This window comes from Paenibacillus sp. 01T443, assembly GCF_056398325.1.
Genome location: NZ_JBFTPE010000001.1, coordinates 57672 through 288357 on the forward strand (window position 1 = coordinate 57672; position 230686 = coordinate 288357).

At 46.7% G+C, this 230686-nt stretch carries 206 protein-coding genes and 3 pseudogenes (2 of these 209 only partly in view); 38 read left to right on the top strand and 171 right to left on the bottom strand.

Going from position 1 to position 230686, the window contains the following annotated elements; all coding sequences use genetic code 11:
• A protein-coding gene (locus AC1DLI_RS00290; protein WP_308994964.1) for a trimeric intracellular cation channel family protein crosses the window boundary here: on the bottom strand, positions 1-117 show its beginning. 525 nt of this gene lie to the left of the window's left edge; the window shows 117 of its 642 coding nt (coding positions 1-117); the start codon lies at positions 115-117; its stop codon lies beyond the left edge, outside the window.
• 225 nt (positions 118-342) lie between these two features.
• Between AC1DLI_RS00290 and AC1DLI_RS00295 the strand changes: the two genes are divergently transcribed.
• A complete protein-coding gene (locus AC1DLI_RS00295; RefSeq protein ID WP_477598795.1) occupies positions 343-981 on the top strand; it encodes a thiamine diphosphokinase in 639 nt (212 codons plus the stop codon).
• A gap of 116 nt (positions 982-1097) precedes the next feature.
• On the opposite strand, the gene AC1DLI_RS00300 is transcribed toward AC1DLI_RS00295, so the two are convergent.
• The 21 genes from AC1DLI_RS00300 to AC1DLI_RS00400 all read right to left on the bottom strand — a co-directional run bounded on the left by AC1DLI_RS00300 (position 1098) and on the right by AC1DLI_RS00400 (position 28192).
• The gene (locus AC1DLI_RS00300; protein WP_477598796.1) at positions 1098-3071 is read right to left on the bottom strand and encodes an endonuclease MutS2; all 1974 of its coding nucleotides are present in this window, start codon (positions 3069-3071) and stop codon (positions 1098-1100) included.
• A gap of 437 nt (positions 3072-3508) precedes the next feature.
• Positions 3509-4285, bottom strand: a complete 777-nt coding sequence (locus AC1DLI_RS00305; RefSeq protein WP_477598797.1) for an MBL fold metallo-hydrolase — start codon at positions 4283-4285, stop codon at positions 3509-3511.
• Complete coding sequence (locus tag AC1DLI_RS00310) at positions 4282-4953, bottom strand: GNAT family N-acetyltransferase (protein WP_477599333.1); 672 nt, start codon at positions 4951-4953, stop codon at positions 4282-4284. Before AC1DLI_RS00310 ends, AC1DLI_RS00305 begins: the two co-directional genes overlap by 4 nt.
• A gap of 18 nt (positions 4954-4971) precedes the next feature.
• The gene (locus AC1DLI_RS00315) at positions 4972-5631 is read right to left on the bottom strand and encodes a GNAT family N-acetyltransferase (protein ID WP_477598798.1); all 660 of its coding nucleotides are present in this window, start codon (positions 5629-5631) and stop codon (positions 4972-4974) included.
• Positions 5632-5674: 43 nt separating this feature from the next.
• Entirely contained in the window at positions 5675-6535 is an 861-nt protein-coding gene (locus AC1DLI_RS00320; RefSeq protein ID WP_477598799.1) for a carbon-nitrogen hydrolase family protein, read from the bottom strand.
• Between the two features lie 25 nt (positions 6536-6560).
• Positions 6561-7919 (bottom strand): HAMP domain-containing sensor histidine kinase, encoded by a 1359-nt coding sequence (locus AC1DLI_RS00325; protein WP_477598800.1) that lies wholly within the window; start codon positions 7917-7919, stop codon positions 6561-6563.
• Entirely contained in the window at positions 7916-8614 is a 699-nt protein-coding gene (locus tag AC1DLI_RS00330; RefSeq protein WP_308994912.1) for a response regulator transcription factor, read from the bottom strand. The genes AC1DLI_RS00325 and AC1DLI_RS00330 overlap by 4 nt, the downstream gene beginning before the upstream one ends.
• A 197-nt stretch (positions 8615-8811) precedes the next feature.
• Positions 8812-10368, bottom strand: a complete 1557-nt coding sequence (locus tag AC1DLI_RS00335; protein ID WP_477598801.1) for an ABC-F family ATP-binding cassette domain-containing protein — start codon at positions 10366-10368, stop codon at positions 8812-8814.
• Positions 10369-10462: 94 nt separating this feature from the next.
• Positions 10463-12079 carry a serine/threonine-protein kinase gene (locus AC1DLI_RS00340; protein WP_477598802.1) on the bottom strand — a complete coding sequence of 539 codons (1617 nt, stop codon included), beginning with the start codon at positions 12077-12079 and terminating at the stop codon, positions 10463-10465.
• Between the two features lie 141 nt (positions 12080-12220).
• A complete protein-coding gene (locus tag AC1DLI_RS00345; RefSeq protein WP_477599335.1) occupies positions 12221-13252 on the bottom strand; it encodes a glycoside hydrolase family 88/105 protein in 1032 nt (343 codons plus the stop codon).
• A 34-nt stretch (positions 13253-13286) separates the two neighbouring features.
• A complete protein-coding gene (locus AC1DLI_RS00350) occupies positions 13287-14123 on the bottom strand; it encodes a carbohydrate ABC transporter permease (protein ID WP_477598803.1) in 837 nt (278 codons plus the stop codon).
• A gap of 2 nt (positions 14124-14125) precedes the next feature.
• Positions 14126-15025, bottom strand: coding sequence for a carbohydrate ABC transporter permease (locus AC1DLI_RS00355; RefSeq protein WP_477598804.1), 900 nt, complete (start codon positions 15023-15025; stop codon positions 14126-14128).
• A 102-nt stretch (positions 15026-15127) separates the two neighbouring features.
• On the bottom strand, positions 15128-16465 hold the full coding sequence (locus tag AC1DLI_RS00360) for an ABC transporter substrate-binding protein (RefSeq protein WP_477598805.1): 1338 nt from the start codon (positions 16463-16465) through the stop codon (positions 15128-15130).
• A gap of 116 nt (positions 16466-16581) precedes the next feature.
• Positions 16582-18138, bottom strand: coding sequence for a response regulator transcription factor (locus AC1DLI_RS00365; RefSeq protein ID WP_477598806.1), 1557 nt, complete (start codon positions 18136-18138; stop codon positions 16582-16584).
• Positions 18131-19885 carry a sensor histidine kinase gene (locus AC1DLI_RS00370; RefSeq protein ID WP_477598807.1) on the bottom strand — a complete coding sequence of 585 codons (1755 nt, stop codon included), beginning with the start codon at positions 19883-19885 and terminating at the stop codon, positions 18131-18133. The genes AC1DLI_RS00365 and AC1DLI_RS00370 overlap by 8 nt, the downstream gene beginning before the upstream one ends.
• 165 nt (positions 19886-20050) lie before the next feature.
• Positions 20051-21067, bottom strand: a complete 1017-nt coding sequence (locus AC1DLI_RS00375) for an SAM-dependent methyltransferase (RefSeq protein WP_477598808.1) — start codon at positions 21065-21067, stop codon at positions 20051-20053.
• Positions 21068-22427: 1360 nt separating this feature from the next.
• Positions 22428-22760 carry a cyclic-phosphate processing receiver domain-containing protein gene (locus AC1DLI_RS00380; RefSeq protein ID WP_477598809.1) on the bottom strand — a complete coding sequence of 111 codons (333 nt, stop codon included), beginning with the start codon at positions 22758-22760 and terminating at the stop codon, positions 22428-22430.
• Between the two features lie 43 nt (positions 22761-22803).
• Entirely contained in the window at positions 22804-23619 is an 816-nt protein-coding gene (locus tag AC1DLI_RS00385; protein WP_477598810.1) for an Fpg/Nei family DNA glycosylase, read from the bottom strand.
• Positions 23620-23659: 40 nt separating this feature from the next.
• Positions 23660-24472: a TIGR01457 family HAD-type hydrolase gene (locus tag AC1DLI_RS00390; protein WP_477598811.1), complete on the bottom strand. Its 813-nt coding sequence runs from the start codon at positions 24470-24472 to the stop codon at positions 23660-23662.
• Positions 24473-24608: 136 nt separating this feature from the next.
• Positions 24609-25910: a ribonuclease H-like domain-containing protein gene (locus AC1DLI_RS00395; RefSeq protein WP_477598812.1), complete on the bottom strand. Its 1302-nt coding sequence runs from the start codon at positions 25908-25910 to the stop codon at positions 24609-24611.
• The gene (locus AC1DLI_RS00400; RefSeq protein WP_477598813.1) at positions 25907-28192 is read right to left on the bottom strand and encodes a DEAD/DEAH box helicase; all 2286 of its coding nucleotides are present in this window, start codon (positions 28190-28192) and stop codon (positions 25907-25909) included. The genes AC1DLI_RS00395 and AC1DLI_RS00400 overlap by 4 nt, the downstream gene beginning before the upstream one ends.
• A 204-nt stretch (positions 28193-28396) precedes the next feature.
• On the opposite strand from AC1DLI_RS00400, the gene AC1DLI_RS00405 reads away from it, so the two are divergent.
• Positions 28397-28684, top strand: coding sequence for an autorepressor SdpR family transcription factor (locus tag AC1DLI_RS00405; RefSeq protein WP_477598814.1), 288 nt, complete (start codon positions 28397-28399; stop codon positions 28682-28684).
• Complete coding sequence (locus AC1DLI_RS00410; protein ID WP_477598815.1) at positions 28681-29292, top strand: SdpI family protein; 612 nt, start codon at positions 28681-28683, stop codon at positions 29290-29292. The genes AC1DLI_RS00405 and AC1DLI_RS00410 overlap by 4 nt, the downstream gene beginning before the upstream one ends.
• 36 nt (positions 29293-29328) lie before the next feature.
• On the opposite strand, the gene rnz is transcribed toward AC1DLI_RS00410, so the two are convergent.
• Both rnz and metH read right to left on the bottom strand, forming a co-directional pair.
• Positions 29329-30267: a ribonuclease Z gene (gene rnz / locus AC1DLI_RS00415; protein ID WP_477598816.1), complete on the bottom strand. Its 939-nt coding sequence runs from the start codon at positions 30265-30267 to the stop codon at positions 29329-29331.
• A gap of 111 nt (positions 30268-30378) precedes the next feature.
• The gene (gene metH, locus AC1DLI_RS00420; protein WP_477598817.1) at positions 30379-33819 is read right to left on the bottom strand and encodes a methionine synthase; all 3441 of its coding nucleotides are present in this window, start codon (positions 33817-33819) and stop codon (positions 30379-30381) included.
• 141 nt (positions 33820-33960) lie between these two features.
• Here metH and AC1DLI_RS00425 point away from each other — a divergent pair, with 141 nt between their 5' ends.
• Entirely contained in the window at positions 33961-34509 is a 549-nt protein-coding gene (locus tag AC1DLI_RS00425) for a 1,2-dihydroxy-3-keto-5-methylthiopentene dioxygenase (protein ID WP_477598818.1), read from the top strand.
• A gap of 72 nt (positions 34510-34581) precedes the next feature.
• On the opposite strand, the gene AC1DLI_RS00430 is transcribed toward AC1DLI_RS00425, so the two are convergent.
• The 5 genes from AC1DLI_RS00430 to yneA form a co-directional block, all read right to left on the bottom strand.
• Positions 34582-35370 carry an HAD family hydrolase gene (locus AC1DLI_RS00430; RefSeq protein WP_477598819.1) on the bottom strand — a complete coding sequence of 263 codons (789 nt, stop codon included), beginning with the start codon at positions 35368-35370 and terminating at the stop codon, positions 34582-34584.
• Between the two features lie 24 nt (positions 35371-35394).
• Positions 35395-35907, bottom strand: a complete 513-nt coding sequence (locus AC1DLI_RS00435) for a hypothetical protein (protein WP_477598820.1) — start codon at positions 35905-35907, stop codon at positions 35395-35397.
• 22 nt (positions 35908-35929) lie between these two features.
• On the bottom strand, positions 35930-36919 hold the full coding sequence (locus AC1DLI_RS00440; protein ID WP_477598821.1) for an aldo/keto reductase: 990 nt from the start codon (positions 36917-36919) through the stop codon (positions 35930-35932).
• Positions 36920-36964: 45 nt separating this feature from the next.
• The gene (locus AC1DLI_RS00445) at positions 36965-37156 is read right to left on the bottom strand and encodes a DUF896 domain-containing protein (RefSeq protein ID WP_477598822.1); all 192 of its coding nucleotides are present in this window, start codon (positions 37154-37156) and stop codon (positions 36965-36967) included.
• A 274-nt stretch (positions 37157-37430) separates the two neighbouring features.
• A complete protein-coding gene (gene yneA / locus AC1DLI_RS00450) occupies positions 37431-37805 on the bottom strand; it encodes a cell division suppressor protein YneA (protein ID WP_477598823.1) in 375 nt (124 codons plus the stop codon).
• 158 nt (positions 37806-37963) lie between these two features.
• Between yneA and lexA the strand changes: the two genes are divergently transcribed.
• From lexA to AC1DLI_RS00465, 3 genes are all read left to right on the top strand, one after another.
• Entirely contained in the window at positions 37964-38584 is a 621-nt protein-coding gene (gene lexA, locus AC1DLI_RS00455) for a transcriptional repressor LexA (protein WP_169081603.1), read from the top strand.
• Positions 38585-38804: 220 nt separating this feature from the next.
• On the top strand, positions 38805-38912 hold the full coding sequence (yjcZ, locus tag AC1DLI_RS00460; RefSeq protein ID WP_477598824.1) for a sporulation protein YjcZ: 108 nt from the start codon (positions 38805-38807) through the stop codon (positions 38910-38912).
• A 231-nt stretch (positions 38913-39143) separates the two neighbouring features.
• Positions 39144-39410, top strand: a complete 267-nt coding sequence (locus tag AC1DLI_RS00465; RefSeq protein WP_477598825.1) for a hypothetical protein — start codon at positions 39144-39146, stop codon at positions 39408-39410.
• A 120-nt stretch (positions 39411-39530) separates the two neighbouring features.
• Here AC1DLI_RS00465 and AC1DLI_RS00470 read toward each other — a convergent pair whose 3' ends face one another.
• The 16 genes from AC1DLI_RS00470 to mutS form a co-directional block, all read right to left on the bottom strand.
• On the bottom strand, positions 39531-40241 hold the full coding sequence (locus AC1DLI_RS00470; RefSeq protein WP_477598826.1) for an NAD-dependent epimerase/dehydratase family protein: 711 nt from the start codon (positions 40239-40241) through the stop codon (positions 39531-39533).
• 109 nt (positions 40242-40350) lie between these two features.
• Positions 40351-40980, bottom strand: a complete 630-nt coding sequence (locus tag AC1DLI_RS00475) for a hypothetical protein (protein ID WP_477598827.1) — start codon at positions 40978-40980, stop codon at positions 40351-40353.
• A gap of 161 nt (positions 40981-41141) precedes the next feature.
• Positions 41142-42470, bottom strand: coding sequence for a type I glutamate--ammonia ligase (gene glnA, locus AC1DLI_RS00480; protein ID WP_308994939.1), 1329 nt, complete (start codon positions 42468-42470; stop codon positions 41142-41144).
• A 45-nt stretch (positions 42471-42515) separates the two neighbouring features.
• On the bottom strand, positions 42516-42926 hold the full coding sequence (locus tag AC1DLI_RS00485; RefSeq protein WP_053376247.1) for a MerR family transcriptional regulator: 411 nt from the start codon (positions 42924-42926) through the stop codon (positions 42516-42518).
• Between the two features lie 62 nt (positions 42927-42988).
• The gene (locus tag AC1DLI_RS00490; protein WP_477598828.1) at positions 42989-44281 is read right to left on the bottom strand and encodes a methionine gamma-lyase family protein; all 1293 of its coding nucleotides are present in this window, start codon (positions 44279-44281) and stop codon (positions 42989-42991) included.
• A 139-nt stretch (positions 44282-44420) separates the two neighbouring features.
• Positions 44421-45710 (bottom strand): GTPase HflX, encoded by a 1290-nt coding sequence (hflX, locus tag AC1DLI_RS00495; RefSeq protein ID WP_477598829.1) that lies wholly within the window; start codon positions 45708-45710, stop codon positions 44421-44423.
• 25 nt (positions 45711-45735) lie between these two features.
• Entirely contained in the window at positions 45736-46725 is a 990-nt protein-coding gene (locus AC1DLI_RS00500) for an AAA family ATPase (RefSeq protein WP_477598830.1), read from the bottom strand.
• Between the two features lie 89 nt (positions 46726-46814).
• On the bottom strand, positions 46815-47492 hold the full coding sequence (locus AC1DLI_RS00505) for a YdcF family protein (RefSeq protein ID WP_477598831.1): 678 nt from the start codon (positions 47490-47492) through the stop codon (positions 46815-46817).
• Positions 47489-48046 carry a ribonuclease FAU-1 family protein gene (locus tag AC1DLI_RS00510; RefSeq protein WP_308994944.1) on the bottom strand — a complete coding sequence of 186 codons (558 nt, stop codon included), beginning with the start codon at positions 48044-48046 and terminating at the stop codon, positions 47489-47491. The genes AC1DLI_RS00505 and AC1DLI_RS00510 overlap by 4 nt, the downstream gene beginning before the upstream one ends.
• A 223-nt stretch (positions 48047-48269) precedes the next feature.
• Positions 48270-48917, bottom strand: coding sequence for a peptidylprolyl isomerase (locus AC1DLI_RS00515; protein WP_477598832.1), 648 nt, complete (start codon positions 48915-48917; stop codon positions 48270-48272).
• 2 nt (positions 48918-48919) lie between these two features.
• Complete coding sequence (locus AC1DLI_RS00520) at positions 48920-51406, bottom strand: transglycosylase domain-containing protein (protein ID WP_477598833.1); 2487 nt, start codon at positions 51404-51406, stop codon at positions 48920-48922.
• Positions 51407-51557: 151 nt separating this feature from the next.
• Positions 51558-51803 (bottom strand): RNA chaperone Hfq, encoded by a 246-nt coding sequence (gene hfq / locus AC1DLI_RS00525; protein WP_308994947.1) that lies wholly within the window; start codon positions 51801-51803, stop codon positions 51558-51560.
• Positions 51804-51820: 17 nt separating this feature from the next.
• Positions 51821-52834 (bottom strand): tRNA (adenosine(37)-N6)-dimethylallyltransferase MiaA, encoded by a 1014-nt coding sequence (miaA, locus tag AC1DLI_RS00530; protein WP_477598834.1) that lies wholly within the window; start codon positions 52832-52834, stop codon positions 51821-51823.
• Positions 52831-53607 (bottom strand): class I SAM-dependent methyltransferase, encoded by a 777-nt coding sequence (locus tag AC1DLI_RS00535; RefSeq protein ID WP_477598835.1) that lies wholly within the window; start codon positions 53605-53607, stop codon positions 52831-52833. Before AC1DLI_RS00535 ends, miaA begins: the two co-directional genes overlap by 4 nt.
• Entirely contained in the window at positions 53604-55637 is a 2034-nt protein-coding gene (gene mutL / locus AC1DLI_RS00540; RefSeq protein ID WP_477598836.1) for a DNA mismatch repair endonuclease MutL, read from the bottom strand. The genes AC1DLI_RS00535 and mutL overlap by 4 nt, the downstream gene beginning before the upstream one ends.
• Before the next feature lie 27 nt (positions 55638-55664).
• A complete protein-coding gene (gene mutS / locus AC1DLI_RS00545) occupies positions 55665-58334 on the bottom strand; it encodes a DNA mismatch repair protein MutS (protein WP_477598837.1) in 2670 nt (889 codons plus the stop codon).
• 237 nt (positions 58335-58571) lie between these two features.
• Here mutS and AC1DLI_RS00550 point away from each other — a divergent pair.
• Positions 58572-58697 (top strand): annotated as a pseudogene (locus tag AC1DLI_RS00550) (IS1595 family transposase); the annotation flags it as partial.
• 122 nt (positions 58698-58819) lie between these two features.
• Positions 58820-59290 (top strand): NUDIX domain-containing protein, encoded by a 471-nt coding sequence (locus AC1DLI_RS00555; protein ID WP_477598838.1) that lies wholly within the window; start codon positions 58820-58822, stop codon positions 59288-59290.
• A 208-nt stretch (positions 59291-59498) separates the two neighbouring features.
• On the opposite strand, the gene AC1DLI_RS00560 is transcribed toward AC1DLI_RS00555, so the two are convergent.
• From AC1DLI_RS00560 to AC1DLI_RS00590, 7 genes are all read right to left on the bottom strand, one after another.
• Positions 59499-60914 (bottom strand): putative amidoligase domain-containing protein, encoded by a 1416-nt coding sequence (locus AC1DLI_RS00560; protein ID WP_477598839.1) that lies wholly within the window; start codon positions 60912-60914, stop codon positions 59499-59501.
• A gap of 139 nt (positions 60915-61053) precedes the next feature.
• Positions 61054-61617: an outer spore coat protein CotE gene (locus AC1DLI_RS00565; RefSeq protein ID WP_308994953.1), complete on the bottom strand. Its 564-nt coding sequence runs from the start codon at positions 61615-61617 to the stop codon at positions 61054-61056.
• Positions 61618-62223: 606 nt separating this feature from the next.
• Positions 62224-63192, bottom strand: coding sequence for an aromatic acid exporter family protein (locus tag AC1DLI_RS00570; protein WP_477598840.1), 969 nt, complete (start codon positions 63190-63192; stop codon positions 62224-62226).
• A gap of 38 nt (positions 63193-63230) precedes the next feature.
• Positions 63231-64028, bottom strand: coding sequence for an ABC transporter permease (locus AC1DLI_RS00575; RefSeq protein WP_477599337.1), 798 nt, complete (start codon positions 64026-64028; stop codon positions 63231-63233).
• Between the two features lie 82 nt (positions 64029-64110).
• Complete coding sequence (locus tag AC1DLI_RS00580) at positions 64111-64908, bottom strand: ABC transporter ATP-binding protein (RefSeq protein ID WP_477598841.1); 798 nt, start codon at positions 64906-64908, stop codon at positions 64111-64113.
• Positions 64909-64936: 28 nt separating this feature from the next.
• On the bottom strand, positions 64937-65947 hold the full coding sequence (locus AC1DLI_RS00585) for an ABC transporter substrate-binding protein (protein WP_477598842.1): 1011 nt from the start codon (positions 65945-65947) through the stop codon (positions 64937-64939).
• 156 nt (positions 65948-66103) lie between these two features.
• The gene (locus AC1DLI_RS00590) at positions 66104-67618 is read right to left on the bottom strand and encodes a carboxypeptidase M32 (RefSeq protein ID WP_477598843.1); all 1515 of its coding nucleotides are present in this window, start codon (positions 67616-67618) and stop codon (positions 66104-66106) included.
• Between the two features lie 151 nt (positions 67619-67769).
• On the opposite strand from AC1DLI_RS00590, the gene AC1DLI_RS00595 reads away from it, so the two are divergent.
• Together AC1DLI_RS00595 and AC1DLI_RS00600 are read left to right on the top strand one after the other, a co-directional pair.
• Positions 67770-68102: an iron-sulfur cluster biosynthesis family protein gene (locus AC1DLI_RS00595; RefSeq protein WP_477598844.1), complete on the top strand. Its 333-nt coding sequence runs from the start codon at positions 67770-67772 to the stop codon at positions 68100-68102.
• Positions 68099-68665: a beta-class carbonic anhydrase gene (locus AC1DLI_RS00600; RefSeq protein WP_477598845.1), complete on the top strand. Its 567-nt coding sequence runs from the start codon at positions 68099-68101 to the stop codon at positions 68663-68665. The genes AC1DLI_RS00595 and AC1DLI_RS00600 overlap by 4 nt, the downstream gene beginning before the upstream one ends.
• Before the next feature lie 32 nt (positions 68666-68697).
• Here AC1DLI_RS00600 and AC1DLI_RS00605 read toward each other — a convergent pair whose 3' ends face one another.
• Positions 68698-69231: a DUF309 domain-containing protein gene (locus AC1DLI_RS00605; protein ID WP_477598846.1), complete on the bottom strand. Its 534-nt coding sequence runs from the start codon at positions 69229-69231 to the stop codon at positions 68698-68700.
• Positions 69232-69422: 191 nt separating this feature from the next.
• Here AC1DLI_RS00605 and AC1DLI_RS00610 point away from each other — a divergent pair, with 191 nt between their 5' ends.
• From AC1DLI_RS00610 to AC1DLI_RS00620, 3 genes are all read left to right on the top strand, one after another.
• Positions 69423-69839 carry a hypothetical protein gene (locus AC1DLI_RS00610; protein ID WP_309000452.1) on the top strand — a complete coding sequence of 139 codons (417 nt, stop codon included), beginning with the start codon at positions 69423-69425 and terminating at the stop codon, positions 69837-69839.
• 2 nt (positions 69840-69841) lie between these two features.
• Entirely contained in the window at positions 69842-70123 is a 282-nt protein-coding gene (locus AC1DLI_RS00615; RefSeq protein ID WP_477598847.1) for a YxcD family protein, read from the top strand.
• A 186-nt stretch (positions 70124-70309) separates the two neighbouring features.
• Complete coding sequence (locus tag AC1DLI_RS00620) at positions 70310-72229, top strand: glycosyl hydrolase family 18 protein (RefSeq protein ID WP_477598848.1); 1920 nt, start codon at positions 70310-70312, stop codon at positions 72227-72229.
• A gap of 42 nt (positions 72230-72271) precedes the next feature.
• Here AC1DLI_RS00620 and AC1DLI_RS00625 read toward each other — a convergent pair whose 3' ends face one another.
• From AC1DLI_RS00625 to AC1DLI_RS00645, 5 genes are all read right to left on the bottom strand, one after another.
• Positions 72272-72430 (bottom strand): hypothetical protein, encoded by a 159-nt coding sequence (locus AC1DLI_RS00625; RefSeq protein ID WP_477598849.1) that lies wholly within the window; start codon positions 72428-72430, stop codon positions 72272-72274.
• Complete coding sequence (locus AC1DLI_RS00630) at positions 72427-73629, bottom strand: Ger(x)C family spore germination protein (RefSeq protein WP_477598850.1); 1203 nt, start codon at positions 73627-73629, stop codon at positions 72427-72429. Before AC1DLI_RS00630 ends, AC1DLI_RS00625 begins: the two co-directional genes overlap by 4 nt.
• A 3-nt stretch (positions 73630-73632) precedes the next feature.
• Positions 73633-74730, bottom strand: coding sequence for a GerAB/ArcD/ProY family transporter (locus AC1DLI_RS00635; RefSeq protein WP_477598851.1), 1098 nt, complete (start codon positions 74728-74730; stop codon positions 73633-73635).
• Between the two features lie 14 nt (positions 74731-74744).
• Complete coding sequence (locus AC1DLI_RS00640) at positions 74745-76205, bottom strand: spore germination protein (protein ID WP_477599339.1); 1461 nt, start codon at positions 76203-76205, stop codon at positions 74745-74747.
• 226 nt (positions 76206-76431) lie between these two features.
• A complete protein-coding gene (locus AC1DLI_RS00645) occupies positions 76432-77709 on the bottom strand; it encodes an ATP-binding protein (protein ID WP_477598852.1) in 1278 nt (425 codons plus the stop codon).
• A gap of 439 nt (positions 77710-78148) precedes the next feature.
• On the opposite strand from AC1DLI_RS00645, the gene AC1DLI_RS00650 reads away from it, so the two are divergent.
• Both AC1DLI_RS00650 and AC1DLI_RS00655 read left to right on the top strand, forming a co-directional pair.
• Entirely contained in the window at positions 78149-78571 is a 423-nt protein-coding gene (locus AC1DLI_RS00650; RefSeq protein ID WP_477598853.1) for a hypothetical protein, read from the top strand.
• Between the two features lie 478 nt (positions 78572-79049).
• Positions 79050-79478 carry a VOC family protein gene (locus tag AC1DLI_RS00655; RefSeq protein ID WP_477598854.1) on the top strand — a complete coding sequence of 143 codons (429 nt, stop codon included), beginning with the start codon at positions 79050-79052 and terminating at the stop codon, positions 79476-79478.
• Positions 79479-79557: 79 nt separating this feature from the next.
• On the opposite strand, the gene AC1DLI_RS00660 is transcribed toward AC1DLI_RS00655, so the two are convergent.
• Positions 79558-80100: a DUF1697 domain-containing protein gene (locus AC1DLI_RS00660; protein ID WP_477598855.1), complete on the bottom strand. Its 543-nt coding sequence runs from the start codon at positions 80098-80100 to the stop codon at positions 79558-79560.
• A 266-nt stretch (positions 80101-80366) separates the two neighbouring features.
• Here AC1DLI_RS00660 and AC1DLI_RS00665 point away from each other — a divergent pair, with 266 nt between their 5' ends.
• Complete coding sequence (locus tag AC1DLI_RS00665; protein WP_308998850.1) at positions 80367-80660, top strand: hypothetical protein; 294 nt, start codon at positions 80367-80369, stop codon at positions 80658-80660.
• 101 nt (positions 80661-80761) lie between these two features.
• Here the strand turns inward: AC1DLI_RS00665 and AC1DLI_RS00670 are convergent, their stop codons facing one another.
• From AC1DLI_RS00670 to AC1DLI_RS00680, 3 genes are all read right to left on the bottom strand, one after another.
• Positions 80762-81661 (bottom strand): hypothetical protein, encoded by a 900-nt coding sequence (locus AC1DLI_RS00670; protein WP_477598856.1) that lies wholly within the window; start codon positions 81659-81661, stop codon positions 80762-80764.
• Between the two features lie 89 nt (positions 81662-81750).
• Entirely contained in the window at positions 81751-82149 is a 399-nt protein-coding gene (locus tag AC1DLI_RS00675; protein ID WP_477598857.1) for a hypothetical protein, read from the bottom strand.
• A 158-nt stretch (positions 82150-82307) separates the two neighbouring features.
• The gene (locus AC1DLI_RS00680) at positions 82308-82922 is read right to left on the bottom strand and encodes an acyl-CoA thioesterase (protein ID WP_477598858.1); all 615 of its coding nucleotides are present in this window, start codon (positions 82920-82922) and stop codon (positions 82308-82310) included.
• A gap of 165 nt (positions 82923-83087) precedes the next feature.
• Between AC1DLI_RS00680 and AC1DLI_RS00685 the strand changes: the two genes are divergently transcribed.
• The gene (locus AC1DLI_RS00685; protein ID WP_477598859.1) at positions 83088-83978 is read left to right on the top strand and encodes a LysR family transcriptional regulator; all 891 of its coding nucleotides are present in this window, start codon (positions 83088-83090) and stop codon (positions 83976-83978) included.
• A gap of 58 nt (positions 83979-84036) precedes the next feature.
• Here AC1DLI_RS00685 and AC1DLI_RS00690 read toward each other — a convergent pair whose 3' ends face one another.
• The 6 genes and pseudogenes from AC1DLI_RS00690 to AC1DLI_RS00715 form a co-directional block, all read right to left on the bottom strand.
• On the bottom strand, positions 84037-84852 hold the full coding sequence (locus AC1DLI_RS00690; protein WP_477598860.1) for a helix-turn-helix transcriptional regulator: 816 nt from the start codon (positions 84850-84852) through the stop codon (positions 84037-84039).
• A gap of 106 nt (positions 84853-84958) precedes the next feature.
• Entirely contained in the window at positions 84959-85708 is a 750-nt protein-coding gene (locus tag AC1DLI_RS00695) for a phytanoyl-CoA dioxygenase family protein (RefSeq protein ID WP_477598861.1), read from the bottom strand.
• A 200-nt stretch (positions 85709-85908) separates the two neighbouring features.
• Positions 85909-86625: a vWA domain-containing protein gene (locus AC1DLI_RS00700; protein ID WP_477599342.1), complete on the bottom strand. Its 717-nt coding sequence runs from the start codon at positions 86623-86625 to the stop codon at positions 85909-85911.
• A 21-nt stretch (positions 86626-86646) separates the two neighbouring features.
• Positions 86647-87165 (bottom strand): annotated as a pseudogene (locus AC1DLI_RS00705) (TerD family protein); the annotation flags it as partial.
• A gap of 229 nt (positions 87166-87394) precedes the next feature.
• Positions 87395-88354, bottom strand: a complete 960-nt coding sequence (locus tag AC1DLI_RS00710) for an NAD(+)/NADH kinase (RefSeq protein WP_477598862.1) — start codon at positions 88352-88354, stop codon at positions 87395-87397.
• Positions 88351-89406 (bottom strand): SPFH domain-containing protein, encoded by a 1056-nt coding sequence (locus AC1DLI_RS00715; RefSeq protein ID WP_477598863.1) that lies wholly within the window; start codon positions 89404-89406, stop codon positions 88351-88353. The genes AC1DLI_RS00710 and AC1DLI_RS00715 overlap by 4 nt, the downstream gene beginning before the upstream one ends.
• Before the next feature lie 315 nt (positions 89407-89721).
• Between AC1DLI_RS00715 and AC1DLI_RS00720 the strand changes: the two genes are divergently transcribed.
• Positions 89722-90084 (top strand): hypothetical protein, encoded by a 363-nt coding sequence (locus AC1DLI_RS00720; protein ID WP_477598864.1) that lies wholly within the window; start codon positions 89722-89724, stop codon positions 90082-90084.
• Positions 90085-90206: 122 nt separating this feature from the next.
• Here the strand turns inward: AC1DLI_RS00720 and AC1DLI_RS00725 are convergent, their stop codons facing one another.
• Positions 90207-90698 carry a hypothetical protein gene (locus AC1DLI_RS00725; protein ID WP_477598865.1) on the bottom strand — a complete coding sequence of 164 codons (492 nt, stop codon included), beginning with the start codon at positions 90696-90698 and terminating at the stop codon, positions 90207-90209.
• Between the two features lie 171 nt (positions 90699-90869).
• A complete protein-coding gene (locus AC1DLI_RS00730) occupies positions 90870-91382 on the bottom strand; it encodes a DUF6886 family protein (RefSeq protein WP_477598866.1) in 513 nt (170 codons plus the stop codon).
• Positions 91383-91470: 88 nt separating this feature from the next.
• Between AC1DLI_RS00730 and AC1DLI_RS00735 the strand changes: the two genes are divergently transcribed.
• Positions 91471-92244: a hypothetical protein gene (locus tag AC1DLI_RS00735; protein WP_477598867.1), complete on the top strand. Its 774-nt coding sequence runs from the start codon at positions 91471-91473 to the stop codon at positions 92242-92244.
• A gap of 83 nt (positions 92245-92327) precedes the next feature.
• Here the strand turns inward: AC1DLI_RS00735 and AC1DLI_RS00740 are convergent.
• The 3 genes and pseudogenes from AC1DLI_RS00740 to AC1DLI_RS00750 all read right to left on the bottom strand — a co-directional run.
• Positions 92328-92601, bottom strand: a pseudogene (locus AC1DLI_RS00740) (L-arabinose isomerase); the annotation flags it as partial.
• Between the two features lie 111 nt (positions 92602-92712).
• Complete coding sequence (locus AC1DLI_RS00745) at positions 92713-92898, bottom strand: hypothetical protein (RefSeq protein ID WP_308998838.1); 186 nt, start codon at positions 92896-92898, stop codon at positions 92713-92715.
• On the bottom strand, positions 92895-93497 hold the full coding sequence (locus tag AC1DLI_RS00750; RefSeq protein ID WP_477598868.1) for a phosphatase PAP2 family protein: 603 nt from the start codon (positions 93495-93497) through the stop codon (positions 92895-92897). Before AC1DLI_RS00750 ends, AC1DLI_RS00745 begins: the two co-directional genes overlap by 4 nt.
• A gap of 154 nt (positions 93498-93651) precedes the next feature.
• On the opposite strand from AC1DLI_RS00750, the gene AC1DLI_RS00755 reads away from it, so the two are divergent.
• The 3 genes from AC1DLI_RS00755 to AC1DLI_RS00765 are packed head-to-tail and all read left to right on the top strand — an operon-like array spanning position 93652 to position 96508.
• Positions 93652-94518 carry a class I SAM-dependent methyltransferase gene (locus tag AC1DLI_RS00755; protein ID WP_477598869.1) on the top strand — a complete coding sequence of 289 codons (867 nt, stop codon included), beginning with the start codon at positions 93652-93654 and terminating at the stop codon, positions 94516-94518.
• Positions 94518-95231 (top strand): RluA family pseudouridine synthase, encoded by a 714-nt coding sequence (locus AC1DLI_RS00760; RefSeq protein ID WP_477598870.1) that lies wholly within the window; start codon positions 94518-94520, stop codon positions 95229-95231. The genes AC1DLI_RS00755 and AC1DLI_RS00760 overlap by 1 nt, the downstream gene beginning before the upstream one ends.
• Before the next feature lie 20 nt (positions 95232-95251).
• Positions 95252-96508, top strand: coding sequence for a CapA family protein (locus tag AC1DLI_RS00765; RefSeq protein WP_477598871.1), 1257 nt, complete (start codon positions 95252-95254; stop codon positions 96506-96508).
• A 19-nt stretch (positions 96509-96527) separates the two neighbouring features.
• On the opposite strand, the gene AC1DLI_RS00770 is transcribed toward AC1DLI_RS00765, so the two are convergent.
• Positions 96528-96932 (bottom strand): MarR family winged helix-turn-helix transcriptional regulator, encoded by a 405-nt coding sequence (locus AC1DLI_RS00770; RefSeq protein ID WP_308998833.1) that lies wholly within the window; start codon positions 96930-96932, stop codon positions 96528-96530.
• Between the two features lie 204 nt (positions 96933-97136).
• On the opposite strand from AC1DLI_RS00770, the gene AC1DLI_RS00775 reads away from it, so the two are divergent.
• The gene (locus tag AC1DLI_RS00775) at positions 97137-97304 is read left to right on the top strand and encodes a hypothetical protein (RefSeq protein ID WP_477598872.1); all 168 of its coding nucleotides are present in this window, start codon (positions 97137-97139) and stop codon (positions 97302-97304) included.
• On the opposite strand, the gene gyrA is transcribed toward AC1DLI_RS00775, so the two are convergent.
• The 6 genes from gyrA to AC1DLI_RS00805 all read right to left on the bottom strand — a co-directional run bounded on the left by gyrA (position 97285) and on the right by AC1DLI_RS00805 (position 111358).
• Complete coding sequence (gyrA, locus tag AC1DLI_RS00780; RefSeq protein WP_477598873.1) at positions 97285-99747, bottom strand: DNA gyrase subunit A; 2463 nt, start codon at positions 99745-99747, stop codon at positions 97285-97287. The two genes, AC1DLI_RS00775 and gyrA, sit on opposite strands and share 20 nt — an antisense overlap.
• A gap of 12 nt (positions 99748-99759) precedes the next feature.
• Positions 99760-101730, bottom strand: coding sequence for a DNA topoisomerase IV subunit B (gene parE, locus AC1DLI_RS00785; RefSeq protein WP_477598874.1), 1971 nt, complete (start codon positions 101728-101730; stop codon positions 99760-99762).
• 1223 nt (positions 101731-102953) lie between these two features.
• Positions 102954-104915, bottom strand: coding sequence for a glycoside hydrolase family 127 protein (locus tag AC1DLI_RS00790; protein WP_477599344.1), 1962 nt, complete (start codon positions 104913-104915; stop codon positions 102954-102956).
• A 31-nt stretch (positions 104916-104946) separates the two neighbouring features.
• On the bottom strand, positions 104947-106068 hold the full coding sequence (locus tag AC1DLI_RS00795; RefSeq protein ID WP_477598875.1) for a response regulator transcription factor: 1122 nt from the start codon (positions 106066-106068) through the stop codon (positions 104947-104949).
• Positions 106069-106299: 231 nt separating this feature from the next.
• Complete coding sequence (locus AC1DLI_RS00800) at positions 106300-107505, bottom strand: cohesin domain-containing protein (protein ID WP_477598876.1); 1206 nt, start codon at positions 107503-107505, stop codon at positions 106300-106302.
• A gap of 16 nt (positions 107506-107521) precedes the next feature.
• Entirely contained in the window at positions 107522-111358 is a 3837-nt protein-coding gene (locus tag AC1DLI_RS00805) for a beta-L-arabinofuranosidase domain-containing protein (RefSeq protein ID WP_477598877.1), read from the bottom strand.
• Positions 111359-111659: 301 nt separating this feature from the next.
• On the opposite strand from AC1DLI_RS00805, the gene AC1DLI_RS00810 reads away from it, so the two are divergent.
• Both AC1DLI_RS00810 and AC1DLI_RS00815 read left to right on the top strand, forming a co-directional pair.
• On the top strand, positions 111660-112586 hold the full coding sequence (locus AC1DLI_RS00810) for a peptidylprolyl isomerase (protein WP_477598878.1): 927 nt from the start codon (positions 111660-111662) through the stop codon (positions 112584-112586).
• Between the two features lie 45 nt (positions 112587-112631).
• A complete protein-coding gene (locus tag AC1DLI_RS00815; protein ID WP_477598879.1) occupies positions 112632-113084 on the top strand; it encodes a hypothetical protein in 453 nt (150 codons plus the stop codon).
• On the opposite strand, the gene AC1DLI_RS00820 is transcribed toward AC1DLI_RS00815, so the two are convergent.
• From AC1DLI_RS00820 to leuC, 21 genes are all read right to left on the bottom strand, one after another.
• Complete coding sequence (locus AC1DLI_RS00820; protein ID WP_477598880.1) at positions 113062-114864, bottom strand: sensor histidine kinase; 1803 nt, start codon at positions 114862-114864, stop codon at positions 113062-113064. The two genes, AC1DLI_RS00815 and AC1DLI_RS00820, sit on opposite strands and share 23 nt — an antisense overlap.
• A 71-nt stretch (positions 114865-114935) precedes the next feature.
• The gene (locus AC1DLI_RS00825; protein WP_477598881.1) at positions 114936-116534 is read right to left on the bottom strand and encodes a response regulator transcription factor; all 1599 of its coding nucleotides are present in this window, start codon (positions 116532-116534) and stop codon (positions 114936-114938) included.
• 263 nt (positions 116535-116797) lie between these two features.
• Complete coding sequence (locus tag AC1DLI_RS00830; protein WP_477598882.1) at positions 116798-122050, bottom strand: LamG-like jellyroll fold domain-containing protein; 5253 nt, start codon at positions 122048-122050, stop codon at positions 116798-116800.
• A 57-nt stretch (positions 122051-122107) separates the two neighbouring features.
• Positions 122108-123148 carry an S-layer homology domain-containing protein gene (locus AC1DLI_RS00835; protein ID WP_477598883.1) on the bottom strand — a complete coding sequence of 347 codons (1041 nt, stop codon included), beginning with the start codon at positions 123146-123148 and terminating at the stop codon, positions 122108-122110.
• Between the two features lie 81 nt (positions 123149-123229).
• Positions 123230-128425, bottom strand: coding sequence for an Ig-like domain-containing protein (locus AC1DLI_RS00840; RefSeq protein ID WP_477598884.1), 5196 nt, complete (start codon positions 128423-128425; stop codon positions 123230-123232).
• A gap of 133 nt (positions 128426-128558) precedes the next feature.
• Entirely contained in the window at positions 128559-129392 is an 834-nt protein-coding gene (locus AC1DLI_RS00845; RefSeq protein WP_477598885.1) for a carbohydrate ABC transporter permease, read from the bottom strand.
• On the bottom strand, positions 129389-130342 hold the full coding sequence (locus tag AC1DLI_RS00850; RefSeq protein ID WP_477598886.1) for a carbohydrate ABC transporter permease: 954 nt from the start codon (positions 130340-130342) through the stop codon (positions 129389-129391). The genes AC1DLI_RS00845 and AC1DLI_RS00850 overlap by 4 nt, the downstream gene beginning before the upstream one ends.
• A 79-nt stretch (positions 130343-130421) precedes the next feature.
• Complete coding sequence (locus AC1DLI_RS00855) at positions 130422-131873, bottom strand: ABC transporter substrate-binding protein (RefSeq protein WP_477598887.1); 1452 nt, start codon at positions 131871-131873, stop codon at positions 130422-130424.
• Between the two features lie 377 nt (positions 131874-132250).
• On the bottom strand, positions 132251-132526 hold the full coding sequence (locus AC1DLI_RS00860; RefSeq protein ID WP_477598888.1) for a YqkE family protein: 276 nt from the start codon (positions 132524-132526) through the stop codon (positions 132251-132253).
• Positions 132527-132623: 97 nt separating this feature from the next.
• The gene (locus AC1DLI_RS00865; protein ID WP_477598889.1) at positions 132624-134741 is read right to left on the bottom strand and encodes a methyl-accepting chemotaxis protein; all 2118 of its coding nucleotides are present in this window, start codon (positions 134739-134741) and stop codon (positions 132624-132626) included.
• Between the two features lie 166 nt (positions 134742-134907).
• Positions 134908-136089 (bottom strand): phosphoribosylglycinamide formyltransferase 2, encoded by a 1182-nt coding sequence (gene purT / locus AC1DLI_RS00870; RefSeq protein ID WP_477598890.1) that lies wholly within the window; start codon positions 136087-136089, stop codon positions 134908-134910.
• A gap of 123 nt (positions 136090-136212) precedes the next feature.
• Entirely contained in the window at positions 136213-138036 is a 1824-nt protein-coding gene (locus AC1DLI_RS00875) for an ABC transporter ATP-binding protein (protein ID WP_477598891.1), read from the bottom strand.
• Complete coding sequence (locus AC1DLI_RS00880) at positions 138036-139823, bottom strand: ABC transporter ATP-binding protein (protein WP_477598892.1); 1788 nt, start codon at positions 139821-139823, stop codon at positions 138036-138038. Before AC1DLI_RS00880 ends, AC1DLI_RS00875 begins: the two co-directional genes overlap by 1 nt.
• Before the next feature lie 295 nt (positions 139824-140118).
• Positions 140119-143793: a dynamin family protein gene (locus AC1DLI_RS00885; RefSeq protein WP_477598893.1), complete on the bottom strand. Its 3675-nt coding sequence runs from the start codon at positions 143791-143793 to the stop codon at positions 140119-140121.
• 10 nt (positions 143794-143803) lie between these two features.
• A complete protein-coding gene (locus AC1DLI_RS00890) occupies positions 143804-144076 on the bottom strand; it encodes an NAD/NADP transhydrogenase alpha subunit (protein WP_477598894.1) in 273 nt (90 codons plus the stop codon).
• A 5-nt stretch (positions 144077-144081) separates the two neighbouring features.
• Positions 144082-144777 carry an endonuclease III gene (gene nth / locus AC1DLI_RS00895; RefSeq protein WP_477598895.1) on the bottom strand — a complete coding sequence of 232 codons (696 nt, stop codon included), beginning with the start codon at positions 144775-144777 and terminating at the stop codon, positions 144082-144084.
• Positions 144778-144940: 163 nt separating this feature from the next.
• Positions 144941-147424, bottom strand: coding sequence for an S-layer homology domain-containing protein (locus AC1DLI_RS00900; protein ID WP_477598896.1), 2484 nt, complete (start codon positions 147422-147424; stop codon positions 144941-144943).
• A gap of 95 nt (positions 147425-147519) precedes the next feature.
• A complete protein-coding gene (locus tag AC1DLI_RS00905; protein ID WP_477598897.1) occupies positions 147520-148059 on the bottom strand; it encodes a GerMN domain-containing protein in 540 nt (179 codons plus the stop codon).
• Between the two features lie 19 nt (positions 148060-148078).
• Positions 148079-149473 carry an N-acetylmuramoyl-L-alanine amidase gene (locus AC1DLI_RS00910; RefSeq protein ID WP_477598898.1) on the bottom strand — a complete coding sequence of 465 codons (1395 nt, stop codon included), beginning with the start codon at positions 149471-149473 and terminating at the stop codon, positions 148079-148081.
• A 157-nt stretch (positions 149474-149630) separates the two neighbouring features.
• Positions 149631-150230, bottom strand: coding sequence for a 3-isopropylmalate dehydratase small subunit (leuD, locus tag AC1DLI_RS00915; protein ID WP_308996562.1), 600 nt, complete (start codon positions 150228-150230; stop codon positions 149631-149633).
• Between the two features lie 28 nt (positions 150231-150258).
• Positions 150259-151674, bottom strand: coding sequence for a 3-isopropylmalate dehydratase large subunit (gene leuC / locus AC1DLI_RS00920; protein ID WP_308996563.1), 1416 nt, complete (start codon positions 151672-151674; stop codon positions 150259-150261).
• Positions 151675-151837: 163 nt separating this feature from the next.
• Here leuC and AC1DLI_RS00925 point away from each other — a divergent pair, with 163 nt between their 5' ends.
• Positions 151838-152731, top strand: a complete 894-nt coding sequence (locus tag AC1DLI_RS00925; protein ID WP_308996564.1) for a LysR family transcriptional regulator — start codon at positions 151838-151840, stop codon at positions 152729-152731.
• On the opposite strand, the gene AC1DLI_RS00930 is transcribed toward AC1DLI_RS00925, so the two are convergent.
• A complete protein-coding gene (locus tag AC1DLI_RS00930) occupies positions 152732-153532 on the bottom strand; it encodes a carbon-nitrogen family hydrolase (protein WP_477598899.1) in 801 nt (266 codons plus the stop codon).
• Positions 153533-153655: 123 nt separating this feature from the next.
• On the opposite strand from AC1DLI_RS00930, the gene AC1DLI_RS00935 reads away from it, so the two are divergent.
• The 10 genes from AC1DLI_RS00935 to AC1DLI_RS00980 all read left to right on the top strand — a co-directional run bounded on the left by AC1DLI_RS00935 (position 153656) and on the right by AC1DLI_RS00980 (position 162626).
• Positions 153656-154117, top strand: coding sequence for a hypothetical protein (locus AC1DLI_RS00935; protein ID WP_477598900.1), 462 nt, complete (start codon positions 153656-153658; stop codon positions 154115-154117).
• Between the two features lie 85 nt (positions 154118-154202).
• The gene (locus AC1DLI_RS00940; RefSeq protein ID WP_477598901.1) at positions 154203-155393 is read left to right on the top strand and encodes an aminotransferase class I/II-fold pyridoxal phosphate-dependent enzyme; all 1191 of its coding nucleotides are present in this window, start codon (positions 154203-154205) and stop codon (positions 155391-155393) included.
• Positions 155394-155731: 338 nt separating this feature from the next.
• Positions 155732-156838 carry a glutamate 5-kinase gene (gene proB / locus AC1DLI_RS00945; protein ID WP_477599346.1) on the top strand — a complete coding sequence of 369 codons (1107 nt, stop codon included), beginning with the start codon at positions 155732-155734 and terminating at the stop codon, positions 156836-156838.
• Between the two features lie 17 nt (positions 156839-156855).
• Entirely contained in the window at positions 156856-158106 is a 1251-nt protein-coding gene (locus tag AC1DLI_RS00950) for a glutamate-5-semialdehyde dehydrogenase (protein WP_477598902.1), read from the top strand.
• A gap of 52 nt (positions 158107-158158) precedes the next feature.
• On the top strand, positions 158159-159028 hold the full coding sequence (gene proC, locus AC1DLI_RS00955) for a pyrroline-5-carboxylate reductase (RefSeq protein ID WP_477598903.1): 870 nt from the start codon (positions 158159-158161) through the stop codon (positions 159026-159028).
• A complete protein-coding gene (locus AC1DLI_RS00960; RefSeq protein ID WP_477598904.1) occupies positions 159025-160254 on the top strand; it encodes a 2,3-diketo-5-methylthiopentyl-1-phosphate enolase in 1230 nt (409 codons plus the stop codon). Before proC ends, AC1DLI_RS00960 begins: the two co-directional genes overlap by 4 nt.
• Complete coding sequence (locus tag AC1DLI_RS00965) at positions 160254-160937, top strand: 2-hydroxy-3-keto-5-methylthiopentenyl-1-phosphate phosphatase (RefSeq protein WP_477598905.1); 684 nt, start codon at positions 160254-160256, stop codon at positions 160935-160937. The genes AC1DLI_RS00960 and AC1DLI_RS00965 overlap by 1 nt, the downstream gene beginning before the upstream one ends.
• Positions 160934-161590 (top strand): methylthioribulose 1-phosphate dehydratase, encoded by a 657-nt coding sequence (gene mtnB / locus AC1DLI_RS00970; protein WP_477598906.1) that lies wholly within the window; start codon positions 160934-160936, stop codon positions 161588-161590. Before AC1DLI_RS00965 ends, mtnB begins: the two co-directional genes overlap by 4 nt.
• A gap of 282 nt (positions 161591-161872) precedes the next feature.
• Positions 161873-162373 (top strand): MerR family transcriptional regulator, encoded by a 501-nt coding sequence (locus AC1DLI_RS00975; protein WP_477599348.1) that lies wholly within the window; start codon positions 161873-161875, stop codon positions 162371-162373.
• Between the two features lie 25 nt (positions 162374-162398).
• Positions 162399-162626, top strand: a complete 228-nt coding sequence (locus AC1DLI_RS00980) for a hypothetical protein (RefSeq protein WP_477598907.1) — start codon at positions 162399-162401, stop codon at positions 162624-162626.
• Between the two features lie 232 nt (positions 162627-162858).
• On the opposite strand, the gene AC1DLI_RS00985 is transcribed toward AC1DLI_RS00980, so the two are convergent.
• From AC1DLI_RS00985 to AC1DLI_RS01090, 22 genes are all read right to left on the bottom strand, one after another.
• The gene (locus AC1DLI_RS00985) at positions 162859-165891 is read right to left on the bottom strand and encodes a family 43 glycosylhydrolase (protein ID WP_477598908.1); all 3033 of its coding nucleotides are present in this window, start codon (positions 165889-165891) and stop codon (positions 162859-162861) included.
• 277 nt (positions 165892-166168) lie between these two features.
• Positions 166169-166849 (bottom strand): DnaD domain protein, encoded by a 681-nt coding sequence (locus tag AC1DLI_RS00990; protein WP_477598909.1) that lies wholly within the window; start codon positions 166847-166849, stop codon positions 166169-166171.
• A 26-nt stretch (positions 166850-166875) separates the two neighbouring features.
• On the bottom strand, positions 166876-168087 hold the full coding sequence (locus AC1DLI_RS00995; protein WP_477598910.1) for an acetate/propionate family kinase: 1212 nt from the start codon (positions 168085-168087) through the stop codon (positions 166876-166878).
• Positions 168087-168959 carry a 3-hydroxyacyl-CoA dehydrogenase family protein gene (locus tag AC1DLI_RS01000; RefSeq protein ID WP_477598911.1) on the bottom strand — a complete coding sequence of 291 codons (873 nt, stop codon included), beginning with the start codon at positions 168957-168959 and terminating at the stop codon, positions 168087-168089. The genes AC1DLI_RS00995 and AC1DLI_RS01000 overlap by 1 nt, the downstream gene beginning before the upstream one ends.
• Before the next feature lie 151 nt (positions 168960-169110).
• Positions 169111-170604: an AAA family ATPase gene (locus tag AC1DLI_RS01005; protein ID WP_477598912.1), complete on the bottom strand. Its 1494-nt coding sequence runs from the start codon at positions 170602-170604 to the stop codon at positions 169111-169113.
• A 1-nt stretch (position 170605) separates the two neighbouring features.
• Complete coding sequence (locus AC1DLI_RS01010) at positions 170606-171136, bottom strand: hypothetical protein (RefSeq protein WP_477598913.1); 531 nt, start codon at positions 171134-171136, stop codon at positions 170606-170608.
• 115 nt (positions 171137-171251) lie between these two features.
• Positions 171252-171749, bottom strand: coding sequence for a cell wall elongation regulator TseB-like domain-containing protein (locus AC1DLI_RS01015; protein WP_477598914.1), 498 nt, complete (start codon positions 171747-171749; stop codon positions 171252-171254).
• 32 nt (positions 171750-171781) lie between these two features.
• Entirely contained in the window at positions 171782-173083 is a 1302-nt protein-coding gene (locus tag AC1DLI_RS01020; RefSeq protein ID WP_477598915.1) for an amidohydrolase, read from the bottom strand.
• On the bottom strand, positions 173064-173720 hold the full coding sequence (locus AC1DLI_RS01025; RefSeq protein WP_308996581.1) for a redox-sensing transcriptional repressor Rex: 657 nt from the start codon (positions 173718-173720) through the stop codon (positions 173064-173066). Before AC1DLI_RS01025 ends, AC1DLI_RS01020 begins: the two co-directional genes overlap by 20 nt.
• On the bottom strand, positions 173717-176623 hold the full coding sequence (gene dinG / locus AC1DLI_RS01030; protein WP_477598916.1) for an ATP-dependent DNA helicase DinG: 2907 nt from the start codon (positions 176621-176623) through the stop codon (positions 173717-173719). The genes AC1DLI_RS01025 and dinG overlap by 4 nt, the downstream gene beginning before the upstream one ends.
• 16 nt (positions 176624-176639) lie before the next feature.
• Complete coding sequence (locus tag AC1DLI_RS01035) at positions 176640-177347, bottom strand: hypothetical protein (protein WP_477598917.1); 708 nt, start codon at positions 177345-177347, stop codon at positions 176640-176642.
• A 122-nt stretch (positions 177348-177469) separates the two neighbouring features.
• The gene (gene panD, locus AC1DLI_RS01040) at positions 177470-177853 is read right to left on the bottom strand and encodes an aspartate 1-decarboxylase (protein WP_477598918.1); all 384 of its coding nucleotides are present in this window, start codon (positions 177851-177853) and stop codon (positions 177470-177472) included.
• Positions 177780-178730 carry a pantoate--beta-alanine ligase gene (gene panC / locus AC1DLI_RS01045; RefSeq protein WP_477598919.1) on the bottom strand — a complete coding sequence of 317 codons (951 nt, stop codon included), beginning with the start codon at positions 178728-178730 and terminating at the stop codon, positions 177780-177782. The genes panD and panC overlap by 74 nt, the downstream gene beginning before the upstream one ends.
• Entirely contained in the window at positions 178727-179638 is a 912-nt protein-coding gene (gene panB, locus AC1DLI_RS01050) for a 3-methyl-2-oxobutanoate hydroxymethyltransferase (protein WP_477598920.1), read from the bottom strand. The genes panC and panB overlap by 4 nt, the downstream gene beginning before the upstream one ends.
• Before the next feature lie 254 nt (positions 179639-179892).
• Positions 179893-180867, bottom strand: a complete 975-nt coding sequence (locus AC1DLI_RS01055) for a biotin--[acetyl-CoA-carboxylase] ligase (protein WP_477598921.1) — start codon at positions 180865-180867, stop codon at positions 179893-179895.
• Positions 180868-180953: 86 nt separating this feature from the next.
• Entirely contained in the window at positions 180954-182231 is a 1278-nt protein-coding gene (locus tag AC1DLI_RS01060) for a CCA tRNA nucleotidyltransferase (RefSeq protein WP_477598922.1), read from the bottom strand.
• Positions 182232-182265: 34 nt separating this feature from the next.
• The gene (gene bshA, locus AC1DLI_RS01065; RefSeq protein ID WP_477598923.1) at positions 182266-183429 is read right to left on the bottom strand and encodes an N-acetyl-alpha-D-glucosaminyl L-malate synthase BshA; all 1164 of its coding nucleotides are present in this window, start codon (positions 183427-183429) and stop codon (positions 182266-182268) included.
• Between the two features lie 64 nt (positions 183430-183493).
• Positions 183494-184192, bottom strand: coding sequence for a bacillithiol biosynthesis deacetylase BshB1 (gene bshB1, locus AC1DLI_RS01070; RefSeq protein WP_477598924.1), 699 nt, complete (start codon positions 184190-184192; stop codon positions 183494-183496).
• Positions 184189-184611: a methylglyoxal synthase gene (mgsA, locus tag AC1DLI_RS01075; RefSeq protein ID WP_308996591.1), complete on the bottom strand. Its 423-nt coding sequence runs from the start codon at positions 184609-184611 to the stop codon at positions 184189-184191. The genes bshB1 and mgsA overlap by 4 nt, the downstream gene beginning before the upstream one ends.
• Positions 184612-184641: 30 nt before the next feature.
• A complete protein-coding gene (gene dapB, locus AC1DLI_RS01080) occupies positions 184642-185448 on the bottom strand; it encodes a 4-hydroxy-tetrahydrodipicolinate reductase (protein ID WP_477598925.1) in 807 nt (268 codons plus the stop codon).
• 7 nt (positions 185449-185455) lie between these two features.
• On the bottom strand, positions 185456-186001 hold the full coding sequence (locus AC1DLI_RS01085; RefSeq protein ID WP_477598926.1) for a tetratricopeptide repeat protein: 546 nt from the start codon (positions 185999-186001) through the stop codon (positions 185456-185458).
• Between the two features lie 54 nt (positions 186002-186055).
• Positions 186056-186391 carry a nucleotide pyrophosphohydrolase gene (locus AC1DLI_RS01090; RefSeq protein WP_477598927.1) on the bottom strand — a complete coding sequence of 112 codons (336 nt, stop codon included), beginning with the start codon at positions 186389-186391 and terminating at the stop codon, positions 186056-186058.
• A gap of 185 nt (positions 186392-186576) precedes the next feature.
• Here AC1DLI_RS01090 and AC1DLI_RS01095 point away from each other — a divergent pair, with 185 nt between their 5' ends.
• Positions 186577-187440: a YitT family protein gene (locus AC1DLI_RS01095; RefSeq protein ID WP_477598928.1), complete on the top strand. Its 864-nt coding sequence runs from the start codon at positions 186577-186579 to the stop codon at positions 187438-187440.
• 5 nt (positions 187441-187445) lie between these two features.
• Here the strand turns inward: AC1DLI_RS01095 and AC1DLI_RS01100 are convergent, their stop codons facing one another.
• The 47 genes from AC1DLI_RS01100 to AC1DLI_RS01330 form a co-directional block, all read right to left on the bottom strand.
• Positions 187446-188315: a sporulation protein YpjB gene (locus AC1DLI_RS01100; protein ID WP_477598929.1), complete on the bottom strand. Its 870-nt coding sequence runs from the start codon at positions 188313-188315 to the stop codon at positions 187446-187448.
• A gap of 42 nt (positions 188316-188357) precedes the next feature.
• Positions 188358-188987 (bottom strand): DUF1405 domain-containing protein, encoded by a 630-nt coding sequence (locus AC1DLI_RS01105; RefSeq protein WP_477598930.1) that lies wholly within the window; start codon positions 188985-188987, stop codon positions 188358-188360.
• A 90-nt stretch (positions 188988-189077) separates the two neighbouring features.
• On the bottom strand, positions 189078-189947 hold the full coding sequence (locus tag AC1DLI_RS01110; protein ID WP_477598931.1) for a c-type cytochrome: 870 nt from the start codon (positions 189945-189947) through the stop codon (positions 189078-189080).
• A gap of 18 nt (positions 189948-189965) precedes the next feature.
• Complete coding sequence (gene qcrB, locus AC1DLI_RS01115) at positions 189966-190637, bottom strand: menaquinol-cytochrome c reductase cytochrome b subunit (protein WP_183561109.1); 672 nt, start codon at positions 190635-190637, stop codon at positions 189966-189968.
• A gap of 16 nt (positions 190638-190653) precedes the next feature.
• Positions 190654-191187: a Rieske 2Fe-2S domain-containing protein gene (locus AC1DLI_RS01120; RefSeq protein ID WP_477598932.1), complete on the bottom strand. Its 534-nt coding sequence runs from the start codon at positions 191185-191187 to the stop codon at positions 190654-190656.
• Positions 191188-191428: 241 nt separating this feature from the next.
• Positions 191429-191851: a DUF2487 family protein gene (locus tag AC1DLI_RS01125; protein WP_477598933.1), complete on the bottom strand. Its 423-nt coding sequence runs from the start codon at positions 191849-191851 to the stop codon at positions 191429-191431.
• Between the two features lie 196 nt (positions 191852-192047).
• Complete coding sequence (locus AC1DLI_RS01130; RefSeq protein WP_054024511.1) at positions 192048-192230, bottom strand: IDEAL domain-containing protein; 183 nt, start codon at positions 192228-192230, stop codon at positions 192048-192050.
• 22 nt (positions 192231-192252) lie between these two features.
• Entirely contained in the window at positions 192253-192759 is a 507-nt protein-coding gene (locus AC1DLI_RS01135) for a gamma carbonic anhydrase family protein (RefSeq protein WP_308996601.1), read from the bottom strand.
• A 103-nt stretch (positions 192760-192862) separates the two neighbouring features.
• Entirely contained in the window at positions 192863-194038 is a 1176-nt protein-coding gene (locus AC1DLI_RS01140; RefSeq protein ID WP_477598934.1) for a hypothetical protein, read from the bottom strand.
• Between the two features lie 193 nt (positions 194039-194231).
• Complete coding sequence (locus tag AC1DLI_RS01145) at positions 194232-194810, bottom strand: histidine phosphatase family protein (RefSeq protein WP_477598935.1); 579 nt, start codon at positions 194808-194810, stop codon at positions 194232-194234.
• Between the two features lie 68 nt (positions 194811-194878).
• The gene (locus AC1DLI_RS01150) at positions 194879-195481 is read right to left on the bottom strand and encodes an anti-sigma factor family protein (RefSeq protein WP_477598936.1); all 603 of its coding nucleotides are present in this window, start codon (positions 195479-195481) and stop codon (positions 194879-194881) included.
• Complete coding sequence (locus tag AC1DLI_RS01155; protein WP_364148835.1) at positions 195478-196074, bottom strand: RNA polymerase sigma factor; 597 nt, start codon at positions 196072-196074, stop codon at positions 195478-195480. The genes AC1DLI_RS01150 and AC1DLI_RS01155 overlap by 4 nt, the downstream gene beginning before the upstream one ends.
• 454 nt (positions 196075-196528) lie before the next feature.
• Positions 196529-197455 (bottom strand): L-serine ammonia-lyase, iron-sulfur-dependent, subunit alpha, encoded by a 927-nt coding sequence (gene sdaAA / locus AC1DLI_RS01160; RefSeq protein WP_477598937.1) that lies wholly within the window; start codon positions 197453-197455, stop codon positions 196529-196531.
• Positions 197437-198132 carry an L-serine ammonia-lyase, iron-sulfur-dependent subunit beta gene (gene sdaAB, locus AC1DLI_RS01165; protein WP_477598938.1) on the bottom strand — a complete coding sequence of 232 codons (696 nt, stop codon included), beginning with the start codon at positions 198130-198132 and terminating at the stop codon, positions 197437-197439. The genes sdaAA and sdaAB overlap by 19 nt, the downstream gene beginning before the upstream one ends.
• A gap of 17 nt (positions 198133-198149) precedes the next feature.
• Positions 198150-199217, bottom strand: coding sequence for a dihydrodipicolinate synthase family protein (locus AC1DLI_RS01170; protein ID WP_477599350.1), 1068 nt, complete (start codon positions 199215-199217; stop codon positions 198150-198152).
• Between the two features lie 2 nt (positions 199218-199219).
• Complete coding sequence (locus tag AC1DLI_RS01175) at positions 199220-200236, bottom strand: NAD-dependent epimerase/dehydratase family protein (RefSeq protein ID WP_477598939.1); 1017 nt, start codon at positions 200234-200236, stop codon at positions 199220-199222.
• A 37-nt stretch (positions 200237-200273) separates the two neighbouring features.
• The gene (locus AC1DLI_RS01180) at positions 200274-201260 is read right to left on the bottom strand and encodes a Gfo/Idh/MocA family protein (protein ID WP_477598940.1); all 987 of its coding nucleotides are present in this window, start codon (positions 201258-201260) and stop codon (positions 200274-200276) included.
• Positions 201261-201287: 27 nt separating this feature from the next.
• Positions 201288-202196: a Gfo/Idh/MocA family oxidoreductase gene (locus AC1DLI_RS01185; protein ID WP_477598941.1), complete on the bottom strand. Its 909-nt coding sequence runs from the start codon at positions 202194-202196 to the stop codon at positions 201288-201290.
• Between the two features lie 234 nt (positions 202197-202430).
• The gene (locus tag AC1DLI_RS01190; RefSeq protein WP_477598942.1) at positions 202431-204047 is read right to left on the bottom strand and encodes a response regulator transcription factor; all 1617 of its coding nucleotides are present in this window, start codon (positions 204045-204047) and stop codon (positions 202431-202433) included.
• A gap of 21 nt (positions 204048-204068) precedes the next feature.
• On the bottom strand, positions 204069-205799 hold the full coding sequence (locus AC1DLI_RS01195) for a cache domain-containing sensor histidine kinase (RefSeq protein ID WP_477598943.1): 1731 nt from the start codon (positions 205797-205799) through the stop codon (positions 204069-204071).
• Positions 205800-205905: 106 nt separating this feature from the next.
• On the bottom strand, positions 205906-206913 hold the full coding sequence (locus tag AC1DLI_RS01200; RefSeq protein ID WP_477598944.1) for a zinc-dependent alcohol dehydrogenase: 1008 nt from the start codon (positions 206911-206913) through the stop codon (positions 205906-205908).
• 18 nt (positions 206914-206931) lie between these two features.
• Positions 206932-207819: a carbohydrate ABC transporter permease gene (locus AC1DLI_RS01205; RefSeq protein ID WP_477598945.1), complete on the bottom strand. Its 888-nt coding sequence runs from the start codon at positions 207817-207819 to the stop codon at positions 206932-206934.
• Between the two features lie 30 nt (positions 207820-207849).
• On the bottom strand, positions 207850-208809 hold the full coding sequence (locus tag AC1DLI_RS01210; protein ID WP_477598946.1) for an ABC transporter permease: 960 nt from the start codon (positions 208807-208809) through the stop codon (positions 207850-207852).
• A gap of 86 nt (positions 208810-208895) precedes the next feature.
• A complete protein-coding gene (locus tag AC1DLI_RS01215; RefSeq protein ID WP_477598947.1) occupies positions 208896-210512 on the bottom strand; it encodes a hypothetical protein in 1617 nt (538 codons plus the stop codon).
• 423 nt (positions 210513-210935) lie between these two features.
• A complete protein-coding gene (locus AC1DLI_RS01220) occupies positions 210936-212027 on the bottom strand; it encodes a prephenate dehydrogenase (RefSeq protein ID WP_477598948.1) in 1092 nt (363 codons plus the stop codon).
• Between the two features lie 4 nt (positions 212028-212031).
• Entirely contained in the window at positions 212032-213129 is a 1098-nt protein-coding gene (hisC, locus tag AC1DLI_RS01225) for a histidinol-phosphate transaminase (protein WP_477598949.1), read from the bottom strand.
• 333 nt (positions 213130-213462) lie between these two features.
• On the bottom strand, positions 213463-214272 hold the full coding sequence (trpA, locus tag AC1DLI_RS01230) for a tryptophan synthase subunit alpha (RefSeq protein ID WP_308996610.1): 810 nt from the start codon (positions 214270-214272) through the stop codon (positions 213463-213465).
• Positions 214259-215464, bottom strand: a complete 1206-nt coding sequence (gene trpB / locus AC1DLI_RS01235) for a tryptophan synthase subunit beta (protein ID WP_477598950.1) — start codon at positions 215462-215464, stop codon at positions 214259-214261. The genes trpA and trpB overlap by 14 nt, the downstream gene beginning before the upstream one ends.
• Positions 215461-216138, bottom strand: coding sequence for a phosphoribosylanthranilate isomerase (locus AC1DLI_RS01240; protein ID WP_477598951.1), 678 nt, complete (start codon positions 216136-216138; stop codon positions 215461-215463). Before AC1DLI_RS01240 ends, trpB begins: the two co-directional genes overlap by 4 nt.
• Positions 216135-216935, bottom strand: a complete 801-nt coding sequence (gene trpC, locus AC1DLI_RS01245) for an indole-3-glycerol phosphate synthase TrpC (protein WP_477598952.1) — start codon at positions 216933-216935, stop codon at positions 216135-216137. Before trpC ends, AC1DLI_RS01240 begins: the two co-directional genes overlap by 4 nt.
• Positions 216922-217974, bottom strand: a complete 1053-nt coding sequence (trpD, locus tag AC1DLI_RS01250) for an anthranilate phosphoribosyltransferase (RefSeq protein ID WP_477598953.1) — start codon at positions 217972-217974, stop codon at positions 216922-216924. The genes trpC and trpD overlap by 14 nt, the downstream gene beginning before the upstream one ends.
• Positions 217974-219545 (bottom strand): anthranilate synthase component I, encoded by a 1572-nt coding sequence (gene trpE / locus AC1DLI_RS01255; protein WP_477598954.1) that lies wholly within the window; start codon positions 219543-219545, stop codon positions 217974-217976. Before trpE ends, trpD begins: the two co-directional genes overlap by 1 nt.
• 360 nt (positions 219546-219905) lie before the next feature.
• Positions 219906-220274 (bottom strand): chorismate mutase, encoded by a 369-nt coding sequence (aroH, locus tag AC1DLI_RS01260; RefSeq protein WP_477598955.1) that lies wholly within the window; start codon positions 220272-220274, stop codon positions 219906-219908.
• Positions 220274-221374, bottom strand: a complete 1101-nt coding sequence (gene aroB / locus AC1DLI_RS01265; RefSeq protein WP_477598956.1) for a 3-dehydroquinate synthase — start codon at positions 221372-221374, stop codon at positions 220274-220276. The genes aroH and aroB overlap by 1 nt, the downstream gene beginning before the upstream one ends.
• A 2-nt stretch (positions 221375-221376) precedes the next feature.
• Positions 221377-222546 (bottom strand): chorismate synthase, encoded by a 1170-nt coding sequence (gene aroC / locus AC1DLI_RS01270; RefSeq protein ID WP_477598957.1) that lies wholly within the window; start codon positions 222544-222546, stop codon positions 221377-221379.
• A 198-nt stretch (positions 222547-222744) separates the two neighbouring features.
• Positions 222745-222912: a hypothetical protein gene (locus tag AC1DLI_RS01275; RefSeq protein ID WP_308996619.1), complete on the bottom strand. Its 168-nt coding sequence runs from the start codon at positions 222910-222912 to the stop codon at positions 222745-222747.
• Positions 222913-222985: 73 nt separating this feature from the next.
• Entirely contained in the window at positions 222986-223765 is a 780-nt protein-coding gene (locus AC1DLI_RS01280) for a CheR family methyltransferase (RefSeq protein WP_477598958.1), read from the bottom strand.
• A 29-nt stretch (positions 223766-223794) separates the two neighbouring features.
• Positions 223795-224238: a nucleoside-diphosphate kinase gene (gene ndk, locus AC1DLI_RS01285; RefSeq protein ID WP_477598959.1), complete on the bottom strand. Its 444-nt coding sequence runs from the start codon at positions 224236-224238 to the stop codon at positions 223795-223797.
• Between the two features lie 29 nt (positions 224239-224267).
• Complete coding sequence (locus tag AC1DLI_RS01290) at positions 224268-225242, bottom strand: polyprenyl synthetase family protein (RefSeq protein WP_477598960.1); 975 nt, start codon at positions 225240-225242, stop codon at positions 224268-224270.
• An 8-nt stretch (positions 225243-225250) separates the two neighbouring features.
• Complete coding sequence (locus tag AC1DLI_RS01295; RefSeq protein WP_477598961.1) at positions 225251-226099, bottom strand: menaquinone biosynthetic enzyme MqnA/MqnD family protein; 849 nt, start codon at positions 226097-226099, stop codon at positions 225251-225253.
• Entirely contained in the window at positions 226062-226736 is a 675-nt protein-coding gene (locus AC1DLI_RS01300) for a UbiX family flavin prenyltransferase (protein WP_477598962.1), read from the bottom strand. The genes AC1DLI_RS01295 and AC1DLI_RS01300 overlap by 38 nt, the downstream gene beginning before the upstream one ends.
• Positions 226730-227605 carry a UbiA-like polyprenyltransferase gene (locus tag AC1DLI_RS01305; protein WP_477598963.1) on the bottom strand — a complete coding sequence of 292 codons (876 nt, stop codon included), beginning with the start codon at positions 227603-227605 and terminating at the stop codon, positions 226730-226732. Before AC1DLI_RS01305 ends, AC1DLI_RS01300 begins: the two co-directional genes overlap by 7 nt.
• Before the next feature lie 2 nt (positions 227606-227607).
• Entirely contained in the window at positions 227608-228318 is a 711-nt protein-coding gene (locus tag AC1DLI_RS01310) for a demethylmenaquinone methyltransferase (RefSeq protein WP_477598964.1), read from the bottom strand.
• A gap of 9 nt (positions 228319-228327) precedes the next feature.
• The gene (locus AC1DLI_RS01315) at positions 228328-229197 is read right to left on the bottom strand and encodes a heptaprenyl diphosphate synthase component 1 (protein ID WP_477598965.1); all 870 of its coding nucleotides are present in this window, start codon (positions 229195-229197) and stop codon (positions 228328-228330) included.
• A gap of 120 nt (positions 229198-229317) precedes the next feature.
• Complete coding sequence (locus AC1DLI_RS01320; RefSeq protein ID WP_477598966.1) at positions 229318-229896, bottom strand: hypothetical protein; 579 nt, start codon at positions 229894-229896, stop codon at positions 229318-229320.
• Positions 229897-230053: 157 nt separating this feature from the next.
• Positions 230054-230275, bottom strand: a complete 222-nt coding sequence (mtrB, locus tag AC1DLI_RS01325) for a trp RNA-binding attenuation protein MtrB (RefSeq protein WP_308996629.1) — start codon at positions 230273-230275, stop codon at positions 230054-230056.
• Between the two features lie 248 nt (positions 230276-230523).
• A protein-coding gene (locus AC1DLI_RS01330; protein WP_053376669.1) for an HU family DNA-binding protein crosses the window boundary here: on the bottom strand, positions 230524-230686 show its 3' portion. The gene runs 113 nt beyond the window's last position; only the last 163 of its 276 coding nucleotides appear in the window; the start codon falls outside the window, past its right edge; it ends in the stop codon at positions 230524-230526.

Genomic DNA, 230686 nt, shown 5'->3' on the forward strand with positions numbered 1-230686 from the left:
TACCAAGCCTAGTACGAACACGCCCAAAATATCGTACTCTTCCTCCATCGCCACAATCGCTCCGCTGACAGCGAAGGCAACTGTCCCGATAATACTGAAAATCCCAAAAATGTCCATACTCACTGCTTTAACTCCTCGCTTCCCGTCCATGAACCGACCTGATTCGTCGGTACTTTCCTTCACCATTTTAGCTGGGAGCCTGCGGTTTCGCAACGACAAATTTCGCAGTATTCGACTTCAGCATAATGGCTTAATTGGGCTGCCTCTAGTTTTTAGGGGACAAAAGGCTTTATACTTAAAATGTTTGTAGTCAATTCTGCCAGGAAGAAAGGATAATATGTTATGCAGCCTCGTATCGCGATTTGCACAGGCGGCCAGCTCGGCGCCTTTGCCCTTGAATATATAAAATCAGCTGATTTGCTCATCGGGGCCGATAGCGGTGCCCGCTTTCTAACTTCCCAGGGCTTTCGCCCGGATATTTCAATCGGTGATTTTGATTCGGTTTCGGAAGAAGAGCTGGCCATCATTCGAACGAACAGCGGCCAGACCATAGCTTGCGACCCCATTGACAAAGACTATACCGATACGGAAATGGCAGTTAGGCTTGCCTTGGATATGCAGCCCCGGGAGCTCGTCCTGCTCGGAGCACTTGGAACAAGGTTCGACCATTCGCTTGCAAATGTGCATTTACTTGCTCTAGCCGCACAGCAGCAGGTTCCTGCTACCATCATTGACGAACATAATAAAATTACACTGTTAACGGATCAAGCGACGATTGAGCAGCTAGGCTATCCAAACGTTTCCCTGCTCCCTCTGTCTTTGCAAGTAAAAGGCATTACGCTGACAGGCTTCCAATACCCGCTCACGGATGCAGAATTATCAATTGGGCAATCTCTTGGAATCAGTAACGTTCTGCTCTCGGCAGTTGGCCGCATCGAAATCAAAGAAGGTTTATTGCTGGTCATCCAAAGCCGAGATTAGTTAAATCAATAAAAAACCGATGCCTTTTGGCAAGGTCAAACCGAGGGTGAAGAAGCAGGGAGCCATAAATCAAAATCGATAACGGATTATGGTCTCCCCAATCTTTTCCTGCAAGATCAATAAATATCTTCATCTGGCGTAACAATCGCAAGACCTTCCACATGCTTGCGGCTCATCAGCTTTCGTGCTTTTCTGTTTTCCTTAGATTCAAACACAATATCCAAATCATATTGCTCATCTGGATAAAGCTTCGTTTTCGGGATATAAAGCTTCATGCGCTTGTGATTAAAGGTAAGCTTTTGCCCCTGAACTTGAACAATCACATTACCGCGTTCATCGGCAGGACGATAAACAACCCCCATTCGATTAAGTGGGTAAATCCAGACGGCGTCCCCTTTTACGAAAGGCTTGGCTGACGCTTTTACGGTAACATCTTCCGGATTCCCGCTTGCATTCTTATTGGAGCCTGCTCCCTCAACTGCTGCGTATTGCGTACTTTTTTGTTCATCTGTGTGGTTTGATTGCTTAGGAGCTGGCTTCTCGAAAGCTTCAGAAGCGTTGTGATCCTTCTTCTCTAACAATTCCTCCGCGCGTAACAATACTTCCTCTGGCAAACCGAACCGCCTGGCTATCGCAAAAGCATGGCTGTCTCCTGCTTCCCCCATTTCTAATCGATAAAGCGGCTTTAACGTTTCTGCGTCAAAGGCCATTTTCCCGTTTTGGCAGCCGGTTGTACGAGCAGCAAATGCTTTGATTTCATTAAAATGCGTCGTAGCCGCCGCTAAGGCCCCGCGCTTTAGAAGCTGCTCCAATAATGCGATGGAGAGGGCGATTCCTTCAGAAGGATCGGTACCTGCTGCAAGCTCATCAAGCAAAAGCAGCGACCTTGGACCGGCGGCTTGAAGCATTTCCTTCAGAACGGTGATATGAGACGAGAATGTGCTTAGCGATTGCTCAAGACTTTGGCCATCGCCTACATCCGCAATTACCTGATGGAACACACCTATTTCGCTTCCTTCATCTGCGGGAACCAATAAACCGGATTGCACCATCAGCACAAACAGGCCAATGGTTTTCAAGGTTACGGTTTTTCCGCCAGTATTGGGCCCCGTAATAATAAGCTGCTTCCAGTTATAGCCTAGCTCGACATGAAGCGGTATGCTGGTTTGGCCTAACAATGGATGGCGGGCGCTTACGAGCCGGATGACCGGTTGCTCGGACAGTTTGATTTTTTTTCCATCGTAGAAACGTGAAAGCTTGGCACGGGCAGTTATAAAATCAAAGGATGCCATTGCTTCTACATTGCGAAACAGCTCCGAGGAAAACGATTCTGCCAGCTCAGATAGCCGAGCTAATATGACCGTGCGTTCCCGCTCCTCTTCAGCCTTCCATTGCTGCAGCTCGACCTGAAGATCAGCCACATCGAGCGGCTCGATAAACAGAGTCTGCCCGCTTGCGGATTCATCCCATACGGTACCGGGAACCTGCTTTCGCAGCTCTCTTTTGACGGCTATGACAAAACGGTCACGCCGCTTGCTAATGACCGCTTCCTGCAAGGAAGACCGATATTTGTTTAAAGCATGGTCCATCTTTTTGTGAATTTTATCTTCAGATGCATAGATATGCCTGCGGATATAAGCTAGATCGGCGCTCGCTTGATCCGTAATTAAGCCGTAGCGTATACAGCGGTTTAATTCTTCGCGCAGGACGGGGCAATCATACATGGACTCAGCGTAAGACGCTATCGTTGGAGCGATGTCGCGCTTACTGTACATATATTTTTTCATTTGCACCACGGATGTCAGCCATACCGACAGCTGCTCCATTTCTTGTTCGTTATAGATGCGCCCTTTGCCCAGAAGCGCCAAGAAAGGATCGATGCCATCCATTGCGGATAATGGGATGCTTGCCCCGCTTCCAAGCAAAAGCGCCGCTTCCTCCGTCTCCTGCAGCCATGCTTCAACCTGACGCTGCTTTGCGCTAGGCACATGACGCACTGCTAATTGCCGGCCAGCAGGCGATACGGTAAAGCTAATCATAGCCTCCTTAACTTTATCAAATTCCAATCTTCGCCAAGATGCTTCATTCATTTTTATAGCCTCCTCTAATTTTGAATAAAAAAAGACAGAAATAGAACGCGGGTGCGTTCCACTTCTGTCTCAATCGACTAAGCTCCAATCCCATTTCCAAACGCTCATAATAAACGTAAAAATGGGTACAAAAAAACCGTGCTGTGGTAGCACGGTGATTGGGCCGCTGTCGACTAGCTTCAGGCGGAAATCCTCATGTCCATAACTCTTGGTGCCAGATCACGAAATAGAGCCTTGCAGCAGGGCATAAAAAAACGCCAAGCCTGATTCGCAAGACCATAATGCATCTATCTGACCATATCCAATTTATGAGTTAAGGACACCAGCAAACATTAAAATTTCCCCTTTAAGCGTAATTCATAAATGATTAGATGTTACCTAAATAATGTACAAAAAAGACGAGCTATTTGTCAAGCCTAAGGTATCCATTATCGAACCTACAGGGTAATCTTTAATCCCGTGTGAGAAAAACGAATATGCTCAGGCAGATTATAGGTTCTTCGAATATCAATGTCATGAGACATATGAGTAAGTATCGTCCGCTTTGGTTTCCATTTATGCACTAGCTCGATTGCTTCCACCACGTCATAAACTGATCTCGTTTCGTAGGCGAATGGCTCATGATAGAAGCTGGTTCCAAGTACAAGTAAATCTAAAGCCGCCAACTTCTCTTGCTGCTCCTCCGTCAAGCCGATCGAGTCGGAACAATAAACCCACTTAAAGTCCGTAATATCGTTCTCGAAACGAAAGGCGTATGCATAACCATTTTTTCCGTGATTGACTCGCCAGCTAGATACCTTCCATTTACCCAACTGAATTGGTTGATCAAATGACTGAAATTGAATTTGATTTCCAAGCCATGGAAACCGATCCAAAATCTCTTTAATCACTTCAGCCGGTGCGTATGCACGGCCTTTTTTATTAGTCCAGCGACAGGCGTCCGCCCACTCCACTAGACCCCCGATATGATCAAAATGAGCATGAGTAATGAGCAGCGTATCAATTGCTCTCAATTCGGCTGCTTCTAATTGCTTTGCGAAATCCGGTCCACAGTCAATCCATATCGTTCCTGCATCCTCATCCTCGATTTGGACAGATGAACGCAGGCGACGGTTGATCCCCATGTTTCTAGCTTCAGCGCATACTTCGCAATCACAATAAATACGAGGTACGCCCATTGAATCACCATTTCCTCTGAAGATAAGTTTTGTCATAGCGGCAGCAGCTCTAATGTGTMCGCAGCACGAATTTTCTCAACCATGCGTAACCATTCCTCTGGCTTGTTCGGCAAGGCAGCATAATACCGATCTAGAAATTCAGCAACAAGGGCAGCATCAATGGAAGTCATCTCATCATCCTGCGGCAGGAAGCATAAATCTAATTCAGAAACGGCTTGACCCTCGTGGTCCCAGGAAGGATGAACATATGCGATATCAATTCGCTTATAACCGATATGCGAGAGCACTTCACGGCGTACAAACGGATTCATTGGCGAAACGCCGCCGAAAGCATGTTCTTCTGCACGGTAAGGATCATACACTTCGGCAAACATACCGATTGGCGAGGTACCCGATTGCACGGCGAGCTTAGCCAAATCACGCTCGCGGTTACGAAGCAGAAATCTTCCAATACCTAAGGAAGGCTTGCCTATTATCGTAAAATCAGTCATCGCTACGCGAAGCTCCGGATAATAACGGTATTCCGTTGACCCGACTACTTCCCCCTCATGAATGGCAACATAGACATGAATCGCTTGATCCTCAAGAGGCTCTCTCCAAAGATCATATGCTAGTACTTCCTCAGGAGGAAAAATCGTTTGCAAAAGCTTATGTAGGGGAGCAAAATAAGGATCCTCAATGGATGTAATCCGATGATAAGTCAGCATTTTCGTATATCTCCTTTATTTGAACGGATTTCGCCATTCCATAATGGCTGCACAGTTGTTGGACTGTTCATCTTCTAAATATCCGTGGGCGATGCCGATTGGCATGCGACCGCATCTAAGCAAAAAGGTTATTACAGGATCTTTCAAATCTCCGCTCAGCACTTTTTCCAAATAGGACTCCGGCGTCATTTCATGGGCACGAGCTCCATAACCGGGCATGCGACCACCTCCGAGGAGTCTGAGGAGTCCACGCTGTACAACGGTCTCATACATCGACTGCATCAGCCATTTGCCAATTCCTGATTTCCTAAATTCCGGAATCACACAAATATCCACGATGTACAGCGTATCTCCTACCGGATTGTGATTGCGAATATATCCGCCGTCGGTAACGGTTTCCCAATCATGTGTATGGCCGTACTCCATCATATTGACCAAGAGACCGGACATCGAGCCGATCAGGATGCCATCAACCTCTGCACACAACGCACCTTCTGGAAAACGGTTAACGTGTTCGGAGAGCTGATCGACATTCCACAATAGCTCCTCAGGGAATGGCGGAGGAAAGCTTGCACGTTGAACATCGATTAGTGCCTCAAAATCAGCCTGACCATAATTACGTATGATTGTTTTTTGAGGTTTGTCTTTTACATATAAGTACAGCTCTTTGCGCATCCCAAGCCGCCTTCCAAAAAAAGGATGAACTCGAATAATTACACTACTGCCAGTCCGTATATAAATCCGTACGCCGGTCGCGCCAAGTTGTTACTGCACCTTTCAACCTTACATCCTCCAGCAGCGCCAAATCTAAATCAGCGACAACGAGCATATCGTCATTGATGATTCCTTCGCTTAATATGCCAGCCGGCGGAAATGGAATATCATTAGGCGCAATTACAGCAGCTTGCCCAAAATTCGCGCGCATGAGATCTACCTTGCGAAGCGAACCAACCGTGCCTGTGGTAACAATATAAACTTGGTTCTCAACAGCTCTGGCATGGCAGCAATACCTTACCCGATAGAAGCCGTGACGGTCATCGGTGCAGGAAGGGCAGAATATGACGTCTGCTCCCTTTGCCCTAGCCATCCGGACGATTTCCGGGAATTCAATATCGTAGCAGGTAAGCATTGCAATGGTGCCGTATGCGGTCTCAAACACTTCAAGACCTTCACCCGCCGACATATTCCAGCCTTCCACTTCCGATGGCGTGAGATGAATTTTATGCTGGACATCAATTTTGCCATCGGGGTGAAAGAGATGGGCAGCATTGCGAAGACTATTATCAGCCGTTTTAATAACATGGGTCCCGCCTATAATATAAACCCTATATTCAACTGCCAAAGAGCCGAATAAATGCAAGTAATCTTCCGTGAAATCAGGAAGGCGGTCGATAGTAAGCGCGTTTCCTTGCTCATCGCCGATAGACATTAATTGCGTTGTAATAAACTCTGGAAATAAAATAAATTGTACGCCGTATTCAGATGCATTTCGCACATAATGAGTCACTTGCTCCGCGAATTGCTCAAATKAATCAATGTCAGCTAGCTTATATTGAACGGCTGCCGTACGAAATTTCATTTTCGGGAAAGCCCCCCTCGATATGTTATTGTTTACGCTGCTTAAACTGCAGAGTAATCGTCGTGCCTAAATCCGGCAAACTAAAGACATCTACCTTTCCCTCATGCAGATCAATGATTCGTTTCGCGATCGATAGTCCGAGTCCCACACCGCCAGTCGCACGGCTTCTTGCTCCGTCAACACGATAGAAACGTTCAAATAAATGGGGAATTTCATTTTCAGGAATACCCATTCCTTTATCCTTAACCTCGATTTTTACGATATGCCTAACGAGCGTTATCGTAATGTCTATCGGGTCCTTCGAATATTTAATGGCATTGTCCAGCAAAATGACAAGAAGCTGTCTAATTTTATCCTTATCACCGACCATCCGCACCACCTTGGACATCGCTTTCACCCTGATTGGACGTCCAAACGTCGTTTGCAGCATTGTCGCAAGCTCATCGACAACCTGGACAACATCAAACAGCTCCTGACGGAGCCAATCCTCTTGCTCAGCCTCCGCCAGCATCAGCATCGATTTTGTTAAGTTCTGCAGTCGATTAGCTTCCTTATCAATGGCCTCGATAGCTTCATTCCGCAAATTCTCATCATCCCGCCCCCAGCGCTTCAGCATGCCTGCATAGCTGCTGATAACGGTTAAAGGTGTTTTCAGCTCATGAGAGGCATCTGCAACGAACTGCTTCTGTTTTGCAAAGGTACGATCGAGCCGTTCGATCATTTGATTAAATGCACGGACAAGCTGAAGGAGCTCCGCAGACTCTTCCCGGCTGCTCAGCTCGATCTGCCTGAGCTTACCGCTTCGATCAATTTCCCTCATTGTATTAACCATTTGTTGAATAGGCGCCGTCAGTCTGGACGTGAACCAATACGTGCCGAATATGGCAAACAAGATGGCTCCGCCGCTGGTCACGCTTAGCGCCGCAACCAATACCTGCAAGTAATTATCAAGCTCATCCAGTATTCGATTAACCTCAAGCATTGCAATGACGCGATTTCCGTCATACAACGGAACCCGCATGAACAAGATACGTTCTCCGCCCTTCGTAATCATCCCCGTATGGTGATGAGTCTCAAAGGCAGCAGGAAGCTCTTGCAGCAGCTCGTTTGAGCCGGTTATATTGACTACTCTGTTATTAGGCGCAATAATGCGGATCATTTCGTTAACGTTGTAATACTCATTGAGCAGCTCCGGATAGTTCAGTCCTCGACCGCTCTGAATTCGGGGATTCTCAAGCATGAGATTCACCTTATTCGCAATAACCTCTTCTTCGCTTTCCGTCGTAATTTTGATGACGTAAAAGTATACGAATATATTAAAGAGAATCAAAATAAAGATGAGCCAGAAAATTGTAAAAAGCGTAAACCGTTTGCGCAGTGTCATGCATCCGGCTCCTTAATCATATAACCGACTCCACGTACCGTATGAATTAGCTTATGACGGTAACCCTTGTCCAGTTTCTGGCGCAAATAACGTATATAAACATCGACTAGATTCGTTTCACCGATAAAATCATAGCCCCAAACCTCGGATAAAATATCTTCGCGGGACTTCTCGTCATTTTTATTCTCTACGAGATATACGAGCAGCTCGAACTCTCGCGGCGTTAATTCGATCAAAATATCCTTGCGGTAAACTTTTCGAGTCCGCAGCTCAATCGTTAAATCTCCAACTTTTATCATGTCCGAACCTTCCGCTTCCTTCGGATATTGCTGGAATATACGCAGTATGTTGCGCACACGGGCCAGCAGCTCCTCCATCGCAAACGGTTTCGTTATATAGTCATTGGCACCGTGTTCGAAGCCGCTTACCTTGTCAGGCACGGTATCACGTGCTGTTAATAATATGATAGGTACGGGATTACCCGCTTGCCGCAGTAATCGCAATACTTCAATTCCACTCATTTCAGGAAGCATCACATCAAGCAGAACTAGTCCCCACTCCCCTGTTGATGCCATTTCATAGCCTGTTCGACCATCGGCGGCTGTGCCCACCGTATAGCCCTCATGCTCTAGTTCAAGCTGAAGTATACGAGAAATACCAGCTTCATCTTCTACGACAAGAATATGTTCTTTCATCTTTGAGGTACACCTGCTTCCAGTTGTAAATAATCGATTTTCAAATCAAACTTCGTGATGTTCTTCTACAAGAACGCTTAAATTTATCATAATGAAGACGTTTCACAAATGCAAGTAAGCCGATCTACTGGAAGAGTAGACCGGCGATTGCAGCGAGCATCACCGCTTGCCGCAGCATGCGTTACCGCAGCTTATTATTAGCTTTGCGTTTGCATCGCCCAAGCTTCTACATCCCAAGTTTTGGTTACCCAATCCTCATAAAATTCAGGCTCATGAGAGACGAGCACAACTGTACCTTTGTAAGCCTGGAGCGCGCGTTTCAGTTCCGCTTTGGCGACAACATCCAAATGGTTCGTCGGCTCATCGAACAATATCCAGTTGCTCTCGCGCATCATCAGCTTGCAAAGACGCACTTTAGCTTGCTCGCCCCCGCTGAGCTGGTTGAGCGCGCGCGTAATATGCTCGTTTTTCAAGCCGCAGCGGGCAAGTGCAGCACGTACTTCATGCTGGTTCATGAATGAAAACTCATCCCAAACGTCCTCAAGCGGAGTCATGGTCGGCGCTTTAGCTTCCTGTTCAAAGTATGCTGCATTTAAATAATCGCCAAGATAAGTCTTGCCGTCAAGCGGCGGGATAACGCCGAGTATGGTTTTTAGCAGCGTTGATTTTCCGACGCCGTTACAACCAACGATTGCAATTTTATCTCCACGTTCAATGACCATACTCATCTCAGGCAAAAGCGGCCGGTTGTAGCCAATAACCATGCCCTCAGCTTCAAATACCGTTTTGCCGCTTGTTCTGGATTCTTTAAATTGAAAGGTTGGTTTTGCTGCTTCTTCCGGCTTATCGATACGGTCAATGCGATCAAGCTGCTTTTCCCGGCTCTTCGCTCTTCCCGAAGTCGAAGCACGAGCCTTATTCTTTTGAATAAACTCCTCTTGCTTCTTAATAAAATCCTTCTGCTTCTCGTATGCGTCGATATGCTGAGCTTTGTTCAAATCTGCCATCTCAAGGAATTTATCATAGTTCGCCGAATAACGAGTCAGCTTCGTGAATTCAAGATGATAAATAACGTTGACAACCTGATTCATGAAGCTAGTTTCATGCGAGATGAGAACAAAAGCATGCGGATAGTTTTTCAGGTAGTTAGTCAACCAGTTAATATGCTCTTCATCCAAGTAGTTCGTCGGCTCATCGAGCAGCAAAACGCCTGGTTTTTCAAGGAGAAGCTTGGCTAGAAGAACCTTTGTCCTTTGTCCGCCGCTGAGAGCTGTTACGTCACGGTCAAGACCGATTGCATTTAAGCCTAGACCGTTTGCCATTTCGTCGACTTTTACATCGATCAAATAAAAATCGCCGATTTCCAGTTCCTCTTGAATCTCGCCCATACGCACGAGCAGCTCATCAAGCGTATCCGCATCCGCGTCACTCATTTGCGATGCAATCTGATTGAGCTCTTCTTCTAACAAAAGCATAGGCAGAAAGGCGTCTTTCAACACATCCCGAATGGTTTTGCCCGCATCAAGCTTCGTATGCTGATCCAAATAACCATATCGAACGCGAGGCGTCCATTCCACCTTGCCTTCATCCTTCAATAATTTACCGGTCAAAATATTCATAAGTGTAGATTTGCCGGTTCCATTCGCACCGACAAGTCCGACATGCTCACCATCTAATAAGCGGAAGGATACATTTCTAAACAATACCCGGTCGCCGAACGTATGTGATAATTGCTCAACTGTTAACAAACTCATTTTCGTCTTTATCTCCATTCATATACATATATAAACCATATTCAATCGATGTGAATTCACACTTTTTGCCCGTATCATTGTACCACATAAATGATCAGTCTGTGTTTATTTCATTAGAAAGAAGCTTTAAAATGGGCGATAATGCTTGTTTAAGTCGTTTTTGGATTCGTTTGTCATCGGTTGCCCATAGCCCCCGCCATTGTAAGGAGAGCATTGTTTCCACCGCAAGTTTAGGCACAATGGCTAAAGGACGGTCAGGAAAAAGATGCAGCCACTCGTTTCGACCATGAAAAGCAATGTCCTTATTTGCAACAAACAGCATTCGAGAGTTGCTTAGTCGCAGTTCATTCTTCAAATCAACCAGAAGTCTTAGCTCACTGCCCTGCCATTTTACAACGAATGGATCGCCAACGACAATAACAAAACTTGCCTGCTTCATTATCTGCCGAGCGCGCGGTTCGGTCCATTTTCGCGATAAATCGATCAAATTAATCTTGGCACCTGCTTGTCGAAGCATTTGCTCAAAACGATGTTCATCCTGTACGAGATCCAAACGCTGTTCCGACTTCAACGCGAAACAATCGATTGCCTGCTTATCGAAGCTATAACGCTCGTAGCGTTTATCAAGCGCACTTCTATCGTGTGCATCACTTTTACGCAACCTTTTGTTTCCTGAAAGCCAAGCATGCCATTCCGGCCTTGCTTGTTCATACTCGGCTGCCGTAATCGAGGCTCGTTCGGATTCTAACAGATTGGCAAGCGTATGCGTCAAAAAGGTGGATCCGGATCCCGATGACAGTGAGAGCAAGCATACGGTATGTTGTCTGCGATATGGACTTTGTTCACTCACCGAAATAGGATTCATAGCCTGCTTTAATCCATAATGTTGTACAAACGGCGCTAATGCTTCTTCCACCTCCTGCATGGAACCATATCGCATTCGCGGATCCGATTGCAGCAAGCATCGCAGCACCCTTTTGAAAGCCTCCGGAAAATCACGAGGAATGTGTCCGAATGGCTCCTGGCTATTTAATTCCCCGTGCGGCTGTCGATAAATCATTCCTCCGCTGGCCATATAATACAAGAGTGCTCCGAGACCGTAAATATCCGTTTTCTCATCGCTTTGCCCTTTGCCTGCCTGCTCCGGTGCGGCAAAGCCATAGGTTCCAAGCCGGGCTGTATCCTGTTCTTTCCCCAACTTAAATTGTCTGGAAATACCAAAATCAATAAGTTTGACCTTCCCATTCTCTTCGAGCATTACATTTGAAGGCTTGATATCCCGATGAATAATAGGCGGCTCATTCGCATGCAAATAGCGAAGCGCAGAGCAAAGCTGCAGAGCAATATCCAATATTTTCGCAAACGACAAGGTAATAGGCTTTGTACGATATAGCTCAGCGATGGTGCGGCCTTCTATATATTCCATCACAAGTGCTTCAAAAACGTGTTCATTCGGTGGAAAATAATCAACGATTAATGGCAAATGAATATGATTTACCATCATAAGCATTTGTGCTTCTTCCGCATATCTGCCTACGCCCGGCATCGGAGCAATTACTTTTATTGCTCTGAGCTTACCCGCGAGTCTTAAATCATCTGCAGCGTACACGACGCCCATACCGCCTCTTCCCAAATTACCAGCGATTCGATATCGAGTACCAATTACCGTTCCGATAGGATAAGGATCAAACAGCTCCACTGTGCTTTTCATATTAATCCTCCAAAAATGAACAAAAAAAGCATCCTGACGCCGTTTGTAAGTTTACAATCGGCATCAGGATGCTTTCCTGATCAAACATTTATTAGAGGAATTTTAACATAAATACAGAGGTTTAAACAATAAAATGTCTAATTAAAATACACGTTTCTTGGAGTTAAGCAGTTCTGCCAGAAAAGCCAGCGCCAATCCCTGTCCCCAGCCTTGAACTCGTTTGTGAGCTACATCGCGGTATCCTTGCAAATCATTCATAACAGCGGTTCCGGCAGATACGTTCAGCACGGCCCCGTCATCGGTAATTTGACTTAAAATACCATCGATTGACCGCTGAATGTATTTGTTATACAAGGATCCAAAGGCGAATAACCCCGTTGCTATTCCTGCTGAGCCTGATGTCTCAAGGTAAGAAGTTTTATCATCCAATACGGTATGCCACAGTCCGTTGTCGTCCTGCAAACGGACAAGCGTGCTAAGCTGATCCCGCATGGAGCCTTCGATTATCATAAAGGATGGATGCTGAACCGCGATATGAGGCAAAGCTTTTGCCATAGTCAATGCAGCCCATGAGTTGCCGCGTGCCCAAAAGATGGAAGACATATGGTTTTGAGCAATGTTATCCCAGCCATGGTAATACAGATTCGATACGGGGTCCTGGAGAAAATGCTCATGGCCATGATACTGCTTCAAACCATCCTCCAAATAATCCGCACGGTCAAGCAGATGTCCCATACGAACAAGGAAATAGCCTGCCATCATCATCGTGTCTACCCAAGCTTGCTCCGGAAAGTTGTAGGTTTCGGAATTTACCGTATGTTGAAAAATTCCATCCGCAAAACGTACAGCGTCATTTTTTAAGTATTCAGCCATTTGAATAGCCACATCTAAATAATTTTGATTATCCGTTGCTTTATAAAGGGAAATGAGCGCATGTCCAATCGATACGCCGTTCACGGATAGCTTAGGAAGTCCATCCTCCAGCTTCTCATCAACCCACTCTTGCAAAAGTTGAATATAGCGTTTATTACCAGTTGCTTCGTAAGCTTCTGCCACTCCATAAAATGCTACGCCGCCTGGCCAATCCCAGCTAAAGTCCATTCTAAAGGTACTGTCTACTACGCGCTCAATGACTTCCCGAATATGATTTTCATCAAATTGAAGCTGAGGCATTTCCATCTTCCTCTCCCCTAATTCAAATGATTGACTATTTCAAACCGCTTGTACTGATGCCTTCAACGATGTATTTCTGAAAAGCGAAGAAAATGGCAAGCACAGGAATCAAGCTTACGATCGACATCGCGAACATCGCGCCCCAGTTGGAGACGGTATCGCTGTCTAAGAACATTTTTAGACCCATGGATACCGGATATAAGCTTGGGCGGTTCAAATAAAGGACCGGTCCGAGCAAATCCTCCCATCTCCAATAGAAGGAGAAAATCGAAGCCGTCGCCAGTGCAGGAACGACGAGCGGCAGGATGATCCGGAAAAACAAGCGGAACTTTCCACAGCCATCGATGGTTGCCGCTTCATCAAGCTCATTTGGAATGGTCCGAATGAATTGAATAAGCAAAAAGATGAAAAACGGAATTCCGAAATATTGCGGGATAACAATTGGTTTAATGGAATTCAACCAGTGAAGCTTTGCGAACAAAATATATTGCGGCACAAGCACGACATCATGCGGCAGCATGAGCGTTACCATCATAATGCCAAACCAGAACGTTTTGCCCGTAAAGTTAAGTCTCGCAAATCCGAAAGCAATAAATGCCGATGATAATACCGCTCCGATCGTTGAAATCACTACGATTTCCAGCGAGTTCATAATGAAATTACCGAAGGATTGCCCCGCGATCCCCACCCAGCCTATCTTGTAGTTCTCCCAAATCCATGGCTGTGGAATGAGTGAATCTGCGGTTGCGAAAATAAGGTTACTTTGCTTGAATGAACTCATTAGCAGCCATAAGACGGGATACACCATAACTAATGCGAGCGCTGCGACAAAGATATGGTAGATCGGCCACTTCAGTTTTTTTAAGATCATGATTAATGGCCACCTTTCGACTCGTAATGAACCCATTTCTTAGAGGTATAGAACAGAATTCCTGTCAAAATGGCAATGATGATCAGCATAACCCATGCCATAGCGGACGCGTAGCCCATATCGAAATAAACAAACGCCTGACGGAATAAATAAAGTGAGTAGAGCAGCGTTCCATCAAGCGGACCGCCTTCCCCTTTGGAGATAATGTACGCTGGTACAAAGGTCATAAATGCACCAATGGTCTGCATGATCGTATTAAACAAAATAATTGGACTTAGCATCGGTATCGTGATTTTGAAGAATCGAATAATGGGTCCCGCACCGTCAACATTTGAAGCTTCGTACAATTCTGGCGGTATGTTTTTGAGTCCTGCCAGGAAAATAAGCATCGAAGAACCAAATTGCCAAACTGACAAAGTAATGAGCATCCAAAGCGCCGCCACCGGTTCCGCGAACCATCTTACGCTATCTAAACCGAGTGCATTCAGAAAGATGTTTATAACCCCTTCATCCCCGTAAAGGTTGCGCCACATAATAGAAACCGCAACGCTGCCTCCGATAATGGAAGGAAGATAATAAACCGTCCGATATAACCCGATTGCTTTCGAGGCTGTATTCAATATCATTGCAATAAATAGGGCAAAAGCCAGTCTAAGCGGAACACCGATAAATACGTACAAGAAAGTCACCTTAAGCGATGCCCAAAATTTCGAGTCATCCGTAAACATCGTCGAGTAATTCTCTAATCCAATAAAGGATGGTGTCGAGAGGAGATCATAATCCGTAACAGAAAAATATAACGATGCAGCAGCTGGGATCAATGTGAATAATAGAAATCCAATAACAAATGGTCCAATAAAGGTGTAACCAATCAAGTTGTTTTTCAGTGATAGCGATTTCATCTTATCCAACTCCTATACGAAGTCTATCTAATCGATTCTTCTGTATTAAAGAAAACGCGATGGCCGATCTTCCGACCAACCATCGCATCTGCTCAAACAATATTACTTGTTTTTCTTAAGAATGGAGGTTGCTTCGTCTCTGAACTTCTTAGCTGCTTCTTCTGGCTTAATTTTGTTGTAGTTCATTTGCTCAGCAAGGCTGGTCAATGATTTAAATACTTCAGCAGAACCGATCGGATCAGCTGGATCCATTGGGGAGCTGTTTGCTTCCGCCCAAGCAACGTAGTCATAAACTTGGATTTGAGCTTCCGTGGAAACGGCTTTCAAAGCTTCTTTAACTTTAGACGATACAGGAACACCGCGGTCGCCCAGGATCAATTTGTTTGCTTCGATATCATTTACGAAGAAGTTGATAAACTTAGCTGCTTCTTCTTTCAYTTTCGAATTCTCAGACACGGAGAAGAACATACTTGGTTTCAAGAATAAACCTTTTTCCATGTTAGGACCAGCCATTGGAGCGATTGCAAGCGGACGGTTTGCAACTTGCTGCAAGCCTACATATTGGTTTGACCACTGCCATACGCCGATGCCTTGGTTAAGTACAAGGTGGCTGTCTTCCGCGCCTTTGATTTGCGCAAGCACGTCAGGTGATGGTACTGCGCCGTCAATTACCAGCTTAGCTAGCATTCCGAAGAAATCTGTAAACATTTTGTCATCTTCATAACCAAGGCCGGTACCTTCTGCATTAAACAATGTTTTGCCTAATGTACGGAGGTAGTAGCCGAAGAATACTTCAGGACGCATGCCGTTATCGAAGTAAATTCCAGCAGCTTTAGCTTTGCCAGCCATTTCAACGTAATTATCCCAAGTGAAGTTTTCAGGGATGGAATCAATGCCAGCCTTTTTCAGAAGCGCCGGGTCATAGTTAAAGCCGAGTGCGTTAACGCCAAGGTTGATTCCGTAAAGTCCGTCGCCTAATTTACCGCCGTCAATTGCGTTTTGGCTGATGTCGGTAACATCGATTTGGTTGCCAATGAACGGTGTCAAATCAGCGAGTTGATTTCTGCCTGCATATTGCGAGTAGTTTTGCGTATCGATTTGGATAATATCAGGAAGCTCGTTTGCAGCCGCTTGAGGCGCTAGCTTCTTCCAGTAATCATCGTAGTTCGCATATTCCATTTCAATCGTGACATGCGGGTTTTTCGCTTTGTACATTTCAATGACTTTCATCGTGTAATCATGTCGAGGCTGCCCGCCCCACCATGCGATCCGAAGAGTAACTGGTTTCGCTTCTGACGGCTCCTCTTTCACTTCATTGCTAGTCTTAGGTGTGTTAGTGGAGTTAGTTGCGTTACCATTGCCTGAATTTCCTCCGCAAGCGCTTACGAGAACCAGTGCAACAGCCATGAGCATTAAAAGCATTTTCTTCGGTGCTTTCATTGTGTTACGCCCCTTCCAAACTCTTTAATGTTGTTTACAAGCTTTATTATAGGTCGATTGTCGAATTGTCGGAATTAAAAAAACCGCTTTCTTTGTTAAAAAAACAGAGGTCGCCATTATGGCGACCTTTTGAATTCGGATGGCGTAAATCCGGTATGCTTTTTGAAAACCTGGCTAAAGTATTGTGGATTATCACCGAACCCGAACTTTTCTGCCAGCTCAAAAACCTTTACATCGCCGGTCTTTTCAATTTCCTCCATGGCCCGTTCCATTCTTAAACGCACGACATAGTTGGAAAATTTCTCGTTCGTTTCCTTCTTGAACAGCTTGCCTAAATAATCAGCGTTCATATATAAAATTTCACTCGCTACCCAATTGAGTGATAGCTCCGGGTTTGAGATCTGCTCATCGATGACATGGAGCATCTTATTGATAATGAGCGAATGTTTTTTGGAATGAGTTTGAAAATTGTTCATGCAAATTTGCTCTGCATTTTCGGTAACAAATTGCTCAATGGTTCTAAGCGTGTGAAATTGCTCGAAGCTGGCGATTTTTGTTAAATAATCATTTATCTCTTCCGGTTTTCCTTGCCGTACGATCGAAATATACAGCGGAATGACATATGATTTTGAGAGATGCGTATCCATCCGGCTTTCCGCCAACTGAGCAAAATAGCTCTGAAGCTCCGTTTGGACGAATGCCCAGTCTCCCGATTTTACATGCATGCATAGCGGTTCTTCATCGTAAATGAACGGCTTCAGCACGTAGTCATCGCCTCGTTCAACATCATTTTGCGTAATGATGCTGCCTTCACCTAAATAAAATTGGTAATTTAAGCACTCTAACGTTTCGCGGTACATTTTGCGGGCGTGGGTAATGGGACCGGCATCACTTACGGCTACCGTGGCATCAAGCTTGTAAAAGGTCGAGAAGGTTTGCTTTATTTCAATCAGCTTTGTGAATAAAGCTTCTGTCCCGCTGCTCGCCTTAATCAACAGCAGTACATGCTTCCCAATCGTGGTGCTGAGAAGAACAATCGATTGACCAATAACATCCTGCGCTATATTTTTGACTGCGAACATATGCTCAAACTCAAATTTCCCTTCGATTTGAAACAAAAGCAGCTGCACCCTATCATTATCTACAGTAATGTGAAACAAATTACCGTAGTCGTCCCAATCGCGTTGCCCATACGTCTTGTTCGTAACAAGCTCCTTCAAAAATTGCTCCTTCGCGTGTGGCAGCACCTTTGACAGTTCCTTCTGAATATTTAGCATGAATTTTTCTTGCGATTGCTGTTCCTCAAGCTCTGAAATCACTTCTGTCAGCGCATCTGTTATCGTGTTCTCATTACATGGTTTGAGTAAGTAGTGTTTAACCCCGAACTGCATGGCTGTTCGGGCATAATCAAATTCGCTAAATCCGGATAATAAGATGAAGGCAATGTGCGGAAATTTCTCATACACTTTCTCAACTAATTGCAAACCGTTCATTCCCGGCATTTTAATATCGGATATCACAATATCCGGCATATGGCTTTCAATAAAAGCCATCGCCTCGAGTCCATTGCGCGCTGTTCCTGCAAGCTCCGTATTAAAATCATTCCATTTAACCGTAAGCGATATTCCCTCAACTATTATTCGTTCGTCATCCACCAGCAACACCTTATACACGGGAATCCCTCATTTCATACGGAAGTATCAGCTTAACTGTCGTGCCCCCATTTGGTTCGCTTTCAACCTGTAGACCGTAAGCGTCTCCATACAAAAGCTTTATGCGATCCTCAATGTTTTTCAATCCGAGTCCTGAGCCCTTCGTTTTCACTTCTCCGCTTAGCAGCTGAGCAACAAATTGCTCCTCCATACCTGGCCCATTATCCTCGACCGTGATAAACAAAAGTTCATGTTCTGCATAAGCATGAATTTTTATCGTACAGGTGTCAATCATTTGTTCAAGTCCATAGTTGATTGCATTCTCGACAAGCGGCTGAAGCGATAGCTTAGGAATACTGCATTGCAGCAGCATCTCAGGAACATCTACATTAAAATCAAGGCGCTCCTCGAACCGGTATTTTTGAATGGTCACATAATGATTGATGATGTCAAGCTCCTTGCTAAGCGGTATAAGCGGCTCCTTTAGATTAATAGAGGTTCTAAGCAGCGAGCCTAACGCTTCAACCATTTGGGAAATATGCGTTTGATTGCTTAGCTTCGCCGACCAATTGATGGATTCCAAGGTGTTATACAGGAAATGCGGGTTGATTTGTGCCTGAAGGGCCTTGAACTCCGTATCGCGAATCGTCAGCTGTTTTACATAGTTTTCATGGATGAGCTCATTGATACGTTCAACCATAATCCGGAAATTCCTGTGCATTTGCCCTGCTTCATCCATCGCAAGCGTTCGTTCATTCGGTTCATCGATATAAGAAAAATTGCCCAGCTGCACCCTTTTCATTTTTGCATTCAAACGTTCGATGGGTTCGGTTATTCCATTTGCGAACCCTACGGCAATCAATAGAATGACAATAAAAAGGATAGCGAAAATAATAATAATCGTATTTTTCACCTTTACAACACGGTCAAAAATATCATCAAACGGAATCAGCGTATAATACGTCCAATCGGTATACGTTGAGGCGATATAGGTTACAAAATATTGCTTCCCCTCATAGCGAATGACCTTATATCCCTCATTTCCGGATAAAGCCGCTAACGAATCAATCGGGAAAGCCGAAGCCTCCGGATATACCGCTTCATTATTTTTCATAATAATTAGCTGCGCATCGTTGCTGTTCAGCCCTTTTGCTAAATCCCTGAACAGCTTGTCCATATCAATACGAAGCGCTAATGTGCCAATGTAATCTAGATTCAGCTGTTCAAACGAACGAACCTCACGCGCAGCAATTAGAGACTTGTCATTACTGTAGGGGGTAATCCATGTATTTCCCCCTTTATTCACGGCTGTTAATTGCTTATATAAGTTCAAGCGGTCCTGGTACACGGTAACCGAATTCGCTCCTACCGCGTACTCGTTATCGTTTACGTCATAAAGCTGCGCAGAAAGTACATACTTATCCAGCGCGCCAATATTGACCATCCGCTCTTTAACTGTCAATCGCACAACATAGTTGTCATAATCGGACAACCCGCTTTTAATCGATCTTAAATAATGTTGAATGGTTGAATCCGTTGTAAGCATGAATGTGAGCTTCTCCATCTTTTTCAGTTCATTCTCGATGCTAATCGAAGATAAGCTCAGTGCCTTTGAAGACTGCTTGTATATTTCTTGATCGTAAAAGTCAAAGGCATATTGTTGAATAATGATAGCAAGCACAGCAACGACCACCATGATGACAGAAATAAGTACAAACATTTTATGCTTTATTCTCAGGTTCGTATAAAGCGCTTTCAAATTGGGCACTAAAACAGCCTCCTTCCAGCGGCATAAGATCCTTAAAGACAAGCGCCGTCCTTTAGCGGCTAAGCTCGTTTCGCGGATATATATAAGCTCATTTATAAGTCAAAACTAATAAATTCTTATCAATTCAAAAAAGAGCGCCCTGCCTTGAGGCGGGGGCGGCTCATCTTATTTCCTAATCAAATATAACGTAATTTCTTCACGGTTATGGAACAACTGCTTTGCTTTTTGAAGCACAAATTCCGTTGATAGTCTGGAAATGACATCTCTGATGGTTTGCAGCGGCTTCCGATGCATAAGCTTCACCGTGATGATGGCGGTCGCACCACTCTTGAGCGCAGCTTCAAGGTCAAGCACCAGTTTGCACATAAGCATCGGACTCCAGCTCATATCACAGACGAGCAGATCAAACGTACCAGCATTAAATTTCACTTCCGATGCATTGCGTTTTAAATACGTTAAGGTCGGATAAGCCATTAATGAAGGATGTAATTCTGCAGGATCAATAGCGGTTACTCGTAATCCCCGCTCCAGCAGCAGTGATGTCCAGCCGCCAGGCGCTGCTCCGACATCAAGTGCATTTTGATAGCTGGCATAATTCAAACCAAATTCCCGCTCCGCTTCAAGCAGTTTGAATTTTGCCCGTGAAACCTGTCCTTCCTCACGCTGAAAGCGAACTGCGCCGCCTGGCCAATCCGATAGCATATCCGATGGCGCTCCAAAACCTGCATAAAGCTGATTGGCCGCAGCGTATATCGCAATAATGATATCCGGCTGTTGTACGACAGGCTCTGCACCGATCTCTTCAAGCACCGCATCAAGCACTGCTTTCGTGTCAGCGGCAGAATAAACAAATTCAGATTTTGAGGTTCGTCTAATATGCACGGCCACTCGTTTATTTTCAAAGGACAGCACAGCGTTGCGAACCATATTCGATAATTCCTCAAGATCATTCGCGTTTCCTGTTATTTCAATCGTACGATCCACCGGCTGGATATGTCGTAAAAAGATCGGTTCTTGCTGATGGATAGCTTGCAGCGTCTCTTCCCGATTTTGCGGGCTGGACATTAAAAACACTTCACCTGCTGCAAGCTGCGTGAAGGCCACTCCTTCAAGGATTCTGCGAATTTCTTCCATTGCATAGGGTGAATAGGTTTGATTGGCCGTTCCGATCCATTGACTCACGTATGTTAGACCTCTTTCGTATATGAATTACTCTCGGTCCCTTGGAGGGACCTTTTCTCCCCTGCCCTCAAGGGAGTTATACACCCAAACCCTCGAGGGAGTTAAACACTCAAACCCTGAAGGGAGTTATACACCCAATCCCTCAAGGGAGTTATACACCCAAACCCTGAAGGGAGTTATACACCCAAACCCTGAAGGGAGTTATACACCCAATCCCTCAAAGGTGTTAATTCCTTATCTCTGAAAACTTTTAAATTTAATTTTTAATAGGACTAATTTTAAAAAAATGATAAATAAGTGAAGGGTTATTTTTATATTACCTTTATTAACTTTTCGAACCCACCCAAACCCTCCCTTCCAAGGGAGGGCTCCAAGGACTGCGTCCTCTGGACACCTGCAATTGGAATAACGTGAGAGGCAGCGGCGTTCATTTGAGTGTATGTTTGCGTATGATCGCTTTCGTCCCTGGGGGACACGCTTGCATTGGGAGTCATGCATTGGTTACTTTTAAGTTCATTCGATTAGACAGCTAAAGTAGCAATAATGTTAGACTATCTAGATTGTCGAGCTGCGTTGTTACCAAGCTGATCCATCGCATATGCACATCTTTCGCATATCCTTCACTGCATTATCAGCAAGCCGAACACCCTTAGCACATTAACTGGAAAAACTACCGCTAATTCTCCACATTGAGCTCGTTTTACTCACTTAACTGGAAAATCTCCAGCTAATTTTCTATATTCCCCTCAGTTTGTCCCAAAATAATCAAATTAACGGGAGAAATTGCTGTTAAATGTACGAAAAAAAACATCAGGTGTTGATTAGCAGGAGTTTTTCCTGTTAATTATTATCCAATAGATCACGAACTACCTATTTCAAATGAAAGATCCACTTCTGCTTCGATCCACTCACGTACAGCTCATCTGTTTGCTTTATAACGAATAAGTCACATTTCGTGAAACTAAACATGATCATTTATTTAGAAATATTAACTAATGAAGCCAATTACACCACAAACTCCATTTAGTATCACGAAATAAAACCAATTGTAATTCTATTTCACCAAACATAATGAACGAAAAGCTTGTCCAAAAATACCTTAAACTTCAATTCCCCATGTAAGCGTGTCCCCCGGGACAAAGCGTTCCCCGCTCTCACCTAACCAATAATCGCGTCGGACTAACAAATACGTTACTCCAATTGCGGGTGTCCAGAGGGTGCAACCCTTGGGGCCCTCCCTTGGAAGGGAGGGTTTGGGTGGGTTCGGAAATTTTTAATAAAAAGGTAAGCATGACATTGAGTTGTTCAACGCTCCTAAGCGTTTCTTAAAACTAAAACCCTAGAGGGCAAGGGTGATAAGTTAACCAGCAGCTATTTCATTTAAAAGCGCGTCCGGCATCGGACCGTTATGCAGCTTGGTTTCAGCCGGCGCGCTAGTTGATAACATATGGTACATTTGCATACGGCCCGCTGCACTTGAAGTGTGTAAGTAGATTTGTTCCGGATAACGGCCTGTTTCCACGATATGACGGACCACTTCATAGCCAGTCGGTTGAGCCCAGCCAAGATCGTAATCAAGCGAAAGAATGCCTATTTTCTCGAAATCCAGAAGCTGCTTGCATTCTTCGGCATTACTCGCCAGAACGAACCCTTTGGGGCATACTCGGTAATCGTCTAAGTACACATGGATCATGAATGAAACCCCCGTTCAACGAATAGATTCAAAGCTTGCTTATTCATTGCTCCTTTTGGCAATTTGAACAAACGAATGCTTTCCGGTTCGAAACATCGATTTTCTCGATAGTTGTCCCGCAATTCTGGCAGACTTGGCCTTCACGGTCATAAACTTGAAACTGATCACGATGTTTACCCGTTAAGCCATCCTCTGCGGAATAAGCATGCTCGCCTGCCCCGCCATGCGAAATCGCTTCCTTTAATACACTATGCATCGCTTCATATAGGCGTTCCCAGGTTTCGTTCTCGAACATAGGAATTTTTGCATCTGGCCGAACCGAGGCAGCAAAACAAATCTCATCCGAGTATACGGCGCCGATACCAGTGATTACGTTTTGGTCCATTAACGCTGTTTTAATTGATCCGCGTTTTTTTGCAAACCGCCCGATGAAACGGTCTAACGTCAATCTTTTGTCCAGCGCATCAGGTCCAAACTTACCTAGCTTTTCCTCAATTCCCTTTACCGTTAAAAGCTGCAAATCATCCGCACGCAATCCAACACCGTAAAGTACGGTTTCGCCGAAAATAAGTTTCAACTGTGCGGTACGGCTTGGTTTATCAGCTTCGCTTCCGCTATACAAATAAGCCCCTTGCCCCAAATGTAGCAACAGACGTTTCCCATTATCCAAATGCATAACTAAATAAAAGCCTCTTCTTTCTACAAACCATACTACCTTACCAATAACATCTCGCTGTATTTGCTCGTCGGTTGCTTGAAAAATCTTTGTATTTGATATTTCAATACCGGTTATTTGACCTCCTACGAATTGCTCCGCGATGAAAGTCCGATAAATATCCAGTTCCGGCAGTTCCTGCATGAAAGCTCGCTTCCTTCCTATGTTCTTCGTTAGCGTAATCTCATATTTGTCTGTGATCAGATATATAAGAACGAAGCTCTTCTAAGTGATTGCAAATAACGCTTGGCTGACAGCCTGCTTGCTCCATGTAATATGACAAATTCTCAGCAGTTGTAAGTCCGGTTAAAACAAGAATCGTACCACAGCCTGCTGCCTCACCGAAAGCGATGTCTGTAGCCATATTGTCTCCAACTACCCACGTTTCTTCAGCCTTTAATCCGATCTCTCTCAGTGAATATTTCATAAGTATCGATGAGGGCTTTCCGATCAAAATTGGTTCTTTTCCACCCGCTGCCCGCAGCATAGCTCCAATGGAGCCCGCACCGGGAATGAGACCGTCTGTGGATGGAATCAGCAAATCCGGGTTTGTCATAACAAAAACCGCACCGTTATGAATATACCGGACCGCTTTTGTTAAACGTTCATAGGTAAAGGAACGGTCAATGCCCTGCAGCACGAAATCGGGTTGTTCCTCCGTCAATGCTAGACCAGCTTCTTGAACGGCTTTCTTAAGTCCGGTTTCGCCAACTACAAAAACAGACGCTCCCGGCTTAATTTCCGCGATATGCCCCGCAGCTGCTTGCGCTGATGTGCATACATCCTTAGGTACCGCAGGGATCCCCATGTTGTTCAGTCTATCTGCGACCTCTTCTGGGGTAGACGATGAATTGTTCGTAACAAAGCGGAAAGGAAGCTTCGTGTCTCTCAGATAAGAAATAAGCCGATCTGCATCGTCGATGCGATGCGTTCCATGATATAAGGTGCCATCCAGATCAATAAGTAAACCGCGCATTGTCGGTAGTTTTTTTGTCATTATTATAAAATCCTCTCAAGCAAGAGCGGCATCGCTGCAATCTGCTGTATAAACTTTAATTTTCCGTTATAAAATATCCCCGATCATTCAATTGCATCAATAATCCACGAATTTGCTCTATTTAATGAGAGCTCGCTTATTGGATTTGTTTTGCTGATTTTCGTCGCAAGCGCGTGATTCGATTTCTCAGCGCCTCGAGCTCTGCTCTTTTTTTGGTATCGCGACGAATAAGCAGAGAATGATTCATAGCATGTTCAAACGCCATATTCGCATGCCCTAAAGCAGCCTCGTAATCCTTCAGTTTATGCTCGTAGTACATAGCCAGTTCTATGCTCGCTTCATGAGCAGCAGGGCCAAAATGCGAGCTGGAATGAATAATAGCCTTCTGCCACAATAACACAGCACGAACCCAATTTCCAGCCTTCTTGTCGCGTGCGGCAAGCATAAGAAGCGTTGAAGGATTCGATTGTTCCGCATTCATTGCCATATCGAACAATTGAATGGGAAGCTTATTTTTGCCCATCCGTTCCAGCCAAAGGCCGGTGCGCACCATCTCCTCCGGCTCATCCGGTAGGGGAATATAAGATTCAATATTGCCATTCAATAAATGCCCAAAACGAATAGCTAGACAAGCAAGAGAGAGCATATCCGTTTCATTATGACGAAAAACGCCTTCAAGCGGCGCTGGATCTCCATTCGCTAAATATTGAAAATAGAGCTGAGGTGCCATCGAGCCCGGTACATCATCTTCCCGATGTATGCCAAGCCGTTCTTCCTCAACGTGACTTAACCGACATGAAACTAGTGTGTTTCTCCATATCGACCGCGCCGGATGCAAAAAATCGAGATGCTGAGGCTCCCACATTTTGCGTCCAAGCCCATTCATGATAAATCGATTTTGGACGAGCGGCCAATCGAATGTCTTGCCGTTATAGGTGGATAGAAAAGTGAACTGCTGCAGCTTTTCCGCCAAATACATGAGCATCGCTCTCTCTTCGGCAGGATGCCTGATCAAGGTTTGCTCGATAACAAATTGGCCCTTTGACATATAGCCTATGCCAACCATAAACGGAACGTTCCCCGCCCCAACGCCTAAGCCTGTCGTTTCTAGATCCAGAAACAATATCTGCTCGGCGGCAGTTTGCTGATTCGAATGAAATGCCGATAAACCGGGAGCTGCATCTTGCAGCTCCCGGAGAGCATGCAAACCGTGACGATAGTCTATTGGATATTCTATTTTTCGAAGTAAGAAGCTGCCTGTAGCATTCGTAACCAGCTTAACTCCGAAAGCAGCCCAAACGGGTGAAAGCTTCTCCTCATCTTCTCCGGCAAGCTCCGCCTTCGGTTCTTCAGTCAGCTCGACTGCTTCTTCAATCACCGCTTCCTGTTTGGAGCTTTCACCGCGCAAACGGTTCATTCTATCGCGCATACCGCTCATCGCGTACCCTCCGCTTCGTTCAGCAGCTCCAGCGCCTGCTGCTTCCCAAGCAGCCCCACTTCTTCAATGGGGCCCACGCAGGCCGGACAGCCGCTTAAGCATGTACAAGCGCGTATTAAGGATTTGGCCTGACGAATAAGGTCATCATGCACCTCGAACAAACGCTCGCTTAGACCGATTCCTCCCGGGTAACGATCGTAGAAATAAATCGTCGGCTTTTGCGTATGAACGGCTTTTACTTGAGGTACGACTCTAATATCGAAAGGATCGCACATTAAATAGAGGGGCGCGATATGCACGAGCACGTTCGCAATGCCCAGCAAAGCAAACTGCATTTCGTTTTTGCTTTTGCGGGCAGCGGCCTCCTCGCTAAACGAGAACCAGTAACCGCTCGTATGCAGCTCTTCCTCCGGCAAATGAATAGGTCCTGAACCGATATTTTCATGCGTGCGAAGCTTTATTTTTTTGAAAATGGTGGGTTTGGCATTGACCGTGAGTTCACCGTATTGCCTAATCAGCTCTCCCGACTCTCTTTCCTTATCTACGTACAGCACCTTTAGCTCAACCGCTAGGTTGGCATCTGTATAATAATCCACGCTAACCTCACGTACATAGGCTTTTTTCTCCGGATAGTCGAGCTTCTCGACCTGGTACTGCACGCCTTCATGAATATAGATTGCTTCCTCATGAATGAGCGTCGGAGCACTGAACCGATCAACCTCTCCCAGAACCCGGCTGCCGTTCGTATTATCAATAATGACAAAGTTCTCCTGTGCCGCCGACCGCAGCGAAATGTTATGTGCAGGGAAGGATTGCTCCATCCAGAACCATCGGCTTCCCGCCTTATGCAGCACCTTCTCCTCCACGAGAAACTCCATCATATCCTCTAGTGATTCCGAACCGAAAGTGTCCCCTGCCTCGAATGGAAGCTCGTATGCCGCACATTTGACATGATCCATAAGCACCAATAAGTTATCAGGATGGATCAATGCGCGTTCGGGTGGCCGATTAAAGAAAAAGTCAGGGTTTTGAATCATATACTGATCCAACGGATTGCTGCTCGCCACCATAAAGGTGATCGAGCTCTCTTGTCTTCGTCCCGCACGTCCGGATTGCTGCCAGGTGCTTGCGATTGTGCCGGGATAGCCATTCAAAACGCAGGCTTGAAGCTGACCGATATCAATGCCAAGCTCCAGTGCATTTGTGCTGACAACGCCGCGAATTTCACCCGATCGCAAACCGCGTTCAATTTCTCTGCGCAATTTGGGCAAATAGCCGCCGCGGTAACCTCTGATCGACTTATCATTGATTTTATCGCGAATCAATTCCTGCAAGTATGTCAGCAGCAGCTCAACACGAACACGGCTTCTAGCGAATACAATCGTCTGAACCCCCTGCTTAAGCAGCAGACCGGCAAGCTTGCGCGTCTCTAGCACACTGCTGCGACGAATGCCCAGCTGTTTATTGACAACAGGAGGATTGTAAAAGACAAAATGCTTTTCTCCCATAGGTGCGCCGTTGTTGTCGACAAGTGTTACTTTCTCCCCGATTAAACGTTCTGCATGCTCTTGGGGATTATCGATCGTGGCTGACGCACAAATAAACTGCGGCGTCGACCCGTAAAACTTGCAAATGCGTTTTAACCGCCTTATGACGTTTGCCACATGGCTTCCGAACACGCCGCGATAGGCATGGACTTCATCAATAACGATATACTTTATATTTTCGAACAGCTTGACCCATTTGGTGTGATGCGGCAGTATTGCTGAGTGGAGCATATCTGGATTCGTGACCACGATATGGCCGGCATTACGTATCGCTGTTCGTACAGTTGGCGGCGTATCCCCGTCGTAAGTGTGTGTCTTAATGCCTACATCCATTAAGTCGGCGAGCGCTTGCAGCTCTGCAACCTGGTCTTGTGCGAGTGCCTTCGTCGGAAACAAATAGAGCGCCCTGCCCTCTTCGTTTTCGAGCAGAGACTGCATAACAGGCAGATTGTAGCAAAGCGTCTTACCTGATGCAGTTGGCGTCACTGCCACTACATGGTTTCCGGCCCGTACTGCGCGGTATGCTTCAGCTTGATGCGTATATAATTCGCTGACCCCACGGGAATTCAGCGCTTCCTTCCATGCATGGTGCAGGCCTTCCGGCAGCGGAGCGGTACGCGCGTCACGCGGAGCGAGGGTTCGCCAGTGCGTAACATTGTCCATAATTTCGGTATTTTCCCGCACCTGCGTCAGCCACTCCTCCAAACCGGAGGTTTTTCCCGTAAACCGGTTCATTACCGTCCATCTCCCATCAAACATATGTTTCTTTTTATTTTACAGAATACATGTTCGGTCTGCAATTTTAATTTAAGGAAATTGCTGGTTCCTTGAAAATTGACAGCCTTTTGCGTAAACGATATAGTAGTTTCATATCTATCATTTAGATACTTGTTTAACTATCTAATCGTTTGAAAAGAACACGGTGAAAGGATGGGTTCTATGTCCATCAACCTTGCCTTTAAAGCGTTATCCGATCCGACTAGAAGAACCATATTAGATCTGCTGCAAGAGCGGGATTTGACCGCCGGAGAAATTGCCGAACATTTTCAAATGACAAAGCCCAGCATCTCGCATCATCTCAGCCTATTAAAGCAAGCGGAGCTCGTATGGGATGAGCGCCAAGGCCAACATATCTACTATTCTCTAAATACGGCGGTATTCCAAGACTTGATCAAATGGATCATGTCCTTTCAGCAATCCGACTCCAGGGGGAATAAAAAAAATTGAAATCTACCGTGCTCTCTTGGATCATTATATCGATCGCAGTTGTCGCAAGTATCGTAACTTATCCCTATTTGCCTGATCAAATGGCAATTCATTGGGATATCAATAATGAAATCAATGGATTTGCGCATAAAGCTTTCGCTCTTCTGCTGCTTCCCGCGCTTATGGTCATTTTGATCGTCATTCTCCCTAGAAAGCAAAACTACCATAAACACAAAGCCGCTCTACTCATTATCCAGAATGTCATTCTGCTTTGTCTACTGGTGCTGCATAGTACCACGATCGCATTAGGATACGGATTCGCTATCGATATTGAGAAGGTTGTTATTCCCATGATTGGTGTCATTTTGACCGTTTCGGGTATCTATATGCCGCATTTCCAGCATGATAGCTTCATCGGCATAAAAACAGCCCATACGTTAGCAAGCGAGTCTGTTTGGAAAAAAACGCATCAGATGGCTGCTAAATTTTATTTTTTTGGTGGCTTGTTGATGATCGCGAGCGCATTCGTCCCGAGCCCTTATCAAGTGTTTATTTTTTTCGGCATAATTCTTATCATCGTATTAGCTTCTGTATACTCGTCCTTCCATTACGGCAAGGATCATAATTAAACAAAAAAACGCGAGGATTTCCTCGCGTTTTTTTTCTTACTCGTTCAAAGCCCGTTTAATCTCAATATGAAGCAGATCCGTCGCAGCCGTTACCGGTTCAAAATGGAGAGCAGCCTCTCGCTCCAATTGCAAAAGATCCTCGTTACTGTATCGTCCGCTAAAATGTGTCATAACCAACCTCTTGGCCTTCGCTTTTGCAGCCGTTTCGGCGGCTTCCTTCGTTGTGCAATGGCCGAATTCATGAGCCTTCTCCTCTAAGCCTGCAGCAAAGGTAGCTTCATGCACGAGGAGATCCGCATCGACGGCAAGCCTGTGAGCGTTTCCACAAGGCTTAGTGTCGCCCAGAACCGTGATAACCCTTCCGATATGTGCTGGCCCAGTTACATCCTCGGTATGTACAATCATACCGGTTGGCGAAGTGACAGACTCCCCTTGCTTTAATTTACCATACAAAGGGCCAGCTTCGATGCCGAGCTCCTTCAGCTTGTCTACGAGCAGCCTGCCAGGCTGATCCTTTTCCGTTAAGCGGTAGCCGAAGCTGACCACACGATGCTCAAGCTTACCAACTTCCATTTTAAACCGATCATCTTCGTAAATAATCGTTTCATTTTCTGATATTTCATGGATAATCAGTTCATAATCGAGCTGAGTTGCGCTGATATTGAATATCGTATCTATAAACGTTTTTATTCCAACAGGACCATAGAGTCGAACAGGAGTAACTCCTCCATCGAACGAACGACTGCTGAGCAAGCCCGGCAAACCGTATAGGTGATCGCCGTGTAAATGTGTGATAAACACGAATTCCAGCTTATTCAGCTTAAGCGGCGTGCGCATAATCTGATGCTGGGTCGCTTCGCCGGCATCAAACAGCAGCCAGCTGCAATTTGGCTCAGGCAGCTGCAGCGCCATGGCGGTTACATTGCGATACTTCGAGGGTCTTCCAGCACCCGTCCCCAAAAACCACATGTTCATTTTCTCGATCACCTCACTCTTAGCTGAAGCTGTCTTACCTTCAATAATTGAAACGAAGAGCCCTTACAAGCTCGTTAAACGAACGCTTAAGGGCTCTCCTTTTATTATAAGCTATAGTTTCTCTACATTAAAATATTGAGCTTCCGGATGGGCAAATACCATCGCTGATACGGAGGCTTCAGGCTCCATCATGAAACCTTCAGTTAATTCAACACCGATATCTTGTGGTCTCATCAGATCGAACAGAGGTTCTTGATCCTCTAGATTCGGACACGCCGGATATCCGAAGGATACGCGGATACCTTGATAACGTGCGCCATGACGCTGTTTCATCGTCATTTCTGCCGGATCCGGATAACCGCAAATATCCCGCATAATGTGATGAACACGTTCAGCCATGCCTTCAGCAACTTCCAGTGCTACAGATTGCAATGCATGCGAACGCAGGTAATCCCCGTTGTCTTTCCATTCATTGGCGAGCTCTCGAATGCCGTGACCAGCCGTTACGACTAAGAAGCCTACATAATCCATGACGCCGCTCTCCACTGATTTCAAGAAATCAGCTAAGCATAAATACGGCTCAACCTGCTGACGCGGGAACGTGAATCGCTTGATTTCCTGCAAAGGATCAACCGGATTGTAAATAATAACATCATTGCCCGAGGATTGAGCCGGAAAGAAACGGTACATGCCATGGGTTTTGATAATACCATTAGTTGTGCCTTCTTGCAAAATCTCATCGACGGTAGCTTTAAGCTGAACCGCTTTCTCATTGCCTTCTTTTAGCAAATTGTCTACATTGCCTTTTAGCCCAAGGTGATGACCGAGCAGCATTTGCATATTCACATAAGGAATAACATGCGGAAGCGGTACATCACGAAGTACGTGGCGCTCCAAATCCGGCGGCGTAAACACAGGCGCATCCGGTGAAATTTTAGAGCGTACAGCCCGTGTCAGTTGAGGCAAAGGCTTTTTCTCTTCCTCTTCGAGGCCGCCGGATGCCTTAAAAGCAGCCATTTCGTCCTCCATCCGCGAACGGTGATCAGGATCCATCAGCTTATTTGCGATGTCTAGTCCGTCCATTGCATCCTTCGCATATAACACGAGACCGTCATATTCAGGGCCGATTCTCGTCTTTGTAAATTTCCTCGTCAATGCCGCGCCGCCAACAAGAATTGGTGCATCGATGCCAGCCGTACGCAAATCCTGTGCGGTGATGACCATCTGTTGAGCTGATTTTACGAGCAAGCCCGACAAACCAATCGCATCGACCTTCTCTTTGCGATAAGCCTCGATCAATTGCTCAGGCGGTACTTTTATACCCAAATTTATGATTTTATAGCCGTTATTCGATAAAATAATTTCAACAAGGTTTTTACCGATGTCATGCACATCGCCTTTAACCGTTGCCAAAATAATTTTCCCTTTTACGGATGATTCATTTTTCTCCATAAACGACTCTAAATAATTTACGGAGGCTTTCATAACCTCGGCGCTTTGCAGCACTTCAGCTACGATCAGCTCATTACCGTTAAATAACCGGCCTACTTCCTCCATCCCGCGCATTAGCGGTCCGTTAATGACTTCCATGGCTGAATATTTCTTCAGCGCTTCGTCTAGATCCGGGATAAGGCCTTCCTTTGTTCCTTCCACAACGTATGAGCCAAGACGCTCCTCGAGGGTTAGATTCGAAATTTTTTCTTTCTTTTCAACTTTCTTATCGCGGAATGCAGCCACAAATGCGGCTAACGTCTCGTCCGTCGTATTATAGATGAGCTCCTCAGCCAAACGACGCTCTTCATCGGGAATCGAAGCATAACGCTCCAGCTTCTCCGTGTTAACGATCGCATAATCAAGTCCCGCTTTGGTTGCATGGTACAAATAAACAGAGTTCAGCACTTCACGACCCGCATCTGGAAGGCCAAAGGAAATGTTGCTGAGTCCCAGAATTGTTTTGGCAAGCGGGAACTTCTCCTTGATCATCCGGATTCCTTCGAGCGTTTCGACCGCGGAACCGATATATTGAGGATCGCCGGATCCGACCGGGAACATATTCGGGTCAAAAATAATATCCTCAGCGTTCATCTTATATTTCTGAGTCAGCAAGTTGTAGGAACGCTCGGCAACCTCCATCTTCGCTTCACGTGTTACGGCTTGACCTCGCTCATCGATGAGTATCATCACGACGGCAGCGCCATAACGATGGATTAACGGCAAAATTTGTTCAAATTTAGACTCGCCGTCCTCCAGGTTAATGGAGTTAATGATCGCTTTTCCTTGCGAATATTTTAGCCCCAGCTCGATAATATGATCATAGGTGGAATCGAGCATCAACGGCGCTTTTATCTTCTTGACGACCTGCGGCAAAAATTGATGGACCGCATAGGCCTCATCGATATCCGTGTCCTGCAGGTTAATATCGATAACATGCGCCCCGCCCTTCACCTGGGCCCTTGCGATTTCAGAGGCTTCATCAAACTTTTCTTCCTTCAGAAGCCGTTTGAATTTGCGGGAACCGGAAATGTTCGTGCGTTCCCCAATCATAATCGGCCGATTCTCAGGCTCAATGAATACCGTTTCAATACCAGAAACCGCGTTAGGATGGGATCCCATTTTTGTACGAGGAGCGAATTTCGCCATGGTCTCACCCATTACGCGTATATGCTCCGGAGTCGTTCCGCAGCAGCCGCCGGCGATGTTCAGCCAACCTTGCTCTGCGAAAGCAGACATTTTTTTGGCTAATGATTCAGGCGATTCATGATAATTTCCGTTCTCGTCTGGTAATCCCGCGTTCGGATAACAGCTTATCGCAGAATTAGCAATCTCGCTGAGCGTGCGAAGATGATCCCGCATAAACTCAGGTCCTGTCGCGCAGTTCAAGCCAATGGAGATTGGCTTCAAATGCTCTAAGGAAATATAAAAGGATTCAATCGTTTGTCCCGCTAGGGTCGTGCCCATTGGCTCAATCGTACCGGATATCATGATGGGCAGCTCTTTGCCTAGCTTATCAAAAGCGTTACGTATACCGATACTGCCAGCTTTAACGTTTAGCGTATCCTGTGAGGTTTCGAGCAATAAAGCATCAACATCCGCTTCTATTAAAGCTAGAGCTTGCTCATAATAGCTCTCTACAAGCTCATCGAAGGTCACCCCGCCGGTTACCGACAATGTTTTGGTCGTAGGACCAAGTGCTCCGGCAACGTATCTAGGCTTGTCAGGCGTGCTGTATTTATCGCAGGCATCACGGGCCAGCTTTGCAGCTGCAAGATTGATTTCTCTCGCTTTTTCCGGGATATCATAATCAGCCAAGACGACACTTGTAGCTCCGAACGTATTGGTTTCCAAGATGTCCGCKCCTGCTTCAAGATACTGCTCATGAATCAATTGTATGACATCAGGACGAGTTAGAACGAGCATTTCATTACAGCCGTCCAGCTCAGGTCCTCCAAAATCATCTTCATTTAATCCAGCCTGCTGGATCATCGTCCCCATTGCGCCGTCCAAGATAAGTATGCGCTCCTGAAGCATTTGTTGTATGGTCGGTTTCGACAATTTACTACACCCTTCCCAAAATCATTAACACATAGTTTATCAGAATACCTTCTGCGTGAAAAGGTAATCCATCGACAATCCATTTGATTTGTTTTATAATCATTATATCATTTAATCTCTATAGGAAAAGAGGGAATGTTCATGGCTGAAATTAGAATTCGCAATACAGAGGAACGGATTCAAGGGGAAGAGGCTGTCCGTTCATTTCTAGAACAGCAAGAGGTGCTTTACGAGCACTGGAACCCAAGCAAGCTGGCAGAAGGACTTCAGCAAAAATTCGTACTTTCTGACGAAGATAAACAAGAAATTTTGGCAACATATGACGAAGAAATCAAAGACCTCGCTGAGCGCCGCGGTTATAAAACATGGGATATCATTGCCTTATCCGATGCTACTCCTAATCTAGACGAGCTCCTTAAAAAGTTCGAAAACGTACACACGCATACGGAAGATGAAGTTCGTGCGATCACTGCAGGACGCGGCATCTTCATTATTAAAGGTACAGATGATGTAGGTTATTTTGACGTTGAGCTGGAAGCTGGCGACGTGATTTCCGTTCCGGAATACAAACCGCATTTCTTCACGCTGATGGATAACCGTCAAATCGTTGCCGTTCGTCTTTTCATTGAAACAGAAGGCTGGATCGCTCATCCTTTTGCTGACGAGAAGTTCGCATCCAACCAGGCTTAATACGTTCTAAAATAATGCAAGCCCCTCGTAAGCTGCAATTGCAGACAATGAGGGGCTTTTTATTGCTATTATTTAAAGCTCAAGCAGCTGCAAAAGCTCTTCTAAATGTTTGATTTCATGGGTAGGAATGATTTCGTCATTACGGACGGCGCCATGGCGATTAATCCATACCGATGTCATTCCAATCGTATTCGCGCCGAGAATGTCCGTTGTCAGCTTATCGCCAACCATAATCCCATGCTCTGTCTCGATACCAAGTCTCTCAAGCGCATGCTGGAATATCGCAGCAGTAGGCTTCCCTTGCCCAAACTCGCCCGAGATTATTATATGATCAAAATAAGGCAGCAGTTCCGGAACGCCAGCTAACTTTTCTCTTTGCAAGTCAGGAGATCCGTTCGTAAGCAGTAACAACTTATACTTACCTTTGAGTGCGTCCAGCACTCGGAATGTTTCTTCATATACGATGGGACGTGAGCGGCGTTCTGCAGGGAATTGCTCAGCTAGAATTGCGCCTAATTCTTCATTATCAACGCCAAGCGCCTTCAAACCCTGTGTCCATGCCGCTTTCCGGTATCCTGGCGCAAGACTCTCGAGCTTGCGGAATTCCTCCTGCTCACCTTCGCGGAAGGGCGCCCACAATCCTTCAAAAGGATTGATTCCGATCATTTTTGTAAATGGAAAAGTTTCATACGATTCATAAAGCGCTCTTGCTTCACGGCGCACCGCCTCCTCAAGGGCGTCTGGATCAACTCCAGTTGCTGCAGCTGCCGCTTGGCATGTTGCTTCGAAAGCTTCCTTAACGCTGCGGTCATCCCACAGTAAAGTGTCATCTAGATCAAATAATACTGCATGTTTAGCCATCGTTGTTCGAACTCTCCTACTTATTTATTTTTCCTGAAAAGGAATGCCGTTTGCTTGCGCAAACACTTTCAGCTTCGCGCTAATTTCATCCGTTGGAAAACGGTTCGTTAATTTAGAGAACACCCAGTTACCGCCTTTGTGCTGCTCTACGATAACATAACCCTTTTGTGCGCTAAATCCTTTAATTGCAGAAGCAGGAATGCGTTTATCCCCTGTCAATCGGCGTGATTGTACAAAATCTTTGCCAATCGTAATATACGGGCGTCTAAAGAAAAAGAGGACCGCGAGTAAAATATAGCAGCCTACCGTGATCCAAAACATCGTATCCATTTTGAATTGGGACGAGCTTTGCATCAAAATAACGTACATTCCGATAAATAAAATCAATAAGATTGGTGCGATGTAATTACGTCCAATAATTTTATCGGATTTCTCGGCGTTAAACACGATTTGGCCATTGCCTTGTTTTTTGCGTTGTTTATTTATTTCGGTCATATTTTTGCGCACCTTGCGCTCCCAGGAACGTGACAAGCTCATTCTCCTCCTAATTTAAAAAGCCCTATTCAAACGGTCTGCGGAATTTATCGATAAAGCGATTCGGATAATCATCTGGAAGCGCACTGACTTGCTCCAAACGGTTCCAGACTTCTTCTGGCATTTCCCAGCCTATTGCACCGATATTATCTTCAAACTGTTCTAATTTGCTGGCACCGAATATCGGCGAAGTAATTCCTTCGCGTTGAATCAGCCATCTTAACGCAACTTGTGCAGGCGTTTTACCAAGCTCATTTGCTGCTTCCAGCAGTGTATCAAGAATGACGAAATTTTTGTCCGAGGCTCGATTAATCCAGGCGCTCTCGCCTACCTTCGAAGTCATCCGACCTTCCTTAGGTTCTTCTCTGGTATAACGCCCAGTAAGAAATCCTCCGCCAATGGGAGCCCATGGAATAATGCCTACCTTTTCCTCTAAGCAGAGCGACATCATTTCTCGGTCCATTTGTCTGCTTACTAAGCTGTATTGCGGCTGAATGGATACAAAACGGACATAGCGGTTTGCATCGCTACATGCCAACGATTTCATCAATTGCCATGCAAAAAAATTAGAACAACCTATGTAGCGAACCTTGCCTGAGGTAACAAGGTCGTCAAGCGTGCGAAGCGTTTCTTCGATTGGTGTTGCATGATCCCATACATGTACCTGGTACAAATCAATATAATCGGTTTGAAGTCGTTTTAGGCTGGCTTCAACACCATCCATGATATGTTTGCGCGATAATCCCACGCCATTGATATTTTTGGATGTGGTCATCCTTACCTTTGTTGCCAGTACAATATCAGAGCGATTGTGTTTAATCGCTTTCCCGACGATCTCCTCGGAACGGCCGCTTACATATACGTCAGCAGTATCCAGAAAATTGCCGCCTCGGTCAACAAAACGATTGATCATCTCAATCGAATCCTCTTCACTTGTTGTGTTGCCGAAGGTCATCGTTCCCAAACAAAGCTCAGAAACCGCCAGTCCACTTTTGCCTAATAGTTTGTAATTCATCTAATCACCCTTTCTTGGATATTAAATGATGTCTTTAGACAATAATTAATGCTTGATATTATCCTTATCATCCACAATTTCAATCGTTTCAAGCTGTTGTCGAAAATTGTTCTTAAAATTCGTTAAATACTGCTTGCGAAGCTCATCTCTTTCGGCAATTTCCGCATCGGTTAAGCCTTCAGATTTATTTTTACGAGCGAGCTCGTTAATCCGTTCAATTATTTTCGAAAATTCCATACCTTGCTCTACTCCTCTCATGATGAAAAACCACTACTCTATACTTTGACATTTTCGACGATCAGTTGTCAAGGCAAGGCATGTTCAAAACCTATACTTTTCACGTGGAAAATAAGCCTCTGGATTCAATTCCTATCCTCTGAAATGAGATGAATGAGGCAAATCAATCATTTATGCAAAAAAGCTTTCTGAAGCAAGTAGATTTAGTAATCCGCTTGTTCCAGAAAGCATATAGGTTAGTGTTATTAGCAAGCCATTGTAAATATCATTCAAATTATATATTTGGAATTATAAGCTTCTGTCCGGACTTAATCTCTGCTGAATGTAGTTCATTCCGATCCTTAATCAGATATACAACATATCTTATATCATGCTTAGAGTCAGTGAATTGTCTAGCAATCTCCCATAATGTATCTCCAGTACGAACAGTGATAACCTGCTCATCATTTGTTGCTGCTTCAGGAGAGCTCCCTGATGCATCTGTTCCCATCATTAAAAAGCTCGTGAATAATAGGATAAACAAAGCAGAACATACAGTAACCTTAACCGTATGACGCTTTAATAAGCGTACAATTACCTTTGAAAACTTCATTGCTTTGCTTGCTTCCGGCTTATGGATCGTTCTATAAAAGCTTGGACTAGTTATCATTTATCAGCACCCCAAACGTTTGTTCTGTTTTTAGATTACACGAACAGACGTTTGGTGTCAATGAAAAAATGCGAACCTTTGTACTTAAGAACTTATGTTTGTACGAACTCCGGTTCTATGTTATAATTTTTTGCAAACCTACTAATGGAGTGATTGCAGTGTCGAAGATTTCTAACCGACAACATTCGATTCTTGAATTCATCAAGAATGAAGTCCGGGAGAAAGGCTATCCACCCTCCGTTCGAGAAATCGGCGAAGCTGTTGGATTGTTATCCAGTTCAACCGTTCATGGTCATCTTGACCGCCTGGAGAAGAAAGGTCTGATTCGCCGAGATCCTACGAAACCCCGTGCAATTGAGATCTTAGATCAAGAAGGCGTCGATGGCATTATCCCGCTTTCCGTAGCTAAGGTGCCGATTGTGGGCAAGGTTACAGCTGGTGTGCCTATCACTGCTACGGAGAACATCGAGGAGTATTTCCCGCTTCCTGCCCATTTTGTCGGAGACAGCAGCGTTTTTATTTTGAATGTTATGGGCGAGAGTATGATCGAAGCCGGCATTCATGATGGAGATTACGTTATTGTTCGGCAACAGCAAACGGCAAATAACGGTGAAATCGTTGTCGCCATGACAGAGGATGACGAAGCAACAGTTAAAACGTTCTATAAGGAGAAAAATCATATTCGCCTGCAGCCGGAGAATTCCACGATGCAGCCGATTTTACTCCAAAATGTAACGATACTTGGTAAAGTCATTGGACTTTTCCGCGACATACATTAATCGGATTGTAAATGTACATAAAGAAAAGGCTGGATCAGATGCACATGCGTCTTTGATCCAGCCTTTTCTTTGTTCGCTAAGCCCCTTCAACTTTCAACCAATCGTTTTCCTTAAAATTAGGCTGCTGGATGAATGCCTCTCCCAGACAAACACCCAATCAACGTACAATTATCCCGCATAACATACTGTGTACTCAACACGTAAGGAGGTGCATTGAAAAATGTCCGGTTACGTTGGTGGAGCTTTTACAAACACAGGCACAATTTTGGTTCTCTTCATTTTGTTGGTGATTATAGCTTGCAGCTGTATGGGTTTCGGCGGCTACTAATAACAGCCCCTATCCATTCTTTCTCTCTTAGCCTCTCGACTCAAACGCAAAAAGGCCCGTAAATCGGGCCTTTTTGCGTATCCGTTCCGATGAAACGCACAATCATTAACGAAACGTAAACAAGTATTGATCTTCACTTGAGCGCACTAGTAAATAATGATGGGCAAGTTACATAGGCAACCATAGAAGCATAGGCTGATCATATCAAAATAAGTATTGGAGGAGAACGTAATGGCATTCGGACCGCTCCAGCCCCCATTTTATCCCTATCCGCCTTCTTATCCTTATCCGTACCCTTATCCCTATCCTTATCCTTACCCAGAAGTGCTTCCACTCCCTTTTCCTTCGCCTTTTGGCTCTTTTGGAGGACCATGGTGGCATGGAGGGTTTCAAGGAGGCGGCTTCCCTGGAGGAGGTCCTGGCGGCTTTCACGGGGGGCCTCCAGGAGGCTTCCACGGCGGTGGCTTTCATGGCGGACATCGTCATTATTGTAAATAAATCAAATTAAAAGTCTTATCGATTCCAATCGTTCCGGCGGGGAATGTGTAGGTTTAGCCTAAACATCCCCCAGCAATTCGATATCAAAGATGCATCTTACCGAATGAATCCATCAAGAAGCTAACTTTTATCAGCTAGTTTGGCCATTTCAGAAATCATCTTGCTGTCCAAAATGGTTTTTGCATGTCCCGATTTTGCCGCTTGGATCATTGCTAGACCAATTTCCTTTAATGAAATCACATGCTTCGGCAATAGGGCGAGGAGCATTGGATACATCCACTTCAATGCAGAATAGTATCCGTGTGTATTATTTAAACCTTTGGTAGGATGAATGTATCCAGGCCGGAACATATATGCGCCTTTTAAAGGTAGCTGTAACAGTGCATTTTCTGTTTTCCCTTTCACTCTAGCCCACATGCTTTTCCCCCGCTCCGTACTATCGGTTCCACTGCCTGATACATAACAGAAAACCATATCCGGGTTCTTGCTCGAAAGAATACCTGCCATGTATAGCGTCAGATCATACGTCAGATGACTATATTTTTCTTCATTCATGCCAACAGAGGATACGCCTAGACAAAAGAAACAAGCATCGTAGCCCGTTAACTGCATAGCAATGGAATCGATTTGAAAGAAATCCACATGGACAATCTCTTTTAATTTGTTGTGAACAACTCCGCATGGTTTCCGATTGATAACAAGGACCTTTTCAATATCCGGATGAAGCAGACATTCATGCAGCACGCCTTCCCCAACCATCCCAGTAGTTCCTGTTATTATTACATTTAATTTCTTTGCATTTTGTCCCGTCAGTGAGCCTTGGTCAAGCATGCTTAATCACCCAATTCCAATTTCATCTTCGTGTCTCATGTCCCTATAATAAACGATCATTCGGTTAAAAACAAACAATATTCTTAATTGTACGTCGATTACATTTGAACTATACGGCTCGCTTACCAAAAAGAACCGTTGGATAATGTGGTTTTTGTAACTGACCTAATCTTTGACGATCTAGCTTTGGGTACTCATATAATGGTCCATCATATATGACTTGAACGCTCTCATGCACAAGAAAATCATTCGGTGTCACTAAAGTTGATGGACGATCCCACATATGGATTCCGCTGGACTTCAGCGTCTCGGCAACAAACTGCGAGCAGAAATAGGAATGAGCGGGCTGCAAATCCATCTCTAACAATACACCCAACAGCCCAATTAAATTATACCGATACCTATTCTTATCCTTTTCGAATTCGCTAATCACCTTCATTAAGGCCGTTTTTTGATGTTCCGTTACAGCAATCCGTAGCAGCCTGCAGCGAGTTTCCGGAAAATGCCGGAATGTTCCTTGATAAACATCCTCCTTCACAAACCCGGCATGCAAAGGATTATTTACACGCTTTCGTCCGAAACTATAGATTTCTTCTAAATTCTCATCCAATACAAGCGAAGCATGATTGTAAGGGGCACCCGTAAACCCTTTGATTAGTCTAGTAAACAAGGTCCCTGTATCGGTAAGTAATATATATATGCTATCAGTTATCTCGTTATTTAAACTTGTTATTGTCATTCTGCTCATCTCCTGATAACCGTTGTTATATTCATCCGGCAGCCATTCTTAACTGCTCTGAATATAACAATTCGACAGACAAGCGAATAGTACCAACTATGTGTAGTACTGTTTAATCAAAAAAAATCCCTCAACGCTAATCGCGTCAAGGGATGATATTCTTAATATAGAGTCAAATATTGATCTCTTTCCCATTGGTGAACCTGAGTACGGTACATATCCCATTCGATTTCTTTCAGCTCGTAGAAATGGGCAAGCGCGTGATCGCCAAGTGCTTCACAAATGATATCGCTTCTTAGCATTTCATCGAGTGCTTCCTTCAAATCGAGCGGCAAGCTCGGAATACCTGCATCCTGACGTTCTTCCTCAGTCATGATGTAAATGTTCCGGTCCGTTGGAGCAGGCAATGGCAGCTTGTTCTGAATGCCGTCAAGACCAGCTCTAAGCATAACTGCAAGCGCTAGATACGGGTTTGCCGCCGGGTCAGGATTACGTACCTCTACGCGTGTGCTAAGACCGCGTGAAGCCGGAATACGGATCATTGGCGAGCGGTTGCTCGCGGACCATGCAACATAACATGGTGCTTCATAACCAGGGACTAGACGTTTATAAGAATTGATCGTTGGGTTCGTAATGGCAGCCATTGCACGTGCATGGAGCAGTATTCCTGCCATGTAATGACGTGCAGTTGCACTAAGTCCCAGCTTGTCCTTCTCATCATAGAACACATTCGTATCACCTTTGAACAAGGATTGGTGACAGTGCATACCGGAGCCGTTAACGCCGAACAATGGTTTCGGCATAAAGGAAGCATGCAGGCCATGCTCGCGTGCAACCGTCTTAACGACTAGCTTGAACGTTTGGATTTGATCTGCAGCTTTAATGGCATCTGCGTATTTGAAATCGATCTCATGCTGACCTGGAGCAACCTCATGGTGAGACGCTTCGATCTCGAAGCCCATTTCTTCCAGCGTCAGAACGATTTCACGACGACAGTTTTCACCCATATCCATAGGAGCTAAGTCGAAATAACCCCCTTGGTCATTTAACTCCGTAGTCGGCTCTCCGCGTTCATCGGTTTTGAACAAGAAAAACTCAGGTTCAGGACCGACATTCATTGCCGAGTAGCCAAGATCTTCGGCTTCTTTCAAGGCACGTTTCAAAATACCGCGCGGATCGCCGGCGAAAGGCGTACCGTCAGGCATATAAATATCGCAAATCAAACGGGCAACACGATCTTGCGTAACCCATGGGAAAACAACCCATGTGTCAAGATCAGGGTAAAGGTACATGTCAGACTCTTCGATACGTACATAACCCTCGATGGATGAACCATCGAACATCATTTTGTTGTCGAGAGCTTTTTCAAGCTGACTTACAGGGATCTCTACGTTTTTGATTGTTCCAAGCAGATCCGTAAACTGCAAACGAATAAAACGAACATTTTGTTCCTGTGCTATACGTCTAATATCCTCTTTAGTGTAACTCACAGAATCATCTCCTTAGTTTGCGAATCAATGGTAGAAATAGTCCAACTAGCGCTTATTTAAGAAACGAGTCAATTGTCCTTGGATTAGCGATGCTTGACCCGGTCTTTTCTCGAGCAATTGCTGTTTAAGCAATCGGTGCAGTTGTTGATCGGATAACTCGCGACGCTTAACTTCCGATTGCTCGCTTACGATCGTTGCATCATCCGACTCTTTCGAAACCGGATTCATCACTTGCTTAATACCGGCGATATTAACGCCCTTCTCAATCAATGATTTAATTTCCAAAAGCCGTTCTACGTCATTAAACGAAAATAACCGCTGGTTTCCTGCTGTTCTGGCAGGTACGATCAATTCATGCTGTTCGTAATACCGGATTTGGCGGGCCGTTAAATCCGTCAGCTTCATTACGATGCCGATTGGAAATAAGGCCATATTTCTGCGAATATCATCAGCCATGTCGCATCAACCTTCCAGTCGTTCATTTATATGTTCATTCTAACCGTTCCGACGCAAATGTGTCAAGTTATGTAAGGTTTAATCACAATTAAACCACTATCCACAAGACGATATAACGCAGTTAGAATCCCATATTTTGCATGAGCGTAAGTAAGGCCGCCTTGCATATATGCAATGTAAGGTTCACGTATTGGAGCGTCTGCAGAAAGCTCTAGACTTCCCCCTTGAATGAACGTTCCTGCCGCCATTATGACAGCATTCTCATAACCAGGCATATCCCAAGGCTCGGGTACGACATGTGAATCGACTGCAGCCGCTTGCTGTATCCCTTGGACAAAAGCAATCAAATGCTCAGCTTGTCCGAAGCGAACAGCTTGGATCAGATCGGTTCGCGGTTCATTCCATCTCGGCTTCGTTTCAAATCCAAGTTCCTCAAAGAGGGCTGCTGCCAGCACGCTTCCTTTTATAGCTTGTCCAACTAAATGGGGAGCCAAAAACAAACCTTGGAACATCGGCCTGAGCGTGCCTAACATTGCGCCTACCTCGCCGCCGATCCCGGGGGCTGTCAAACGAAAGGCTGCAGCTTCCACCGCAAATGCTTTTCCAGCAATATAGCCGCCAGTTTCAGCCAATCCGCCTCCAGGGTTTTTGATTAAGGAGCCGGCCATTATATCTACCCCAACTTGAGTCGGCTCTAACAGCTCCGTAAACTCTCCATAACAATTGTCAACAAAAACAATGACATCCGGCTTAATCGCTTTGACACGCTGGACGATAGCCTCAATTTCAGAGACCGTGAAGGATGCTCTCCAATCATAACCGCGAGAGCGCTGAATTCCGATAACCTTAGTTTTCACAGTTATCGCTTGTTCAATTTGATTCCAATCAAGTCCGCCATTCTCAAGAAGCGGCACCTCGGAATACTTAATGCCAAAGTCCTGTAAGGAGCCTTGCCTGTCTCCCGGCTTCCCAATTACCTTATGCAGTGTATCATAGGGTCTGCCAGTAACATAAAGCAGCTCATCGCCAGGCCGAAGGACACCGAACAATGCGCAGCTGATTGTATGTGTGCCAGATACGAAATGCGGTCTAACGATTGCTGCCTCTGCACCCATGACATCTGCGTACACAAGATCAAGTATTTCACGTCCGCGGTCATTATAGCCATAACCCGTTGAGCCAGTAAAATGAAAATCACTTACTTTATGGCGCTGAAACGCTTCAATAACCTTCCACTGATTACGTTCAGCTATCTTATCTATGCTGCGGAAAGCTTCTGCAGCAAGCATCTCGGACTGCTCAGCCACATGTTCGAGATGCTCCCACAGCTTCTGATTATCGTGTTGCCTGTTCATTTCGTTATCTTCTCCTTAAAGTTTTGCGAAGCAAAACTACATCGTAAGCATGGACCTAAGTTTTGCGAAGCAAAACTACTTCGTAAGCATGAACCTAAGTTTTGCGGAGCAAAACTGCTTCGAAAGCATATGTAACCAACTATTCGATATATTGCTTCAAACGATGTCCATGCTGCTCATAATCTTGCTTGCTGACTTGGACAGTGAGCCGCAGTGATTCTTCCGTCACTTCTTGGCTGATTACCTCGCCGCTGCGATAGGCTAACGCGATCAGGTCACCGCGTTCGGCAGGGACGTTAAAAGTCAGAACATCTCCGCTAAGCTTATCCTGAACCGTTTGCTTCAGAAGCTCAAGATCATCCGAATCGTATGCGCTGATAACTAAATTATCTCCGCTTGTTATGGGCATATCCGCTAATGAACCGTTGTTGATGCATATGTCTTTCTTATTATAAACCTTGATAAAAGGTTTATCGGATGCGCCAAGATCGCCCAAAATCTTATTAACGACTTTAATTTGCTCGTCGCGCATTGGAGAGCTGCTGTCAATGACATGGAGCACGAGATCAGCCTCGCATACCTCTTCTAGTGTCGCGCGGAAAGCAGCTACGAGATCCGTGGGCAGGTTTTGAATAAAGCCTACCGTATCGGTCAGTACGATTTCTCTGCCGTTTGGCAGCTCCAGCGTTCTAGACGTTGGATCAAGAGTAGCGAACAATTGATTTTCGACATAGACATCGGCATTCGTCAGCTCGCGAAGCAGCGTAGACTTGCCCGCATTCGTATATCCGACCAAGGCGACTTGTGTCACGCCTGATTTCTTACGGCGCTCACGATGAAGCTTCCTGTGACGGACAACCTCTTCCAGCACCGTTTTCAGATCAAATATCCGATCACGGATGTGACGGCGATCCGTCTCGAGCTTTGTTTCACCCGGACCGCGCGTCCCGATTCCTCCGCCTAATCTGGAAAGGTTTTTGCTTTGGCCTGACAACCGCGGCAACAGGTAGCTTAGCTGGGCAAGCTCGACTTGAATAATTCCTTCACGGGTTTTTGCTCGCCCGGCGAAAATATCAAGAATCAGCTGCGTGCGGTCAACGATTTTCAAATCCAGTGATTCTTCAAGGTTACGAACCTGGGCACCCGAAAGCTCTTGATCGAAAATGGCAGTCGTGGCACCCAGCTCATCAGCCAAAGCTTTAACTTCCTGCACCTTGCCCTTACCGATAAACCACTTGGAATCGACGGTTTCTTTGTTTTGTGTAATAGTCGTAAGCACTTCGACGCCTGCTGTCTCCGTGAGCTGCACAAGCTCTTGAAGAGACATTTCCGGATCTCCGCCTTTACGTTTATCGTTTGAAGTGACTAGACTGATCAAAATCGCTTTCTCAATTATGTTGGGATTCGTATCGAATGTTTTTTCGCTCATCACATACTCCTTCTAAGCACCAGCATTATATTGGCTTCGTGTCCCACTTCAAATCCTCTGGCCTGATCGTCATTAACTCCTGCTTTGCGGGAACCGAGCTTGCATAATGCGTTAGCAGACGAACGGCTTGATACCTAATCGCCTTTTCAATCGAATTTCTAACATATCTGGCATTGCTAAATGAAAACATCGTGCTCTGCTTCTCCTGCATAAGATGCTGCCTTAATTTAAATACGGTCTGCGGCATCAATATATAGTCGCGGTCCTTAGCCATCAGCTCGCTAATTTGAATCAATTGATCCACCGAATAATCCGGAAACTCGATCTGGATCGGGAAGCGTGAGGGAAGCCCTGGATTAGTCAGCAAAAAATCATCGATTTCTGCAGGATAGCCGGCAAGAATGAGCACAAATTGGTTTTTGTGATCTTCCATGGCTTTAACAAGCGTATCGATAGCTTCCTTCCCGAAATCCTTCTCTCCCCCGCGCGCAAGGCTGTAGGCCTCGTCAACAAATAGGACGCCTCCAATGGCTTTTCGCACGAGATCCCGCGTCTTCTGAGCAGTATGCCCGATATATTCGCCTACAAGATCCGCACGCTCCACCTCGATCAAATGTCCCTTTGTCAGGACGCCCATCTTTTGGAAGAGCTTCGCTACAATGCGTGCGATGGTCGTTTTCCCCGTACCGGGATTACCCTTAAAAATCATATGATACACATGAGAGCCGCCAAATAATCCTGCTTCCGAACGCATTCGGCTAATGTATAGCAGCGCGTATATTTCATAAACGAGTGATTTTACGTTTTCCATGCCGATCATCGGCTCTAGTTCTTTTTGAATATCGGCATAATGATCCACGCTAGGCAGCGGCTTCACAGCGGGAAGCGGCTCTACCTCCAGTGCATGAGCCGATGCACCTGTCTGAAATGTTTCTTGGCTTCTAAGGACCACATTAATTTGACGGGAAGGCCTTGCGGAGCCATTTCCGGGTCCCGATATGACGTGTCCACTCATCTGTCGCATCACCTATCCTTTGCATCGAAAGCTGTAGCGGCTGACCGCACTACAAGTTTATTCTACCTTGCAGCTGCATATTAGCAGATTTACAGCGACGAATCTAAAGGAGGAAATCCAAAAGTATGGAGAAGCGAATCAAGCTTCCATTTGGTGAAAGCCAGTACTTCACGGGACTCGTTGTATACAGGATTCAGCACTTTGGATTTTGTAGCGGCCACCTGCAGCGGCGAAAAATCAAGCTTTTTTGCGATCTCCTTTGCTCTCGCTGCATGATAATCATGTGTGATGACAAGAAGCGTCCCCAGCTTGTTCTGCTCTGCTATCCTTTTGCTGAAAGCTAGGTTCTCATACGTACTGGTTGATTTTTCTTCTAGCAACAGCTTGTCAGCCGATATACCTTTTTCAATAAGATAGTCGCGCATACCCTCTGCTTCCGTTTTTGTTGCTTCGTTCGCATCCAGACCGCCTGACAAAATCAGCTTGTCCACTATGCCTTCTTCATATAGCTTTAAAGCGAATTCCAACCGTTCTTTCAGCGCCGGACTGGGCAAATCATTCCATAAAGCAGCTCCGAGCACAATACCCACATCTGATTTAATCAGCGGCTTATCTGTCTGGTAGCCATTAATTAACCATAATAAATATCCGCACCAAAACACGCCTGCACATATGATCCAGGCAACAACACGAAACAAAAGCAGCCACGGACGCCTTTTTCTTGATCGTTTACGTGAGCTGCTCCTCCTACCTGTTGCCGTATTCATGATTCGCTTAATTCCCCAGTTCGCTCAAGTAAGCTTTTCCGATGTTTGAGACTCAGCGTAAAATACCGGAAACGCCCATTTCGAATACTTGAAAGTAATTTTCCTGCCGTTTTGCGGGCTAATGCTACATCTTTGCCATTGACGTCACCTGATCTAAGCGCATCCTCCAGCTCATCTTCATCCATAAGGAATACTTCCCCGCTAGGCAGCACAACGACATCTAAATATAGATCATCGAACCAAGGCACCTGCTGATCGGTTAAGCCTTGTGTTTTGCATACATCGATATACCATTGGACGACGCGTCCCTTATCATCGAACATCGTCGTGACGACAAAATGCTCGCCTCTTGGAAAATGCTGCATCCACAAGTATCCGCGATCGGCCAAACATAGTTTCCGTCCGTTATATTCCTTCCATAACGGCTCACGCAATTCATGAATCCGATAAAACGTAACGAGACCTTTGAACTCCTCGCCGTCAAGCGCTAGGCATGAATAGCTTTTGCGCAAGATACGCCGCCAGTTGGCGCGGTCTGAAAATTTTCTCTTCATACGGAACGTACCTTTCCGTTCAATTGGGAAAAGCTTGCTTGAAACCTGCACAGCTCTTCTCGGCTTTGAATTAACTGTGTGCCTTACATCCAACGACAGTTGAAATTTACCTATAAAAAAAGATTACCATATCTTAACGTCCATCTCCAGCCGACAGACAAAATAAACCAAGCTCTATGCTGGAAAATAAAAAGAATACCACCTCAGAGGGTGGTATTCTTCTTTATTTCTCTAAAATTTCAATCGAGTTGATGATGATTTTCTCAGATGGCAGGTTATTTTTCATCGGAGTCTTTGCGATAGCCTGCACGATATCCATGCCGCTCTCCACCTTGCCGAAAATCGAATAATTAGGCTCTCGATTCAAGTTTTCCGCGTCAGGCCCCGTGCAAATAAAAAACTGGCTCCCACCCGAATTGGGTTTGCTGGCATTGGCCATGGCCACAATGCCTTCTTCGTATTTCATTTCCGTGCTGAGCTCATCCGGTATGGAATACCCTGGTGTGCCAGTCCCATTCCCCTTAGGGTCACCGGTTTGGATCATGAAGTCCTCGATCATATTATGAAAGGTGAGTCCTTCATAAAAACCTTCCCGGGCCAGAAAAACGAAATTATTAACGGTGACCGGAGCTTCGTCCGCAAACAGTTTTACCGAAAATTCGCCTTTTGTCGTTTGAAACTTGGCCACATACGATTTGTCCAGATCAATTTGCATATCAGGCATCTTGTCCCAGTTCATCGTCTTGGCAGAAGCTTGTGCACTATTCCCGCCACTCACTCCCGACCCATTCTTGCCGCAGCCTGCTAGCAGCATAATAACTGCGACCAGAATAAATAGAGAAAGGGTTCGTGCTGTCCTTCTTTCTGTCATTGCTAACCACCTGTTCCTTGCGTATTGCCGCCGGTTTCAGTGTTTCCTAGTGCATTCGTGCTGTTATTTGTACCAAGGCMGTCATCAGGTGTCGGCGTTGGTGTCGGTTCGCCCGTTCCATCCCCAGGATCAACAGTCTCTTCTGGCTCCGTACCGTCGGTCGGGCTTGGAGAAGGTGAAGCGCCATCGCCGTCTCCATCGAGAGGAGGCGTGATTTCACCGCCGTCAGGGTCGACTGGATCCGGTTCCATCGGAATATCCGGAATGATTTCCGTTTCCGGAATGACAACCTTAATTTTCTCAGAAGGTGCACTTTCTTGATCATTTTCAGCATCGTAGGCAACGACATAATATTCATACGTCATTCCCGGGAATGCGCTCATATCGTCTACCCCTGTAGAGGTCAGGGAATCGACGAATCGGATAAATTCACTCTCCGAAGCTTCCTTACGGAAAACCTGGTAGGTAACTTTACCATCTTGGAACGGGTCCCAAGACAATTGAACCTTCATCTCTTCTGGAATGAATACCGCATTAAAATTCGTTATTGCTGCCGGCGGCTTATCTTCTTTAATGCCTTGCGGTTTGTTAAAGCTTGATTCCGGTACGTTTTTCATGGCTGGCTTCATTACCTTGGAGAACATCGCTGCAGCTTGGCTGCTGCCAGTCTTCAAGTAGTGATCCAAGTCAGTCCTATCGTATCCCATCCATACGGATGCTGTCCACTCCGGCGTATAGCCAACAAACCAAGCATCCTTCACGCCGTCCCCGCGAAAGCCTTTAATCCCATGCTGTGTCGTTCCCGTTTTACCTGCTAGCGTACGGCCGATCGCTGCCTTCGTTCCCGTACCGCCTCTTTGAACAACAGTTTGCATCATCTCCGTCAAATAATAGGCAGTCTCGGCGGACATCAGCTGCTTAGCGGCAGGTGCTTTGTAGGTATAAGAATTATTCGATTTCCCATCAATCTTGCGAATCGAATGCGTATCAACGGACTTTCCGCCATTAGCGAAAACACTGTATGCTGTCGCCATCTGTATAGGCGTTGCTCCGTTTGTTAAGCCCCCGAGAGCCGCTGATAAGTTACGATCATTATCTACCAAATCTATGCCCAGCTTAGAGGAGAAAGCAAAACCCTTTTTGAGGCCGACCTGATTCAGCATCCAGACGGCAGCCAGGTTCCGTGAATCCTTAATGGCCTGCGTCATGCTGACCGGGTTCGCTCCCCACCTGTCAGTCGGACAATAATCTCCGTAACATCTCTTGTCGTTAGCAAGAACGGTCCATGGATAGTATTGGCCTGACTCAAGCGCTGGACCATAGGCTATAATCGGCTTGAAGGCTGAACCCGGCTGGCGTTTGACCTCAGCGCGATTCAAACCTTTCTTCACATAATCACGTCCGCCGGAAATGGCTTGAATTGAGCCGTCTCGGTGATCGATAATAATCATCGCGCCTTCTACCTGCTGCTCATCCTTGCTCTTCTCGAAATTATCATCGTCATCGAATTGAACATCCATTGCGTCTTGCGCCTGTGTGTTAAGCGTAGTATAGATTTTGAAGCCGCCGATTCGAAGTTCTTCCTCTGACAGCTTCATTACCTCCGTCGCTTCTTCCACCACATAATCGACGAACGCCGGGTATTTATCCGAGTTGCTTTCGTTATGGTTTTCTGGAATTTCGTACACGACCGCTTTCGCCTTCTCCATCTCGGCTGCCGTAATAAAGCCTTGATCGAACATGAGCTTCAGAACAACCGCTCTACGGTTCATCGAATCTTCCGGATGGGCGATTGGATTGTAACGGTTAGGTGCCTTCGGCATGGCGGCAATCGTTGCGACCTGCCAAAGCTCCAGCTTATCAAGGTCGGTGTCAAAATAAAATTTCGCAGCCTCCTTAACGCCGTGAACCCTTTTCCCGAAAAATATTCGATTCAGATACATTGTCAATATCTCGTCCTTCGAGTACTGCTGCTCCAGCGCAACAGCGATCGAAGCCTCTGTCGCTTTACGAAAAAACGTTTTGTCTGCCGTCAGGAATACGTTTTTTGCTAATTGCTGCGTTATGGTACTTGCACCTTCTACGGCGCTTCGTGCGATAACGTCCTTGACAACTGCACGCCCGATTGCGAATAAATCAATGCCCGAATGTTCGTAAAACCGCTGATCCTCTGTTGCCACAATCGCGTTAAGCAATTGCTTCGGAATTTCGGAAAATTCGGCAATTTCACGGTTTTCATTCGGATCCGACAATCTTGCAATCTCAATGTCATTCGCATCATAAATGATGGATGACTCCCCAAAAACCAGCTTATTGGCGTTCTCGGTCAATACTCGCTCACCGTTCAAAATAATGAGCAAGTAACCGATAACGCCGCATATTATTGCGATTACCGCCGTAAAGAATAATCCATAAAACCATTTACGCCCCGATATTTTTTTCTTCCTCTTTTGTTTTGGTGCAGTCTTGCTGCGCGGTCGTTCAGCCATAGCCGACTCCCCTCCTGTTGATCCAATATTCGTCTATTTTATCTTTCCCACGAAATGAAAAGAGCAACCCAGCTTGGAGCGGGTTGCTCTTGCATGCCGCTATCTAGTTAAACGTTACACGTTATTAGAAAGTTTCACTAAGTGCTTTAGCCTATGAATCTGAAGCGTTATGATCCTGCTGCATAAGAGAAACATTTCGTTGCGGGGTAAACGTCGAAATAGCGTGTTTATATACCATTTGTTGGCGACCTTCGCTGTCAATAATAATCGTGAAATTATCGAACGCTTTAATAACGCCCCGAATTTGGAAGCCATTCATTAAAAAAACCGTAACCGGTATGTTGTCTTTGCGAAGCTGATTCAGGAACGTATCTTGAATATTGATCGATTTGTTCATTGGACGTTACCCCCGTCTTAAAAAGATTGATTAGAAGTATATTCAAGATTAACTTGAAACTTTCCTGCTATTATAGCATGAACGGTTTGCAAATTGTTGTGAAAATTTTCCCCCATGTCGATCCAATGAATGTCATTCATATGGCGAAACCATGAGAGCTGGCGTTTGGCAAACCTTCGCGTATCTCTTTTGAGTCGCTCTACCGCTGCTTCCAGCGTGCAATTCCCGCGCAAATAATCCGCGATTTCCTTATAGCCAAGACCCTGCATCGCGACTGCGGCAGGCGGCACATCCCTATTAAGTAGCTGCCTCACCTCATCTACTAATCCTTGCTCCATCATCTCATCTACCCGCTGCTCTATTCTACGATACAACTCCGCACGGTCCATAGTCAAACCGATAATGCAAAGCTCATAGGGAGACACCTTCGTTTGGCCTGCCTGCTGCTCGGAAAAGGTTTGACCTGTCATATGATAAACCTCTAGCGCGCGAATGACGCGTCTCAGATCGTTCGGATGCAGTCTCTCCCCCGCAGGAGGATCGATAGCTGACAATCGTGCGTGAAGCGCTTCTGCGCCTTGTTCAGCAGCAAAACGCTCCTGCTCCTGCCTAAAGGCTTCATCCGAGCCGATCTCAGCGAACTGAAATTGATAGCAAACGGATTCCACGTAAAGGCCTGTACCGCCAACAATAAAGGGAAGCTTCCCCCGCTTGGCAATTTGCGAAATCGCTTGTGTTGCGCCAGCTTGGAAATCAGCTGCGGAATAAGGGACTTCCGGCTCAGAAATATCGATGAGATGATGCGGAATGCCTTCTCGTTCATCGAACGGTAATTTGGCTGTACCAATATCCATACCCCGATAAACCTGCATGGAATCGCCGGAAATAATTTCAGCATTCCAGGCTTTAGCAATATCAAGGCTCATCCGGGTTTTACCTACCGCAGTGGGGCCTATCAGAACCAAGAGAGGCTGCTTACGCTGCGGTATACCTTCTTTTTCTTGCTTTAAAATATTGGAATCCTCACTCAAAGCTGTATCACTCCATATGCAATTTTCGATGTGTTCACATGCCGGCGTTCGAAGCCAAGACGAGCAAACTCCCCGCTTGCTTGATGCTCCTTAAGCACTACCGTTTTAGTGGCAACACGCTTTGCCTGCTCGATGACTTGATTGGATAATGCGTCCATGTTCGCGATCGCACGAAGAGGCTCCATCGAGCTCGATTCATTTATCGGCTGCCTGAACATCGGGTCGAAATACACGATATCCGCGCTTTTATCAGGTAAACCAGTTAAATAATCCAAATGATTCATGCATTTCATTTTTATGCGTCTCATTGCTTCATCCACATCCGCCAGACTGGTCTGATAACCAGCCAGACCTTCGCGAACGATTGCGCATAACACAGGCTCGCTTTCGATTGCAGTCACGCTGCCCTTAGGTCCAGCGGCATAAGAGAATACAAGAGAATCCGAGGCAAGGCCGGCCGTGCAATCAATGATTCGGTCACCATCCTCGCAGCCTGACAACTGGATAAGCGGATCCGTTTCGCCTCGGCGAAGCCGTTTCACCCGCACAAACGCCATGCTCGGATGAAAATAAAGAGGCGTCTCCGACTGGCCATCATAAAATCGGACTTCTTCCTCAGTCACAACGATCAGTTTTTTATCTTGGCTGAGCGTTAATAGCTTCGAGACTGTTAAATTTCCGCGAGCTCTGAGAGGGCTTGCTAATTCTGCCGCCAGTCTGCCGGCTTGCTCTAGCGCCCTGGCAGAAGGCTTAGACGTCGTTGTAACTATCACGACATCACCCGCTTGAACATTTTCTCCAGCTGGTAGGTCGATAGATGCACGATAATCGGACGACCATGCGGACAGGTATAGGGTTGCTTGCAATTCGCAAGTCTTGCCAGCAGGGTTTCACCTTCCTCGCGATTCATCCGATCATTCGCTTTGATCGAAGCCTTACACGAGCACATGATAGCCGCCTTCTCGCGAAGCTTGCCGATATCAATCGATTTTCTCTCCGCAATTAGCAGCTCTGCCATCTCCTCAAGCAGGGCTTGCTCTTCCCCCTGCGGCATCCATTCCGGATAGGAACGAACCAGAAACGTCTGTGCGCCGAAAGGCTCAAGCTCAACGCCTGCCTGTGTAAATAGAGGGATAAGCTCTCTAAGCTGCGAAGCCTCTCCCGTCGTAAATTCAAGCGTCAACGGAACTAGCAGCTGCTGGCTTGCGGCCTGAGGATTCCCAAACTTTTGATAATAATATTCGTAATTGATCCGCTCATGCGCGGCATGCTGATCAATGAGATACAAGCCATCCTCTGATTGTGCAACAATGTAAGTACCATGATGCTGACCGATCCAGTAGAGTTCCGGGAAAGCAGGCTCGCCGTTAGGCGCGTCTTCGTCTGAAGGAAGCTGTGCCACAGGAGCCTCGGTAATGTAGGTTTCCAATGGAATGTCTGCTTTAGCTCCTGCCTCTTCAGCTATCGATTCTCCTGCGATCGACTCATATTTCGAATCAGGATCAAGCACTATCAAATCCGAAGCGGCAGGAGCGGCTTGCTCCCAAGCTCCGGCAGTCTCGCGAACAGCCATTTTTTCCGCATCCACCGAAGCCGGCGGCGCATACAGCTTTTCAGCCGCGTTCCGAGGTACGTACTCCCGATCTATGACAGGCGGCTTGTACGCAGGCGAGGAACCTTTATTCGTTTGGGTTGGTTGAAAAGGTTTAAATCCTTCCGCGATCGGTTCCGGCCGGTGGAATGATATGGCATCCTGCACGAACAGCGGTTTGGAGCGCTCCGGCTTAATGCTTGATTCAGGGCCTGGAATATGGCGTTGGCGTCCGAGTACGGCTCTTATAGCATCCTCAATCATCGTGCGAAGCTCCGGCTCTTTACTGAATCTGACCTCCATCTTGGATGGATGAACGTTTACGTCCAACAGGCTGGGATGCATCCCCAGCTCCAATATCACAAGCGGATACCGGTTGATTGGCAGGAGCGTATGATAGGCTTGCAGCAAGGATTGATTGATCGTATGGCTGCGAATATAACGACCATTCACAACAGCCGTAATCCCATTTCGGTTAGCCCGAGTAAGCTCTGGTTTCGAAATATAGCCGCGGAGCTCGTAGTCCGAGGTTTCCGCTTCAATCGGAAGCATCACCTTTGCCGTATTGGAGCCATATACAGCTGCGATCACCTGCAGTCTGTCTCCTGATCCGAGTGTGCGCAGGAGGACATTGCCGTTATGCTTAAACGTAAAAGCGATGCCGGGATGCGCAAGCGCAATCCGGTTAATATAGTCGGAAATATGACCAAGCTCCGTTTGAATAGCCTTCATGTATTTTAAGCGCGCTGGTGTATTATAAAATAAATCTCTTACCGTCATTTCCGTTCCTTGCGGCGCGTTTGCCGGTTCGTCAATGGTCACCTTGCCGCCTTCGATTACGATCCGCCTTGCTAGTCCCGATGAAGTATCGGATGACATGCACTGCAGACGGGAAACTGCCGCGATACTCGGCAGCGCCTCCCCTCGAAAGCCAAGGCTCGCAATGCGAAAGAGATCGCTGCTCGTCGAGATTTTGCTCGTAGCATGCCGTTGAAACGCTGTAACGATATCAGAAGCCTCGATGCCGTAGCCGTTATCGATCACCTTAATAAGGGACAAGCCGCCTTCTTCAATCGAAATATCAATGGTCGTGCTGCCTGCATCAACCGCATTCTCCACAAGCTCTTTCACGACCGATGCCGGCCTCTCGACCACCTCGCCGGCCGCGATTTGGTTGGCAAGCTGCTCGTCCAGCACTTTGATTTTTCCCATGAGGTTAACGTTCCCCCTTTCGTTATGCTAATTATTTAATTTACTTTTCATATCATTCAGCCATTGCATCGCTTGCATCGGCGTGAGGTTAAACAGATCCAGCTTGCGTAATTGCTCCGCCAGCTGCTCAGCTTTTGGACTGGCTTTCTTGCGAGACGGTTCCGCTTCGCTTGCGGCAGCCGGCTCATCGAAGATGGAGAGCTGTATGATGCCTTGTGACTCTGCTGCCTTTTGGGGCTGAGCCTTTTCTTGTGTTAAAAACGTTGAAGACTGATTATAAGAGAATGAATTTGAAGCAGGCTTTGGCATATCCGGCGCAAGGGTCTCATCAAGCAGCTCATAAGCCCTTCCGATGATCGACTGCGGCAAACCGGCTAATTGAGCGCAATATATGCCATAGCTTGTGCTTGCAGCGCCGGGTATGAGCTTTCTTAGAAATGTTACATTATCGCCGCTTTCTTCTACTGCCATACGCGCATTTGTAAGCGACGGCAGGGATTCCTCCAGATGCGCAAGCTCATGGAAGTGAGTCGATACCAGCGCCTTGCAGCCAATATGGTGGTGGACATACTCAATGACCGCCTGCGCAATCGCCATTCCTTCGCCGGTCGAGGTTCCCCGTCCAAGCTCATCAATAATAACGAGGCTGTTTGCAGTCGCCTTCTCCGTCATAATCTGGATATCCTTCATTTCGACCATAAATGTGCTTTGTCCGCCAATAAGATCATCCGCAGCGCCGATTCGGGTGAAAATACGATCGATAAGCGGTATGACCGCTGCCTTTGCAGGAACGAAGCAGCCCATTTGAGCCATGATGCAAATAAGCGCTACTTGGCGCATATAGGTGCTTTTGCCGGCCATATTGGGACCGGTAATTAGAAGCATCCACTGCTCGTCCTTGTGAAGCGAAGTACCGTTCGAAATAAACGGTATCCCGTCCATCATCGCCTCTACGACAGGGTGCTTCCCTTCCTCGATGCGCAAATCAAAGAATTCGGTTACTTTAGGTCGAGAAAAACGACGCTCTGCGCTGACTGTGGCAAGCGATTGGAACACATCAAGCTCCGCAATAATCGCTGCTGCCTTTTGAAGCCGGTGCAGATGAAGCGATAAATGATCTCTCAGCTCAACAAAGCGTTCATACTCCAAGTCAACCATTTTATCCTCGGCCTCAAGAATCAATCTTTCCTTCTCTTTGAGCTCCGGCGTCACAAACCGTTCGGCGTTGGCCAGCGTTTGTTTTCGCTCGTATCTTCCCTCAGGAAGCGCCGACAAGTTCCCTTTCGACACCTCTAGGTAGTAGCCAAAAATACGGTTATATCCGATTTTTAAGTTTTTAATGCCCGTAGCCTCGCGTTCTTGCCGTTCAAGCTCAGCGAGCCATTTCTTTCCGTTTGTGCTTGCTTCGCGCAATTGGTCCAAGTAAGCATCGTAGCCTGCCCGAATAAGCCCGCCTTCCTTAATGTTTACGGGAGGCTCGTCAACGAGCACGGTCTCGATAAGATCAGCGAGATCTGAGCAATCATCCGTACCCTCTACGAGCGCCTTCAGCACTTCAGAGCCTGATYGCTCGCACAATGCTGTCAGCTGAGGAATACGTCGCAGCGAGCTTCGCAGCGCGTTGAGATCACGCCCGTTCGCGCTGCCGAATGCCACTCTGCCTACCAATCGTTCAAGATCATATATGGGCTGCAGCTCAGAACGAATGTCATCTCTTAAAATCAAGTTGAGATACAACGTTTCTACCGCATCCAAACGAGCTTCAACTGCTGCGCTGCTGAGCAGCGGCTTGTCGATCCAGCGGCGCAGGAGCCGCGCCCCCATTGAGGTTTGCGTTCGGTCGAGCAGCCATAGCAGGGAGCCCTTCTTGCTGCGGTCGCGTACCGTCTCGGTAAGCTCCAGGTTTCTTCTCGTATAATGATCCAAAATCATATATTGACTGGGTTCAAAGCTCGTGATTGTTCTCACATGCCCAAGCGATCGTTTTTGGGTCTCATCCAAATACCCCGTAAGAACGCTCACAGCCTGCAGGCGGGCGCCAGAAATTTTCGCTATTTCTATTTCGCCGAACTGCTCAAGAAGCTTATCCGCCGCCATCGGCTCGCGCGCCGTGAGAAGCAGCTGTTTGTTCCAAACCGCGGAAGCTTGGACGAGATCTAGCAGCTCTCTGTCGCCTACCAGCTCAGAAGGCTGATAAACATTGATTTCATCGATAAGAGCTTCTACATGCTCCGGAAAAGAAGTGACATAGAGCTCACCGGTCGATAAATCGCAGGCGGATAGTCCAAACATTCCACCGACTCGAACAATCGCTGCGATGAAGTTGTTCGAGTTGCCGTCCAGCGCCTTCGACTCCATAACTGTTCCAGGCGTAATAATCCGGACGATTTCTCGGCGAACAACGCCTTTCGCAGCTGCCGGATCCTCTACTTGCTCGCAAATGGCTACTTTATAGCCTTTATCGACAAGCCGGCTTATATAATTTTCTGCGGAATGGTAGGGTACACCGCACATCGGAATTTTTTGCTCGCCGCCGCCCTCTCGTCCCGTAAGCGTAATTTCCAGCTCGCGCGATGCCGCTATCGCATCCTCAAAAAACATCTCATAAAAATCGCCTAGACGAAAAAATAAAAAAGCGTCCTTCGCTTCTTCTTTAATTGCAAGATATTGCAAAATCATTGGCGTATATCCAGCCATTCCGAACCTCCTCAAAAGCGTATACAGTGTGATGGTATATAGGGAATTCACTATTTAATGTCATTAAATACGAGAGCGCGGGTGAAAAATGAATGCCGCTCAGGCAGTAAACATCAGATATTCATTATAACAAGCGGAACAGATGTGCGCCATAAGCGAAGTGAATAAGGCATTTGTTCTATTATTAGGCTAACATCATGGTACGGAGGTGATTACACATGGATATGAATGAGTTTAAAGACCGTTGGGAAACAGCGTGTGAAAGGCGTATACCATATCCAAAACGTCAACAGTTACCACAGCCGCCTGAAAAAATGGATGGACCGCTTCAACGGCGTTGCAACGAAGTATCTGAAATATTACTGTAATGAACACGAATGCCAAACTTCGGCATAAAGCTTATTCTTGTTGAGCTAACAGGCAGTTTAGTTCAATAAGGAATGGTATAATTCCTATATATGGCCAATTGAATAGGAGAGGTAATTATGGATTATTGCGAAAAAATGCGAGAGATGATCGGAAATGCTCCACTAATTATTATGCGACCAAGTGTAGCGATCATTAATCATTCAGGTGAAATTTTACTGACTCGATACATAGGTGGAACCTGGGGTATATCTGGTGGCATATTACAGTTAAATGAGTCTGTTGAGGAATGTATAAGACGAAATGTACAAAATGATTTAGGAATTAGGTTAAATACATTACGGTTATTCGGTGTCTATTCAGGCAAGGAATTAATTAATCGTGTTGAAGAAAGTGGCGATGAGTATCATACTGTTGCAGTAGGGTATTTATGTACAGACTTTGAAGGGAATCTTACACCTGATGAAAATCAAGCAATTGAAGCCAAATTTTTTCAATTTGATCAATTACCTGAAGAAATAGATCCTTTTATTAAAAACAAGTTAGTTGAACTTAAAGGGCAAATTGAAAAAATGAATTTTCCTTATTGAATTAATGGAGAACGAAAGTTCAAAAGCCGCTCTTCTTTTGAGAGCGGTTTTTCTATGGTCAAATATCAACATTATGATTTAACATAGCATAAATTTAAAAAACAAGATTGCCTGTGCGAATGCACGGACTACCTTGTTTGTATTCGAAGGCGTTCATGATCTCTTATTTCTAGATCAACCATTCAGGTTGCAAAGCGTTTCCGGCAGCCTAAATAGGCAGTCGCCATTTAATTCGTATGTCGGCTCGCTCATCCCAAGTCGTCCCGCGCCTTGCTGCCTCGAGCAGCGGTTCGATGTAAGGCGCCAGCTCGGTAAAGCTCGCAGTGGCCGAGAGAGACTCGGCCACCCCTTCCAAGCAGCCAGCCAGCTCCGAACGGTCGCCGCTGTAATACGCTTCTACATACCGCTCCTCGAGAGCAGGTATGTAGGAGAGGTGCTGCTCCTCTCGCGCGCAAAGCAGGACAAGCGCGAAGGCCGCTTTGGCCGCTGCAGGCGAGACCAGCCAGCTCGGAAGCGTCCGGTATTCGAACCCGCCGTGCGGCTGCTGGCGGAAGTCACCGAGCGTTCCGTACCTTGGACGGCGTGCCCGCCCAGCGGGGTCCTCTACAAGCGCGAGCGGGAAAGCCGCGAAGCTGTCGAGCAAGCGGAGCAAGCGGCCCGTAAGCGGCGCTCCGCTGAGGTGGATGTGCCCGCCGAGCGCCAGCCCCGGCACGGGCATTGCTCCGGCGGCCCAGCGCAGGGCGGGGTCGCTGATGCGGTCGGCGGCGCGCTGCAGCAGCCGCCGTAAGTTCGCGGCGAGCGCGGCCGGATCTTTGGCCGGCTCTGGCCGAAGCTCGGCGACGGGATAGAGCAGCCGTCGCCCGACGAGCAAAGCGTCGGCACCAGCCGCCCCGCCGACGCCGGCTCCAAAAAAACGTGACGCCGAAGCGATCTTCCCTTCCTTCGTCACAAGCACAAACTCCGGATCGGCGCCGATAAGCAGCTGCCGATCCGCAGTCCCCGTTCTCGCCGCGTCATGCCACGCGGCGAATCGGCGCAGCGCTGCCGCCTCCAGCCTCGTATCCCTCAGCTTCGGCCAAGCCTCGCGGACGGCAGTGCGCCCGTCCCCGCCTAGCGACACCTCAGCCTCGCCGATATCGAGGCCAAGTGCATACAGCGCTGCTGCCGCTGTTCGCGCCACTCTCCGCAGCGCCGGATCCTCCGGCCAGCCCCCGGTTCCCTCGGGGAGCAGCGGCTTCCCATGCATTATTTTACCGGCGGCATCTATGCGAAGCATCTCCACCGGCTCCAAATTCACAACGCTCACGCGAAAAATCCGCTCGCTTTCAAGAGGAGGGCCGCCGCATAAGCCACCACGCTTCCATATTCTCAGCTTCTCGTCGAGAGGCTTCTGCCCGGCAATTCGGCCGTTCACATTCAGCACCCATACTCCATTAAAGCGACTGCAATCGATCATACGGGCATCTGACCAAGCCAGAACGGCGTCTCCTGCCTTCACTTCCGTCCACGGCTCGGCAAAAAGCGGCTGACCGCCGCGTTCGCCTGAGATAAGCGGTTTTTTTTCGTTATAAGCAATTTTTTCAAGCCGATCGTAGCTGCCCCGCCATATCCACGTCGAAGCCATCACTGTTTCCCGCCTTTTTACGATCCAAAATAGTGAAATTTCGTACCTTTAAATATTTCCAAAAAAAAGAGGGCTTTCGCCCTCGAATTTGCTGCTCGCGCAGCATATGATACCTTGACAGCAAAGCTTCCCGGCTTGCTTACAACTCGTCGTCCAGCAAATCTGGATCCAAATCCTCATAATCCGCATTGCCGAGGCTGAACTCCAAATCCTTGCCGTCCAGGTCGTCGCAACCGCCTGGAAGTACCGCTACGCAAACCTTAGTCTCGGCAACAAGTTCCACCGAAAACTCACGCTCTACACGAACCACCACTCCGGAACCGTTCGAAGAGATATTCGCTTCGATACAGTTCGGCTCCTGAATCACATCGGCTGACACTTCCACAGTAGATGGGCGATGCTTAGGATCTACATAGGAAAGATTAACATGCTCGACGTAATGCACGGATTCCTTAGCTACGTCTGTTTGCGAGTTTTTGCTGTACGAATACCAAATGTTGATATCGTAAGTACCAATTACCTCAATGCCGTCGCCCGAACGAACCGCTTCATATTGATGGTTAATTATCCATGCTCCGAGAATACTGGTCGGATTATGAGGCGGCGTTACGGTATGGGTTACAGTGGAAAACTTACGACCTTTGCCGCAGACAGCCTTCGTAATTATTTCTCTGTACTGGAGCTGCTTATCTGCAATAGTCATTGATTTAACCTCCTCCATACAATCATTCATTTAAAGTGTATGCAGGACATTCGTCTAGGGTGACTGTTTATTTTCTCGAAATATAAGATTATATAAGTTTTTCTACTTATAGGCATCCATATAGATCTCTGCGGAACGTTTGCTAGGCCGCCCGAGGTCGGAATTAGCCGTAACGCTTGAAATATAAGAATACATAAGTCTCACACTTATACTGATGCTTATATTTCTCAGCTAAACGTATGCTGCGCCGAAATAGTTCCACAGCCGTTTACACTTGAAATACAAGATATTATAGGCTTTTCTCCTATAAYTACGCTTGAATTTCTACGCGAAACGAAAGCTGTGTCTCCCATTGTCGCCACAGCCGTTTACGCTTGAAATACAAGATATTATAGGCTTCTCTCCTATAACTACGCTTGAATTTCTACGCGAAACGAAAGCTGTGTCTCCCATTGTCGCCACAGCCGTTTACGCTTGAAATACAAGATATTATAGGCTTYTCTCCTATAATTACGCTTGTTTTTCTACGCGAAACGAAAGCTGTGTCTCCCATTGTCGCCACAGCCGTTTACGCTTGCCTTCGCAACGAATTTTTCCCTTTACATTCTATGGCTGAAGTTCGGACAACATGACTTTTCTTTTTTTTAGCCGCTTGGCAATGCTCAAATACCGCTCCAGCTCACGGAGAAGCATAAGCAGCGATGCACGAATCTCAAACTCATCCCGCGTTTTCGGAAGCTCCATCGCTTTAAATGATCGCGACAGTTCATGCAACCGTTCCTCAACGGTGCCTTCATATACATCTGATTTCACATCGCTCGAAAGCTGGTCAAGCAGATCGGCAATCATGACGGCTTGCGGAAATTTCTGATAAACGAATGCGAGCTCGACGAGCATCTGCTGCACCGATTCAAGCTGCTGCCGTCTCATTTCGAAATAACTGGACCAATAATGCTCCTGGCCCCACAGCCTGTTCTCACGATTGCGAACGGAACGCTGCGCGCCTTCTTCAATCGCGCTGTAAGCCTCCAGTATTTCGCCGCCGTTCCATATATGCGATGGATTTCGAAGCGTGAATGCCATCTCTTGAAACATGATGCCTAAGCTTTGTTCAATCGATGACCGATAAGAGCTCAGCTGATGCTCATCCTTCGGCATGTAAATGATGTTCACGATCGTTGCCCAGCCTAAGCCGGCAAACAGCAGCAAAATTTCATTGCCGATAATATCCGTTGTCACTTCAGCCCGGTTAAACAAATGAAAAACGATAACCGAGCTCGTGACGATGCCGTCTTTTAACTGAAATCGCGACAACACGGGAAAGGTGATGAGAATAAATACAGCCACTGCCCAAATATGAAAGCCGAATAAGGTAAAGATAAGCGATGCAAAAAAAAGTCCGAGCACCGAGGCGACAAACCGCACGAAGGCGCTTTTAAGTCCTTTCATCCGCGTCACTTCAACGCCGAGAATGGCAAGAATCCCGGCGCCAAGAGGCGGCTCCAAACCTAGATATACAGCGGTATAAATTGCTGCGATGGCGGCTAACGCCGTTTTAATGATACGAATGCCCATGAAATAACCTCGCGAACCGTAGGATTTATTCCTACATCCTACCGCTCCCGCCAGCCCGCCGTCAACCGTCGTTCAAGCGCAGCGACGAGCTGGTACATCACGGTCGCTACGACCGCAATTACAATTAAACTGGATAGCACCAACGTGAAATTAAAGACCTGAAAGCCATATATGATCAAGTAACCAAGGCCTAGCTGAGCAACAAGGAACTCACCGACGATCACGCCAATCCATGCTAAACCGACGTTGACCTTCAAGGTGGAAATAATCACGGGAAACGAGCCCGGCAGGATAACAAGCTTGAACAATTGCAGACGGGATGCTCCTAGCAGTCTGACTACCTTGATATAGCCGGAGTCTATTTCTCGGAACCGGTTGTATATATTTAAAGTTGTAATAATGACCGTAACCGATAAAGTAATGGCTACTATCGACATGAAGCCCGGGCCCAGCCCGACGATAAAGATCGGACCAAGCGCTACCTTCGGCATACTGTTTAAGACGACCAGATAGGGATCGAATACGCGCGATAAAAAAGGAAACCACCATAATGCAGCCGCAATCGCTGTCCCAAGCACCGTTCCGAGCAAAAAGCCAACAACCGTCTCAGTCACCGTCATGCCAACATGCGGCCAAATGGAACCGTCAGCCATCGTCTTCCACAGCTGGGCTAACATCTTAGAAGGATAACTGAAGAGCAAGGGATCGATCCAATCATTGCGACCGGCAGCCTCCCATAAGCTCACAAAGAAAAGGAGCAAGATCGTTTGGGTTGCTATGACGGCAGCGGTAACCCGGCGCTTTTGACTTTTATAGCGGGCATGCAGCTCCCTCATCCAAAAGCGGCGCCCCTCCTGAATATCCAATCGTTCTGCGATGATAGGCGCGGCAGCTTCCCGAGGATCAGGCTTCCTTGGCTCATCCACCCTGCCCACCTCCTTCGTTGTCTTCCTTATCCAGCTCAAGCCATAATTGTTCAAACAGCTCTTGGAAACCTGGAAGCTTCCGAGCTGCCATTGGCGATGCAAGGCGAACGTCTTCAGGAATTACGACCTCGCGGCGTATATGACCAGGATTCCGTCCCAGCACGATGACACGGTCACTCATTGCAGCCGCTTCCGCCAGGTCATGGGTAACGAGTACTGCGGTTTTGCCTAGTCGCTTCAGCGTCTGATGGACTAAATCCTCAAGCTGGAGCTTGATATGCAAATCAAGCGCGGAAAAAGGCTCGTCGAGCAACAGCACCTCCGGCTCTGTAGCCAGCGTCCTTGCTAGCGCAACTCTTTGGCGCATTCCGCCTGAGAGCTCATGCGGATATTTCCGGCTCGAGTCCGGCAGCCCGAGCTCATTTAAAAGATCTTCTACTGCTTGCAATGCCTTTTCCGTTTTCCGTCCGCTAATTTCAAGACCGATTGCGGCATTTTCTTTTATCGAGCGCCATGGAAACAAATAATCTTGCTGCAGCATATAACCTACCTTCGGGGAGGGGCCAATAACCCGCTCCCCGTTTAGCAGTACTTGCCCCTTAGTCGGCGGAAACAAACCGGCGAGCAAACTAAGCACCGTCGTCTTGCCGCAGCCGCTGGGCCCGACCAAGCTAATAAACTCCCCGCGTTCAACCGTCAGCTCGATACGTTCAACCGCGAGTGAGGCTCCCTTATCATTCACATAAACATGGGATAACTGCTGCAGCTCAAGCACCGTTTCATTTCTCATGCCCAAGCCTCCCTTTCTTGCATGCGGGTTATTTCACCGTTTCGATGGCTTTCTCCGCAAAACTTGTATCGACAAGCTCGCTATGCTCCGTCCGCTTTTCAAGCTCTCCTGCCGTCGTAATCACATCAAGGAGATTATTCCATTCCGCTTCGTCAATAATCGGATCCGTAGCAAACGATCCTTGCTTTTTATAACGATCAATGGAGCTGATCAAAATATCCCGGTCAACATTTTCAAAAAACGGAAGTACAACATCTGCAATTGCCTCAGCGTCGTTGCTCTCTACCCACAGCTGTGCTTTATGGATGGCATTCGTGAACGATTGCACCGTTTCTTTGTTTTTATTGATATAGCTTTGCTTCGCCATGAACACGGTATAAGGAAGATGTCCGCTCTCCGCGCCAAACGAAGCCACGACATGACCTTTGCCTTCCTTCTCAAAAATCGAAGCCGTCGGCTCGAACAGCTGCACGTAATCGCCTGTACCCGATGCAAATGCTGCTGGGATATTGGCAAAATCCACATTTTGAATAAGCTCCAAATCTGCTTGAGGATCGATGCCTAATTTCTTCAATGCGAATTCGCCAGCCATCTGAGGCATGCCGCCTTTTCTTTGTCCGAGAAATACGCTGCCTTTAATTGAGTTCCAATCAAAGCTTTCATTTGCTTCCCGTGCCACGAGAAAAGTGCCATCGGTTTGCGTGAGCTGCGCGAAATTAATGATCGGATCATCCGTACCTTGCTGATAAACATAAATGGAAGTTTCAGAACCAACCAGCGCAACATCGATGGCATTGGAGAGCAAAGCCGTCATGGTTTTGTCTCCGCCAGGCGTTGTAGTCAGCTCCACATCCAGTCCTTCCTCCTCAAAGAAGCCCTTAGCTACTGCTACATATTCCGGGGCATAAAACAACGAACGTGTTACTTCTCCGATCCGGACTTTAACCTTCTCGGAATCTCCTTTGCCGCAGCCTGCCAGCACAGCAGTCATGATGAGCACTACCGATAGCAGCAGCGACAATAATATACGTCTTTTCATTTTCGAGTCCCTCCTGCGCATATGCGTTTAATAAATGTACTCCAGCCTATGCGTATAAGGCATGGGCGGTGAATGGGAACAAAAAAAGAAGGCTGTCGGCCATCGTCCTTTGACGATGAGACAGCCTTCTTTTCGTATGAACTGAACTGCTTCTAGCTACAGCTTATAGATATCTGTGTATTTATTCGTTAAATAAGTGACCAAATACTGCGGGTCCAGCGGTTTGCCTGTCACGCTCTGAATGAGCTCAGAAGGCGTTCTTAGCTTGCCGTATTTGTAAATGCGTTCAGTCAGCCATTGCTTGATCGGCAGCAGGTTGCCTTCTCCGACATTTGTCCAGAAGCCCTCCAGCTCCCGCTCCATTGTGTCAGCGATTTGTGCCGCATACATATTACCGAGGGAGTATGACGGGAAGTAGCCGAATGCCCCGCCTGACCAATGTACGTCCTGAAGCACGCCCTCTGCATCATTTGGCGGTGTAACGCCTAAATACTCCTTGTATTTATCATTCCAAATCGCTGGTAAATCCGCTGCTTTGGCCCCGCCATTAAATATGAGCTTCTCCATCTCGTAGCGAATAATGATATGCAAATTATAAGTAAGCTCATCTGCTTCAATTCGGATCAGCGAGGGTTGTACGACATTGTTGCCGCGGTAAAAATGATCAACGCTGACGTCAAGCTGCCCAGGGAATCGTTTTTGAAGCTCTCCGAAATAACGATTCCAGAACGGCCTGCTGCGGCCGATTACATTTTCCCAGAAACGGGATTGCGACTCATGGATGCCCATTGATGTTCCCGTACAAAGGGTCGTGCCAATCAACTCTTCCATAATATTTTGTTCATACAGTGCATGTCCGCCCTCATGTATCGTGCCAAACAAAGCACTCGTTACATCGTTTTCCAAATATCGTGTGGTAATGCGAACGTCACCTGGGCTGAGACCTGTAGCGAATGGATGCGCGCTTTCATCCAGCCGTCCGGCATCGAAGTTGTAACCCATTTGCTCTAATATGTATAAACTGAATGCTTTTTGAGCGGACTTGTCATAGTTTTGCTTAAGAAACGAAGTATCTGGCTGATGAGGCGAATTCGCGATTGCTGCTGCAAGCGGAACTAACTGCGAGCGTAAGCCGCCAAAAACCTGATCCAATTCCCCAACCGTCATTCCCGGCTCGTATTGGTCAAGCAGTGTATCATACCGAGTCGCTTTAGGTCCCCAGAGATCGATAAATTGGTTCGTGTATTGAATAACCTTCTCTAAATATGGTTGAAATCCCGCATAGTCATTGTTCTCCTTCGCTTCCTCCCACTTCGATTCAGATTGAGAGGCAAGCACCACGTATTCTTGATAAAGCTTCGGTGGAATTTTTACGCTTCGGTCATACTCCTTGCGGGTCTCGGAAACTAAGCGCTGTTCAATTTCGGTTAGATTTGAAAATACGGTCTTATCCTCTAAAGTGGAGATTAAGTCCCCTAGCTCAGATGAGGTGGCAAGCTTGAACTGGTCAGCGGATAAAGCCCCGATTACCTCGGAACGATTGTCCATTCCTTTACGGGGAGCGCCCGTGCGCAAATCCCAATAGAGGACGCCAAGTGCTTCCTCATAGCTTTTTATTTTACGGATCGTTTCCTTAAAGCCTTGCAATGCTTCATTTTGATTAGCTGTCATCTTTATTCCACCTTTCTCATTTCCTGGATAAATCCTACTCTTCAATTGAGCCTTCATTGGAACTTCACTTGATCTTGCTTAATTCAATCCTTATAATCATCTTAAACCTGCTAGTCATACTGTGCAATAGAGAGAAAGCGAGGAAATCAATATGCATATTACTTTTTCGAAAGCTGCAACCGATCGGCTATCTCCCTATTTAAATGACGGAATCACACACCTTAAGCTGCTTCATGATATGGAAGGCTGCGGATGTGTCGTCAGCGGCGTTCCGACTCTTCAACTCATAAACGAACCCTCTGTGGACGATAAGCTTGCGCAAGGCGATCCTTTGCCTTTCTATTATGAGCCCCGTCATGAGATTTATTATGAACCGAAGCTTCGTGTCGATTACGATCCAGCGCGCAATGCCTTTAATCTAAAAAGCGACAATCAAATTTACACATCAAACCTTCGCTTCTTAACTGAGGGAAGTGTCGTATGAACAAAATAGATGATATTTTATCCTACAATAAACAATTCGTAGAACATCGTGAGTATGAGAAATATTCAACGAGTAAATATCCAAATAAACGGATGGTCATTGTCACCTGTATGGATACAAGACTGACCGAAATGCTTCCCAAAGCGATGAACCTCAAAAATGGCGACGCCAAAATAATTAAAAACGCAGGTGCAATCGTTACTCAGCCCTTCGGAAATATTATGCGGAGTATCCTGGTTGCTTTATATGAGCTGCAAGCTGACGAAGTATTTGTTATCGGGCATAGTAATTGCGGCATGACGGGAATCAATCCCGAGCTGATCATTCAGCATATGGAAGAGCGGGGCGTATCAAGCGAAACGATCACAACTTTGAAGCATTCTGGTCTAAATTTAATGCGCTGGCTAACTGGCTTCGATAACGTGCGGGACAGCGTAATAAACAGTGTTAGTATTATTCGCAACCATCCCCTCCTGCCAATGAATATTCTCGTCCATGGATTGATTATCGATTCAGAAACGGGTGAACTAGAGCTTGTAGATGATGCTTACAAACAAGCCTGACAACAAAAACGAGAGCGTAACGGGTGTAAAAACTACCCTTCACGCTCTCGTTTTTTTGCTGCATAAGCTTCCATTCTGGCTAATATCACTTCGGATCGGTCCCGCTTCGTATGCCTATGAATGATCGATTCATCATGGAGCGGGCTTGGCGTTCCCCATTTTAACCCCCGCTGCTCGCATGCCTGCTTGCATAAAGCAGCAACCTCATCATTAATGATTAGGAAATCGATGTCGCTATACAACCTGTCCTCTCCCGCCTGCAAGGAGGTAATTCTTAATTTCAATTGCTCAACGAGGCTGTCTTTCTTGATGCCTAGCTCAGCCAGCGGTGCCAGAAACAACTTCCGTTCCGCTTGTACAAACATCTTCTCCGCACCGCGACGATTGCCTCTGCGCTCATGATAGAGGCCGACTGCTAGCTGAATAAGGCCTACCCATGTCAGCGAGAGCGGATCTTCAGGATGCTCCTTCCAATACTCCTCAAGCAGCTCATGGCATTCGAAATAATCTCTAGAAGCATGGAACTCCACCAGATAATCAATATAAGCTTTGGGAAATAATTGCATATGAGCCTCCTTACCTTTTTCAAATAGCCTTCTGTCATATTCCATATTATTAAAAATATTAGCATATGTCGCTTATACTTTCATACATTTAAACCAATCCTATAGGAAGAAATGAAACCTTTGTTTATATTAGCCGTATTCTATTTCTATAGCAATGGAAATAACAAAGATATCAGGAGGAGAACAGACAGATGAAAAAGGGATTCATGGTCATGCTGGCATTCGCGCTATTCTTCACTTTAGGATTCGGTCAGTATGCCGATGCTAAACCGCGCGGCGGAATAAAATCTCCAAAACAAAGCGTTACGCAAAATCCTAAAAAATCAGAAAACGTCAGCCAGACTAACCCGGGAACAAAAGCAGGCACGACTGCCGGCACAACAAAACCTGGATTTTTTAGCGGCGGCAGCTTGATGAAGGGGTTAATGATCGGCGGCTTGGCAGGCTTGATGTTCGGCAGCTTATTTGCTGGATGGGGTGCTTTTGGCAATATACTAGGTCTAATGATTAACCTGCTCGCTATCTTTGCAGTTATCATGCTCATAAGGGTAGCATTCGTTTATCTTCGCAGCAAACGTAACCCGCCAGACCGACGGAGACCTTACTAACCGTGCGCATTTATACGGATGAAATTATTAACGCGATCTGCCTTAATATGGCCGACCGCAGAGGAGTAAGCCCTACAGACGTTGAAGTGCAGCTCTCCTGGGAAGAAGAATACGGCTATACGGCCGAGGTTTGGGTCAATGGACGCAGCCAATACATTATTGAAGCTAATATCCTCGAAGCCATCGAGCAATATGTATTTAAACAATACAACCGGCGTGTTTTCCGCTCCAATATAACTTTAGATGCAGATGAAGAATTTTGGGCAGATATAACTGAAGAATAGAAAAATGCATCCTACAGCTGACCTTATCGTGACGATAAGAAGCTCTAGGATGCTTTTTTTATGGCTATATAAGTCTACTCATCCCATTACCAATAATTACTAGAGATATTTTCATAGCTTTCGAGCAACCTCCCTCTACCTCATGCGTCTAACCACTTGACTAGAGAGGAGTGTTAATAGCTTCATATGAGAAAAAAAATGAGTACGGCTCTGCTGCTGCTATTGTTCTGCCAAACCCTAATGACGTCTGTTAGTGGAATCGCAGATGCTGCAGCAGCGCAAATGACGAAGTTTCGTGTCTATCAGAATGACCAAGCGCTTCGTGAATTTGCAACTGAAACGCAAGCTATCACTTATGCAGGAAAATTTGGCTACAGCCATGTCGAGAAAATTGCCAATCGCGCTTGGGTGTGGGACAACTTTCCACGTTACAAGGTTTATCAGAATGGCCAGACGAACCCAAAATGGGAATTTGCCACTTATGCTAAAGCCTTATCCGCAGCAAAATCTTTAACCAACGTACATATTCGTGATCTAGAAAACATTGGCTGGGTCTATCAGTCTTATGCCAAATTCAGGCTTTATCAAGGAGAGAAAACCAGAACGAATTGGTCCTTCCTTACCCTTGCAGCCGCCAAGCAAGAAGCCAAAAAATGGGGTAACGCGCACATTCTCGATTTATCGACGAACACTTGGGTATGGAGCAATCTTACCGCTGCTCAAAAAACAGCCCAGCGAAAGGCAACTCCCGTATACCAAATCACTGTGAATGGTAATCCTGCTCAGGATCAACCTATTTACTCCTTCCTATACGATGCCATACAAGCATCCAATGCCATTCCAGGAAGCGAGGTTCGCAACACGGCAAACGGAAAAATCGTTCATTCCAACGTTCCTGCCTATTTGGTTATGCAAAATGGCGTTACGCTGCATTCCTTCATAAGCTTAGATAAAGCTGTGCAGCTGGCTAAGAAAACGCCTAATGCTGAAGTTATATACAAAGGCTATGTTTATTGGTCTGGCATTCCGTATTTAGCTGTCTATCAGGGAGAAAAGAAGATCAGATCCTTTAATGCAATAAGCAGCGCGATTGCTTTTGCGAAGGGCTATTCCAACAGTACCGTAAGAACGATCGAAGGACGTAAAATCTGGGGCAATACAAAAAAACTTATCTATTTGGCTTGGAATGGAAGCGCGACAAGCTCTACCGTTATCAATCAGGTTGCAAATACACAAGGCTTATCCATTGATTCCCCTACTTGGTTTGAGCTCGCTTCCGCTAATGGAAAGCTGACCGATACTTCAGATCAAACGGTAGCGAATACCTTTAAAGCGCAGGGCATAAAAGTCATGCCTCTTGTTCACAACCAATTTAACAAGAAAATGACGACGGAGTTTCTAAAAAACACATCCGCTCAGCTGACGTTTATTAATAATCTCACTACAAAGCTGGCACAGCTCGGCGTAGCTGGCATCAACCTTGACTTTGAAGAGGTGGCCGGCAGCGATCGAAAGGCATATACAACCTTTGTAACTGCCCTCGCCAAAGCCGTGCATGCCAAAGGGCTGCAAATATCCATCGACTTACCCCGCGGCAGCTTGAGCTGGAATCACTTGACAGCCTATGATCATGCCGCATTAGCAACAGTAGTGGATACTGTCATCATTATGGCTTATGACGAACATTGGAGCGGCAGCGAAACCCCTGGTTCAGTCGCTGGGCTGCATTGGGTTGAAGAAGGCGTAAAACAATTTTTAAGCTATGGCATTCCTCGAAATAAGCTTATGCTTGGCATTCCGTTTTACGTAAGGGAATGGAAGTTGGACAGCTTGAACAAGCTGGTTGGGAATCGCGCCATTTTTATGAAAGAGGTTCCTAAGCTGATTGCCGAGACGAATGCTCTTGGAGTGCTGGACCCTGTATCCGGACAAATGAAGTATAAGTACGTCAAGGACGGTTACACCTATCTGTTCTGGGCGGAAACCGAAAGCACGGTGAAAGCACGCATTGATATTGCCAAAGCCTATGATCTGGCAGGTGTTGCGGCCTGGCGGCTTGGCTATGAAAGTTCATCATTGTGGACCATGATGCTGCGAATGAAATAAATAGCTTCCCCCAATCTTTATTCATAAGATTGGGGGATTGTTTTACTGTTCAGGATCCGAATTCTTTTTCCAAGGCGGATCTCCCAGCTTATGCAGCTTTGCATGAATCAAACTGATGGCTAGCGGGATACAAACCGTCAGCAGCGCGCAAAAGAAGCTTAATCCTGAAGGTATCGCACCAATGTTCAGATCGATTTTCACTGCCCATCATTCCTTTTCTCTGTTTTGTTCACGGAACCAATCCTTCTTATTTTCACTGTGGAGGTAACCGAAATTTCGCTCTTGGAAAAATAATTTAATTCCGTATCCCAATTGTTTTTTACTTTATTCCATACTTTCGGTTTATTTCGCTTCAAATATGCCCCCATGCCCAAAACATCTTTTTTATACTCATTCTGCGTTTTCCAAATCGTTTTGTGAATGATCCTCTCAACCTCATCCTTTATTTTCTTCTGAATCTCTTCTATCGGGTCCTGTTCAAGGAAATCGATTCGTTCAAAGGCTTCTGAAATTCTTCCTTCGATGGAAACATGGATATGGAATCGAATGGGCTTGAGTTCAGTTGTATCAGCTTGAATTTTTCTTTCGATACGCTCAATTTCAAATACAACCAAACTATCGCCCATTTTAACCTCCAGTGCTCCACCGTTAATTTTGGGCTTTATTAGATTTAGGCCTTGCGTCTCCCTCTCGTTCAAGAAACCAACCAAATTATTTTTATTGGCATCCATGACAGCTGCTCCAATAAGCGAAACATCCTTGTTCACCGCGGTTACTTTTTCAAGATCGAAGCTTTCATTTTTCAGCAAATACTCATGAATATCTCCAATTCTTGTTTCAGCCACCATGCTAATGCTTTGTTTATGTTTAGAAATCGAATGAATAAACATAACCGGTCCTTTCTCGCCTTCCGGAGTAATTTCAAAAACTTTACTCGCATCGCCTTTAGCAATCATGATCGAAACGTTTCTACGAGCGTCATTATTCCGCAGGAAAAAGTCTAGTACATTTGCAAACCCATATTTTGTCTTGGCAACCTTCTCGGACACGACAATCAGTTTTAGATGCTCAAAGAAAGGCATACGGCTCGTTTGCGTTGACATCTTAGCAATAATCGCCTGCATGCTTTTTCCTTCGAAAGACACGTTGAAATAGGATTTCCCCGACAGCGTGCCGCCCTGCTGGCCCATTTGCTTTAATCCTGCGGGAATGACAACCTGGAAGGTTACCTTAAAAGTTTGCGCGCTGCCTTTGAGCTCGGGATCTGCGGAATTAGCCCCTTCGTCAATCGCAACTCCGATTACAAAACCGCGCTGCTCCAGCTCGATTCTATCCCAACAGCCTGATAGGAAGATGCAGGTCACGGATAAACAAAGGAAAAGCTTCATTTTTCTTCGCACTCGTTACACCCCGCGTATTTTGGCTATAAGCAATAATATTCCTGGAATAATCATCGCGGTAACAAGACCCAATAGGCTGACAAGCATCCCTAACGCCGCAAGTTGAACGATATTTTGCGGCATCATCGAAACTAAAAAGATGATCGGACTGAGTATATATAACACCTTTTTCTTATCCAGCTTGATCATATAGCTTGTTGATTGGACAGTGATATCTAATGCTATTGAAGATGTAGCGAATATGGATACAACCCAAAAGATCAGGAATAAGGATTCTAGACGCTCAAAAAACTCACCGGGAACACTGACTTCTCGAGCGAGCTCCAGCGTGGGATATACAATATTTTGAGTAACCTCATAAGAGAAGATTCCGATCGTGAAAATGTAGATCAACAAATAAGTAAACATAGAAAGCAAAACGGCAATGGTGGCCAGTTTTGGCGCCTGATTAGGCTTTCTCATCAAAGCCCCATAAAATAGAATAGATTCAAAGCCAAGAAATGAAAAAACAGTCTCCTTCGCCCCCATCATCAGCGCATGCAAATCGGTATTAAAAACAGGCTGCAGATTCGTAATCGTAAATAAATTAATACTGAGCAATAAAAAAATGCCAGTAACGATTAGCACGAAAGGAAGAAACAAGACAGCCAGTCGAATGATCCCAACCCGTGAGCCTGATACGGCATAAATAACAACGAGCAAAAACGATAATAAGATTATCTCAAGAGGAGTCCGTTCAAACAGAAATTGCTTCGACAGCTCCGCCACTGACCTGGTTATATAGGAGGTAAATGTCAAAAAATAAACGGTATATATGAAGGAAACCAAATAAGCGATTGGTTTAGCAGTCAAGGTTGCCGTATAATCAAAATAATTTCTACGGTTGATTCGAGCCGCGAGCTTACCAAGCATCCATGCAAGAAGGAGTGCTGCAGTGCCTCCCATCAAAATGGAAATCCAGCCATCAGGTGAATTTGTCGCTATGGCGATCGTACGGGGCAGCGTGAGAATGCCAATCCCGATTATTAATGAGCCAATTGTAAACACCGTTTCTTTTTGGCCAATACGTTCATCGCCATATTCCCAGCTTTTCATGYTCATCAGCTTCAATCTCCTTACGGTTTCATACGATTTTCATCCTCGGTCTGCAGCATTTCCGGCCTCTTCTTAAGAAAGTTTACTGGTGCGCGCAAAATAAAGTCCTTCCAATCCTGCAGAAGCATTGGCGAGATTGGTGTCGAATACGGCATACCAAAGCTTTTTAGATTTACGATATGAATACATATCATTAGAAACACTAAAATTATGCCAAACAGACCGAAAAAAGATGCGGCAAGCATGACAACAAAACGCAGTATTCTCGTTAAAATGCCAAAGGAATAGGCAGGCAGCGTAAACGACGCAATCGCTGTAACGGCTACGACAATAACCATGACTGGACTTACAATGCCAGCGGAGACAGCTGCTTCACCAATGACGAGGCCTCCCACTATTCCAATCGTTTGTCCTATTGGCTTAGGCAGCCGAACTCCAGCTTCACGTAATATTTCTAAAGTAGCCTCCATCAAAACCGCCTCGATAAAGACCGGGAAAGGAACTCCTTCTCTCGCAGCCGCGATGGAAAATGCAATATTCGATGGAATCATTCCGTGATGGTATTCCGCTAATGCGATATAAAAACCAGGTAGAAACGTCGCTAAAAATGCCGAAATCAAACGAAGCAGCCTAACTAGCGTAGACAACAGCCAAGGCTGATAATAATCCTCGGGTGATTGTAACGCCATGGCTATGGAAATCGGCAAAATCAGATTAAAAGGTGTGCCGTCGACCAAAATACCCACTCTGCCCTGCAGTAAGGAAGAGGACATGCGATCCGGTCGTTCCGTATTCATAACTTGCGGAAATGGCGATAAAAAGCTGTCGCTGATCCATTGCTCAATAAAACCCGAGCCTTCTGCATCATCAATGTCAATTGTAAGGAGCCGTCTTTTTACTTCTTGAACAATGGCCGGATGAACAACGCCTTCAATGTAGGTAACGATAACCTCCTTCTTAGAGCGTGCTCCGATCATATAGGAATCCATTCTCAAATGAGGATCCCGAATTCGGCGGCGAATTAGTGAAGAGTTGGTTCTAATATCCTCTGTAAACCCGTCCTTTGGACCACGAATGAGCGATTCGGTCTGAGGCTCCTGTATGGGCCTCCTTATCCAGCCTTTGCTGCCAATCACTAACGCACGGTCCGCGCCGTCCGAAAAGAGGCATGTGTCTCCTGAGAGGATAGCAAATAAACACTGCTCTATGCCGTAAATAACCTGAACCTCCTGCAGCGGCAGGACTTCATCCTTTAATATTTGCAAGAAATGGTTGGCATCTGTCGTTTCTTCAGCCGTATCATGATAGCGAAATTCAATAATGGGTTTCATCAAGTGTTCATGAATCAATGTCTTATCTATTAAACCGTCGATGCTAAGAAGAATACAGGTTCGGCCCGTTTTTCCTGCTTCTACTTCCTTTGTAATTAGATCACCGGGAGATTGTAAGATTCCATGAATGCTGTTTACATTGTCCTTCATGCTATTAGATAACAAAGCCTGATTGGAGCTTTCATGCTCTGCTTTATGACCGGAGGATGAATTTCTGAGAATAAACTTGAGCCTCTTCACGCTGCATCACTTCCCTACTGTTATTTATTAATTATTTCCTTAAGCGTTTCACTTGAAACGTCATTTTCACCAAAAAAAAGACTGCTTCAGCAGATGCTGAGCAGCCTTAATCGAATACTTTTCCATTCCTGATACTCTATTGTTCCTTTTCAGCGGACGGAAAACGAAGCACGACCTTCGTTCCTTTTCCGATAACGCTTTCAAAAGTGATCTTGCCTCTAAGTGCCTCAACGATACGAACCGTAACTAGTACGCCCAGCCCGGTGCCAGTGTCCTTTGTGGTGAAAAAAGCCGTGCCGATATTGTCTAATTCCTCTTTGCTCATTCCTTTTCCTGTATCAATAATTTCAATAATTATCTCTTCAAATCGATAATAGGCATTGACCATTACTTCACCCGTATCCGGTATCGCTTCAACGCCGTTCTTGATCAAATTCAATAGCACTTGCGACAGCTTTGGCTTATCCGCCCATACGTATAAATCCGTTTGGTTGCAGTTTAATTGGATTTGGACATTTTGGATTAATCCATAGGAATTCATCATCTCCAAGGTGCTGCCCAGAAAGCTGGATACCTCGATTAATTCAAGGTGGTCCGAATGCGGCTTTGCCAGATTTAAATAATCGGTAATGATAAATTCCGCCCTGTCCAATTCCTCTAATGCGATTATCAAGTAATCCTTTTTCTTATCGTCTACCGATTCCTTTAAAAGCTGCAGAAAACCTTTTACAACCGTTAGCGGGTTACGCACCTCATGCGCAACGGAAGCCGCGATTTGGCTAACAATCTTCAGCTTTTCATTGCGTTCCAGTTCAAGCTTCAAATAAGCGGTTTCGATGAGATGCTCCTTTAGCATGGTTGATATTCCCATACCGATTAATGATGCCGCAGCTAGAACCGTCGCAAACATTAAGCTATATGCTTGGTGCTCTATGAAATACTGGAAATTATTTATGTATAAGACCAGCAGCGCATACGTTACGATTACAGAATTAAACGATAGCAGTAAACATAGAATAATTCTTCTAATCGGTGAATAGCCAAGAAATGATTTTACAAAAAGAAATGCTGGTCCAAGGATAAGTATGAATGATAATTCAGCAATAAAAGCAGCATCCCCGCCAATATAATACCGATACAATCCCGCAATGAGAATAGCAATTACGCCCGGTACGTATTTTCCAGCGCCATATACAATTGAAATGATTAATGGAATACTGCGTAAATCGCATTGAAAGCTGCCAATCATTTGAACGGGAACAGCCATACAAAGTACAGCAGATAATCCAAACATACATCCATTCATAATTTGGTATTGCAGGCTATTGATTATTTTTTTTCGTGAAAAAAAGAACTGTTCGATAAAGATCGGAAATAATACGATAATTAGATGAATAAGCAATTGATTTAACATATCTATTAATCGATTCCCTCTCTTTTTACAATATTTGCATAGTTCTTAAGAACTAGATTCTTAGAATAATAATAGCATAAATAATTAAATTCAATCACTATTTATTTGATCAGAATTGGAACAAAAAAATTCCCAACCCGTTGGAATGACAATGACCGCGTTTACGGTTGCAAAGCATAAAAAATCAAACCTAGCAGAATCAAATGTCCAATCAATCCTATAAATCTATGAATATACTAGATTAACTTAGCAATGAGGTGGTGGTTAGGATGGGTTTCGGAGGCATGAAGAAGAAAAGCGTTTTAGTTATTTTTGTTAAACCGGGTCAAAAAGTTTTGATCATTGGGAAGAAGCATCGGAAATGGAAACATGATTGCTAATTTTGAACAGAGCATAGCTAACAGAGCATAGCTAACAGAGTTAATGGAGGTGTCCAAGTATGCTTCAGCTTAATGGAATCGTAGGCGGTAAAAAGGATATTGCGGTTKGTCCTCGCAAAACTATTCTTTTGCAACAAATGGTTATCGCAGTAGAAAACAATCAAAAGCTGACGTTAAAAAGTCTAAATTTCTTATTCAACAATGATGCTTTTGCAATTAAAATCGAAGCGAATCCAACTCCCGGCAAATTTGTTGCGAAAGGCGGTTTTGGCGACCTCAAGCCGAATAAGGTGCTTTTCAATAACAATACCGGTGATGGAATCATCATTTTTCTAACGATAAGCGMCGTAAACTTAGCCAAAAACACACGCACGCTGAGCCGTTCCGACAGCTGGTTACTCGGCCTATCCCGTTGCTCGAATCGTTTTCCTAAAGTGCCAATCCAGAAGAAAAAAAGTTACAAAGTGAAGAAAAAGATTTGATGATAACTATCAAGCAGTCTAGATCAGGTAAAAAACCTGCTAGGCTGCTTTTTTTCCGTTGTTCAGCGCAAGTATTTTCCCTAGGCTAATCACACGGAAAAATGGCCACCGGAACAAACACCCAATCATCTACCCTCAATTTCGCATACATTACTGAGTACTCAACACGCAAGGAGGTGCTTTTATACCATGTCCGGTCATGTAGGTGGTGCTTTTACTAACACTGGTACAATTCTGGTGCTTTTCATACTATTGGTGATTATCGCTTGTAGCTGCGGCGTATTCGGCAAAGGCTACTAAACAAAAACAAAGAAGGCCCTCAGCAACTGAGGGCTTTTTTTTACGTTGCAATGGATACATAATCAGAAATATATATGAATTTACCAAAATATATTTTGTTTATTTAAGCCAAAATGTTACACTAAACAAGGAAATAATGGAATGCCTAAGAAGCATAAATAATGAAGGAGTGAATGTAATGTCCCTAGAAGTATATTTGAACTTTAATGGAAACTGCCGAGAAGCCGCAAATTATTACGCACAAGTTTTTGGATCAGAAGTCACACATTTCACGACCTTTGGAGACATGCCGCAACACCCTGATTATGTGCTGCCAGAGGAAGCGAAAGATCTTGTCATGCATGCACGCGTAAATATAATGGGAAGTACGGTCATGTTCTCTGATGTATTTCCAGGAATGCCTTTTATTGAAGGAAATAATATCAACCTTACCGTAGTTAGCAAAAACGAAGATGAAGTGAGATCCCAGTTTAACAAGCTTGCTGATGGCGGTAAGATTGGGATGGAGCTTCAAGAAACCTTTTGGAGCAAATGCTACGGCCAGCTCACAGATAAGTTCGGCATCCACTGGCAGTGCAGCCATGAGAGCGGAGAAGTCACGGCATAGCGCTTAAACCCTAAAAAAAAGAAATGGAGCTTTTCCGATGGCGAAAAGCTTCATTTCTTTTATATTTGGTTATATATATTTAATGACCCTCCAACGCTCTTGCCATAGCATCCAGCTTGAGAATGGTTTTCCAATTTCTAGCCGTAGCTGGCAGCAGCTTCTGAAATTTTTTGGTAAGCTTGGAGTCTAATATGCTTTGTCTGTAAAGAAAGTAGATTTCTTTTCCTTCAATCAAGTATTCGTCTTCGCCTTGTTCGACTTCCGGTAATCTATCCAATTGCTCTTGAGACGGAGCTTCTTTTAATAAGGTAAGATGGATGCTTTGTTTGTCTTCCAGCACAACCGACTTAAACGGTGAATGGTCGATAATGCTCGCAAGCTCTGATGCTGATCTCACGAAGACAGCAATATTGAATCCAAAGACGCGGCTGATCTCCTTTTCGATCTTTTCCTCCAATGTAGCGGCGTTCTCTTCTGCTTCAAACATCACGTTCCCGCTGTTTATGTACGTTTTCACTCGCTTGCAGCCCATTGCTTCAACCATTTGTTTGAGCTCTGTCATTTTGATCATGTTATGCCCGCTCACATTGATGCCACGCAATAACGCAAAATAAATAGTCATAAATATACTCCTTTCTAGCGAATGAATATTAATTTAAATAGTCACTATAATTATACCTTGAGCACACAGGCTTGTCCTACAAATTCATGGCATCTTTGCATTTCATTCGGCTAAACACCGCTGCGGCATATTTCGTCAAACATTCCTATAAACTGCACCTATCGTTTGACATACTTTTTCAGCAAAATCGTTTATTCTTGTCTTGTTCTTATGCAAGCTTACAACTAAATATGACTATTATTTTATAAAGAAAGAGGAGATTACTGATGCTGATCAAAAAGAAAACGGACATTACATTTATTCTTGAGAATTTTAACACTTTGGCTCAATGGGATGAGGTAGGCGAAAAATTTTATTTTGTTTTTGATGACCGGAAACGCGGAGGTCAATGGACGTTAATGAGCTACGGAGAGGATCGGTACAGCGTACACGGACTTGGTCAAGATTACTGGGATCAAAGCGAATATTTCTTCGATGAGCAAAATGAAATTCTCTCTTTTCTATGGGAAAATAGAGCTGCTTTCAATGCCGCGCTTAAACCGACCTCGATGTGCAGCTAGTTTGTATCTAGGTCGTACGGATAATAGTCCGGTTGAAAGCATTACATATGCAAACAAAAAAACACACCAATTTATGCGTGTGTTTTTTTATTGTTTTTCCCCTATTCCTTATAAACCAACCTCTGCTGCAGCATAGTAGCCAAATCCTCTGGATTATCCCAAATGAGCGGACGAACAGGTTGTGCATGGACGTAAGAATCGACACCTTGGCTGCTCTTCATCGTCCATGTGACCGGGATACTTCTGCCAAGCGCATAGCCTGCCGCAAAATAAACCTCCGGTGCGTGATAAGTAATATCGGCAATAATCAGCTTGCTGTCCGAAATTTCGGTAATGGATTGCGCTTCACTATCTTCCCTATCCACTTGTTGAAATAGTCGCGGCAAAAATCCGCTTTGCTCTATTTTCGGAAATATGCTCTCCAGCCATTCATTACGGATCCCCTTATCATCCGGCAGCAGAACGTAGCAAGGCTTCAGCTTTCTTCCTCCTGCACTTGCAGCCGCTTCATTCCAGCCTTTTTCCGTAAGCTTGAAGKTCATCCCTTCCCGTATCAACAATTGGGCTTCTCTTAGCTTCTCAATAATATAGACAAGCTCCTGCAAATTTGGCGAATACGTCAAGTTATAATTATTTGCCAAAGGCTGGATAACGACCGACGCGCCTGGCGCTTCGGAATTCCGGTAGACATATTGCAGTAACCGGGCCTCCTTATCCTCAACGGATACTGGAATGGTTGGGGCTTTTTCAATGGCTTCTAAATCCTCTATGGTCAATGTTACCCTCTCGCCGCAATCCGAATGTTCCCTGATGTAGCCTGAAATAAGAGGAAAACGTTTATTTTTAACGGAATAGGATAATGAATTTATCACCGAATAATGATCTCTAAGCAAGCTGTAATAGCTGCCCGGTGAGCAGTTACAGCTTAGATAACGGTCATACTCCCCTTTTACCTCGATAGGTACGATCTCTGAACAAAACAAACATCGCTTTTTCTCCATGCTGACTCATCCCCCTATATCATCTATCTTTCGCACATCTTATCTGATATTAGGGGGAAGATGGGATTAATATTTTTTAATATGCCAATTTAATCCTCATCTCTGTAATCATGCTTTGACTCATGCTGGGCAATAAGACGGTAGATCTTTTCTGTCTCTCCATTCCGATCGTCAATTTCTCTATAAATATCAATTAACGGCGGCGGCGGCGAATGATTTAGATTATTTTGATTCGACTGCGCGTCGAATGCGCTTCTCCTCCACAAGCGAGAATGATAGCTCTTTCTTCTGGCTTCAGAAGAGTGATTAACACCATTAAATTTAATTATGATTTTAAGTACCACTGCAGATATTAGCATCATAACTCCGGATTTCAAGTGATCGGTTAAACCAATAACAAGCACTGAAAAAATGATGGCTGGAATAATAAAAAGAAGCGTAAATAGGAAAATGACAAGCTTCACAAATACTCTTCCGACCTCATCCATGGCATGCTCCTTTATTCATTAGTTACCGTACTATAAGATATGCGGAAAGAGGTTATCCCTATTTTCAAAAAAGCAATTGCAACGCATTTTACCTGACTAACATAATAAAACAGGCTGCCGTGATTATCATTCGGCATCCTGTTTGTATGATTAACCTATTACCACTCTACGCCCCAAGCTGATTCATATCCTTTATTTACGGTGCGCTGCGAACCAGCATCATTCCGCGAATCCTTAAAGGCGTAGTCCGTTCCCATATAATTTGCAAAATGCTTGCTTTCTTGTCTGCGAATTCTGCGTGCTTCCTTCCGCTCAGGCGCTGTATCAAACAACAAACGCTCCTCATCGGATTCCGCAATGACACCAGGAACCTCCGTTGGTTTGTCATCCTCGCCTAGAGCGACAAACGTCAAGAAAGAGGTGGCGCAAACCCTGCGTCCGCCTGTCAACAGATCTTCCGTCACGACCCGAACGAAAACCTCCATCGATGTTTTGTGGGACCAGGTAACGAAAGCCGATAAGCTGACCGCGTCGCCTTTCTTAACGGGATATAAAAAGTCTACGGAATCCGTTGAAGCCGTAACGACGGGCCGACGTGAATGCTTCGTTGCAGCGATCGTTGCCACATCGTCGATATAGGCCATTAATTTTCCGCCAAAAATCGTACCGTGATGATTCGTATCGGGTGGAAGCACAATCGATTCCTTTATAGTCAAAGAGGCAGATGCCGGTCTTGATGCGATGGGTTTAATCATTTGTTCTAACCTATTCATGATAACACCTTTTTTCTTGTTTGATTTTTTTGATACGGCTAAGTTTACACCCCCTGGACATATAGGTAAAATACATATATCGAATAGTTTTCATTCCTTTTCACTATACTTGCAGTAAAGCAGACCTGATGCGGTTTTCTGCTCTTATGCAAAGGAGCCACTCTCATGGATCTCAAACATTTAAATTATTTCGTAGCCGTAGCCGAAGCGGGAAGCTTCACGCAGGCGGCGCGAAAACTGCATGTAACCCAGCCTTCATTGTCAAAAATGGTTCGACTGTTAGAGGAGGATCTAGGCGTACAGCTAATCGACCGTTCTGCCAAACAAATCGAATTAACGGATGCCGGATTAACCATTCTTCGGTCAGCCAAACATATCATCCAATCGTTCGAAGATATGTCAAGTGAGCTTGAAGAAGTGATAACATTAAAAAAGGGCACCCTTCGCCTCGGCATTCCTCCAATGGTAGGAAGTTATTTCTTGCCCTCCGTCATTGAGAAATTTTCTACCCACTATCCTCAAATCAAGCTGCAAGTTATTGAACAAGGCGGACAAAGCTTAGAACAGGATATTCTTCAAGGGGATCTGGATTTCAGCATGGTTATTCTTCCGGTGAAAAACGAGGAAAGGTATCATGTCTTGCCCTGCATTAATGAAAATTTACGGTTGGTTGTTCATCCCGAGCATAAGTTGGCTGAGCAAACGAATATACAAATGAGTCAGCTGGAGCATGAATCATTCATCATGTTCCGCAATGACTTTACGATCCATCATTTGATCAAGGAGCATTGCGAAGCAGCAGGATTTGAACCGAAGATTGTATTTGAGAGCTCACAGTGGGATTTCATGACCGAAATGGTTTCAGCCAAATACGGGATTACCTTGCTGCCTGAGGGTATATGCTTACAGCTTGACGCTAAACGCTATTCTTCCGTTGCGGTCGTCCAGCCCGCCATACCATGGCAGTTATCCATGATCTGGCGCAAGGACAAATACCTCTCCTTTGCTTCACGAGAGTGGATTCGTTTTGTTAAAAAGGAACTGATTGAAATGTAATAAGAGAGGTTATTATAAGGAGACAAAACACAAATGAGTGCAGAGGAAGTTGGCACTTTTATTCGGATAGGTTCCCTTTCCATGAAAAACGCCTAACTTCCGTAGGCGTTTTGCCCGTGTGCTGTTTGACCATTCTCGCAAAATGAAACGTAGATTTAAATCCGCATCTCAGCGTAATTTCAGTAATCGAAAGACCGGAATGCGTCAAAAACTCGAGCGCTCTAAGCACCCGATAACGCCATAAGTATTTGATCGGTGTCGTCTTCTCATTCATTCGAAATAAACGAACTAGATGCTCAGGCGACACACCGCCATGATCTGCCAGCATAGTTAAAGTTAGTTCATCATGATAGGTGCTGTGAATCAAGCTTTTTGCCATTAAAATCGATGGATGTACCTCCTCAAGCTCTCGCTTCCGTGTCATTTCTGAAATATACAGCAGAAGCGCCGACATTCCTAAGCTGCGCAAAACATCACTATTCGATGGATGATCGGATTGTAAGGAAAGCATTACATCTGTTAATCGATTTAACTCCTCGGAGATCGGTTGAAACAGAGGCAGCGCCTCGAAATAAGCGCTCTCCTCTATCGATAAAGGGCTAATATGAATCGATATCCAGCGATGCCATGTCTCGCCTCGATTAGAAAAAGTAAAATGCTCATGATGTCCGGGCTTAAGCAATACGACAGAGCCGGGCATTATGACATGCGCCGTTCCGTCAATTTCGATCTTCATCTCGCCCGAATGCAACAGCACCAGTTGGATATCATCCTGCACCCGAGGACCGTAGCGTCCGCCAGAAGGATAGAGGATGGTCCCCGCCCAAGCCATTTTTATGTTGTTGTAGGATAGCATACTTGGTGAGCTGTTCATTCTTTATACCTTCCTCATCCTCGGGTCTCTTCATCATTCATGCATTATTATTTTACTCTTCCTTCATCGTTGTTTACCATAGCTCTGACGTCGGGGACGACAGCCATTAAACCAATGTGTATTTCTCGCGAAGGTCCTCGCGAAGCGTCACAGCCGAATCTTCGCGAATATAATGGCAGACGTACGAACGGCGCCAGCGATCTGTGCTCCGGTTGCGGTTCGAGGAATGAATCAACAGCTCATGAAAAAATAAAATATCTCCTTTTTCCATAATGACCGGAATTTGCTGCGATAAATCTATGCCTTCGGTTTCGTCCGTCCACTCCTCATGCTCCTCCAAGTTTTTCACCTTGCCATGCGGCAGGAGTCCAAGCTTATGTGTGCCCGGTATGACCCACAAACAGCCGTTTTCAACGTCCACCTGCTCTTCCATCGCAATCCAAGCTGCAACCATCGTCATGGGATCATTTTTAATATAATAAAAATCCTGATGCGCCGCTTGGCCAGGGGAGCCAGGCTCTTTATAGAAGAACATGCTTTGTACGCAAACCGCTTCCTTTTCCATTAGTTGAGCCAAAGCGCCCCGTACGACCGGAAGCTTCATCACCTGCCGGGAAAAACTGTCATGCTGATGCGGATTAAACAAACGCGTAGAATAGCGGGCTTTCTCCGAAGTGCGCGCCCAGTCCGGCGTTTCGTCCAGCGGAGCTGAACGAAGCTCGAAGATGTGTCTGTTAAAAGCATCGATTAAATCGGCGCTGCAGCCTTTTTTGATAATAATATAACCGTCTCTCTTGTATTGCTTCAGCTGTTCAGTTGAAAGCGGCTTCAAAAGTACGGATTGCGTAGAAATCATGGTTATAATCCCCTCTCCAATTAGCGAATATGCTCGACGCCGTTTCGGTGCGTCGTTATACTTGTATCTTACTGCCGCACACGCTGTTCAACAATGGCTCTAATTATCAACATTGTGTCTGTAATTGATATTCTCCGCAAAAAAAAAAGAAAGCCGCAACATCTATTGGGCTTCCTTGCTTACACTCTTAACAATCATGACTACCTAATAATGCGCTTATCCTTAGCTGCCTTTAGCCAGCTTGGAAACTCATTTAATAGAAGATCATAAAGCACCTCGTCCGAAACGGCGGCAATGTCATCCAAATGAATAAAGTTAGCGTTATCCACGATTCTCCCTTCCATCGTATCCAATTGCTTCAGCACTTCGAAGTCAGATTGGCCAATGCCAACGAACTGCCAGAAGATCGGATGGACGGAAGCGGCGGTGATTACCTTCTTAATCGGCTTCACTACACCGCCATCATTAATAAAAATTATAAACACTGGAATTCCGTCATCTTCTTCGACCGTATATTTCCGAATAACGTCTTCCATGACCGGCGGTTCGTTATTGCGTCCAAACTTATGAATTTCGTTATTATTTAATATTTTATTTTGCACATAATGGCCAAAATCCCGTTCTGTTACCGAGGGTAAGCGGCTAAAGTGCGTGTCGTATACCCATACATCAAGTGTGCCGTTATCATCGAATTTACTTGCAACGGCTAATATCCGCTCAACGACTTCCTGCACGGTGCCATTTTTGTATAAGGTTTGCATCGATCCCGTTATGTCGAGAACAATGCCTACCTTAGCAACGACATGGGTCAGCTTTTTTTTCTCCAACGTAATTTGAACGAGCTTTTTTCGCAAATCAATTGGCGTTAATACGATCTCCTCAACAGCTGCAGCCGCTTCTGAGGCATCGGCTTCAATTTCAAGCCCAAAGCTTGTGCATAACGCTTCAAGCCCGCCATAAAATCCACCGCCGATCGCGTTGAATTTCCACTCGCCGCTATGTCTATACAATTCACCGACAACTACTGCTGTTTCCTTCGTAAATTCAGCGCCATATTCGTAACGGAGCAGCTCTTCACCATTGCTTTCGTCTATGAGCCGAACATATAAGCCGGACACATCCTGCATAAAATGTCCTTGTCGTTCGCCTTCATGTATGGTAACCGTAAATGCTATTTTTTCGGTATGGTCCGGCACACGCTGCAGGTTTATGGTTACGGCTTCTTGCTCTGCGGCTTGTAATGACACATTATGAGCTGCTGCTCCGCTTGGAGCCATAGGATTTCCATAAAAAATAAAGTCCTCATCTCTTTCACAGCGATTCCTTTCCGACAGAAGGAACGCAGCAGCATCTATGCTGATCGAAGAGTCTTTAATTGTCCATCCGAAAAGCAGCTTTATCGATGTGAGTTCGCGTCCTTTTGTAACGTCTACCTTTTGACCTTTTGATAGCAGCATGCCGCCAGCCCCATTTCATTGGCAAATCTATCGCCTCAAATTAACATTCCAAATCTTGAATGATAAAGGAAAAACTTCTTTTATTATACCCGATCCTCATCAACTAAGTAGAGTAAGTCTCGCTTATATCATTCATAAAATGCTAAATACCCAAGGCACCGGTTGCTTGATCCGTCGAAGATAAGTTTCGTCCCTCTCGTCCAGCCCGTTATCCCTTGGCGCCTTTCCATCAAACTACCAGCTGCCCTTTGCATTCAGCTAAACCAATCGTCGCCTTCACGCCTGCATTGAATTCCAAAAAATCGTTTTCCACGCCGTCACTGAAAATAACCCCGTTTTCCGGCATTTGAGAGGTAATACTAAGCGGCCTGCGCTCATTGATTTGTCCGAAAACAAGCCCAGCTGCCGTTGTCTTGCTTGGATAAGGCTCTCTAACCGTAAAATAAAGATACGGCGAATGCCATTTAAAGCCGGCTTCTTCGTTCTCCCTTTGATTTGACATGAGCGTAACCTTCTGATTTGTTGTACTGCTGACGATGCCGGCCGCTCCTGCAAGCACACTCTTTAACCAGCCAGTCGCACCGAGTCCCGTGGAGATAATAATTCCGCTCGAGGATTGCTGCTCGATTCGATTGTCTAACTCTAGCTGGTATCGCGCAGAGACATGTGTCTTTCGGCCAACAAAGAGATCATTCACTCCATAGAGAGTCTGACCGTCATTCAGCTGCGCCTTTGCTAACGTTACATCCTTGATCTGGCGCCTTTTGTGAAGCACTTCCGGGACAATGCGTCGTATATCATTCACTGTGAACGGCAGCAGAGCTCCGTCCCAGCGCTTAGGATCGGGATTTATGCCAATTAACGGCCGCTCTCTCAAATACTTTAAGGTGTTGGCAACAAGACCGTCTTGCCCAATGACAACGACAGTATCATGCTCTCCAAAGATAAACTGCGGTAAATGCTCCCGATCAATGATTTGAACCCTTCCAAAAGCATTCAGTTCGGCCGCCGCATAGGCAACAGCTTTTCGATAGCAATCGTCCTCGGCAAGATAATCACTGAAATCGGCACCTAGCCTCTCGATATAGAACTGTGCTTGTTGAATCGTATTAAACCGCACGACTAATTCTTCCAAACGTGTTTTACGCTTGATCAAGATCATTTTGTCGCTCGTCATTGCATCGTTCATCTCGCTTGCCCACCCTTATTTCCAGCGTATGCCGGTATCCCGGCGCCGGACATGATGCCCTGCAGCAGGTCTGGCGTAATATTGAGCTGGCCGATTTTTTCTGCTTTATCCGCAATGCCCTGGAATGCGATTGCAATGAGCTTGTTTGGCTCCATGCCCATATTCGTCATCGCCTGCAGCACATAAGGCTCAATGCCGCTCATCGCTTTCATGACGGCTGCCAGCTCATAGGCTTTGGCGTCAGCCTCGGCTTTTTTGTTCGATATGATGAGCTCGATCAAAGCCCCTTTCTTTTCCTCTAATGCGGTATCGAAGTAAAGCTGCTCTTCCTTCATTTCATTTTGCTTTTGCTTTACCAGCCGCTCTGCGTCCAGCTGCGTCTCGCGAATTTGTTTTTTCTTTGTTTCGACAGCGATTTCTGTGCTAAGCTCATTTTCCTTCACTCGTCTTTCCTGTTCGATTGATGCGTTTCGTCGTTCGTATAATGCTTTGTCGGCATCACGCAAAATTTCCTCCCGCGCCTTCGCTTCAAGCGCTCGCATCGTCTCTTTATTTGGCAAAATAGCGAGCACGGATAAACCCATTAGCTCGATGCCGAGCTTCTCGATCTCCTCGTTAACTTTCATTTCGCTTGAAACATTTTGAACCAGGCGCTCGCTGGATTGAATAGCTTCTCTAAGCGGCATCTGGACCAGCTGCTTCTTTATTAATACTTTAACGATGTGAATGACACGCTGCGCAAGCTTATTGGGGTCATCCGATAGATAGGCTTTTTTCTTCAAATTGTACGTATAATTCAAGAGCTGAATGGTTTTCTTAAAATCGACGATGCGATAAGTCAATTGCCCCTGAACCGTGACTGTCTGATAATCATGCGTCATTTCTTCCAACATGAATGGAACATCAATGGAGGATATCGGCACGACGACAACGGAGGTCACAGGCTCGTAATAATGAAATGAGAGTCCAATGCCTTCTTGAACAACCTTGCCGTTTTTCACCTTGAGCACGTAATCGCTTGGCTGAAACTTGATAAACCGAAAACCAAACATGATGAAAACCTCGCTTTCATGGCTATTGCCACTTTGTAAATGTCGTATTGATAATATCAAAATGATAACACAGAAAGTTTGATAATGTCAATGTGATTTTATCGAATTAAAATTCCGATAACTTAACACTTTCTTTTTCTTGTTATTCCTCTCGCCCAGATTACCTAAAACTTCGGTTTGTAAGCCCTTAGTCCCCCTCCAAACTATCCATTTTTTGAGAAATGTTCGTTTACAAATAGGCTTATTTATTATAAAATTCTTTATAACGAACATTAAGTTCGCAATTGATGTTTTGTTGGGGGAGGTGTTGACGTCATGTCCAAATTCAAAAAAATCTTATGTCTTACGTTGCTTATCAGTGTGTGTATGTTCCCTGCATCCGCTTTTGCCGCTTCCAGCAATGAAAACTCGAATAATAAGAAAAGTTTTTTATCCAGTATATTATCAGTGTTTACAGTAACGAAGAGTAATAACAGTAATAACAATAACCATCAGCAAAACAATAGCAACAATCAATCCAACTCAAATTCATCCAATAATCATAAGGTTGATAAGGATTGGGATTCGAAAGGCTGGTTTGATTGGTTGGACGATGATGATTGGTGGGATGAAGTCTGTTGGTGGGATAAAAACAAAGATGATTCCTTCAAAATTTGGGAGCGCTACTACTGCTATTAAAGGTATCCACGGAAGAGAACCACTGGCTTTTGCCAGAAGTTCTCTTTTTCTATTTCATAGGATACAAATAGAAAAAGCGACATGCCCCAACAAGGCTAGCCGCTTTCTCTGTTTTAGGAAATCTAACTCCAACGATAGGCTTTGCATTGCAGCCTTACCCCAATATCAGCAAGCCAATCATCGAAAGCACGCATCATGCGCCCTGTTCTTTTCTCATTTTTCAGGCTCCTATAATCCTTTAATAAAGGAACAAGCCATCTGCTCAGCGGAGATGCCGAATTTCCGATCGAATAACGTACCTCGCAGCCTTTTGCATGCGGTTTAAGCATGTAATCATTGCGGTACCACCAGCCTCCAAATACAGTAAAATATCCGTTTGCAGCATCAATATCCATATAGGCGACACGTATGGCTTCCAACTCACTGCCGGAATAAACCGTGAATAATTGAGGACCGCCTTTGATATGCAAAGCACCATCGCTGCCAGATGCTCCCGTCAGCAGCAACGGCAAATGGTGTGCTTTTACTTGCCCTGTCGGCATAGTCGCAAGATATTGAACGACCTCCTCATACGGCTTTTCTATCACGCCAGTATATGAAATGATTTCTTTCACAGCAGTTCCCCCCTTTGAATATGTACTTTCATTTTGACATCAATCTTGGGACTTAAACTCGCGCTTTGGCCCTAATTCCGCCTCCGTCTCCAGGCTGAGATTTTGACTTAACAAAAATCACCGTCTGATCTCAGGATCAAACGGTGATTAAAATAGACTTTTTTCTTTTGCTTAACGCTTGGCATTTGCAAATCTATGTATGCCGAAATCTTTTACAGACGAGTTTAGAATAGCTTCTCTTAAAGGGTACAAGCTAGGGGTGAACCTTACTTCAATGTTAAGATCGACTAATCGATCTAAAAGATGGTTTATCGTTTCAATCTCAATTGGTTTAACGGTTTGAGTGGATATGTAGTATCCGGCAAATTCATCAAACAGCTGAAAAGTATGTGCAGGCATCGTATATTTGTACAGGGTTGTATTCTTAATTCGCTCATACCATTCCGTTTCAACCGTAATGACGATATCAGAGCTAGTCAATCCAAAAAATTTGTTGCGATCCTCATCGTTCAATTCATCCGTTCTGGTATATACAATTCTCGGACAATTTCTAGGAAAATAAAAGGTGAATTCATGGACATCATCAATCGCCCATACGACGGGGGGCATGTCCTTGCGGTTTTCTTTCACTCTAGGCTCGAAAATATCGATGGAGCTTTCCTCGCTGAAATGAAACAGCTTCATTATATGATCCTCCTTTTAAGAATATAGCCTACTTTCCTTCTAAAAAAATGATAAAATAAACGAGAACAAATTGAAAGGCGGAGAAACGATGCAGCATACTTTCATTATTGAACCCAAAACGTATATGTCCTTCGAGAGCGAAGCAGAGCAAATAGAAAAATGCAAGGAATGGGGCTTGCTATCTGAGAAAGCTGCCAAAACAAAAACTTTTTTCTATAAAGGACACGGCAATCATCTTGCCTGCAGCATTATTGGATTTGTCGATAAAATGACTGCGGTTATTTCATTCGACAATGAGCAGAAGCATTGTATTCACCCTTCCTATTTAAAGGAAATGCAAGCTTCGAATTACGGCCAGAGAGCTGCCATTGCTTCAGATGAAACCTCTGTAACGGAAAGTTCTGAGAGCAGCAGCAATGATGCCGCCTATGATACAGCCATGAACGTCGAGCAAGAATCGAGTTTGAACGCGGCATTGCCAATCGAGGATGAAAGTCCGCAAACACCTGCGGCAAAGACCCCTCCGAAAGAAAAAACAAAAAAAGAAAAGCAGCCAAAGCTGCAGCTCCCTGAGGAAAAGGTCAAAATAGCAGCAACCGTAAAAGAATTTACGACAGTGCCTAACAATTTTYCAGACACGGAGGATGAAGTCGTTATTTACGAAGCGGTTGTTATCGAGGATCCCGCGATCACCGTAGGCGATGCATGGTCCAGCCATAGCGCAACGCTAAAGAAGTTTGAGTTGGAAATTGGCGATATCCTTCATTTCGAAGGCAAGCTCGTCGCGAAAAAGCTGACGAAGCACCCCATTCCTTACAAAATCAATAACCCTGCGAAAATTCAAAAAGAAAAACCGGAATAACGATGGAAAGAGGCTGAAGCTTTAAACCGTGAAAGGTTTAAACTGCAGCCTCTTATGTTATAAATGCTGAAATATTGGATTAATTAACGAATACGGTAGCTTAGATCATTCCAGCGCAGCTCGTTACGAACGCTGCGAACGCTCGAGTTTTTATCGATAACAACCGTTTCAATGCCAACCTGATCCGCCCAATCCACTAGCTGCTCCGTAGTAACAACGTACAACGTATGAGAATACGGTATGGTGAGCGCCGCCGGCATAGATCCAGCTCTCGGCTGCGTCGCGAAGCGATGGCTCCGGCTTCCACAGCACGCGGGCAACAGGAAGCTTCGGCATCTCATGAGTCGGTTTGACAGCAAGTTATTACGGGTATGACGCCGTACTTGTACATACAAATCAACTTTCGTTTATCATACTCCGAACGTTAAATCTTTCCAATATCATTCTCTTAAATATTAAAATTGATCATTAAATTTGTTCCAAACGGTATGTATAGCGGCAAAACGAACAACGAAACAGAACACTTTTATCACCGATCGTGAAGGTCAATCTCTCATCATCTTCGATTTCAATAAATTCTCTGCCCTGCTCATCCCGGTCTCCAGTCGCAAACATTACCGTTTTATTTCCGCACTCACACTCAAAACTCATCATAAATGAACCGCTCCTCTTTTTTGGTAAGTATTATGGATAATCATAATAAGGCTGATGACGGCCATCCCCGCTGCATAGCCGCCCAAAATATCCGTTATGTAGTGAACATGAAAATAAACACGGCACAGTCCCATCATAGCTATGAGAGAAATAACGATTGCAGTAAACCATGCCTTCGCACCGCGCGACAATCCTCTTGATTCAATTATGTTCCAGGTGATTAGTCCGAACATAGCCATGGCGAGCATCGCATTTCCGCTCGGAAAGCTTGCCCCGTCCGCCTCGATCCCCCAAGAAGTCGATGGCCGCGCTCGATCGATCCACATTTTGATCAATAAATTAAGTCCGAAAGCCGCTGCCACGCTTATCAGAATGTAAGCACCTCGCCTCCACCCATTTTTCCAGCCTGCAATAAGGCTAGCTGAAAGTGTTACCGATACGATAGCTATGGTTGATCCCAAATAGGAAAACACCTTAAAAACGGAAGTTAAACCGTCACTCCTTATACTTCCCATCAACGCTTCCGCTGATTGATCAAACGCATTGCCATCCTTCTCGGGGATAGCTGCTGCTAGAATGGCAAGCAGCACTGCGCTCACAATTAACGAAATAAGCCACCTCTTCTGTTGCTTTCGAATAAATACCAGCCTCCATTTCCATAGGTTTCATTGCTTCATTGTGTTAGCTTCGATATAATTATCGATGACATTTATTATATTACAAAAACAACGTCAAGGAAGGGTTACGAAAAACATGTACATAGCAGATAAATGGGTAGACTACGAGGTTATAGATACGGGAGACGGGGATAAGCTGGAGCGTTGGGGCAATTATACGCTTCGTCGTCCCGATCCGCAAATCATTTGGCCGATTACAAACGAAACGGGCTTATGGAAAAAAGCAGACGGGCATTACCATCGCAGCAACTCCGGCGGCGGCCAATGGTCGATGAGCGACACGCTTCCCGAGCGCTGGACCATTTCATATGGCGAGCTTAATTTTCACATTAAACCAACGAATTTTAAGCATACCGGCTTATTTCCGGAGCAAGCGGTCAACTGGAGCTGGATGATGGACAAAATCCGCTCCGCAGGCAGGCCTATACGCGTGCTGAATCTATTTGCCTACTCGGGTGGCGCTACCGTTGCTGCTGCCGCTGCAGGCGCTGAGGTATGCCATGTGGACGCGGCTAAGGGCATGGTCCAATGGGCGAAAGATAACGCACAGCTTTCAGGACTGGAATCTGCGCCAATTCGTTATATTACGGATGATGTATTCAAATTCGTGCAGCGCGAACAGCGCCGCGGCAAGCAATATGATGCAATCATTATGGATCCGCCGTCTTATGGACGGGGGCCGAATGGCGAAACTTGGAAGCTCGAAGAAAATCTATTTCCGTTTTTGCAGTCCTGCACATCTATTCTGTCCGATAATCCTTTGTTTTTGCTTATCAACTCTTATACGACGGGGCTCTCTCCTTCTGTGCTGCACAACCTGCTGCATATGACGATGAATGCAAAATACGGCGGCGAGATCAATTGCGGGGAAATCGGATTGCCGATTACGAAATCCGGCCTTAATTTGCCCTGCGGTATTTTGGGACGCTGGGAGTCTAAGTAATGTCGATCAAGGTGTTATTTGAGGACAATCACATTATTGCTGTTGTGAAACCGCCCGGCGTTCTCTCCCAAGAGGACGACACGGGCGATCCCGACATGCTGACACTGCTTAAGCAGGACATAAAGGAAAGATTTAACAAGCCGGGAAATGTATTTCTCGGCCTCGTTCACCGGCTTGACCGCATGGTTGGCGGAGTCATGATTTTTGCCAAAACATCGAAAGCCGCCTCCAGACTATCCGAATCGGTTCGCAGCCGCGATTTTGGAAAAACTTATGTCTGCGTCGTACAAGGAGTACCCAACAAGCCCCAGGCCCGCCTAACGAATTTTATCCGCAAGGATAACAAGCAAAATCAAGTCACGGTCTATAATAAACCGACAAGCGATGCAAAAGAAGCCATTTTAGATTACGAGGTGGCAGCCGTTTCCGGCCGTTATTCACTTATCGCCGTTAAATTGCATACGGGTCGACCTCATCAAATTCGCGCGCAGTTTGCACACATAGGCTGTCCGCTGGTCGGCGATCTTAAATATGGCGCCAAACCAACCGCCGGTATTGCTGAAATCGCATTATGGTCGACCTCTGTCTCCGTCCCTCATCCCGTTTCAAAGGAACGGATGAGCTTCCGCTCCGTCCCAAGCGGCTCGGATGCCTGGACATGGTGGATGGATGCGCAGCTTGAAGAGGCCTCCGGCATGTTAAGCAATGCGTAACAAGGAAGGACGAATATTAAATGCGCCGCAAACGGCACCGAAAATTTCAAGCCCTATTATTAGTACTTTGTTTCGTTGGATTGCTAATCATCTTTTTAGTGCCCTTCCTTACGGATCGCGCACCTGAGCCGTCTGACCCAAATCCGTCAGCAACTGCAGGGCCTGAACCTGATGAGCAAGCAACCGTTACGCCTTCGCCATCCCCCGTTGTGATTGAGCCGACGCCAACACCTGAGCCTGTATATGCAGACGCAGTATGGATGGCTGTAGGCGATGTGATGATGCATACCCCGCAGCTGCCAGGCGCTTTTGACAAAAAGGCAAACAGATATAATTTCAATCCTTTTTTTGCGGAGGTTAAGCCTATCTTGGAGCAGGGCGACTGGGTCATTGCAAATCTGGAGACCCCGATGGGCGGCGCAGAGTTCGGTTATTCCGGTTATCCGCAATTCAATGCACCCGTGGAGCTTGGCGAAGCGCTCAAGGCTGCTGGCTTTAACATCATTACGAATGCCAACAATCACTCTCTGGATCAAGGGGAAGCCGGCATACTGCGTACAATTGAGAACCTCAAAGCACTTGATGTTCCGTTTAAAGGAACCGCTGCGTCGCAAGAGGAAGCCGACAGCGCCGTGTTATCCGAGAAAAACGGCATTGTAATGGGAGTGCTGGCTTACACCTATGGAACGAACGGAATTCCGATTCCGGAAGGTAAGCCATACCTTGTCTCCCTGATAGACGAAGAAAAAATAAAAGCAGATATTAAAAAGCTCCGAGATGCCGGCGCAGATTTCATTACTGTCTCCCTGCACTTCGGGACAGAGTATCAAATTACGCCAAATGATGAACAAAAACGTCTAGCTAGAAGCTTAGTAGCTGCGGGTGCGGATATTATCGCCGGTTCGCATCCACATGTCGTGCAGCCTTATGAAGTCGTTGAAACGACCGATGAGAACGGCCATGCAAAAAAAGGTCTTATTATTTATTCTATGGGTAATTTCATTTCTAACCAGCGGGGCGACTCGAAGGATTACGGGGTTATTTTCAAAGTAAATGTTCGTAAAAATATGACGGACGGCACCGTGGACTTTACGGATATCGAATCGATTCCGACATGGGTCCATCGTTATAAACCCGATAATTCTTACCGCTACCGCGTATTGCCGATTGAAGAAACGATTACTGCGATTACCGATACCTTACTAACAGAAGCCGACTACATTGTGCTAAAAAAAAATTACGATATGCTGCGCAATCGGCTCGATTCTATGAAATAAGCTCTTCCACCGCTAGTGCTTACAAATTAGCAACTTTGCCCAACAGGTAAACCAACAGCTGCTGATTATGAGAGGAAATGCGGTCCAACGATTGTTCGATCAATTCGGTTCGAATCGTTGTACCGCGATCCGCCTCAGCCTTTCCCTTCTCCGATACAGAAACCCACACGATTCTTCGGTCATTATCATCACGCGTGCGTTCGATCAACTCATTTCGTTCCATCCTGTCAAGCAGCGTCGTAATCGCAGCAGGCGTAGTAGCCAAGTATTGCAGTAGATCCGAAGGTTTCATCGGCTGATGCTGAAGCAGCAGCTCAAGTACGTTAAGCTGGCCTTCCGTTAATGGAGCTAGCGATTGTTCCAAGTTAGTTTTCCAATCCCGTGATAGCCTCGTCCATAATCGAGTAAATTCTCCAGACACCATACTCTCACACCAACTCTCTGTCAATTTCCAACTATTTGTTTTTAATTATAGCAGTCTTTAATGTCGAATTAAAGATTAACCCGATTAATAATTTGCGCTATTAATCGATACGAAGTCGAACATTATGACAGCGTTAGACATACAATGTGGCGAAGGCCCAGCGCCATGTCTATTTATGCTTATAAAGTAAGGAGCGTGTACCGAGTGGAAGAAAGAAAAGCGATTATCATGGAAAAAATCAAAAGTTACGGCATCATAAAAGACCCACAATGGCTGGACCGCCCGGATGAGCTGGTACCATTGTGGGTCATGCTTGAAGCCATATTAGAAGTGATTGAACGGTTTGATCCGCCTAATCGGCCTTTTGATTAGAATCTGAGCTAGAGCGTGCGAGCGTATTCGTTATTACATCCGATTTCTCAACCGGGAACACCAGCTTACCAATCGCTTTACGCTCTTCAATCGGAGCCTTCTCCGAAGTAGCAATTAACTTTGCACCCGATGAGGTAAACGCAACAATTTCTTTCGCTGCTTTGCTATAATAAGCTCCGACGAGTGAGGCTCCGTTCGGACGTACTCGCTTGCCTTCTTTAAATTCGAAGGTTTGTACGCCTTTGCCTCCTCTGCCTTGTATCGGATAATCCAGAAGCAGCGTTCGCTTAGCGTATCCGATATCGGAAATGACGAGCACTTCGCCTTCATCTTCAGCAACCCATTCCGCAGCGATAAGCTCGTCTCCATCCTTCAACTGGATTCCTCTAACGCCAGTTGCCACTCTGCCCATCGGATTAACCTCAGTCTCAGCAAAACGTATGCTCATTCCCTGCTTCGTTACGAGCATAATTTGCTTCGAGCTGTCGCTGAGGACAACTCTTATGACTTCGTCCCCGTCCGAAACCTTGCATGCTGCTACAGCGGTTGATCTCGTTGTGGCGTATTCCTTAAGCTCCGTCCGCTTGACCTGGCCTTTCTTAGTTACGAAAACAAGCGATGCGGTGGAAGATTGAATGTCTTTAATCGGAATCACGCTAACGATCGAGTCATCCTTTGGCATCGGCACAACGTTAACGATTGCAGTCCCCGTTTCCTTCCACTTGAATTCCGGAATCTGATGGACCGGCAATAAATAATATTGGCCTTTGCGTGTGAATAGCAGCAAATTATCTATCGTATTTACCTCAAGGAGCTCTTTTACAAAGTCGCCTTCCTTGACGCCGGCATTTTGCAGCTCGCCACCTGACCTCGTAAATGAAAGCATGCTTGTCCGTTTCACGTAACCGTCTTGGCTGAGCGTTACAAGAACATCCTCAGGCGTTACCAACACTTCAAGGTTTACCTTCAGCTCTTCAATTTCTCCGCGCAAATCTGAACGGCGATCAATCCCGTATTTCGTCTGGATCTCAAGAAGCTCATCCTTGATGACGCCGATAAGCTTTTTCTCACTTGCCAAGATTGATTTTAAGTAAGCAATCTTCTTCATTGCTTCTTTAAGCTCTTTCTCAAGCGTCGTAATCTCGAGATTGGTTAAGCGGTATAGCTGCAAGGTGAGAATAGCATCTGCTTGACGAGCGGTGAAACCGAACTTCGCGATCAGATTATCTTGCGCGTCCGCACGGTTTTTGGAGGCTTTGATCGTTGCGATAACTTCATCCAAGATATTGAGCGCCTTTACGAGACCCTCAACCACATGTGCCCGATCCTCAGCCTTTTCGAGATCGTATTTCGTCCGGAAGGTGACGACTTCCTTCTGATGCTCGATGTAGGCCGACAAGATTTGCTTTAAACCAAGCTGCATCGGCGTTTTATTGACGATTGCGACCATATTGAAGCTGTATGCCACTTGAAGATCGGTTTTCTTAAACAAATAGGCTAGAATCCCCTGCGCATCGGCGTCTTTCTTAAACTCGACGACAATTCGGAGTCCGTTACGTCCGCTCTCGTCGCGCACCTCTGCAATGCCCTCGACCTTTTTCTCGATCCGGATGTTTTCCATTGCGGTAACCAGACGGGATTTAACGACCTGGTAAGGGATTTCAGTAATGACCAGCTGCTGCTTGCCGCCGCGCATGTCTTCGATCGCTGTTTTGGCGCGTATGTAAATACGTCCCTTGCCAGTTGCATAAGCATCGCGAATACCTTCTTCGCCCATAATGATGCCTCCGGTCGGAAAATCCGGGCCTTTGACATAAGTCATGAGCTCTTCCAGTGTAAGCTCAGGACTGCCCATAAGCGCGATACAAGCATCGATGATCTCGCGCAGGTTATGAGGCGGAATCTCCGTGGCAAAGCCGGCAGAGATGCCGCTGGTCCCGTTAACGAGCAAATTAGGGTACCGCGACGGCAGCACTACCGGCTCCTTCGTTGTATTATCGAAATTATCTTTAAACTGAACCGTTCTTTTCTCTATATCACGAAGCAGTTCCATCGCAATAGCGGACAAACGCGCTTCTGTATAACGCATAGCTGCCGCGGGATCATCATCCTGCGAGCCCCAGTTTCCGTGTCCGTCAACGAGCGGATGCCCCATCTTCCATGGCTGTGCCATCCTTACCATACCTTCATAGATGGACGAATCACCGTGCGGATGATAGTTACCCATGACGTCGCCGACCGTTTTAGCCGATTTGCGGTATTGCTTGTCCGGCGTATTTCCCGAATCATACATCGCATATAGAATACGACGCTGCACCGGCTTCAAGCCGTCGCGAACGTCAGGAATGGCGCGGTCCTGAATAATATACTTTGAATAGCGTCCGAAGCGGTCTCCCACAACCTCTTCCAAAAACGCCGGTAAAAATTGTTCCAGCATACTCATGCAGAAATCCCCCTACTCCTCATATTCCATAAAGTCGACATTTTCTACGATCCATCGCTTCCGCGGATCTACCTTATCGCCCATCAGCGTCGAAACTCTGCGTTCTGCTTTGGCAGCATCCTCGATCTGCACTTGGAGCAGCGTACGTTTCTCTGGATCCATCGTTGTTTCCCAGAGCTGATCAGGATTCATCTCTCCAAGTCCTTTATAACGCTGCAGCTCGTAATTTTTGCCGTATTCCTTTAAATAATTTTGCAGCTGTTCATCCGTCCATGCATATCGGATCGTTTCCAGCTTTCCTGATTTACGGGTAATTTTGTACAAAGGCGGCTGCGCGATATACACACGGCCCAAATCGATAAGCGGCTTCATATAACGATAGAAAAAAGTAAGAAGCAATACTTGAATATGAGCGCCGTCCGTATCCGCATCCGTCATAATAATTATTTTGTTGTAGTTGCATTCTTCCGCTACAAATTCAGAACCTACGCCCGCACCGATGGCCGATATGATCGCTTTGTACTCATCGTTTTTCAAGATATCGATAAGCTTCGCTTTCTCCGGGTTCATTGGCTTGCCTTTGAGCGGCAGTAGCGCTTGGTATTTCGAATCACGGCCTTGCTTGGCCGAACCGCCGGCGGAATCCCCTTCCACGATAAATAGCTCCGTACGCGTATAATCTTTAGATTGCGCAGGGGTTAGCTTGCCGTTAAGGTTGGAGCTCTCGCTCCGCTTCTTGCCGCTGCGGATTTCTTCGCGCGCCTTGCGGGCGGCTTCGCGCGCTTTTGAGGCTTGGAGTGATTTTTTCAACAGCATATGGGCGATCTGAGGATTTTCCTCCAGAAAAACCTGCATTTTCTCGGAAACGATCGCATCGACCGCGCTACGGGCAGAGGAGCTGCCGAGCTGATCTTTGGTTTGGCCGACAAATTCCACCTCGGACATCTTGATATTGATGACGACCATCATGCCTTCACGCAGGTCATTGCCTTCAAGATTTTTATCTTTATCCTTCAGCATTGCCGCTTTACGTGCATAATCATTCATTACTCGCGTATATGCCGTTTTAAAACCGGTTTCATGTGTGCCGCCGCCGCGAGTCGGAATGGAGTTAACGAAAGAAGCGATGGTTTCGGTATAGCCATCGTTATACTGGAGAGCAACCTCAACTTCAATTTCATCCCGCTCGCTTGCAAAGTGAATAACGTCATGCAGCACCGTTTTGTTTTCATTCAAAAACTGAACGAATTGACGCGCCCCGCCCTCGTAATGAAATACATCCTGCTTGCCGCTTCGGTCATCTTTAATTGACACCTTAAGGCCCGAGTTAAGAAAAGCGATTTCTTGAAGCCTTTCCGCAAGCGTATCATAGCTTAGCGTCGTCCCGTTCTGAAATACGCGGCCGTCCGGCTTGAATGTAACTTTAGTGCCCGTCCGGTTTGTTGTCCCGATAATCTCTAAGCCTCGAACAGGCTCACCTACATGCTCCCGGCCCGTTTCGTCGATCCAATATTCGAACCGTTGACGATGAATTTTGCCATCACGAAAGATATCGACCTCCAGCCACTCCGATAGGGCATTCGTTACCGAAGCGCCAACGCCGTGCAGGCCGCCAGACTTCTTGTATCCCCCGCCGCCAAACTTTCCGCCTGCATGCAAAATCGTAAAAACAACCTGAGGCGTCGGTATGCCGGTCTTATGCATGCCGGTCGGTATACCTCGTCCGTTATCATGAACGGTTACTGCTCCGTTCTTATGCAGGGTAACTTCGATAGCCGAACAAAACTTGGCTAAGTGTTCGTCGACCGCATTGTCGACAATTTCCCAAACCAAGTGATGTAAACCCGAGCTGCTTGTACTACCTATGTACATACCCGGTCTTTTTCGGACAGCAGTTAAACCTTCAAGCACCTGTATATCATCGGCCTCGTAATTTCGGTCTGCGGCCGCTGTATTTGCAAAGAGATCTGTTTGCTCTGACATGAGCGTCCCCCAATCTGTAGTACGTTTCCGTATCTTCAAGCTATTTTAATTCAAGTTGTCCTGTTTCGTAAAGACATCAAAGCAGTGGATCTGTGCCATAATCCGCCAAATCACAAGCACGATAAGGGAAAATGGAAGTCATTCCTCAATTCGGCAGCGATGAATAATCCCGTAGACATTACAGTATTAAAAAGGATCCGTACGGGATAGTCAACAAGCTGACCCGCTTGCAGCAATATATAGAATCATTGGGACATGTGATGCGAATGAGACGAATCAATAAGACATCCCCCGCATTTAGATCCCTGTAACCATAAGAATTGTCCAGCCCGCTTCTCCACAAAAAATGGCCAAAAATCATATGACGTAATAAAAATGTTAAGACATCCGTTAGGGGTACGTATAAGGATAACATATTTCGCTTATTAAACATCATCTTCCGCTTCTCAAACAATCTAGTGTGCCGCTTGAATATAAATCGTGCCCGTCGTTCGATCACTTGATACCATTTCCGATCCGTTTGTTTATACGAAACCTTCAGCTCAGCGTAAGTAAAAATCGGAATAAGCGCAAGCAAAATTAAATTGATTGCGAAAAAACTTTTTTTCTTTCCTATTTTCAGCCTCTTGGTTTGGATCAGCCTGCACATAATAATCAACTATATTCCCTCCATAATTCACTATGGGTATGACGATCTAATCTAGAGCAGATCTGGCAGCTGTTAAAATAACTGATGTTAGCATGTTTTACAAATTATTGGGATTTATGTATGGTTTGAATAAATATTATGGCCTAATGATTCGAATTGGGTACGAAATAGAGACTGTAGCTCCCCCTGATATAAGTTATACTTAATCAACAATATCTTTTGCGAGGTCAAAAATGACGGAGAATCCACGCATTGACTGTATGAAATGCAAACATTTTTATATTACATGGGATCCTGTTAGTCCTAGAGGATGCAAAGCCTTTGGATTTAAAACAAAAACGATGCCAAGTCTCACGGTCTTGTCTTCCTCCGGGAAGCCTTGCCTGCAATTCGAGGCTAAACAAAAGGCTAAAGCTTAGCTGAAAAACGTTTAGGAATGATAACCGCCAGCAAACAGAAGGGGCTGTCCTTGTAGGTCTATTAAGACCTTCCGGGACAGCCCCTTCCGCAAATGTGCCTCTACATCTATTCTTTTAACATTATTTGTTGGCGGAGATCGAACTTGAGTTCGGCCCTATTCCTCTCTCATCCAAACTGTCATTTCGCCGCATTCTCGATTAGCCCAGGCGTAATAAGGAATGAACGTTACCGCTGCTTTGACGCTGGTTTCTGACGAGGCCGGCTTGTAGAGTTTGCCGTTCCAATCGGTGGCCGAGGTTCGTTCCGCTAGTCCGCGAATAATCGTAACACCTCCAAGAAGATCGCTTTGATAGATAGCTTGTAATTCCGCTTCTTTCGGTAGCAATAGCTCATGCAGCAAACTCCCGTTATCGGCTTCTTCCAAGCAGTAGACAAAAGGCCCTCTCTGCAGGGCGACCTTACCAATCGTTTCGCGAACGAGCGGATTCGCATTCATGCGGATGATCGGCATCTCCAGATCTAATTCGACCACATCTCCATCCTTCCATAGCCGATCAACCATGATATAGCCGTTCACCAGGCGGCCGTCAGTCAAAATCGGCTCTCCGTTGACCGATATTCGCATTGTCGGACACCAGTTCGGCTGCCGAAATGCTAGAGAAATGACGGCCTCACCGCCAGGAAACACCTTTACGGCAACTTTGTTATCGTTCGGAAAATCGGTCTCTTGAACGAGCCGAACGTTATATKTACCAAGCTTCAATTTTGCCTCACCGCCTACATAAAGATGGACAAATGCGGTTTTCTCGCTCGTGGAATAGACATAATTACTAAGGGATGACAAAAGCCGTGCCACATTCGGCGGACAGCAGGCACAACCGAACCAGCCCTGCCGCTCAGCCTTCACATGCTGTTTATTATGGTGATGGCATGCCTCAGGCACAACCTCAAGCGGATTAACATAAAAGAATTTTTTACCGTCCAACGACATACCGGCGAGTACGGTATTGTAAAGAGCTCTCTCGAGCACATCCGCATATTGGCTGTTCGGCTCCAGCCGGAGCATCCGTTCCGCGAAGAAAATAAGTCCGATCGAAGCACAGGTCTCCGCATATGCGAGATCGTTCGGTAAATCATAATCGTAGGAGAACCGTTCGCCGAAGGCTTGTGAACCGATTGCCCCCGTAATATACATTCTTTTGCCTGTTAGATTATCCCACAAGCGCTTGCATGCTTCATAGAGACTAACATCAGCGGTTTCCGCAGCGATATCCGCCATGGCGGTGTACATATAGACTGCTCTTACGGCATGACCAGTCGCTTGCTGCTGCTGCCTCACCGGCTCATGCGCCTGTGCGTAATCCCCGCCGAAATCCTTCATCTCAGGGAAAAAGGTTTTTCGTCCCCTTAGCTCCCACTCCTCTGTTAAATAGTTAGGCGATTGTCCTCTCTCATCGATGAAGTATTGGCTTAACTTCAGGTAACGATCATTTCCCGTAGCCCGGTACAGCTTGATTAACGCCAGCTCAATTTCCTGATGGCCGTCGTATCCTTGAAGCTGCCCCTCTCCTTTTCCAAAAACCGAATCAATATAATCAGCAAATTTGCACATGACATCGAGCAGCCTGCGCTTGCCAGTAGCATCAAAATAAGCAACAGCCGCCTCCATCATATGGCCTGCACAATATAGCTCATGGCACTCAGCCAAATTGGTCCATCGCTTATCCGGCTCTTTAATCGTGAAATACGTGTTCAAGTAACCGTCGGGCTGCTGCGCCGCAGCAACCAAATCAATGACCTCGTCTGCCAGCCTCTCTAAATCTGGATCAGGCATAACCTGCAGGCTGTATCCGACTGCTTCCAACCATTTTGCAACATCGCTGTCTTGAAACACCATGCCTTGGAACTCCCCTGATTCAAGACCTGCTGCAATTCGGAAGTTTTGAATGGCAAAGCTCTTTTCCGCCTCAGGAATCCGATCATGGATAGCTTCATACTGATACGGAATGACCGTGTTTCTCACCAACTGAATATATCTCGACCAAAATGGGCTATCTATCCGCATGTCCTTAAGTGCCGGCGTTGTGATTTGTTGCTGCTTGGCTAAATGATTCATCAACTAAAACCCTCCCCTTGTTCGCGATCCTTCATCCTCTAAGGACAGAAGCCGCTTTGTCTTTCTTCCGAAATTCCCTTGTTGTCGTTCCTGTGAATTTTTTGAATAAGAAACTAAAATAATGGGCGTCGTTATAGCCCACTTTATAGGCGATCTCATAGGTTTTGAAATCCGTCGTCTGCATTAAATCAATCGCATGGCTCATTCGTACGCAGGTAAGAAACTCGACAAAAGTTTGACCGGTTTCCTGACTGAAGATCGTGCTGAAATAACTGGGGCTCATGCCGACATGCTGGGCAACGGTATGAAGGGATAATTCGTACCTCATTGATTGCGCGCGGATAAAGTCCTTAGCTTTAATGATTTTTCCCGCATATTTATTGTTAGACTGCTCACGGAATCTCGTAACCGTCGCCAGCAGAACGGCTATAAAATCGACGGCTTCCTCATAACTGCTTACGTTTTTTATTTTTTGCTCGAGAACGGTGATCTCATCTTCAGAGAGCCCCGCGCTGCTAACGGCTTCCTTGCAAAATTGAAGCGCAGTTAATGCGAGCTCCATACAAACATAGCTGCCGATAAAGGAGTTCTTCCAATCTATTCCGTCAAGACAGCGCATATATTTTGCCGTAAAGTCCAATGCGTCCTCGGCTTGGCCAAACTTCATGAAGTCGCTTATTTCCGCCCTGTCGATCGCAATCAGCTTCTGCATGGAAAACGTTTCTGGTTTGCCATTGACGCATTCYTGCTCCCTTTGTATTAAGTCCTGCTTTTTTTGGAAATCGATCTGCTTGGTGGCCAAACGAACGACTTCGCTGAGCTCTAACGAACTGATCGGTTTCAAGCAGTACTCGCTTACCCCTATACGTAATGCCTCAAGAACATAATTGAACTCTTCATGTCCGCTAAGCAAAATTATTTTCACGGAAGGCATATTGCGCTTAACATATCGGCTGAGTTCCAATCCGTCCATAAATGGCATTTTAATATCGGTGACGATGATATCCGGATTTAGCTGATTAATTAATGGAAGCGCCAGCTCGCCGTCTGACGCTTCGCCGCAAAATATGCAGCCAATGGACTCCCAATCGATTCGGTCGCGGATCGCTTCCCTTATATCCGGTTCATCATCGACCAAAAACACTCTTTTCACTGAGGTCGCCTCCTTTATGATGAAGTAGGAGTATCTCCCGTTCACCTCCGCATCTTTGCTGAATGTAAGCATTTTCATTTCTCCTACATCTTAGCAACTATTGCCGGATGCCACTATACAAACGGGAACATTACCAAATTATTTCTACGATTACAAAGAAATGAGAATAAAAAATCGGGCGTCAGACCCTAAACAGGTCCGACGCCCGAATATTTTCACCACGATTTCCAGCTACCAGATAAAAATCAATCTAGCCAAAGCAGCGAGATCCTCGATGTCGATTTTTCCGTCATGATTAAGATCGCTTCCCTTCACGGCATCCCAGACTGGTTTTTGCGATGTCATGCCGTATGCTTTTGCCATAACCGCCAAATCGCCAATGCTTACGCGGTCATCATTGTTATTGTCACCGTTAACCTTTGTTATGACAGCCGCTTTGAAGGCTTCGAGCGCAGCATTCAAATCTTCGGCTGCTTTCGTCACCGCGATTTGCGTTGCGCTCGCGTCGCTGGCGATGAGCACAGCTTTATCAATTGCTTGCTGCAGTGCATCCTTCGAACCAGCAGGATATTGGCCAATTCGGTTGCCTTCAATGGCTGCATGATGGGTTTGCTGTGCATCAGCCAATAAAGCATTCAATGCGGCTTTGTCAACGTGTCCGATCTGAATGCCGTGAGATGCGCCTTGCAGCATCGTTTCAACACCACTGCTGTCTGCCGTGATCAATTCGGTAATCGCAACATTCGCGATGCCGTCCGCTGCGTTCTCCTTAGCCTTAAACGTGAATTTCATATGATCGATATTTCGGCTTGCAGGCGCATCATTGAGATGAACGCTTAAAAAACGGATTTTCCCTTCTGTCTGTTTAAACTCGGCAATTGTGAAATTCACTTCGTCCATGGACTGTGCAGATATGAACTCAAGCTTGGTTTCATCAAAAACTAGCGTCATATCTTGAGCCATAACGTCTTCTTCGACTCCCTTTAAGCCAAACACGAGTTCAACATTTTGCCCAGCCTGAACAGTATCAGGTCCTTTAAGCACTGCACCGGCAAGGGTACCGTTTAATTGAATGGTTCGTTGATAAGGCGTATTTACTTCTTCCCCGCCGGCTCGCAAAAGATAGTCACCGGAACTAACTGCGGAAGGCAAATAGGTGAAAGCGAAGAAGCCATCCGCTCCGCTTGTCGTTTGATTCAAATAATCCAGCTTGCCGCTCGGGTCGGTAAAGGTCAGCGTTACTTGCTTCCCGCTGCCCGATGCGATTTTCCCTTGAACAGTTACGAAGCCGGAGGCTTCATCCACATTCACGGTTTGTACGGTTACTTCTTCCTGCTGTTCTGATGCGCTAACAATGTTAGCGGTCATAAACAAGCTTATTGCAACGGCGAGCATAAGCTTAAAGCTCAATAAGCGTGCTGGCAACCATCTTGTCATATCCTCATTCCTCCTTTTACGAGTTGATGTTGAAATAAGCGTGATACCTGAAATTATGGGCCTCATACATCGGTACGAGCGGCACGCCGTTCGTCATAAAGCTTAGAGGCCCAGTAGAAGTAATCGACTGGGACAATTGATTTTCATTCAACAATAAATTCAACCATGTCGTGCTGTTGCTTTTGCCGACCAAAACAAGGGGGCCGTAATAAATGCTGCCTGTTTTTGCGTCATCAGGCGTTTTCTCAAGCCGCAGGCTGAACGGCATATTAATATCGATTTTATCGCCCACCGTCCAAGTCCTGCTCAGCGTAACGTAAGTTCCTGATGCAGCCTCGATGTTCTGTTCAACACCGTTAATGGAAACGTTAAAGCCATTCTCTACCCAAGAAGGCACGCGGAGCTTAATGGCGAGCGGTCCGTTTCCGTCCACTGTAATGGAGGTCGCTCCTTCCTCCGGATAGCTTGTCGTTTGTGTGATCGTAAATCCTTTTGCCTGCCAATTCAAAGTGGACGGGATATAGAGATTGACATAGAGCGTCGATAAGTCCGCGGAATGGAAATAAATAGATTCTTGATATTTCACATGATTTTCTAGTCCCGTTCCCATGCAGCAGGTAAAGGAATTATAGTCATTCGTATACGATTTTTGATTGCCCGGTCCTAGCGGAACAAAGTAGGTCGTATGTCCATGATCCCCGTGCTGTTGTGATGCGAGTATGTGGTTGTAGAGCGCTTTTTCGTAATAATCCATATAGGCAGGATCAGGATTATGGAAGAACAGATTGCGGGTCAGTTTCAGCATGTTGTACGTGGCACAGGTTTCTGCCGTTTTGTCGTCAAGAATAGAGGCAATGGCGTCCGCTCCCTTGAACATCTCGCCCTGGCCGGTCCCCCCGATATTAAAGGTTCGTTTATCGACGACCATATGCCAGAAGTTATTTGCGACTTTGTAATAATAAGGATCATTTGTTTGATCGAATATACGCAAAGCTCCTGTTATTTGCGGGATATGCTGATTCGCATGCTTGCCGGTCAATGTATCCGTATTGTCAGCGGTCGGTTTAAATAAGGTTTCGTTATCGAATAACTTCGCGGTTTCCAGAAACGTATCGTTGCCGGTAATTGCAAACATTTCCGCGAGCACTTCGTTCATTCCGCCGTATTCCCCAGCAATATAGATGGACCACATTCGCTTCAGCTGCTCCTTCGGCAGCACGCTTAACCGTCCATGCGTCCATTCTCCCATCGCCTCTACAATTTCGAGAGCCTGATCATTTCCCGCATACTTGTAAGCATCAACAAGACCGGCCATAATTTTATGCAGCGTGTAATAAGGAGCCCAAATTGTCGGATAGGTCGTAAATTGCTCCAGTTTGATGAACTGATCCTCCGAATACCCGCTCAGAAATCCATCGCTGTACCCTTTGGCAGGCATGGCATCTTGGACCTTGCCAAGCTCGGTGATCATTTCATCCAGCTTCTGCTTGAAGCGATCGTCGCCGCTGCTGGCGTAGGCCATCGCGAGTGCTGACAAATAATGTCCGGTCGAGTGGCCGCGAAGATTAGAATTTGGCGCATCCCAGCCACCGAGCGGTTGTGCACCCTTGGTATCCAGACCTGCGGAATCGCGGAACGTATACAGCATCCGATCATTATCTACGAAGAGCAGGTACGAGTAAGTACGGTCCCGATTTTCGGTGAACGGGCTGGCTTCCAGCGAAACTTGGCTGAGTTGAAACGGCTGGACCGACCAGCTTGCATTGCCCGGAACGCCTTGTACTGTGGCGTTTTCACTTAAACTCCAAGCTGTCGTATGCTCCGCGCTTTTGGCACGAACAGCATATGTATGCGTGGAATTGTAGATCAGGCCCTTATGCTCGTACGGACTGCTGACATCGGTCATGACTATCCCGTCTACCTCAAGATCGTAGCTGACAGCCCCTGGAGCAGAATCCCACGTCACGTTTATTTGACTTTTCCCTTCCTCTGCCTTTGCAGATAGGCTGGACGGAGTCAAAGGGGCGCTTGATACATCCGCGAGCTGAGTAACGGTTGAGAGAGGCTTTTGCTTCGATGATTTGATCTCGTCGCCTTCCCATACGAATACCTTCACCGAATGTCCAGCAATGTCATTTGGAAGAAGCATTGATACGGATAGCTGCTCTGTCATTCCTGCTGCTACCTGCTTATTGGCATGTACGGCGTCCTTCATCCGTCCCGTTTCATCGAATCTGGCAGCCGTTACGAGCACAGGGATTGCGATGTCGCTTTTATTAATAGCTGTTACGGTCGTAAGGAGATTCTCGCCAGGCAGAAGCCGATCAAGGCTAAAGCTCGTTTGAAACAGCATTTCCTTGACCTTCACCTCTGCTATCGCCTTGATCGACGTGCCCGGCACCTCGCCCTCTACTTGGATTGTACCTGGTTCCTCATAGCTCGACGGGTCAATCTCTGCCCATGAGACTTCCATTTGCCTGCTTGTTTCACCGTCGTTATAATCGGCAATCACGATATTCGGAAGAGCAGGCTTTGTTCCGATTGCAGTCTCTGCATAGGTTTGCCTGAATCGCTGTATGGACAGCTGGAAGGGCTGCTCTATTACTCGAATTTCGAAAGCCTTCGTAAGGCTTGCCGCACCTTTTGTAATCACCGCCGTTAACGTTACCAGCGCATCGCCCGTGCGTGGCTCGGGCCTATTCACCTTTCCATCCGCACCTATGACATCGCTGTTGCTAGATTGCCATACAATGGTCGAACCGTTTTGCCCTATCTCCGGCAGGTCCATATCGGCAATAACCGCGTCGATATCTCCTAACTGCAGCTGTTCCTTGTCCAAAGCTACGATTTCTTGGTCGGAGAGCTTAGCCAACACTGTGGCTTGAAATTCCCTTATTACACTAATGCCGCCCTTAGCAATTGTCGCCGTAAGGAGCACATTCTCGTTTCCCTTACCAGGTTCAGGCCGAATTACTTTCCCATCAGTTGCGATGACTTTCTCATTGCTTGAAGTCCATGTAATCGTCGAACCCATTTGACCGAGAGACGGCAGCGCAATATCCGCCTCCACCGTAAATAAATTTCCTAAATTAATCGCATCCCGATCCGACTGCACGATAAATTCGTCAGACAGATCAAGGAGCGATGAAATTTCGGCTGCGCTAAGCGCTTTGTTGTAAATGCGGAAATCCTCGAATTTCCCCCGAAATGCAGGATCGCCGTTAAATTGCGATTTCCCTATAAAATTTGAAGTCGTGCTTCCTAGGCTGGCTGGATTCAAAGTTAAATCGTTATTTTCCGCCACTTTAACGCCGTCTTCGTACAAAATTCCCTTTTTCCCTTCGATGACGAAAGTGACATGCTTCCATACGCCTGTGCTTAAATCCGCTCCCTTTGTCACATGCTGCTCACTTCCCCAGCCATTGGTCGTAATCGCAGCAGCTAAGCCTTCCGCCCCCTCGTTTCTCCCTGTTGCCGTTACGAACATGTATCGTGTCGTCCCGCTTCCAAAATCAAATAATCTGGCATAGTCCTGCGAGCTGTCCATATACACCCAAGTAGAAACGGTAATATCGGTCACTCCGTTTAAAATATTATTGGGCAGCTGAACATACCCGCCCGTTAATTGAAGGGCCTTGCCGTTTTTGCCATCGGTTATTGCGGTGCTTCCCACGAGCGTTGCATCATTTCCTTTTCCCGATTGATCCTTTATTTTGCTTGCTTCCGCTTGATCGAAACGATACCAAGCAATTAGATTTGCTGTAGATGCATCCGCGAATACGTTAACGGACTGAATGATTCCTCCAAGCATAGCTGTGATCAGAAAGAGCGATATCCACTTTTTTATCCGCATCTCTTAAACCTCCTCATTACACTTCATTTTCAAATCCCTATTAAGCGCTTACACGAATTCTATTCCTCCTCCTCTACATCTTCAGTCTGCTAGGCACATCCTGACTATAGAAGGACGCGAGAATGAAGACAATGCGAATTCTTTCGAAAAAAGTTCAATATTTTCGAAGGGTGTTTTCTTCCTTTCTTTTGTGTAACCGACCGAATAAATTTCACCTTTCTTTGCTTATTTCCATTTGTTATAGTGACCTTGCGTCAACTATCTCTCGAATGCCATACGAACAAGGAAGGGGTAACAAACAATGAAACGAACTGGTCAGCGAATAGATCGAAGCTTACGCTTATGGATGTTTAGCTGCTTTACCTTATTCTTTTTACTGCTGCTGCTTTTATTGACCGGCTTCGTGAACGGACGTGCAAATATTAAAGCGTCTGTTCAAGAAACAATCGCGATGGTGAATGGCAAAGAGATCGTAAAAAGCCGTCTCTACGAAATGCTTATTGATACAGGCGGCAAGCAAGCATTGGAAAAGCTAATTGTGGAGGAGCTAATTAATCAAGAAGCAAGCAAGAAAAACATAGCCGTCACGGATGAAGACATCGACCTTGAGCTTGATATCTTAAAGAGGGAATACGATTCTCCTGAGGAATACCGCAGCAAGCTGGCGGAGGACGGCTTCACGGATCGTTCCATGCGTGCGCAGATAAGCATGCAGTTGCTGCTGCGCCAGCTGCTTTCGGACAAAACCCACGTTACCGATACAGACATACAAAATTACTATGACCAAAATAAAGCGCGTTGGACCAAGCAGGATGCGGTTCGGGTCTCTCATATTCTGGTTCAATCGAAGGAGCAGGCGGACGTGATTGCGGCAAAGTTAAAATCCGGCGAAGATTTCGCCAAGCTCGCCGGCCAGTTCTCGCTTGATCCGGGAGCAAAAAGCAACGGCGGGGATTTGGGCTTCATTGAACGAGGTTATTTGGAGCAAAGCTTCGAGGATGCCGCCTTTGCTCTGCAGCCTGGCGAGCCAGCGGAAATCACCGTATCAAGCCAAGGCTTTCACATTCTAGTCGTAACGGAACGACAAGTAAGCGCCGCAGCATCTTTACGCGAACGCGAAGAGCAAATACGAAATGAGCTGATCGATTCTGAAATCTATGATTTGATTGGTCCTTGGCTGGAGGAATTGCGGGCTGAGGCATCCATTGAACTGCTGCAGCTTCAATAGTTCTATAGGCTGGAATACGCATTATCCGAGGAAAGGAGGCACGGTATGAAGCGAGGTATCATGCTGCTTTTAACTTTTATCTTAGCTGCTTCAATCATGGGCTGCGCGAAAGTAACATCAGAGCCGTTGACGAAAGAACAATTTCGGGCCATGTACGAAAATGCAAATGCGTTTAAAGGGAGGAGCGTCGAGATCTACGGCGAGATATTCGCGACGCCCCAAAGACTTGAAAAAATGGTCTATATTCAACTATACGCTGATCCGATCAACCGCGAGCAAAGCGTTATTGTCGCTTTTGAGGAGCCTGGGCTTGACGTGCAAAACGGGGATTATGTCTACGTAACCGGGAAAGTCAAAGATGCTTTTACGGGAGAAAATACGTTTGGAAACAAGCTAAGCGTTCCAAGAATAATCGCAGGAGCCGTCCTTAAAATCGATCCGGCGACCGCCCTTTCTCCCCCCAAACGGAGCAAGCTTATTTCTGAAGCGGGATCGTAACCGCAACAACGGTCCCCTTTCCTATTTCCGAATGAATGTGCAGCTGAGAACGCTCTCCGTAAATGAGTGAGATACGCTGAGCAATATTTTTCACCCCGATCCCCTTCGCCTCCGGATTCAGCAAAGTCTGGACATGCTGCTCCGACATCCCCTTTCCGTTGTCACTTACTTCGAAAAACAGCATCTCGCCGCGCACTTGCCCGCTAATCCGGATCACGCCTCCCTTCTCCAATGCTTCAAAACCATGGATAATCGCATTTTCCACAATTGGCTGCAAGAACAGCTTCGGAACCTTACAATCGCCCGGCAATTGATCCAGCTCATATTCAACCTTAAAGACGCCTTCAAATCGGTTCTCCATAATATGCGTATAGCTTCTCAGCCACTCGAGATCATCCCTTAGCTTAACGATCTCCTGCTTGTTGTTTACCGTATATTGCAGCATCGTGGAAAGACTTACGATCATTTTGCTGATTGCTCTGTCGTCACGGTCGATCGCCATCCAATTGATAATATTCAGCGTATTGTACAAAAAATGAGGATTCAGCTGCAGGTTGAGCGCCATGATTTCCGCTTCMTTCTCGCGCAGCGTGCTCTCATAGTTTTCCTTAATTAGCTCTTGGATTTTCTCGTTCATATGATTGAACTTCTTGATAAGGATGCGAAACTCAAGCTGCGATTGATCCGGAATTTTGGTAGAGAAATCACCGGAACCGGTTAATTGGATCGCTACCAGCATTTTCTTGATCGGATTAGTCAGCCGTCCCGCGATAAAGGAAGCAATAACGATCGCCACGACGATTAGGGCAAGCGCGATCAAGAGATCCATATACCTTACGGTAGGCAAATTCCTTAGCAATTGGTTGTAAGGAATGACGGATACGGTTATCCAATCCGTTACTTTCGACGTGTCATAAGCAATAAGCACATCCTCGCCGTCCTCCTTCACGAGTGAAGTGCCTGAGGAAGCCTTAAAATCATGAAGGTACCACTCATTCTCATCTATTGTGCCAAGCTTCGAGATATCCGGATGCGTAACGATTTGGCCGTCTCGAGACACGATATAGAAATAGGAATCCGGCACAGGCAATCTCTGCTCAACCGTATTGCGGTAAAATTCTTCATTAAAATTTATGAGCAGCACGGGACGCTCCACCGATTCCGGCCAAGAATGGCTGACACCGTCAATAATTGGCGAGCTATTGATCATCCGAGCGCTGGAGAACACCATTTTAAACTTCTGATCCATCCCAAAAAGCTGCTCCTGATTATACACTCTCGTCAAATCGTAAGTAGGCACCCATACTATGCTCCCTTGGCGTTCCTTGACTTGATCGTAAATATAAGATTTTTGAAAGCCCTCCGGCGAAACGGATACGAAAGGAGAATTCGTCGTATACGTATGTGTTCCGGATCCAAAGCTGTAGTAGCTGGTCATGAGCTGCACGGTGTAGAAATCTTGACTATGCCCAAAATACTTATACAAAATGGCAGTCGCCTGCCGATCCATCTTCACAAGCTCATAGTCGTTTGCAGGCCGCGGCCTGTCAAATAGGCGAAATAAATCCGGATCGGAGATGAGCGCAACTGTTCTTTCTTCGATATTTTTGTAGACGATATCGCCGATCTCGTTATTTTTTTTGACAATTTCCTGGATGCTGTCCCTCGCATTTCGGACGATGATATCCGAGCTCGCATTATAATTGATATAACCGTTAATAACCGATGGAAGAGAAATGAGAAGCACAAAAAACAGGATCAGCTTCGTCCTGAATTTCATGTTTAATAATCGGTCCTTCACTAGTGGAATCGTAACGGTTCCCTCCCGTATGGATGTCTGCTGTTATCCGATTATCCCCGTTTCATGCTGCGGGCAATCGACCTGTATTCTTCAGGCGTCAACCCGAACTCCTTTTTGAATACGCGGTTGAAATATTTAACATCCTGATAGCCTAGCTGGCTCGCAACCTGATAGACCTTATCATTGCTCAGCTCGAGCAGCTCCTTGGCCTTCGTCAGCCTAATTTGGGTCAAATATTGACTGAAATTGATGTTCAGCTTGCTCTTGAAATAATGGCAGAAGTAGCTGCTGTTGAAATGAAAGACAGCTGACACCGACTCGAGCGAGAGGTCCTCCATGTAATGCTCTTCCATATATGCCAAGCATTTAAAAATGACCATTTCTTTACTGTCCCGCCTCGCTTCCGTGATCGCAGCAGAAATATCGGAAAGCCGGCCCGCGATGATCGTTTGAAGCTGCCCCAGCGCATGGACTGCAGCAAGAGTTTCCGCAATGCTAACAGCTAAGTGTTCTCGAATTTCGGGCTTTAGGTATTCCGTTGCTTCCGTAAGCTTCATAAGCAGTTTCTTGCAGTAACCGATCAGCTCGGCAGGCGCAGGCAGACGTTCACCTTCTACGAGTTTAGCAATGATTGCCCTAGACGCCTCATGAATCGCTTTATCATTATGCGATGCATGTATGGCTTCGCTTAACATGGCCTCAAGCCTCGCGTTCGGTTTGAGAAATAAGCGAGAATCAATATTTGATCCTGCGCAATCAAATACCATTCTCTCTTCCGAATAAAATCCTTCCATTGCGGCAATGGAAGCCTCTTTGAACAATTGGGGCGCAGCTATGGAAATGGCATCTGTACTGCGGCTTATTCCGACAGAAATGCGAACGCTTTCAAATTCGGCGAGCCTAATTTGCTCTTCAACCCGTGCAAGCAGCGGTTCCTCCAAACGTGAATTCGTTGCTGAGATAAGCAGGCCCCCATCCTGCTCCGAGAAAAAACTAATCGAAGCGCCGTTTTCACTTAACAGCGATTGTATTCTTGCTTTGATCTGTTCTCTGCATAAATCCAGAGCCTTCTCATCAGACATGTCCTTACCCTGAATCATGGTTACAAGGATGCTGCCCCCGCCATGGAACAGCAAGGAGTCACTAAGCTCCCTTTCCTCATCGCTTGATAGAGGCAGTCCATAAATCCAATCACTCAAAATACGGTTATGATACAAGGKGATGATGGTTTGCAGCTTTGCCGACAAGCGTTCCTGCTCATGGAGACTGGTAAGCTCTTCTTCTAAGCTTCGTTCAGCCTTTTCAAGAACATGGGTGAATTTGTCGATATCGACGGGTTTCAACACATACTCAAAGGAGCCTAGCCCGATCGCCTTTTGGGCGTACTCGAAATAATCATAGCCGCTTAAAAAAATTACCTTTTGCGGCTTCCGGCTGCTTGGCAGCCTTTCGTAAAAATCAAGCCCATCCATAATAGGCATTTGAATGTCCGTTATAATGATTTCGAAGTTTTCCGAATCGCAAATGTTTAAAGCCTCTTCCCCATTTTTTGCCGTATGTACGGCGTATTCCGGACGGAGCCGGCGCAATATTTTGGACAAGCCTGCCAAATGCCCAGGTTCATCGTCCACAAGTAAAATATTGTACATGTAGATCGCCCCTTTCCCTTGTCGTATCTTCATCCTATTCTACGTAAAATCGGTTTGCAATCGGAGGTTTTGTTGAATAATGGGGAATTCTGCCGATTCACTGCTATCTAGCGTAAACGGCTGACGCCGTCCTTGGCGGCAAAAGCTCGTTTCGCGGTGAAATATGAGCAACGTATAAGGTTGAATTTTATACTTTCTTATATTTCTAGTAAAAGGGATGCCTCTTCGGCATCCCTTTCCCTGCTCCCATCGCTGAGGCTCCGTTATCCGTTAATCATTTGCCTTGCCAATGCAGCGAGATCCTCGATGTCGATCTTGCCGTCTTTGTTGAGATCGCCTTTCTGTATGATGCTCCACTGAGGATCATTGGAGGTTTTGCCATAGCTCGCCGATACAATGCCCAAATCGCCGATGCTGATGCGCTCATCCCCGTTCACATCTCCAGGAAGCCCTTTGATGACGGTTGCCTTAAAGGTGCTGAGTGCCGACTGCAGCTCCGCTGTCGCCTGCTCGATTAACTGTGCAGTAGAAGCGCTGTTTTCTGCGACGGTGTTTGCAAGACCGATAGCTGCCTGCAATAGAGCTTTTGCCCCCGCCGGATATTGTCCGGCTTTCGTACCTTCCACGGCTGCATTGTGTATGTCCTGAGCCTCGTTGATCATTGCGAATAAAGCTTCTTTATCGATTGCATTGATCATAATGCTCATTGAAGCTCCCGTTAGGACGGATTCGACGCCTTCGCCGTTCGCGACCTCCAGCTTCGCTACGTTGATGCTTGCAGATGCCTGACCGTCCATGCTCTTTGCTCGGAATCTCAGCTTTAGAAGTTCTCCATTTACGCTCGCATCCGTTTCCCCGATATTGACGAGCATGATGCGCGCCGTTCCCGGTTGCAGATCCTCGCCTACTTTAACAAAATTACTGTTGAGAAGAGGCTCCTTGACACCGATCCACTCCAGCTTATCTGCATCGTAGGTAATGACCATATCTTGGGCAAGCACGGACTGCTCCACCCCTTGCAAAGAAACCGTGACGTCGAACTCTGCTGAAGAAGCAATGGCGCTAGGTCCCGATATCAGTGCCGACCCTTGTGAATCCGACTCCCCCTCGTATAGAGCCTTTATGTCAGCTTCAGACATCGCAACATCATAGATCCGTAAATCATCTAATGCCGCGTTAAGATGGGAGTTCGCATATTCCGACATGCCAATCATTTTACTCTTGGTAGATGATGGCGTGATTGAGACAGGCGTTCCATTCACCGTAAGAGTCTGACTTATGCCGTTTTTGTAGATTGCCCCCTGCTTCGTCGTCGAATCAAATGTAACTGCGATATGAGTCCATTCGCCGAGCGGGAGAAATTCATCCGGACTTTCATTCACATAAAAACCGTTAAAACCGTCCACGATCAAATAGCTGGAGCTGACATCATCCGGATTAGAGCCGTCATAGGTAATGTAAAAGCCATTGCCGTTCCAGCCATCCTTGAACCACAAAATATTGTTGTTGCGCCCATTCATCGTCTCGGTACGTTTAATCCAATATGAAACCGTAATATCCTTTGGCTGCAGCTGCCCGCTGTCGCCCAAATCTACATATTGATTAGTCCCGTTGAATTTCATTGCTCCGCCCTCATGACCGTCATTAATCCACTCGCTGTCATCGCCTTCCACCAAGCCATGATGCCCATTCCCTGATGTATCCCCTACCTCTGTTCCTGTTTGCTCGTCGAAGGTATAATGTGCTACCAGATGCGGGATTGGGGCGGGAGGAGCGTTTACGGTTACGATAACAACTGCTTTCAGGGCCGTACCTTCCACCGTTCCGTTAACGGAAAAACTGCCAGGCTCGGCATATTCAGAAGGAGCTACCGCGTCCCAAGCAACGGATGCCGCAGCAGTACTGCCATTCTCATATGTCACGGTAACAGTCTTAGGCAGCTTAGGCGCAGAGCCTGCAACCGTTGTTGCAGCAGCCGGTTGAACGGCTTCAATAAGCTTGCCGTCATAAAGCGCCTTTACTTGACTATCGCTCATTGCACCGCCGTATATACGGAAAYCATCCAAAGTCGCTTGAAGCTGAGCGCCGTTATTGTAGCCGGATACGCCGATTTTTTTGACATCAGCTGTAGCTGTGATTGAGTCCGGAGTACCTGTAACGGAAATCTCTTGCTTGATGCCGTTTTTGTAAATCGCTGAATCATTCGTATCTGAGTCGAATGTGATGACAACATTCGTCCATTCGTTCAGAGGCAGAAAATCGTTTGGTGGCTGCTTCACATAAAATCCGTTGAAGCCGTCAACAACGACGAAGCTCGAGCTTGGATCTGACGCATCCGTACCGTTATACGTAATGAACAATCCATTTTGGTTGTAGCCGTTCGTCGGCTTGAACCAGAGCAAGACATTTTCCGCGCTGTTCATGTCACTCGTTCGTTTAATCCAATAGGATAACGTCAAGCTGTCAGGCTGCAAGGCTTCGCTTGTTCCGGCATTGATATAATTCCCGCCCGAGCCGGCGAAGGTCAACGCCGCACCTTTCTTGCCGTCCGGCTCTCTCTTTACCGTTCCCTCCAGCCTACCGTTATGTCCATGATAAGTAGAGTCAGACACCGTAGTACCTGACGCTTCATCGAAGCCGTACTTTACGATAAGGGCAGGTATAGCTGCTTGCGGCGGCTCCTCCCCTTGCGTCACGGTGACGTGTCCGTATACGTTAAAAGCTGCATCCGCAACAGTACCTTGAACCGTAAAGGAACCGGGCTGCTCGTATTTAAACGCTCGTACGGGATGCCATTCTACGTTCGCTTGCGAGATCGTTCCGTCGCTGCCCGTAACCTCGATGGTCTCAGGAAGCTGCGGCGCCTGACCCGCTTCCGTTGACACCGCCGCAGTGGCTGCCGCTACGATTCCCGTTCTCGTCTTAAGCCGTAGAATAGAAACGGAATTCGGCGCGCTGTCATACAAGAAGGAGTCTGAAACGTCAGGAAGCACGCTGGTAACGGGCGCTACTTTGTAAGGGTCTGCAAAAGTATTTTGCGAGCTGATGTTATCGGAAGCCAGCACGATCGCCGTCCCGCGCGTTTCAATTCCTGGAACATMCTCAAGGTTTACATTAACCGTCTGCGTGTCAGGAGAGTTATTAACAAGCTTCACTATCATGTCGCCGCTTTCATTGTCCTTGCTCACGACGGAATATAAAGGCGACGTCGCTCCGCTTGAATCGGTAAATTCATGGATTAGCTCACCGTCAATGAAGCATCGAACCTTTGAGCCTGTAAGTTCAATTTTCAGCTGATAGGTTTTGTTTGTCTCCACACGGAACGTCGTATTCACCGAGCTGGCTTCGGTTTTGCTGCCGCCTACCGCCTTCTCCACCAGGGTCCGGGTGTTGCCCCAGCCGCCAATATTCCACCAATAATAATTATCCGTGTCCTTTACGCCGAACCCGATCAGCATGCCTTCATTCCCCGACTTTTTCGTTGCTTTCAAGGTCATCGTATAGTTGTTCCAGTTGACGTCGCCTGCCGAGTTGCGGGCAGGTGTCGCTGTGCTTGACTGCCGCATGACCCCGTCAGTCACCTGCCATGTCCCGCCGCTCGGGTTCCAATTGCTGTTCGTGCCGCTGAAATCATCGCTGAGCAGCGTCTCGCCGTTCGCTGCGGTAACCAATAAGTCATCGTAATCCACCGCGGTGCTCCAGGAGGCGAGCATGACTTTGCCCGTAACTGGCTTCTGCTCCTGTTCTTCGTTTTGCAGCAGCTCGCTGTCCACCACATGATCGCCTACGTTCGCGCTGAACATTTGCTGCACATAGTAGCTTGGTGCGCCAAAGACGTCAGTATTATTGAACCAGATCAAGTCCGGCGTCCACTGCACAAACTTGTCTTTGGCAAACGTCGGCGCATAAGAAGCAAACCGTACCACATCGCCGTTGCGTTCAAGTCCCGTCATGAAGGCCGCTTCCGAGATCGCGCCCTGCAAATTACTAAGCCGGCCCTTATCCCCTGATCCGATATGCGCGGCATATTCGCCAACGAATACTGGGGGATCGTTGCGGTTATAGCTGTCGTACCGCTTCGTATTGCTAAGGAACCAAGCTGGCGGCTGATACATATGCTCATCTACGACTTGCGCTTTACCCGTCTGGCGAGCCCAGCTCCAAGCCGTGCTGAATTCTGTTCCGGAAGCGTACGCACCGGAAGAAAGCATTAAATTAATCGACGGGTATACCGCTTTAATCGCATCATAGAAACGTTGATATCGATCAAAGTAAGCAGATGTCCAATGCTCGTTTCCTAAGCTTAAGTATTTTAACTGGAAAGGCTCGGGATGGCCTGCGGCTGCCCGTTTTGCGCCCCATTCGCTCGTTACCGGCCCGTTCGCATATTCGATTAAATCAAGCGCGTCCTGAATATACGGCTGCAGCTCGGCAAGCGGAACGACGACGCCTGGCGCGAGAAACTGCTCTGCCATGCCAACGTTGATAACCGGGAGCGGCTCCGCTCCCAAATCCTCCGAAAGCAGGAAATACTCATAAAATCCAAGTCCGCCCGTTTGATAGTAATAAGGATCATTGCCGCGGGCAGGGTCGGACCAGAAATTTTTGTTTATCGGGCGCTCCGCAACGTCGCCAATCGTGTTTTTCCAGCGGTAAAAATTATCAACGCTGCGTCCTCCCACAATGGATCCGCCGGGAAAACGAATAAATTTAGGCTTCATATCCACCATCGCCTGAACAAGATCGGCGCGAAGACCGCCCGGACGATTCTTCCACGTATTTTGAGGGAAGAGCGAAACCATGTCTAAATCGACAGAGCCTGCGCCGGTCGTGGTCACGCTTAGCTTCGCAGCGGCCGCTGTCTCGGATGCCGTAAGCGTCGCCGTAAGCTTCTGCCATTCATTCGTTAACCCCTCTATCGTCGCTTCGCCTATGGTTTCGCTGCTCGCGTTTTGCAGACGGATACGCAGCGGCGACTGGAAAGCACCAATGCTGCGCGCGTAGACGGAGAATTCATAGCGGAGTCCCCGCTCGACGGCTATGCCGCCAAAGCCCGAATTTGCAAGCCCGGCGCCTGCGCCCGGCGTTTGTACCGTCAGTCTAGCATAGTGCAGGTTTTTGGCGTTTAACGGCTGCGACGATTCGACGGTCAAATTCGCAGATCCTCCGCCTTCCGTTACTTTCGACCACGCTCTGAGCGAATCTTCAAATTCGAAGGATCGATTTTGGATAAGCTCCGCATAAAGCCCGCCGTCCCCCGCGTAATTGATGTCCTCCAGAAAAATGCCGTTTAATGTCGGGCTTATGGCTGCACCGTCCTGGGCTCCATTTATGTTCAGCTGATAGTCATAGGTTCCCGTTTCCGACAGCTTTGTTTCCGGCTCCTCCTGCACACTCGGAACGAGATCGCTTAGAGTACCTTCGGAGGCCCGCGCCGCTATCGGTGAGAAACCTAATGTTCCGGCAAGCAATACGATTAGCGCACTGGAAACCATTTTTCCGAATCGTCGTTTCATGAGATTACCTTCCTTCTCTTATCTTCCATGACTTGACCATCCACCCCTATCAGAAGACTACTCCTCTGCCTCTACAACCCGCTTATCCAACATGTTCAGCATTAAGGTGACAGCCTCTGCCCGCGTTGCGGATGCGTTCGGCGCGAATCGATTGCCTCCACGGCCTTGAACGAGCGAATTCTCTACCCCAGCTGCAATAGATGGCTCAGCCCATGCAGGAATTTGATCACGATCCGCGAATGTGGTGCGTTGGTCTATATCGATCGTCAAGCCTAATACTCTCGTTAGGATCACAGTCATTTCGGCGCGCGTGATCGGAAGATTTGCTCTGAACGAGCCGTCTTCGTAACCTTTAATAAAACCTTTGTCAGCTGCTGCTAGGGCATACGGCCTTGCCCATGATGGTATATTCGCTGTATCCGAAAAAGCTGTCGTAACCGTATCTGCTGTTTGAATTTCTAATGCTCTGACCAGCATCGCTGTAAACTCCGCGCGCGTAATGCTGCGGCCGGGCTTGAACGTTCCGTCGCCGTAGCCGTTCACGATGCCTAAGCCGACTGCTCTTTCCACATTCGTTCTTGCCCAGTGATTCTCCATGTCGTTAAAATGAGCACTTTCCGCTTTACCGCTGATGCTGCTTATTAATTGGAAAGCAGCCGCAGGCTGGGTCGCCTTAAGCTTGCTGTCCACAAGCTTGGCAGCAGTCAGCTCTATGCTGGCCTTACCTTCGGCCAAAGCTTCAAAGGTAAGCGTACATAAAGTCAATTTCCCATTCTCGCCAGCGATTGCGCCGGTTTTCGTGTGAGCAAATACGATTTTATTGTTTTCGATAATCGGCTTGATCGAGAAGCCTTTAATATCGGACTTCGCTCCGAGCAGCTTCAATCGTTTCGAATCGTAGTTAAACGTCAATTCGTAAGCGTACATATCCGTCAAGCCAGCCCCATCGACAGTCACCGTGATCATTTGTCCGACCAGTTGCTTCTCTTTTGCTAAGCTCATCGTAAATTCTGGAGAGCTCGCAGCACCGGCAGCAGCCGGGAATAGGGAGAAACAAAGCAGCAGCGTTAGCATTGCGGACAGCCATCTCAATTTCATAGGACGTTTCTTCCTCTCCGTAAGTAGGTGGGGAAGGCAGATTCGCCTTCCCCTTGGTTGCCTAAGCTTTCGTATCAACGATTAACCTAGAATAAGTCTGGCAAGTGCTGCAAGATCCTCGATATCGATTTTCCCATCCTTATTCATATCCGCTTTTTTGATTTGCTCCCATTGCGGATGTGCTGACGTTTTGCCATAGGATACCGCTACGATTGCAAGATCGCCAACGCTCACCTTGTCATCGCCGCTCACATCGCCTGGCAGTGCTTTGATGATTGAAGCTTTGAACAATTGCAGTGCGTCATTCAATTGCTGGACGGCCTGCTCGATTTGAGCAGAAGTTACGCCGCTCTTAGCAACAATGGCTTGCGCTGCTTGAATAGCCGCTTGAAGCGCAGCTTTGGAACCGACAGGATACTGGCCAACCTTCGTACCTTCGACTGCTGCATCATGCGCCTGCTGCGCTTCCGTAATAAGTGAGCGGAGCACTGCTTTATTCACACCGTTAATTTGAATGCTATACCCGGCTCCCGCAAGCACCGTCTCCAGCCCCGCTGCATCAGCGGCAGTCGCTTTCATTATCGTGATATTTGCCATTGCTCCGCTATCCGTATCCTTAGCTTTGAACAAAAGCTTAACGAGCGGGCCGTTTACCTCTGAGCCTGCGGCGTTGATTTTTGCGGTGATGAGACGAATTTCTCCATCCTTCTGAGTTTCACCGACGAGGGCGAAATGTTCGTTCAACAGCTCATCCTCTGCGCCAAGCCATTCAAGCTTATCGGCATCAAACGCGATTACAATATCTTCGGCGAAAATCGATTGATCCGCACCGCTAATACCGAGAACGACATCAAAGGCTTCTCCGCCTTCTATTTTCTCCGGTCCGCTGAGAGTCGCGGCTGCCGCGTTCTGCGCTTCCGTAACGGTGACGGTTGCCTCTGCCTTCTTTGTCGTACCTGTAACGGTTCCGTTTACTTTAAAAGAGCCCGGCTGCGCGTAAGCTGCTGGAGCAATCGCGTCCCATGTAACAGACAGATCTGCGCTTGCTCCGCCTTCATAGGTCACGACTACTTTGGCTGGCAGCGTCGGTGCCACGCCGGCTGAAGTTGTAACCTGTACGGCCCCGATTGCTGTCACCGTGCCTCCGGTGACCGAAACGTATGCCTTCACCTTTGTCGTCGAGGCTGAGATAGAGCCCTCTACGATAAACTGGCCGATCTGAGCATAAGACTCCGGTGCAATGGTATCCCAGGTAATGATGCTGCTTACGTTATCCCATGAACCGTCGTTGTATAAAACATCGGCTGCCGAAGGCAGTACCGGAGCCTTGCCCACGGAAGTAACCGCGTTAATATCGGTAATATTGGTCACCTGCACAGCGTTTGTGACCCTGACATATACGGTAGCTTCCGCTTGCAGCGTCGAACCTTCGATGATTCCCGTCACCTTGAACGAGGAGCCTGGATTTTGCAGAAGCTCTGGATCTATAGGGAACCAAGTCACCTTACCAGCTTGTATGGAACCATCAGCGTACGTTTGCTCGATTTTGGCTGGCAATAGCGGCTGCTCGCCAACGAGCGTCGGTACTTTGACAGCTTTCACGCTTACAGGCGGTTCAGCTAACACTTTCCATTCCAAAATTCCTGTCGATGCATTATTGCTGACCATGACGATACGCAGCTTAGTCGTCGTCACGGGTTTGAACTGGACGTTGTTGTAACCGTTTTTGGTTAAGCCGTAAGCTGTAGGCTCAGCCACATCCACAAGCTTAGTGCCGTCCCAATATTGCAGCTTCCAAGAGGTTGGCAGCTTCACGCCACCGCCGTCATCCATCCAAGAGACAGAAGCTTTTCCGATTTTCACCGGGCTGCTCCATGTATATTCCACCCATTGCGTCCCTTGCTGGCTCCAGTTGCCATATCTCGGAATTCCACCTGCGGAAACGCCGTTCGGCGGATTCGAATTTGGCCAATCCAAGCCGTCATTGACCGCAGCAAGTGACTCCCAGCTTGATACGAAGGAGGTTGTCGGCGTCGCGAAGGTCGCCACGTTAATTTCCGATGGCAAAGGATCAACAACGACCGTCAGCTCAGTATCGGACGAGAGCTCGCCGTCGGTTGCTTCAAATTTTAACGTGTAGGTTCCAGCGACCGTAAAGGTTGCGGTTGTGCTTCCTTCCTTCGGATTGGCGAACACGACGTTCCCCGGACCGCTTAGCTTACTCCAGTTCACCGAGACGCTGCCGTCTGGCAATCCGTCATCCACTGCGCTTCCGATTAGCTTTGCTTGCAGCGGCAGCTTCGGTCCGCTATCTTGCGCTGCCGCGACCTCCGGCTTCTCATTAACCGGAACAGGAGGAATAATGCCAGTATGATACACTTGAATTTCTTTTAGCGCCGTTTTGTTCGCTCCCTTATGCGTCATCGTTACCCGCATTTTGCTGGCTGTAACAGCCGGGAACTGTACTTCGTTCAAATTCGCCTGAGGGATCTTCGGCAGCTTATACGGCTTCTGGGCAGGCAGCCACTGCGCACCGTCGAAATATTCGACCTTGTACATGGATGGCTCACTGTAGCCTCCGGAAGCTAAACGATCGTTGTAAAAGTAAAGCTTCACATTATCAAATGCCGTCTGCTGCCCGAAATCAATTTCATACCAATCCGTCGCATTTGGCGAGCCTTTGCTCCCCCAGATCGGCGGCGTGAAGGCAGCTTCACGCGGCTTGGATGTTCCGGATATCGTGAAACCGTCCACCGCGTCGCTAACTTTCGTACCCGCTGCCACAAACGAAGCGGATTGCTTTACTCCTTCTGCTGCGACTAGATTCGGGAAGCCAGCCGTTTCTGGATCTAGGTCGATGCCCGCCTTCTGGAACATGTCTACCATTCTGTCGCCTGTCAGCGCAACATCCTTTGCTTCCTTCATTTGGTCCATTGTACTTTCAAAAATTACCGTTCCGTCGTCGTCCGGGAATTCAACCTTGCCTGTATCCGGGTCCCAGACCAGCTGAACGAGTTTATCCGCCGTGAAAGCACGCTCGCCGTCGATAAATACGGAATAACCCTCAGGAGCAGTACCGTTATGCGTCGTGCCGTCCCCTGGCTTATCCCATACAATCGTCAAATCCTGATCATGGTAGTTCAGATTGTTAACCGTGAAATGATCCCAGCCGATATCTAGCGGCCAAAGCTCGATTTTTTTGTCCAGCCTTGGACGAAAGCCTGCCACGTCCTCGATTAAGGTATAATTGTAATTCCCAAGAATATTGTGATGAATCCAAGAGCGATAATCGATTTTTTGAGTAGCAGGATTCCAGTTCGCCCAGAATTCATTGGCATCCGGATAGCGCGTATCCCCATCGTAATATTGCGCCCAAGCCACCCAATAAAGCAGCTGCTTATACATATCTGCCGTAATGTATTCCGATGGATAATCCCGAAGCGCTTTCGCGAACAAACGGAACGTTACCGTTGAGTTGATGGTCGAAAAATTGTTGGAGCCCGCTTCCCCTTGGGCCGCTGCAGCTGCTTTATCCTTCTGATTCGCCGTGAAAAACGGGAAGATCGGATATTCGGCTGCATCCTGCCATAAGCGGAAAGCCTCCTTGTACGTATCCTCGTTTGGCGGTACGCCTTCGGTAAACGGATAATAATTGTTAATTTCTTTCCACGGATTAAGTTCGTCCGAGCTGATATGGCGGTGCTTGAATACTTGATCTTCTTCGTCCCAAAGCTCTTCCATTATGCCTTCTTGAATGTCCGCAGCTATTGCGCCAAGCTCGGCTTCCTTATCCTCATTACCTAGGAACCCGTACATTTCGGCTGCCGCTTTCGCTCCTCCATAAACGTATGCGCCCTCTGCCCGCTCTTGATTGCCCGATTTCCAGTGAAAAGAGACGGCATCCGCATCGTTTCCAGTTAATGCTCCCCAGTCGTATGCAATGACGCCATTGTTGTTAGTATCGAAGCGATAGAGCTGACCAGCAACGTCCTTCTCCGCATAATGAGCTAAGTTACCGATAATCTCGGGCTGCCCGCCATGAATTTTGTAGCTGTTCCATGCCGCTTCCGATAGGTATTGGGTGTAGTAATTGTTCCAATTGTCCGGCATGCCCGGGTTATCGGTAAAAGCGCCGCCGTTGGAGGTTTCGCCCACCGATACCCAGTTCCCATACGAATACATGGGATTACGCAAATATTGAAGATCCTGAATGTGCATGGGCTGCGTCAATACGATCGCATTATTGTAGCCCAGTACGCCTTCTATTGAGGTAGGAAATTGAAAGTCATTTCCGGGGATGTTGGCATCAAGATAGTTGAAACGGTTCAGCCACCACCGGTAATACGCGATTTTCTTAATGTTTTCATCAGGGACATCGATATACGGTACATTATCCGCCCACCATTTGTTATAATCCTGCGTCTGCTTCGCAAGCGCATCATCATTATTTAGACCTTTGTAGACGTTATACTCCGTCAGCGATTCCGGAATTTCAGTCGTGGTGAATCCCATAACCACATTAGCCTGCAGCGTTGCTCCGGCCGGAATGCTTATCGTCCGAGTAAGCTTGTTATCCGCAGCTGACATCCCGCTGCCGGATATACGCGTCATAATTTTCGTTAGATTTCGGGCGGAATTGACCACACCCGTTAGCTCATCGCCTTCTGCCTTGGATACGAACGAAGGATTAACTGTCATCGTTACCGATTTGGCTTCCGCACTTGTATTTTTGAGGTCAAGCAGCGTTATCGCAACGTTATTATCCGTAATAAATTTGCGCTGCACGACGTTTAATCCTTGCGCATTATGCTCGCTTCTCCAATGGCTAGGCATTTGCAGCCGTTTGCTGACATCCTCCGTTAAAGTCAAGCCACTGAACGTAACCGTATAAGCATTGCCGCCAAGCACATCCTGGTAAGCTGTCCTTCCGGCAAAGCCGATCGTGCCCGGCGTGTGCTCCTTCATATACAAGGCTCTGCCGCGGGTCATTAAATCTACCCCGCGAGCCTCTCTGGCAGGATCGTTGCCGGGACGCGCCAACAACCGATCCATCCAGAAATCAGTACCGTTTTTCTCCATATCGTAGATGGCTTGCATCATGCTTTGTTCAGGTGAATAGGCTGCTGGCTCCTGCGGAATAACGGTGCCCGAGCTTTTAAAGACGGGCATTCCAGGATTATTGGCCGCTGATGCGAGCGGTGGGATGCTCCCGAAGACAAGCGCAAGTCCCAAGGCGAGGGAAACGGTTCGCTTTATCCTTTTTTTCGATCGTGACATGATAGAATCTCCTCCAATAGTTTTTATAATTTCCAAACAAGCATAGATGAAAGCGCTTACTTTATAATGCGAATCCTATCTGCTTGCAGCTAGCAGCATGACAAGCGTGAGCGTTATGCGTTTTTTGACGTCATTATCCTTTAATGCCGGTCATCGCAATTCCTTCAATGAAATGCCGCTGCGCGATGAAGAAGATAACTAGCGATGGGATGACAATGACGGCGGTGGCTGCCATCATGAGATGCCACTGTGCCGAATAAGAGCCTTGGAACAGTGTAAGTCCTTGCATGAGCGTATAATTTTTCTCCGAGGTGATAAAGGCTAACGGCCCGAGATAGTCATTCCAATTGGCGAGAAACGTCAACAAACCTACGACAATCATGGCTTGCTTCGCTACCGGCAAAATGATCTGCCAATAAATACGGAAATGTCCGGCACCGTCAACCTTAGCCGCTTCATCCAGGTCTCTCGGAATACTGAGAAAAAACTGGCGAAGCAAAAAGATATTAAACACGCCGCCTCCGAACCAAGATGGCGCAATAAGCGGTACGAACGTGTCCGTCAGATGCAGCGCATTCCAGAAAACAAACTGCGGAATCATGACCACGAAGAACGGAATCATTAAACCAGACAGAATAAAACCGAACACCTTATCTCTGCCCTTCCAATCGATCCGAGAGAAGCTGTATGCGCAAATCGAGCTTGAAAGCAGCACGCCTACGACAGCGGATCCGGTTACAATCGTGCTGTTAACGAAAAACCGCTCGAATGGATAAGCTTCAAGAGCCGTTTTGTAATTTTCCCAGCTGAGTGATTCTGGAAAAATAGTCGGCGGCATCTGATAAAGATCACCCATTCCGATCAACGAAGTACGAAGCATCCAAAATATCGGAAATAAACAAAACACGGTACCCGCGAGCAGCAATGCGTAAATGACGCAGCGCTGCAGAACAGGAAGCTTTCTCATCTCTTCCCCCCCTTTCCTTCGTAATAGACAAATGATTTGGAGAAGAAGAAAATGATCGCGGTAAATAATACGATAACGATAAACAGCAGAACCGAAATTGCGCTTGCGCTCCCCATTCGGGAAGATTTGAAGCCTTCATTAAACAAGTAAAGCACATAAAACAAGCTTGAATTGTTCGGTCCCCCCTGCGTCATGACAGCTGGCTGGACAAAGGTCTGAAAGCCGTTAATAAAGGCAATGACCGTATTGAAGAAAATAATAGGAGAACTCATCGGGATCGTGATGTATATGAGCTTATGAAATGCATTTCCGCCATCAATGTCGATGGCTTCATAGAGATGAGAGGGAATGCCTTGCAAGCCTGCCAAAAAAATAACAATCGTGTTCCCCAGTGTCCAGAAGCTGAACAAAATAAGCGTCGGCACTACGGATGTCGTATCGCCCAGCCATTTCGAGGATGGCAAATGAACCGAATCCAGCGCATAATTGACGATACCGAAATCCGGCTGGAGCAGCCACATCCATACCATCGACGAGGCAGCGAGCGGAATGATGACCGGCAAATAAAATACGCTGCGGAAAAATCCTCTGGCCACGATTTTCTGGTTAAGCAAGATCGCTACAAAGAAAGATAGAATTATGCCAAGGGGTACGCTCAGCCCCACATAATAGAGGGTTGCCTTTACTGCCGGATAGAAAAAAGGATCGGCTCCCTCGAATAAATGGACGTAATTATCGAACCCCAGCCATTTCGGCGTCGTTCCAACGCTGTACGAGGTGAAGCTAAGGTACAGCGTTGCCACAATCGGTACGATGACGAAAATGAGATAGCCCAGCAATACAGGTGACGCGAAAAGTATGCCGTAGCCGAACTCCTTGGATGAACGCTTTTTTCTGCCGGCACGCTCCTGCACGATCGAGCGTTCCCGGAAGCCCGCTATTGATTTCATAGTTGCTCTCTCCAAACTTTTGTTAGGTTAGGGCAACCGGCATTGCTGGTCGCCCGGATAGAAATTCTCCTCCTCTAGCTTATGGGCTTACATCGTATCTCCCTTGAATTTCCGGCTGCACCTTCGCTTCGATTTCTTTCATGGCTTCTGCGGCTGTTTTCCTGCCAAGCCATACTTCATCCATACCAGAGAACGTAATGGCGTTCACCTTGGAGAAGTTTTTAATATAGTAGGATCCATTAGGCACGCCGTTGTTCAGCAAATTGTTCATCATCGCATCCTTGAAGCCGGCTGGATGCGCCGGGTTATTCTCTGCCCATTTGGCAATAAGCTCCGGCTCGGTATACCATTTCGTCATGGTCGGCATCCATAATCCGCCGCTGTACAGGTCAAGAGAGCCTTCCGGGTTTTCCAAAAACTTCGTTAACAGCCAGGCTTCATCCAGATGCTTGCTGGATTTGTAAATGACGGAGGCTCCGCTGATGCCCATTGGAACGGAACGGCTCATTTTCGGAAGAACGCCGATATCGTAGTTAACTTTGGCTGCTCCAAGATCAAGGTTGATCCATTGTCCGTGCATAGACATGGCAACTAGCTTGGATTGCAGCGCGACCGCTTGCGACGGAATCGATTTCATTTGCACCGGCGAAGGCGCAACATGATGAACATTGATCAGATCAGCAAGTCTTTGAATCGCTTCCGTTGCTTGCGGCTCACTAAACCCAAACTTGCCGTCCTTCGTTATCCATTCACCCTCATTGTTAATGACGGTTGCGTGGATCGGTCCATGCCATGTTTCGAACGACACGCCGTACTGCTTGATATTATTCGGATCAAAGCCTTCTTCCGAAGCATTCTTGCCGTTTTTGTCCAGCGTTAGCTTTTTGGCCACTTCGACGAATTGATCCCAGTCCCAAGCTTCCTCCGGTTTGGACGGCGGATAGGCTTGTTTTGCCGTTTCGAAGAGGTCTTTATTATAAAACAGTCCGAACGTCTCCCCAGCTGTGCTGATTCCATAAGCGAAGTCCTCGGAAGACTTGAACCAAATATAATCCAAGAAATCTTCTCGCTTCAATTCGTCGTCTTTGTCCAGCAGCTCGAACATATTAACGAATTTGCCTTCCTTCTGCCACGGATCCGCCAGCTCCCCATGCATATAGCCAAGATCCGGGGAGTCATTCCCCGCTACCATTGCGGTGATCTTCGCATCGTAATCCGCCTCCGGGATATGAATCGCGTCAACCGTAATCCAAGGATATTTTTCTGTAAACTTTTTCGTAGCCTGCTCAATTGCCGTTTTCTCTTGCGGGCTTCCCCAGAATGTGAATTTCAGTTTAACCGGTTCTTTCGTATCATCTGCTTGTACATTTGCCGGTTCATTCTTGTTGTTCTCGGGGCTTGTTGTTTTTTCGGTTTGCGAAGGCTCTGCCGCGTTTTCCTTGTTAGAGCCGACCGAGCATCCAGCAAGCAGAGTTGCCAGCATAAAAATGGCCAGAATAAGGACGGATAACGTCTTACTATTTTGTTTCATGGTATACCTCCCTTGTAATATCGAGCGTCTTTAATGTTTTGTTCCTGATTTCAATACTAATGAATACGGTTACAGTTTAATATTCGAAATTTTTTGTAATAGTGGACTATCTAAACAACCTTCTTCATCATGCTGCTGGACATGCCATTTAAAGCCTTATTATGAGGATTAGATCTTCTCCAGTAAAGGAGCTTTTACACCTAAAAACAAGCGTAAACAGCTGTCGCCGTACTCTGTGGCAAAAGCAGTCGTTTCGCGGAGATATATAAGCACATTTATATGTGAAAACATATAAATTCTTATATATATAAAAAAGCACCCGAAGGTGCTTTTCATGAGCTTATTGGCATGCATGGATAAAAACAACCATGTATTTGCTATTTATGCTTAGACCAATTCGGATCGCTATTCTCAAGCAAATACGAGAAATCATTTTCTAAGCGCTTTTGTTCCTGCTTTTTCTTTTCTTCCTCCTGCTTGCGCAGCTCTTCCTTCCGCGCGGCTTCCGTCTGCTTCATCTCATCCGCTTGCGCTTTCAGCTTGTTAAGCATTTCGCTGCTCAATAAATCCTTGAGCGTCAAACCGTTATCCGACTCCGCTTTCGGAGCTGATTTCGACATCGGTGAAGAGATTTTCTTTTGTTTCTTACCCACCGAGTAAACACCTGCCTTTAATGATCAGAGAGCACTCCAACCGTATGATTATGCTTTCCAGCAATTAAAATGATCGTTAATTATAATAGCCTGCTTTTCATTCACTTGCAAGTACGAAACGGCTTAAATCCTCCTGCAATTGCCGGGACATTATACTCAGCGCTTCCGCGGAGGTTTGAATTTCCTCCATAGAGGCCAGCTGCTGTTCTGTTGCCGCTGCCATGGTTTCCGCATCATCTGATGTTTTATGCGACACGCTTGCAACCTCGCCGATAGCTGCCGTAACCTGCTCCATTCCAGCCGAGATCTGTTCAGAGGCAGCCGAAACCTCCTGAACCTGATCACTCATCTGTCTAATGTCTATCAAAATGCTGCTCATTGTTTGCTGCGTACGCCCAATCGCTTGAAGTCCCGTGTCTGTTTCCTCGCGCATGGCATCCATCGCAAGCACGGTTTCATCAACTTGCATCCGAACTGACGACAGCAAATGAGATATAGAGTCCACTGAATGAGCCGTTTGCTCCGCAAGCTTGCCTACCTCAGAGGCTACAACACTGAATCCGCGCCCATGCTCTCCGGCTCTTGCTGCTTCAATATTCGCATTAAGCGCAAGCAGCTGCGTTTGTTTAGCGATCGACATGACCGTCACAACAATTTGACCAATTTGGACGGAATGCTCGTTAAGCTTCGCGACGATTTGTGCGGATTCCACCTGCGTGCTCTTAATGCTGTTCATTTGCAGGGCAGTCTCTTCCAACTGCTCATCTCCAAGCCGCAGTTTCTCGTTTGCCTTCGCCGCGGCATCAGCTGCCTCAGAGGCTGCCTCTGCGATTCGCGTAATCCCGATTGCCATCTCATTCATTGCGGTTGCCGTTTCGTTAGTCGAAAAGCTTTGCAGCTCCGTCCCGCTGGAGACGCTTTGAATCGCGGTCGCGATAAGCTTCATTGCAGAAGTTGACTCATGCGATATATCCATTAATTGACTGGAGGATGCCGCTGCTTTCTCTGAGATGCGTTGATTGCGCCGCAGCAGCTCATTCAGCGAATGCAGCATTTCATTGAAAGCATGACCCGCCTGCTGCAGTTCATCTCTCGTATTTAATTGAAGCTCATACGATAAATCCCCCATTGACATTTCCTGCGCGCGTTTTTTTAGCGCATTGACCGTATTTATGACATTTCGATAAAAACCTGCATAAAACAAGGCTGCAAGCAGCAATGACAACAGCGTCACGGCAAGAATGAAATTTCGGCTATGATTCAGCTCCCCTTTGCGTGCCGATAATATTCGATCCAGCTCATCATTAACGCGGGTAAACATTTGATTGAGTACGCCTATAGTCGCCGTCCCCTCAGCAAAAAAATCTTCACCACTCTTTTTAATCGCGGAAGCTTCTATAATTTCCGTGTTTACGAGTGTTTGAAACTTGTTGGTTGCTTCAATCGATTGCTCTCCGGTTAACCGTATTTCCTTGTTAAGCTCCGTGTCCAATGCTGTGACAATAGCAAGTGATTTATTGAGATCTTTGAAGGCAGCATCCATTTTGGCCATTTCAAGCAGCAAATTAATTTTCATTTCCTCTGACAGCTGCTTGGATACGAGTACACCGTTGCCTTGTCCGCGAATAACCGCTGTATTCTCCATTAACACGGGGAGCTGCTGAACGAGCATAATCATTAAATAAAAAGAATCCATTTCTGTATCGAGGGACAAGCCCGATTCGTCTGAATAGCTTACGATCAGCTCTTCTACTTGATCGATTAATGAAGAATGCTTGTCAAAGCTATCCTTGGGCGTCAACGTACGGAAGTTTCCCGCAAGTTGATTCCAATCCGATTTGAGCGATGTCCATTTTTGATAGGAATCCGGGAATTCTTGCAGGCGCTCCGACTTCTCCATCAAAGCTAAAAGTTCGGTTATCTCTTGCTCTTTCTTATCTAATTCTGATATGGACTGCGCATTACCGTTTAAATAACCATTTGCCAATCCCCGGTGCTGCTGAACCAGCAGCATGAACGGCATGACTTCATTGATTTGCGAAGCGCCTATCCGCTCCTTTTCAATAAAGGCTAGCTCTTGCTGCTGCTCGCTCAGCCATATGACAAGCAGCATTGCAATCGGAATAGCCATCAACAAACTAACGAAAGCAAACTTTTGTCCATAACGAAGCCTCGACATAAAAGCTGAAAACGGACGTAATACATATACAAACATAATTTCCCCCACCTTATCCTTATTCTCTGGTCTACTTCTTATATCGGTCGGAGATACGAGACTCTTTATGTTCATGTCAGGTTATATGACATAATGTGAAAAAAACATAAAAAAAATCGTTTCCAAGGCATTATCCCCTTGAAAACGATCTAATTTTTGCGAATTATTATTTGCCGTATTCGATATAAAGCGCCTCGGCAGCCGTACGAGCCAGATCACGTGCCTGCTCGACGTCAGATGCAGAGCTAAGAGCAACGGCCATGCGTCTTCCTACCTTTGTCTCTGGCTTACCGAATAATCGAACCTGTGTATTCGGAACAGACAACGCTTCTTCAATTCCGCCGATGCGGAAATCGGTGGACTTTCTGTCTGCTTTTAAGGTGCGTGAAGCACCTGGTGTCAGCAAGCGGATCGTTGGAATTGGAAAACCTAGTATTGCTCTCACATGAAGTGCAAATTCAGATAGATCCTGTGTCGCCATCGTGACCATTCCCGTATCATGCGGACGAGGCGACACTTCGCTGAACAACACGCCATCCTTTGTTATGAACAGCTCAACCCCATATAGGCCATAACCTCCGAGCTCGTCTGTAATACGCAGTGCAATGGCCTCCGCTTGCGCGATTTGCTCCTCCGTCATTTCATGAGGCTGCCAGGATTCAATATAATCGCCATCCTTCTGAACATGGCCAATTGGCGGGCAATAGCTTGTCCCTGAGACCGAACGAACGGTCAGCAATGTAATTTCGGATTCGAACGTAACGAAGCCTTCTACGATAATTCGCTGCTTCTTCGCACGTCCACCTTCCATTGCATAGCTCCAGCATGCTTCAAGCTCTGCTTCAGAACGGCATACGCTTTGCCCTTTGCCCGATGAACTCATAATCGGCTTGATGACGCATGGAAATCCAAGCGCTTCCGCGGCAAGCCGCAATTCGTCAAGCGTATCGGCAAAACGATAAGGCGCCGTCGGGAGCTCTAACGTTTCCGCAGCCAAACGGCGTATGCCTTCACGGTCCATCGTGAGCCAAGCTGCTCTCGCCGTCGGGATGACGCGATGTCCTTCCTTCTCAAGCTCCAGCAGCGTTTCCGTTGCAATCGCTTCGATCTCCGGAACGATATAATCCGGTTTCTCCAACTCGATAATGCGGCGCAGCTCAGCGCCGTTCAGCATATCGGTTGTATAGCTGCGATGCGCGGCCTGCATGGCAGGCGCATGCTCATAGCGGTCAACGGCAATCGTCTCGATGCCTAGACGCTGTGCCTCTATTACAACCTCTTTCCCAAGTTCGCCTGAGCCTAGCAGCAGCAATTTACGGGCATTCGTTGTTAAGGGTGATCCATACATAAAGAAAAAGAACCTCCTGGAAGCAAATCGAATCGTTTACCCAAGCCATGATCGGCTTGGGCAAACGCCTCGGTTCGTTTTTTCTTCCATTGTGGAGGTTCCTTGATGAAAAATCAACCATTTTTACAGAAAACGATACTGCGCCTCGATTAATCCATTATAAACGCCGCGTTTGTTTATAAGCGTTTCATGATTGCCTTGCTCAACGATTCGACCATGATCAAGCACGATAATTTCATCCGCATGACGGATCGTCGACAAACGGTGGGCAATCATAAACGACGTGCGTCCTGCAAGCAGCGCTTTAAGCGCCTCTTGGATTTTTAGCTCCGTCTCTGTATCGATGCTTGCCGTCGCTTCATCCAAAATCAAGATTTGCGGGTCAGCCAGCAAAGCCCTTGCAAACGAGAGCAGCTGACGTTGTCCCATCGAAAGTACGTTACCGCGCTCTTCAACCTGGGTATCGTACCCGTCAGGCAACCCCATAATGAAATCATGCGCATTTACGGCTTGAGCTGCTTTCACCACTTCATCGTCCGTTGCGTTCAATCGGCCATAGCGGATATTGTCACGAATCGTGCCTGCAAATATAAACGTATCCTGCAGAACGATCCCTACCTGCGAACGCAGGCTCTCAATCGTTACGTCGCGAATATCGATACCATCGATCAGCACGCGGCCTTCAACGGGGTCATAAAAGCGGCAGAGCAGGTTGATGATCGTACTTTTTCCTGATCCGGTGTGGCCAACGAGCGCGATAGACTGACCCTCTTTCACATCAATCGTCACGTTCTTAAGCGCCGGCCTTCCCTTCTCATACTCGAACACAATGTGATCAAACTTAACTGCGCCTTTAATTTTAGGCAGCGGCTTCGCCTGCGTTAATTCGGCAACCGTCGGCTCTTCGTCAATAAATTCAAAGATTCGTTCCGATGATGCCATAGCGATAAGGAGCTGGGAATACATTTGTCCGAGACGGTTGATCGGGTCCCAAAAGTTACCGATATAGTTGGCGTATCCGACTAGCAAACCTACTGTAATCGCGCCGACTTGAATGAGATGAGCGCCGTACCAGAATAGAATAAAGGTTCCGATTGCGGAGGTAATCTCAATGACGGGTCCAAATGCTTGGTTCATCGCCGACGCTTTGTTCCATGATTTTACGTTGATCGTATTCATATGGTCAAAGAAACTCATGTTATCTTTTTCTTGCACATAAGCCTGCGTAACCTTCATCCCTTGAATACTTTCATTCAAATGGGAATTGATTCGCGACTGCTTAATCCGAACGTCCTGCCAAGCGAAACGAATTCTTTTGCGCAAGGTCGTTGAGACGAGGAACATAAGCGGAACGGTTATCATCACGGCTATGCCGAGTTTGAAGTTCCAAACGAGCAGGATGATTACGATACCGAACAGCTGAACGCAGTCCATCAAAAGGTTGACGACCCCGTTMGTAAATAAATCCTGCAGCGCATTAACATCGTTTGTTACGCGGACAAGCACGGAACCCGCCGGCCGCTTATCGTAGAAGCGGAAGCTGAGCTTTTGAATATGCTGGAACAAATGATTCCTTAAATCATAGATCACCTTTTGTCCGATAATATTCGTATATTTGATTCGGTACGTATTGGATGCCCATTGGATAATATACAATAAAAGCATGACGCCCGCGATGATAAGCAGCTTAGGTACGCTCGTTGCTCCATTCGCCGGAGCAATTGCTTCATCGATCGCCAGAATGACAAGCGCCGGTACGCCTAGACGCGTCATGGTACCCAAAATCATCATAAAAATTACCGGCATTAATTGCTTCGTATAAGGCTTCATGTACATGAACAATCTGCGCAGCTGTCCCCAGTTAAAGGGCTTTTCGATCAATTCATCGTCTTGATAAATGAAGCGTTCGTTTTTGTTGCTAACCTTTGCTTTGGCACTCGTGCTCATTATACGGTACTCCCTTTCCGATCATGCGCCCCCGCAGTCAATGTTGTATCATCAAGCGGATAATCAGCATATTGAATGTTGTAAGTATCCCGATAAGGGCCTTGCTGAGCTATTAATTTCGCATGGGTGCCCCGCTGCACGATATGGCCTTTATCCAGGACGATAATTTCATCGGCATGTCGGAGCGAAGAAATCCGGTGAGCAATAATGAAGGTTGTTCGCCCAGCCATCAGTTCCTTAAAGCCCGCTTGAATTTCATGCTCGGTTTCCATGTCAACGGCGCTGGTCGCGTCATCCAAGATGAGAATGCGCGGATTTTTAATGAGTGCTCTCGCGATTGCGATCCGCTGCTTCTGTCCGCCGGATAAGCCCATGCCTCTTTCGCCGACGATCGTATCGTAGCCAAGCGGCAGCTCCATGATAAATTCATGCGCCTTGGCAAGCTTTGCAGCGTATTCGATTTGTTCCGGTGTTACGTCGCGCACGCCGTATGCGATATTGTCTTTAATCGACGCCGAGAACAAGAACGTTTCTTGGAATACCGGTGCAATCAAACGGCGAAGGCTGGCAACATCCAAGTTGCGGATGTCAATGCCATCCAGTGTGATCGTTCCGTTTTTTACATTGTAAGCTCTCATCAGCAGCTGAATGATCGTCGATTTACCAGAGCCGGTTGCTCCCAGAAACCCGATAACGGAGCCTGCTGGCGCATCGATGACCAAATCCGTCACGGCCGGCGATTTATCCGGATAGCTGAACGTAACATGATCAAAGCGTACATGCCCTTTCACGGAATCATTGCTGACCTCAATCGCATGCTCCGTGTTTTTGACGTGGACATGTTCATTCAACAGTCCAAGCACGCGCTCGCCTGAAGCTTTAAACTGCGTGTAGTTGTTGATATGAAATCCAAGTCCCCACATCGGACCGATAATGTACCAAATCAAGCTGAAGAATGCGACGAATTCGCCAAGCTTAAGCGAACCGTTAATAACGAGAATACCACCGGTGACGAGCAGGATGACAGCGCTTAAGTTAGCGACAAGCTCCATGACTGGGAAAAATTTGGCCCAAATCTTTGCTGCGCCGACTTGGTTCGTTTGATACGCTTCGCTTCGCACCGAAAATTTGGTTACCTCATGCGATTCTCTAGCAAAGGATTTGACCGTGCGTACACCGGTTATGTTCTCTTGAACCGCTGTGGTAAGATTACTCATCGCCTGACGCATTTCACGGAATGCGGGATGAATATTGCGCTCGAAGCGAATGGCCGCAAAGCCGAGCAGCGGGATGGTTACCAGCGTAATCAGCGTTAGCTGCCAATGGATCGAAAGCATCATGGCGCCGCCGAAAACAATCATCAGTACCATGTTCAAAATTTGAGCAAAACCGAAGCCGATAAAGTTCCGGATCGCTTCAAGATCCGCTGTCAGACGTGACATGAGGTCACCCGTCTTCGCCTTGTCATAATATTGAAACGACAGTGTTTGCAGCTTGTCATACAAAGCGTTCCGCAAGCGGAATGCCACTCGGTTTCCGAGTCGACCGCCAAAAAATCCATGTAGAAACTGCATACAGCCTTTAAATGAAACGACTCCAACCACCGTAAACGCAAGCGCAGGTACCAATTCGAATTTCTGTGGCGTGATCACATCATCAATAAGGTAACGCAGCAAATTCGGATAGACAAGTCCGAGCGCCGTAGCGCACATTAAGCATAATATGGAAGAGAACAAAAACTTTCGTTCCGCCCAATAGAATGCTTTCAACTGCCTTAAAACGTCCAAGTAAATCCATCTCCCCGTATCTATTTTGTAAGCATGAGTGAATATTATCAGCATCGTGAAATGCGAGCAAACAGTATAAATATTCATATAGGAGATTGAGTCCGCTTATAGTCGCGATATGTAAATTGGAAACGGTTAATGCTCCCAAATGGTCCTAAATCATTACAAATATGTGCCAATTGCTCACTTTTTGCACAGAAACACACAAAAACAAAAAAAGCTTTTGCAGACTTAAAGCAAGTCCGCAAAAGCATTCAGCTGTTAATGCGATAGAACAATGAAGTTCCATTGACAATTAGAGATGAATTAATTGCTTGTAAAGATTTTTCAACTCCGCAATATCCGCGCTTCCAGTTAATGAAACCCGCTTGCCGTTTTCATAGGCAAGCATATCCGCTTCAAGCCGGCTTCCGGCATGTTCGGCTGCATTGAGCCAAATCTGCTCATAAAGCGATGTCCAAAGATAGGTTTGCTCTGCCATCCAACCATTTAACGATGGGGCAAGCAAAGTTTCAAGCTCTTTGCGGAGCAAGCCTTTGCCCTCTCCCTCGAAAAATTGGCGCGGAGATTTGAATCGGCTCCAAAGAAGCTTTGCGTCAATGGAGTCCGCTTCCCAGGCCGCAGGCTCATCTGGCGTTGGCAGTGACGCAGGCGAATATGGGATTGCGCTGTAAGAAGCGATAGACGATTCTAGGCGCTGCGCTGTGCTGGCATATTGCTTTTGCAGCTGGGTATGAACGCCGCGTTCCATTCGCAAAGAAGTGGCCAACATCTCCTGTGACAGCTCAAGCTGGACAAGCCGCTGCAGCTCAAGCCAAGATGTCCATATCGCTTTACGCAGGTCACGTCCGTCATCCTGCAATGAGGCAGGATTAAAGGCCAGATTATAAAATTCGCCAAAACGGTATTGAATGCGCTGAACCACATAGTACAGCAGCTCGCTCAGCTCTTGTTTTAACTGCTCCGGCATAGAAGTACCTTGCAGTGCAGAGATCTCTCGCTTCGCGTCGCTAACGGCAAGCAGAAGCTCCTTGAGCTCCGTCTCCCGCGCAGAGGCATCTCCCTCTGCGCTCTGCAGCCAGCCAGCAACCGTTGCTGCCGAGCGCTTAAGATCCTCCTCCGCCGCTTCGATCGCCAGGCGACCAAGATCGTTCTGAATAAAGGATAGAAATGAGTGCTCAAAGGCTTCGATGCCCGAGCGCTTCAGCAGCTCAGCATTTCCGTCAAGCTTGCCGTCAAGCGCCTGCAGGCTGGAAACAGGGAATAGGCGAGGCGATCGAATCGCATGCTGAAGCAGGTTCGTCTCTACATGCTTTAATACGCCGGCCAGCTCCTCCTCGTCTGCGGCCAAATCCGCTGCGTTAACGAGGAAAAACATTTTGTCGAGCTCAAACTGATCTTTAACCCGGCCGAGCTGCATGAGAAACTGACGGTCGGCCTGTGAGAATGCATGGTTATAATAGGTCACAAACAGCACGGCATCGGCGTTTTTAATATAGTTGAAGGCCACGCCCGTATGTCTCGCGTTAACGGAGTCCGCGCCTGGCGTATCCACCAGCACGATGCCCTGCGCGGTGAGCTCGCAGTCATAATGCAGCTCGATTTCGCTGACGAAGCAAGAACGCGATTCCTCAGCGACGTAGCGCTCGTAAGCTGCTTGGTCAACGGAAAGCTGCTGCCCAAGCAGCGGCTCATGCTCTTCCCAGCCTGCGCGGGCTGCGCGCAGGAAGCTGTAGTGCGGGCGGCCGCCGGCCCCGATCGAATCGGGGGTAAGACGGTCAATCGCCCGCATAAGCGCTGCAGCATCAGGCAGCTGGTCGATGCCGGCTTTCTCACCGAGCAGCGCCAAGGAGTAGCGCACGTCGTCTTCGATTGCGGCGCGCGATTTCATGACGATGCGCGCCGTGCCGTGTCCGTGCTCCGCCGTAGGGGGCACGAGACGGTTGATCGCCGCCGTCGTCGGATTTGGCGAGACCGGGAGCACCGGTTCGCCGATCAGCGCGTTCGCGAGCGATGATTTGCCGGCGCTGAAGGCGCCGAACAACGCGATGGTGAATCGGCTGTCCTGCAGCCGCTTCGCCTTCTCGCGCATCGCTTGCGCGGCCGCCGCCAGCGCAGCATGCGGCGCAAGCAGCTCCGCGGCGCCCGCTAAGCGCGCAGCAGCGCTGTGCTGCTGCGCTAGGGCTGCACCGCCCGCTAAGGCGCTGCGCCCAGCCGCGGCGCCAGGCGGCGCTCCTGCGCCGCCGCGTCCGCCGACGGCGCTCGCCGGCGCAACACGCTCCGCGGCTCCAGCGGCAGCGGTCTCAGCCGCCGCCAGCGCACGGGCTTCCGCGCCCGCAGTCCGCGGCGCAGGCAAAACCGGCCTATCCGGTGCTTCAGGCAGCGCAGCGGCAAGCCGCGCCTGATGCTCGCCTGCTCGCTTCGCAATCGCCGCCAGCGCCTGAAGAGCGCCAGCCTGCGCGCGCAGCGCAGCAAGCTGTGCCTCTGCATCGGCAGCAGCGGCTTCAAATCCCGCCGCTGCATGATCCGCCAGCGCGTCGATAAGCTCTAGCGCCCGCTGGCGATATACTGCCTTCACATCCGCGGCCAGGTCACGGCTATACGTCATCGTATATTCGTTTCCGATCACCGCTCCGGCTTTTACTCTCGAAATGAGCCAATCTGAATCAGGCAGCCAAGCCAGCTTGCCCGCAAGCTCATCTTCTAACCGCTCGCCGTTAAAGCCGATACGTTCAGCTTCCCCGCGCAGCAAATGCTTGACATGCCAATCGATAGACGCGCTGATTAAGCTGTTTAATTCCTCGCTGAAAGCTTGCAGCCTGCGTTCTTGTTCCGCAGCCGTTTTAGCTGCTGCGAACAGCAAGCCTGCCTTAAAGCCCGGTTTGCGGCTCTCCAGAAACGACTGGGCCAAATCCCGCAGTCCTGCCGGCGTAATATTCGCATTATCCAGCAGCGATTGCAGCTCCTTACGCAACTGAGCCCGGTAAACCTCTTTTTGCTCGGACAAGCTTTGCAAGAGAGCCTTCAGCCTTCCCATTTCAGCCGTTACACGCGCCGCGGCCTCTTCTCCGCCAGCCTCCTCAAGCAGCCTTTCACGTTCAGGCTCCGCTTGAAGCTCGCTCCATTTCAAATGGCTGGCAGCCAAATGGCGCAAGGAAGCGTCAACGCTATAGACGCAAAGCGTCCCTCGAATCATCTGAAGCTGATCTAGCAATTCCATCAGCTGGTCCCACTCCTGATGTGGATGCTCCGGCTCGCGCAACGACAAATAAACGATTCCTGCCGGCTCCAAATGCCAAGCATGAAACGCGTCCTCTACGCTTTGGCGATAACTGGCGAAAGAAAGCTCGCGGTCGCGATGCTTATCGATCTGATTTACGATAAAGTATAAGGGCTTACCCCAATCCTTCAGCTGCTTCGCAAAAGAAAAATTGATTTCGGATTGCACATGGTTATAATCCATAACGTAAAACACGACGTCAGCAAGATGCAGCGCCGATTCTGTAGCCATCCGATGTGCATCGTCGGTGGAATCGATACCAGGTGTATCAAGAAGCACGGTATGGTTCCCGAGACGCTTGCTTGGATAGACAATAGATACCGAAGTAAACTGCTCTCCGTCAACGCAATAGCGATCAAGCTCGTCGATCGGCACCTCCGCTTTGGAGAGAACGCCGTCACGAAGTATCTCAACAGCTGCATAAGCCCGTTCACCGCCGCGGATGGATACCACGTTCGCGCTTGTCGGAATCGGACTAGAGGGCAGCAGCTTCGCCTCGCATAAACGATTGATCAATGTTGATTTACCCGCCGAAAAATGTCCACAAAAAGCGACAGTAAGCAGACCATCGGTCAGCTTACTGTTTAGCTCCTGTGCTTGCTTTGCATGTAAATTATCTCCCGCAGCTGCCATTAAGCCTGCAGCCTCGGATAAAGCTCCCGCTATGCTTTGCACCGTTAATTCTGTCATTTGCTTCTCCTTAAACGGCTTGCTCTTCTTCAGACGGCAGGCAAATTTCAAATACGTTGCCGTGCTGCAAAATCATGATATTGCGTTCTTTATCACGCATAACAACAACCTCGGGTTTAACGCGCATACGCTCGATATACTGCTCAGRCACGTCGCCGGAGCCGCTTACCGTAATGCCTTCCACGACGATGTCTTCATTCTCCTCTGGCGGAGATTCAAGCACCTGCTCATAAATATCGGAAAAAAGCTCAAAATTCTTTGTGTAAACGGAAATACAGTTCATCGTCATCATCCTTCACTGGCTATTTTAGGTTTTATAATCTTATTTTTTGTTTTAAAGCCTGGCTTCATACGTTGTTTTCCTTCTTTGCACAAATCAAGCAGCGGACATATCGGACACTGCGGGCTTTGCGCTTTGCAATGATAGCGGCCAAAAAAGATCAGCCTATGGTGAGTTAAAGTCCATTCCTCGCGCGGAACAAGCTTCATGAGCTTCTTCTCGACCTCCAGAACCGAATCCTCCGCCTTTGCAAATCCTAGCCTCTTTGTCACGCGGTCCACATGCGTATCAACGGCAATGGCTGGAACGCCAAATGCGTTTGACATGACGACGTTAGCCGTTTTGCGGCCGACGCCTGGCAGCTCGGTCAATCCCTCATGGCTTTCCGGCACTTCCCCGGCATATTTATCGATGACGATCCGGCATAGCTTTTGTATATTGGAAGCTTTGCTTCGAAACAAGCCGATGCGGCGAATGTCCTGCTCCAGCTCTTCCAGCGGAACGTTCAAATAATCTTCAGGACGCTTATATTTCTCAAATAAGCCCACCGTCACTTTATTTACCGTTTCATCCGTACATTGCGCTGATAGCAGCACTGCTATCGTAAGCTCAAACGGATTGCTGTGGTTAAGCTCGCAGTGCGCATCTGGAAACATCTCCGCTATGATATCCAGCACATGACGCATTTTCTGTTTCGCACTCATCGTCCTCTCTCCTAATCAAACACTATCGTTCAAAGTGTAGCGAAATTTGTCACGCTTCGCAACCGTAATCAAGCACATTCTATAAAAAAACTGCCCATATGGGCAGTTTTTTCACAAAATTTAAATATCTCTGGCTCAAATTCATGAAATTTCAAGCATTTTGCTACTTGACGACCGCAATCGCATAATTTCTAAAGCCATAGATCGTAATGGCATCGCCCGCCTTAAAAGCTGACACGGCAACGGCATTCCCGTTTAAAAAATATTTGGAATTGCTGTTTACGTTAAAATAATTCCGGTTGTCTGCGTCCGACACTTTCTCTGTCCAAATTTGTGACGCGGATACATTATAGTTCGAGAAGATGCGGCTCTCGGCAATGGCTACTGAAATTTGAGTCTTGTTTGCGGCAGGCTTCTGAACCTCGACATAGTCGCCAACTGTAATCAAGCTGGTAGCTGTGCTCTGGGAAGCGCCTTTGATAGCAGTGAACCCTGCATCGACGTTATATACGACCGTTTGTCCCGCAAGGTCTATGATCGTTACGCTGCTCGCCGATACGGCTTGTACTTTCCCGAAAGTTGCAGCTACGGTGCTCGCAGAAGCTGCTTGCTTGCCGGTATAGCTAACATTTATGAGCGTTCCCGCTGTAATTTGATCTATCGTCAATTTAGCCCCCGCTTCATTCGTCAGCTCCGTACTGAGTACGGAAAGGTCAAATGCAGTGGTCATCGCGTTTTTCACACGCAGCTTCTTGCTGCCGGCATCGACGGAAACAACTTCGTACTGGGCATTCGAATGTACTTTAATCGCTGCAACCCGGTCCTGCGTATTGTTCAATTCCAATGTCAGCAAATCGCCAGTCTTCAGATCGCTCAACCCTGCGCTTGTAATAGCCGAATGCTCAACGTAAGCGGTATTGTAAGGCAAAGCTACGGTCGATCCGTTGTCTAAACGAATCGTCATGAGGTTGCTGGCTGCGTTCATGGATACTAAAGAGCCTGTATATTTGGTCACGAATTGCAGCGATACAATCGTATTACCAGTATAGCTGATTACAATTTTACGGTTAAGCGTCAGCAAATTGTAGGCGGACGAGAGCGATATCGCATTGCCGCTGTATTCAATTCTTGTTTTATCCGTAAAATATAGCGCCTGTGCGTTTCCACCGCTCGCATCAACGATCGTTAACAGCTTCTTATCATTAACGTAGCTTGCAATTTGCGCGCCCGCCAGCGTCTTCACATTGCGGTTCACGACTTTAACCTTCGTAACCTTATCGGAATCATTTAGCGTCAGCTCGACTTGATCGGCTTCTTTGATTAAGTCACCGATAGTCGCGCCGCTCAAGCCATCTATCTCTACCGATACCGTGTCTGCCATAAATTTAGATACGAGCGTGGTGCCCTGCATAATCGTAATTAGGTCCCCGCTCGCTCCATAGAACGCACCCTTAACATTCGTTGACGCTGATTGAGGGGCAGCGATGATTTTCAGCGCTAACGGCGTTTCGCGGAACGAATCCTGCACGATGCTGATCTGGCTGTCTCTTTTGATAGCGGACAGAGCTAGCGCTTTGCCGTCGCTGTCTGCGACAACGAGCTTGTCATCATAAAAAACTTCAACAGGCTTGTCATTTATCCACACATAGATTTTTTTCTCATCAGCAATCACACGATCAAGCGTGCCTGTTACGGTTTTGGTATAAACTTTGTCGCCCATCACCTCAACATAAAGCGCTTTGCCATCCTTAGCAATAACAGTTACATCGCCATACTCAAGCAGCTGCTGCTTCGTAATCGGCGTTTCTGTGTTGTAATGATAAAAAAGCGTGTCCGCGTTGATGGCATAATTCGTTTCCTTTTTGTTGCTGTAGAGCGTTAAGGTTGTATCTGTCAATCGAGATACGATGCCATCGACCTGTCCTTCATAAGCGACAGGGTACAGCTTTTCCGCACGACTGAACATTGTAGCTAGGCTTGCGCGTGTTACGTTAGCTTTTGGATCAAATTTTACGGTTGTTACGCCCTTCACCAGCTCAAGCTTAGCTGCTAGATTTACGTATCCTTTATAGATTGAATTAATTTGGGAGGCGTCTGAGAAGCCGGAAGCCGTATTTTGCAGCTTCTCCGCTTCCYCCCGTTGGTCTATGGCACGGACCATAAGCTTCGTTACCCATTCACGGGATGCAGGCTTTGTGCCCCATGCAACTTTTGCGTCTTTGGCAGCAAGCTGAAATTCTTCCTCTTGATCAAGCAAACCTTCTTTGAAGGCCAGTGTTATGTATGCTTTAAAATAGGCACTGACGGAAAATGAAGCCGGAAAACCGATAATAGCGTCCAAGTCTGCTTTTTTGTCTAAACCCGCAAACCRCAGCGCCAAAAGAACAGCTTCTTGCTGGCTTACGTTTTCACTAGGGCGGAACACAAACGAACCGCTTGTTGTCGAATAACCTTCGATGATTTTCTGAAGCGCCAGCTTGGCGATATGCTTCTCTGCCCAATGTCCACTGCTAACGTCTTTAAACGGTGTCGTTAGTGCAGAGGATGCTGCATGAACTTGTTTTGGGATAATAACGCCGCTACCTGCCACCAATGAAAAAGCCAATGCTCCAATCAATATTTTCTTGCCCGCAAAATGCGTTGTCATAAGTTGATATTCCCCCTGATTGTTTGTGTTGATTTAAGCAGAACGGCTTCGCCGTCCTAAAATAAGGACGGAGCGAAGCCATCAGTGTTATTGCATTATTCCTTGTTCATCGGATGCTCAAGTTCAACATGTCCCATTAGCGTTTCAATCTTAGCTCCATCGACCAAAAGTTCAATAGATTTCACAAAATCGAATTGGAACAACGTTTTCTTGAGCGTCTCAATTACGAACATTTCTCCAGGAGCGCCAAGACGGGCTTCATCCGGCAAATGGATATCAAGCGTAACGAGTCCGTCAGCAAGCTCTACGGTTTTGACTTCGATTGGTTTCCATAAGGACAAGGCATTCTCTCCTGCATCCTTCTGTAATTCGGCAATTGCCGCTTTCACCAAATCGGCATCTGTTTCAAAGGTAAGCTTAACTGGTTGTTCAACTGTTTCAAGCAGTTCGGCATCGGTTAAATAAATAATAGCTTCTTTCTCATTCAATACGGGTGTTGGTTCCGGGGTAGGCGACGCAGTTGGCGCTGCTGTGCTTCCCAGGTTATTATCTGGCTTGCCCTGTACACCACAGCCAACGATCGCAGCAGATAAAATGATGACAGCAAGCAGCCCTTGTGCTTTGAAAATTTTCATTACACTGAACACCTGCTTTCTATTTAACTTTTAAAAATTCTTTGATTCCGGCAACCATCTCTGCAGCAATACGGTTCTGGGCTGCATCGTCAAACAACATTTTTGCATCGACCGAGTTAGATAAGAATCCTGCTTCAATCAGAACCGCAGGCATCGTCGTTTGTTTGATCACTTTATAGGCCTCTTTTTTGACGCCGCGATCTTTAATCTTGGTAGCTGCAATCAAGTGTTTATGAATGACTGCGGCAAAAGCTTTGCTATTTTCACGATAATAATAAGTCTCTGCGCCCGAAGCTGCAGCAGCTCCGCTATTTGCATGAATCGACATAAATAAATCCGCTTTAAGATTCTCGGCAAAGTTGACACGCTCGTCCAAGGAAGGATAAGTATCTCCCGTTCTCGTAAAATGAGCTTTAATTTTAGTTTCTTTATTGAGCAGCGCTTTCATCTTCAAAGCAACGCTCAAATTAAATTCCTTCTCCCATTTGTTCAATACGCTTTTCGCGCCGGGATCTGAACCCCCATGACCGGGATCAATCACGATATCGAAAATATCATCGGAAACTGGCGGTTTTTCCGGATCAACCGGGAGTGTCGGATCGACAGGAACATCCGTAATCGGCATCAGTTTTAACTGGAACTTGCCCAAATCCTCTGTCATAACGTAGCCTGTATTATCCGCAATCAGGATAACCAAACGCGCGGTAGCCGGGGTTTTCGAAAATAAGGAATAACGGAACCCTTGCAAATAAGTGCTGTCTGTAACATTGACCTCAAACTGCCCGTTCACAAACTGTCCGCTCAAAAGTGGTGAATAATCCGTATTTGGAAAATCAAATACGACTCGCTTCGGATTATCCAGCACCAAAGGCTTGTTAGCTTTGACTACGCCTTCATAGTTAATGCTAATCGTACTCTCGCCGCTATAAGCCACTTCCGTAATCATTCCTGCTGATTCTACGGGTGCAGTTGGATCAGTCGGTTCCTTCGGCTCGTACATATGTACTTCTTTTTCCGCAGCTTTCCATTCGACATTCAAGCCGAACTGTTCGCCAATAAAGCGAAGCGGAACTAATGTCGTACCTTTAATGATTGATGCCGTGGTATCCATTTGAACCATTTGGCCATTAACTAGCGCAACATTGTCATTCATTTTGAGCTTGATGACATTATTGCCGTGCGTGACCGTCGCTGTTTTGGCCGTATTGTCCCAGACAATTTGATAGCCGAGGCCTTCTGATACCGTCCGCACCGGTACGACTGTCGCATTGTTGATGATTTGCGGATTGACATCAGATTTTAGCTGCTGACCATTCAAAAAAAGCTTCGGGACGACCTCTGCAGCTTGTCCTACAGTGGCGAACATCGTGAAAAAAACCGACATAAACAACAACATGGATATAAATCTTTTCATTTCCCACCTCGATGACTGAAATTGCCCGCATCGAATGAGTGCATTCGACTTTTACAGACTAAAATATAGACGCAGCTTGTCAGAAAAAGTTGCGTTTAAAGGAAAAAAGAGGACGATTCGCCCATTCGGGCAAAATCGTCCTCTTAGTTTCGTTTGCTTAAACTAAACGAGCGGCGTGTTTTTGCTCGTAAGCTGTAATTTTATCCTCGTGTTGAAGCGTCAATCCGATATCATCAAGCCCTTGCAGCAAAAATTGACGACGATGCTCATCAAGGTCAAATGCGATCGTTAAGCCATGCTCATCGGAAAGCTGTTTGTTTTCCAGGTCAACTGTCAGTTTGTAACCAACAAATTTTGCAGTGCGCTGGAAAATCTCTTCAACTTGCTCTTCGCTAAGCTTGATTGGCAAAATACCGTTTTTAAAGCAGTTATTATAGAAAATATCCGCATAAGACGGAGCAATAATTACTTTGTAGCCATAATCAAGAATTGCCCATGGCGCATGCTCACGTGAGGATCCGCAGCCGAAGTTTGCACGGGATACAAGGACGGAAGCTCCCTCGTAGCGCGGTTTGTTTGGTTCGAACTCAGGATTTACGTTGCCGCTCTCGTCAAAACGCCATTCAAAGAATAGAAATTGACCAAAGCCGCTGCGCTCGATGCGCTTTAAAAATTGTTTAGGTATGATTGCATCCGTGTCGACATTGACCCGGTCGACCGGGGCGACGATGCCTGTAAGTTGTTTAAACGGTTCCATATCGGTTATACCCCTCTCTCTCGTTCAATTAGTTCAACACTTCGGATTTAATTTCCCAATCGCGTACATCTGTGAAATGACCTTTAACTGCCGCAGCAACTGCCATTGCAGGCGATACAAGATGCGTACGTCCGCCGCGTCCTTGACGTCCTTCAAAGTTACGGTTGGAAGTAGATGCGCAGCGCTCGCCTGGTTTCAATACGTCAGGATTCATCGCTAGACACATCGAGCAGCCAGCATCACGCCACTCAAAGCCTGCTTCTGTGAAGATTTTGTCGAGGCCCTCTTTCTCCGCTTGAATTTTTACGCGGCCTGAACCTGGAACGACGATAGCTGTAACGCGGTCACTTACCTTGTAGCCTCTAGCAATTTCAGCTGCAGCGCGCAAATCTTCAATACGGCCGTTCGTGCAAGAGCCGATAAACACATAATCAATTGCAATTTCATTCATTGGCGTACCTGGCTTCAGATCCATATACTCAAGAGCTGCTTCAGCCGCTTTACGCTCATTTTCTGTTGGAAGATCAGCAGGGAAAGGAACCTTCGCTGTGATATTCGTACCCATACCTGGGCTAGTACCCCAAGTCACTTGCGGAATTAGAGCGTCAACATCGAAGTGAACGACTGTATCATACTCAGCACCTTCATCCGTAGTAAGCAGTTTCCAAGCTTCAACCGCTTCATCGAAGTTAGCAGGCGCATATTGACGGCCGCGAAGGTAATTAAAAGTTGTTTCGTCCGGAGCAATAAGACCAGCGCGAGCGCCTGCTTCAATGGACATGTTACAAACGGTCATACGCTCTTCCATAGTCAAGCTGGTAATAGCTTCACCAGTGAATTCAATAACATAGCCGGTTGCGAAATCTGTACCGTATTGAGCAATAACGCCTAGAATTAAATCTTTTGCCGTCACGCCCGGTTTGCGTGTTCCGTTGAAACGAACCTCCAGCGTTTTTGCTTTCGATTGCTGCAAGCACTGGGTTGCCATAACATGCTCAACCTCGCTCGTACCGATACCGAACGCCAAAGCGCCGAAAGCGCCGTGAGTCGAAGTATGGCTGTCGCCGCAAACGATTGTTTTACCTGGATGCGTAAGTCCGAGCTCAGGGCCCATAACGTGAACGACACCTTGGTCGATGCTGTCAAGATCAAACAGCTTTACGCCAAAATCTTTACAGTTTTGAGTTAGAGTATCAATTTGCTGCTTGGAGATCGGATCTGTAATATTAAAACGATCCTTTGTTGGTACGTTATGATCCATCGTAGCGAAAGTTAGATCCGGACGGCGAACTTTGCGGCCGGATAGGCGCAGGCCTTCAAATGCTTGCGGCGACGTTACTTCGTGAACGAGCTGCAAATCGATATAAATAACGCTTGGCTTGCCTTCTTCTTGATTAATGACGTGATTATCCCAAATCTTCTCAAACATTGTCTTTTTCGTCATTATATTCACCCCATCGTTTCATGAAATCTTCTGCGTTTCTTAACTGAACCTACTATAGCATTTCTTTCTTCATTGAACCAAGATATAATATCTATAACGTCTATAGGTAATAACTATAATGGAAGTTTCCCTGCTCGATAAAATAATAGAGGAGATTACTCATATGGAATTACGGCAATTAAATTATGTGATTCAAATCGCCTTGGAGAAAAACTTCTCGCGAGCCGCGGAGAAGCTCCATATTGCACAGCCTTCGCTTAGCCAGCAGCTCTCAAAGCTGGAGCAGGAAATTGGGGTACTCTTGTTTCGCCGTACGACGAACTCCGTGGAATTAACCCAGGCTGGACAAGTTTTTGTTGAAAAATCGCAAGCGATTCTCGATGCAGTCGAGCAGCTTAAGCAGGAAATGGACGATATGGCGCAAATGCGGCGCGGCCGTCTAGTCGTCGGCACGCTCCCGATTACGGGTTCCCATATCCTGCCGCTTGTCCTCCCAGTATTCGGCGAGCAATACCCGCAAATAGAAGTCGTGCTCGTAGAAGATACGACAGCCAAGTTAGAACAGCTAACCGCCAGCGGCGGAACGGATCTCAGCCTGCTTTCCCTTCCTCTTATCGATAATTCGCTCTCCTGGGAACCTTTCTTAGAGGAAGAGATTTGTCTCGCGGTTCCGCCTAACCATCATCTTACCCGCAGAGAAGATCCCATAGATATCTCGGAACTTGAAGAGGAGCCCTTTATCGGTTTGAAAAGAGGACAAGGCTTCCGTCAAATTACAGTCGATTTATGTGAGCAATCCGGCTTCACGCCGCGAATCGTGTTTGAGAGCAGCAATATCGAGACCATTCAATCCTTGGTGGCCGGCGGAATGGGAATAGCCTTTGTCCCGCAAATGCTTACGCGGGTCAAAGGCTCGGAGTTTGCTCCCATATATTTGCCTTTAAGTTCTAAACCAACCAGAACGCTTGTCGTCGCGAGCCGCAAGGGCCGTTATTTGTCCAAAGCTGCGGATGCCTTTATCCGTACATTGAACAAAACGATTAGCAGCTATCGATAATTAAGCTTCATATATAGAGGGTCTGCGATCTTCAAACACCGGGATTTTGGCTCGAACCGAATCGACCAGCGACAAATCAATATCCGCATACAAAATCGTTTCTTCTTCGCCGGCTTCCGCAATGGTTTCTCCCCAAGGATCTAGCACAAGCGAGTGACCGAAAAATTGGGTGTCACCGCTCGTGCCCATGCGATTGCAGGCGATGACGAACATTTGATTTTCGATCGCGCGCGCAGTCAGCAGCGTCCGCCAATGATGCAGGCGCGGATTCGGCCATTCTGCCGGTACAAACAAGAGCTTGGCGCCCTCTAGCGCCAGCTTTCTAGCCAGCTCTGGAAAACGGATATCATAACAAATCATCATCCCCGCTTCCGCGCCTTCAATCGTAAGCTTGCCTGGTTTATTCCCTGCTGCTAAATACTTTTCTTCATCCATCAGACGGAACAAATGAATTTTTGAATAATCAGCAACCACTTGTCCGGAACGGTCAAAGGCATAGATGGTATTTAACACCTGGTCGCCCTTCAACTCCGCAATCGATCCACCAATGATATGCACTTGATGCTTTTTGCTGAATTCGGATAAGTATGTCTGGGTACGCTCTCCTGCTGGATCTGCTATCGTTTTGATTTCCTTTAGCGCATAACCTGTGTTCCACATTTCAGGAAACATGATGACATCTGGCTTATCAGCTTGGCTTACCGCTTCTTCAAGCATGCTCGCAAGCTTCGCGAAATTAGCTTCCGGATTTCCTGCTTCTATGTTCATTTGCAGCAGCGCTAGCCGCAATTGTTGGCTCATCTTACGATTCCTCCCGATAATGCTTTTTTTCCCTAATGATACCCTGTCATGGTTCTGTGTCAAGATGGGAACTGTAACAACGAGGGATTTACTACTTTTCTATACAAAAGGAGAATGTCAGTTATGCTTTCAAAACGAATAGCCGCAATGCTTCTGGCTTGCTGCTCGCTTTTCCTGTTTGCCCAAATTGCTGCTGCCCACCCTGCCCACAGCGCGCCAAGCTCTGAAACCGGACTAAAGCCGGTGCAGGTATTTGATGTGGCCGCAGGCAAAGTCATCAAAACGATTCCAAACGACGCACAGTATCAAACTTTTGCTTCTTCATGGGTCAATTCAATAACAGGACTTGCTCCGCAGGTAACAACGGACGAGAGCTGCAGCTATGTGTACCGGGTACCGCTTGAAAAAGCAGTAACCATAAAACAAAGGGATGTGTCGGTCACATCGGATGATCTTTTCCTGTTTTACTGCAAGGATAAACCGCCGATTCTGCTTGTTTTTGACGAGAAACGCAGACCCTTTTTGTTCCTATTCAAAGCCGATATCAAGCCGTTCATTCAAAAAGTAGGCGTGCCTGCATTGTAGGCACTGCTTCTATTCTCCCTGCATTCATGCTACATTTAAGCTATTGCTTAAATAGATAGCATTTTGTCATGTGGAGTGTGAGGGAATGGAAACACAAATCGGTAAACATCTTATTCAACCTGCAGATCGGATGAATGGACTTCCGACGCAATTTTTTGCCAAACTGGTCGCCAAAGCGAATGCGCAGACGGCCAAAGGACGCGATGTCATCAATTTGGGACAAGGCAATCCGGATCAGCCGACTCCTCCCCATATTGTTGCAAAGCTTCAAGAAGCTGCGGCTAATCCGTTATACCATAAGTATCCGCCATTTAGCGGCTATCCTTTTCTAAAGGAAGCCGTCGCTAAGCGGTACAAGGAAGATTACAACGTTGATGTAGATCCGACGACCGAGGTTGCAATCCTCTTCGGAGGTAAGACCGGTCTCGTTGAAATCAGTCAATGCTTGCTTAATCCGGGCGATGTCTGCCTCGTGCCTGACCCCGGATACCCTGACTACTGGTCTGGTGTAGCGCTTGCGGGTGCCGAAATGGCATTCATGCCTTTAACGGAGCAAAACAGCTATTTGCCTGATTACGATGCGATTAGCCTTGAACTGGCTGAACGTGCCAAGCTGATGTTTATGAATTATCCGAACAACCCTACAGGCGCGGTTGCGAATGCTGAATTTTATAAGAAAACAGTCAAGTATGCTGAGAAGCATGGCATCGTTGTGGCGAGCGATTTCGCATACGGCGCAATTGGCTTCGATGGGAATAAGCCGATCAGCTTTCTCCAGACGCCCGGTGCAAAAGAAGTGGGCGTCGAATTCTATACGCTGTCCAAAACGTACAATATGGCCGGCTGGCGCGTAGGCTTTGCTATTGGGAATGCCCAAATCGTAAAGCTAATCAATCTGATACAAGACCATTACTACTGCAGCCTATTCGGCGGCATTCAAGAAGCTGCCGCACTCGCTTTGACCGGCCCGCAGGATTGTGTTGCTGAGCTGAGAGCGATGTACGAAAGCCGCCGTGAGGCTTTATTCAATGCGCTCGACCGCATTGGCTGGAAAGCCGCGCGTCCTGGCGGGTCATTCTTTTGCTGGCTGCCGGTTGCAAAAGGCCACACATCTGAATCCTTTGCTGATCTTCTTTTGCAGGAGGCTGATGTCGTGGTCGCACCCGGTGTAGGTTTCGGTACTCATGGCGAAGGCTTTGTACGGCTCGGCTTGCTTACTACCGAAGCACGTCTGCAGGAAGCGGTTGAGCGGATCGGAAAGCTGAATTTATTTTAGGACAATCCGCCATTTCCCTTGCTTTACAGCGGCTTTGGATCGTGATATGCTTGTAGGAATTGAACATGAAACGTGATGACGGGACTAGTAAGCAAGATAGGTCGCGATCAGAGAGTAAATTCCATGGGCTGCAAGAATTTACCGAAGGCCGCTTGCTGAACCTACCTCCGAGCGGCCGGCTATGAACCGGACAGCGCCTTCTGTTATAGGCTTAAGCTGGATAACTCTCATTTCATGAGGTTATCAACAAAGGTGGTACCGCGGAAGCTAAGACTTTCGTCCTTTATGGACGGAGGTCTTTTTTGTTGTCACGAAACAAGCATAGGATGGGATTAATGATGACGGAACGCATTGTCGTAAAAATTGGCAGCAGCTCACTGACCTCCGAAGAAGGCGGATTGAACCGCGAACGCATACAGTACTTCGCTTCTGAGCTGGCTTCCTTGCACAAAGAAGGAAACAGCGTCATGCTGGTAACCTCCGGAGCGGTTGCAGCTGGATTTCGTCAGATCGGTTACGCTGCTAAGCCAAAAATAGTACATGAAAAGCAAGCAGCCGCTGCAGTCGGTCAAGCGCTGCTGATGCAGGCCTATCAGGAGGCTTTTAATGGTTATGGTATTGTCGCGGCGCAGATTCTTCTGACTCGCGCAGACTTTTCCAATCGCCGCCGGATTCAAAATGCACTAATGACAATTGAAGAGCTGCTGCGTCTAGGGATCATCCCGATTATTAATGAAAACGATACAGTTGCCACCGATGAGCTGGTCCCCAAATTCGGAGATAATGACAGCCTATCCGCGCTTGTCGCTGCGATGACGAAGGCTGCCAAGCTTGTTATCATTACCGATATGGATGGCTTATACACGGAGGATCCGCGAAAAAATCCGCAAGCGGTCAAAATCGAGCGCGTAGATCAAATCTCCGAGGATATCATGAAGTTAGCCGGCGGCGCAGGCTCCTCTGTAGGCACGGGCGGCATGCGCTCCAAAATCGAAGCGGCCCGCATTGCTATGCGTGGCGGCGTCCATGCTTTTATCGGCAAGGTGCAGCTTGAGGGTGATCTGTCCCTTGCCGTTCAAGGCAATGGCCGTGGCACCTACTTTGATACGAAGCTGGACAGTTTGCCGATGAAGAAGCAGTGGCTCGGCTTCCACTCTATTCCGCTCGGGCGCGCTACCGTTGATGACGGGGCTGCCCGCGCATTGCTCGAAGGAGGGAAAAGCCTCCTCCCTGCCGGTGTCGCGGAAGTCCAAGGAGAATTTTTGCCGGGCGATATCATTGAGGTCGCGAATCAACAAGGCGAAACGATCGGTCGAGGTATCGTTAACTATGCAGCTTGGCAAATTCAAGCGGTAGCCGGTCTCAGCACCGAGGAAGTAAAACGAAGAGTCGACGTAACCCGCATCGAGTTTATTCATCGCGATGAATGGATTACATTAAAATAATAAGGAGGCTATCTTCTATGACCAGCGAAGTAAGAACAAAAGCAGCATTCGCCCAGGATGCTTCAGCCATCATGAACCGATTGACTACCGAACAAAAAAATACAGCACTCCTGCGCATGGCGGATGCCCTGCTTACGGAACAAGCAAACATAATCGCCGCAAATGAGCTTGATTTGCAGCGCGGGCGCGAGCAAGGCACCAGCCCTTCCCTGCTTGACCGTTTGGCTCTGAATAGTGATCGCGTAGCCGCCATTGCTGAAGGACTCAGACAAATCGTCGAGCTTCCGGACCCAGTTGGTGAGCTGCTTGAGCATTTTGACCGTCCAAACGGATTAAAGGTCAATAAAATCAGAGTGCCGATCGGTGTTATTGGCATGATCTATGAAGCTAGGCCAAACGTGACCGTCGATGCAGCAGGTTTATGCTTGAAAACAGGTAACAGCGTTGTGCTTCGCGGTGGCTCGGCTGCGATTGAGTCGAACCGCAAAATCGTTGAAGTATTAAAAAATGCGCTTGCTGCTACGGAAATGCCAGCTGATGCCATTCAGCTTATCGAGGATTCAGACCGTGCTTCCGTGAATGAAATGCTTAAATTGAACGGCCTGCTGGATGTTGTCATTCCCCGCGGAGGTGCATCTCTTATCCGCAACGTCATCGAAAACGCAACCGTTCCCGTCATCGAAACAGGAGCAGGCATTTGTCATACTTTCGTTGATGAAAGTGCTGAATACAATATGGCGGTTGAAATTGCTTTTAATGCAAAAGTCCAACGTCCTTCGGTTTGCAACTCAATGGAGACCCTGATTGTCCACGAGCGCTTTGCCGATCAGCATCTCGTTTCCCTTGCGGAACGTTTCCTACAAGCCAACGTTGAGCTTCGCGGCTGCGAGAAAACCGTTGCCCTCATTCCTGGCACAAAATTGGCTTCGGATGAGGATTTTAGCACAGAATATAATGACTATATTATGAATATCCGTATCGTTCCTGATTTAGATACGGCGCTGGCGCATATCCGCCGCTTTAGTACGAAGCATTCAGAATGTATAGTTACAGAAAACAAAGACAACGCAGATCGCTTTATTCAAGAAGTGGATGCAGCGGCGGTTTATCACAATGCCTCCACTCGTTTCACGGACGGCTTCGAATTCGGTTTCGGCGCGGAAATCGGCATCAGTACTCAAAAGCTGCATGCCCGCGGGCCAATGGGACTCCCTGCATTGACTTCCACAAAATATCAGATTTTTGGGAATGGTCAAATTAGAGGTTAATGCAATGAGCTATCATGTCATCTTATAAATGATTTAACGGAGGAATGCTACCATGTCGCAATTAACGCAAACCAACATTTCCACCCTTCAGCTATGCTTCTACGGCGCAGGATCAATGGCTGAGGCAATCGCAAGAGGGTTGATCAATAAAGAGCTTATCCAAGCAAACCGCATCTCTATGCTGAACCGTCAAAATGCTGAACGTCTTAATGAGCTTCACGAGCAATACGGCGTACAAACCATTCTGCAAGGCGGAGCAAACGAATCTTACATGCGGGAAGCGGATATTATTTTTCTCGCGATGAAGCCAAAGGATGCTGCCGAAGCGATCGCTTCCATCAAACCATTCGTCTCTCCTAACCAATTGATCATTTCCGTAATTGCCGGATTATCGATACGTGCAATCGAGCAGCTCCTTGGCGATCAATCGGCTGTCGTACGTGTTATGCCAAACACCTCAAGCACGATAGGCCTTGGCGCTACAGGAATTAGTTATTCAAATAAAGTCACCCCGCAGCAGCGCCTGCTTACAGAAGCGATTTTCAGTTCAGTCGGCATTAATGCCGTCGTCGATGAATCGCTCCAGCAAGCGGTAACCGGCGTTTCGGGCAGCGGTCCTGCTTATGTTTACCATTTCATGGAATCCATGATCGAAGCGGCTATTCAGTTAGGTCTATCTGAATCAGCAGCAAAGGAGCTTGTCATACAAACCGTTCTAGGTGCAGCGGAAATGGTTCGCCATACGGGCGAAGAGCCAGCGGAGCTTCGCCGCAAGGTAACATCTCCTAACGGCACGACCCAGGCCGCTCTTGAGCTAATGGCCGAAAACCGCTTTGCCGAAACCATCAATAAGGCCGTTCATCGTTCTGCTGAACGCGCGGGTGAGTTGGGCGCAGCCATCGAGAGGAGCATCACGGAATGAATGGAGTATGTATAGCAACTTACCGCGCTTATGACGATAAAGCCGATTTTAATAAGAAGGCGCTCTCGATTGCTGTAGGCTTGACCGTGGGCAGCTGGACTGAGCTTCCTGAAGCTCAAAAAGCAGAAATGGAGAAGCATCTCGGCAAGGTGTTGTCAGTCAGCATTCATGAGCCTGCTAATGCCGAGCCTGGGCAACGTTATGCCGATATCAAGATTGCTTATCCCGATATCAATTTCAGCCGTGATCTACCTGCCCTGCTCGTTACCGTGTTCGGCAAGCTTTCCATGGATGGTAAAATCAAGCTGATGGATCTGGATGTTTCCGAAGATTTTGCATCTGCTTTTCCTGGTCCGAAATTCGGGCTTAACGGGGTTCGTGAGCTGCTTTGCGTCCAAGATCGCCCGCTGCTTATGAGCATATTCAAATCCGTCGTTGGCTATGATTTGGCCAATCTGCAGGATCAATTTTATAAACAAGCGCTCGGCGGCGTTGATTTAATCAAAGATGATGAAATTTTATTCGAAAACCCGCTTACACCGCTTGAGAAGCGTGTTGAAGCTTGTATGGAAGCAGCTCGCCGCGCAGAGGCAGAGACTGGCCAGAAGCTGCTATACGCTGTTAATTTAACAGGTCCGACGTCTCAGCTTGCTGCCAATGCCCGCAAAGCAATTGATGCGGGTGCCAACGCACTTCTGTTCAATGTACTCGCATACGGCTTTGATGTTTTGCATGAGCTGAGCAGCGATAAATCGATTCATGTGCCAATAGCTGCACACCCCGCAATGGCTGGAGCAATGTATCCATCTCCTCATTACGGCATTAGCGCATCCTTGCTGCTTGGTAAGCTGATGCGTCTCGCAGGGGCAGATCTTGTGCTTTTCCCATCGCCGTATGGTTCGGTCGTTATGCCGAAGGAAGAAAACTTAGCAGTTAAGGATGCTTTGCTTGCACCTATGCATGGACTTCGGACCAGCTTCCCTGTGCCATCGGCTGGTATACACCCAGGGCTTGTCCCGCTCATTTTGAAGGATTTCGGCACAGACGTTGTCGTAAATGCAGGTGGCGGAATTCACGGCCATCCCATGGGAACCGCGGCGGGAGGACAAGCATTCCGTCAGGCAATTGCAGCCACATTAGCTGGCGTTCCGCTCCGCGATGCGACTGAGCAAGCTGGCAATGAGCCGCTGCAAGCGGCAATTCAAGCATGGGGGATCAAAGAATAATGACAGACAACAATGCAGCTAAGAAACGCATCGTGTTCTGTGATTTCGATGGAACGATTACGGTAAACGACAACATCATCGCCATAATTAAGCATTTTGGCCCGGTGGGCTGGGAGAAAATTGCGGAACAAACGATTGCGCAGGAGATCACCATCAAAGATGGCGTTGGTCAGCTGTTTCGGCTCCTCCCTGCCTCCATGCAAGAGGAAGTCATTGCATTCAGTATTTCGAATGCCCGAATTCGTGAAGGATTTGCCGAATTCCTTGAATATTGCAAGGAGCAGCAAATTGATTTTTACGTAACGAGCGGCGGTATCGACTTTTTTGTTTATCCTATTCTCGAAGCGTTTAATATTCCAAGAGATCATATTTATTGTAATAGCAGCGATTTTAACGGCGAACGCATTGAAATATTATGGCCAAATCCATGTGATGAGCACTGCAGCAACGATTGCGGGATGTGCAAAACAACGATTATGCGTCGTTTTCCAGCCGAGCAGTACGAACGTATTATTATTGGCGACAGCGTTACGGATTTCGAAGGCGCAAAGCTTGCTGACGTAGTTTATTCCCGCTCTCATTTAACCGTAAAATGTAACGAGCTTGGGCTGCCTCATCATGAGTACGAAACGTTCCATGACATTATCAACATTATGAATGCCGAAAGGAAGATTGTGAAATGAGCTTTCAGCAAATCGCTTTAGAAGATAAACAGCGTGCTCTATCCGAGCTTCGCGAAGTAAAGGAGCTCTTTGCTTCACGCGGATGGTTCCCTGGCACTAGCGGCAATCTATCCATCCGTGTCGGAGATTTCCAAACTGATGATTTTCAGTTCGCGGTCACGGCAAGCGGCAAGGATAAAACCGTACATACGCCGGAGGATTATCTATTCGTTGACCAAGATGGCAAGCCATGCGAGGCAACACGTTTAAAACCGTCTGCCGAAACCCTCATTCACTGCGAAATTTATAAACTGACTGGCGCCGGAGCTATATTCCATATCCATTCTGTATTCAACAGCGTCATTTCTGAATACTTCTGGGATCGTAAGTCTGTGCCGGTTGACGGTGTTGAGCTCATCAAAGGCTTTAATATTTGGGATGAGGAAGCCCATATCGATATCCCTATTGTTTCAAACTTTGCCCATATCCCTTCTATCGTCCCTGAAATTACGGAACGAATCGTCAAAAATATTCCCGGCATTTTACTCCGTAAGCACGGGATTTATGCATGGGGTGACAATGCTTTTGAAGCAAAACGCCATCTGGAAGCTTTCGAATTCATTTTCGAGTATGTTTATCGCATGGAGCTGCTTATGCGCGGTAGTCGATCGTAACAAGCGTAAACGACTGTCGCCGTCCTCAGTGGCAAAAGCTATCGTTTCGCGGAGATATATCAGCACATTTATAAGTGAAAACTTATAAATTCTTATATATTTAAAATAATAGATGCCTCAGAAGCAAAACCACTGCTGAGGCATCTATTTTTATATTCAAGATTTAACCGCATGACCGACTTGCTGCATCACGCGGCTAAGTCTCGTTTGCATGTTTCCGAAAGATTGACTTTGACGTAACGGAAACGTTCATAATGGAATCAGAGGTGATTTTTTTTGAAGGTGCATGAGGCAGCTCGGCAGCTCGGCGTTACACCCCGCACGCTGCGATTTTACGAAGAAAAAGGACTCATTAGTCCTAGTAAGACGCTTGGAAACAAGTATCGATCCTATTCTGAACATGATCTTATCCGGCTGCGCTGGATTATTTCACTTAGGGAACTAGGTATGTCCTTGTCCTCCATCCATGATGCTTTATCCTCTATGGATGAGCCTGAAGCATTTATTCGCACAGTTGACAGTGCACGGGCTGTTTTATATGAGCAATGGATTACCGCTTCGAAAGCGCTGCAGTCGCTTGATCTTACGATATCCGAATGGCGGCGCAACGGCCTCCCCAAGCTTGATAAAGTGGAATATGCTGCTGAAGAAATGAAGCGCAACCGATTGGTCCGAGCTTCTTGGAGCGATCAATGGAATTATGATTTTTTAGCGCTGCAGCACGGGTACGATACGCCTCTCGTTACGCTTGACGGACTGCTGACAGAGGAATCTAAATCATGACCAGCAGCTCTTGGCGCTTGAAGAGATGGATCGTGTGCTCCTTCATGGCGGCCGCCTCGTGGTAACAGGAATCATGGAGACGCAAGATGATGAAGTTTTGAAATCACCTTTATACAAGGAGAAGGAATCACATTCAACCTGGCATCTCTCCATTGCTTCCGAGCTGGTAAACTGGCTTGAAGGCAAAGGCTATTCAACCATGCTGGCCAATCTAACTCCCGTTACTGCGCTTCTTTATGCGAGTAAGCCGTAATCAACTTTCTCAGCCTATGGTCTTCTCAATTAACGGGAATTTCTCCTGCTGATTCTAATGATTTCGTTATAAATACTCGTTTTTCTCGAAATTATATGAAGAATTTCCAGTTTCGATGATCGCCTAACCTATTTAACAGAAAAAAGCCAAGTCACGATAACGACTGATCGTCCGCGACTTGGCTTCTTCCCTAGGGCATAATCACACTCACTTTATTCCTAGATCTCTTGTCTTATTCAAAAATTGCATTTGCAATAACCGCTAAATCAGCAACATCAATGACACCGTCATGATTGATATCCGCTTTTTTGATCAAATTCCAATCAGGGCTTGCCGAGCTTTTACCATAGCTGGCAGCAACAATGGCGAGATCGCCAATGCTCACTTTTCCATCTGCGTTAATATCACCCGATTTTGAAGCATTGACTGAATTTTCAAATGCTTGCAAAGCCTGATTTAAGACGCTTACGGCTTGATCGATGGCTGCTTGGCTTTCAGCATTCTCGGATACTGCTGCAGCTGCAGTTATCGCAGCTTGCAAAGCAGCTTTGGAACCAACCGGGTATTGTCCTGGCGCACTGCCTTCCACCGCTGCATCCACAGCAGCCTGTGACTCAGCAATTAACGAATTCAAAGCTTCTTTGTTCAGATCATTAGTGCTAGTGACTTGCAGGTTATGCGTGACAGGTGCAAGTGTCGTCTCCTCACCAGCTCCGTTCGCAAGCTGTGCCCGAGACAGAGTAATACTTGTATTAGCTGTCTCTTTGATCGCTTTCCAGTTTAATTTAAGCAAATCCCCGTCGCTGGTGATGGGATGATCCGCACCTTGGCTTGCAAGCAGAATACGGACTTGGCCAAGGACTTCCGTCTGAGAATCAATGACCAAAAGACCTTCTTTCAGGGATACGGCTGAAACAAAATCAAGCTTATCGGGATCATAGTTGAAGATTAGATCCTGAGCATAGATAGCATCTTCCAAGCTGTTCGACACATGGGCTAAACCATAGTTCACCGCGAAATCATTTCCTAGCGGAATTTGAGACATAGCTGTAAGTGTCCCCGTTAATTCTTTTGAAGCATTTGGATTCGGTACATCTGCCTTGTACATCGTTAAAAAGTCTAAATTCACATTACCAATACTTCCGTTATCAATACGATAACTGATTACATTTTTACCTGCTTGTAAGCTCAAACGCTCAGAAGCGGTAAACCATTCATCCCAGCTGATTGCCGTTTTGTCTGGAGCAATTGTTTTTACGAGTATACCATTTACATAAACATTGATTTTTGCTCTTGCTGGTAATTGCGTCGTAGGATTATTTGTAGATTCCCCATTTACTTGTACGCCGTAAGCATATCTCACGCCAACGATATAATCCCCTTCTTCTTCTGCATTCACGACAAAACTTGCTTCAGCACCAGAGTTTTCCGGCAGGTTAATATAGCCAGTACCTTGATAATTTGCATGGGTATTGTCTTTTGTAATGTCACCATAGTGAATGGCGTCTTCTGCTTGATACATATCACCTAGGCCTAAATCTCCCGAAGGTAATTCTTGCCATTCATAGGAAGAAACCGGTTCGCCAAACTGAGGTGTTCCATCCTCATTCCAACCGATTTTCTTAATATTTACTTCACGCCACCAGTTTCGTCCCGTATCTTGATATACGCGTGAATGGTAAATCATCCAATCTTCTGTGCCGTCTGCCGATTTTACAAATCCTGCTCTGGCAGGCCCTGATACATCGCTGGTAGCTACGAAAACATCATTCGTACGGGTCCAAGAATCCGGGTTTAAGAAATCCCCATCTGTATTTGTGAAATAAGATAAACGATAACCATCTGACGCATAGTCGCCCTCTGACATCGTGATAAATACTTTTCCGTCTTTTTGTAAAACACGAGGTCCTTCCCCGCCGCCGCCTGGCAAGAAAGAGCGATCTGCCGTAATCGTATACGGATTATCCATAGGCGCAATGGCCGGTCCGATCGGCTCTCCGGAGCCTAAGGTACCCCAAACCGCATAAAGTTGTCCGTTATATTCGAATACCGTAAAGTCATTTGCTTGTTTATACTCGCCATTCTCACCAGCATATAATGCGCCTTTATCCACATATTCCCCTTGCGGATCATCGGTAACGGACTCCAAAACGGTTGCCATATGTTTGTAGCCATATTCTTTTAAGTCGGCACAGTAATAGATATACCATTTTCCGCCAAAGAAGAAGATTTCCGGAGCGAAAATCCGAGTTTGTGTTCCTTTTGAATCAAATACCATGACCTTTTCGCCTTGATCGATCAGGGTACGGGATTTGGATACATAAACTTTATTGTTAGAGTCTAGATTACTGGATGATACAAAGTAATAAAATCCGTCTTTATAAGTTACAAAGGGGTCCTGTCCTTGATAAAGCGGGTTGTTGAATTTGTCAGATACCGAAGAACTTGTGACTCCCATTTCTTTCATAAAATCGGAACGGGCAATAGAAACGTTCTCAATCGCTTCTATTAATAGTTCTGCCTTCTCTCTGTCATCTACCTCTTGGTCATCAATCGTGTCAAGCAATGCCTCTGCGGTTATTTTTACGGCATTTATCTTATTGAATGCGCTTTCGGTTACTTTGTCAGCAAAGTTTTCTGTTAAATACACTACCTTTTGAATTTCTGCTGCCAGATCCGCTTTTTTAGTTGCGATCAATCGATCTGCCGGCAAGTAAAGTGCTGATTCAGGAACGATCTCTCTATTCTGGCTTGCGCTTTCCCATTCCATACGAAGCCATGAACCTCCCCAGCCTTGCAAATACTCAACTTTGATGTCATAATGTTTCCCAGCTTCCAAAGAAACCGGGACACTAACTTGTGGGATTTCCCATTTTTGCTCCCAAAAGTCAATAATCAGTTCTCCATTAATCCATACTCTGAACCCGTCATCACCAACCATATGGAAGGTATAATCCTCCGTATATTCTGGTACTATGGTACCTGTAAAACGTGCTGTGTTAAAATCGGGTGTCCCTGAAAGTTGGTTGAAAATGCTAGCAAACGAATCACCATTTAAATTGGCAACAGCTCTTTCTCCTCGTAGATCATCGAATTTAAATATAGTAATATCTTCCCTATCATTAGGGTTTTTTACGCATTTAAAAAACTCACCCAACAATCCGTGACCTTCCATTATTGAATCTGCTGCATGAGCATTCATAGGTAAGTTGATCATACCTGCAAATAGAATAATAGCCATGAGCATTCCTAATGCTCTTTTCATACCGATTCCTCCAATTCTTGAATTCATATCTACTTTAACCGTTTGGCAGCATTATTTACTCCATAGGTTTCCTCCTTTTCCCATATTTACGGTGTGCTACAAACTTAACACATTTCCAAAATTATATATTTCTAATATCCCGATCTTTTTTACAATTTTCTATCCTTTTTTTCTATTTTCAGAGTACAGATTAACCCATTGATTCGAATAAAGTTTACGTTAGACCCTCGCTTTGATAGCTTGATCCGTATAAAAAAAAGAGGCTAAGCCTAAGGGCTTAACCTCTTCCTCCGCGAAACTTCTGTGCATGTGCGCGGGCTTCGTCTGCATTTGTTACCCGGTTACGGCTCCATTCAATCAATATCCGGTCAATGTACCGCAGGCTTAACTTACCTGCAAAAACGGCTTCCTTCAACGCAAAACGGATAATTTCATCCGTATACCGATCATGGTCAAGCCATCCGGAGATCGTCTCGCACTCGATGGGAGACAATAATCTTCCGAACTCCTGCTCGAATACGCTGAACAAATCCGATGCTGGCGCTTGCTGCTGCTTTGCAGGCTGCCGATCAGCCTTTTTCGTTTCCCGCTTCAGCTCTGCAGTAAGCGAAGTAGCTTTTAACAGCCATCCTGTCCAATTATAGCGCTCCGATTGCCTGCCCGTGGAGCTGTCCACATATTCATCAATGGTTAAAAAATCTTCCTTCATCAACCGGCCGAGCAGTTGGCCAACCTCTTTTACGGTTAACCCCATACGCTCAGCCAGCTCCTCTGGCGTAGGAAAGTCATTCCTATCAGCATCCATGTAAACCATGATTTGCAGCAGCAGCATCGCTTCTGTGTCCGATAAACCAAGCTGGCGATACGTACGCAGCAGCATCGCCGATACATATACGCCGCCTTCCTGCACTGCAGCAGCCATACCATGCGAGTAAGCCTTCCATATCTCGTTGTTCACTGCCAGCTGCCTCCTATATTAACCTTTTATGACTTGTTAGCTTTCTTGACTAAGTTGTAAGTATCTCTCGCGATCAGCAGCTCTTCATTTGTAGGAACGACGAGTACTTTTATGCGGGAGCTGTCGGTCGTAATTTCACGCGCATCCTTGCGTCGCTCGGCATTGCGGGCTTCATCAAGCTCAATGCCGAGAAAAGAAATGCCATCACAAATCGCTTTGCGCAAAGCAACGGAATTCTCGCCGACGCCAGCCGTAAATACGATGGTATCTACACCGTTCATAGCAGCTGCGTAAGCGCCGATATATTTCTTCACACGGTAAGTATACATATCAAAAGCAAGTTTAGCGTTTTTATCGCCATCGACCATCGCCTCAGTAACCTCTCGCATATCGCTGCTTATCCCAGAAATAGCCAGCATTCCGCTGTGCTTGTTAAGCATAGAATTAACTTCATTTAATGTCAATTCCTCTTTATTCATAACAAAAGGCACGATTGCTGGATCAATATCACCGCTTCTTGTCCCCATCATTAGACCTTCGAGCGGAGTCATCCCCATGCTCGTGTCGAATGATTTTCCGTTCAAAATCGCTGCGCAGCTTGCCCCGTTTCCGATGTGACAAGTGATCATTTTGAGCGATTCCAACGGTTTTTTCAAATAGTCCGCTGCTTGCGCGCTCACATAGGAATGCGATGTGCCATGAAAACCATATCTACGAATTTTATGTCGGCGGTACAGTACGGTTGGAATTGGATATAAATACGATGTGTTTGGCATCGTTTGATGGAATGCGGTATCGAATACGACCGCTTGCGGAACATCCGGCAAATTCGTTTCTACAGCCGTAATTCCCATCATATGGGCCGGGTTATGCAGTGGGGCTAAATCAAATAATCTGCGAATCTCCAGTTTAACATCCTGCGTAACGAGTACGGAGCTGCTAAACACCTCGCCTCCGTGTACGACACGATGTCCAACCGCTTCGATTTCATTCAAATGGCTGATTGCGCCGAATTCTGGATTCGTAAGCATATCAATGACACGTTTAACAGCGGTAACATGATCGAGTATTTCACTTACATTACGAACCTCCGGCTTATCGACCGGTTCATGCGTGACAATGGAAGAATCCATTCCGATACGCTCTACGCGGCCGCTTGCCAGCACGGATTCATCTCTCATATCGTAGAGCTGATATTTTAACGAGGAGCTTCCTGCGTTGATGACTAGTACTTTCATTAGATCCGGTCCCCATCCTTATCATATTTAAAGAAGCCGACGCCTGATTTGACGCCTAAATGTCCTGCACGCACCAGTTTTTTCAGCACAATGGACGGACGGTATTTGAGTTCCCCGTATTCACGGAACATCCGGTCAAGAGCAGCAAGCACGGAATCCAGTCCGAAGCGGTCGCACATTTCAAAAGGCCCATGCTGGAAGGAATACCCTATACGCATTGCTCTGTCGATATCCTCTGCGGAAGCCACCCCTTCCTCCAATACATGAAGGGCTTCATTAATGAATAAACAGATGAGGCGGGATGTCACAAAGCCGGGAGATTCAAACACCATGACTCCTTTTTTGTTAATGACTTCTTCAACAAAATGTTTCGTCTGCACGAATGTTTCCTCTGAAGTCTTCAAACCGCGGACGATTTCAACCAAATCAATCTTAGATACGGGATATATAAAATGCATGCCAATCACGCGGTCAGGCTGCTTCGTTACACTGGCAAGCTCCGTTAAGCTAAGCGTAGATGTATTGCTCGCAAGAATAACATCCGGGCCGCAAATCCGATCTATGGCTTCGAAAACTGCTTTTTTCTGCTCCAAGTCCTCCGTAATCGATTCGATGACCAGCTCGCAATCCGACAGCCTTTCATAGCTTGTCGTTGCCTCTATTCTATTCATAATAAGCTTCTTCTCGGATTTCGTGAGCGCCCATTTTTCTATTTGTTTGTCCAGGCTAACTTCGATCATTTGTTTGCCATAAACAAGACGCTCGTCCGAGTGCTCAATAATAATTACATCCAATCCTTTTGAGGCAAGCATTTCTGCTATCCCCTGCCCCATGGTCCCCACGCCTACCACGCCTACTGTTTTTATATGCAATGTATTAGCTCCTTTAGTATGGTAAGTCTGCTTCTTATAACGAATTGAGAAGCATTCTCTGCAATAATAATTCAATCTTATTATAACGGTTTTCATCAAAAATAGAAGGCGGATAGACACTCCGCCTTCAAATTGTAATATTGTAAACGTTTTATGCTGCCGAATTTGTCGCAAATAGCGTTCTAAACTCATCTCCGCTAAGTGTTTCCTCACGCAGCAGCGTTTCCAGCGATTTCGTAAATACATCTCTTCTGGATTCTAACATCCCTTTTGTTTGCAGCATAAGCTCATCCAAAATCGTGCGATTCGTTGAAGCCCATACATCTTTTGTCATCATGGATCCATCGATAATGCCTAGCTCGGTCAAACCGGATTCCACTAATGTTTTAACAATATTCATAGCTTGCTCGAAATCGCCTCTCGATCCGGTGCTGCGGTCACCATAGAACATTTCCTCCGCTGCAGCTCCGCCAAGCGCAATCATAATTTGTCCATTTAGGAAATCTTTTGTATATAAATACTGATCCTGCTGTGGATTATGACGCACATAACCCAGTGCTTGTCCCCGTGGCGATAAGGCTACCTGTGAAACACTGCCTGGGCGTACCAGCTCCGCCATTATCGCATGACCAAGCTCATGAAGCGCGATGCGCTCACGTTCTTCCTTCGTCGCTTCCCGATCCGTCTTCTCGCCCATCATCACTTTATCGATCGCCATGGATAGATGATTTTCTGCGATTTGTTCACGGCTCTCCCGCATCGCATAGATCGCTGCTTCATTCATGACGCTCTCAAGCTGTGCGCCCGAGAAACCAAAGGATTCTCTCGCGATTCGATCCAAGTCAACGCCGTCTTCAATGGGCTTATTGTTAGCATGTATGTTCAAAATATGCAGCCTGCCCTTTTTATCCGGCAGTTCGACGCCGATATGGCGGTCGAAGCGGCCCGGCCGCAAGAGCGCGCTGTCCAGCATTTCCTTGCGATTAGTTGCTGCAATCAGCAAAATCCGCGGGGATTCATTAGCATGTATGCCATCCATTTCCGTCAACAGCTGATTCAAGGTTTGATCATATTCCCGCTGCTGTCCGCCGTCTCTTTTGCCGCCGATGACCTCGATCTCATCGATGAAAATGACCGCGCTGCTTTTTTTGGCTTTATTTGCTTTAGTACGCGCTTCTTTGAACAAATCCCGAACGCGTCCCGCGCCAACGCCGACATACATCTCGACGAACTCACTGCCAGAAGCAGCCAAATAGATCGAATCTGTATATTGAGCGGCAGCTTTAGCAAGCAGAGTCTTACCGGTTCCTGGAGGGCCCGCCAATAATATGCCTTTAAGCGGACGAATGCCCAGCTTTGCTATTTTTTCCTGATGAACAAGAAAATCAAGAGCTTCAACCAGCTCCTGCTTTGCCCTCTCCTGACCTCCGATTTGCTCAAAGGTAAAGGGAGTAGACTTTACGTCGGTACGCTGTTTCTGTCCGGTCATGGCCGTTAGTTTGCCTCTGCCGCGTGCAGCATAGACGACTGCAAAACCAATAACGCCAAGCATCAGCATAGGAGCGACATTTTGTCCGATAAAGATCAAAAACGCAATGACTATTGGCACCAAACCAATCGCTATTTCAATTCCATATTTCCGCATATTACCAAGCCTCCAATTCGTTAGAGGTGCGAGGCATTACGACGTATTTCACCGCTTCTGGATTTTTTATCGTAATATATACGTTTTTTTCATCCATTTCCGTTGAAATCGTTATATCTTTGTACGCTTTAGCTGCCTTATTCATGGCTTCTGGAATGTTGGAATAGGTTTTGGTCTCCATGGCTTCAGCAATATCGAACATAGCAGCATACCATAAATCCTCAAGCTGCTTATTTGGTTTCCCTTTAAACTTCAACGTAAGCTGACGGTCATCAAATATATCTTCGCCGTTAGCCTGAATTCTCTCATATACATCGCGAAGATTCGCATCCTCGTTTAATTCAATTGGAATGGTTACCTGCTCATTATCCATAACCGGCTTATCTGAAGAAACGACACCGGCTATTTCTTTAGCGACCTGCTCTAACGGCGCTGCTACTGCTACTTGATTGTAAATTGCCCAACCGCCAAATAAAACGGAAGCCGATATGGCTGCTGTAATTACTATTGGTATCACTCGCGGTCTCAACATATGCAAAATCCCTCCCGCAGCTTTTTATATGATTATTCCGTATATCAATTCCTCTATACGAGAGTATATCATGTATTTCTGCTGGATTCGTCCCGCAAATAAAGGAAACGGAGCCTTAAGGCTCCGTCCGAGATGGAAGTTTATAGGAATTAATGAAGTTTCCATTATCAAAACGATAGAAATCATAATGGTAATGAGCCGGGTTTTCACCGTCGCTGTAATAGATTTCCCACACTCGCTGACCATCAAGCAAGCCGGGCTGAATCCTTTTCACATCTGCTTTTGGCTGCTTGCTCTTGAACGTAGCTTTAAGGTCCTGCGCGGAAATTCCTTCTGAGGCTTTGATCACCTCGGGCAGCTTCTCCTCCGCTAACCATACAAATACATGCTCATCCGCTTTATTGATTCCTTCAATAATCCATGTTTCTTTATTCCAAGTATGGTGATAGACCTTTTCAACTTTAGAAAGCTCGGCAGCTTCTATAGCTTGCTTCTTGGCATCTTTAATTGCCGCCCATTGCGGATTTTGTATTTCATTGAAATAAATAAAACCGACTGTTAGAAGCAGCAAGAGACAAGCGATGATTACGAATAACCACCGCTGAACCGTCATGAACGGCGGACGTTTCCTTGCTGTGGCGCGCATTAGGCGTTAAGCAAGCGATCGAAGCTCGCCTGCGCCTCGTAACGAATTTTCTCCTCATCAAGCAAGGTGCATTCGCCGTTTTTCAAAACTTGCCGTCCGTCGATCCACACATGCCGAACGTCTCGCCCAGAGCCTGAATAAACCAAATGTGACACAATATCTGTCTTCGGATAGAAATGCGGCTGCTCGATATCAATTGCGATGAAATCAGCTTTTTTACCGACCTTTAGGCTGCCGAGTTTATCCTCCTGCCAGATTGATTTAGCCCCATAAATCGTTCCAAGCTTTAGCGCTTCCGAGGCAGGAATAGCCGTCGGATCTCCTGAAACCCCTTTATGAAGCAAAGCAGCGAAACGAATTTCCTCGAATAGATCGAGGTTATTATTGCTTGCTACGCTGTCTGTACCCAGAGATACCGTAACACCTGCGCGAAGCAGATCGGGAACGCGAGCAATTCCGCTTGCAAGCTTAAGATTGCTAACGGGATTATGCGATACGGCAACCCCTTTGGCAGCGAGCAGCTCAATTTCAGCGTCATTCAAATGAACTGCATGGGCAACGAGCGCGGGACGGGAGAAAAATCCTAGGCGATCCAAATGCTCGACAGGGCGAAGTCCGTAGTCTTTGACATTTTGTTCAACCTCGGTGATGGTCTCAGACATATGAGTGTGCAGAGGCAAATTATAATCATGCGCGGCCTGTACAAAGCGTTCGATATATTCAGGAGGACAGGTATACGGCGCATGAGGAGATATCATCGTCGTAATACGACCGTCTGCTTTACCATTCCAATCGCGTGCGAAAGCAATGGCTTCAGTAAGCTTAGCTTCCTGTACGTCAGGAGGGCAAAGCCCGATTACGCCTCTCGTCAAAACGCCGCGGATGCCGCTCTGTTCAACCATCTGTGCAACTTGATCCATGCGATCGTACATATCAACAAATGCCGTTGTACCTGAACGAAGCATTTCCACGATAGCTAAAGCGCTGCCAGCGCGGGTATCTTGGTCGACATATTTGCCTTCCATAGGCCACATCTTCTGTTCCAGCCACACCTGCAGGTTTTGGTCATCCGAGTAACCGCGAAGCAGGCTCATAGCGGCGTGTCCATGCGTATTGATGAGTCCTGGCATAAAAGCAAGCTTACTGCCATCCACTTTTTGAACAGCTTCAGAAAGCTGCTCAGGAGCTTGTGTACCTATGTACGTAATACGGTCGTCGGTTACGACCATATGTCCTTTAAATGTCGGGTTTTCATCATCCATTGTAATAAACAATCCATTTTCAATCCAAATCTGACTCATCCTGCGTCTCTCCTTCTCTAACTAAATAATAAGCTATACTAAGCAATTCCCTTGTAAAATCCGCATTTTGAATACGCACCTCATCTGGCACCCGCAGAATGGCAGGCGCGAAATTCAAAATGCCCTCTACGCCTGCTTCTACGAATTGATTAGCCACATTTTGCGCTTCAAAAGCGGGTACCGTGATGATTCCGATTCTGATTTTTTGTTCTGCAACCGTAGAGATAAGCTCACTCATGGGCAGTACTTTCAGATTATTGATGCTCGTTCCGATCTTGCTCGGATGAACATCAAATACCGCCGTAATTTGCATGTTATCCTTGGAATACTTATTGTAATTGCACAAGGCATGCCCCAAATTACCTGCGCCGACAAGCGCGACCTTGATCGTCTGATCAACCTTTAAAATCTGACGGATTTTTTCAATCAAATAAACAACATCATAACCGACGCCCTTTCGGCCGAACTCACCGAAATATGCAAGATCCTTACGAATTTGAGCAGGATTCAAATCAAGCTTTGTGCCTAAATCCTGTGAAGAAACGGTTTGGATTTCTCGATTCACCATTTCATTCAACACTTGGAGATAAACGGGAAGCCTTCTGACGACAGCCTCCGATATTTTCGTTTGCTTCATCGCTTCTCCTCCTCTGCGCTTGCCTCGTTATGATGAACCACGGGCTGGGCAGTTTTCTCTTCGCTTAGCCACTCCCGCATTCGTAAAATCATTTGATCCGTATGCATGGTTTCGATTTTTGGACCGGGCAAGGAATACAAGAAATGTTTCCCGTAATACGTATCGATCACCCTAGTATCATAGATGATGACGATTCCTTTATCCTGCGATGTTCTCACCAAACGGCCAAAACCCTGCTTAAAGCGAATAACAGCTTGAGGGATCGAAAGCTTCATGAACGGGTTTTGCTTTTGCCGCTGCAGCATTTCCGCTTTTGCCTCCGCTAACGGATGGCTGGGCGGTTGGAAAGGCAAACGCACGATCGCCAGACAGATCAATGCTTCACCCGGTATGTCCACGCCCTCCCAGAAGCTGCTTGTACCGAGCAGAACGGATTCAGGCGTTTGGCGGAAGCGTCTTGTAAGTTTTGTGCGATTGCCGCTGTCGATTCCTTGCCCCAGCACTTGAATGCCGGAGACGGAAAGCTTTTCTTTTAATGGCTCGTATACTTGTTTAAGCATGCGGTACGAAGTAAACAATACAAGCATTCTGCCCTTCGTTTCCTTTGCGGCATCAGCAAGCGATGCAACCAACATTTCCAAATAAGTATCATCGACGGAGACTCCCTTCAAAACAGGGAAGTTACGCGGAATGACCACCAGCGCTTGCTCCCTATAATTAAACGGAGAAGGCAGCTGCACCGTTTTTAACCTGCCTTGTTCTTCATACCCCGTTAGGCCAAGCTGCTCTTCGGCATACTGAAAGGATTTCTGAACGGATAAAGTAGCGGAAGTCAGTACGATACTTTCTTTCACATCGAAAAAGTACTTTTGCAGCTGGGCGCTTACATCAACCGGCACGCCATAAAGCTGCACGGAGCGGAAGCGGTAAACGCTGCTTGCTTCGATCCAAAATACAGAATCAGTAAGTTCTAACTTGATAAATGTCCGAAGCTCATCCTTTAGACGGGTTAAATCGCGGACAGCACCGTTTAGATCCGTAATCAGCGCTTGAACGGCTGAATCGTCAACACGATCCTTGATGTCCGTGACCATCTTGTCGACGGTGCGGACCACACGGTTCAGCTCGGTATGAAGATTTCCTTCTACCGTGACTCCGTCCTCCCACCCCGCAGGCAGTTCATTTTTCTTCAGYCTGCATACCGATTGTCCATTTTCGGTCGGACCATCCGACGAGGTAGTCGTGAAGCTATAGAACATTTCAAAGAGCTTATCCCAGTGTTCTTTTATTTCTTGGAAAATCGGAATAACCGTATCTATGGTCTCCAGCCATGAAGCCTGATGCGCGTCATCTTCATACAGAAGCTTTTGGCGAAGTCCCGGCAAGAGTCCCGAGCGCGTATCTTTATAGAGACGAAGCACAGCCTGCGTTAAAGAGAAATAATTGATCTGCATGCCCAGATGCTTGCCAGCCACCTCTTCGACATGATGCGCTTCATCAATAATGAGATGAGTATACGATGGCAGCAATCGATGATCTGCTTGGACATCGGTAAACAGCATGGAATGATTCGTTATGGTGACATCAGCTATATTGGCTTCATGCTTTGCCCGGTGATAAAAGCATCTTTTAAACCAAGGGCAGGCACGATTTAAGCATGAATCTGTATCACTTGCTACTGTAGACCAAAAGTCAGAGCCTTTGTTGCCAAAATTCAGCTCCTCTTGGTCCCCTGTCTCCGTTTCACCCAGCCATACGACCATTTGAGCTGCCGTCACCGTATCCTCGATGGGCGATACCAAATCTTTTGTGTTCACTTTGCCTTCAAATTTTCGCAGACATAAGTAATTCCCTCTGCCTTTGAAGATAGAAGCTCTAAAATCAAACGGTAAAATTTCTTCCAGAAGCGGCAAATCACGCTGCCTCAACTGCTCCTGCAAATTGATGGTGTGGGTGCTGACGACTACCTTTTTACCGTTTTGGATTCCGTAATAAAGTGCCGGTATTAGATAACCCAGCGATTTCCCTGTCCCCGTTCCCGCCTCAATAAGCAAATGCTGATTTTGATTAAGTGCGCTGTACACCTCTTGGAACATGGCTACCTGCGCTTCCCGCTCTTCGTAATTATCAAACTTTTGCTCGAAACGATGCCTTACGTCGGCTAGATAATTATCGAATGAAACATCGGTTAACGGCATGGAATTAACGCTGCCAGCCCGCGGCGGTTGTTCGTCGCTCCATTCTCGTACCTTTAACGCAAATTGATTAAAATAATCATATTCATTGGATTCAAATACGGTCCGATACTCCATTTCCAGCTGCGTATGCTTGATGAACCAGCTTAAATCGCTTCCGTCATCTACAAGCGCGGAAAGCCGCTGCAAAGTGAGCAGCGGCAGTTTGCGAAGCTTTTTAACCGTTTCGATTAGCAATAACGCGGTTGCCTTAGCGTCGCTATCTGCACGGTGATGCTGATCATGCGGGATACCGAAAAGCTCAGAGACAGCTCCAAGCTGGTACGTATTTATTGTAGGATAAAATATTCGAAGTAGTTCAATGGTATCCAGCCTGCGTCCCCCAAACGGACGTAAGCCGCAACGGCTCAGCGCTTGGTTTAAAAATCCGGCGTCAAAGCCAACATTATGAGCGACCAGCACCGCATCGTCCAATAATGGAACAAGGCTGTCGATAACCTCTTTGAGCGTTGGAGCATCCGCTACAACCGATTCATCTATGCCTGTTAGTTGTGTAATGAAGGCCGGTATTGGGATGTTAGGCCGAACAAAGGAGCTAAACGTATCGATGATTTCAAGCTCATCAGAAACGATGACCAGCCCAACCTGTAAAATGTCATCCTCCGAGCTATGTCCCGTCGTTTCTAAGTCCAATACTGCAAATTTCATTCATTCCCCGATCCTCTCACAAACAGCACAGCTCCGTGCTTCCGAAATATAACGATAATTGCTTAGGCGTTTCTTGACATGACTTTAGGTTGTTTAATGGATCCTTGAAGCTTGGGCATACATCATAAGCCTTCATGAATAGTTGTTCGGCTTGCGCCAAGTTCATATGCACCGCTTGAATGCACCCTAGCGCATTATAGCCCATTGCCAGCCATTTGGGGAAGTCCGTCAATGCAATCAACAATTGAAAATGTCGCTGTGCCTCGCTCCAATTTTGGAGATGCATGTGGGTCATGCCCAAAAAAAGTCTTGCCAAATTGCATTCAGGCGATTGGATAATGACTGATTGAAATTGCATCGCCGCTTGCGGAAACATAAATAACTTATAATAGCCTTGTCCTTTAGATATGACTGATGCGAGCTCGTCTGGAATTTCTAAATCAGCTGTGTTGCAAGTTGCTGTTTCGCTAACAGGCAGATTTTGCTGAGCCGCTCCTGTGGAGACAGGCATCTGAGGTATTGCTGTCAGATCGCCTTGCTGCTCCTTAAACTCAGCAAATTTCTCCTCAAACACAAGCCATTGCTCAATAAATGTATCGCTGACCTTTTTCAGCTCATTCATCTGCTCGTCGTAATGCTGTTTTTCCTGGACATCTGCATCTTGATACTGCTCAATGATTTGATCAAGCATGTCGTTCATGGATGAAAACATATGCTGGAACATACCGCATCCCGCCTTCGCCAAAGAATTAAGGAGTGTTATGTTCATTTTTTGTTTTAACGAGGTTTTTCATACAACAACCCATTCGTTACATAATGCAGGGATTAACGTAACCGTTCGTCAAATTAAAGGATAGTCGAGTGAAGCTCCTCATTCAAGATCTGAAGGGGGCGATTATTCGCATCCAAAATGGTAACGATCGGTCTATGCTCCCTAGCCTCGTCATCCGTCATCATCGCATAAGAAATAATAATAACCTGATCGCCAGGCTGTACCTGCCGTGCTGCGGCTCCATTTAGGCAAATGACACCAGAGCCTCGCTCACCTGTAATCACGTAAGTTTCGAAACGTGCACCGTTATTGTTGTTAACAATCTGCACTTTTTCATTTTCCCATAGATTAGCTGCATCCATCAGATCTTCATCAATGGTAATGCTACCTACATAATTCAAGTTCGCTTCCGTTACGGTTGCCCGGTGCAGCTTGGATTTCATCATCGTTCTGAACATGCGCGTTCGCCTCCATTGCCTGTAAAATGCGATTGTCGATTAGCCTTGTTGTCCCGAACTTTACGGCTAATGCCAATATTAAAGGTTGATTCATTGCAGCAAGAGCTGCATTTGCTTCCGGTAACTGCAGCGACGGATACTGAAGCAGCTCAACATAGTCGATTACCGCTTCGCTCGCTTTAGAAATCTCTTCCTTTACCCTTGCGACAAGCAGCTCTGCCGTCATGTCATCCTCATTCATCCAAATGGCTGCCAGCTGCAAGCTTTTTGACAGAATAACTGCCTGCTCGCGCTGTTCGGCATTGAGATAGACGTTTCTGGAGCTGAGAGCAAGGCCGTCCGGCTCCCGAACGATCGGACAAGGAATGATTTGAACAGAAAAATTAAGATCATTGACCATTTGTTGGATAACGGCAACCTGCTGCGCGTCTTTCATGCCAAAGTAAGCTCGATTCGGAGCGACTAGATGAAACAGCTTGCTAACGACTGTGCCAACTCCGTCAAAATGGCCTGGACGCGAAGCTCCGCATAAACGATTCGTCACTTGATTAACGATGACGGTTGTAAGCGGTTTTTCGGGATACATTTCTTGTACCGAAGGAATAAATACGATCTCCGTTCCATTTTCTTCAGCAATCGCTATATCTCTTTCTTCATTTCTCGGATATCGATCCAGATCCTCATTGGGTCCGAATTGAAGCGGATTTACGAAAATGCTAAGAACGACTGCATCGTTCTCTGTATCCGCTTGACGCAGCAAGGAAGCATGCCCCTCATGCAGAAAACCCATCGTAGCCACAAACCCGATCGATTTGTTTTGTTCGCGCAAAGCGGATATTTGATTTTTCAGCTCAGCCTTCGTACGGCAAATGATCATGTCAGCCGGACTCCTTTCTTCGGCAAATCGTTCTTGTCGTTTACAGGGTCCTTCTGGCCTTCATTCGCACCGCCGTATAATGCTGGAATGACTGCGGGCTGGGCAGAGAACACATGTGCTTCCTCGGGAAATTGACCTGACTTTACCTCTTCCACGTAGGATTGGATCGCGTTTCTAATCGTCGTTCCAATATCAGCATAGGTTTTAACGAACTTTTTCTCGAAATAAGGTGAAGAGTATTGCAAAATATCATGATATACAAGCACTTGGCCGTCACAGCCTCTTCCCGCGCCAATACCGATTATCGGTATCGTGAGCATTTCGCTAATCATCGTTGCTAGCGGTTCAGTCACGAGCTCCAGAACGATACTGAAAGCTCCGGCTTCCTCTAGCGCTTTCGCGTCATTCATTAATCGCTCAGCATCCGCATCAAGCTTACCTTGAACTTTATATCCGCCGAGTTGATGCACGGATTGCGGCGTTAATCCGATATGTCCCATCACCGGAATACCGGCTTTGACAAGCGCCGAAACATCTGATGCAATATCAGCGCCGCCTTCAAGCTTCACCGCTTGGGCGCCGCCTTCTTGCATTATTTTAGCTGCATTCCGCAGCGTAGATTCACGTCCGATTCCGTAGGTCATAAAAGGCATATCGGCTACGATAAACGTTTGCTGGGCACCCCTGGCAACCGCTCTTGTATGATACACGATATCGTCAATTGTTACGGGTATTGTCGTATCATAGCCAAGCACGACATTCCCGAGCGAGTCTCCGACAAGAATAACATCGATTCCAGCTTCTTCAGCAAGCTTGGCTGAAGGATAATCGTAAGCTGTCAAAACGGAAATCGCATTGCGGTCCTGCTTCATCTTCTTTAGATTAGTAATCGTCAGTCGTTTCCTCATCAGCTTCATCCCCTGTTCAATGATAGGATAAACACAAAAAAACCTTTTAGCCGCTGCTAAAAAGGTCCCCAAACTGAAAAGGAAACGTTTGCTTGTTGTGCTTCCTTCTGTCTCGGTCCCTACGGCTCAGAGCAGAGTGTGCATTCCCAACCATTTACATATTTTTAATCATCATCAGTGCAGCTTCCTCAGAATACCGCCTGATAGTTCTAGTTTACCAAACTTTCCGCATTCCGTAAACGACATGAAATGCACTATAGCGGTTCACCCATTTCTGCGGAGAAAACAGGCTTGATCGTACCGTCTGCGAGCTCGATTCTTATCGCTCCGCTCTCGTCAAGACCGATCGGAACGCCAACAATATCTCCTTGCGGTGTAATTAGCCTCGCTGGCTTGCCTAAGGAAACGGATAAAGCCTCCCAAAGCGTTACAATTGGGCTAAACCCTTGCTCTTGGTAAAGAAAATAAAGCTGCTCCCATTCCTTCAAAAAATCTGCAATGACGGTTTCCCTTGTCCATTTCTTGCCGCTGCGAATGCGAAGCGAAGTTGCTTTCTCCAACAATTCGACCGGATAATCCGATTCCTCTAAATTCACGCTAATGCCGATTCCTGCTATAACATAACGCAGGCGTTCATCCTCTGCCGCAGATTCGAGCAGTATGCCGCTTATTTTTTTGCCTTCGATAAGTAGGTCGTTTGGCCATTTGATACCAATCGGCAGAGCGGTCACGCGCTTCAAGCTCCTGCATAAAGCAACGGCCGTAAGCAGCGTAAGCTGAGGAGCAAAATGTATGGGGACAGACGGACGAAGCACCATGCTCATCCATACGCCTTTGCCTCGCGGCGATACCCATCCGCGTCCCATTCGCCCGCGTCCGTTTACCTGCTGCTCCGCGAGGAAGAGCGTGCCTTCAACGGCGCCTTCTTCAGCAGCCGCCCGCGCTAAATTTTGCGTAGATTCTACCGTCTCAAACGAATGAACGGTTTTGCCAAATATCTTTGCTTCTAAACGATCAGCCAAGTCCTCCGTTGACAGATGTTCCGGCACGCTGATTAAACGGTAGCCAAGCCGCCTTGACGCCTCAAAATGATATCCCGCGCCTTCAAGTTTGCGAATTTGCTTCCAAATCGCGGTTCTGCTAACTCCAAGCTCTTGACTTATGCTCTCTCCCGATACATATTCACCGGGCTTATCCATAAACAATTGAAGCAAAGGCTCATGATTCATGAAAGGTGACCTCCTAAAAGTCTTGCGGAGCAAAACTAGCTTCGTAAGCATGTACATTGTTTTGCTCAGCAAAACTGACTTCGTAATTAATCCCAGAGCGATGCTTGTAGGAGCAAAGCATTTTTATCATTTTCAAGCTCGCCGGCAGCGACAAGGAGCAGCAATTTATTTAAATATTCGCTTACCCATGGTCCCGCCTGCTTCTGCATATGGCTTGTTAAATCCTTACCACTGACGCTAAGCTCCTTGAGCTTGGAGATGAACATTTGCTCAAGCCATTCATTTAACTGCCTTAGAAGCGAATCTGAGAAGCTTGGCGTCGATTCCGGAAGCACATGCATGATTGAAAGCCAATCAACCATAGCTTGTTTACCAAAACGAATCGCAAGGCTTAACCATTTGATGCGCAGCCTATGTTCATTTGCTTCATACCCGCTGTTTATCATTTCCCGATGAATTTCAACCATCGACAAAATTGATTTAGTTCGCGCATTCGACAATCGAAGCACCTGCAGTGCTTGCTGCGCCGCATCATATGATAATTGCAATCCAATCGCCAAAGCAGACCATCGCAAATCGACAGCCATCAGCTCATGCAGTCTCGCAAATAACGCTTTGGTCGTGTTTGACTGTTCTGCCTGCTTAAGCGCCGTCTCTGTTTCTTTGGCAAAAGGCTCTTTTAGATGCAGCAATAGGTCGCTTGCGACGAGAAAATGCAGGGCTCTCTGAGGAGAGCCGCCTGTTAGCATCTTATCAAGCTCAGCCTGTACCCGCTCCATTGCAATAAATTTGAGCAATGCCCGGTGCTGCTTAAGCGCTCTCCAGGTCCGAAACGCCGGATTAAGCTGATATACGCCGATAAACCGGACAGCCCGCAGCATTCGAAGCGCATCCTCCTGAAAACGCGCATTCGGATCACCAACGGAGCGCAGACTATTGCTCCGTAAATCCTCCATCCCGCCATAGGGATCAAGCAGCTCTCCGTCTGCGGCAAGCGCCATTGCATTCATCGTAAAATCCCGGCGCAGCAAGTCCCCTTCAAGGTCAGTTATGTAAAGCACGCTCTCTGGCTTGCGATGATCCTCATACGCTGATTCAAGCCTGAAAGTAGTCACTTCATAGCCAATGTCCTCATTGATTACCGTAATTGTTCCATGCTGCAAGCCCGTCGGAATGCAGTGCTCAAATAGTTCAAGCACCTGCTCCGGACGGGCTGAAGTTGCAATATCGACATCTTTTATTGGTAAGCCGAGAACTGTATCTCGCACGGCGCCGCCTACGAAGAAGGCTTCGAAATGATGATCTCGAAGCCGTTTAACGATGGGAAGCGCGGATAATATCAGGTCGGAAAATGCAAGCCGCATTTCAAACACCATCCTTGGCTGCATTCATATGCTGCTATTCGCTGCACACGGCTATAGGCAAATCTGCCTCAATGCCAAGTACCCGATAATAGATTTGCTCATATTGTGTAGTGATGACATCGTTACAAAATTCATTGCGCGCTCTAAAAATGCAGGCTTGCTTAAAGCGCTCATGAAGCTTCTCATCAAGCAAAAGCATCTCTGCATTTCTTGCCATATCCTCAACATCTCCGATTGTTGACAAGAATCCAGTCTCTCCGTGTGTAACAAGCTCAGGGATGCCCCCCGCGTTTGACCCGATTGTCGGAACGCCGCAGGCCATAGCCTCCAAGGCCACTAAACCAAAGCTCTCTTTCTCAGAAGGGAGCAACAGCACGTCTGCCATGGATATCACCTGCGCAACATCCTCCTGCTTGCCTAAGAAATGTACGCGGTCTTCAAGACCTAGCTGGCGAATTCTGCATTGAATTTTTGATAACTCAGGTCCTTCTCCCACCAAAAGCAGCTTTGCCGGAACATTCTCAGAAACGCGTGAAAATATATCGACAACATCGCCAACCCGCTTAACCGGGCGGAAATTCGAGATATGCATCAGTATTTTCTCATTCGGGGCAGCGTAATCCGAACGTAGGGAAACGACATCTCGCGGGTAATAAACTCGCTTGTCAACAAAATTGTAAGTCAAATCAATCGGTGTTGTTATATCCAACAGGTTCCTTGTTTCATTAATCAAGTCACTAGAAACGGCTGTTACCGCATCGCTTTGATGAATGGCAAGACGAATTAAATCTTTTAAGGATTCGTCCTGTGCAAGTACGGTAATATCAGTTCCATGCAGCGTTGTAACCGTCTTGAGACCATCGCCGTTCATCTGCTTGGCTAAAAATGCACAAACCGCGTGCGGCACGGCGTAATGAACATGCAGCAAATCAAGCTGCTGCATCTTGGCTACCTGGGCCATTTTGCTTGCCAAGGCCAAATCATAGGGAGGGTACCGGAACACGTAATAATCGTTAACCTCGACCTCATGGAAAAATATGTTTTTATTAAAATGTCCTAATCGAAACGGAATACTGTGCGTTATAAAATGAATTTCATGGCCGCGTTCTGCCAGAAGTTTGCCTAGCTCCGTAGCAACAACACCTGATCCTCCTAACGTAGGATAACAGGTTATGCCAATCTTTAATTTTCTCGCCACTGTTGTCGCACCTCCTGTGTTCGTCACGTATAACTATTGTATTACACATGAGCTGTACGAATTGTCAAAAATATTGTACGGCATGAGGGCGCTTCAATGCAAAGCCCTCTGCATATGCCCATCCTCTTGCTTGTCCAAGCAGCGAATCCCGCGCCTCGACCCGTTCTATGTATCGGTTTGTTAAAGGGGTTGCTACACGATCGGAACCCGCAGCAGCCGACTCGAATTGAGAACGATAGGCTAAAAGCGCATTTCGTTTCGTTTCATAAAAATCACTGACATCCACGATCAACGACTCATGCTCGGAATCATTAATATAATAATAAACAAGCTGAGTTACTTGCACGGGAGGCAGCTCGGGCATATACCGACGAAGCTTTGCATTGAAAACGGCTTCCTCAATCAAGCGGCTGCAAGCCACATGATCGGGATGACGATCCACCCAATATGGAGCAAAAACGATCCGCGGCTTGAAGTAACGAATTTCGGCAACTATACGTTCGATTTGTTCACGCGAAGGCTCTAAGCCGCGATCAGGCAAACCAAGATTCGTTCGTGCGCTAAGCCCGAGCACCTTGGAAGCGTTATCTGCCTCCTGTTTGCGAAGCTCTACCGTGCCGTTGGAAGACATTTCGGCCATCGTCAAATCGCACACGCCAACCTTATGCCCAGCTTGCACATGTTTCGCTATGGTCCCGCCCATTCCGATTTCAGCATCGTCGGCATGCGCGCCAAAGATTAAGATATCAAGTTCTACTGTCATTCGGCGATACCCGGCTTATATTTATGAACGAGCTCGCGCCAAGCAAAATCTCCGCGTTCAAGCGCTTTGACAAGCAGCTCAGCTGTCGCTACGTTGGTTGCAACGGGAATACCCTGCACATCGCAAAGCCGAAGCAAAGCAATGATGTCAGGCTCATGCGGCTGCGCCATAAGTGGATCACGCAAAAATATAATTAAATCCATTTCATTTTGCGCTACCAAGGCTCCAATTTGTTGATCCCCGCCAAGAGGGCCGGACATAAACCGATGGATTGATAGGCCAGTTTGTTCCATAATGCGAGTTCCCGTCGTTCCTGTCGAATATAATTTATGAGGAACAAATACCTTTTCATAGGCAATGACAAAATTGACAATTTCCTCTTTTTTTCGATCATGTGCGATAAATGCGATGTTTAACATGTCGTTCCCCTCTCCTGCTGTCGAATCGAGCTAATCCATAATATGTTCGAAGCCGTAAATTAATCCGCTATAAGTCATAACCTTCTTAACTGCCACATTTACGCCAGGCATATACCCCGCGCGGTCGTAAGAATCATGACGAATTTTGAGCGTTTGCCCGTGTCCGCCAAATACAACCTCCTGCTGCGCAAATACACCAGGCAGTCTTACACTATGTATACGAAAACCGTTATAATATCCGCCGCGCGCGCCTTCAATAACCTCTTCCTCCTGCGGATTGCCCTGACGCAGCTCCTGGCGAGCCTGTGAAATCAGTTCAGCCGTTTTGATCGAAGTTCCTGAAGGTGCATCCAGTTTCTGATCGCCATGATATTCAATAATTTCAACATGTGGCAAATATTTAGAGGCTTCAGCCGCGAATTTCATCATCAAAATTGCACCGATAGAGAAGTTAGGCGCGATTAAGCCGCCGATTCCTTTTTCCTGGCAAAGCTCGTCCAGCTCTTCGATTTGCTCAGGTGTGAACCCGGTTGTCCCCATAATAGGACGAACTCCAAATTCGATCGCGGTTTTAGTATGGCCGTATGCCATTTGCGGAATGGTAAAATCAACCAGTACATCCGCTTTCGAGCTGCTTAGCGCTTCTTCTAGCGTAGCACTAACTGTAACTCCGGTTTCCGGCTTTCCGGCAAATAAGCCTGCATCTATGGGACCCGCAGAAGGAGCGACGGCCGCCACCAATTGAAGCGACTCGTCCTCCAACACCATTTTCACAACCTCGCGGCCCATACGTCCGCTTGCTCCTGCTACTGCCACACGAATTTTTTGTGTTGACATCTCGTGATCACCTGTTCCTTTTTCTTTTTCTTGCATTTATTCGGATACGCAGCATGCGTCTCTTTCGGTTTACGTCAGCAAACAGCCTTCTCGCTGCTGAATGGCCTGGATCAAGCCGCATCGCTTCCCGTGCGTTTACAGCTGCTTTATCATAAAGATTCTGAGAAGCATACAACACGCCAAGCGTATAAAACGCGTCAAAGCTTAATGGATCGAGTAATACAGCCTGCTCGAGCAATTCCGCCGCTTCAACAAGCTTTGGAGGTACCTTCGCGAGAAGAAGATCCGCATCTGCGAGGAGCAGCTTCGCTTCAACCACTTGCAAATGATAAATATACTCCGTATGCTCAGGATCAAGCCTAAGTGCTGCCTCAGCATGCTGCTTGGCTTTCGCCCATTTGCCGCTCCTAGCGCATGATACGGCGCATGTATGGTAATAAAATGAATTTTCCGGTTCGGCCTCGATCGCCCGCTCGAACCAATATATCGCTTGTTCGAAATCACTATTCAAAATGAATTCATAACCCTTTTTGATGCAGCTCTCTCCATCCATCTGCCCATCCTCCTTGTACACAGGTTGATGGTACAGCATATGTTGGGAGCTTGTTTACAGTTCGGTTATTTTCTTCGTCCAACGATTTGCATCGCGAGTCGCGAACTTATGCATAACCTTATTATGCGCTTCGGTTAAATCGATATTGAGTGAATTAGCGAAGCAAGAAAGAATAAATAAAATATCGCCCAGCTCCATTTCAACGGAATTTTCCGCTTCATCGGCTTTTTTTGGTTTTTCTCCGTAAAAGTGGTTTACTTCGCGTGCAAGCTCGCCCACCTCTTCTGACATTCTGGCCATCAAAGCAAGGGGACTAAAGTAGCCTTCTTTAAATTGAGAAATGTAATCATCTACTTCTCGTTGAATATCTGATAACGTTTTTTCCGACATCGATGCATTTCCTTTCTGTCGATAGCTATACTTCCTTATGTTAACGTAAAGCCCTAATTAAAATCAATGTTTTTCGAATCCTGTATTTTAGCCATACTACACAGTGTTAAATGTTTTCGATTCTAAGTTGCCAATACGGATTTTTAGCTGTCTGGATTGGGACAATGGACAAGGGGTGTTGAGAAATGTCAAAACCATTACGGCAGATCCGCAGCATTATTCCCATTCTAATTGGCACCGCCATCTATGCTTTCGGTCTGCATTATTTTGTAATCCCGAACCAGTTGATGGAGGGCGGTGTAACAGGGATCGCTGTGCTCCTTAATTATGCTGCAGGATTCCCGCTTTCCATATCGACCTTGGTCTTGAATATCCCTTTGTTTTTTGTGGGCTGGAAGGCCCTTGGCCGTGATCAAATGCTCTATACGCTGGTTGGCATTGTCTCACTGTCTGGTTTTCTTGCCTTAATGGAGCAGATGATCGAACGCAAATGGCTCATCCCCTTCGGAGGCTCGCAGGATTATATGCTCGTCGCTCTTTATGCGGGCGTGTCTTTGGGAACCGGTCTTGGTATCGTGTTCCGCTTTGGAGGTACGACAGGCGGTGTCGATATTATCGCTAGAATCGTTTCTCGATCTAAGGGAATGAGCATGGGGCAAATCATACTGACACTCGATGCTTTGATTATCGGGGTTTCCTTGCTTTACATTCCAATCGAAAAGGTTCTATATACGCTAGTTACCGTATTTATTGCATCCAAAATCATTGACTTCATACAAGATGGCGCATATGCGGCTAAAGCCTTTTCCATCATAACGGAGCATGGAGCAGCGATATCCAAAGAAGTCACGGTCGAGCTTGACCGTGGCGTCACGCTCATTCCGGCGAAGGGTGCGTTCTCTGGACAGCAAAAAGAGGTCGTGTATTGCGTCGTTCAGCGGCAAGAAATTCGCCGTCTAAAATCGATCGTCCGCAATATTGACCCCCGTGCTTTTATCGTTATTAATGAAGTGCAAGATGTTCTAGGCGAAGGCTTTAAAGAGGAATAACACTTTTAGGGAAGTGGCTTAACACCAAATGGATTATTTTTATATTTTCTCCAGCCCGTGAAGGTGAGGATAGCTGAAATAAATGCTCCTAAAAAGAACGTCCAGCTTAATGGGTTCGAGATGGGCGTTGAAACCGCAGCTGTCGTTTCTTCTTCAGCTCGGCTCTGAGCGAACATCCGAATTAATGATTCTTTCATAGCAGACAATGAACGGTCAATCATAGCTTCATTCGTCTTATTTATGACACTCGCATCTAATAGACGATTTGTATAATTGATTCGCTCTTTCAGCTCGGCCTCCCGCATGCTGCCAAATTGTATGCTTATTGCAGTCGAAATACGGACGGCGTGAGTCTCTAGGCTCGTCATCGAAGCCCGAGCTGCAATTGCCCCGTCATCGGTTTGACGCTTCCAGGCTTTCTCTACACGCGATAAATCTTCCAGCATCACGCTCTCATACTGCAGCCACAATGCTTGATCCGGTCTAACAAGCGCATCAGAAGCTAATCTGATTCGCGATGCCTCCATCAACCAACTTGAATCAGTTACGCCTTTCATGAGCTTCTGCTCAATGAGTTCGGTATCCTTCTCAATCGCTGACCAGCCTTCCGTTTTACCTACGGAATGCCTAAGCTCACTCTCTAAAATACGCTTTAACTGCTGGATATCTTGAAAGCCAACCTGCCGGTTGTTCAAATAGGCGGCTTCATATAATGAGCTGACAATGACATCTAATCGTTCAAGCTGCTTATCACGACTTTGCGATAGCAGATCCGAATATGCATTTAATGATACTCCGCCGCCCCAAACTGAATTTGCGTATCCAACCGTCATGACGATACATAAGACGAATGGAATGATAAATCGTATCTTCATGGACATCCCCCCATAGATCACTCTATGAGGGGATGCAAAGCGTTATACCTTCTTTCTGAAGCGCCATACGAGCAGCGCAGCAATAAAGCTAATGAAGGATAAACCGTATGTAAAAGCACGTACAGCTGATAAATCATCATCCAATTCATCTGCAAGGTAAGGGAATACGCCAAACGTATAATCAACTGTATCATTGAGTAAAAGCCAGCCTGTAGCAACTGCCAAAGCGAAAACCCCTGCCTTCATAAAACGGAAAAATAACAGTGCCTCAAATGCCATTCCCAGGTGTGATGCAATAAGCATATAGTGCTGCCAATGCAGGTCTGCACCCTGCCAGGCTCCTGCTACGATCATCGAAACGGCCCAAATGCCATATTTAACCGAGCATACGACAGCCAAAGCCTCTATTAGATAACGTCCAATCCTTGCTAAGCCGTATTGACGTTGCGGCGGAAATAATAAATAGAGGAGAGCAATCGTAAAGAATAAGCTCGCCGTTGGCGAATCGGGAACAAAGACAATTTGCCATAAGGGGTGATCGTTCAAAGTAGCAGCCAATTGACCTTCATACCAAATATAACCGTATACGGTTCCGGCAAAGTTAACAAGGAATAGAATCCACAAAAATGATCGGCTAAGCAAAAATTCGCGGCTCCAAAAAAATGCAAGCATGTTGAACCACTTCTCCTTCAAACTATCATAATGTGCATGTTCGAAGAAAAACCTGACCGTGTGATACGATCAGGTTTTTCGTTAACGTTTTTATTCGGTTGCCGCCTTTTGTTTAGACAGCCATGTTGTTAGCTGGTCAATCTCTTCAGCGGACAATTGATCTTTGAATGCCGGCATGCCATTACGACCATTTGTAACGACTTCTACAAGCTGTTCCTTCGTCAATCTGTCACCAACGCCGACCAAGCCAGGAACAGATCCTTGACCTTTCAAGTCAGCAGCATGACAGCTGACGCATTGCGCTTGCTTAGCGATATCCATTGCCGGATCGTTCGCTTCTACAAGTGCGGCTTCAACAGCAGGTTTTGTGTAATTCGGGCGCTCTTCACCTGCTAAAGCAGCTTCACGCGCTTTCTCTTCACGTTCGTGATGTTCAGGTACTTGACCGTTAATTTCCAATTGATGCTGGTAGTGATCCCAAGAAACAACTGTCAAGTAAACGCAAGCAATAAGTGTCAGCCCCATCAATGATGATGCAATCGGGCGACGGTAGAAGCGGCGCTCCTTGCCTGTGTCCAAAAATGGTGCAAGCAGCAAAGCTCCGAACAAAATTGACGGTATACCGACTGTACCAAGCAAGATATAATCCTGCGATACATAAGGGTATTTCAAAAACTGATACAGGAACAAGAAATACCAGTCCGGCATTGGAATAAATGCCGCATTCGTTGGATCTGCCGGATAACCAAGCGGAGCCGGTTCAGCAATGACCCATACTAGAAAACCAACCAAAACCACACAGCCGACCATCCATTCCTTAAGCAGGAAGTTCGGAATAAACGCTTCCGATTTACCTGGGAAAGATGTATAGTCCGGCGGAATGCTCGAAATGTTGCTTTTCTTAACACGCGAGTCGCCTACATAGACAACTTTCTCGTTCGAATTATGACCATGCGCCATAAGTATGCCTCCCTTCGCTTAAAGTGGTCCCGAAATACCTTGTTTCCGAATCATGATAAAGTGCGCAGCCAACATAGCTATCAATGCGCCAGGTAAGAAGAATACATGGATCGCAAAGAAACGGGTTAGCGTTTGTGCGCCTACGATATCGCCCCCATATAGGAAAGAAGCGAGATATGGTCCGATTACCGGAACGGATTCAGCAATTTGGACACCAACTTTTGTTGCGTAGTAAGCTTTGTTATCCCAAGGCAGCAAGTAGCCTGTGAATCCTAGGCCTAACATAATGAAGAAGATCAGCATTCCGACAACCCAGTTCATTTCGCGCGGTGCCTTGTAAGAACCGGTAAAAAACACTCGAAGGGTATGTAGGAACATCATAACGATGACTAAGCTTGCCCCAAAATGGTGCATGCCTCGAACGATTTGCCCGAAAGCAACCTTATGCTGCAGATAATCAACGCTTGAGTAAGCGTTAATAATATCTGGTACATAATACATGGTCAAAAACATACCGGACAAAATTTGAATGACTGTGATGAAAAACGTCAAACCGCCGAAACAGTAAACGAATGCGGAAAAATGATGTGCCGGGTTAACGTGCTCAGGCACCTCATGGTCAGCTACATCTCTCCACAGTGGCGTAATGTCAAGACGTTCGTCAATCCAGTTGTATACACTTTTAAACATCTGCAATACGCCCTCCTTAGCTCGTTCTTGTATTCGGCATTACCGGACCCAAGTATACGAATCCGTTCTCAAGCTTCACTTCATACTCATCCAATGGATTTGGGGCAACCGTTAGGTTTTTCCCGTCTTTCGTATAGCGCGCGTCGTGACAAGGACAATCGTATTCGTTTTGACCTTTTGTGTTCCATCCGATCGTACAACCTAAATGCTTACATACTGGCGAAAGCGCAAAAATTTTGTTATTTGCATCCTTCGAAATCCAAGCCGCAAGCTCAGGGTCACTAACGTACCAACCATCGACCTGATGAATTTTAAATTTAAATTCTTGCGGTTCGTTCGTAATTTTGCTCTCTTCCACAACTTTTACGTAAGTGCCCTCGCCTTTTTTTACCAAGAGCGGGTCCACTGCGAAACGAACCATCGGCAATACCGCGCCGCCCATCATAAATGCTGTCGTGCCGCCGAGCGTATATGACAAAAATTGACGCCGGGACATTTCTTTGCGCTGAACCGGTCGATGCGCGGTCTCGTGTTGTTCATGGTTACTCATCTTCTGTTCTAACCCCCTTTGCCAACCATATCTCGCGTCTTGCCGCAGGGCAAAAACACATGACGAACTAGGACATAACTTATAATAGCCTAGGTGCTTGGGAGCGTCAAGAATATGGCTTCATATTTGCAAGCTTATCAAAATACCGTTCAATAATTTGTTATCATTTTGTCACATTTGACCTTCTCTGGCATTTGTTTTCCCCAAATTTTGATTATATTATACGACAAATTCAAGAAGTTCATGTAGCTTGACCGCTCCATAATGAACGAATGGCAGTCGAAACCTCTGCTTGCTGAGGAAGCTCCCCATCCTGTCCCGGTCCAAAAAACAAATCAACGGCGGAGGATTCAAGTCTTAACTCTTTATTTGCCGTTACTACAATAATATAACGAAACCCGCTGYTTTTCGCAGCTGAACACCATTCATTAAGATCCTTCATTAACTGGTCTCTATCGTTATGGTAATGCCAAGCTGGATAAGTGACCACTCTTCCTTTAAATGGAATTTCAATTAAGTCCATGATGTCTCTTAGCTGCTCCAGCCATTCAGTAGCCTCGTAAGGCTTAACAGAGTCAGCTATTCCCGTTACGGGCAGCAGGCAGGTATCTAAGAAAGGACTTAGCTCCTCCCATTGCTCTTTTGAAATTTCGCTAAACTTCATTGCTTCATTCTCACTCCTTAACATAGTAGCAAATCTACTTAAACCAATGCTTCTATGTTAACTCCATTTTCACAGAATGCCAAATCCAACTTTCAGAAAAAAAAGCCTTCCTGCTCATTATGTGAACCCAAAGGTCCGCATGAGTCAGGAAAGCTTCTTGCAGAGTATCGACTCGACTTCCTATTAACGATACTCCCTATTTTTTTAATGCGTTTAACTGTTTCGCGAGACGGTAAAACGTATCCTCGTCACCTGCGGCCAGTGCTTTGTCAATTGCCGTATAAATTTGGTTGGTTTGAAACTTCAATACTGCGTCATCAAGCACGAATTCTGCAGCCAAACCAAGCATCGCTTCATACGTTACTTTCATTTTGTCCATAGGATACACCTCCAAACCGGCGTTAAGAGATCCTATATTCTATTCCCTTTGTCACGTAGCTCTCCATCGTCTTTCTCATACGCTGTAGATCGTCATCTGTTAATTCTCTTACGACTTTGGCGGGTGAACCGATAGATAGAGTATAGGATGGTATTTTTTTGTTCTCTGTAACAATCGAACCGGCTCCTACTAAAGCATATTCACCAATGTCTGCGCCGTTAAGTACGATTGCCCCCATTCCAATTAATGTGCCTCTGCCTATCGTACAGCCGTGAATGATTGCGGCATGTCCAATAGACACCTCATCTGCTAAAATCAAAGGTTGGTTCACATTTACGTGACCGACAACTCCGTCTTGTATATTGCAGCTATGCCCGATTCGTATTGGTGCTAGATCTCCTCGCAGCACCGCATTGAACCACACCGTGCTTTTTTCCTTGATAGAAACATCGCCAATGATCTTTGCGCCGTCTGCTATGTATACTTCTTCTTGAATATTTGGCATTATCCCTTTATAAGGAATCAACATTTTTATCCACTCCCTCTGGTAGATCAAATATAGTAAGCTGAATTTTACCCTGAACTTTTACTCTAGCTTATATTTGATCATACACCAAGAGTTGAATAAAAAATCAATGCAGTCCAACAGTCTCTAAATCATCTAAGCTTATGCCCGATACGACGGATCTTCCAGCCTTCGTCATTCTTACGATGGCACCGTGCATCGGATGTTCTCCGAGTCGCAGCAGTCCTAAATGAACCATCATAGACATAATTCGCTGCTCTAGAATTGTGTTGGCGTCATCATAATAATAAGGCTTAATAAACGGCACGAGCACTTTTCTCAATGACTCCACCGTTACCCATTCCACCGCCAGCGCATTGATCCAATGAACGAGCGACAGCAAGTGCGTAATTGGCCCTTTATACAACTTAAGCCAAAACCGGTAGACTTGCTCTGCTTCTCCAGCAGGTTTGCCTAGCATGCGCTCCTCGCCTAATCCAGTGATGTTCAAAAGCGTCTGATTCTCATTTATGTATTTTGCGTAATAACAATAGTCGTAAATAAACGAGAATCGATTCGGATACTGGTTGAAATGCCTTCCATACCCAAAGCGCCAAGCCCCTTTTGCAGGCAGCTCTTCCTGAACGCCGAATTTGTCTAGCAGCTGCAGTGTGAATCTTTTGTACATGGAACCGTCAGCGGTGAGCTGCACTTCATTATGGTACAAGTAATGAAGCAAATGAGAAATATCGTCGTGAATTAACATTTGCTCATCACGATATACTGGCGGCTCTTCCGTATATCGCAAATCCGCAGCAAACCTTTTGGCAAGCGTATCTCGAAAACGTGCCTTTAAATCATTTGGTACCTGGAACAAGTACCTGCTCGGTCCGCTAAAGCCGTTAAACAACCAACCCTGATGCTTGAATTTTGCAATCATCTCCCGCGGACTTAGCGGTTTGACTTCTTCTGCTGCCTTTTTTTTCGTTTTTTTTGTTTTTTTCAGCGTTTCTGGCTCTGGCTGGATGACCTCTTCACCAAATCTGCTCTGCTGCACGCGTGCAAGCAAATCCTCCAGACTGAAGGAGTTCCTCGCTTCGAACAGCAAAGAGTTCAAGAATCTTAAGTCCTCCAATTTCATGCTGCTTATTTGAGCTTCAAAGACATCATTTCGACTTACGGTAGAGAGAATGGATTGAATCAAATCGTTTTTGGAATGTCCGTTGCACTCACATCTGTAAACGTCAGCAATTCTGCTAAGCTGTTGAATGTCTGCATAACCTAGCATATCCGATAAATTCATAACTCTCTCCTTTCTTCAGGAACCGTCACTTAATGCCTCATGTTCCATTTCGTAAGCGTTTTGTGTAATGGATAAGCTTCAGTTGATATCATTATGGGAAAGTATCTATTGTTTTATAACCTAGTTTACAAGGATTGCACAAAAAAAGAGTCCCGCCTTCATAAATGCAAAGGCAAGACTCGTTTGTAATGTTCTATTGGTTTAAATGAATCGTGCAATTATACAGCTGCGGATGCCACTCCTCGTCCCTGCGCTCCAAGATGGAATACGACAAGTTGGATAAGTACTGATCCTCTAACCCGGAACAAACTTCTGCTAATAGCTGCGCCAAAAAACTTCCATGGGACACGACAAGCAGATTCCGATCCGGATAAGCAAGCTTCCATTCATTAATGGCGCTTAATCCGCGAGCCCTTACTTCGTCATTCGATTCCACGCCTTCGGCTACGTCCCGCCATTCCGTTCCCCAGCGTTCATGCCGCTCCTGCTCCTTCGTTCCTTCAACCTCGCCAAAATACCTTTCTCTCAGGCGCGGGTCACTTTCAAGGAGAGGAATATTCAGCTTCTCGGCAATGATTTGCGCTGTGGCATATGCCCGCTTTAGGTCGCTCGAAATGACAGCATCCCAAATCCGCTCTTCATTGCTTAAACGGTCCGCTAAAGAAATGGCCTGCGCAATGCCAACCGCATTTAAAGGTATATCGGTCTGTCCTTGAATTTTTCCTTCTTCATTCCAATCTGTCTTCCCGTGACGCACTAATCCGATTAACAAGCAGTAGTCAGCTCCTCTTCAATATGAATACAACAAAAGCTCCCTAAGGAGCTTATTGAGTCTTAAAGTCAGTTTCGTGTTCTTGACAGCCAATTCAAAATTAACAGCGTCATGATCATACCCAGCAAGGATAACGCTACATAATATTGAGGGAACGCCGGCATGACCTTAAGAACGAAAGGATCGCTAATACTGGCAACCGGAACCTCTGCATAAAAGCCTGTGGTGACAAGCCCGTCGCCGGAAGCATTTGCCGTATCCATCAATCCGCTTATCTCGGCAATTTCAGCTTGAGACGAACCGCCATGATTATCAAATACAAAAACAAAAAACGCGCTTGCAAACATAGCCATGCAGGCTGCAACGATCAAGGCAATATTGCGGCGAAATGATTTGGAGAACTGATAGCTTTTGTGCGGAACAGGCATTAACCAGGATTCTTCCGCATAAATGCGATCCATGACATTACGATTTACATGCTCGATCGGTCCAAGGCTATCCTCTTCCTCCGATAGAAAGCGAATCATCACTTCGCTCTCTTCCCACAGTTGAAACTGCTCCGCACATGCTTTGCACTCAAGTAAATGAGAGTCAATCGCTATCCGATCCTCATCATGCTCAGATAAATCCCAATATTCGCCGAATTTGTCTTGCGCATCGTTGCAATTCATCTTGTATTCATCCCTTCATATTCTTCCATCAGCGGCGATTGTCCGAAATACGGCTCTAGCTGCGTTTTTACGCTTGCTCTAGCCCGGAAAAGCAGTGATTTGACAGAACTGACCGTTTGCCCCAAAATATTAGCAATTTCTTGATAGTCCAGCTGGTCATATTCCCGAAGAATAAGTGCTGATCGTTGTTTCTCTGGCAAATTATTAATCGCTTCACGTACCATGGCCATCCGTTCATTCCGCAGCACATGCTGCTCAGGCACAGCATCAAGCGCTGCAACCGGCTCAAATCCTGATTCATCAAGCGATACATGCGCAGACTTTTGCTTACGAAGCTCACTTAGCACTGTATTGCGCGCAATCGTATATAGCCATGTCGAAAAAGAAGCATCCAGTTCGCGAAACGAATGAAGGCTGCGGTATGCTTTATAAAATGATTCGGAGCACAGGTCCTCGGCTAGCAGCTCAAGCTTTGCGCTCTTCAGCATATGATAGATAAATGCCAATATTTTTCGTTGATAGCGCCGCATAAGCTCGGAGTACAGCTCGACATTGCCATCCTTTATCTCACGTATTAATTGGGAATCAGTCATGACAGGCGAACCTCCTCCACCTGCGGATTATTCCCGGACCGCTACATAATATTGTACCGACCCGAGAACGAAAAGTTGCGGTCTTTATCATAAATAATTCAATATATACGAGTATACATATAATTCGTGTTTCGCGGGCAAATTCCTGCCTCTTTCGACAAAAGGATAAAATACAATATTTTTACAGGTGAAAACAACAAATGCTTTAAGATGTATAATGAGAATCCGGCTTTTATATGCCTGTAAAAAATCCAACATCCCTGCAATAAGCTTCAACCAAGAAAAAGCAAACAAACGTAAACGGCTGTCGCCGTCTTCAGTGGCAAAAGCTATCGTTTCGCGGAGATATATAAGCACATTTATAAGTGAAAACTTATAAATTCTTATATATTAAAAAAACGAGTGATGAGTGCAGCAAATCCCCTAATGGTCTGCTGTCTCTTCATCACTCGTTTTACGTATCTTTTTCATTATTAGTTTCTTTCGAAACGGCATGGGGCTTCTTTCTTCCCTTAGCCAGCTGCTCAATAATTTGCTTTCCAGTCGGCGTCTGCGCGAGTCCTCCTCTTGCCGTCTCGCGGTGGGCATCAGGCATCGCGCTTCCCACTTCAAGCATAACCTGAATGACCTCATCCGAGGGAATAACGCTCCTTACGCCAGCAAGCGCCATATCGGCTGCTGCCAACGCATTCACCGCGCCGAAGCCGTTACGGACAATACATGGAATTTCCACCAAACCGCCTACCGGGTCGCAGATCAACCCCAGCGTATTCTTTAACGCCAATCCGACGGCGTGAATCGCCTGGGCAGGCGTGCCTTCCTTCAGCTCGACAAGCGCGCCTGCTGCCATTCCGATTGCAGAGCCGATTTCGGCTTGGCAGCCACCTTCCGCACCGGAAATAAAAGAATTGTTCGCAATCACATATCCGATTGCTCCGGCACAAAATAGTCCTTTGACCATGTGATCGTCATTCCAGCCAAAGCGCTCCTGGCTGCTGACGAATACGCCGGGAATGACGCCGCAGGAACCAGCGGTCGGCGTAGCCACGATACGTCCCATGGAAGCATTCACCTCGGAAACGGCAAGCGCGTAAGCCATCGCAAGTCCGGTAAACGGCTCGAGCGATGCATCCGGCTTTCGGGTATATTCAAATACCCGTTTCGCATCGCCGCCGGTAAGCCCGCTTCGGGATGTTTTCTCTGAAGATATTCCTTTCGTTACAGCCTCTTTCATGATGCCGTAATATTTTTTCATTTTGTCCCATTCCTGCTCTGCGGAACGACCGGATTCCTTAGCCTGATCCTCCAGCATAATACGATAAATCGGTTTCCCTTCATCTGCGCATACCAGTGCCAATTCCTTTAAAGAGCTGAATCGCAATGCGGTCCACCACCGTTCATATCGATATAATTGAGGCTTTTCACATGTGTCAGCTTTTTGATCTCGCTCAGCAGCTTCTTGGGAATCGCGCCATCCATCTCGATAACGGTCGCCGCCTGTCCCAGTCTGGCTCTGCGGTCAACATCCATATAACCGATATTGACGCCGGCATCGCTGAGCAGCCGCGTTAAGCTAGCAAGCACGCCGGTACGATCGACATGATAGACAATCAGAGCCGGGTAATTGGCCGTAAATTTAAGATCAAACCCGTTTACTTCGATCACTTCAATATTGCCTCCTCCAATCGAGCAGCCCGTCATCTGGCTCCGTCTGCTTCCAGAGCTTAGCTTAATCGTCAATGTGTTTGGATGAACGGCGGGCACGCTGCTTGTTTGAAAGTCTACCTTCATCCCTGATAGCTCTGCCAGCTCAAGCGATTCTGGAATCCGTTCATCATCCGTATCGAACGCAAGCAGCCCCGCAATCACGGCAAGATCCGTTCCGTGCCCGCTATAGGTAGCAGCCAGCGAGCCATAGAATACGATCTCAGCTCTCTTGGGCTCTTCGCCGAACAAGCCGCGGGCTACTCTGCCAAGCCGAACGGCACCAGCCGTATGCGAGCTGGACGGTCCGATCATGCCGGGTCCTATAATAGAAAACACATCTTTAAAGCGCATAACTCATTCAATACCTCCTAAGTCAGCCAGTCAGAGAGATGCAGCTTAACGAATTCATCGTCATTCAAATACGGATAATCCAGGTAAACCCTGTCTATCTCTTCCTTCTGACCTGCTGACAGCTCTTCATGCGGGTTCAAGCACCAGGTTCCCTTCAACAGGCCTTGTCTACGGAGAACCTCATGAATGCCGGGAATACAACCTGCAAAGCCGTGACCCGGATCAAAGAAAGCGGCATTGGAATCGGTCACCTCCACATTTCGTGTCAGCCATGTTGTAGATATGGTTTCTTGTTTTCTGATCCGTTTTATTTCTTCAAGCATTTGCACCGCTTTAAGGGTCCAAACTGCCCAATGCCCGAGAAGCCCGCCAACGATTCTTTTTTCAACCATTTTACCCTTTACCTTAAACCGATAAACGGTCAATAAATCATTTACAATATTATCGTCATTGCCTGTATACAGCGCAATTTGGTCACTGCGCTCGGAATAACAAACTGCCCGAACGACATCAATGGTCTGGTAACGGTTAAACGGGGCCATCTTAATCGCAATGACGCCTGTAATATCAGCAAATGCCCGCCAGAAGTCGAAGCTGAATGTTCTTCCTCCTACAGCTTTCTGCAAATAGAAGCCGATAACCGGAATAACCTCCGCTACTTTTGCGGTGCGGCTTAATATTTCTGCTTCAGACCAGTCCTGTAGCCCTCCCATGCTCAGCAGTCCCGCCTCATAACCGAGACCCGCCGCTATTTCTGCTTCACTCAGCGCTTGCGCCGTCGGTCCACATATCCCGGCAACCCGAATGAACGGGCGTTTTAGCTTACCTTCTTCAACCTCATCCGCCGCAAGACGAAGAACTTTCTCAAATAATTTGAATTTCGGATCACGGATCTCAAATTGTGTGGAATGCACGCCTACGGCAACGCCTCCCGCCCCTGAAGCCATATAATACCGGGTTAACGCACGCTGGTAGCGTTCGTCCAATCGGCGATTCTCATCAAGCGCTAGCGGATGAGCCGGAATGACAAGACCTTCATGCAGTGCAATTAACTGCTCGGGCGATAATCCCTTGGAATGGCTCATCATCAGAATTTCCCCTTTCTTTCTTGAAAATGCGTAGGCTTGTTCAACGTTGCACCGCCAGCCTCCACCCAACCAGCCGTCCAATCAATCATCTGTAGAAGCGTAACTCTCGGGTATCCGAAGCGTTGATGGCATTTCGTCGCGTTGTTAAGCAGCGCATTTTCTGCTTCCGCTCCTTCGAATATTGGCTCTACACCGAACCTTTTGCCAAACTCCTCTGCTGCCCAGCGTATCGACATCGTCTCCGGACCGGTGACGTTAAGAAAGTTGACCGGCGTTTCGCAAGCGAGGAGGGAACGTATCGCAACTTCGTTAGCATCCCCTTGCCAAATCACATTTGCATGCCCCATCGTCAGATTGATCGGCGAACCGCTTTGCACGGCTTTTGCGATTTCCAGCAATACGCCGTAACGCATATCGATGGCATAGTTGAGCCTATAAACCACCATGGGGATCTGATAGGTTTTAGAAAAATGCTCGAAAACACGTTCTCTGCCCAAGCAGGATTGGCCATATTCTCCGACCGGCGACGGCGCTGCCGCTTCGCTCGCACCGCCGTAACCAACCGGCGTGAAAGGATATACATTGCCCGAGGAAAACACGACGATGCGTGAGTTCCTGTATTTCTCTGCAACTCTTCCGGGAAGGTATGCATTCATTGCCCATGTAAAGGATTCATTGCCCGTTGTGCCGAACTTATTGCCGGCCATATAAATTACATTTTCAACATCGGGCAGTGCTTGAAGCCTATCATCGTCAAACAAATCGCACGCGATCGTCACTACGCCTTCCGCCTCCAGTTTTTTTTGCAGGCCCGCTTCAGAAAACCTCGATACACCGATTACTTTTTTGCTTACACCCGCCTGATTAATCGCGTTCATTAACAGCCTCGCCAAGCTCGGTCCCATCTTCCCGCCGACGCCAAGCAGCAAGATATCCCCTTTTATTTTCTTTATATCGCTGATAAGTGCTTCGGACGGTTCGGCCAGGTTGGCCTCGAGCTCTTCAATCGTTCTCATAAGTTCAAAAAACTCCCTTCAAGAATACATATGAAAATTATTTCAGCAGCTGTTCTGTCCCTGTTTCCGCAGATCGGTATACGGCTTCGAGAACAGCAATAACGTTTCGGGCATATTCCGGCGTACAGCTAGTATCTTGCTGGTTCAATATGGCTTGTAGTAAATCGGAATACTGCTGCTCAAACGGGTCCGTTTTGATCATTGTCTCCACCTTCTCGTAGCTGCTGCCCCTGCTGATCCAAAGGCCTTCTCCCGTTTCGAGCTTCAGCATGCCTCCAGTAAATATAATCTCCGTTTCATTCCGTGTAGCACCAATGTAACCTGATTGCACAATCACTGCGGGAACGCCGCCGTCGAGCTCCATGAAAATCATGCCGCTGCCTTCAACATTGCCCCTGCTTCCATAAAAGCTTGCGGAAGCATTCAGCCTGCGGACCGAACGATCGGTCAGCCACTGGATTTTATCAATGGAATGCGTGCCCAAATTAGCTAAAATGCCGCCGCCTGACATCTCTTTCTCAAGGAACCACTGCGGCCTCGTATCCCGAAAATAGTTTAAATGCCTGGTATCGTGAATCATGACCAGCTTCCCTAATTCCCCGCTTTGGATAATGCTCTTCGCTTGTCTATTTTCCGCGGTGTAATGCTGGGTATGTCCAACCAGAATACGAATGCCCGCAAGGCGCCCGGCTTCGATAATCCTATCGCATTCCAAAACCGACAGTGCCATCGGCTTCTCGAGCATTAAGTGGCAGCCATTTTCAGCCGCAAATACAGCCGATTCTTTGTGTAAATAATGAGGCAATGCAATAACAGCAATATCAGGCCTTTGCTGCAAAATCATCTCCCGGTAATCCTGATACGCTTGAATGCCATAGCTATCAGCAACTTCGGCTGCCCTCCCCAAGTGAATATCCGCAACCGCACATGCAGTTAAGCCCTTCGTGGCCCGGATTGCTTCGAAATGCTCACTCGCGATCGCACCCGCTCCCAGCACCGCTACCATTAACTCTTTTTTTTGCATGGACGCACAACCTTCTTCCCGCTAAGACTACAAAACAACGAATTGTCCCGATAAACGGCTTTCATTGGCTGCTTCCATAAACCGAATGATCTGCAGTGTCTCATCCATATCGATACCGGGTTTCCCTGTTAAAAACATGCTCATGATTTGCTCCAGCAAACTGGCATAATAGGATTTCGGATGACTGTAAACGTCGATATGGACAGTGCCGGCTTCCCTGTGGAGCAATGCGCCAAACTGATCGTTTCCCTGACGGTTGCCGCGTATCGTCCCAATAATCCCATTTCCCCATACGCCGCTAATCAAATCATGATCATCATTGGTTACTGCCAACACTTTTTCACAATTTTTTCCGAGCGTTCTAAAAAGCATTTCGGCCGTATGAACGCCGTACCAAAAAAGCCCCGGCTGCGTGGCTTGCAGCGCCATTGGACCGTAACAATCCATCCCGATAACATGACCCTTTTTATCCTCCATTAAAGCATTCGTCAAACCCTCCGCAAACCGCAGCGCCGAGCAGCTCATCAGCGGTACGCCGTTCAGCTTCGCCAGCTCCGCAATCGCGGCTGCATCGGCATAGGATACGGCCATCGGTTTATCAATAAAAACAGGTTTGCCATAGCCCGCAATGCGCCGAAACAGCTCCAGATGTGCCCGGCCGTCAACCGACAACAAAAGAATAGCATCACATGCTTCAGCAGCCTCTTCCGGGGAATCGACGATTTTAATGTCTGGCTGTCTGCGAATTTGCTCCGTGAAACCCTTAATGCGAGAATAACTCATTTCGAAATCATCCGAACCGCCCGGGAAAGCCGCCGTAACTTCACCGCCAAACACATGGAAATGATGGCTTTTATCATTAATAATCTGCGTAAAAACTAGTGCGTGGGTAGAATCGAGACCTATAATACCAATTTTTTTGTTGTTGTCCGCCATTAGCTGACCATCCTTTCGTCCGTCGATTTCAGGCTATACTCTCCCCTAATGACTAGACTACTTGCCTAAGCTTTAATGAACTTGAGTACAGTATAGTTTCGTTGCAGATGCAAAACTAGCTGACCATTACAAGAAATAGTGGTCAAAATACAGAAATCATCACTTGCCTTCCTTAAACTAAAAATAGATGCAAAAAAACCGTAAGGAAAAACTCATCCCTACGGTTCGTCATGTTTAAGCTTTTTTATTTTTATATTGCGTTGGCGTAAAACCAGTATACCCTTTGAACATTTTACAAAAATACCTGTAATCGGATATGCCTACAGCACTTGATACCTCGTAAATTTTCATCGTCGTCTGCTCCAGCAGCTCGCTCGCTTTCTCCATACGTACCCGATTTACGTAGTCGGAGAAGTTTTCGCCAATTTCCTGCTTAAACATTTGACCTGCGTAAGATGGATGTAATTGAACGATTTTGGCCAGCTCCGAAACCTGCACCTCCTCCATATAATGCTTTTGAATATACCGGCACATTAATTGGATTTCTTTGCGAATGGTTGCAGGCGGGTTCAATCTTTTGCTAAACCATTCCTCCATCGCATGAATCGTCTCTGACCACCACTCACAATATTCCGTCCATGACTCCATATGCTGCAGCTTGCTCAAACGCTTAATGAGCGATTCCGGCAGTTGGACCAGCTCAGGATTCAATATCTGCTTCGTTAACCGCAGCAGATCCGAAGGATGAATCAAAGGATCGGAGAGCCTCGTCATGAAGGAGACACTTTCTTGGAACGCTACAATATTCTCACGCTGCAGCGCTTTTACAACAGCGGCAATCGTCTCGCGGATCATCTCTGGATCAAGCCGCCAGAAACCTTTGGCAGCTTTGCCGACAATGCCCGAATCAGGTTTATAGAAATGCGAAGCTAAACCATCAAGTCCTTCCTTCAAACCTTCCGCAATCCACTTTGCCGTCAGCATCTGCTTTCCTAAATCGCGGACCAATCCAACGTAAATAAAGCTCCTCACGGAGGTATACGCACCAATTGCCTCAAGAGCAAGCATCGCTAACTGATTCAAATGCAAGCTTCTTAACGGCTGTTTGGATGCGATCAATAAAAATAACCGGTTTTGCTGGAATGGAAGCATAGTCAGCTGGCAGCTAGAGYCGATCACGGCCGGATTCAATCTATTTTCCAGTCCTTCGCATAGTTGACGTTGAAGCTGAACCCGTTCCTCCTCTGATGAATCGGCTCGTTCAGCAGACGGAGAAGTGATGCTCCAGCCGATAGTCAACCCCGTCCAATAACCGGCATTTTCCGTACCAGCCATCCATTCGTTAGGAATGGAAAAGTTATTTTCGGTCACATAATCATCCAACAAACGTTCCGTCCATTGACGCTTCTTCGCCCAATCCTGTTCTTTCTCCAGCCTGAGGCTCATCTCCAGCTTCTGATCTACATCCAGCTCCTGAACAATCTCATCGGCTATCTTGCGGCAAATATCAAGAATAATATCGGGGGTCTGAGCCAGCTTAATTAAATAATGATCCACGCCGAGCTCAATCGCTTGCCTAGCGTACTCGAACTCGCTGTATGCCGTTAGGATAACAATCCGAATTCGCGGCCATCGCTTCCGAACATAACCAGCTAATTCTAATCCGTTCATATTCGGCATCGTTATGTCCGTCAGCAGCAAATGCGGTATTTCTTTCTCAATCATCCTGATTGCTTCTTCGCCTCCAGAGGCCGCTCCCAAAAACGCAAAGCCCGCATCCGACCAAGGAATCCGATCTGAAAATCGATCACGCACCCATTTTTCATCGTCGACCATAAGAAGCTTCAGCATCGTATTCCCCCTTCTACTTTGCTATCCTTTCACGTGCAGCTCGCCCGCAGGCAGATGAACCGACACCGTTAATCCCTCATCCGGTTCGGTATGGAATTGAAGTCCATACTGATAACCAAATGTCATGGATATCCTCTCCTGTACATTGCGCAGACCTAAATTGTTCAAGCCTTTATAAGGATTAGGAGAGCTTGCTTCTTGCGTCAGCAGTGCGAGCTTTTGCGTATCGATTCCCGGCCCCGTGTCCGATATCTCGAATAAAAAACCGCCTGATTCCTTGCTCTTTGCAGTAACAATAATATGATTTACGCCCTGCTTGCTGAGACCATAAAAAATACTGTTCTCTACTAGAGTAATTAAAGTCAGCTTAGGGATCGGCGTTTTATAGTAGAGCTCCGGCACGGCTATGTCCATTTCGAACACATCCCCGTAACGGAGAACCATAATTTCCACATAGTTTTCTAATTGCTGAAGCTCATCCTGAACCGTGACGATATCTCCAACTTTGTCCGTTGAATACTGCAGCAGACCCATCAGTGAGCGAATCATTTTGCACATTTCCTCTGTTTGCCCGGTTTCCCCCAAGCAATAAATGGCATTGAGGGTGTTATTAAGGAAATGAGGATGAATCTGCGACTGCAGCACCTTTAACTCATGATGCCGCTTCTTCGCTTCGGCTTCCCTCAGGTCATCAAACAAGGACTGGATGTTGCCCATCATGCGGTTAAACCCATCAGCAATATGGGTAAACTCATCATTGCGCTTCAGCTTAATCCGGGCATCAAGCTCGCCTCGCGCTGCCGCTTTAAATTGACGAGTGATCAGAGTCACCGGCTTGCGGATATAGTTCGTAATCCAGACAGATACAATCACTGCTAGGATGATAGCCATCGCAATCACAAGCACCAGCTGCTGCCTTAATGAATCGAGCAGCGGAAAAGCCTGTGATTCCTCGATTACGGAGAAAACAACCCAATCCCAGCGATTTTGGTTGCTGCTGAGTACGGTGTAGCTGCCAAAAGAGGTATGTACGGTATTGTAGGCTGTCCCGCTGCTCTTGGTCAGCTTTTGCAATTCCACTTTCATTTCAAGGTGATCCTGGAAAGTCTTTGGATGAGAGAGATAAGTATTCGTGGACAGATACTTTCCTTGTCCCGTAAATAGATAAATTCTCCGCTGCTCGCCCTGAATGATCTGCGGACCGGTCAACGCATTTAAATTGATATCCATCGCGACGAACCGGTTAGCGTCGATTTGCTTAGCAACCGTGATTACGGAGCGTTCGTTGACTGCGCGGGGAGGACTCCACCAAAAGCCCGATTTGCTTGTCTGATAAATTATTTCTTTAATACGATCAGGAGCAATAAAAAATTTATAGCCATATGGAGAGCTAAGCCTTAAGTTATCGTTCTCGATCAAATAGATACCGTGAATCTGATCTTGATGGTAAGTCATCATATCATCAATAAGCTGCGTGTAATCAGCTTCGTCCATTTTGTTGTAGAGAACCGGATTGGAGAGAAAGATCAGCTGGCTCTGAAAAGTGTTCATTAACGTCTTCATATAATCTTCAACCTGCACGACAGAGCCCTGCAGCTCTTTTTCATTATTTTGACGGATCGGCCCGAATAACCTCTGATAACCGAAAAATGCTATCACTAGAAACAATATGATGACAGATAGAAAGGTAAGAATGAACAGTTTGGTGCTGACGCTGGAAGTGAAGCTTGTTCCTGTAAGCCGGCGTACCATGCAAGACCACTCCTCAATCTTATGCAGCCTTAATCCAAATCGCTTCCAGCCTAATCTGAGCATAGGAGGCTAACTGCTATCAAATATGATTATAGCATTGCGGCTGCTATTCTGTACCATATTCTAGGATAACGCCAAGGACCTGCTGAGGAGCATATTGGTATAGCTCATAGGCTTCTTTCATACAATTCAAGTGAAATCGATGGGTGATTAGAGCGGCAATATTAAGCTTATTCTCTTCCAACAAACGGATAAACTCGGCCATATTTCGTCCTTCAGTCCAGCGGACGAATCCGATTGGATAATCGATGCCTTTCCGCTCATAATCCACCTGATAGCGACCAGGACCGCCTGCGCGCGAGATAAGCAGCTGTGCTTCCTTCTGGAACAGCATCTCACGGTTAAAAGCCATGGGCACATCGCCGACGATTATAATTTTCCCGCGATCGCGTAACCAATGAAGTGCTTTATCGATAAGCCCGCTGCTGCTGCCGCCGACACACAACATAACCGCATCTGCGCCTGCATGATCGGTTATGGCCTGGATGCTGCGAACCGTCTCCTCCTCATTGTCATAAACATGTTGGGCTCCAGACTCCTTCAGCTTTTCTACCCGCTCGGATATCCGGTCCATGCCGATAACGCGAATCGCCGACGCTTCTGCGATCTGACAGATGATTTGCCCCAGAATGCCTAAACCTACAACAACAACGGATTCCCCGAACTGCAGATTCGCCTGCCTCAAAGCATGAATCGCTATCGCACCAATTCCTACAAAGGCAGCCTCCTGTGCATCTATTTTATCTTGCAAAGGCACCACAAGATGCTTAGGCACTTTAAGAAACTCGGCATGACGAACGAACGGCGATCCGTAGCATGCGGCTCGATCCCCTTTCTTCACACTCGCAACACCAGGCCCGACTTCAACGACCTGCCCCATCGCGCTGTACCCCAGTGGAATGGGCTCTTTGGACTGCGAATCCTTAAGCATGATTTCGGTACCGGGACTGATCACGGAGTATTGTGTCTTCACGATGACATAATTCTCTTCCGATACCGGTTCCTCCAGCTCAATGGACTCTACCCTTCCTTCCAAGGCAATAATCGCTTTCATGTCCAATCTCCTCTCAAGTTACCCTTTGACGGAGCCTAGTAAAGCGCCTTTGACAAAATATTTTTGAAGAAACGGATACACGATGACAATCGGCAGCGTTGCAACGATAACGACGGCCATCTTTATCGTTTCCGGAGGCAGCGTATCGAGAACAAGCGAATTAACCGAAAGCTCGGTGCTGACATTCGGGGCTTGTATCATGCTTCTTAACACGACCTGCATCGGCATTAGCGTCTTATCGGATATATAAAAAATGCCTTTGAAATATTCGTTCCAATGGGTAACGCCGTAGAACAAGCCTATCGTTGCCATGATCGGAGCAGATAGAGGCAGAACGATCCGGAATAAGGTCGCTAAATCACCGCAGCCATCCACCTTAGCCGCTTCCTCTACTTCCGGCGGAAGATTTTCAAAGTACGTTTTGACGATCAATAAATTAAAGGTGGATACCATTCCGGGAATAACGAGCGCCCACACCGAATCGTATAATCCAAGGCTGCGGACCACGATGTAAAGCGGAATAATCCCGCCGCTGAAAATCATGGTAAACACCAATGCCATGAGAATAAATTGTCGGCCAAGTACCGATTTCTTGGAAAGCGGATACGCGAGCAGCGTCGTAACCACCAGATTCAAGGTTGTACCCACAACTGTAATAAATACGGTTATTTTCAGAGCCTGCGGTATACGCGGGCTTCCAAAAATTTCTTTGTAGGCTTGCAGCGTGAAGTGCTCCGGCCAAACGACGAAGCCGCCATTTTTCATTACCTCGATGTAAGGAGTCACCGAGACAATCACCACATAATAAAGCGGAAATAAGGTAAGGAGGGCAAACAAGGCAAGGATGGTATAAATAATCGTGTCAGCAGCCTTATCCCCTTTTGATTTTTGAATGACAAGCGACATGCGGGCCAGCCTCCTTTTCCATGCCGTGACTTACCATATGCCTGAACCTCCGATTTTTTTGGCCAATCGATTAGCGCCTATAACCAAAACGAGGCCAACCAACGATTTAAATACGCCCATCGCGGCGGCTACCCCGAATTCAAGCCGCTCGAAGCCATAGCGATATACCCACGTATCCACGATATCTCCTACCTCATATACTCTGGCATTCAAGAAAATGAACACCTGATCAAAGCCCGCGTCTAATATGCCGCCAATTTTTATAATCAGCATCAGCACGATCACGTCTCGAATACCTGGCAGCGTAATATGCCAAAGCTGACGCCAGCGGCCAGAACCGTCTACAACAGCCGCTTCATACAAATCCTGATTGATCGATGCTAATGCAGCCAAATAAATGATGGCTCCGAATCCAGTGTTTTTCCAAATTTCCGTTAGGACCAGCAGAGATCTAAAGAAATTTTTATCTGTTAATAAATCAATTTGTCCCCAGCCCATATCGCGCACAAAGGTGCTGATTAAGCCCGATCCCGGAGCAAGGAAAGAAAAAACCAAACCATATACGATGACCCATGATAAAAAATATGGCCCATACGTAATCGTTTGAACGAATTGCTTGAACCAGTGAACTCTGACTTCGTTAAGCATAAGAGCGAGGATGATATCAGGCACCATGCTGCCTACAATTTTGTAAATGTTAATTAACAGCGTGTTTCTCATGATTTGCAGAAATTCGGGGCTGTCAAAAATAACTTGAAAGTTTTTCACGCCTGCCCATGGGCTTCCCCAGATTCCCTTCATCAGGTTATAGTCCTGGAAAGCAATTAGGGTTCCCGCCATTGGCGCGTAATGAAACACAATATAATAAACTAATCCGGGTACCATCATCAGATAAAACCATCGATTCCGGTAAAAGCTGCGCAGCTTATTCTGACGTAATGCCTGTCTCTTTATTGGCTTTGAATTCAATGAAGCTGCCGTTTCCGCCATCCCTATCGCCTCCCTGCTGAATCTGGGGTGGTAGGCAGAAGGAAACCCACGAACATTCCAGGGTTTCCCTCGATGCCTTAGCTCATTTATTTGAAATCATTAAGCGGCTTATCTTTTAGCGCCGTGTTTAAAATTCTTGTATATTCGGTAAAGATCTCTCTGCCTTTGAATTTAGTCATGAGCTCTTCGCGGTAAGTTGACCAGTTTTTCCCGCTTTGATCCTCCAACACGGCTTTCGCATGGAATTTGCTCATTTCTTTGCGGAAATCGCCGATGTTGATGCCTTCAGGCGGAACCAAACTAACCGGCGGAAGAGCGTTGTGTTTCGGGAAGCTCTCGATTGTTTTCAAAATGGCGCTGTCATGCTCGGAAATACGTGAATCAATCAGTTCAAGTCCAAGCACGTTCGGTTCATCTGGCGTAAATGCAGCATACACATTCAACCAGTTACCGGCTTTCGCAATATCCGCTTCGAATGCATCGACATTTAACGTCACCTTATTGCCGTCTTTCGTGTAGTGTTTGCCTTCCTGCCCATAGTGCGTCAACAGGAAGCCCTCTTCGCTCGTAAGCCAGTTCAAAATTTCAAGCGAACGGGCGACCTTATCCGGGTTTTTGTCAGCCGTTGTTTTGCTTACCAGGATCGTGTTTTCCGGAACGTTGTATTTCCACATGACCGGTTGATCAAGCGGATAAATGGGCTGCCAGTTCGCATTAGGATCAAGAGCCTTCGTACGGTTTTGCACACTTGTCGCAACGCTGTCTAGAGCAACGGTCTTATCGCCTGGCGTGAAGATCATTCCTACCTTGCCTTGTGCTGCTTTGTCGTGATGAGCAGGCGCCTTGTTGAGGAACCAGTCGGGATCGACAATACCCGCTTTGTTCCATTCCACAACCTGATCAATAACACTAGCTACATTTAAATCTGTGCGGTTGTCTACGTATGTGTTGTCAACAATCATAAAATCAGCAACAAAGCCGTTGTTCAGCCATTGCGGAAAATCGAAAGGCAAGTTTTGCCCGCTTCCCGCTGCCGTAAAGCCATAAGTATCTTGTTTTTTATTACCGTCAGGGTCTCCAACCGTGAATTGTGTCAGCACATTCGTCAGCTCTTTGTAGTTCTTAGGCGATTGCAAGCCGAGCTTGTCGAGCCAATCCTGACGGATATACCACGATGCATACGTATTTCGCTGGAATGGCAGTATTGCACGGGTGAACTCACCTTGCTTGAGCTGGAACGCCGCTAATTCTTCTTCGGTCACCCATTTAAAGTAGTTGGGCACTGTTTCTTTCGTAAAGTAAGTTCCCAGTCCCGAAGCGATGCCGTCCGTTATATACTTTTGTGATTCCGCACCTCCGCTGATGAACAGATCCGGTGCGCTGCCACCTGCGAGGGTGGCATTCAGCTTGTCGTGATACTCTTTGCCGATTACCATATAATCAATTTTTAATTCCACGTTAAACTTTTCTTCGATTTCTTTTTTTACGAAATCTTTGTCTGCTGAAGGAAGTGTCACATTCGCTAGATTCCCATTGGCGATAGACCAATTAAGAGATAATTTGGCCGGCTTAGCAGCTTCAGTATCCTTGGGCGATCCGTTTGTCGCTCCGGGTGTATCTGTCTCCTTATTGCCGCTGTTTGCATTAGAGCATGCTGTTAGCGCAAAAATAGCGGCGAGACCAAAAAGCATTAACTTTTTCATTTGAATAACCCCTTTCCTATATGTTTCGTACTCGTAACCGCTTCCCCTTTTGAACGACCAAAGGTTGACCTTTACTTGAATTTATTGTAATTCGTATAAACATTCAAAACTAGCTGACGATTACAAGAAATAGTGGTCTTAATACAGAAATAGCTAAAAAAACCACATGGAGTCGTTTCACTCGCATGCGGCTTATTCGGAACATTATATTTTATTAACATTAACCTTCCTTAGGCAAAAAAAAGCCACCCCGAAGGGTGGTCCGTACTCATGATGAGCACTATAGGATTTGGATAGGAGTGGAGAGAAACCATACTGTACCTTTATTATATGTATACGCTTCCAATTTGTCAATAAGCGTTTTCATTTTTGTTTTAAATAATTGTAAGCGCTTGATTTCGTAAAAAAAAGACGAACACCTAATTACAGGTGTACGTCGTATCCTTTTTCAGTTAGTAAAATGACGGCCTTGTCCAGATACTCCTGGCTCCGGAATGAAAGTCTTAGAACGCCCGGTACGTCCTCCCTGCTCTCAATGATGTGGATATTGCTCAAGTTGATAAGACTATTCCCAAGCTCGCTTGTGATTTTACCGATAATACCGGGATGATCCGGTATATCCACATAACAATCAAAAGCCGAATGGATCATACCCTTGCGTCGTTCAGGCATTTTGCTGCGGAAATCTCCCGCCGTTTCAAATGCTCCTGCGATGGCATCACCGTCTGAACTCTCCAGCATCCGTACGAATTTATCCGTTTCATTGCTCCAATCGCGAAGTAAATTAAGTACAACCTGACGATTGTTTATTAAAATATCGCGCCACAAAATCGGGTCGCCTGAGGCTATCCTCGTAATATCACGGAAGCCGCCCGCTGCCAGCGATTCATAGAGCCCATTATTTTCATTGTAGCCGCGAATTTGATTAACAAGCGAAACCGCAATAATATGAGGCAGATGACTGATTGCGCCAGCTATCTCATCATGCTCCTTCGCATCAACCTTTACAATGTTCGCTTTCGTATGACTGAGAAGCTCAACTAGACGCTCTAACGCTTCTTCTGATGTATCCTCATCGGGCGTCAGCACATAAAATGCATTCTCATAAAGATGGGAAGATGCCGCCTCTACTCCCGTTCGCTCTGATCCCGCCATCGGGTGACCGCCGATAAAAGATGCTTGACCGAAATCAAGCGATTTCGCGCATGCCACAACGGAAGCTTTCGTGCTGCCCGCATCGGTTATGATACAGCCAGGCTTTAAACGAAAAGCGCTGAGTTTTACAATGTATTCCTCAATGTTTCCAACCGGTACGCACACGAAAATAAAATCAGCCTGCTCCGCGGCCTCCTGCATGGATGTCGTAGCGTAATCTACAACCCCTCGCTGCAAGTATTTATCAACTTGCGAAGGACGATTTGAATGACCAATTACGGTGATACCCGGTTTTCCTTTAAAGCAAAGGGCAATCGATCCCCCGATCAATCCTACTCCAAAAATCGCTACAGTTGTCATAACTTTATCCTTGCACCGCCGATTCTTGTAAAACCTGTTCTAATGCCAAAATGAATTTTTCGTTCTGTTCACTCGTACCGACAGTAATCCGAATATGATTCGGGTAATATGCCCAGCGCGGCCTCGAGATAATTCCGCGGCGCAATAAACCGTCGAACACCTCAGGTGACGAACGCTTCACATCAACCATCATGAAATTTCCGTACGCTGGGAAATAGGACAAGCCTAAACGATCAAAATGCTCGGATAAGTATAATAGACCTTTTTTGTTTTGGTCACGGCAATAATCAATAAATGCTTTGTCAGCAAGGGCTGCTTTGGCAGCTGCTTGGGCTGCTCGAGACGTATTAAAAGGTTCACGCACCTGATTCGTAAAACGTATGACGTCTGGGTGGCCAATACCATAGCCAATGCGCAAAGCGGCTAGTCCGTAAATTTTCGAGAAGGTACGAAGCACGATCAAATTTCGGTGCTCGCTCAGAAGTTTGATCCCGTCTGGGAATTCAGGATCGTCAATATATTCACCATATGCCTCATCAAGAACAACAAGCACGTTTGCAGGCACCTGCTTCAGAAAAGCAGATAATTCAGGCAGCGTGACGATCGTTCCGGTAGGATTGTTCGGATTGCAAATCCAAATGATTTTGGTACGGTCATTTACTTTAGCTAACATGGCAGGCAAATCATGCTTGCCCTCTTTTAACGGAACCTCAATGATACGAGCATTCTCGATTTCTGCATTATGCTTGTACTGGGGAAAGGTTTCATCCGCCATAATCGTCTCGTCCCCGGGAACGATAAACGCTCTATTAATCATGAGGATAATTTCACTGGAGCCTGTTCCAAAAATAATTTGATTCGTCTCGACGCCAAGCTCATCCGCTAATGCTTCCGCAAGTTCAACGCTCGCGCCATCAGGATAAATATTGAAATTACCTATTTCTTCAATGACAGCGGCTTTCGCCTGTTCGGAGCAGCCGAACGGATTTTCATTGGACGCTAGCTTTATTACTTCTTTTAACCCAAGCTCCCTCTTAACATCTTCAACCGGCTTTCCTGGCTGATAGACGGGAAGGTGGACGATATTACTTTTAGGCTGCATGAGCCGTTCACCTCTTTTATAATTGACTAATCTCTATACTCGACCTTCATTGTCTCATATCTGTGTGAGGTTTTAAAGTTTTTTTAACACAAGAATAATTGCTTCTTTTAAAGTTTGAAAAGAATCAGTAAAAATGTTGATCTCATCTCTGTATTTGAATGCTTACATGAATGGTCAACATTAAAGATGTGACATGGAATGAGCCGGAAAAAGGGAAACAAAAACAGCAAAAAGCTCTCTATCCACGGACGGGACTAGAGAGCTTTTTCACATATTCTATTTAGTCATCAATTGATACTGCTGCTTGCAAGACCATTTCTAACTATGGAATCATTATCCCTTCAGCTGAACGACAAAATCGCCAATTTGTTTGAGACCAGCTTCACGCTGAGCAGGGTCCTGCAGCTTAGGAATAGCTTCTTCAATTTGACGTACGATTGCGCTTCCTACGATAACGCCATCGCATTGCTTCTCAAAGCGAGCAACTTGCTCGCGGCTCGAAATTCCGAAGCCCACCGCAATCGGCAAATCTGTGGCTTCGCGAACCATGCCAAGAAACTCATCAATCCCGGTATGGAAATCTGCTCTTTCGCCCGTAACGCCGAGTGACGATACGCAATAAACGAAACCTCTGGCTTTGCGCGATATGCGAGTTACACGAGCTTTCGAGGTTGGCGCGACAAGCGGTATGAGATGTACATTTGCTGCTTCAGCCAGCTGACGAACCTCTTCATCCTCTTCGATCGGTAAATCAGGAATAATAAGTCCGCTGATGCCTTTGCTTTGAACAAGCTCAAAAAATGCATCTAATCCGTATTGGAATACGGGATTGTAGTACGTAAACAAAATAAAAGGAATTTTTACGCCCGCTTCGCGAGCCTGTTCAGCAATTTCGATACAATCTCTCAAGGTAATGCTGTTATGAAGCAGCGCCCGCTCTGATGCACGCTGGATAACTGGTCCGTCCGCCAGCGGGTCGGAATAGGGAACACCAAGCTCGATCATGTCAGCGCCCGCTTTTTCGAGCGTTTGGATAATGGCAACCGATGTCGCAAGATCCGGATCACCCATCGTAAGAAAAGGAATGAGTGCTGTCTTTCCTTCAGCTTTTAAGCGCGCAAACGCCGTATCAATGAGATTCATGTTTTTCTACCCCCAAATAGCCCATAATCGCTTCCACGTCTTTGTCTCCGCGTCCAGACAAGCTGACCACGATCACTTTATTTTTATCGAGCGTTGGTGCCAGCTTTATCGTCTGAGCGATCGCATGCGCAGATTCAAGGGCTGGAATAATTCCTTCTGTGCGCGATAGCAGCTGCAGCGCTTCGAGTGCTTCCGCATCCGTCGCCGGCACATAATTAGCACGTCCTGAATCCTTCAAATAGGCATGCTCAGGTCCGATACCCGGGTAATCAAGTCCCGCGGAGATGGAATGTGCAGGCTGAACTTGTCCATGCTCATCCTGAAGCACATAGCTCATAGAACCCTGGAATACGCCATGACGTCCTTTGGTCATTGTTGCTGCATGTTCAATCGTATCTACGCCGCGGCCAGCCGCTTCAACACCAAGCAGCTTAACACTGTCATCATTGATGAACGGATAGAAGATACCCATTGCATTGCTGCCTCCGCCCACTGCTGCCACGACGTAATCCGGCAATCTGCCTTCTTCGGTCAAAATTTGCTTGCGCGCCTCGTCGCCGATAATACGCTGGAAATCGCGAACCATCATTGGATAAGGATGCGGGCCGGTTACCGAGCCCAAAATGTAGTACGTATCGTCTACATGACTAACCCAGTAACGAAGCGTCTCGTTGCAGGCATCCTTAAGCGTCCTGGTCCCGGACAAGACAGGCACAACCTCGGAGCCTAGCAGCTGCATGCGGAAAACGTTCAGCTGTTGACGCTTCATATCCTCTTCGCCCATAAATACTTTACATTCAAGCCCCAGCAAAGCAGCGATCGTAGCAGAGGCTACGCCATGCTGTCCGGCACCGGTTTCAGCAATAATCTTCGATTTGCCCATCCGCTTAGCAAGAACGCCTTGGCCAATCGTATTATTGATTTTATGTGCGCCTGTATGATTAAGGTCTTCGCGTTTTAAGTATATTTTAGCTCCGCCGAGATGTTCGGTTAAACGTTCAGCATAATAAAGCGAGGTCGGGCGTCCCGAGTATTTATGCAATAAATAGTGAACCTCATCTTGAAAAGCCTGGTCCTTTGAATAGTGTAGATATGCTTCCTCCAGCTCGAGTAGTGCGTTCATCAATGTTTCCGGTACATATCTTCCGCCAAATTTTCCAAAGCGGCCATTCTCATCTGGTATTTGTGTCATGCTTCTATCACCCTTCTTACAAATAATCGTATTTTTTCGATATCTTTCCGTCCATCCGTCTCAACACCGCTGGATACGTCAATCCCGCCAGGTGAATAAGACCTCAGCAGCTCCTGAACATTTCCCTCATGCAAACCGCCTGCAACATACAGCGTTATCCCTAATTCATTGGCTGCTTGGTTATATTCATTTATCGCTTCCCAGTTAAATATCTGGCCCGTGCCTCCGCCAGGCGCGTCGATCAAAACGGCATCAACGGCATCTTTATACGGAGTTAACCGCTCGGTTGCTGATTCTGGCGCTTTGCCTTCAGCAGCCTGATTCATCGAAAATACTTTCCACACTTGAACATTCAGTTTATCGCGTACTTCCCTGCAAAACTCTGCCGTTTCCCTGCCATGCAATTGTACGATGTCAAGCGGTGCTTCCGCCAAAATTTCCTGCAGGCCTGCAAATTGTTCATTAACGAATACGCCTACCGCGAGCGGACGCTTACCGTTTGCTGCTTTTAACTCCGAAACCGCCTTGATGAGCTCTGCTGCCGTCGTTCCGCTAATTTGCCTCTTGCTGGGTGCGAACACGAATCCTATCTCATGAATAGGCAGACCGTCCATCGCTTGTATCGTCTGAATGTCCATTAGCCCGCATATTTTGATGTGCGGCTGCAGCCTCATCGTGCACCTACCGCGCCCATTAGGTCATGAACCGCTTGGCCAACATTTTCTTTCCGCATAAAATGCTCGCCGATCAGCACGCCATGCGTGCCTATCGCTTGCAAATAATCCATATCCGCATTTCCTGCAATGCCGCTTTCGCTAATAACGGTAACATTTTTAGGCATTAAGCCTATCAACGCTTCTGTAGTTTTCAAATCGGTGACGAAAGATTTCAAATCTCGGTTATTAATGCCGATCAGAGTTGCTTTATTCAGCTCCAGCACACCTTCAAGCTCTTCTTGGTTATGCACTTCGACGAGCACGTCAAGGCCGATGGATTTGGCGAGATCATGATATTCTCTTAGCTGCGCAGGTGTCAAAATAGCCGCAATCAATAAAATCGCGTCAGCGCCAATCAGCCGTGCTTCATAAATTTGGCGGTAATCCACCGTAAAATCTTTTCTTAAAAGCGGTACTTTAACCGTTTTTTTGACAGCTTGCAGAAATTCGTTCGAGCCTTGGAAATAATCACGATCAGTCAATACCGAAATGCAATCCGCCCCGGCAGCTTCATAAGCGGCAGCTAACGATGTTGGTTCAAAGTCGGCGCGAATCAGCCCTTTAGATGGCGAAGCCTTCTTCACCTCAGCAATAAGTCCCATGCTCCGATTGCGCTCGGCTGCAGATAGAGCCTTTTCAAAACCTCGGCATTTCTCAAGCGCCGCAATCTGCTTCTCTGCCTCAGCAAGGTCAAATCGCGCAGCAAGTTCTTCAACCTCTGCCCGTTTCGTAGCTACAATTTTATCCAGAAACATGTGCCAACTCTCCTGTCGTTTGAATGAGACTAACGAGCTTTCGCTGCGCATCACCAGAATCGATAACCTCGGCCGCTTTCGCTACGCCATCACGGAGCGAATCCGCCAAACCGCCTACATAAATACATGCGCCTGCATTAGCAAGCACGATATCCCGGTATGCTCCTTGCTGCTCTCCTGAGAAAATCGCCCGGATAAGCGCTGCATTCACTTCCGAATCACCGCCCATTACATCTGCGATTGGCCAGCGTGTTAAACCTAGCTCCTCAGGAGTAATATCAAAGGTTCTTACTTTACCACCCTGCAACTCCGAAATTTGCGTCGGCGCAGAAATACTTATTTCATCCAGTCCATCATGGCTGCATACAACAAGCGCCCGCTTCAAGCCAAGCTCGCCAAGAACCTCGGCTACCGTTGACGTACGTGCTCGGTCGTATAAGCCCAGCAGCTGCCTATCTGCTCCTGCTGGATTCGTAAGCGGTCCAAGCATGTTGAAAATAGTCCGGATGCCAAGCTCACGCCGCGGAATAGCCGCATGACGAAGCGAAGGATGGTAAAGCTGCGCGAACATGAAGCAAATGCCAATATCCTTTAAGCATTGTGCCGCTTGCTCAGGAGTAATCGTAATTTGCACGCCGAGCGCTTCCAACACATCTGCACTGCCCGTTTTTCCTGACATTGCTCGGTTTCCGTGCTTGGCGACTCGAATGCCGGCCGCAGCGGCAATAATGGAAGACGCCGTAGAAATGTTGAATTTATGAATGCCTGATCCGCCGGTTCCACAGGTATCGAGCAAGCCTTCCTGTTCGGTATGAAGGTGGCTCGAATGCGCACGCATCGCTTCGGCAAATCCAGTAATCTCATCTTTTGTTTCGCCCTTCATCCGCATGGCGGTAACGACACCCGCGATTTGCACTGCCGTAGCTTCCCCGCTCATGATGATGCTCATGACCGCATTTGCTTGCTCCCGTGAGAGGCTTGAACCGCTTATCAGTTGATTTAGCGCTTGCTGCATCGATATCGTTTCGGTTCCCAGCATTATTGACCAAGCCCCTCTCCGGCCGTGACGTAATAATCCATATTAATGGAGTTGAAGCTTTCTTGCGTATTTTTAGGCTGTGCAAAAATCGCCTCCGCAGCGCGGATTGCTTTTAGCATGCCTTTCGCTTTGTTTACGGTTTCCATATATTCGCTCTCAGGAACAGAATCCCACACGATTCCTGCACCTGCTTGCACGTAAGCTTTGCCGTGCTTGAAAATAATCGTCCGAATCGTAATGCATGTATCCATCGAACCGCCAAAGCCTAAATATCCGATCGCACCGGCATAAGCGCCGCGTGCTTCATTCTCCAGCTCCGAAATAATTTCCATCGCTCTCAGCTTCGGTGCGCCCGAAACGGTGCCAGCAGGCAAGCAGGAAACAAATGCATCAAAGAAGTCCTTGTCCTTATGAAGCTTGCCCGAAACGTTGGAGACAATGTGCATAACGTGGGAGTATCTCTCGATTTCCATAAATGAATCGCATTTCACTGTACCGAATTCAGAGACGCGCCCGATATCATTTCGTCCAAGATCAACCAGCATCAAATGCTCCGCGCGTTCCTTCTCGTCCGCAAGCAGCTCCGCCTCAAGCGCTTTATCTTCTTCCGGCGTTTTGCCGCGCGGCCTGGTTCCCGCAATCGGTCTCGTTTCAACCCGATCGCCGTTAACTTTCACTAGGGCTTCTGGAGATGTGCCGACAATAACCTCTTCGCCCATTTTCAAGTAATACATGTATGGGGATGGATTCATCGTACGCAGAACGCGGTACACATGCAGCGGATCGATATCGGTTTCGATGCTAAAACGCTGCGACAGCACGACTTGAAAAATATCTCCTGCGCGAATATATTGCTTCGCCTGTTCAATATTGGTGATGAACTGCTCTTTGGTTACATTCGATTGAATGTCACCCAGCTCATAATCCACCTCGACGGAGCTGCCTGTCGTAACCGGAATCGTGACGGGATGCTGCAGCCTTTCAATGGTCGCTTCAATTTTGGCAATCGCTGCTTCATAGCTTTTGGCTATATCGGTATCCGTAGCACCCTCAGCGATATGTACGTTGCCGACAATTTGCAGCTGCTGCTTGAAATGGTCAAATACGATAACTTGATCGCAGAACATAAACTGCATGTCATTCATATTTAAATCATCGATTCGGTGAGCAGGCAGCTTCTCGTAGTATTGCAGCAAGTCGTATCCGAAAAATCCAATCGCACCTCCAGTAAAAGGAGGAAGCCCCGGAATCGAAGGGCTGCGGAAGGATCGCAACTGAGCTTTCAGAAGTTCAATTGGCTTATCGCCCAGCCTCTGTTTTTCTCCTTTATGCTCCAGCACCATCTCGCCGTTTTTGCCATACAGCATCATGAATGGATCTGTTCCTATAAACGAATAACGCGCCCATTTCGCTCCGCCCTCAACGCTTTCCAGCAGAAAGGCGTGATCCTCTTTCGCGAAATGCTGAAACAACCGAATAGGTGTTTCAGTGTCCGCCATCATATAACGAACGACTGGAATTAAATTGTATTGACCGGCAAGACGGATAACATGCTGCAGCTCATTTGACATTCGGAAACATCCTCCCTTTGTAAGTACTTTATCTATTAATGTGTACAAAAAAAGCTCCTGCCAGAGCAGGAGCGTTGGTTTAGATGATGACGGAAGTGTGTAAGCGGAAAATACGCATATTTGGATAGGGTGAAACAGCACTTTTACCATCAGCCGCGCGCATACGCAGTCGATCGTTCAGCTCTTTCGCTAACTCCCTGCTCACTCCATGCTTATCTCTGCTACTCTCAACTAGTCTCGACTCATCTCAACTCAGCTCATAAAACGACTCTGCTACTCTCACTTACGTAACTAAATATACAACAACGAACAGCTATGCGTCAACAAAGGGATTTCTTACTTAATGAGCTTATAAAAATATTATGCCTTAGACAGATCTGGTCGAAGCGCTTGTGCACCGTTTAAATAAACGTGGCGTATTTCCGCTTGTGTTTTGTCTGTATTAATCAATACCATCAGTCTGATGCATCGCTCTAGACTRCCTTTAACGGGAACCTCTAACGCGCACATAAGTGGTACAAGCTCCCAGCCCTTCATTTGGCGAATGGCACGAGCCGGGAAGGTCTCGTCCAAATCATTCGTAACCGTCACGAATACGCTGCAAATATCGTCTGGTACGATCTCATTGTCAGTTACGATACCATTCAGCATTTCGATCGTTGCCTGCAATATGGATTGTTCTTCGTTTGCTTCAACGGTAATTGCTCCGCGAATTCCTCTGACACTCATTACAGCTCCGCCTCCTGCTTTAATTGCTCCACGATTTCCCGCACCCATTGCACGGGAACATCTGGTTTGATTTCTACTTCGCCAATGGCCGTAGGCACGACAAACACCATCGTCCCCTCGGAAAATTTCTTATCGTGCATCATTGCTTCCATAATTCGATCGACATCAAAGTGCTCGGGTAACCGAACCGGCAGACCGGATTTCGCAAGCACGCGCTTCGTCACGCTGTATACTTCTTCAGGAGCCCCATAACGAAGTCCCAGCTTTGCCGATCCGATCATCCCGATGGAAATCGCTTCACCATGCAGCAGTTCGCCATAACCTGCTACAGCTTCTAAGGCATGGCCGATCGTATGACCCAAATTCAATATCGCTCTTAGATCATTCTCACGCTCATCCTTCGAAACAACGGCCGCCTTCACGCTGCAGCCTTTATACAAAGCATAACCAAGCGCTTCCGCATCGAGGGAAAGCAGCTTCTCCGCATTAACTTCGCACCAATCTACGAATGCTTCATCCCAGATGAGTCCATGCTTAACCACTTCGGATAAACCGGCGCTCACCTCTCTTGGAGGAAGCGTTTGAAGCGTATTCAAGTCATATAAGACCAATTCCGGCTGGTGAAAAGCACCGATAATATTTTTGGCCAGCGGATGATTGACGGCTACTTTGCCGCCTACGCTGCTATCATGCGCCAGAATCGTTGTCGGAACCTGGACGAATTTGATGCCCCTCATGTAGGATGCGGCAACAAATCCAGCAAGATCCCCTACAACGCCACCGCCAAGCGCCACGATCGTTGATTTGCGGTCAAGACCGACTTCCAACGCTTTGGTAACCAGCGACTCCAGCATTGACAGCGATTTAGAGCTTTCTCCTGATGGAACGACTACACTTGCCGTCTTAAACCCTGCGTTAGCCAGCTCTGACTCAAGCGCTTGCAAATGAAAATCAGCAACTCGGCTATCCGTAATGATGAGCAGCGGAGATTTCTTGCTGATTCCGTGTTTTGTAAAATAAGTGGAAGCCTCCTGAAGGAGGCCTTCTCCGATATAGATAGGATAAGAGCGGTCACCTAGTTCGACTGTTAGCTCACGCATATTTAGTACCGTCCAAGCTGTTCAAGGTAGTTATTCAAATTTGCGCGAATTTCCTCGATGGAATCGCCCCCGAACTTTTCAAGGAATGCTTTCGCAACTTCCCAAGCGACGACATGCTCCATTACGACGCTTGCCGCAGGCACAGCACAGCTGTCCGAGCGTTCAACCTGGGCAGTAAAAGGCTCCTTCGTATCAATGTCAACGCTGCGAAGTGGCTTGTATAGCGTTGGAATTGGTTTCATTACGCCGCGTACGACGATTTGCTCACCATTCGTCATGCCGCCTTCAAAGCCGCCGAGCCGGTTTGTTGCCCGATGGTAGCCGCGCTCCGCTTCATACATGATCTCATCATGTACCTGTGAGCCGCGAAGCTTCGCCGCTTCAAAGCCAATGCCGATTTCACAGCCTTTGAATGCATTGATAGATACAACCGCTTGCGCAATGCGTCCGTCTAGCTTACGATCCCACTGAACATGACTGCCAAGACCGATAGGCACGCCTTCGATAATACATTCCACTATACCGCCGATTGAGTCGCCTTCTGCCTTAATTTGATCGATATAGTCCGTCATTTTTTGTTCGGTTTCTTTATCAACGACGCGTACGGAGGATTCCTCCGTCAATCGAATCAGCTCATCGACAGGAAGCTGGTTAGCCGGCGCTTCGATTTCGCCTATGCGGATGACTTGTCCCGCCACTTTAATGCCGAATTCAGCAAGAAATTGACGCGCTACTGCCCCGACTGCCACTCGAGCTGCAGTTTCACGGGCGCTGGAGCGCTCCAATACGTTGCGAAGATCCTTTAGATCATATTTCAATCCGCCGTTCAAATCCGCATGACCCGGACGCGGTCGGTGAACTCTGCGTTTCTCCTCATCGCTTCCTTCGATCGGTTCAATATTCATAACCGAGGTCCAATGCTTCCAATCATTGTTCGCAACAATAAGCGCTACAGGAGCACCTGTCGTTCTGCCATGGCGCACGCCCCCTACAATATTAGCCGTGTCTTTCTCAATTTGCATCCGGCGTCCACGACCATGACCCTTCTGGCGACGGTGCAGCTGAAAATTCAATTCCTCAAAATCAATGGTCAAATTGCTAGGTAATCCTTCGATAATTGCTGTTAATTGGGGACCATGCGTCTCCCCTGCTGTCAAATACCTTAAACTCAACCCAAGCTCCTCCTTCAAGCAAGCCTTTAAGCGCCTGCTATGCTTTACTGCACTAAACATCTTTGCTCATTATAGTACAGCGCTTCCGGTTTGACAAGAATTCGAACAACGCGGAAGCAGCTCCCGCCATATAAAAAGAGGCCGGGGAAAATGTCACGTATAGAGACATTTTCCCCGGCCTGATCGATGTTGGGCTCATTAACTATTAACCGATTTTTTCTCAATCAGAGACGCTCCGTCTTTCGCAAACAACGGATCATTTACAAGCCTCGTCATTTGCAAGCTGTCGACCCCGATGATTTGAGCGCATTCTTGAATTGAAATAAAACCACGCCTATAGGCGGCGATTACCTTGCGTTTATCCATCTGTTGCTTCATCCTCCAAGTCATTTACCTTACAACTAGTATAGGAGAAGATGGAAAACGGTATACATCGGGTTTACACCCGACGGTAAAAGAATGTATCTGCGGTCTCAAAGCCGTATTGCGCAGGCGAGAATATTTGCTCTGTGCTGCCAACGAACAGCAGTCCACCAGGCTTAAGCGCGTTAGAAAACTTCTGATACAGCAAATGCTTGGCTTCTTCCGTAAAATAAATCATAACGTTTCGGCACACAATTAAATCAAACGAGCTGTCAAAAGTGTCATGAAGAAGGTTTTGCTGCTTAAATTGAATAAATTTTTTTAATGAATCCGAAATCAAAAAAGCGCCTTCCGCTTCTTTAAAATATTTTTGCCGGCATGCAGGAGGCACATCGCGCAAGGAACGCTCCAAGTAACTGCCTTCCATCGCCTTTTGCAATACGCCCGAATCCAGATCGGTCGCCAGCAAGGACGAACGCTGTAAGGCACCAAGCTCCGATAAAATCATCGCAAGCGTATAAGGCTCCTCGCCTGTTGAACATGCGGCGCTCCACACCTTTAAACGATGATTGGAACTAAGCATTTCAGGAAAAAAGCGTTTTTGCAAAACATCCCATCTGGATGGGTTTCTCCAAAATTCCGATACATTTATCGTCATGCGATCCAGAAATTCATTCAGCATGCTGCGATTTTGTTCAATTGCCTTCCAGTAATCCTCGAATGTTTGAAAGCCGTGCTTCATTCGCAGCGTAGTCAGCCTGCGTTTCATTTGGGCTTCTTTGTATTGCGATAAATCAATGGCGGTCTTATGCTTTATCCGAATAATAAATTGTGCAAAATCTTGATCCTGGTGCATAGTTTCCTCCGTCGCGAGTGGCGGGGTAATTAAATCCACTTTTGAATTGAATGTTCATAACTAACTATTTCCGACTGCGGGAAGAAAATGCCGATTTCTCTTTCTGCATTCTCAGCCGAATCAGAGCCATGAATGAGATTGAAATTCGTATGTACAGCAAAGTCAGAGCGAATCGTGCCCGGCAGTGCGTCTATCGCATCCGTTTTGCCAATGAGCGCACGGGATAAAGCAATCACGTTGTCGCCCTGCCAAACCATCGCAAAAACAGGCCCAGATGTAATAAAGTCAAGGAGAGGATCATAGAAGCCTTTCCCCTTATGTTCTTCATAGTGTCGCTCCGCAAGCTCACGGCTAATAACCATGAATTTGGCTGCCGACAGCTGCAGTCCCTTTCTTTCAAACCTCGAAACGATTTCGCCGATCAACCCGCGTTGAACGCCATCTGGTTTAATCATCAGAAAAGTTCTTTCCATCTACAACCATTCCTTTCTTCTATGCAGGATTAGTAATTACGTTTACCGACAAAATGTGCAATATCCATCAAGTTCTTCTTCGCTGTTATATTGGGTAATCCCTCTAAAGCTTGCAGAGCTTTTTTTATGTAGCGGTTCGCAAGTTGATCGGCTTGCTCGCCGCCGTCGCTCTTTCGAATCATTTCAATAGCTCGGCTGGTATCCCTCTTGCCCCCAGACTCACGAATAGAAGAGATTTCATTCAATAAAGGTTCACGGGTTTTAGCATCCTTCAGGGCAAGAAGAACAGGGAGTGTGATGTTTCCTTGACGCATGTCCGACCCTGGGGGCTTCCCGATCTGCTTTTCCGTACCATAAAGATCAAGCAAATCATCGCGAATCTGAAAAGCCATGCCTACATTATAACCGTATCGATACAAGCGATTAGCGGTCTTCCGATCTGTATTTGCGGCAACGGCGCCAAGCTGGCAGCTTATGGCGATTAACAAAGCCGTTTTCCGCCTGATCCGAAGCAAATAATTCCGAATCGTTTGCTCGGTATTGAAAAAATCGCGAATTTGCTCCATTTCACCTATGCACATTTGCACAAGCGCGTTCGATAAAATTTGATGGATTTGCGGATTGGGAAGCTCAGCAGCTATCGTTAACGCTTTACCGTGGATAAAATCACCCGTATACATCGCAATACGGTTATCCCATTTGGATTTTACGGTTAGTTGTCCGCGACGTGTTTCCGCATCATCGATAACATCGTCATGAACAAGCGATGCCATGTGAATAAGCTCTAAAGGAACCGCGACGCGCTTCATCACTTCCAGCCGATAATCACCAAACTTGCCAGCCAGCAGCACGATTATAGGTCTAATCCGTTTTCCGCCGGCTTTAAGCAGGTGCAAAGAAGCCTCGCCGAGCAGCACATGGTCATCCGATACGCTCCGCACTAGCTCTTGTTCGATCTGATTTAGGTCGCCTTTCATCTTTGCATACAAATCTAGTAGTTTCATTCTTTCACCTATTGGGCAGATTGGTCTTCAAAAAAAGTAAGCTCCACATCATTCTTAAGCAGACCGAGCTGCTTGGAATAATCAAAATACAATTTAAGTCCTTCTTGCAGCTTGCTCCCGAAATCATATTGAAGCGAATGAAAGTACATCTCCCAATAAGTCGATTCTCCTCCAAGCTGCTTGCAGGCTTGTTCGATAAGCGGACGGAGATGTGTCTTATTATACTGTTTGCTCGCATTCAACGCCTTATATACAGCTTGTACAGCTTCAGGCGCTGCATTTGCCACTTCTTTGCGCGCTGCGACAACAGCATAGGTCATCCCGAGCCCCGTCCATTGATTCCATAACTGTCCTAAATCGATAACATGAAGTCCATGATTCAGCCAAGAAGCATGAATGGCAGGGTCGCCAATAATCAGTGCGGCATCAGAGGTTTCCAGCATTTTCTCAAGAACAGGTTCCGCCGTAACATATTCCGGCTTACATTCAAAGTACATAGCCATTAAAATTTTCAATAAATTTACTGATGTTGCCGATGTCGTCGTCATCGAAATGCGTTCTGGCCGCTTGCGTGAAATCGGCTCCTTCATAAACAATAGGATGGAATTCACATTACCGACAGAACCGACGGACAATTCAGGCAGCAGTACATAATCATCGGCATTTTGACCGTATGAGAAGGACGAAATTGCCGATACGTCTAATTCACCAGCTTGCAGCATTCGATTTAATTCAGAAGGTACGCGTTTAACGATCTCGAAGCCTTTCCAATCCGCTCGTTCCTCGAATTGATGAAATAGCGGCCATGCGTTCGCGTAATCAATTCTTCCGATGGTGATCGGGCGATTCATGCCCATTCTGTTCATCTCCCCATCTTCTGTACAAATCATGATCGATTGTCATATTATCAAGTATTTTTCCAATTAAAAAGTCAATCATCTCTTCCATGCTTTGCGGTTTGTAATAAAAAGCCGGCATAGCCGGAATCACTCGAACGCCAAGCCGGGCAAGCGTCAGCATGTTTTCCAGATGGATCGCATGCAGTGGCGTTTCTCTTGGCACAATGAGAAGCTTACGATTCTCTTTCAGCATCACATCTGCGGCTCTAGTCATCAAATCATCGGAAATGCCGTGCGAGATCGACGCAAGCGTCCCCATCGAGCACGGCACAATAACCATTCCTTGAACGCGATATGATCCACTTGCGATGCTTGCACCGATATCCGCATTCGGATGGTACACCAGCCTTTGCTCAGCGACAGCATCGCCAAAGCGCAGCTCAAGCGCAGCCGAGCGACGAGCGGTCTCCCAGCCAAGTTCTTCCTTTATTACTCTCCAGCCTGCTTCTGTCACTACAAGATGAACCTCGTATTCCATAAGCAAAAGAACTTCAATCAGACGTATGCCATAAACAGATCCGCTGGCGCCAGTTATGCCAACAACCCATCGTTTCGTCCAGTCCGACTTGGCAACCGCTTTGATCTCTTCTACCATTGGTGAATAACCAATAAATCAACGATAACAAATAAGAAAAGCACGACGCTTAGCGTTCCATTCATTCCGAAGAATGCCGTTTGAACGCGTGATAAATCATTTGGACGCACCATCCAGTGCTGGTAAAACAACAAGGAAATCGAAATTAGCGTACCAAGCAGATACATCCAACTTAGTTCAGTCATCCAGAACAAAGTAATGAAGCCGATTGCCGTAATGACATGCAAGCAGCGCGCTATCCACAGCGCACCAGCAATTCCGAATCGAGCTGGAATGGAGTGTAGACCCGCACCGCGGTCATACTCGAAATCTTGCGTCGCATAAATAATATCAAAGCCGGCAATCCAAAGCGCTACAGTAATATAAAGAATCCAGGCTGCAAGATCAAATTGACCAGTAATGGCTACCCATCCCCCAAGCGGCGAGAGACCGATCGTAAAGCCCAGCACCAGATGACAAAGCCAGGTGAAGCGTTTCGTATACGAATAAAGCACAAGCAGCGCAACCGCGATTGGCATCAATTTCAACGCAATCGGCGCCAAATTAGCACTAGCAACAAATAATAAAACGAACGAAACAATAATAAACAGCAATACTTCCGCTGATTTCAATAAACCAGCAGGAAGCGCCCGTTTCTCTGTTCGGGGATTTCGTAAATCAATCGCTTTGTCAATCAAGCGGTTTAAGCTCATTGCCGCGCTTCGGGCTCCGAACATCGCTAGCGTAATCCATCCGATCTCTGCCCATGAAGGCAATCGCTGCTCCATCATAACGGCACCTAGAATAGCACCCATAAAAGCGAAAGGCAATGCAAAGACCGTGTGTTCAAATTTAATCATTTCTAAAATAATACGTAATTTGCGAATCATTGCTATTTCTTCTCCTTTGTCCCCATATGCAGCGCAGCTACTCCGCCAGTAAGAGGATATGCCTTTACCTGTTCAAGACCTGCTTCTTCAAACAGCTCTGCAAGCTGCTGCCTACCGGGGAACATTTTTAGAGATTCAGGGAGCCATTTATATTCTTGAAAGCTTTTGGCAACGACCTTGCCCATGACAGGCAATATACGTTCGAAATATAAATTATACATTGCTTTGAATGGCTGCCAGGTTGGTTTAGACACTTCTAAGCATACAACTTGCCCGCCAGGTTTGACGACACGCTGCATTTCTATCAGCACCTGCAAATAATCAGGCACATTGCGAAGTCCAAAACCTATCGTAACAAAATCGAAGGAATGATCCTCGAAAGGCAAGCTCATTGCATTCCCTTGTACCAAAGTAATCTGTTTGTCCAAGCCCAGCTTATTTACTTTCAGAGCACCGACATCCAGCATGTTCTGGCTAAAATCAAGACCGACAACCTTTCCAGTCTTGCTTGCATCAGCTAAAGCAATCGTCCAGTCACAGGTTCCACAGCAAAGGTCAAGCGCCGTTTGTCCTTCCTGGACGTTCATTTTCTTCATTGTCACCTTCCGCCAAGCCTTATGTCTGCGAAAGCTGATCAAATCGTTCATCAAATCATATTTGGGCGCAATTCGTTCAAATACGCCATGCACATGGCTCTTGGAGTTCGTATCCATTTTAGCAGGTCACCTCGTCTCGTTGAGTGCGGGCGTGTAACCGGTTTGTTCGTGTAACAGGGTATCGACAATTGAAGTCAATTCACCGAGCAACTTGTCCGATTCCAGCTTTCCAGCCGCGGCTTGCACTGAATCTGCTGAGAGCTTCAGCTTCGCCCTAAGTTGGCTGCGCACATTATATTTTTCCGCCAAACCGTGAATAAATGCGCACTCATAGGTACGCATTGTGAGTTGTTGACGCTCTTCATCCGTAGCGACTTGCATGAAGTGCCAATATGCCCAGCCCTGATCGAACCGATCTGAGCTTTCACTTCGTGCGATCTCATCAACCAATACCTCACATCGACTGAGACCATTAAGAACCTCTGACCAAACACGGGAAAGCGTCCCTTCCAGTAGATCAGAGAAAATGTGGAACAGCGTGCTTTTAATTTGTACGGAATAGCCTAGAAAATCTTCTGCTGACAGCTTATTCTGCCTCATCCGAATGTAAAGATTGACCTTCAGCCGGTTTACTTCGCTAACCGCGCTGCTGATTTTTGCAATCATTTCAATTTGGCCTGCTTGCGAGAGCAGTTGATAAAATGTCGCGCTAAAGTAATCCCCAGCGAGCACCTTGAGCTGCCTCGAACGCATCTCTGCTTCAGTGCGCTGCTCTTGCTGCGTATCGATTAGATCATGCGTATCCATTCCTAGCTGAACGAGAGATACGACGAGCGTAAAGAGCTCACTGTGTGTCTGTAAAGACTGCTGCTGACTTAGGAAGACATGCAGCAGACGCAGCCTTGCATTCGCTAATTCAGGAAGAGCAGTATGCTCTTGGATCATGTCATATTCCACATACTTTTGAGCTATTTCAGGTACACGGTATGTTTTCATTGGGGAAGCCTCCGAACAGAGAAGCGCAAATCGCCGCTCAATAATCTAAACTATTATAGCACAACTTATTCTAAGAGCATACGATTCAGCCTGCTGTTCAACAAATTGCAACATACAACCCTATTCCTCCTGCGAAATGAAGGAAGGCTTTACAGTAAATCCCGCTACAGGCCCGAATCGTTCCTCCCACGCTGAAGTGAAGCTTACTCTCAGCCTCTCGCGCCAAACCTCGTCATGCACCGGATCTGCCTGCGAGAGATGCTGCATTTCGTTGATAAGCCATTCATCCGTCTTCCTGACGTCGACAGCTGCAAGCAGTGCTGGACCATCCGTACGTTCTTCCACCATTCGGATAAGAATACGCTTCACGTTCTCCAGTTGCAGGAAAGAAACACGTACCAGCTTCTCTACATCCGCAAACCATAACGCAGGTCTTCCCCCGCTTGTGCTGACCAGCATATCTACCGACAATACTCCGTTGCTCCAATCCGCCTTTTTTAAACGCTCATTAAGCTGGATGGCAACAAGTACGTCAACTAAATTGCTATTAGTAAGCCTAACAGCTGGCGTAGCGCGAAAAACAGCAACCTCATCCCGGTTTACCGTATTCTGCCATGCTGCATGGGGAAGCCAAGTGAACAATAAAGTTACTGCTAAAGCGGTCGCGCACGCCGCAAACAGTGGTTTTCCGATTTTCATTCTGTACCTCCAATTCAGGCCTCTTTAATAAAACCTGCTAAACAGGTCACTTCATGTGATAAGTCTCTTATCACATTGTACGAGCGGTACAGAATGAATATTCGAAACGCAAGCGCGCAAAAAAAAAAGCAGGCATCGCCTGCTTGCTCGCTTGATATTACTGGTCGGTTTCCATTGTGCCGTATTTCGTCATAACGACCGCTTTACCGCGAATTTTAATAGCTGAAGTATGATCGGTAAACTGGCAAATTAATATTTCGTTTTTGTCCAACTTTTCCGTATGATGAAATTTCGTGTCCAGTCCGCGTGTTAAACCGATGACTTGCACGCCTTGATCCTTTGCTTTTACGATAATATACTCGCCATGTGTAGGCTCCATCGTTATCCCTCCGCATCCGTATTTCCAAGCTATCCATGTGAATTATAGTGTAAGTATGACGTTTGTGCAATCTATACACGTTGCCTCCAGACAAAAAACGCTCGAACGGTTTCCCGTTCGAGCGCTTTCAACGTAAAATATAAGCATTAATAAGTTTACTCCTTATGTAATTGCTTATATTCCGGCACATAACTCGCTTTGTTCTCATCCGAATGGATGGGTTCAATTCGTTTATGCTCTAAGTATGCTTAATTGGATACAAGGTCCTTGAGTGATTTTCCCGGTTTAAAAGCAGGTGTTTTGCTTGCTGCGATCTCGATTGGATCTCCGGTTTGCGGGTTGCGGCCTTTACGGGCTTGACGCTCGCGAACTTCAAAGTTACCAAACCCAACCAATTGCACTTTATCTCCG

Excerpts from the sequence above, each read along its gene's own strand:
- AC1DLI_RS00295 (WP_477598795.1), top strand. The coding sequence starts at position 343 with ATGCAGCCTCGTATCGCGATTTGCACAGGCGGCCAGCTCGGCGCCTTT.
- AC1DLI_RS00300 (WP_477598796.1), bottom strand. The coding sequence starts at position 3,071 with ATGAATGAAGCATCTTGGCGAAGATTGGAATTTGATAAAGTTAAGGAG.
- AC1DLI_RS00305 (WP_477598797.1), bottom strand. The coding sequence starts at position 4,285 with ATGACAAAACTTATCTTCAGAGGAAATGGTGATTCAATGGGCGTACCT.
- AC1DLI_RS00315 (WP_477598798.1), bottom strand. The coding sequence starts at position 5,631 with ATGCGCAAAGAGCTGTACTTATATGTAAAAGACAAACCTCAAAAAACA.
- AC1DLI_RS00325 (WP_477598800.1), bottom strand. The coding sequence starts at position 7,919 with ATGACACTGCGCAAACGGTTTACGCTTTTTACAATTTTCTGGCTCATC.
- AC1DLI_RS00330 (WP_308994912.1), bottom strand. The coding sequence starts at position 8,614 with ATGAAAGAACATATTCTTGTCGTAGAAGATGAAGCTGGTATTTCTCGT.
- AC1DLI_RS00335 (WP_477598801.1), bottom strand. The coding sequence starts at position 10,368 with ATGAGTTTGTTAACAGTTGAGCAATTATCACATACGTTCGGCGACCGG.
- AC1DLI_RS00340 (WP_477598802.1), bottom strand. The coding sequence starts at position 12,079 with ATGAAAAGCACAGTGGAGCTGTTTGATCCTTATCCTATCGGAACGGTA.
- AC1DLI_RS00345 (WP_477599335.1), bottom strand. The coding sequence starts at position 13,252 with ATGCCTCAGCTTCAATTTGATGAAAATCATATTCGGGAAGTCATTGAG.
- AC1DLI_RS00350 (WP_477598803.1), bottom strand. The coding sequence starts at position 14,123 with ATGATCTTAAAAAAACTGAAGTGGCCGATCTACCATATCTTTGTCGCA.
- AC1DLI_RS00355 (WP_477598804.1), bottom strand. The coding sequence starts at position 15,025 with ATGAAATCGCTATCACTGAAAAACAACTTGATTGGTTACACCTTTATT.
- AC1DLI_RS00380 (WP_477598809.1), bottom strand. The coding sequence starts at position 22,760 with ATGATCCATGTGTACTTAGACGATTACCGAGTATGCCCCAAAGGGTTC.
- AC1DLI_RS00385 (WP_477598810.1), bottom strand. The coding sequence starts at position 23,619 with ATGCAGGAACTGCCGGAACTGGATATTTATCGGACTTTCATCGCGGAG.
- AC1DLI_RS00390 (WP_477598811.1), bottom strand. The coding sequence starts at position 24,472 with ATGACAAAAAAACTACCGACAATGCGCGGTTTACTTATTGATCTGGAT.
- AC1DLI_RS00395 (WP_477598812.1), bottom strand. The coding sequence starts at position 25,910 with ATGAGCGGTATGCGCGATAGAATGAACCGTTTGCGCGGTGAAAGCTCC.
- AC1DLI_RS00400 (WP_477598813.1), bottom strand. The coding sequence starts at position 28,192 with ATGAACCGGTTTACGGGAAAAACCTCCGGTTTGGAGGAGTGGCTGACG.
- AC1DLI_RS00405 (WP_477598814.1), top strand. The coding sequence starts at position 28,397 with ATGTCCATCAACCTTGCCTTTAAAGCGTTATCCGATCCGACTAGAAGA.
- rnz (WP_477598816.1), bottom strand. The coding sequence starts at position 30,267 with ATGAACATGTGGTTTTTGGGGACGGGTGCTGGAAGACCCTCGAAGTAT.
- AC1DLI_RS00425 (WP_477598818.1), top strand. The coding sequence starts at position 33,961 with ATGGCTGAAATTAGAATTCGCAATACAGAGGAACGGATTCAAGGGGAA.
- AC1DLI_RS00430 (WP_477598819.1), bottom strand. The coding sequence starts at position 35,370 with ATGGCTAAACATGCAGTATTATTTGATCTAGATGACACTTTACTGTGG.
- AC1DLI_RS00435 (WP_477598820.1), bottom strand. The coding sequence starts at position 35,907 with ATGAGCTTGTCACGTTCCTGGGAGCGCAAGGTGCGCAAAAATATGACC.
- AC1DLI_RS00440 (WP_477598821.1), bottom strand. The coding sequence starts at position 36,919 with ATGAATTACAAACTATTAGGCAAAAGTGGACTGGCGGTTTCTGAGCTT.
- AC1DLI_RS00445 (WP_477598822.1), bottom strand. The coding sequence starts at position 37,156 with ATGGAATTTTCGAAAATAATTGAACGGATTAACGAGCTCGCTCGTAAA.
- yneA (WP_477598823.1), bottom strand. The coding sequence starts at position 37,805 with ATGATAACTAGTCCAAGCTTTTATAGAACGATCCATAAGCCGGAAGCA.
- yjcZ (WP_477598824.1), top strand. The coding sequence starts at position 38,805 with ATGTCCGGTTACGTTGGTGGAGCTTTTACAAACACAGGCACAATTTTG.
- AC1DLI_RS00465 (WP_477598825.1), top strand. The coding sequence starts at position 39,144 with ATGGCATTCGGACCGCTCCAGCCCCCATTTTATCCCTATCCGCCTTCT.
- AC1DLI_RS00470 (WP_477598826.1), bottom strand. The coding sequence starts at position 40,241 with ATGCTTGACCAAGGCTCACTGACGGGACAAAATGCAAAGAAATTAAAT.
- AC1DLI_RS00475 (WP_477598827.1), bottom strand. The coding sequence starts at position 40,980 with ATGACAATAACAAGTTTAAATAACGAGATAACTGATAGCATATATATA.
- AC1DLI_RS00485 (WP_053376247.1), bottom strand. The coding sequence starts at position 42,926 with ATGGCTGATGATATTCGCAGAAATATGGCCTTATTTCCAATCGGCATC.
- AC1DLI_RS00490 (WP_477598828.1), bottom strand. The coding sequence starts at position 44,281 with ATGAACAGGCAACACGATAATCAGAAGCTGTGGGAGCATCTCGAACAT.
- hflX (WP_477598829.1), bottom strand. The coding sequence starts at position 45,710 with ATGAGCGAAAAAACATTCGATACGAATCCCAACATAATTGAGAAAGCG.
- AC1DLI_RS00500 (WP_477598830.1), bottom strand. The coding sequence starts at position 46,725 with ATGAGTGGACACGTCATATCGGGACCCGGAAATGGCTCCGCAAGGCCT.
- AC1DLI_RS00505 (WP_477598831.1), bottom strand. The coding sequence starts at position 47,492 with ATGAATACGGCAACAGGTAGGAGGAGCAGCTCACGTAAACGATCAAGA.
- AC1DLI_RS00510 (WP_308994944.1), bottom strand. The coding sequence starts at position 48,046 with ATGAAGAGAAAATTTTCAGACCGCGCCAACTGGCGGCGTATCTTGCGC.
- AC1DLI_RS00515 (WP_477598832.1), bottom strand. The coding sequence starts at position 48,917 with ATGACAGAAAGAAGGACAGCACGAACCCTTTCTCTATTTATTCTGGTC.
- hfq (WP_308994947.1), bottom strand. The coding sequence starts at position 51,803 with ATGAACAAATCGATCAATATTCAAGATACGTTCCTGAATCAGCTTCGC.
- mutL (WP_477598836.1), bottom strand. The coding sequence starts at position 55,637 with ATGGGAAAAATCAAAGTGCTGGACGAGCAGCTTGCCAACCAAATCGCG.
- AC1DLI_RS00555 (WP_477598838.1), top strand. The coding sequence starts at position 58,820 with ATGGATTATTGCGAAAAAATGCGAGAGATGATCGGAAATGCTCCACTA.
- AC1DLI_RS00560 (WP_477598839.1), bottom strand. The coding sequence starts at position 60,914 with ATGGCTTCGACGTGGATATGGCGGGGCAGCTACGATCGGCTTGAAAAA.
- AC1DLI_RS00565 (WP_308994953.1), bottom strand. The coding sequence starts at position 61,617 with ATGACTATTGCAGATAAGCAGCTCCAGTACAGAGAAATAATTACGAAG.
- AC1DLI_RS00570 (WP_477598840.1), bottom strand. The coding sequence starts at position 63,192 with ATGGGCATTCGTATCATTAAAACGGCGTTAGCCGCCATCGCAGCAATT.
- AC1DLI_RS00575 (WP_477599337.1), bottom strand. The coding sequence starts at position 64,028 with ATGAGGGAGCTGCATGCCCGCTATAAAAGTCAAAAGCGCCGGGTTACC.
- AC1DLI_RS00580 (WP_477598841.1), bottom strand. The coding sequence starts at position 64,908 with ATGAGAAATGAAACGGTGCTTGAGCTGCAGCAGTTATCCCATGTTTAT.
- AC1DLI_RS00585 (WP_477598842.1), bottom strand. The coding sequence starts at position 65,947 with ATGAAAAGACGTATATTATTGTCGCTGCTGCTATCGGTAGTGCTCATC.
- AC1DLI_RS00590 (WP_477598843.1), bottom strand. The coding sequence starts at position 67,618 with ATGACAGCTAATCAAAATGAAGCATTGCAAGGCTTTAAGGAAACGATC.
- AC1DLI_RS00595 (WP_477598844.1), top strand. The coding sequence starts at position 67,770 with ATGCATATTACTTTTTCGAAAGCTGCAACCGATCGGCTATCTCCCTAT.
- AC1DLI_RS00600 (WP_477598845.1), top strand. The coding sequence starts at position 68,099 with ATGAACAAAATAGATGATATTTTATCCTACAATAAACAATTCGTAGAA.
- AC1DLI_RS00605 (WP_477598846.1), bottom strand. The coding sequence starts at position 69,231 with ATGCAATTATTTCCCAAAGCTTATATTGATTATCTGGTGGAGTTCCAT.
- AC1DLI_RS00610 (WP_309000452.1), top strand. The coding sequence starts at position 69,423 with ATGAAAAAGGGATTCATGGTCATGCTGGCATTCGCGCTATTCTTCACT.
- AC1DLI_RS00620 (WP_477598848.1), top strand. The coding sequence starts at position 70,310 with ATGAGAAAAAAAATGAGTACGGCTCTGCTGCTGCTATTGTTCTGCCAA.
- AC1DLI_RS00640 (WP_477599339.1), bottom strand. The coding sequence starts at position 76,205 with ATGAAGGACAATGTAAACAGCATTCATGGAATCTTACAATCTCCCGGT.
- AC1DLI_RS00645 (WP_477598852.1), bottom strand. The coding sequence starts at position 77,709 with ATGTTAAATCAATTGCTTATTCATCTAATTATCGTATTATTTCCGATC.
- AC1DLI_RS00655 (WP_477598854.1), top strand. The coding sequence starts at position 79,050 with ATGTCCCTAGAAGTATATTTGAACTTTAATGGAAACTGCCGAGAAGCC.
- AC1DLI_RS00660 (WP_477598855.1), bottom strand. The coding sequence starts at position 80,100 with ATGACTATTTATTTTGCGTTATTGCGTGGCATCAATGTGAGCGGGCAT.
- AC1DLI_RS00665 (WP_308998850.1), top strand. The coding sequence starts at position 80,367 with ATGCTGATCAAAAAGAAAACGGACATTACATTTATTCTTGAGAATTTT.
- AC1DLI_RS00675 (WP_477598857.1), bottom strand. The coding sequence starts at position 82,149 with ATGGATGAGGTCGGAAGAGTATTTGTGAAGCTTGTCATTTTCCTATTT.
- AC1DLI_RS00680 (WP_477598858.1), bottom strand. The coding sequence starts at position 82,922 with ATGAATAGGTTAGAACAAATGATTAAACCCATCGCATCAAGACCGGCA.
- AC1DLI_RS00685 (WP_477598859.1), top strand. The coding sequence starts at position 83,088 with ATGGATCTCAAACATTTAAATTATTTCGTAGCCGTAGCCGAAGCGGGA.
- AC1DLI_RS00690 (WP_477598860.1), bottom strand. The coding sequence starts at position 84,852 with ATGAACAGCTCACCAAGTATGCTATCCTACAACAACATAAAAATGGCT.
- AC1DLI_RS00695 (WP_477598861.1), bottom strand. The coding sequence starts at position 85,708 with ATGATTTCTACGCAATCCGTACTTTTGAAGCCGCTTTCAACTGAACAG.
- AC1DLI_RS00710 (WP_477598862.1), bottom strand. The coding sequence starts at position 88,354 with ATGAACGATGCAATGACGAGCGACAAAATGATCTTGATCAAGCGTAAA.
- AC1DLI_RS00715 (WP_477598863.1), bottom strand. The coding sequence starts at position 89,406 with ATGTTTGGTTTTCGGTTTATCAAGTTTCAGCCAAGCGATTACGTGCTC.
- AC1DLI_RS00720 (WP_477598864.1), top strand. The coding sequence starts at position 89,722 with ATGTCCAAATTCAAAAAAATCTTATGTCTTACGTTGCTTATCAGTGTG.
- AC1DLI_RS00730 (WP_477598866.1), bottom strand. The coding sequence starts at position 91,382 with ATGAAGCTGTTTCATTTCAGCGAGGAAAGCTCCATCGATATTTTCGAG.
- AC1DLI_RS00745 (WP_308998838.1), bottom strand. The coding sequence starts at position 92,898 with ATGATGAGTTTTGAGTGTGAGTGCGGAAATAAAACGGTAATGTTTGCG.
- AC1DLI_RS00755 (WP_477598869.1), top strand. The coding sequence starts at position 93,652 with ATGTACATAGCAGATAAATGGGTAGACTACGAGGTTATAGATACGGGA.
- AC1DLI_RS00760 (WP_477598870.1), top strand. The coding sequence starts at position 94,518 with ATGTCGATCAAGGTGTTATTTGAGGACAATCACATTATTGCTGTTGTG.
- AC1DLI_RS00765 (WP_477598871.1), top strand. The coding sequence starts at position 95,252 with ATGCGCCGCAAACGGCACCGAAAATTTCAAGCCCTATTATTAGTACTT.
- AC1DLI_RS00770 (WP_308998833.1), bottom strand. The coding sequence starts at position 96,932 with ATGGTGTCTGGAGAATTTACTCGATTATGGACGAGGCTATCACGGGAT.
- gyrA (WP_477598873.1), bottom strand. The coding sequence starts at position 99,747 with ATGAGTATGCTGGAACAATTTTTACCGGCGTTTTTGGAAGAGGTTGTG.
- parE (WP_477598874.1), bottom strand. The coding sequence starts at position 101,730 with ATGTCAGAGCAAACAGATCTCTTTGCAAATACAGCGGCCGCAGACCGA.
- AC1DLI_RS00800 (WP_477598876.1), bottom strand. The coding sequence starts at position 107,505 with ATGACAAGATGGTTGCCAGCACGCTTATTGAGCTTTAAGCTTATGCTC.
- AC1DLI_RS00805 (WP_477598877.1), bottom strand. The coding sequence starts at position 111,358 with ATGCGGATAAAAAAGTGGATATCGCTCTTTCTGATCACAGCTATGCTT.
- AC1DLI_RS00810 (WP_477598878.1), top strand. The coding sequence starts at position 111,660 with ATGAAACGAACTGGTCAGCGAATAGATCGAAGCTTACGCTTATGGATG.
- AC1DLI_RS00815 (WP_477598879.1), top strand. The coding sequence starts at position 112,632 with ATGAAGCGAGGTATCATGCTGCTTTTAACTTTTATCTTAGCTGCTTCA.
- AC1DLI_RS00835 (WP_477598883.1), bottom strand. The coding sequence starts at position 123,148 with ATGAAATTGAGATGGCTGTCCGCAATGCTAACGCTGCTGCTTTGTTTC.
- AC1DLI_RS00840 (WP_477598884.1), bottom strand. The coding sequence starts at position 128,425 with ATGTCACGATCGAAAAAAAGGATAAAGCGAACCGTTTCCCTCGCCTTG.
- AC1DLI_RS00845 (WP_477598885.1), bottom strand. The coding sequence starts at position 129,392 with ATGAGAAAGCTTCCTGTTCTGCAGCGCTGCGTCATTTACGCATTGCTG.
- AC1DLI_RS00850 (WP_477598886.1), bottom strand. The coding sequence starts at position 130,342 with ATGAAATCAATAGCGGGCTTCCGGGAACGCTCGATCGTGCAGGAGCGT.
- AC1DLI_RS00855 (WP_477598887.1), bottom strand. The coding sequence starts at position 131,873 with ATGAAACAAAATAGTAAGACGTTATCCGTCCTTATTCTGGCCATTTTT.
- AC1DLI_RS00865 (WP_477598889.1), bottom strand. The coding sequence starts at position 134,741 with ATGTTTGTATATGTATTACGTCCGTTTTCAGCTTTTATGTCGAGGCTT.
- purT (WP_477598890.1), bottom strand. The coding sequence starts at position 136,089 with ATGTATGGATCACCCTTAACAACGAATGCCCGTAAATTGCTGCTGCTA.
- AC1DLI_RS00885 (WP_477598893.1), bottom strand. The coding sequence starts at position 143,793 with ATGACAGAATTAACGGTGCAAAGCATAGCGGGAGCTTTATCCGAGGCT.
- nth (WP_477598895.1), bottom strand. The coding sequence starts at position 144,777 with ATGAGTGCGAAACAGAAAATGCGTCATGTGCTGGATATCATAGCGGAG.
- AC1DLI_RS00905 (WP_477598897.1), bottom strand. The coding sequence starts at position 148,059 with ATGAAAATTTTCAAAGCACAAGGGCTGCTTGCTGTCATCATTTTATCT.
- AC1DLI_RS00910 (WP_477598898.1), bottom strand. The coding sequence starts at position 149,473 with ATGAAAAGATTTATATCCATGTTGTTGTTTATGTCGGTTTTTTTCACG.
- leuD (WP_308996562.1), bottom strand. The coding sequence starts at position 150,230 with ATGGAACCGTTTAAACAACTTACAGGCATCGTCGCCCCGGTCGACCGG.
- leuC (WP_308996563.1), bottom strand. The coding sequence starts at position 151,674 with ATGACGAAAAAGACAATGTTTGAGAAGATTTGGGATAATCACGTCATT.
- AC1DLI_RS00925 (WP_308996564.1), top strand. The coding sequence starts at position 151,838 with ATGGAATTACGGCAATTAAATTATGTGATTCAAATCGCCTTGGAGAAA.
- AC1DLI_RS00930 (WP_477598899.1), bottom strand. The coding sequence starts at position 153,532 with ATGAGCCAACAATTGCGGCTAGCGCTGCTGCAAATGAACATAGAAGCA.
- AC1DLI_RS00935 (WP_477598900.1), top strand. The coding sequence starts at position 153,656 with ATGCTTTCAAAACGAATAGCCGCAATGCTTCTGGCTTGCTGCTCGCTT.
- AC1DLI_RS00940 (WP_477598901.1), top strand. The coding sequence starts at position 154,203 with ATGGAAACACAAATCGGTAAACATCTTATTCAACCTGCAGATCGGATG.
- proB (WP_477599346.1), top strand. The coding sequence starts at position 155,732 with ATGACGGAACGCATTGTCGTAAAAATTGGCAGCAGCTCACTGACCTCC.
- AC1DLI_RS00950 (WP_477598902.1), top strand. The coding sequence starts at position 156,856 with ATGACCAGCGAAGTAAGAACAAAAGCAGCATTCGCCCAGGATGCTTCA.
- proC (WP_477598903.1), top strand. The coding sequence starts at position 158,159 with ATGTCGCAATTAACGCAAACCAACATTTCCACCCTTCAGCTATGCTTC.
- AC1DLI_RS00960 (WP_477598904.1), top strand. The coding sequence starts at position 159,025 with ATGAATGGAGTATGTATAGCAACTTACCGCGCTTATGACGATAAAGCC.
- AC1DLI_RS00965 (WP_477598905.1), top strand. The coding sequence starts at position 160,254 with ATGACAGACAACAATGCAGCTAAGAAACGCATCGTGTTCTGTGATTTC.
- mtnB (WP_477598906.1), top strand. The coding sequence starts at position 160,934 with ATGAGCTTTCAGCAAATCGCTTTAGAAGATAAACAGCGTGCTCTATCC.
- AC1DLI_RS00980 (WP_477598907.1), top strand. The coding sequence starts at position 162,399 with ATGGATCGTGTGCTCCTTCATGGCGGCCGCCTCGTGGTAACAGGAATC.
- AC1DLI_RS00985 (WP_477598908.1), bottom strand. The coding sequence starts at position 165,891 with ATGAAAAGAGCATTAGGAATGCTCATGGCTATTATTCTATTTGCAGGT.
- AC1DLI_RS00995 (WP_477598910.1), bottom strand. The coding sequence starts at position 168,087 with ATGAAAGTACTAGTCATCAACGCAGGAAGCTCCTCGTTAAAATATCAG.
- AC1DLI_RS01005 (WP_477598912.1), bottom strand. The coding sequence starts at position 170,604 with ATGCGGAAATATGGAATTGAAATAGCGATTGGTTTGGTGCCAATAGTC.
- AC1DLI_RS01010 (WP_477598913.1), bottom strand. The coding sequence starts at position 171,136 with ATGTTGAGACCGCGAGTGATACCAATAGTAATTACAGCAGCCATATCG.
- AC1DLI_RS01015 (WP_477598914.1), bottom strand. The coding sequence starts at position 171,749 with ATGACGGTTCAGCGGTGGTTATTCGTAATCATCGCTTGTCTCTTGCTG.
- AC1DLI_RS01020 (WP_477598915.1), bottom strand. The coding sequence starts at position 173,083 with ATGAGTCAGATTTGGATTGAAAATGGATTGTTTATTACAATGGATGAT.
- AC1DLI_RS01025 (WP_308996581.1), bottom strand. The coding sequence starts at position 173,720 with ATGAAGCAAACGAAAATATCGGAGGCTGTCGTCAGAAGGCTTCCCGTT.
- AC1DLI_RS01035 (WP_477598917.1), bottom strand. The coding sequence starts at position 177,347 with ATGTTCCAGCATATGTTTTCATCCATGAACGACATGCTTGATCAAATC.
- panD (WP_477598918.1), bottom strand. The coding sequence starts at position 177,853 with ATGTTCAGAACGATGATGAAATCCAAGCTGCACCGGGCAACCGTAACG.
- panC (WP_477598919.1), bottom strand. The coding sequence starts at position 178,730 with ATGATCATTTGCCGTACGAAGGCTGAGCTGAAAAATCAAATATCCGCT.
- panB (WP_477598920.1), bottom strand. The coding sequence starts at position 179,638 with ATGAGGAAACGACTGACGATTACTAATCTAAAGAAGATGAAGCAGGAC.
- AC1DLI_RS01055 (WP_477598921.1), bottom strand. The coding sequence starts at position 180,867 with ATGAATCATGAGCCTTTGCTTCAATTGTTTATGGATAAGCCCGGTGAA.
- AC1DLI_RS01060 (WP_477598922.1), bottom strand. The coding sequence starts at position 182,231 with ATGCGGCTTGCATTTTCCGACCTGATATTATCCGCGCTTCCCATCGTT.
- bshB1 (WP_477598924.1), bottom strand. The coding sequence starts at position 184,192 with ATGACAGTAGAACTTGATATCTTAATCTTTGGCGCGCATGCCGACGAT.
- mgsA (WP_308996591.1), bottom strand. The coding sequence starts at position 184,611 with ATGTTAAACATCGCATTTATCGCACATGATCGAAAAAAAGAGGAAATT.
- dapB (WP_477598925.1), bottom strand. The coding sequence starts at position 185,448 with ATGTCAACACAAAAAATTCGTGTGGCAGTAGCAGGAGCAAGCGGACGT.
- AC1DLI_RS01085 (WP_477598926.1), bottom strand. The coding sequence starts at position 186,001 with ATGGATGGAGAGAGCTGCATCAAAAAGGGTTATGAATTCATTTTGAAT.
- AC1DLI_RS01090 (WP_477598927.1), bottom strand. The coding sequence starts at position 186,391 with ATGTCGGAAAAAACGTTATCAGATATTCAACGAGAAGTAGATGATTAC.
- AC1DLI_RS01095 (WP_477598928.1), top strand. The coding sequence starts at position 186,577 with ATGTCAAAACCATTACGGCAGATCCGCAGCATTATTCCCATTCTAATT.
- AC1DLI_RS01100 (WP_477598929.1), bottom strand. The coding sequence starts at position 188,315 with ATGAAGATACGATTTATCATTCCATTCGTCTTATGTATCGTCATGACG.
- AC1DLI_RS01105 (WP_477598930.1), bottom strand. The coding sequence starts at position 188,987 with ATGCTTGCATTTTTTTGGAGCCGCGAATTTTTGCTTAGCCGATCATTT.
- AC1DLI_RS01110 (WP_477598931.1), bottom strand. The coding sequence starts at position 189,947 with ATGGCGCATGGTCATAATTCGAACGAGAAAGTTGTCTATGTAGGCGAC.
- qcrB (WP_183561109.1), bottom strand. The coding sequence starts at position 190,637 with ATGTTTAAAAGTGTATACAACTGGATTGACGAACGTCTTGACATTACG.
- AC1DLI_RS01120 (WP_477598932.1), bottom strand. The coding sequence starts at position 191,187 with ATGAGTAACCATGAACAACACGAGACCGCGCATCGACCGGTTCAGCGC.
- AC1DLI_RS01130 (WP_054024511.1), bottom strand. The coding sequence starts at position 192,230 with ATGGACAAAATGAAAGTAACGTATGAAGCGATGCTTGGTTTGGCTGCA.
- AC1DLI_RS01135 (WP_308996601.1), bottom strand. The coding sequence starts at position 192,759 with ATGTTGATTCCTTATAAAGGGATAATGCCAAATATTCAAGAAGAAGTA.
- AC1DLI_RS01140 (WP_477598934.1), bottom strand. The coding sequence starts at position 194,038 with ATGAATTTATCGGATATGCTAGGTTATGCAGACATTCAACAGCTTAGC.
- AC1DLI_RS01150 (WP_477598936.1), bottom strand. The coding sequence starts at position 195,481 with ATGAATTGCAACGATGCGCAAGACAAATTCGGCGAATATTGGGATTTA.
- AC1DLI_RS01155 (WP_364148835.1), bottom strand. The coding sequence starts at position 196,074 with ATGACTGATTCCCAATTAATACGTGAGATAAAGGATGGCAATGTCGAG.
- sdaAB (WP_477598938.1), bottom strand. The coding sequence starts at position 198,132 with ATGCGCTTTAAAGATGTGTTTTCTATTATAGGACCCGGCATGATCGGA.
- AC1DLI_RS01170 (WP_477599350.1), bottom strand. The coding sequence starts at position 199,217 with ATGAGCCATTCCAAGGGATTATCGCCCGAGCAGTTAATTGCACTGCAT.
- AC1DLI_RS01175 (WP_477598939.1), bottom strand. The coding sequence starts at position 200,236 with ATGAGAACGATTGAAGAGCTCGAGGCCAACCTGGCCGAACCGTCCGAA.
- AC1DLI_RS01180 (WP_477598940.1), bottom strand. The coding sequence starts at position 201,260 with ATGCAAAAAAAAGAGTTAATGGTAGCGGTGCTGGGAGCGGGTGCGATC.
- AC1DLI_RS01185 (WP_477598941.1), bottom strand. The coding sequence starts at position 202,196 with ATGGCGGACAACAACAAAAAAATTGGTATTATAGGTCTCGATTCTACC.
- AC1DLI_RS01195 (WP_477598943.1), bottom strand. The coding sequence starts at position 205,799 with ATGGTACGCCGGCTTACAGGAACAAGCTTCACTTCCAGCGTCAGCACC.
- AC1DLI_RS01200 (WP_477598944.1), bottom strand. The coding sequence starts at position 206,913 with ATGAAAGCGATTATTGCCTTGGAAGGAAGGGTAGAGTCCATTGAGCTG.
- AC1DLI_RS01205 (WP_477598945.1), bottom strand. The coding sequence starts at position 207,819 with ATGTCGCTTGTCATTCAAAAATCAAAAGGGGATAAGGCTGCTGACACG.
- AC1DLI_RS01210 (WP_477598946.1), bottom strand. The coding sequence starts at position 208,809 with ATGGCGGAAACGGCAGCTTCATTGAATTCAAAGCCAATAAAGAGACAG.
- AC1DLI_RS01215 (WP_477598947.1), bottom strand. The coding sequence starts at position 210,512 with ATGAAAAAGTTAATGCTTTTTGGTCTCGCCGCTATTTTTGCGCTAACA.
- AC1DLI_RS01220 (WP_477598948.1), bottom strand. The coding sequence starts at position 212,027 with ATGACAACTGTAGCGATTTTTGGAGTAGGATTGATCGGGGGATCGATT.
- hisC (WP_477598949.1), bottom strand. The coding sequence starts at position 213,129 with ATGCAGCCTAAAAGTAATATCGTCCACCTTCCCGTCTATCAGCCAGGA.
- trpA (WP_308996610.1), bottom strand. The coding sequence starts at position 214,272 with ATGAATCTCATTGATACGGCGTTTGCGCGCTTAAAAGCTGAAGGAAAG.
- trpB (WP_477598950.1), bottom strand. The coding sequence starts at position 215,464 with ATGACACAAATACCAGATGAGAATGGCCGCTTTGGAAAATTTGGCGGA.
- AC1DLI_RS01240 (WP_477598951.1), bottom strand. The coding sequence starts at position 216,138 with ATGAGGCTGCAGCCGCACATCAAAATATGCGGGCTAATGGACATTCAG.
- trpC (WP_477598952.1), bottom strand. The coding sequence starts at position 216,935 with ATGTTTCTGGATAAAATTGTAGCTACGAAACGGGCAGAGGTTGAAGAA.
- trpD (WP_477598953.1), bottom strand. The coding sequence starts at position 217,974 with ATGCTGGGAACCGAAACGATATCGATGCAGCAAGCGCTAAATCAACTG.
- trpE (WP_477598954.1), bottom strand. The coding sequence starts at position 219,545 with ATGTCAAATGAGCTGCAGCATGTTATCCGTCTTGCCGGTCAATACAAT.
- aroB (WP_477598956.1), bottom strand. The coding sequence starts at position 221,374 with ATGCGTGAGCTAACAGTCGAACTAGGTGACCGCTCTTATCCTATCTAT.
- AC1DLI_RS01275 (WP_308996619.1), bottom strand. The coding sequence starts at position 222,912 with ATGGATAAACGCAAGGTAATCGCCGCCTATAGGCGTGGTTTTATTTCA.
- AC1DLI_RS01280 (WP_477598958.1), bottom strand. The coding sequence starts at position 223,765 with ATGCACCAGGATCAAGATTTTGCACAATTTATTATTCGGATAAAGCAT.
- ndk (WP_477598959.1), bottom strand. The coding sequence starts at position 224,238 with ATGGAAAGAACTTTTCTGATGATTAAACCAGATGGCGTTCAACGCGGG.
- AC1DLI_RS01290 (WP_477598960.1), bottom strand. The coding sequence starts at position 225,242 with ATGAAACTACTAGATTTGTATGCAAAGATGAAAGGCGACCTAAATCAG.
- AC1DLI_RS01295 (WP_477598961.1), bottom strand. The coding sequence starts at position 226,099 with ATGGGCATGAATCGCCCGATCACCATCGGAAGAATTGATTACGCGAAC.
- AC1DLI_RS01300 (WP_477598962.1), bottom strand. The coding sequence starts at position 226,736 with ATGGTAGAAGAGATCAAAGCGGTTGCCAAGTCGGACTGGACGAAACGA.
- AC1DLI_RS01305 (WP_477598963.1), bottom strand. The coding sequence starts at position 227,605 with ATGATTCGCAAATTACGTATTATTTTAGAAATGATTAAATTTGAACAC.
- AC1DLI_RS01310 (WP_477598964.1), bottom strand. The coding sequence starts at position 228,318 with ATGGATACGAACTCCAAGAGCCATGTGCATGGCGTATTTGAACGAATT.
- AC1DLI_RS01315 (WP_477598965.1), bottom strand. The coding sequence starts at position 229,197 with ATGAAAACATACCGTGTACCTGAAATAGCTCAAAAGTATGTGGAATAT.
- AC1DLI_RS01320 (WP_477598966.1), bottom strand. The coding sequence starts at position 229,896 with ATGAAAATCGGAAAACCACTGTTTGCGGCGTGCGCGACCGCTTTAGCA.
- mtrB (WP_308996629.1), bottom strand. The coding sequence starts at position 230,275 with ATGGAGCCTACACATGGCGAGTATATTATCGTAAAAGCAAAGGATCAA.